We start from the raw sequence: 223,211 nt of genomic DNA on the forward strand, positions 1-223,211 counted from the left end.
TGCGGCGGGTGCCGCGCAGGCGCTCGGCCGGGGCGTTCTCGTCCCACAGTACCGGCTTGGACAGCTCCAGATACCAGTCGCAGTACTGGTTCCAGATGAACTCGTACAGCGCAGTCGCGGCCAGGTCGAAACGGAACTGATCCAGCTGGCGAGTTACTTCCGCCTCGGTACGCTGCAGCTGGGAAATGATCCAGCGGTCGGCCAGGGTCAATTCCACGGGCTCACCATTCACACCAGTGTCCTTGTCCTCGCACTGCATCATCACGTAACGCGTAGCGTTCCAGATCTTGTTGCAGAAGTTGCGATAACCCTCGACGCGGCCCATGTCGAACTTGATGTCGCGGCCGGTGGACGCCAGCGACAGGTTGGTGAAGCGCAGCGCGTCGGTACCGTAGGCAGCGATGCCCTCGGGGAACTCGGCGCGGGTCTGCTTCTCGATCTTTTCCGCCAGCTTAGGCTGCATCATACCGCTGGTGCGTTTCTGCACCAGGGATTCCAGGTCGATACCGTCGATGATATCCAGCGGGTCCAGCACATTGCCCTTGGACTTGGACATCTTCTGACCCTGGCCATCGCGCACCAGACCATGCACATATACCGTCTTGAACGGAATCTGCGCGCTGCCATCGCCATGCTTCATCAGGTGCATGGTCAGCATGATCATGCGCGCGACCCAGAAGAAGATGATGTCGAAACCGGTCACCAGCACATCGGTGGGGTGGAAGGTCTTCAGCGCTTCGGTCTGTTCCGGCCAGCCCAGGGTAGAGAAGGTCCACAGGCCCGAGCTGAACCAGGTATCCAGTACGTCTTCATCCTGACGCAGCGGCGCATCGCCCAGGTTGTGCTTGGCGCGTACTTCCGCCTCGTCACGACCGACATAGACGTTACCGGCATCGTCATACCAGGCCGGAATACGGTGGCCCCACCACAGCTGGCGGGAAATACACCAATCCTGAATGTCGCGCATCCAGGAGAAATACATGTTCTCGTACTGCTTGGGTACGAACTGGATGCGGCCATCTTCCACCGCGGCAATCGCCGGCTCGGCCAGCGGCTTGGTGGACACGTACCACTGATCGGTCAACCACGGCTCGATGGCCACACCAGAGCGGTCGCCCTTGGGCGTCTTCAGGCTGTGGGGTTCGATCTTCTCCAGCAGGCCAGCAGCATCGAAGTCTTCAACGATCTGCTTGCGGGCAACGAACCGATCCATGCCTGCGTAGGCGGCGGGCAGGGTAGCGTCCACGTCATCATTGACGCTGCCATCAATATTGAACACCTGACCACGGGCCAGAACCGCCGCGTTCTTGTCCAGCACGTTGATCAGCGCCAGGTTGTGGCGCTTGCCTACCTCATAGTCGTTGAAGTCATGGGCCGGGGTGATTTTCACGCAGCCGGTACCAAACTCGGGGTCGCAGTAATCATCACCCACAATCGGAATACGCCGGCCGACCAGCGGCAGCTCGACGAACTTGCCGATCAGCGCCTGGTAACGCTCATCTTCCGGGTTCACCGCCACAGCGGTATCACCGAGCACGGTTTCCGGGCGGGTAGTGGCAACGATCAGGTAATTCTTGCCATCAGCAGTGGTCGCACCGTCAGCCAGCGGATAACGCAGATGCCACAGCGAACCGGTTTCGTCGTGGTTCTCCACCTCCAGATCGGAAATGGCCGTATGCAGCTTCGGGTCCCAGTTCACCAAACGCTTGCCACGGTAGATCAGCCCGTCTTCATGCAAGCGCACAAAGGCTTCCTGCACCGCAGCAGACATACCCTCATCCATGGTGAAGCGCTCACGGCTCCAATCCACCGAACTACCCAGACGACGAATCTGGCGGGTAATGTTGCCGCCGGACTCTTCCTTCCACTCCCAGACCTTCTCCAGAAACTTGTCCCGGCCCAGATCATGACGGCTCACACCCTGCGCGCCCAGCTGACGCTCCACCACCATCTGCGTAGCAATACCCGCATGGTCCGTACCCGGCTGCCACAGAGTATTGCGGCCCTGCATACGGCGGAAGCGGATCAGCGCATCCATGATCGAGTTATTGAAGCCATGGCCCATATGCAGGCTACCGGTCACGTTCGGCGGCGGCAGGGCAATGGTGTACGACTCGCCAGAACCCTGCGGAGCAAAATAATTGTTCTGCTCCCAGGTCTGGTACCAGGAGGATTCAATAGCGTGGGGCTGGTAGGTTTTATCCATGGGTGTTTTGGCTGTCCGGTATATGGCTGGCGACGGTAAAGGGTGCCACGGCAGCTTACAGGAGTCCCGCCTGGCCCGCCGATCGGTGGGGCTATATAAAGCAGGAACTCCGCGCGCCATGAGACAGAGTCGCAAAAACGGCCATTATAGCGAGGAGGGAGGGTGGTCGCATCCTTGTTTGCATGGCGTGCAAGGTGCATTGAGCGCCGGTCGAACGCCGCGCCGACATCTGCATTCACCCTCTATGACTTTCCGACTATGGCCAAGCGCCATTCTCTGGGCTATGTTGACCTCAAAGCAAGGATTGCAGCCGTTCCCGCCCAAGGGCCAAGGACAGCCTACCTTCCATACCCGAATTGAGAGCGTACCGGCTTGCCTGCCTGTAGAGGGTGGGGCGGTAGCGTGGCTGGCGAGGTGGGTTTTTATCCAGTAGTAATGGATTCATGAAAAGACGCAGTCAAGCAAATACGGGTGGGCTGTGGCGTGATCTGTAAAGTATTGTTTTTTAAGCGTATTTCTGGCGGCGTAATTTCTATGAAGCGGAGTTAGGTCGCAGTCACTGTTATGTATTAGTGCCGCATGCGGTCTAATCACTGTTAGCACCACAAGGTGGGAGATCTAGTATTGGGGAAAGAGCTGAAAGAAAAAGGGTATATGTCATTGTCAAGTAACGCAGAAATCTCGATGCTTGAAGTGGCACAGAACATCGGAAAGGTGTTCAGGGTTCCCACGATGCCGTTGGTGCAAACACTGACGCCAAGGCAAAAGGAGAACGAACTAGAAAATACCTATAGTGGCAACTTTGGGCTTGACGAATTCCCTTTTCATACTGATTTGGCTCATTGGTACGTTCCACCAAGATACCTCTTTCTAAGGTGCGCTGTCCCTGCACCTGATGTTGTAACGAAGCTCATCGATAGCAGAGACATATGTGGTGATATTGAAGCTAGTATTTTGAGCAGGTCCCACTTTAAGCCTAGGAAGAGGTTAGATAGGGCGGCGAACCTATTAAAGATCAAGCAAGGTGAGATATTTCGGTGGGATTCAATATTCATAGAGCCTGCAAATAGTAATGCAGAAGAGCTAACATTGAAAATTCAATACGCTATAAGTAGCGCAAAATATATAAGCCTGAATCTTGATAGGAATGGCCAGTGCCTGATCATAGACAATTGGCGGATGCTTCACGGCAGAAGCGCTGTCAGCACGCAGTCAATGGGTAGAAAAATAGAAAGAGTTTACTTTGATGAGGTGATGATTTGAACGCTACAAGAACAGCGCACGAATGGTCTAAAGACGCATTGTTTTCAAAATCTCAGCGATACATTGAAACGATGATGGAAAAGGAGCATTCGGATTGGGAGTTTGGTTTCTGGTCTGCGCTAACACTTGAGATTCTGGTTCGGGCAGCTATATCCAATATATCGCCCGCCTTGATTGCTGATGGAAAAGATTGGAATAATATTCTATACGCAGTTGGCACTGACCCGAATCAGCAAAAATTCACTCCTAAATCCGCAGACATTTCTGATCTGCTAAAACGAGCTGAAACCCTTTTCCCGGATTTTACGAGAGAGATGTTGAATTTTAGCATCGCTCATATAAACAAAAGAAATAGCGAATTGCATTCCGGGGCGTTACCTTTCGATAATGTAGGCTCCTCTTCTTGGCTTCCAATGTTTTACTCCGTATGCAAAGTTCTAGTGACATCAATTGGCGAAACGTTGGAGGCCTTACTAGGCAAAGATGCGGCAGAGGAAGCCGAGCACCATATTTCTGCTTTGCAGGATGAAAGTGCCAAATCGGTTAAAGGAACCATTAATGCGCATAGAACGATCTGGGATGATAAATCAGACGAAGAAAGGGCTAAACTTTCAGAGCAAGCTGAATTGCTGTCAACGAGGCATCATGGGCATAGGGTTCAATGCCCAACATGTAATAGTGTGGCTTTGATACAGGGGCGTTCAGTTGGTGCACCGAAAACCACAGTTGATGAAGACGGAATTATTGAGAAACAAACAATGCTTCCTGCAAACTTTGCCTGCACTGCTTGTGGACTAAAAATATCTGGCTATTCGAAGCTCGTGGCATGCGGCCTAGGAAATACATATGTATCAACTAATCATTATGATGCCGTAGAGTATTTTGAGATTGATTTAGAAGAAGAAATGCGCAACATGATATATGAAGACAACAATGAGCCGTTCTAAAGTGCTAACAAACGCAAGCACACGGACAAACTTACGCTGCGCTCCAGTTTGCCGGTGTTGCGGGCGTTAGACACTGCAAAGAAATCGCACTGAGCGAACTTTAAGATCATCAAGAGATAAAAAATTGAGAAAATTACTCATAGCAATAGCCATATTGATCTCATACCCAGCCATCACACACGCTGAAAACTATAGATTCGACGGGCTTTATGAAATATCCGCCCCAGGAGATTGGCGCGTTGTATCTAGCCCTCATGCGACCGAGCTAATGAGGCAAGCGAGCAAAATCGCTAACACGGCCAAAGTAGAGCTCTATGTAGATCTAAAGGATATCGCCACCCCTTTCATGATCTACAAAGAAAATAGCAATGAAGCATTCCTAACAAGAGTTATGGTCGGGCCTCCAGAGCTAACAAAAGAAGAATTTGATGGCCTGACAGTTTCAGACATTAACACTCTAGGAGATGAGCTCTCCAAAAGACAAAATGAAATCATGAGAGCTTCTGGGATCAGGCTAATTTCATCGCAGTCCGGCACAGGCACATTCAAAGGCACTCCTGCAGTTCGGACTGAAAGCATATCTTACAACTCTAAGGGCTTTAAAGTTTCGCGGGCGCAGTACATTGTGTACCGCACATCCGCAACCCTGATAATTAGCTTAGAGCACACCGTACTCAGCGGCGAACCAAACTACAAACTAATAGAAAACCAAATATCCAGCTTCAATGTCCTAGCGCAGTGATGAACTCGAAACTATCGTGCAAGCAGCGTCTAACAACTGGTTCAAGTCGTTCGCTTCGCTCACTCGGGACCGGCTAAAGCCGGCCCCTTAACCAAACGTTATGCATTAAGGACTGACTGATGTTCCGTATTGAACTTACTGAAAAGCAAATAGCTCTTGAGCAAATTAGAGATCTACTACGAAGTCATGAGAGCTCGGGGCAGCCGCCTTCAAAGGCATTCTTGTTAGGGAAACGCTGCACAAATACCACAGCTGCCGCCTGATTGGGTAAAATGCAGCGATCCCGCACGCGTCTAACAGAGCCCTCGCATGAAGCAAATCTCCTTCGCCCAGGCCGAGCATCAGAACAAAAAAAAGAAATAAAGGGGTCAGGTACATATACTCCAGCAGCGCGCGGCTGGGCTCGGGCAGTGCAGTAAATTGGTCGATGAAGTCGCGCTCGGCGCTAGTCAGCAGGTCGCTGTATCGCTGTTGCAGCCATGCCAGGGCGCGCTGGAAGTTGTCCAGGTAATAAAGCGGTTGTGGCTGCTGGTCATGAGATGTTGGCTGGTTGGGCATACAGTATTGTGGCTGCGTAACCTGGCCAGGCGCAAGGGGTGAGTGACGGAGTGCGTGCTGTCGTCATCACCAGTTGGCTCCCCGGTTGAGGCACCGGGGAGGCGTTCTGCTGATCGAACCGGCGCGATGGCCGCTCAGTGAGCCGCAGGCTCGAAGTCCGGATCGTCAAAATGGTGATGGTAGGCATCCAGCGCCTGAATCACCTGAATGGCACCTGCCCGGGGAGCCTCGGCACTGCCTCCGGCCATCGCCTCGGCACCACGCATCAGCTCAGCGATGACCATGTGCAGCTGGGCGTCGGCATCGGCGGGCAGGTTACAGTTGGCAATCATATAGGCCACGCTGTCGTTGACCTGTCTGGCGAGCGGGGCATAGTCAGCCGGCGCCAACCGATCCGCATGGATGGCGTCCAGCGCCCCGCGCATGCTGGCACTGATGTCACCCATGGCCTTGCTCAGGGGCGCATCAACGGCCCATTTCTGGCCGTTATCGAGCTGCAGTGCGAAGGGGATGTCGCCATGATCATGGGCCGCAGGGTCATCGGCAGCCTGGGCGGCACCGGCCAGCACCAGGCTGGCAACAATCAGGGGGAGGAGAATGGCAGATGGTTTGTTCAACATTATGGACCTCCAGAGTCGGGTTTCATCTGTACTAACGCAACTGGCTGCCGTTTTGTTCCATCTGCCCCGTTCACTGGCTGTGCAACCTTTCCACCTCCAGTGTTCCGGTCTGTTGGGTCAGCAGCTCGACCAGCCGTTGACGCTGCCGTTCATCAAGGATTTCCCGCTCCTTCAGCAACTGTTCGATGACCCGTTGCTGTTGCTGTTGCTGCAGTGATGCCAGCGCCTGCTGCTCAGTGCGGATACGTTGTACATCCAGCGAGCGAGCGAAGATGCTGTGGATCAGGCGGTCATGCTGCTGCTGGATGGCGGCAGCGGATTGTTGCAGCTCGACTAGGAAGGGGGCTTCGATCTGCTGCCAGCGTTGGCGCTGCTGCTCGTCCAGCTCCAGTTCCCTTGCCAGTAGCGGCTCCCCGGTGTCGTTGAACAACCCGTGGCTGAGCTGCTGCCAACCCAGCGCCGCCAGCACGCCGAGGTTGAACAGTACGGATATCCCCAGTAGCAGGCGCAGGATAGAGGGCTTCATTGCAGGCTCCCGTGCAGATAGCAGAGTTCAGGCTGGCGGCACAGCGCACCCGGGGGGGCACTGCCGAGGATGGCCAGGGCAGGCAGCTCAGCTGCTGGAGGGACGGTCGCCGGGGAATGCAGGCTGTTACCGACCCATAGCCCCAGTATCACGGCCGCCGCTGCACCCAGGCCCGGCGCGATACGATGCCAGCGGCGGGTGGCCGGTTGTGGCGGCCGGCGTGGCGGTAACTGGTCGAGCAGCGCGCCGATGTCGAGCTGCGGCTGAAGGCTCGGGAGTTGTTGCAGGTCCTTTCTCAGTACCTGTAACTGCCGGTAACGCTTTTGGCACTGCGGGCAACCCAGCAGGTGGCGGCTGACCGCCGCGGTGCCGGGACCGTCCAGCTCGGCGTCCAGGTGAGCGGACAATTGCTGCATATCTGGATGTTCAGTCATCTGAATCTCCTGTCAGGGCCGCTCGGGCCTCCAGTAATGCATCACGAGCGCGGGCCAGGCGGGATTTCACCGTCCCCTCACTGATATCCAGGGTGTCGGCAATCTCCCGGTAAGCCAGGCCATCCACTTCGCGCAGCAGCAGGACTTCACGCTGTCCGGTCGGCAGCTGGCTGATCAGCCTTTCCAGCTGGGCCAGACGGCGGCGGCTTTCCAGTTGATGCAGGGGTGTCGGCCCGGGGGCAACCAGCATGTGTTCCTCGGGCAAGGGCTCGATTCCCGGTTGCCTGCGGCGCAGCGCATCTATGGTCGTATTGCGGGCAATGCGCAGCAACCAGGTCTGCAACCGCGCTTCGGGCCGCCAGTCGGGCAAGGCGTGCCAGGCCTTGATGAAGGTGTCCTGGGTGAGGTCCAGCGCGTGATCACTGTTGCCGCACAGGCGACGGATGAAGGAGAACACCCGACCCTGGTGCTGCTGCACCAGGGTGCCGAACGCCTGGCGCTCGCCCCCTTGAGCCCGGCGGATAAGGCTTTCCTCATCATCCTGCATGCCATCCTCTGAATTCCGTGCTGCTGTCTGCTGAGTCTAACGGAGCGGCGTGGAAAAAGTTCCCCCTCAGCCCCTGAGGGCACCCTTTGAACCGTGCAGCAACCGCAGGCCGTTGAGGATCACCAGCAGGCTGACGCCCATATCGGCAAATACCGCCATCCACATGGTGGCATGGCCGCTCAGGGTCAGGGCGAGGAAAACGGCCTTGATACCCAGCGCCAGGGTGATGTTCTGCACCAGTATCCGATGGGTGCGGCGGGACAGGCGGATAAATTCGGGAATGCGCCGCAGGTCGTCATCCATGATCGCCACGTCGGCGGTTTCTATCGCGGTGTCGGCGCCCATCGCGCCCATGGCGAAACCGATATCGGCCCGGGCCAGCGCGGGGGCGTCGTTGATGCCGTCACCAACCATGCCGACCCGCGCCGGTGGCTGGGCCAGCATTTCCAGATGGGCCAGTTTGTCGGCGGGCAGCAGGTTGCCCCGGGCCTCATCGATGCCGACCTGGGCGGCGATGGCAGCGGCAGTATGCGGATTGTCACCGCTGAGCATCAGCGTGCGAATACCCAGCCGGTGCAGTTGCTGAATGGCGTCGGCGCTACCGGACTTGATCTGGTCGGCCACGGCAAACAGGGCCAGGGCGCGGTCGCTGTCGCTGAGGACGATCACGCTGCGGCCCTGACTTTCCAGCTGCTCCAGTCGGGCCTCGATGTCCGGGCTGCACAGGCCGAGCTGTTCCAGCAGCCGGTGATTGCCCAGGTGATAGCAGCAGCCGTCGATCTCGCCGCGGCTGCCGAGGCCGGGCAGGGCGCTGAACGAAATAAAGGGGTCAGGTACATATACTAGGTTAAGGTCAGCAGCTGACCCGGTCGTGGAGTCAAGCCGCTTTGCGATTGTCATGCATCGCGCGCTTACGGACGGTGCGGCGCAGTATCCTGGCTACCCAATAGCGCACCTGTGCGTCTACCGTTGGCTTATCCAGATAAGCCAACAAAAAGCGTAGCCGCTGGCTTTTGCTGGGGGGCTGGCTGCGCCGATTCAAGACCTCCAGATCGCGCAGACATCCCCATGCCGGGAAGAGATGCATACGACTACTTTCCAGATCAATCAGTCGTGCACAGGCCCCATCATCCATCAGCCTGAGAAAGATATGTTTGGGATAAAGGCTGTTGTGCACCATGGAGCGTGAATGCAGTAGTGCAACCAGTTTACCGGCAGCCACCAACAACTCTTGTTTCTGGCAGCGCTCCAGCTTATGCCAATCGGCAAACCAGTGATCCAGCGGCAGATAGTCATCCAGATTGCGGGTTAGCAGAATTGCCTGCCACTCCCCTCCCATTCGCCGTTGACCACAGTACCACGCCTCCAGTGCGGGAATGCCCAGCTCTGCGTAACGTTCTATATTGCGGAATTCTCGTACAACAGTGGGCTCACCCAACGGATGGCGCATACTGCGAATCAGATAGTTGCTCTGACGCTTGAGATAGAAAACCTGGGGCGTGCCGCAAGCGTCCTGCAGAGTCAGGCGACTGACACTACTGTGTCCACCACGAGCCTGGTTGGGTTCATCTACCAGCTCCGCCCTCACTTGCCACAGTGCTTCGAAGCTATCAAGCTGATGACGCTTTAGCACATCCAACGCATTGTCTGCAATAAAAACCGAGTGCGCCACTCCCACCTGGCGACCAGTTTCTAAAATCACGCTCGACATCATAATCACCCGTAGAAAAGCCATGAAACACCAGAACAACTACTGTTTTGAGTGCAAACAGGGGGGCAATATAAGGGAACTGACAGTCTCGCTTCGGGGTTTATGTAATCCGTTCAGCGAGCGTTCAGCTTTCTAGAGAAGGAAAACCGGGGCAGATAAGAAAAGGGCAGATACATTTTCTTGAAATGGGCACTGTCGCTGCCTATGGTCAAAACCAGCTATGTGTAGTGCTTGCTAAAAATAGCAAAGACAATCTTGTAGGCCTCGTACTAGCTCGCGTTGCAGATGGTAAGTTGAGCCGATTAGATCTATGCATCGCGCCGCCGCCGGAATCAGCTGAGCGTAGCGGAGAGTACCCCGCTTGATATTTAACAGTTCATCCAGGCCGACGCGGCTTCTCCGCGCGGCTTACTCCCGGCGCCAGACTCCTTTGGAGATTTATGTCACTCGGATTGGCTTTTCTACACAATCTCACTACGGAACCTGATCACCCCCTCCTATTCTGGCGTCGGGTATAGCAGTGCTGCGGGGTGGGTCTGAAATTCGGCTGCCGCCATCTCCTGTAACATCCCCCCGCCTCGATTGTCCCACGTTACAGGTGTCGATCTCCGACAGTTGACTGGGGCGCCGTACCGCATGCGTGATCCGATCATCATTCCCACCGATGAAGGCCTGTTCTGTCCGGCGGGCAATTTCCATATCGATCCGTGGCGTCCGGTGGCTACCGCCGTGATTACCCATGCCCACGCAGACCACGCCCGCGCTGGGAGTGAACATTATCTGGCGCAGCACCTCAGCCTGCCGATCATGCGGCAGCGGTTGGGGGAGCACCGTTTTACCGGGTTGGACTATGGCGAGCAGCGGCGTTTCGGTGCCATCACCTTGAGCCTGCATCCCGCCGGGCATGTGCTTGGCAGCGCCCAGGTTCGGCTGGCCCATGATGATGGGCGTGTGTGGGTAGTGACGGGCGATTACAAGCGCGACCCGGACCCGACCTGCGCGCCCTTTGGGGGACATAGGGGCAGGTACAATTTTTCATATGGATTCTGAGACGATTGTACATTTCAGTTCTGTGGAGAGTGACGTGTAGGATGAACTTAGTCGAGCTGCGCTGACCCACTCCCCGATGACAACATGGGCATCGTCACCATCACGACGCCCGGATGCACTGCTATAACCCCAAATACTCTGCTATCAAAAACGCTTCACCCTTGCCTTCATATTTGCCGAAATAACTGACCGGCTCGCGGGCATCGTCTTCGATATACCCCACCTCGCAATCAATGTCGTATTGCTCGGCCAGACGGTTGAACAGGTCCACTGGGAAATTAAGGTGAATGTTCTTCGTCACTGGCTGACTGATTCCCAGCTGCCAGTCTTCGCAATCGTCGCTCTCGCACTCATTGATCAGCGTGACATTGTTGGCTGCATTGGCATCAACATACGTCTGCAAAGCTGCTTGCAGCTCCGGCAGGTTTTGCCTCAGTTTCTTCTCTCGCTTTTCTTCAAGGCGGTCGCAGGCGATCAGCAGGTATATAAGCATTTGAACTGTCCGGATTAAAATTTGTGTCTACTTTACCATAGGGGCTTTGATTTCCATGGCTGGTAAACCTTGGGCTCCTGTGGTGCCTCTTACCGGGAGGGGGACCGTCAATTGGCTGGAGACTGCTTCATGCAAGTCGTTGTGTTAACCCTGGCATTTTCACTCCCAGGCTGTCGCTCGCTGAAGGAGAAGCGCCAGCGAATGGGTGGGATTCACGAGCGCTACGGGCGTAACCCTGCGGTGGCCGTTTGTGAAAGTGGTGATCGCGAACGACTGGATGCAAGTGAATGGACTTTCGTTGTGGTGGGTACCTCGTCACAAGAGCTGGACTCGCTGTGTAGCGAGATCGAAGACCGGATACAACGTACAGTCGAGGCCAGGGTGACGGATGTGGTTCGTGAACGGTTGTAGTGGTCAGCAGGTGTTTGGCAGAGCAAGTATCTCAGCACTTGGCCAACACCTTGAGCCGCTGAACCGACGCCCGTGCCTCTTCAGCAGTTGCAAAATTGGCGAACCCCATCAGCAAACCTCCCTGCGATGACTTGCACATCTGCCAGTCGCTCAAGGCATGAACCGCGAGTCCGCTGGTTTGGGCAGCCTCTGCCAGAGCCCTGTCATTCTGCTCGGTGCGCAGATGGGCCAGGACATGGATGCCGCCCGCCTGGGGCTGGATATACAAGTGCTCTCCCATCTCCTGCTTCAACGCATCAACCAGATAGCCCCGCCGGGTGGCGTATAAGGTTCTCATCTTGCGCAGGTGCCTGCCAAAGTGACCCTGTTCCATGAAGTCAGCCACCATGGCTTGGGGCAGGATGGAGCCTGAGCCGGAGCGGTGGTTCACCGCATCTCTGAACTGGCCGATTTGAGAGACGGGGACCACCAGATAGGCCAGACGTAAACCGGGAAACAGCACTTTGCTGAAAGTCCCGGTGTAGAGCACCCGCCCATCGCGATCCAGGCTTTTCAGCGCGGGCAGGGGCCGGCCGTGGTAACGGAACTCGCTGTCGTAGTCGTCTTCGATAATCCAGGCTTGGCGATGGTTCGCCCACTCCAACAGCTCCAGCCGTCGCGGCAATGACAAGGCAACACCCAGCGGGCTTTGATGGGTTGGGGTGACGACGGCGAAACGCGCATGGGGTGCACGGCGCTGACCGATAGCCACATTCATACCTTCCTCATCGACCGGCACCGGCTCCAGGCGCATCCCCGTGCGCTCCAGGAACTGCCGGGCGAGGATATATCCCGGATCCTCGTACCATCCCAGGTCACCCGTCTTCAATAGCGCATGGCATACCAGTTCCAGCGCTCCCAGATAACCTGTCGTCACGAACACCTGCTCGGGCGAACAGGCGATCCCGCGTGAGATCCCCAGATAAGTCGCAATGGCGCGCCGCAGAGGCTCATAGCCTGCTGGATCGGGGTAGGTCATGGCCGTGGTCTCCAGCGAGCGCATAGTGCGGCCAGCCAGGCGCGACCAGGTCTTCCGTGGGAATGCATCCAACGCCGGCAAGCCGAGCTGAAACGGCAGCACTTCACTGGATATCGCGTGCAGTGCCGGTGATGCAGGAGCGGGAGGCTCTGACAGCTTGGCGTGATCTGCGGCCAGGCTTTCCAAGCGGGGCGAGATGATGGTTCCCGCGGCGCCACGCGTCACGAAATAGCCTTCGTTTGCCAGCATCTGATAGGCCATTTCCACTGTGCCACGCGCCAATGTCAATTCACTGGCGAGATTGCGTACGGACGGCACGCGGTCTCCAGGACGGAGTTTGCCCGCAGCAATCGTCTCCCGATAGCGCCGATACAACTGCAGATAGAGCGGCACGCCCTGTTCCTGGCTCGGTCTGAGGTGCTGCAAGTCCATATCGAATGCCCCATTAAATTAGTCAATTCTTGCACCTACCTGCTGGGTCATGATTTTCCTACAGTACTGTCCATGCAACAAGGATCTTCACCTGAGGAATATCTACATGAGTACCCCAAAACGTTTGCCCTATCACACGCTCTCTCCCGAGGCCTATCGCGGGCTCGGTGCTACGAAAGCAGCGCTGGAGAAAAGCAGTCTCGGTATGGAGCTGATCCAGCTTGTATGGCTGCGAATGTCGCAGATCAATGGCTGCGCTTTCTGCCTGGAAATGCATGCGCAAGCACTGCGTGCCGACAACGTTCCAGATGCCAAGCTCGACAGCTTGGCGGGATGGCGTGTGAGTGATCGTTTCAGCGAGCGTGAGCGTGCCGCACTGGCTTGGACAGAGGCACTGACGCACGTAGATCGCACGCACGCACCCGACGGGGATTTCGAGCCGCTCAAGGCGTATTTCAACGAGGTTGAAATTTCCGACCTGACCTTTGCCATTGCCTTGATGAGCGCATTCAATCGCCTGGCGATCGGGATGCGTCAGTAAGTATCAGTACACCCCCATAGCCGCCAGGTTCCTGGCGCGCGATTTGATTCAGGAGCATAACGCATGTCGCAACGTATTCTTGTCATAGGTGCCGGTTTTGCCGGTATGTGGAGCGCGCTGGGCGCCGCTCGTCTGCTCGATCAGGCGGGGCGCACCGACGTGGAGGTCGTACTGATTGCGCCAGAACCGGAGCTGCATGTCCGGCCCCGCTTGTATGAGCATAATCCCGAGGGAATGAAGGCATCATTGCAGGACATTTTCCAGGCGACCGGTGTTGCGTTCATTCAGGGGCTGGTCGAGCACATCGATGTGACGAACCAGCAGGTGAACATTGCCGGTACCGGCCTGGATACATCGCGTCGGTCCATCAGCTATGACCGCCTGGTACTCGCTGCGGGCAGCCGGTTGAATTGTCCGCCGATCCCGGGGCTGGCTGAGCATGCATTCAATGTTGACCAGATTGCTGACGCTGCGAAACTCGAGACACATATCCATGGTTTGGCCAGTCGGGCGGAAAGTGCAGGGCGCAATACCGTGGTCGTTGCCGGCGCCGGCTTCACTGGCATCGAGACCGCGGCCGAAATGCCAGCCCGCTTACGGGAAGTCCTCGGTCAGGATGCAGCAGTGCGCGTGATCATGATTGAGCGCAATACCGACGTGGGCCCGGATCTGGGTGCCGGTCCGCGGCCAGTGATTACCCAAGCGCTGGCTGAGCTGGGAGTCACTTGGAAGCTCGGCTCCGGCGCTGCTGGCATCGATGCGAAAGGAGTGACGCTCGAGAATGGGGAATATATCGAGGCTGATACTGTTATCTGGACCGCTGGCGCGCGCGCCAGCAAGCTGACCGCGCAAATCCCGGCGCAGCGCGACAACTTCGGTCGGCTTCATGTTGATCGTAATCTGAAGGTCAACGGCCTCGATACGGTCTACGCCACGGGCGACTGCGCCTACGCGGCCACCGATGACGATGGGAATTACGCAATGATGTCCTGTCAGCACGCCATGAATCTCGGGCGCTCCGCAGGCCATAATGTGGCTGCAGATCTGATCGGTGAGGAGCCGATCCCGTATAGCCAGCCGCAGTACGTGACGTGCCTGGACCTGGGCCCCTGGGGCGCCGTCTACACGGAAGGCTGGGATCGCCAGGTAAAGCTGGCTGGTGCAGAGGCCAAGGCGCTGAAGACGAAGATCAATACCGAGTGGATCTATCCCCCGAGTGGCGATCGCGCTGAAGTCTTTGCCCTGGCGGATCCCAGCCGCATCGTTGTTGCTTGAACGAACAGAGCGGTCTTACCCGATCGCTCTGCTCCTTTCACGAGGCCATGGCCGGAGGTGATATGAACATACTGCTGATTGACTGTAGTCCCAGGCCCAATTCGCATAGCCGGAAATTGTCGGCAGCCATCATTGCGCGGCTGCTCGCCGTGGATCCCGCTGCTCATGTCACTCGCCGTGATCTGGGGCGGGAGCCCATACCGCACGCGGAGACCAGCTACGCCACCGCGATCTCGTCACCTGGGGAGTTGACAGCGTGGCAGTCGGATAGCGCCGTGCGTCTGTCGGAGCAATTGATCCAGGAGGTGGAAGCCGCGGACGTGCTGGTCATTGGTACGCCGATGAACAACTTCACTGTGCCTTCGGTACTCAAGGCCTGGATCGATCAGGTTCTGCGGATGGGCCGCACGATTGGTGCCGCAGCCACAGGAGAGAAAATTGGCCTGCTGCAAGACAAGCCGGTCTATATTGGGATTGCCTCCGGCGGTATATTCACAGGTGACCACGCAAAACAGCCCGATTTTCTCATCCCTTACCTGACTGCTGCATTTGGATGCGTGGGCGTAACTTCGTTGCAGTTCTTTCCTCTGCAAGCGACGGCATTTCTCGATGAGGAGCAGCTGAACGCAGATCGGGAAGCTCTGATCTCAACCATGGATACGACGAATATTGGCAGAACCATGCTTGGAGCGGCTCCTGCCGAGTGGTGAGTGCGGTAGCCGGGCACTGCAGTCGATACTCCTCATCCTGCTATCAAAATAGGATTGATTGATGCGTAACTATCTGATCCATATAAATAAAATTGTTTTCATGATGTTGTTCATTGCCACTCACTCCGTTGCCGACGGTTTACCTGATGAGCTGTTGAACGCGCCCATACACCTTATCTCAGGAGAGACTGTCAGCTTGGCCGAATACAAAGGTGAAAAGCCTGTGTATTTGAAGTTTTGGGCAACCTGGTGCCAGCCCTGCCGCCAGCAGATGCCGCACTTCCAGCATGTCCAGGAAAAATATGGCGACGAGATTGAAGTCATCGGCATAAATCTGGGCCTCAATGATGACCTGCGTGCGGTACAAGACACGATTGCAGAATTTGGATTAACGATGCCGATGGCCATTGATGAAGGTGGTGACCTGGCCCAGAAATTCCGCCTTATCGGTACGCCTTACCATCTTTTATTTGATAAGCAGATGAACCTGATTCACCTGGGGCATGAAGCCGATTCCTCTCTGGATAATAAGATTGATCTGGTTTCCCGAAGCCTGTCGGAGAAAGACAAAATAATTGACTCGTCAGTGTTGAATGAGGACGAGCTTGATATATCGATCGACACCAATGATGGTGACGTACATGCTCTGTTTTTCACTGCCACCTGGTGTGACTGGTATTTGAAAGAAACGCGGCCAGTGTCCGCTGAGCGCTGCGCTTCAGCTCAAAACACAATAAATTCTGTTTTCAAGGAAACCGGGGATATCTCTTGGCTTGGTGTGATTAATCGCTTGTGGACTGGCGATGAAGACATGGCGGAATACAGAAGAAAATACTCAATAGCGCATGCTATGGATATAGACAAAAGCAATCGGTTGTTTCATAAATACGCTGTCCATGATCTCCCAACACTCTTGATTATTAAAGATGATGCGGTCGTGGCGCGGATAACGGACTTTTCTGACGAAAACAGGATAGTCAGTGAGCTGAAAAGCCATGAAAAATAAGGATGGGGAGCTCTCTCATCCATTGCGCTGCTAAGGACCTGAGTGCATACCGTGAAGAAAATTCTACTTGTTCTGGCCTTCGCTTTTGGCCTGTTCCAGCTTCAGCAGGGTGGCCATCTCGATGGCTTGCTTGATGGCGCCGGCCTTACTCAGTCGGGCTCTGCCAGCCACTCGCAGCTGTCGGCGCAGGACCAGCAGTTGCACAACACGCTGGAGCGGATTAGTCGGAATGGGCCGTTTCCCTACCAGCGTGATGGCATCACCTTTGAAAATCGAGAGCGGCTGTTGCCGATCAAGCCGAGGGGGTACTACCGGGAATACACGGTGGACACGCCGGGCTTATCGCACCGTGGCCCGCGGCGAGTGGTGACAGGTGGCAATCCGCCTGTGGAGTTTTATTACACGGAGGATCATTACCGTTCCTTCACCCGCATCAAGGGGCATTGAGATGAGCACAGCAGCCAGCCAGCCAGCGGCAATCACCTGGCGGCCCAGGGGCCAGCTTGATCAACCGGCCATCGCGCTGGACGCAGCTAACAGGCTGAACAAGTCGACCCTGCTGCGGGCGCTCAGCGAGTCTTTCAGTTTTCCGGATTATTTCGGTGGAAATTGGGATGCGGCCTATGACCTGTTGCTTGATGAGGTGGACCAGTTAACAGCACCTGCGCTCTGGCGTTTTTCAATTGATGGCGCGGCGGAGGTGAATAAAGCAGATCTGGCAGACTGGATTCAGTTGATGACGGACCTTTGTGCTTATGCTGACTCCCGGGAGCATGGATTGCGGGTGGAGATATACAGTGATGCACAGGTCGAGTGACTCGACTCGAGCGGCTTGAACTGAGCACGAGCGAGTGCCGGGAGAAAAGCCAGGTATGACGCTTTGCAGTAACAGGGGAACTCCCCTTCTCCCAGTGCCGGGAGAGGGGGAACTCATCAGACCTCTGTTACTGTGGCCTCGGGGGCGTTCTTCTTGACGGACTCGATACCGTTGTCGCGGGACGCTGTTGATTCATATAGCTGGCTGGAGCCGATGATCTGGTGGTTTGCTGCCTTGAGATTGAACATGAACTTGCCAGAGCTGGACTCCTTGCGCTCGTAGCGGCCGTCTTCCGGGGCGTTGGCCTTGACTGATTCGACACCGTTCATACAACTGGCTTTGGTTTTGTACCCTTCACTGGCAAGGATGTTCTGCCCATTGGATGCCTTGAGTCGGAAGCGGTATTCACCAGCCTTGTCCTGATAGACCTCAAATTTACCTGCCATATTGTTCTCCTGGAAAAATGAACCACGGCGAATGTCGGTTCATTGTGTCAATTAAAGCTCAGAGTTTGCCGCTTCGCTAATGCCGGACTGCACAAAAGATTGCCTTGAGGCGGCTCGCCGCACCGCGGGCGGTGCGGCTTTTCTCGGGTTTTGGTGCTGCGGGGAAGTTTCAGCTGCGGGCTTCCGATATCATGGCGGCTGATCCGCTGTGCGTAACTGCAGACACGCCGCCGGATGAGGTGGCGTATCTCATGCCGGAGAGAAGGGTTGGCAGTGTGACCATCGAGAATGTGGGCGGTCACATTGCTGGAGATCTTTACGGCTACTGATGCACTGAATGCACTGATTGAAATAGTCCGAGCAGGCAACGCTGCAGCCGCCTCGGAGTGAGGAACAGATGACTGAACAAAGATCGAACGACCCCTTGCATGGCGTCACGCTGGAGCAGGTTGTTACCCGGTTGCAAGGCCACTACGGTTGGGACGGCCTGGCTCTGCGGGTCGATATCAACTGCTTCAAGAATGATCAGTCAATCAAATCATCCCTGAAGTTTTTGCGTAAGACCCAATGGGCTCGGGACAAGGTAGAGAAACTGTATGTTTCAACCTTTCACGGTAAAGGCTACTAGAAGCCTCTCTTTAAGAATCTTGACCCCGCCGCAATTCATTAGCTGGGCGCCCCCGGCGCGCCGGCCAACGCCCGATACACATTCACCATCGCCAGCACCATGGCTGTCTGGCTCTGCACCAGGTTATCCCGCATGGCGGTCAGTTCCTGCTCCGCTGCCAACAGTTCGAAGTAGCCGATAAAGCCCTGATCATAGCGGTCGCGCGCCTGCTCCACGGCCTGGGTGGCGGCGTCGGTGGCGCTTTGCAGCAACGCCGTGCGTTCGTGGGATTGCTGGTAGCGCAGCAGCCAGGTTTCTGTTTCTTCCAGCGCCAGCAGCACTGTGTGCCGGTAGTCGGCGAGCAGTTCTGCGTAGCGGGCGTCGGCGGCGTCTATGCGTGCCTGAACCATGGCCCGATCAAGAAAGGACCAGTCGATACCCAAGGCGACGCGCCCGGTTTGGGCGCCGCCGGTAAAGAGGTCTGACCCGGTGCCAGCCAGGGAGCCGAGCAGGGCACCTAGGGTGAAGCGCGGGAACAGGTCGGCGGTCGCGATGCCGATGCGGGCGTTGGCTGCGGCCAGTCGCCGTTCAGTGGCCTGGATATCCGGGCGGCGGCGCAGTACATCACCGGGGCTGCCTGCCGCAATGGACGGCCGACTGTCCGGTAGGTCCGCAGGGACTTCAAGCAGGGAAACCAGTGCGGTGGGCGTCTGGCCGGTTAATACGCCGATACGGTGCATGGCGGCGCCGATGTCGGCTTTGAGTTGAGGGATCTCTGCCCGGGTGGCATCCAGCTGGGCGCGGGCCCGCACCTGATCGAACAGGGTGCCGCGGCCGGCTTCCAGTCGTGCGCTGACGATATCCAGCGAGGCCTGCTGCAGGCTGACGTTCTCCTCGGCTACCCGCAGTTGCTGTTGCAGGCCGCGCAGCTGGAAGTAGCTGCTGGCCATCTGGCCGGCCAGCGCTACCTGCAGGGTCTGCTGGTCTGCACCGGCGGCCTGCAACTGTGCTTCGCTGGCCTCGGTGGCGCGGCGCAGTCGCCCGAACAGGTCCAGTTCCCAACTGAGCGCGACACCGGCCTGGTATAACTCCACTCGCTCCTGACCCGGCTGAGTGCGCTCCACTTCTGCCAGGCGCTGGCCGGCAACATTGGCACCGGCGGTGACGCTGGGTAACTGATCCCGGCGCGAGCCGCGCAGCAGGGCTTCAGCTTCCTGATAGCGGGCCAGGGCAGCCTGCAGGCTCTGGTTGTCGGCCATGGTTTGCTTGATCAGGTCGGCCAACAGGGGGTCGGCAAAGCCTTGCCAGAACTGCTGTTCGTTGTGTTTCAGCGCCGCTCCGGCAGCATCTGTGGTTGCCTGGTCGTGGGCAAACTGTTCCAGCTGTACTGGCTCAGGAGTCTGATAATCCGGGCCTACGGCGCAGGCACTGAGCAGCGCTGCCATCGAAAAGATACCTGCCAGCTTACTCATGTGACGCTCCTTTAAGTTCTGCGTGTACATCGCTTTCAGGCTTTTCTGCCTTGTGCTCAAAATGCTTGGCCAGTGTCCGCAGCGCGACATAAAACACCGGTGTCAGCAGCAGGCCGAACAGCGTGACGCCGATCATGCCGGTGAACACGGTGATGCCCATGGCGTTACGCACTTCGGCACCCGCACCAGTGGCCAGTACCAGCGGCACGACGCCGGCGATAAAGGCGACCGAGGTCATGATGATCGGGCGCAGCCGCAGGCGGCTGGCTTCCAGCGCGGCGCTGATGGTGTCGCGCCCTTGCAGTTCGAGTTCACGGGCGAACTCGACGATGAGGATGGCGTTCTTGCACGCCAGGCCCATCAGCACTACCAGGCCGACCTGGACGAAGATGTTGTTATCGCCGTCTACCAGCCACACGCCAAACAGCGCAGCGAGCAGACACATGGGCACGATCAGGATCACCGCCAGCGGCATTACCCAGCTTTCATACAGCGCGGCGAGCACCAGGAACACCAGCAACAGGGCCACCGGGAAGACCACCATGGCGGCATTGCCCTGGGTAACCTGCTGGAAGCTCAGGTCGGTCCATTCCAATGACATGCCGGCCGGCAGTACCTCGTCGGCCACGCCCATGACTGCGGCCAGGGTCTGCGCCGAAGACAGCAGGGCGGGGTCGGATTGGCCGATCAGGTCTGCCGCCGGGTAGCCGTTGTAGCGGATCACCGGGTCGGGCCCGAAGCTCTCGCGTAGCGTGACCATGGTATTGAGCGGCACCATCTGGTTGTTGGCGTTGCGGGTATACAGGTGGTCGATGTCGCTGGGGTTGTCGCGGAACGACGCATCCGCCTGGGCCATGACCCGGTAGGTGCGGCCGAACAGGTTGAAGTCGTTGATGTACTGCGAGCCGAAGTACAGCTGCAGGCTGCCGAACAGATCATCCAGCCGCACACCCTGAGCCTTGGCCTGGATACGGTCTACATCGGCATCCAGCTGCGGCACGTTGGCCTGGTAGGAGCTGAATGGGTAGAACATGCCCGGTGTTTCACTCAGCGCCAGGGCCAGCTCATTGGTGGCTGTTTGCAGCTCGCCATAACCAACGCCGCGCCGGTCCTGTACGTAGAGTGAATAACCCGAGCCCGCGCCCAATCCGAACACCGGCGGCGGCATGAAGGTAATGGCGAAGCCTTCGTTGATGTCGGCCAGCTTGGCGTTGATCTCATCGGATATCTCCTGGGCGGTGCGGTCGCGGTCGGCAAAGTCGTCGAATACCATGAACACCGTGCCGACGTTCGGCGTGTTGGTGCCCTGCAGCGCATTGAAGCCGACAAAGGCCAGCGCGTCGGCGACGCCCTCGGTATCCATCGCCAGCTCACTGACCCGCCGCGCAACGGCTTCGGTACGATCCAGCGAGGCGCCTTCGGGCAACCGAATACTGCCGATCAGGTAGGTCTTATCCTGGGTGGGGATAAAGCCGCCGGGCACCTGGGTGAACATCATGGCGGTGCCAGCCAGCAATAACAGGTATATCCCGAACACCCAGCCGCGGCGGCTCAAGCTGCGACCGACCAGGGACTCGTAGCGCTGGGCGTTGCGCAGAAAGAAGCGGTTGAAGGGGCGGAAGATCCAACCGAACAGGCGATCAATGATGCGCGCCGGCAGATCCGGTGCTGCCCCATGGGGCTTCAGCAGCGCTGCTGCCAGAGCGGGCGACAGGGTCAGCGAGTTGATCGCGGAAATTACCGTGGCGATAGCAATGGTCATCGCAAACTGGCGGTAGAACTGACCGGTGATGCCGTCCAGAAACGCCATGGGCACGAATACCGCGCAGAGCACCAGACTGATGGCGACGATAGGCCCGCTGACTTCGCGCATCGCCTGATGCGCCGCCGCCAGCGGCGCCAGACCTTCTTCGATATTACGTTCGACGTTCTCCACCACGACGATGGCGTCGTCCACCACGATGCCAATCGCCAGCACCATGGCGAACAGGGTCAGGGTATTGATGGAAAAGCCCAGCAGCAGCAGGACCGCGAAGGTGCCGACGATGGACACCGGCACCGCGAGCAGGGGGATCAGCGAGGCGCGCCAGGTCTGCAGGAACAGAATCACCACCAGTACCACCAGCGCGACGGCTTCCAGCAGGGTCATGATCACGGCCTTGATGGAGGTGCTGACGAACACGGTCGGATCGTAGGCAATTTCCCAACTGAGGCCCTGTGGAAAGTTATCTTCCAGCTCGGCCATTTTTTCCCGTATCGCTGCCGAGACTTCCAGCGAGTTGGAGCCGGGAGCCTGGAAGATGGGTAGTGCAACCGCTTGGCGGTTATTCAGCAGTGCGCGCAACGCATCCTGCGAGGCAGCCAGCTCGACCCGGGCCACGTCCTTGAGCAGAGTTACCTCACCCTGCTCACCGGTTTTCAGCACGATATTCTCGAACTCTTCGACCGATTCCAGCCGGCCCTTGGCGTTGATGGAAATCAGCAGGTCGGAGCCATTCGGCATGGGCGGTGCGCCGATCTGGCCGGCGGAGACCTGGATGTTCTGCTCGCGTACTGCGGTGCTTATATCGCCTGCGGTGACGCCCAGGGCCGCGGCGCGCTGCGGGTCGATCCACAGGCGCATGGCGTAGTCACCCGAGCCAAACAGGCCGGCCTGGCCCACGCCGGGAATACGCGCCAGCTCGTCACGGATATGCAGTACCGCGTAGTTGCGGATATAGGTGGCGTCCAGGCTGTCATCCGGCGAGGTCAGGTGCACGGCCATCATCAGGTTCGGTGACTGCTTCTGGGTGGTTACACCAAGCTGGCGCACGTCCTCGGGCAGCCGCGGCAGTGCCTGGGATACCCGGTTCTGTACCTGCACCTGAGCCTGATCGGGGTCGGTGCCCAGAGCGAAGGTCACGGTCAGTGCCAGGCTGCCGTCACTGCCGGCCACCGATTTCATGTAGATCATGTTCTCGACGCCGTTGATGGCTTCTTCCAACGGCGTGGCCACGGTTTCGGAAATGGTCTTGGGGTTGGCTCCGGGATAGCTGGCGCTGACCAGCACGCTGGGCGGCACCACCTCGGGGTATTCGCTGACCGGCAGCAGTGGAATGCTGATCAGCCCGACCACGAAGATGATGATCGACAACACCGAGGCGAAGATCGGTCTGTCCACAAAGAAACGCGAGAAATTCACGGCAACAGTCTCCCGGAACGCATCCGGGAGACGCGCCCGTATCAGTTAATTGAAAAATGCAGGCGGGGTCGGGGCGTTACGGCGCCGTGGCCACTACCATGGGCGCCGGGTCGGGGCGCATCGCTACCCGCTGGGGCAGCACTTCCATTCCGGGGAAGGCAATCTTCTGCAGGCCGTTGACCACCACCCGCTCGCCTTCGCTCAGACCGGCGGTAATGACCAGCAGCTTGCCCACCCGGCGGCCGGTTTCCACGGTGCGCCGCTCGACCTTGTTGTCATCGCCCAGTACATACAGGTAGCGGCGATCCTGGTCGGTCAGCACCGCCTTCTGATCCACCAGCAGGGCAGCGGAGGCGTTGGCCACCGGCATTTCCACCCGGGCAAACTGACCAGGACGCAGCTTGCCGTCGGGGTTGGCTACCTGGGCGCGGTACTGCAGGGTGCCGGTGCGTGCGTTGTACTGGTTGTCGACGAAGTCCAGTTGGCCCCGGTAGGGGAAGTCCTGCTGACCCGACAGCCCGATACGTACCGGCACAGCCTGACCGTGGGGATTGTCCTGCGCGGTCTGCTGATCACTTTCGAAATACACATACAGCGGATCAACTGAAACGAGAGTTGCCAGCAGGGTGGCATCGATGGTCGCCAGGTTGCCACGGGTTACCTCGGCGCGGCCGATACGGCCACTGACCGGCGCCTTGATCTGGGTGTATTCCAGATCCAGCTGGGCGCTTTGCAGTGCCGCAGCTGCGGAATTCACTGCGGCCTGGGCCATGGTCTTCGCCGCATTGCGCTGTTCGAACTCTTCGCGGGAGATCGCCCGGCGCTCCCATAACTGTTCGGAGCGGGCCGCCTCGCTGCTGGCCAGCGTCAACTGGCTGCGCATGCGTGCCAGTTCGGCCTCGGCCAGTTGCACGTGGGCTTTATAAGGGCGTGGGTCGATGACGAACAGCACGTCGCCTTCGCTGACCAGTTCGCCTTCTTCGAAGTTGACCTGATCAATGTACCCGCTGACCCGCGGGCGCAGTTCCACGGTCTGGGGTGCTTCGACCCGGCCGCTGAATGCGCCCCAGATGGTCACCGGCTCGGCGTTGACCTCGGCCACCTCAACTTCGGGTGGTGGTGGCGTAGCATTATCCTGGGCCTGGCCCCGAGCATCGCAGCCGGCCAGGACGAGCAACAGCAGGCCGCCGAGCAGAGCCACTTTGGCTTGATTGAAGGGGATTGCATGCATGGTCTGTTCTCGCTTCCCGTCAGGGATCACTGGTTCAAGTCGTTGGCGCGGGGCACCGTGGTGGAACGAACATTAAGGCCAGTGTTGTTGTAACGGGTAGCGCGTTACTGCCGCATGATTGCCTGATCCTATTTATAGCGGTTTCACAATCTTGCGTTTTCCGGCTCTCGAAGCCTGCCAAAACGTGATTGTTTCATCTTTGCAGGGCTTTATACGTGATGGCTTGAGCGATCCTGCTGGATTGTTGCCTATTCCTGCAGATCGTCGGCTCGGGGCTTGGGCCTTGTCTGATCCTGTATATACTGCCTTCACTCCCTGGAGGTCTGCCATGCTCAATATTGTCCACTCGCCCCCTGAACTTGCCTCGATACAGCCCCCCGCCGAACCCATGTGCCGGCAACTGGCCGATCTGGTCTCATCCAGGATCACCACCGAGGGCATCCACAAAACCATCATCCCCGGCCTGGAGCTGTTTCGCATCGATGCGCCCTCCGGTTGTGTGTCTACCGTGTATGAACCTTCCTTGTGCGTCATTGCTCAGGGCCGCAAGACGGTTGAGCTGGGCGACCGGGAAATCGTTTATGGCGCGCTCAGTTATATGGTGTCCAGTGTCGATCTGCCGGTGCAGGGGCGAGTAATAGACGCCTCTCCTGAGCAACCCTATCTGGCGGTAAAAATCAGCATCGACCCGGCGGAAGTGGCCGATCTGGTACTGCAGTTAGGTGACTCCGCGGCGAGTGACGAGCAAACTGACTGCCCTTATTCAGGCTGCGGTCTGTGTATTGCCCAGATCGATCTGGGCATACTCGATGCCATGACCCGGCTGGTGCAGCTACTCGATTCGCCAACCGATGCGAAGGTGCTGGCACCCCTGATCCAGCGCGAAATCATCTACCGCGCGCTGGTTGGCGAGATGGGGCCGCGTATGCGTGAGTTTGTCTCGGCCGATAGCCAGTCACACCGTATTTCCAAGGTGATATCGGTGCTCAAGAGCCGTTTTGCCGAGCCGCTGCGGGTGCGCGAGCTGGCGGAAGACGTGAATATGAGCGAGTCGGCGTTGTACCACAGCTTCAAGCAGGTCACGCGTATGTCGCCGGTACAGTTTCAGAAGAAGCTGCGCTTGCACGAAGCGCGAAGGTTGATGCTCAGCGAAGGGCTGGAAGCTGCCACTGCAAGCTATCGGGTCGGCTACGAAAGTCCTTCGCACTTCAGCCGCGAGTACAGCCGCATGTTCGGTGCGCCGCCGCGCGCAGACGTTACCAAGCTGCGCCGTGAGACGCGCATGGGTATGCCGGCCTGAAGGTTTCTGAACTATGCTTGAGACGTGCTGGGAGCCCTCCGGAGGATTATCATCATGTCCCGTTTATTCATGCTTTTTGCTGCATTGATGCTCAGTTCTGCCGCCTTTGCCATGCATTGCCCCCAGGATATGGCAAAGATCGATGCCATCCTGGAAAACAATCCCCCCACCGATCAAGCGGTATTGGATCAGGTAGTGGCGTTGCGTGCGCAAGGAGAGGAGTTGCACGATGCTGGGCGGCACGAGGAGTCGGTAACGGTGTTGGCTGAGGCGCTTGAGCTGTTGGATGAGGAACCGCACAGCCATTGATTACACCGCAGGAGTAAGGACCTTTCTGGGCGCGGAATCAGGATCGGTTGCACATGACGTCTATGCTCCCGACCCTGACTCCCGCTTTACGCTACGGCGTTACAGTACGACCGCAGCCACGCTGTTACTGTCGTAAACCAGTTCCACGTCTACGTCGCCTGCATCCACGCTATCAAACGCCCCGGTCACCGCCTGACCGGAGAGCAGGGTAATCTGCGTGCCGGTCGCGGGGGTGTTGGCGAAGTCCAGTTGCAGCGAACCTCCATCGATATAGACGATGCCACTGGCTTTCACCGGGATGTCGTTACCATCGGTGTTCAGCGACAGGGTGCCGGCATCCATGGTCAGGTTCCCCACGATCGTCAGCGTACCTTCCACGTCTACCCGCACGGTACCGTCTTCCATATACAGATCCCCTTCGCCGAAGGCGCTGGTGGAACCGGCTTCCAGGGTGCCGCCTTGCACCAGTGTGCCGCCGGTATAGGTATTCTCACCGGTCAGAACCAGATGTCCGCTGCCGGCCTTGGTCAGGCGACCTTCGCCGGAAATGTCGTTACGCCACTGGTCGCGCTGGTTGAAGCCATCCTGGCTCGCATCCATGTTGACCGTGACGTCGCCAATGAAAGCGCCGTAGCCATCCGCTGCGGTGACCAGATCAAGACGTCCCCAGCCATTGGTGTCGTCCAGTATCGGGTAGCCCGAATCGATCGCGGTGGTGTACAGCACTGCGCGGCGCTGTTCAGCGGTCAGATAGGGCAGGCGGGTGGCCAGCAGCGCTTCGGCACCTTCGGGTACCACAGGGGCCTGGCCGGCTTTGGTCTCGTCATGGGGCAAGCCGTAGGTCATGCGGAAGCGGTACAGCTCCTTGTTCAGCTCGTTGTCGTCATACTTGCTGGTATTGAAGACCTCGGTGCGAACCAAGGCGCCATCGATCAAGCCAGGCTCGTTATCCACCGGACGATGGGCGTATTCGTACAGATCCATGTCTTCGGCTGCTGCCATATCACCGAAGTACTGCTGCGCAGCCTGGTAGGCGGCCGTGGCGTCATCGAGAAGATGCGGCTGGTTCAGCGCATGGGCGGTGACGATCATGGAATGGATACGACCGCCGATGACATCAACCGGGGAGTGCATGCCGGCAATGATCCGGCTCTCACCCAACAGGGAGGCGCGGGTAAGCATTTCCGAGTAGCGCTGGGGCAGGGCGTAGGCGTAGGCCATGGCGGCGAGGTAGCCGGCATTGGTGTGTCCGCTGGGATAGCCGCCATCCTTGCGGCGGTTCTCGGTATCGATCGTATACAGGCCTTTATCGTAATCGCCTGCGCTGTGCTGACGGCGGGCGCACATCAGGCCGGGGACGACGCTGACGCTGGTGATATAGGTGTCGATGACGCGGCTGGTTGTTGCTCCGCTGGAATCCATGCACTGGTAGTTCTTGTCGGTGCCGAGATACTCGATCTCGCCGAGGTCGTTCATGCGCCAGGGGCGCGGGGTCGAGAAGATGTATTTGGACGCGTTGGTCGAGGCTGGCGAGCGCTGGCGGAAGGCGTCGACCAGGCGCACCACGGCGCCCAGTTCCGGGGCGTTCTGATCTCCGGCCCAGGCGATCCCGTCGTTCACGCCGGATTGAAAGTGCTCGTCCTGCAGAACCTGACTGACGCTGGGTACCGGAATATCGGTATAGGCGCCGGAGGCTGCTACGTAAGCTTCGGTCAGCGGCCCGAGGCCATCGATGACGCTGTAGTTCTTTGACCGTACGTCATCGAGAAAGGCCAGGATCGCTTCATCATCGGACCGGTCCTTGGTGACGTCGATCACATATTGAATGTTGGCTTCCCAGGCTGCGGCATCGACGATGGGGTCAGCCAGATAATGGTCTGGACCGTCACCGGATGCGCCTTGCTGGTAATGATCCGAGGTGCCCTGCCATATGGAATTGATACCGTCCAGGAGGTGGGCCATGGGGTTGTCAGCCAATACCCAGCGGGCGGTGCCATCTGCGTTATTGTCCGCAAAGCGGATGGCGGGTAATGGATAGCTGACTTCGGGCAGGGCGACGGTCTGCTCATTGTCCAGACCGACAGGCTTGGCAGGTTTCTCAATTGCGATGGGTGAGCGGTCGTTGCTCGAACTGCTGCTTTTGCAGGCGGATAGAGACATGGCGATCGCAATCGCCAAAGCCAGGCGTGCCGGCAGGGCACCACGTAGGGAGTGATAGAGCATGAGTGTCTCGCTTTCAGAGCTGAATGAAACGCGCAAGTGAGGTGCGACCGCTGCTGCAGCGCAGCGACGTGTCTAGCGTGGCACTATAGGAAGGCTGTGTTACGTGGCTATTGCAGTTTCAAGGCAGGAGCCTGGGAAGGGTAGACGGGTCATGCTTCAGCGCATGACCCGTTTCAGCCAGGGTTGTTTTCCCTGCTGACAGTTCCCGGCTGGGGGATGGAACAGACTCACTCATCCAACAGCATGCGGAAGCCACCATAGATCAGGCGCTTGCCGTCGAAGGGCATGGGATTGGCGTCCGGTTGCAGGCGGGGGTCCTCCATGACCTTGGCCATGCCGGCATCCCGTACCTCGCGGGAGGGCCATTCGATCCAGGCAAAGACCACCGTTTCCTCGGGCTGGCGCTTCACGGCCATGGAAAAGGATGTGGTCTGGCCCTCGGGCACATCATCACCCCAGCACTCCGTTACCCGCAGTGCGCCATGTTCCTTGAAGACCTGGGCAGCCAGGCGGGCGTGGTGGATATAGGCTTCCTGATTGGCGGTGGGCACCGCGGCGACAAAGCCATCAATGTAGTTCATGTCGATCTCCTGTTCCGCTGTTCTGGATGTTCAGTCTTTCGGTGGTAGTTCACGGGTGGGCCGTACTTCGATACTGCCCAGGCGCGCCGGCGGAATGCGGCTGGCGAGTCGGATTGCGTCGTCCAGGTCATTGGCCTCGAGCAGGTAGAAGCCGGCGAGCTGCTCCTTGGTCTCGGCAAAGGGACCATCGGTAATCAGCGTCTCGCCGTTGCGCACCCGGATTGTGGTGGCGGTTGTCACGGGTTGCAGTGGCTGACCGGTGACGTATTTACCCTCGGCGGTCAGCCGTTCGACCCCGGCGATGCATTCCTGGTTGAGGTCGTGCCATTCCTGCTCGGTCATGGCTTCGATAAGGCTCTCCTGGTAGTACACCAGCGCGACATATTTCATGGTGCGTTAACCTCCTCTGTGTTTGCGTTTTGGGGACATTGACCGGTGCCGTAACCGATCATCCAATGGGTGCCGAAGCGGTCGGTGGTCATGCCGAAGCGCTTGGCCCAGAAGGTTTCTTCGAAGGGCATGATGATCTGACCGCCCTGCTGCAACTGATCGAATACTTCGGCGGCGCGTTCCAGGGTGTCGAATTCCAGATGAACGCAGCTGCCCTGCATCGCCTGATGACAATCGCCAGCCATGTCTGCACCCATCAGGCGCCGGCCACGAATGTTCAGGGAGGCGTGGATGATCCGGTCGGCCAGCTCGGCCGGCACTTCCGCGGCGGCGGGTGTTTCACCATAGGGGATCATGGCTTCCAGGACGCCGCCGGTGACCTGCTGGTAGAAGGTCATGGCTTCACGGCAGTTGCCGGGGAATGACAGGTGGATGTTCAGCTCGATCGGCAGCCTGGTGTGACGCTGATGTTCATCCTTGAGCGCACCGGGTTCGAAATCGCTTAGCTCGAAGTAGCGCCGTAGCTCCAGGGTGACGTTGCCATTGCTGTCTTCGCGTGGCCACTGCTTGGCCCAGTCGATGGCCTCTTCCAGGGAATCCACTTCCAGCACAGAATAACCGGCCAGTTGGTCCGAGACGGGGGTGAAAGGGCCGCGGGTGACGGTGGCTTCACCGTTGCGAAAGGCGATGCGACAACCTTCGCTGGTGGGCCGGACGCCATTGCCGAACAGAAATACACCTGCCTGGATCATGCGCTCGTTGTAATCGAGCATGGCTCGATAGACCTGATCGGATGGCAACGAGCCTTTTTCGGTGTCCTCGTCCGCTTTGCGCATCAGCATGAATTTCATTTTTATCGCTCTCCTCTGGTGGGTAGTTACCCTTGAGTCGTGCGGATGTGAACCAGATCGACAGCGGCGTCGACTTTCTGATGAAGTTTTTATGATCGGCTGGCGAGTTGCTCTTCCAGTAGGCGCAGTTGGCGCGCCAGAAAACGCCGTTCCGGCTCCTGTACCACCAGTGTGAGTGCTTGCTGGTAGGCCAGTCGGGCCGATTCGAGGTCGCCCGCACGGCGCAGCAGATCGGCGCGCGCTGCATGAAACAGGTGATAGCTGAGGACTTCTTTGCTGGAGTTGAGTTGCTCCAGCAGCCGCAACCCGTCCTGCGGTGAGTCGCGCATGGCCACCGCCACAGCCCGGTTAAGGGTTATTACCGCGGACGGTTGTTGCCGGTGCAGGGCGTCGTAGAGCAGGACGATCCGCTTCCAGTTGGTGTCATTGGCGCTCTTGGCGGTAGCGTGTTCCGCTGCGATGGAAGCCTGCAGGGTGTAAGGAGCGACGGGCGTGAGGCGTAGCGCCTGGGCCAGCCAATCAAGGCCCAGGCGAATATCCTTCTGGTGCCAGAGGCTGCGATCCTGCTGTTCCAGCGTGACCAGTTCGCCATCCTGGTCCTGGCGGGCATCCCGGCGCGAGTGCTGCAGATACATCAGCGCGGCGAGCCCGAACACCTCTCCGTGAGGCAGCAGCCGAGCGAGTGATTCGGCCAACTGGATGGCCTCATCCACGAGGCTGACATCGAGGATATGCTGCCCTTCGCTACGTGAGTAGCCTTCATTGAAAACGAGGTAGATCACCTTGAGCACATCGGGGAGCCGTTGCGGCAGCTCATGCTGGTCCGGCACCTTGTAGGGAATGCCGGCATCGCGGATCTTGCGTTTGGCGCGGACGATGCGCTGCGCCAGAGTGGTGGGTCGCTGCAGCAGGGCACGGGCAACCTGCTCGGTAGTGAGGCCGCACATTTCCCGCAGGGTCAGCGCCACCCGCGCTTCCATGGCCAGCGCTGGATGGCAGCAGGTGAACAGCAATCGCAGCAGATCATCATCGATGGGTGTTTCGTCAGCTTCCACCGTCGATGGGTCGTCGTCAGACTCCACCAGATGCGCATGGCGGCGCACCGTCTGATTGCGGCGGATCTGGTCGATGCCGCGCCGGTGGCCGGTGCTGATCAGCCACGCGGTGGGGTTATCCGGAATGCCATTCTGCGGCCATTGCCGTAGAGCCGCTATGAAGGCTTCCTGCAGACACTCCTCGGCCAGATTGAAGTCGTTGAGCAAGCGGATCAGCGTCGCCAGGACCCGGCGAGAATGGTCCCGATAAATCTGCTCGATGTGGGCGGGAGAAGCGGGCATGACACTCATAGTCGATAGCTCATCTGTCGTGAACTGCAGTATGGCAAGGCTTGCTGCGAATATTGAGCCTATATTGATCTGACACCCTTTTGCTACCGGAACCATGATGCCCAAGCAGCCATCCGCAGCCGAACAACGCGCCATACTCGAGCGGCTCGATAAATTCAGCCGTTTCACTGATAGCAGCATTGGTCTGCCTTTCACGCGGTTCAAGATCGGAGTCGAGGCCATTATTGGCCTGGTGCCGGGTATTGGTGATCTGATTGGCTTGATAATGTCTGGCTACGTGCTGTTGGAAGCACAGCGGGCGGGGGCGAGTAGCAAGGTGAAGCGGCAGATGCTGCGTAACATCGGCATCGACTTTGTTGGTGGCCTGATACCGGTGGTGGGGGATGCCTTTGATGCTATCTACAAGGCCAATACACGCAATACTCGCCTGCTGAGAAACTATCTGAACGAGCAACTCGCCATAGAGCCGCCCCCGGCAACTTTTCCCTGGAAGGTATTGGTTGGTTTGTCTGTGCTGTTTGCCGTGGTTATTGGCGGGGTGGTGATATTGCTGTGAAAGCGGGGAAGTTGATCAGGTTATATTGAGTCCCGCTTGCATGAATACACCTCTCACTTGTTCCGCGCAGCAACCGCCGGGCTCAGCTGTTCACCGACCTCTGGGCGAACTGTTCCTGAATCAGCTGCTCGAGCCTGGCGCTCAACCTCTTGCGCAATTCCGCCTCGATCACCGGCAATATCTCGTCGATCACATCCTGCATGACCAGTTGCGCTTCGGCCTGCAGGCGAGCCTCCATTCGTACCTCCCGCGCGCCAGTATGCAGCCCGCCGGATGAGGGCTGTTGCATGCTCTGCTGCAGCAACTGCTCAAGATGCACTCGCTCGCCGGCGAGGCGGGCCAGTGATTCGTAGGGGAGGAAAGGATTTACCTTGAGGGAAGCAGGCGCTGCCGCTGGCGTGACAACGGGCGGCGCGTCACTGCCGGAGGTGATGATGTCCTGCAATAGAGGAATGTCGAGCTGTAGGTCTGGTTGCTGATCCGTCCCGGAGGAAGGCTCATCCAGCAATGTGCGGATGGACTCCAGGTCTTTCAGCAAGCGAGACGGGTCCGTTGGTTCGCGCTGCGTCATACATCATCCTGCTATCCGTATCTGATGTGTGCTCAGAGGATAGCCCCGTTTGCGGTAAAAACGAAATCGTTCCCGCCCCGGAACCAGGATTGGGTCGTGTTCGACCAGTATTTCCGCCAGACGGTTGAAGCGGCTGAAGAAATCGGGGGTGTCATTGCTGAGATTGATCAGCAGATCATGGTGGGGTGTCGGATCATCTCCCCAACCACAGACCACCGCCTCGTTAGGTTGGTCGGCATGCAGGGCGTGCGGCAGAAAGCTGTCTGCCCGGAATGACCACAGCAAGTCGTCCAGCCGGCTGGCCTCGGCCTCGTCCGCGCAATGCAAATAGACATGCCGGCTCTGCTGCCAGGCCTTGTGCGCCAGGCGGCAGGCATATTGCAGGCGGGCGTCGGGGCTGGGGCTGTTGAGGATGTAGAAGTCGATTCGGGTCATGGGTGCCGTTGGTTGTGGGAAGTGCGGTTAGGTTCCGGAAATATCGACGGCTCGCGTTCGGGTGTCGCCAGCGCCGGTAGCGCCGGTCATACACACGCGGCAAGTACATCCCTGTAGCTCGCGATAGCCATCCCTGGCTATCGACGGTCTAGGTCTGGCGTTACCGGCCCGGCTTGCGCAGGTCGGTGTGGTCAATATTCCCGGATTGCGCCGTGTAGCCTCAGCCCTGCACCTGATTCAACAGATACTGGGTCAGCAAGGGCACTGGCCGCCCAGTGGCGCCCTTGTCCTTGCCGCCACTGATCCAGGCGGTACCGGCGATATCCAGGTGCGCCCAGGGGTAAGCCTTGGTGAAGCGTGACAGGAAGCAGGCGGCGGTGATAGTGCCGGCTTTCGGGCCGCCGATATTGGCGATGTCCGCGAACGGGCTGTCCAGCTGCTCCTGATATTCATCGAACAGCGGCAGTTGCCAGCCGCGGTCGTCAGCCTGTTTGCCGGCATCCAGCAGTTGCTCTACCAGTACGTCATTATTACCCATGACGCCGGTCGTGTGGCTACCCAAGGCAACGATGCAGGCGCCGGTGAGAGTGGCGATATCGACCACGCTGGCGGGCTTGAAGCGCTCGGCATAGGTCAGCGCATCGCACAGCACCAGACGGCCTTCGGCGTCGGTATTGAGGATTTCGATGGTCTGGCCGGACATGCTGGTAACGATGTCACCCGGCTTGGTGGCGGTGCCACTGGGCATATTTTCGGCGGCGGCGATGAGTATGGTCAGATTGATAGGCAATTGCAGGCTGACAACCGCCTTGAACACGCCCAGTACGGTTGCCGCGCCGCACATGTCGTATTTCATTTCATCCATACCAGCGCCGGGCTTGAGGCTGATGCCGCCGGTGTCGAAGGTGATGCCCTTGCCGACCAGCACATGGGGCTGGGTCTTGGTGTCCGCTCCCTGATAGCTGAGGCGGATCAGTTTGGCCGGTTCGGCGCTGCCGGCGCTGACCGACAGCAGTGAGCCCATGCCCAGTGCCTGCATGTCCTTCTCTTCCAGCACTTCGACTTCGGTGCCCTTGAACTGCTTGGCCAGCGCCTTCGCTTCCTTGGCCAGGTAGGTTGGGGTGCAGACATTGCCGGGCAGGTTGCCCAGGGTGCGGGTCAGGTCGGTACCGTCACTGATGGCCTGTCCGTGGGCGACGGCCTGTTTGAGTACGCCGGCGTCGGCCTTGTCGGCAGACCAGAGCACGCATTTCTTCAAGCGTGGCTTGTCGGCTTTCTTGCTCTTGTACTGATCGAACTGGTACAGGCTTTCGCGAATGGTTTCCACCGCCAGGCGCGCCCGGGAATACAGATCCCGGCCCTGAACGGGCAGCTCGCTGAGGGTGAGCAGCGCGTCGGTAGCGCCACCATCCTTGAGAATGGCCACGGCTTTCTGCAGCAACTTGCGATAGTCGCGATCGCTCAACGCCGGCTTCTTGCCACTGCCGATCAGCAGTACACGCTGGGCGCTGATCCCGGGGAGGGCGAACAGCATCAGGGTTTGCCCCGATTTGCCGGTGATGTCGCCACGCTTGACGGCAGCGCTGATCTGGCCGCCGCAGACACTGTCGAGGTGGGCCGCGGTGCCGGTGAGGGTGCGTGCTTCGTTGATGCTGACGACCAGGCAACCGGTTTTGATGGTTTCCGGTGCGCCGTGTTTGACGTTGAACTCCATGGTGCTCCCCAAGACAAATCGTGTGGATTGACCGATAATGCAGCCCATTATGACCGGCATCGTGCCGACGCTGGCCGAACAACTGCAGACAGTCACGCTGTAGCTGCATTCTGGCCTATTCCCGAGAGCCCTTAAAGCCCCCGGAATCAAGGAAACCAATGTGATCATATTCCGATACCTCAGTCGTGAGGTACTGACCACCCTTGCGGCCGTCAGCGGTGTGCTGCTGCTGATCATCATGAGTGGGCGTTTCATCAAGTACCTGGCCCAGGCGGCGGCGGGGCAATTGGACCCCGGTGTGCTGTTCATGATCATGGGTTATCGCCTGCCAGGTTTTGTCGTGCTGATCCTGCCGCTGGGCATGTTCCTCGGCATCCTGCTGGCCTACGGCCGCATGTATCTGGACAGCGAGATGGCCGTGCTGTCGGCGACCGGCGTCAGTGATCGCAAGATCCTCGCCTATACCCAGGGCCCAGCGTTGCTGGTGGCGTTGCTGGTGGCCTGGTTGAGTTTGTGGGTGGCGCCGGCCGGCGTACTCAAGACCCAGCAATTGTTCAATGAGCAGGATGCCATGACCGAGTTCGATACCTTGGCGGCGGGTCGTTTCCAGTCGCTGGGCAGCGGTCAGCGCGTCACCTACGCCGGTGGGTTGTCTGACGACCGCACCGAGCTGGAAACCATCTTCATCGCTGAAAGTACTGGCTCGGGCGAGGATGCCAGTGTCGGTGTGCTGGTGGCCGAAACCGGACGACAGCAGATGAATGCGGATGGTAGTCGCTATCTGGTATTGCAGAACGGCTACCGTTATGACGGTCGTCCCGGCGCGGCGGATTTCCGGACTATCCAATACGATACCTACGGCGTACTACTGCCCAAGCCGGAGGTGGTCACGGAGGTAACCGACCGCGAGGCGATGCCATCCGCTCGGCTGTTGGATAGCCCGGACCTGAAGGACCGCGCCGAGCTGCAATGGCGTCTGGCGATTCCGCTGCTGGTGCCCATTGTGGCGTTCTTCGCGGTACCGCTGTCCCGGGTCAATCCGCGGCAGGGTCGCTTTCTCAAGCTGCTGCCGGCGATCATTCTGTATATGGCCTACCTGGCATTGCTGGTCAGCGCCCGCGGCTGGATGGAAGCCGGCAAGACCCCGGCAGCGCTGGGGCTGTGGTGGGTCCATGGTCTGTTCCTGGGCATCGGTGTGTTGCTCAACTTCCGTGCCCTGACCGCACCCAATGCCCCAGCGGGAGGCCAGCATGCGACTGCTTGACCGCCATATCGGCAAATCGATCTTCCTCAGTGTGCTGACGGTGGCGCTGATCATTGTTGGCCTGGATCTGCTGTTCGCCTATATCAGCGAGCTGGAAGACCTGGAAGGCAACTATGGTGCTATCGAAGCGCTGACCTATATCTTCCTGACCAGCCCGCGCCGTCTCTACGAGCTGTTGCCGATGGCGGCATTGGTCGGCTGCCTGATTGGACTGGGGACGCTGGCAAGCAATTCGGAGCTGACCGTCATGCGTGCCTCGGGCGTCTCCATCGCCCGAATCATGGGCGCGGTGCTCAAGCCGCTGCTGGTCTTGATGGTGGCCGGCGTGCTGCTGGGCGAGTATGTCGCGCCCTACAGTGAAAACCTGGCGGAAAGTCGGCGGGCGCTGGCGGTTGGCAGCGGCGACGCGGTCAAATCCAAGGGGCTATGGCACCGTGAAGGTGACGACTTCATCCATATCAATGCCGTGCAGCCCAACGGCGTGCTGCACGGCATCACCCGCTATCGCTTCGATGACCAGCGCGAACTGCTGGAGACCAGCTTCGCCCAGCGGGCCAGCGTTCAGGATGAGCATTGGTTGCTGGAAGAAGTCGCCACCACCTTGTTCGACGTTGATGGCACCAGTAGGGTCGAGCAACATGAGCAGCAGCGCTGGGATGTGGGATTGTCTCCACGGCTGCTGCGGGTGGTTCTGCTCGATCCTGACGTGCTGCCGCTGACCGGTATCTGGCACTACCAGAATTACCTTGCCGAGCAGGGGCTGAACAACAGCCAGTACTGGTTGGCATTCTGGAAAAAGCTGCTGCAGCCACTGACCACGGCGGCGCTGGTCTTCGTTGCCATTTCCTTCATCTTCGGCCCGCTGCGCTCGGTCACACTGGGGCAGCGCGTCTTTACCGGAGTGCTGGTTGGTTTCAGCTTCCGTATTCTGCAGGATCTGCTGGGGCCATCCAGTCTGGTATTCGGTTTCTCGCCATTGATCGCGGTGGTACTACCTATCCTGATACTGGTCGTGATGGGTGGCTGGTTGATGCGTCGAGCGGGCTGAGCCTGATCATCCGCTGGGCAACTTATTGCACAGCGGATCATTGATAATCCTGTTGCGACGATCCTGCAGGCCGCATTCTGAAAGGCCTGCAGGGCTATGCGCAAAAACTTGCACAGCTTTGCGCAACTTCTTGCGCAGTTTCATGTGATGGTGTTCACAGTAGCTTGGCTGGGCTTACCAGATTATTAGTAACCTACTGATTTATATTAACTATTTTTAGCTGGCACGGCTCTTGTAATACGTCTGGTTCCCGGATCGTTGTGATCCACTCAATCCAGGCAAGGAGAGCATCATGCCAACACCCGCGTATATGACCATCGAAGGCACCAAGCAGGGCCTCATTACCGCCGGTACCTTCACCGAAGATTCGGTCGGCAACATCTTCCAGGAAGGTCATGAAGATCAGATCCTGGTTCAGGCCTTCGATCATCAGGTCATCATTCCCCGCGATCCGCAATCCGGCCAGCCGACCGGTCAGCGCGTCCACAAGCCGCTGATGATCACCAAGGTCTTCGACAAGTCCTCCCCGCTGATCTTCAACTCGCTGACTTCCGGCGAGCGCCTGAACAAGTGCCGCCTGGAATGGTACCGCACCTCATCCACCGGCACTCAGGAGCACTACTTCACCATCGAACTGCATGACGCCATCATCGTGGATGTGCAGTCGCGCATGCCGAACTGCCAGGATCCGAACCTGTCGCACTTCACCCATCTGGAAGACGTCTATTTCACCTACCGCAAGATCGTCTGGACCCACGAAGTATCCGGCACTTCCGGTTCTGATGACTGGCGTACCCCGATCTCTGCCTGAGCCGCGCAGTAATCGATGCCATCGGCCGGAATTCCGGTCGATGGCTTTTTCCATGACATGCAAGGAGCTTCTGGAAAACGCAACGCGTCACCCGGCATGGTCACGCGCGATGGTTTTCCAGAGTCTCCAAGAAGGAACACAGGATGTTCGCCCCGGCCAATACCGCGCACTTCAGCCTCGCCATTCCGCACCTGGAACACGACTTCAAGGTGCTGGCCTTCCAGGGCACCGAAGCCATCAGCCAGCCTTATTGCTTCGAACTGGACCTGGTCAGTGAGCGACCGGACCTGGATATCGAAGGGTTGCTGCATCAGCCGGCGTTTCTCAGTTACGCCGGGCCGGACCAGGGCGTGCACGGCCTGATCCACAGCGTCGCCCAGGGCGAATCCGGCAAACGCCTGACCCGCTATCGCATCACCCTGGTCCCCCGGCTGGCCTATCTGCAGCACGCCACCAACCAGCGCATCTTCCAGCACCGCACTGTGCCGCAGATCATCACCGAGGTGCTCAAGGGCCACGGCATTTTCACTGATTCGTTCCGCTTCCAATTGCGCGAAGACGGGCCCGAGCGGATCTACTGCACCCAGTACAACGAAACCGACCTGCACTTCATCCAGCGTTTATGTGAAGAAGAAGGCATCCACTACCACTTCCAGCACAGCCCCGAAGGCCACCAGCTGGTGTTCGGCGAAGACCAGACCGTCTTCCCCAAACTGACCCCGACCCGCTTCAACCAGGGCAGCGGCATGGTCGCCGACGAGCCGGTCATCAAACGCTTCAACCTGCGCCTGCAAACCCGCCCCAGCCAGGTCAGTCGCCGCGACTACAACTTTGAGAAGCCGCGCCTGCTGATGGAAAGCAAAGCGCAAAGCGAAGCCCTGCCCGCACTGGAAGACTACGACTACCCCGGCCGCTTCCAAGACCGCACCCGCGGCCAACATCTGGCCACCAGAACCCTCGAAGCCCACCGCAGCGACTACCGTGTGGCGCAAGGCGACAGCGACCAGCCAACCCTGATCAGTGGCCACTTTCTGGCTTTGACCGAACACCCAAGAGCAGACTGGAATGATCTTTGGCTATTAACCGCCGTCAAACATGAAGGCAAACAGCCCCAAGTGTTGGAAGAATCGGTGACCAGCGCCACCAACCCCGGGGATGACTTCACCCAGGGCTACCGCAACACCTTCACCGCCACCCCGTGGGACGTTATCCACCGCCCTCAGATAAGCCACCCCAAACACCCCATCAACGGCACCCAAACCGCCGTCGTCACCGGCCCCGAAACCGAAGAAATCCACTGCGACGAGTACGGCCGCGTCAAAGTCCAATTCCATTGGGACCGCCAAGGCCAGGCCAACGACAAAACCAGCTGCTGGCTTCGCGTCGCCAGCAACTGGGCCGGTGACCGCTACGGCGGCATCGCCATCCCAAGGGTAGGCATGGAAGTGCTGGTCACCTTCCTCGAAGGCGACCCCGATCAACCGCTGATCACCGGCTGCCTGTACCACAAGACCCACCAGGTCCCGTACAGCCTGCCGGAGCACAAGACCCGCAGCGTCTTCAAAACCCTCAGCAGCCCCGGCGGCGACGGCTTCAACGAGCTGCGTATCGAAGACAAGGCCGGTGAAGAACAGATCTTCATCCACGCCCAGCGCGACTGGGACCAGAACATCCAGCACGATCAGCACATCCGCGTTGGCAATGAGCGCCACGACCGTGTCGAAGCCAACAGCTACACCGAGCTGCTGGCCGAAGAACACTGCACCACCCATGCCGACCGCAAAACCGAGATCAAGGCCGACGACCACCTGACCGTCGCCAACAACCAGCACATCAAACTCGGCACTGCACATCTGCTGGCCGCCGGTCGCGAAATACACCTCAAGGCCGGCCAGAAAATGGTTATCGAAGCCGGCATGGAAATCACTCTTAAAGCCGGCGGCAGTTTCATCAAGATCGATCCCAGCGGAGTCACTTTGGTCGGGCCACAGGTGCGGATGAACTCGGGTGGCAGTCCGGCAAATGGCAGCGGCGTTTCGGCGTTGCTTCCGACAATCGCGGGCGCCGCGGATTCAGACGCCGCAGGTCAGATCACTCAATGGCCATTGGCAAATAGTCCGGAGCGGTTAGTAGCGGCTGCGAAAGACAACTTGCTGCTGAGCAGCCAATGTCACCGTCAGCCTGACGGCAACTGTTCGCTGGAGGCGTGCCCATGCCTGAGCAACTGAGCCACCTTCGTTGCGTGCGTTATGGCGAGCTACCTGCGGCTGATGATGGCCTTTATTTGCTACTGGACGGCGCTCTGCTCAATGCTCCCCGACTGGTTTATGAGCACGATAGCAATCCGCAGCTGGAGCAGCTTTATCGCGGTACACGACATGCCTCGGCGTTGGGAGTGAGCCCCTGTCTCGTCAAGCCTTCGATCGACTCACAACTGTGGACAGAAGAGCACCGATGGAATACGTCGGGCATCGTGATTCGATCAGAGCTGCCGATGGCTCAATTGATAGATCACCTCCGTAGCCTTATCAGCGCACGCCTGCCCTCAGGTCAATTGGCCTATTTGCGCTATTACTCGCCTGAGTGGTTGCTGCGCTTGTTGAGTTCATTCACTGCTACGGAAGTCAGCGCATTTGCCGGCCCGGTCAGTGCCTGGGTGGTCTTCAGAGAAAATGAATGGTTTGAACTTGCTCCTGACTGCACCGGCGACTGTCGAAGTGCATCAGAAGAGGGTTGGTTTACTATCCGTTCCGCGCAGCTCGAACAGTGGGAGCAGGAGCAGCGAGAGCAGTTTCTCGAACGCATGGCTGACCACTTTGGCGGCGCCAGTATTGATGAGCAGGAAGGGTTGCAACGGCGTGAGTGGCTTTCTCAATTGATCATGCGGGCAAATGAGTACGGGTTCGATCGGGAACATCTTTGTATCCATTACCTGGAGCTGGCATGGGCTTTTCCCGATCAGATAAGTTCCGTATCGATCATCAGTTCTTTGACGGATCGAACCCAGGCGGGCGCCGCGAGATTGCGACGGGTAGAAGAACAGCTTTTTGGACTCGCCAGGGAGGCATGATATGTCCTACACCGTGAAATCAGGTGATAACCTCAGCCTCATTGCCCGGGCAAACGGCACAACCGTCGCCACATTGATGCGCCTTAACCCAGATGTTCAGGATGCCAATACGATCTATCCGGGACAACAGATTCAATTACCTGCCGGCCAGCCAGGTCGAGAGACGCGTACTGTGGGTCAGGTAGCGGACTGCAGCGACTGTTCTGACGAATATATAGATCTGATTCACCAGGCAGAGGAAGGGGTTTTCATCCCTATTACTGAGCAGGAACAGCAGCAGATCGAACGGGAAGAGGCGTTTTTGGAGCAGATGATTCGTCAGTTCTATGCCGGCCTGGACGGCGCAGAGCAAGACATCGTGGCGCATAAAGCGGCGTTTATGGAGCGACTGATGCGCGAGCGTGTGATTGACGAAAGCAACCCGGCGCAGCCATTTCAGCTGACCGAAATTCGCCGCCTGGCAGGGAATAGGCATTATGCTTATGTGCGCAAGGGCAGCGGCTGGCGCCGTCACAGAAGCTACAGCATCGAATCTCAAGACCGGGCACGACGAGAAGGTTGGTTTGATCATGCTACCGGCAAGGTAGATCCGGGCAAGCTGGGCGAGACAATTAAGAAAGATCTGAAAATCCAGTTCAACGCTCCTATTTATCAGGCGTTCGTTGACTGGTGTCTCCTGGAATGGCAAAGCGATGATGCAAAGTGGACGCCGATCGAAGGTATGCCGCCCATCATCTCCAGAGCGGAAGCGCAAGCCATGCGCTTCGCCATGGGAGCGAGCTTGAGCGCAGGATACGATCCCAAACAACTGACCGCCCACATTGCCGCCAAGGCTACTGCCAGTGCCAGTCTTGTTGAAGGCAAAGCTTATAGCGAAATAGCTTGGCCCGCCGAAGAAGAAAGCGAGTGGACGATCCGTTATCGAGACGAGACCAACCAACTGCAAACAGCCTCTCTGGGCAGATTCCGCGCTCTCGCCCGTATTGAGCTTGCCGGCTTCGCCGGCGCCAGCGCCATCCTCGCCGCCAATGTACATGTCACCGCTGAGAATGGTATTCCTACACTGCGCGGCGTTGGCGGCACCCAAAGAACCGGCAACGAAGCCGCAAATGCCGAAGCAGGTGCCTTCGCTGGGGTTAGAGCGGATGGGAAAGTGGAGGGCACGATTGAATGGATGGACATGCTGGAGGACCGCCCTACATGGACGACGCTTTGCCGCTTGGGAGTGGGGGCTGGCGCTGCGTTGGGGCTAGGGGCGGAAGCTAGAGTGAAATTGAAGTGGAGTGCGGAGACCAAGAGTTTCTATTTTAATTTGCACGCTGGAGTTGTAGTAGGGCCGGGAGCTTCAGGTGAACTTGGGGCAGAGGTGGGGGGCGGTGCATTTCTCAGTATGCTGCATTGTGTCTATAACGGGCTATTGAGGGTGGATTTTCGTAAGCTGGAGGATGTTGATGAATCAGCGTTTGCATATCTTTGCGGGTTCGTTTTGCACGGCATCATGACTGGAACATCCGTTGCCGGAGAGGCAGTGAAGTTTGGAACTGCTGTAGCCACTGAAATTATTGACGATGTTCAAAATATAATGCGGCGACACCGAACAGCGATAGATCGGGAGCGGCTGGCATTTAGAACTGCCGAGAATGTTTTGAAGGATCTAGAAAAAGGTGTTGGTAGCTGGGTGGGTCATGCGCCTCCAGAAGTTAAAGGGATATTGTTAGATGTTTTATGCTATGACTATTGGCTGACGTTAGAGCGAATAGGTGTGGCTGGCTTTTACCGAAGAGAGCGGGCAATACTTAAAATATTGGAAACCTCTCGCTCTTGGCGCGATTATGAGGAAATGATAACCCGGATGAACCCGCTCGGGAGTAAACAAGAGTTTAATGAAAATAGGAAGCGCTTGATCGACCTGATGACCTGGCTCCATTCATTGAAAATCCACCAAATTGAGGCTGAGCTTAGGGGGAAAGAGCCATTGACAGATCGGCCTATGCAACTGGCACGTCACATTACACTAACAGCGGAGCAAACCTATGCCTAATCAGGGGAAAGCCCATTTCTCAGTTCTCATGGTCTGCCTGCTAAGTGCTTGCAGTGATGGAGTTAAGCAAGCCAGCGTTGATGCTACATTGGACGATTTACTTTCCAAAGCAATACGAGACCAAAGGTTTATTGAAGGCGGCACCTTCGAGATGGGTGACTTCGGCGCTACGCAAAACGGTCAATGGTTGCCGTATTTCCCGCCGACAGCTGAAATCAACAAAGCTCATATAGTGCATCTATCGAGTTTTTCTCTTTCCGCTTATGAAACTACTTGGCAAGATTTTGACACTTTCAACTTGATACATGATAGGCCGATTATGATCCGGGGAGGTGGGGAGGAATATGCCAGAGAGCCTTATGTACAAAATTTAGAAGATGAATACCACAGTTCGAAACCAGCTCGGGTAACGTGGCGAGAGGCTAAGGATTATTGTTTATGGCTGGCCGATAAAACAGGTATCGCTTTTGATCTACCCACTTCTGCTCAATGGGAATTTGCTGCGAGAAATCGCGGTAGCAAAGACTGGCTTTACCCAACCCACGATGGAAAAATAGCCCCTGACAGCGATGAAAGAAATGGTAAAGGATGTAACTTCTGGACTGGAAGATGCTCTGTCGGTACGGATCTTCCTCCTAATCCGTTGGGACTATATGATATGGCGGGTAATGCCACCGAATGGGTGAATGATTGGTACTCTGAAACCTATTATCAGGAAAGCGATGGGGCTAGAGACCCTCAAGGGCCGCTAGACGGTACCGAGAAAGTAATTCGCAGTTTGAGGTTGGGCTCTCTCAGTTTTAGCTTCTCACTAACGAGCTATCCCGAGACTCTTTCGGATGGCTCTCTTGGTCTCGCCGGCTTTCGTTGCGCAGTACAGAGTCCAGAACCGGTTGGTTCATTCACCAGTGCACCGTAACGACAATCATATTAGTTTTCTCTGGAGTAGGTGTCGCAGGCTTCTATAGGCGAGAGAGCATGAGGGGTAACAGAATATTTGATTTCGCCAATGAGGTGTCAGGCGATCAGGCAGCGACGCACTTTTTCTCCCGAGCTCAAGCAGGAGGTAGCCAGCCTAGTGCTTGATAAAAGTGTGGCATTCTTCAGGCGCGCTCTTCGCCAAAAAAATCGGTGCGGAGAATGGGATTAAGTATTATTGATAAAGAGACCGACCCCAGATCGGCCCACCCAATTAGCCAGGTGCATCAGGTGCATGGAGACGCACTATGCTTAAGATAATCAAATATAGCTTATTGCCGGTTACCTGCTCCGCCGTATTTGGATGTCAATCAAATCACTCTGCGTCTGATATAGATAGAATGGTTTCTGAACTTACCGAAAAAGCAGTCTTGGATCAGGTGTTCATCGAGGGGGGCACCTTCGTGATGGGAGATTTTGGTGCAGTGCAAAATGGACGTTGGCGACCCTATTTTCCGCCCTCAGCTGACGAAGACGTTGCGCATGCGGTCGAGCTTTCTAGCTTTTATCTTTCTAAGTATGAAGTTTCATGGCGCGAGTGGGACTTGTATAGATTGAGTGTTGGGAAACCAATTTTTTTTCAAGGGCTTGATGGCAAAGAGGAGAGGGCAGCATTTGATCAAGACGCTGATAGTTTGTATTACATAAATAAACCTGCCCGGGTAGAGTGGCAGGAAGCAAAAGACTTCTGTTTATGGGTCGGGCAACTGACGGGACACTCATTCGAGCTTCCTACCTCAGCACAATGGGAGTTCGCAGCGAGAAATCGAGGCAGCAAGGCTTGGCTTTACCCGACCCATGACGGTCAACCCACCCCCAATGACCAGCAAAAACATATGCAGGGCTGTGATGCTTGGACTGGTATTTGCCCAGTTGGGCAGCGTTATCCTCCCAATCCCCTAGGGTTATATGACATGGCAGGCAACGCCAAAGAGTGGGTCGAAGACTGGTTTTCTCCGACATACTATCGTGAAAGCGAAGGGGTTAAAAATCCAACCGGGCCTTCTGAGGGTAAAGAGAAGGTACTTCGGAGTACCGGGCTCGGCTCGCTTGACTTTAGTTTCACTATAACTAAAGCGCCACTGATTCCTCAGGATGGCATCCTAGTGAGAGCTGGGTTTCGCTGTGCGGTTCAAAGTTCAGAGCCCATTCGCTAATGTTCTTCCAGTGCATGCAGGTCCCTAGCATCGAGCTCACCTTCCAGCTGCGCGAGAAGGCCCTGAGCCAAATACAGCGAAACCGACTTGCACCTTATCCAGAGCCTGTGCAAAGAGGAAGAGATTCACTATCACTTCCAGCACAGCCCCAAAGCCATCAGCTGGTTGACCCCGACCCGCTTCAACCAAGGCAGCGGCATGGCCGCCGACGAGCCGGTCATCAAGCGCTTCAATCTGCGCCTGCATACCCGCCCCAGCCACGTCAGCCGCCGCGACTACAACTTTGAAAAGCCGCGCCTGCTACGCAGGGTGCTGCGTTAGGCGTGCTAAGCGCAGTAGCGGGGTACCAAATAAACGAGGTGGAAAATATTCTCGAGAATCTCTACGCGGCTTATGTCTGAGAGCAGACGGAGAATAAGGGATACCTTTCAGCGTCTTGTATGCCGAAAGACGCGGGGTATTTGCACGGTTGGATAGTACTGCCAGTCGAGTGGTTATGTCTCACCTACAAGTTCGGCAATACAATAAATAAAATTCACGTCGGCGTTACGGTAGGTGCACCGGTTCTCATGGTCGCTGGGCTTGTGGGAGCAGTATGCCTTTGCTGAAACAAGGAGCCGATAGTCTTGCCCTAAGTTGGAGTTGTCTCACGCCCCTAACCTCCGCGAAAACTCAGGTAATTGACTGGGTTTCATATTAGCTCTGACAACGGAAATGTTATGCTCAAAATATGGGTGGCTATATTGGCTCTGCTTAATGTGGTCTTGTTAAGTGCTTGCAATAGTGGGGTTAAACAGGTCGAGCTCGAATCTAATCTAGTAGAACTGCTCTCAAGAGCGGAGCGCGACCAGGTGTATATTGAGGAGGGTGACTTTGTTATGGGGGATTTCGGTGCCGTGCAAAGCGGTCAGTGGTTACCGTATTTTCCACCAACCGCCGAGATAGATGAGGCTCATGCAGTAGAGTTGTCTGGCTTCTCTCTATCTGCGTATGAAACTACTTGGAAAGATTATGACACTTATAGCTTGATACATGATAAGCCGATCGTAATTCGAAGCGGGGGAGAGGAATACCCGAGAGAGGCTTATCTGCAAAATCTGGAGCATGATCATGATTTACGGAAGCCGGCACGAGTGACATGGCAAGAGGCCAAGGACTATTGTCTATGGCTTGGGGATAAAACGGGTATTGCTTTCGACCTGCCTACCTCCGCTCAATGGGAGTTCGCAGCTAGAAACCGGGGTAGCAAAGATTGGATATACCCGACTCATGATGGGAAAGCGACCCCCAACGGGGCGCGAAGGGGTGGTGAAGGATGTATTTTCTGGACGGGCGTATGTTCGGTAGGAACGAACCTTCCGCCCAATCCTCTTGGCCTTTATGACATGGCGGGCAATGAGGAGGAGTGGGTTGAAGACTGGTATTCGGAGACGTATTACCGGGAAAGTAATGGAGTAAAGAACCCCACCGGACCGCTAGAAGGTACAAAAAAAGAAGTGCGCAGTCTGGAGGTGGGGTCGCTGAGTTTCAGTTTTTCAAGGCGCGCTATGCCGGCAGTGCTTTCCAATGGCTCCGTTGCACTCGCAGGTTTTCGCTGTGCTGTTCAAAGCCCAGAATCTATTCACTAATCATCACGGGGCATACGACCTGGCCCTGATTGTCGGTGGGTGATACTGTTGCTTCTGTAAGGATATAGTTTCATGTATTGTGTGGAGTTAAGGCATTCTTTAATTCCATGGGTAATGGCTTTATGGTTATATGTCGGCTTTTCAAGTTTGATGGTGTCTTGGATGGCTATGACAGGTCCGGGTGGTTCGGCACAATGGATTTGCTGAGAGGAACTATGCTTAAGGTAATCAAATATAGCTTATTGCCCGTTATCTACTCTGGCATGTTCGGGTGTCAATCAGACTCCGCATCTGATATAGATGGAATGGTTTCCGAACTTACTGAAAAAGCAGTCTTGGATCAGGTGTTCATCGAGGGCGGCACCTTCGAGATGGGTGACTTCGGCGCTACGCAAAACGGTCAATGGTTGCCGTATTTCCCGCCGACAGCTGAAATCAACAAAGCTCATATAGTGCATCTATCGAGTTTTTCTCTTTCCGCTTATGAAACTACTTGGCAAGATTTTGACACTTTCAACTTGATACATGATAGGCCGATTATGATCCGGGGAGGTGGGGAGGAATATGCCAGGGAGCCTTATGTGCAAAATGTAGAAGATGAATACCACAGTTCGAAACCAGCTCGCGTAACGTGGCGAGAGGCTAAGGATTATTGTTTATGGCTGGCCGATAAAACAGGTATCGCTTTTGATCTACCCACTTCTGCCCAATGGGAATTTGCTGCGAGAAATCGCGGTAGCAAAGACTGGCTTTACCCAACCCACGATGGAAAAATAGCCCCTGACAGCGATGAAAGAAATGGTAAAGGATGTAACTTCTGGACTGGAAGATGCTCTGTCGGTACGGATCTTCCTCCTAATCCGCTGGGACTATATGATATGGCGGGTAATGCCACCGAATGGGTGAATGATTGGTACTCTGACACCTATTATCAGGAAAGCGATGGAGCTAAAGATCCTCAAGGGCCTCTAGAAGGTACCGAGAAAGTAATTCGCAGTTTGAGGTTGGGCTCTCTCAGTTTTAGCTTCTCACTAACGAGCTATCCCGAGACTCTTTCGGATGGCTCTCTTGGTCTCGCCGGCTTTCGTTGCGCAGTACAGAGTCCAGAACCGGTTGGTTCATTCACCAGTGCACCGTAACGACAATCATATTAGTTTTCTCTGGAGTAGGTGTCGCAGGCTTCTATAGGCGAGAGAGCATGAGGGGTAACAGAATATTTGATTTCGCCAATGAGGTGTCAGGCGATCAGGCAGCGACGCACTTTTTCTCCCGAGCTCAAGCAGGAGGTAGCCAGCCTAGTGCTTGATAAAAGTGTGGCATTCTTCAGGCGCGCTCTTTGCCAAAAAAATCGGTGCGGAGAATGGGATGAAGTATTATTGATAAAGAGACCGACCCCAGATCGGCCCACCCAATTAGCCAGGTGCATCAGGTGCATGGAGACGCACTATGCTTAAGATAATCAAATATAGCTTATTGCCGGTTACCTGCTCCGCCGTATTTGGATGTCAATCAAATCACTCTGCGTCTGATATAGATAGAATGGTTTCTGAACTTACCGAAAAAGCAGTCTTGGATCAGGTGTTCATCGAGGGGGGCACCTTCGTGATGGGAGATTTTGGTGCAGTGCAAAATGGCCAATGGTTGCCTTATTTCCCTCCAGCTGCGGCTGAAGACATTGCTCATGAGGTTACTGTCTCCAGTTTTTTTCTCTCGAAGTATGAAACTACCTGGGGAGATTTTGACCTTTTCAGTATAGAAACCGGGAGACCCGTTGTCCTGAGGTCAAGAGGTGAAGAAATTAAAAGAGCACCGTTTGAGCAGAACGTCGAGCAATCGTATTATGAAAAAAAACCTGCAAGAGTTTCTTGGCAGGAAGCGAAGGATTACTGCCTGTGGCTAGCAGAGAAAACTAACCTTGCTTTTGATCTTCCGACCTCCGCGCAATGGGAGTTTGCTGCCAGAAACCGTGGCAGTAAGGAATGGCTCTACCCGACACATGACGGGCAGTTATCCGCGGGGTATGAAGCGGCAAATATGGATGGCTGTGTTACGTGGACGCGCGTGTGCCCGGTGGGTCAACAATTTCCAGCCAATCCCCTGGGTTTATACGATATGGCCGGAAATATTGAGGAATGGGTCAATGACTGGTACTCGGATACCTATTATCAGGAAAGTCACGGTGCAAAAGATCCCCTAGGCCCCCCCGAAGGTAAGCTGAAAGAAACGCGTGGACATGGCCTGGGTTCGCTTGATTTCAGCTTTACCAGAGCTCCGACCGCACTGGCTTCTCATGAAGGTTTCCTGACAGAGGCTGGCTTCCGCTGCGCGGTTCAAAGCCCAGAACCTATTCACTGATCATTACGGGTCGTACGATCTGGCCGTGATTATCGGTGGTTGCGCCGGCAGTTGGCCGGAGAGCCCGAGCGGCGCACCATGTTCATCGATCCGAGCTTTGACTGTTATGGCAGTGGTTACGAGACGCAGTACAAGGGCTTGTAACTCGTACTTGGGAAACGGGGTATCAATGGCGCCTGATACTCCGCGAATCCCGGGATAGCCCTTACTTCTTCGGCAACACCACCGTTTGGGTACCGGAGGCGATGTCGTGCCAGGTGCGCGATTGCTTGTCCCATAATGCCCACCAGATGCCCAGGCCGCCGCAGAGCCAGGAGAGTAGTCCGACGGTGACCCGGCTGATCGATTGCCGCCAGGTGATAGAGCGGCCGTCGGGCTGCTGCACACGAACCCGCCAGGCTTGCGCTCCCAGGGTCTGGCCGCGCAGGGTCCAGAACAGGCCGAAGAAACCGTAGATGGCGAGGATCATCAGGGCGGTCAGCAGCGGATCGCGGTCCAGGGCGCCAGCGTCGGACATCACCTGCAGTGCTTCGCTGCCATAAACCATGCGCAGAATGCCCTGCTGGTAGGCCAGGATCAGCACCATGAGTAACGCCAGGATCAGCATCAGGTCATAGAAAGCGCTGGCCAGGCGGCGAAACAGGCCGGGAGCGGGGAAGTCCCCGGTGGGTAACAGTTGCTTGACCGCCATGCGGGCTCCGTCTGTGTCAGTTTGCCGAAATCGTTCAGCGCCGGGTCAGCGGCGGGTGTTCAAAGGCGATGCCGGCCAGGCCATGTTGCATCAGGGCGCGGATATTGGCGTGCTCGGTACCGTCCGGGCTGGCCAGCACGGCCTGGTAATGCTCAGCGAAGCACTGCAGGGCCTGCTCATCATTCAGCCCTTGATCCAGCGCCATGGCGATGACCTTGCAGGAGCCCTGGTTCTGCTCCGCGCTATTGCGTACTGGCCCGTTGCTGAACGCGCTGGGTTGATACTGATAGTGCTGTTCAATGAACGCGAGCGTATCGGCAAAGCAATGTTCGGGGGACCCCAGGCGGGTCTTGAGTTGCTCGGCGGTCATGGGCGTTCGGCGCTCAGAGTGATGGACACGGACTCGGCAAACCGCAGGGCGTGGGGTTTATCCACTTCAACCTCGGCATAGCGCACCTGTGCATGCTGCATGATGATATCCAGCAGCTCCTGGGTCAGCCGTTCCAGCAGGGCAAAGCGGTTGTTTTCCACGTGGCTGATCAGCGCCTTGGTGATGGTGCGGTAGTTCAGGGCGTGATCGATCTCGTTCTCGGCCACTGCGCTGTCGGCCGGGTAGAGGATGCGGGCATTGATCAGTACATCCTGCCGGTTGTTGATTTCCTCTTCCTTGATACCGATGAAGGTCCGCAGGCGCAGGTTCTTGATCCGGATGCGCGCCATGCCGGGCTCCAGACGCTCCATATCAGTTGCTCCGACCGATCAGTTGCAGGAATTCCTGGCGGGTATTGACCGACTCGCGGAAGCTGCCGAGCATGACCGAGGTGAGCATGGAGGAATTCTGTTTTTCGACGCCGCGCATCATCATGCACATATGGCGCGCTTCGATGACCACCGCTACGCCTTTGGCATCGGTCACCGATTGCACGGCCTCGGCCACCTGGCGGGTGAGGCTTTCCTGGATCTGCAGGCGGCGGGCGAACATGTCGACGATGCGCGCGACCTTGGACAACCCCACCACCTTGCCGTTGGGCATGTAGGCGACGTGGGCCTTGCCGATGAAGGGCAGCATGTGGTGTTCGCACAGGGAATACAGTTCGATGTTCTTGACGATAACCATCTCGTCGCTGGAGGACTTGAACAGGGCGCCATTGACGATCTCTTCCAGTGACTGGTCGTAGCCGCGGCAGAGAAACTGCATGGCCTTGGCCGCCCGCAGCGGGGTGCCCTTGAGGCCTTCGCGCTCGGGATCTTCGCCCAGGTTGCTGAGGATGTCGTGATAGTTGCTGGTCAGTTTTTCAAGGCTCATCGGAATTCTCTTGTGGATTCACTTCAGGCTTCTGCCGCCATTCAGGTCGAGGCAGGTACCGGTTACGTAGGGATTGTCCAGCAGATAGCGGACGGCCTGATAGACCACCTCCGGGCCGGGCTCGATGCCCAGCGCAGACTTGGCCAGCGCCTTCTCGCGGTACTCTTCGGAGTCACCCTCATTGAACATGATCAACGCCGGAGCGATGGTATTGACCTTGATCCGTGGCGAGAAGCGGGCGGCAAAGGAACGGCTGAGGCTTTCCAGACCGGCCTTGGTGGCGCTGTAAGCGATGTGGTTGGCACTACCGCGTTGGGCTACATGATCACTGATATGGATGATGTCGCCGGTGACCTCGGGATCGAATAGCTCGGCGCAGGCCAGATTCAAGAGGTAAGGCGCCTGCATATGTACCATGAACATCTGCTGGAATGCCTCGGCGGCTTGATCGTCATTTCGCCATTCCGACGCATTGTGGATCAGGGCACGCAGGCGGATATTTCGCCGGGTCAGGGTATCGATCAACTGCTGGATGCCGACCTCGGTGGAAAAGTCGGCCAACAGTACCTCGATATTCTCCAACGGCTCATCCTGCCACTGCGGCCGTGGCCGGCGGCAGGTGATGATCACCCGGAAACCCTCAGCCGCAAGACGCTGGGCACAATGCAGGCCTACGCGCTGAGCTGCTCCGGTAATCAGAATGGTCTGCTGATCGTTCATGGTGCCGGGGGTCTGGTGGTCGATCGAATGCCGCATCTTAGCATGTTCGCCCCGCTGGGTCCGGCAGCCGGATACCGATTCGGGCATACTATGCGCCCGGTTATTCTTCCAAGGGGACGAAGATGCGTTTGGCAATACTCAGTGGTTCAGTGTTCGGCACGGCCGATTTTCTCGCGGATGAGGCAGCCGAGCGTTGCGCGGCGGCAGGGCTGCAGGTCAGCCGTATCAAGCCGGCCTCGGTCGATGCGCTGCTCGATGCTGGTGCGGATGCCATTCTGGTGTGCTGTTCGACCACTGGCATGGGTGAGTTGCCGGAAACCATCATGCCTTTCTACAGCGAAATGCAGACACGCTTTCCTTTGCTCACCGATATTCCCTTCGGCGTCATTGGCCTGGGTGATTCCTCCTATGGCGATACCTATTGCCAGGGCGGTGAACTGATGCGTGAGCTGCTGTTGGAGTTGCAGGCGCGGGAGGCGTTGCCCATGCTGCAGCTCGATGCCAGCGAGACGGTCACGCCGGAAGTAGACGCCGAGCCGTGGCTGGATGAGCTGATCGGTGTGTTGAAAAGCGCCTGACCTGTTTCAGAGCAGATTGTCGGTGCCGGTAGCCAGGCGGGTCAGTGCCTCTTCATCGAGAATGGTGATCTGGCTGTAATGGATGCGAATCCAGCCCGCTTGTTCGAGCCTCTTCAATAGCTTATTGATGCTCTGTCGCGAGCTGTTGAGCATCAGTCCAAGTACTTCCTGGGACAGCTGGATCGACAGCCGCTCGTTCTCTTGCGCCACGTCGCCATAATACTGCGCATGCATCAGCAGCCGCTTGGCCAGGCGGGCGGGCAGTGGCAGCAAGGCGCTGTCTTCCATCATGTTGAAGGATTGGCGCAGCCGTCGGCACAACAGCCGCATGAAATGCGGATACAGCTCGGGGCGGCGTTCGAGCAATTGTTGAAAACCCGTGCGGGGGATCAGCAGGAGTTCGGTGACACCCATGGCATGGGCATCGTGGGTGCGCGGCAATCCATCGAACAGGGAAATCTCACCGAACCAGTTACCGGGGCTCAGCACCGTCAGCAGCGCTTCGCGTCCATCGGCGCCGGTATTGCTGATGCGCATGGCGCCAGTGCTGATGCCATACAAGCCATCCGGCAGGTCACCGCGGGCGTGCAGCCGCTGGCCATCCTCCAGCCGGCGCAGCCGGGCCATCGATACCATCTCGCTGATGCATTCCGCCGGCAGGTCGCGGAACCAGCGGTTGCGCTGCAACAGCGCCGCATGCCGGTCGCCATCGCCCGGTGACACTGTAAGCTGGTTGACAGTGCTATCTGCTGTCACGTTCTAGACTCTCCTGAAGATGCCTGGCCGATGGATATGCGCAGTATGCCGCAATTGGCTGAAAAGTCCTGCCCCGGCAAATCCCAACATACAAGAGGATCATCCCTATGAATGCAATGCAGCCCCTGCCCGCAACCGATATCCAGGCTCTGGTAAGCGCCGAGGAATGGCAAACCCGTGTGGATCTGGCCGCCTGCTACCGCCTGATCGCCATGCATGGCTGGGATGATGTGGTCTTCACCCACGTATCCGCCAAGATTCCCGGTACCGAGCATTTCCTGATCAACCCCTACGGGCTGATGTTCGAGGAAATGACCGCCTCCAATCTGATCAAGATCGACCTGCAGGGCAACAAGCTCATGGACTCGCCCTATGAAATCAATCCGGCGGGTTTCACCATCCATAGCGCGGTGCATGAAGTACGCCATGACGCCGGCTGTGTGCTGCACACCCATACTCCGGCTGGGGTCGGTGTGTCCTGCCAGAAGGATGGCATTCTGCCGATCTCCCAGCAGGCGCTGTTCGTGTTGTGCAGCCTGGCCTACCACGATTATGAAGGCGTGGCGCTGAATGAAGAGGAAAAGGTGCGGCTGCAAGCACATCTGGGCAATGCCAACAACCTGGTGCTGCGCAACCACGGCTTGCTGACCTGCGGCAAGACGATATCCGATGCCTTCCTGACCATGTATACCCTGCAGCGCTGCTGCGAGATTCAGGTGGCTGCGCAGGCCGGTGGCAGCGAACTGCTGACCATCCCGCAGGCCATTCTGGATGGGGCCAAGGAAAGCATGCGCAAAGTGACCCGTGGCGCCGGCAGCGGCATTGCCTGGCCGGCCTTGCTGCGCAAGCTGCAGCGGGTCAACCCGGGCTTCGATGTCTGATATGGACCGGCTCGCGGGTATCGCGCTGGCGGATTGGCGGGCCCAGGCGCGGGAGTTCGAGTTCCGTGGTCATCAACTGCGGTATTGGGAGGCCGGGCAGGGCGAACCGCTGCTTCTGATCCACGGTTTCCCCTCGGGTTCCTGGGATTGGCATTACCTGTGGCAGCCACTCGCTGAGCGCTACCGGGTGATTGCCTGCGATATGCTGGGTTTCGGCTTTTCCGCCAAGCCGCGTGGGCATGCCTACAGTTTGTTGGAACAGGCTGATATCCAGCAGCACCTGCTACAGATCCTGGGCGGGTCGCACTATCACATCCTGGCCCATGACTACGGCGACAGCGTGGCCCAGGAGCTGCTGGCCCGGGATCTGGAGGGTGAGCGGCAAATGGGCAGCCTGTGCTTTCTCAATGGTGGGCTGTTTCCAGAAACCCACCGGCCGGTGCTGCTGCAGAAATTGCTGATGAGCCCCATTGGCTTTCTGATCGGTCGGCGGTTCAGTCGGGAGCGGCTGGCGGCGAATTTCGGCAAGGTGTTCGGTGCCGATACCCAGCCGGACGAGCAGGAGCTCGATGCTTTCTGGGCCATGATCGAGACCAATAATGGCCCGGCGGTGATGCACCGGCTGATTGGCTATATGGCTGAACGGCGGGTGCACCGCGAGCGCTGGGTCGGTGCCATGCAGCGCACCTCAGTGCCGCTGCGGGTGATCGACGGCGCGGCTGATCCAATCTCCGGTGCCCATATGGTGGCGCGGTACCGGGAGTTGATTCCGCAGCCCGACACCATGCTGCTGGAGGGTATCGGGCATTACCCACAGGTCGAAGCGCCGGAGCAGGTATTGGCCGGCTACCTGGCTTTCCGCGACAGGCTGAACTGAGTCGGGCAGCGCCGCTGCCCGCGCCTCATTGCTGTTCGTCGCGCAGGAACACCAGCTTGTCGGGGCTGGAGCTGGCCTTGTCGAAGTAGTAACCCTCGAGATTGAAATCCTTCAGACCTTCCGGATCGCTGAGGCGCTCCTTGATGACATAGCGCGCCATCAGGCCGCGGGCTTTCTTGGCGTAGAAGCTGATGATCTTGTATTGGCCGTTCTTCTGATCCTTGAACACGGTCTCGATCAGCCGACCCTTGAATGCCTTGGGTTTGACCGCGCCGAAGTATTCCTGGGAGGCGAGATTGAGCAGCACATCATCGCCTTGTTCCTGCAGGTCCTGATTCAACCAGTCGGTGATGTGATTGCCCCAGAAGGCATACAGATCCTTGCCGCGTGGGTTGACCAACTTGGTGCCCATTTCCAGCCGGTAGGGCTGCATCAGGTCCAGCGGCCGCAAAATGCCGTACAGGCCCGACAGCATGCGCAGATGCTGTTGGGCGAAGTCGAAGTCGGCTTCGCTGAAATCTTCAGCCTGCATGCCGGTGTAGACGTCGCCTTTGAATGCCAGCAGCGCCTGCTTGCTGTTCTCGGTCGTGAAATCATCACTGTAGCTGCCGAAGCGGGCGACATTCAGCGCGGCCAGCTTGTCGGACAAGGACATCAGCTTGGCGATGTCCTGGGGGGACTTGTCCCGGAGCACGTCGATCAGCTCCCGGCTGTGCTCCAGATAGCGTGGCAGGGAATGGCGCTCGGTGGCCGGGGCTGTCTCGTAATCCAGGGTCTTGGCAGGGGAAATCACCATCAACATGGCTAGGGCTCCTTGAAATGCAATGCCCGTCATTATGCCGCAAGCGAGACGCGAAGGCTGCTTATGGTGCCGATAAAGCCAGTCAATGGAACGGGCCGGGCAGGGATGCCCGACCCGATTGGGTCACAGGTGGGTTTCGGCGTATTCCGCCAGCACGGAGCGTGGTACGCCCTGCAGGTGGATATGCACGCCATGGGGGAAGTCTTTGAAGCACTCGGTCAGATAGGTCAGCCCCGAGCTGGTGGCGTTCAGATAGGGCGTATCGATCTGTGCCAGGTTGCCCAGACAGACCACTTTGGAGCCGGCACCGGCGCGGGTGATGATGGTCTTGATCTGGTGCGGGGTGAGGTTCTGGCTCTCGTCGATCAGGATAAAGCTCTGCTGGAAGCTGCGCCCGCGGATGTAGTTCAGCGACTTGAACTGCAAGGGTACCCGGTCGAGGATGTATTCCACGCTGCCATGGGTGCACTCATCATCCATATGCAGAGCTTCGAGGTTGTCGGTGATTGCCCCCAGCCAAGGCTCCATCTTCTCCTTCTCGGTGCCCGGCAGAAAACCGATATCCTCGTCCAGCCCCTGGGTGCTGCGGGTGGCAATGATGCGCCGGTAGGTCTTGCTGACCATGGTCTGCTCGATGGCCGCTGCCAGCGCCAGGATAGTCTTGCCCGAGCCGGCAGCGCCGGTGAGGTTGACCAGATGAATATCCGGGTCCAGCAGCGCGTGCATGGCCAGTGCCTGGAACAGATCACGTGGCCGCAGCCCCCAGGCTTCCTGATGCATCAGCGGCTCGCGATGCATGTCCAGCAACCGCAGATCCCGCCCATCGACTGCCTTGACCTGACCGACGAAGCCCTGCTCATCGATGATGAAATCATTGATATGCAGGGCCGGCAGGTTGTCGGTGAGTTGAACATCATGCAATGTCTGGCCGGTAAGCTGGCTAGTTTCCACCTTGCTGGCGCGATCCCAGAACGAGCCCTCGATCTGGTGGTAACCGCGGGCCAGCAGGCTGATGTCATCCAGCAGTTGGTCGGTATGATAGTCCTCAGCGTCGATGCCGCAGGCTCGGGCCTTGAGGCGCATGTTGATGTCTTTCGATACCAACGCAATGCGGTTGTCCGGATGGCGTATCTGCAATTGGCAAAGCTGGTTGATGATCTTGTTGTCGTTGAGATCGTTGGGCAGGCAGTGAGCGGGGAGAGGTGCCTTGTCCATCAGGATGGCGAGAGTGCCGTTGGGTTTCAGTTTGCCGCGTTGGATGGGAACGCCTGATTCGACCAGTTCGGGTGGTGCATCGGCCAGGGTCTGGTCGATCAGTCGGATTGCCTGGCGGCAGTCCGCTGCGGTGCTGGTCTTGCCGGATTTGAGCTTATCGAGTTCTTCAAGGACGGTCATCGGGATGATGACGTGGTGTTCTTCGAAATTGAGCAGTGCGTTGGGGTCGTGGATGAGAACGTTGGTATCAAGTACGTAGAAGGTGTGTCGGGTCGCTCCGCACGCTTCCATGGGCTATTACCTCGCAATGGTCGCAGTCACGAGACTGGATCAGGCGCCGGTCCGCACCTGGCAGTCCGCAAGGCCGACTCGCATTACCTGGCGGTATCAATGGATCACTGCCAAGCATCGGTCGGTTAATTGAGGTATAGCGCAAATCATGTGACAGCAACAAGCGTCATGGCGCAGAAAAATGACAGTTTTTGACTAGCGGGGCGGGGCGATGGCTCGCCCCGGCTCTTGCATTGCGCGTCAACGACGGTCCCGTCGGCCATCCCGGCGGTTGCTCGAACGCTTGCGGTTGGCTGCCGCCGCAGCGGCCTGTTCGGCTTCGTTGGCATCGCTGGCGGCTTTCTCCTCCGCGGTGCGCTGAAGCTTGGGCACGGGCTTGAGGTAGATCTCCTCCGGCGGGATGCAATCGAGCTTGCCGCCCAGCAACTCCTCGATCGGCGGCAGCTGGAAGGCGTCATCTTCACCGGCGAAGCTGATGGACGTGCCCTTGGCGCCGGCGCGACCGGTACGACCGATGCGGTGTACGTAGTCTTCCGGATCGTCCGGCAGGGTGTAGTTGATCACATGGCTGATGCCATCGATATGGATGCCACGGCCGGCCACATCGGTAGCGACCAGTACCCGCAGCTTGCCCTCGCGGAAGTTCTCCAGGGTGCGTACCCGCTTGTTCTGTGGCACATCGCCGGAGAGCTGGGCGGCATTCACGCCATCGCGGACCAGGCGCTCCTGGATGCGGCGCACTTCATCCTTGCGGTTGGCGAAGACCATGACCCGTTCCAGTTCGAGCTGGGTAACCAGGTTGAACAGCAGCTTGTACTTGTCACTGCCGCTCACGGCATAGACCTTCTGCGTGATGTTCTCCGAAGCGGGCCGTTCCGGCTCGATTTCGACGATGGCCGGGTCGACCGTCCATTGCTGCGCCAGGTTCATGACGTCATCGCTGAAGGTGGCGGAGAACAGCAGGGTCTGGCGGTCGCCCTTGCGCGGAGTCTGGCGGATAATCTGCCGCACCTGGGGAATGAAGCCCATATCCAGCATGCGGTCGGCTTCATCGAGTACCAGCACCTCGACCAGATCCAGATGCACTTCACCGCGGTTGCAGAAGTCCAGCAACCGGCCGGGGGTGGCCACCAGAATATCGCAGTACTTGCGTTCCAGCTGCTTGAGCTGTTTGTCGTAATCCATGCCGCCGACAAAGCCCATGACATTCAGGCCGCAGTGCTTGGTCAGCCCTTCGGCGTCGCTGGCAATCTGCATGACCAATTCGCGGGTCGGGGCGATGATCAGCGCCCGCGGCTCACCCATGAAACGCTCATCCGGTGGCGGGGTTTCCAGCAGCTGGGTGATGGTGGAAATCAGGAACGCCGCGGTCTTGCCGGTACCGGTCTGGGCACGGCCAATGGCATCGTGGCCGAGCAGGGTGTTGCCCAGCACTTCGGCCTGGATCGCGGTGCAATAACTGAAACCCTGGTCCTGAATGGCACGCATCAGGCTGTCAGGCAGCGGGAAGTCATGAAAGCGCGTCTTGCCCTCGGCCGGTTCGACCGCGAAATCCGCAAGCGTCCAGGGTTTGGCTGGCGGCGGGGTGGCGCGCGGTTTGCTCTGGCGGCTGCGCTTGGGGCGGGCTTCGCGCTGGTCCTGCTGGGCTGCGGCGGGCGGCGTCGGCGGTTCGGGAGCCGGGCGTATCGGTGCGGCCGCCGGCTCGATATGCGTCTCATGGTGCGGAGCCGGTGTCTTGCCCGGCTTGAACAGTTTTTTCAGTGCCTTTAGCACAATCGTCTCTCGATGTGATATGGGATCACCGAGCAGTGTAAAGGAAGCTCTGAAAAACTACTATGCGCAGCGGTATTGCCGCCCGGTCAGAGTCCCAGGCGGCTGACCAGCCAGGCGCGGATATCACTGATCTCTTGCGGGCACACTTCATGGGCCATGGGATAGCTGTGCCATTGAGTGGCATATCCCGCCTGCTGCAGCAGGTCGTGGGCGTTGCGGCCCATCTCCGGTTGCAGGATGTCGTCATACAGGCCATGGGCAAAGAATGCATTCAGCTTCGGACCCTGATGGTCGGCCAGCAACTGTTGGAGGGTGGGGCCATAGGTCGACAGCGCCATGATGCCACCCAGCGGCAGTCCACTTTCCAGCGCGGTATGCATGATCACCGCGCCGCCCTGGGAAAAGCCGGCCAGAATGATACGCTCGGCAGCGATGCCGGCAGTGATCTGTTCATCGATCAGCCCGCGCACCATGGCTACGGATTCGGCCAGTTGCGCCATGTTCATCACCCGCTGGGGTGTCACCGCGAGAATGTCGAACCAGCACGGCATGGGATAGCCACCGTTGATGGTCACCGGGCGGGTCGGTGCCTGGGGAAAGATGAAGCGCACCCGGTGATCGGTCGGCAATTCCAGCGCCTTGACCACCGGCACGAAATCGTACCGATCCGCGCCCAGGCCGTGCAGCCAGATAACGCAGGCATCGGCCGGCTGGGGAGATTCGATGATCAGGGCTTGGTTGGACATGATGTTCCTCAGGTTTATCAGGCGCGCGACATGAACTTGCCGCTTTCGGTATTGATGCGGACCACTTCGCCGGTTTCCAGGTATTCCGGAATCTGGATTTCCAGGCCGCTGGCGAAACGGGCGGTCTTGGTACGGGCGCTGGCGGAGGAGCCCTTGATCGCCGGGGGCGTTTCCTCGATGGCCATTTCCACTACTGCCGGCAGCTCCACGCCCACCAGATTGCCTTCCACTACCAGACCGTAGAGGCCCGGAATGCCATCATGCAGATAAGGAATCTGTTCCTCAAGGGCATCGGCGTTCAGGGTGAACTGGGTAAAGTCCTCGTTATCCATGAAGGTGTAGCCGTCCATATCCTGGTAGAGAAACTGCACCGCGCGCTTCTGGAAGTCGATGGGCGCGAGGAAGTCATCGCCGGTCAGGCTCTGTTCCAGCTTCTGTTTGGTCTGCGCATGGTTGAAACGCACCTTGTACAGGGTCGTGCCGCTGCGCGAAGAGGGGCTCTTCACGTCGATCTGGGACACGATATACGGCTGATTATTGATCTGGACGATCTGGCCTTTCTTCAGTTCGGCGGCTTTTGGCATCGGTCATGCTCGGTGGGCGGGGAAAACGCTATTGTGCGTTTTTCCCCGATTGGCGCGCAAGCGGCGACTCATCCCTTGTCGATGCTGATCAGCCGCTCCAGACCTTCATTGGTGCGCAGGTTGACATCCACCTGCCGGGTGGCGATCTCGATGTCGTTCTCGGCAAACAGGCGGTCGATTTCGCGGTTGGTTTCATCGATGGTCAGGTTGCGGTCGATCAACTGTCGCACGTGCATGCGCAGCTCGTGATCCAGGCGGTTGTCATTGAAGCCGAGGAACAGCACCATCGGCTCCGGCTCGTCCAGAACCCGGGGGTTGTCTTCGGCAATCTGCAACAGCAGACGGCGCACCAGGGTGACATCCGAGCCATAGGCGACGGCAATCTTCACCGTGACCATGGTGATGGTATCGGACAGTGACCAGTTGATCAGATGCTCGGTAACGAAGGTCTTGTTGGGGACAATGATTTCCTTGCGATCGAAATCGATGATGGTGGTGGCGCGGATGCGGATGCGGTTGACCGTGCCCGACAGGTTGCCGATGGTTACCACATCGCCGATGCGCACCGGCCGCTCGAACAGGATGATCAGCCCCGAGACGAAGTTGGCGAAGATCTCCTGCAGGCCGAAACCCAGCCCCACCCCGAGCGCTGCCACCAGCCACTGCAGCTTGTTCCAGCTGACGCCCAGGGTGGCCAGGCAACCGATGATGCCGACGCTGACGATGATATAGCTCAGCAGCGTGGTTATGGCGTAACTGCTGCCCTGGCGCAGTTCCATGCGCGATAGCACCAGTATCTCCAGCAGTCCGGGCAGGTTGCGGGCCAGCATGACGGTCAGAATGACGATAATGACCGCGCCCAGCAGGTCGCCGGCGCTGAGTGGCGCCATCAGCGGATTGTCCGCAGTGCCGCTGTTGTATTCCCAGAGGGTGATGGACTCCAGATAGGAAGCGGCGCTGAGCAAGTCAGACCAGACCAGATACACCAGTACGCCGAACAGCACCAGCAGGCCCAGGCGGGCCAGACGCAACGACTGCTGGTTGATCTGCTCCAGCTTGAGTTCAGGTATTTCCACCGGTGTTTCATGCTCGGCGCCATTGGCCTGTTCCTCGGCCTGGCGTTTGCTGATGGCCCGCTGGTAGGCGAGATGACGACCGGCCACGCCCAGATTGCGCACCACAATGCCCTGCAGCAATATCCAGGCGGCGATCAGATACAGGGTATCGATCATCCGGTCCGCCAGGCGGATGGCGGTGAAGTGATAACCCCAGATGGTCATCCCGGCCAGCACCAGCGGCAGCAGGATGAGGATCAGCGAGGCACCGAAATGGAAGATCCGCGAATTGTTCAGCGGCTCGCTCCGGCGCATCAGGCGTCCGACCAGCAAGCTGAACAGCGACAGGGTGATGATCATCACCACTCGGCCCACCACATCCTTGTCCAGGTGCTCCGGGTTGGTGGACCCCAGGCTGATGATCAGCACCATCGGCAACAGTACCCAGGCCAGGTGGCGGGTCAGCTTGCGCAGGCGCGCGACCTTGATGGCGGACCAGCGGAAATGGCGGATGGTAATGCCCTGTGGATCGAACAGGCGATACATCAGGTGCAGCGCGAACCAGCTAACCGAGAGCTGCAACAACGCTCGCCCCAGCCTGGGCATGGCGGGGGTATCACCGAACACCAGGCCGAAGCCGGCGCCGCCCAGCAGGATGGGCAGCGGCAATACCGAGACCGCCGTCAGCAGCAGAGCGAGGGGCGTGGTGCGTTGGCTGTCGAGCCGGTAGTGGCCGACTTCTCCATGAAGCTGGTTCAGGCGGTTGACCAGGCGCTTGCGCAATAGCAATGGAATGCTGGCCACGGCCAGTAGCAGGGCGAGCCAGCCGGGGTGATCCCAGAGCGTCAACAGCAGCAGCTTTATCTGCGCCAGTGGCTGCAGATTCTGCAACTGGGACAATATCTGTTGTGGCAGGTTGAGCAGCCACTCGCGGTTGATCGGCGGATTGCTGGCCACCCAGAACAACTGATCATCGATGGTTTGTCGCAGCTTGGTGCTGAGTTGCTGCAGCTGGTTTTCGCTGATCTGCAGGGCGATGGCTTCACCCAGCAGGGTATTGATATGGACGCTGAGTTGTTCGACCAGGGTTCCCCGGCTGCGGATCAGCTGCAGCAGGTCGTCGCGCAACTCGTCCCGCTGCGCCTCAGGCAATTGATTCAGTAGCCGGGTGAGATAGGCGTCCTGATTGCGCAGCTGTTCGCGCAGCTGGTTGATCTCGAACTGGCGCAGGCGCATGTCCGCTACCGAGTCGGCGAGGGTGCGGTCGATCTGCACCGCCGGCAGCGCCTGCTTTTCCTGGTGCAGGATACGCGACAGGAGCACGCTGCCCTCCAGTACGCTGATCTGCTGGTCCAGAGCGCTTTCCTGCTGGGTGAGCTGATCGATCTGCTGGGTCGTCTGGATATTGCGGCGCGACAGGGTACTGATTCGATTCGATGATGCGAGCAGTTCCTCGCTGATCCGCTGATTGATCAGGCTCTGCTCGTGCAGCAACTGGTGATTGCTGATCTGCTGTGATTCAGCGGTCGTATCGCTGATCACCTGTTCCGACAAGCTACGGCGCTTCTCGTCAATCACGTCCTGCAGAACATTGATTTCCTTATCGATGTTGCCGAGTTCGGCGAGCAGGTGGCGGCGCTTGCCGTTGGCCAGTTCCAACAGCGTATTGTTCGCCGACAACTGCTGGCGCAGCAGCGCGCTGGACTGTTCCAGGCTGACCAGTTCGGCCTCCGCCGCCTCGATTCGGGCCTGGTTGAGCTGGTTCTGCGGCTGGCGTTGCAGTTGGCGCAATTGCTCGTTGAGCTCATTGGTCCGCGCCTGGTTGGCGGAAATCCGGCTCTGGGTTTTCTCCGGGCGGGTTTCGGCGGCGATCAGTTCACTGTTGACGGCCGTCAGCTCGTTCTGCCAGTCATACATCCGGGCGACCTGATCGCCCAGGGTGGCATCCAGGGTCTGCAGCGTGCCGGCGGCAAACCGCTGGCGCAGGCGCTCTTCATCGACCGGACCCAGGGCTTCGGTCTGTTGATTCAGCCGGCGCAGCTCTTCCGGCGCGTCGTCCAGAGTCGCCTGCAGCTCGGTCTGTTGCTCGCGCAGTGACTCGGTTCGTTGCAGTGAGGTCAGTGTCTGCTGCCAGGCTTCCTGCAACTGCTGCTGCTCGGCGGCGGACTTGCCGCTGTCGGGTAGGGCAGCGATAGCCTGCTGCAGGCGTTCGACGGGATTGGCACCGTCCTCGCTGTCCTGCGCATGGGCCAGGGGCAGGGCGCAGAACAGGCACGCGAGCAGAATCAATGGCAACAGGTGGAGGCGTGGCATGATAATGATAATCCGCGATGAACAAAGGGAAGCTTAGTCCCGAGTGCGTGCCAATGAAAGCAGCACCAAGGAACGACGCCTCGGACAATGCGGGTCAGGGGTTGGTTCAGGAGTGGCTGAGGAAGTGCTTACGTCATCGACGGAACGAAGATGAACATGGGGAGCGGCCCGCGGACCGGTAAAAAGGGTTCCGGCTGATCGGTGTCAGCCGGAACTCGCGCAGAAGCGGATTTAGAACCACCCGTCCTGCATTGCCATGCACGTTTGATCACGCGCATCCAGCAGGTTCAGCTCATGGTGGCAGGCAGGCACTTCCCAGGTCAGGAAGTAGCGCGCCGCCTGCAGCTTGCCCCGGTAGAAGCTCTCGTCAGAGGTATTGCCGCGGGCCAGACCTTCCTCGGCGCGAATCGCCTGCTCCAGCCAGCGCCAGCCGATCACTGCATGACCGAAGACCTTCATGTACAGCGCCGAGTTGGCCAGGGTTTCGTTGAGCTTGCCGCTGCCCAGGTCGGTGAGCAACGCCTGGGTGGTGGTCTGCAGGTGTTGCAGCAATTGCTCAAGCGGCTTGCGCAGTTCCTCCAGCGAGGCGTATTCGCCGGCACGCTGGATGCTGCTTTCGATCAGCCCGATCAATTGGCGCAGGCCAGCGCCCTTGTTCTGGGTCAGCTTGCGGGCCAGCAGGTCCAGCGACTGGATGCCATGGGTGCCTTCGTGGATCGGGTTCAGGCGATTGTCGCGGTAGTACTGTTCCACCGGATATTCGCGGGTATAGCCGTGACCACCGAGGATCTGGATCGCCAGCTCGTTGGCCTTGAGGCAGAACTCCGAGGGCCAGGATTTGACGATCGGGGTCAGCAGGTCCAGTAGTTCATTGGCCAGTTGCCGCTGCTCTTCGGTATTGCCGGTCTTGCCGTCATCCACCAATCGGGCGCAGAACAGGCCCAGATCGAAGGAGCCTTCGACATAGGCTTTCTGCGTCAGCAACATGCGACGGATATCGGCATGCTCGATCAGCGCCACCTGCGGGCTGGTCGGATCCTTGCCATCGGGGTGGCGACCCTGAGGGCGCTCGCGGGCGTAATCCAGCGAGTACAGGTAGCCGGCGTAACCGAGCATGATGGCGCCCATGCCGACGCCGATACGCGCCTCGTTCATCATCTGGAACATGTAGGCCAGGCCCTTGTGCGGCTCGCCGACCAGATAACCCACGCAATTGCCGTTGTCACCGAAGTTCAGTGCGGTGGATGTGGTACCGCGCCAGCCCATCTTGTGGAACAGGCCCGCGAGCACCACATCGTTGCGCTCGCCCAGGCTGCCGTCATCATTGACCAGGAACTTGGGCACGATGAACAGGGAAATACCCTTCACTCCGGGCGGCGCGTCGGGCAGCTTGGCCAGCACCATGTGCACGATGTTTTCCGACAGCGGATGGTCGCCACCGGAAATGAAGATCTTGTTGCCCTTGATGCGGTAGGTGCCGTCGCCAGCCGGCTCGGCACGGGTACGCAGATCGGACAGGGAGGAGCCGGCGTGGGGCTCGGTCAACGCCATGGTGCCAAAGAAACGACCTTCGATCATCGGCTGGAAGAAGCGGCGCTTCTGGTCCTCGGTACCGAACTTGCCGATCAGGTTGCTGGCGCCCATGGTCAGCATCGGGTAGGACGAGGTGGCGATGTTGGCCGCCTGGAAGTGCGCGAAACAGGCGCGCGACAGCAGGTTCGGCAACTGCATGCCGCCTTCCTCGAAGCTGCGCCCGGCGTTCTGGAAACCGGCTTCAATAAAGGCGTCTACCGCCGGCTTGACCTCGGGGATCAGTACCGCTGCGCCGTCTACATACTCCGGCTCGTTTTCGTCGCTCTTGCGGTTGTGCGGGGCGAAGAACTTCTCCGCGATCTGGCGGGCTGTGGCCACGGCGGCATCGAAGGTTTCGCGGTTGTGATCGGCGAAGCGCTCGCGCTGGGTCAGTTCTTCAGCATCCAGCACTTCGTAGAGTTCGAATGCCAGGTTGCGTGGGTCGAGCAGGGTATCGGTCATGGCAGTTGCCCTTGTTGTGTTACCTCGAACTCGCCGTTCCCGGTTGGCTACCGACGTAATGCGCCGAGGTTGCAGATAATGATGTGCCGCAGTGTATGCGGCACATCATCGGTGGGGGAACAGCCATTGATGGGATTGATAAAGCGGAATCAGGAATTTTCAGAACAACCGCAGGGTCGGCTCATCCAGCGCAGCGCGCTGTTCGCGCAGGGTGAGGATCTGATCGGCCCAGTAGCGCTCGCTGGCAAACCAGGGGAAGTGCATGGGAAACGCCGGGTCATCCCAGCGCCGGGCCAGCCAGGCGCTGTAATGGATCAGCCGCAGACTGCGCAGGGATTCGATCAGCGGCAGCTGGCGCGGGTCGAAATCATGGAATTCGTTGTAGCCATCGACCAGTTCCGCCAACTGCGCCTGGCGCTGATCGCGCTCGCCGGACAACATCATCCACAGATCCTGGATCGCCGGGCCCTGGCGGCAGTCATCCATATCCACCATATACAGCAGCTCATCGCGCCACAGCAGGTTGCCGACATGCAGGTCGCCGTGCAGGCGTATGGTCTGGTAGGGGTGCTCGCGGACGATGTCATCAATCCGTGCGAGCAGGTCATCGGCTACCGAGAAATACGCCGGGCGCAGGTTGGCGGGCACGCTGTCATGTTCACGCAGCCAGGCGATACTGTCATGGCCGAAGTTCTGCACCGTCAATTCGGGGCGGTGGTCGAAGGGGCGCATGGCGCCGACTGCATGAAGGCGACCCAGCAGGCGGCCGAGCATCAGCAGGTGGTCGGGGTTATCCAGCTCCGGTGCGCGACCACCGAAGCGCTTGAACAGGCTGAAACGAAAGCCGGCGAACTCGAACAGGGTCTGGCCTTCGACCTGCATCGGCGGAATGACCGGAATGTCCCGTTCGGCCAGTTCCAGAGAGAACTGATGCTCCTCCAGTATCGCCCCGTCGCTCCAGCGGTCCGGGCGGTAGAACTTGGCGATCAGCGGCTGGCCATCCTCGATCCCGATCTGGAACACGCGGTTCTCGTAACTGTTCAGCGTCAGGGTGCGGGCATCGCTGATAAAACCCAGCGACTCCACCGCATCCAGCACGGTATCAGGGGTCAGCAGGGCGAACGGGTGACTCATCGACAATTCCTCTGAGCTCCGGGCGATAGCAGCGCAGGAGAGGCTGCCCGCGTGGAGCTATTCAATTGTCCGCAGCTTACAGGTAATCACTGGCGCGTTGTAGGCGCGCAGCCATCTACCAAGGAGCTTGGCGGCCAAGGCCGCGAACAGGTCGCAGAGAAATGACGCCTGCGCCAGCCACCTATGGCGTGCGCGCCACACACCAGATACTGACACTCGCCGCCCCGGCAGCCAGCAAGGTGCGGCTGGCCTCGTTGATGGTGGTGCCGGTGGTCACAACGTCATCGATCAGCGCGATATGCTTGCCGGCCAGACGTTCGGGTTGGCGGCAGGCAAAGGCATTCTGCAGATTCTGCCGGCGCGCCTGGGCGTCGAGACCTTGCTGGGGCGCTGTTGAGCGCTGGCGCACCAGGGTTTTGCGGTCCAGTGGCAACTTCAGCAGGCGGGCGATCGGGCGAGCCAGTTCCAGTGCCTGGTTGTAGCCCCGTTGCGCCTGGCGGGCGCGGTGCAGTGGCATGGGTATCAGCATATCGGGAAGGGCTAAGCTATGCTCCTGATAATGATGGACGACTGCCTGGTGCAGCAGGCGGGCGAGCAGCCGGCCATAGGTCAGTTGGTGGTTGTACTTGAAGGCCGGGATCAGGCTGTCGAGCGGAAAGCGGTAGCAGAACGGGGTGATCACCTGGGCGAAAGCGGGTGGCCGTTGCTGACACTGGCCGCATAGCTGACCCGCCAGGGGTAAGGGTAGTGCACACTGTCGGCAGGCCGGACCCAGCCAGGGAAGATCCGCAAGGCAGCCATTGCACAGACATTCTGATATGCCGGCCGCAGAGCCGAGGCATAACAGGCAGCGGTTGAATTGATCAAAATGCGTCCAGTTGTAAACCTTGCTGATCATAAGTGGTTGACAGTCTCCCTGCCGTCATTATCATGCCTTGCATAAGAATCCCCACCGACTTCAAGGATATGCCTCGATGACCGCGCCTGTAACCCGCCACGACTGGAAACCGGCAGAAGTGCTGGCTCTGCTGCGTCAACCTTTCAATGATCTGCTGTTCCAGGCGCAGACGGTGCATCGCCAGCATTTCGACGCCAACCGGGTGCAGGTTTCCACCTTGCTGTCGATCAAGACCGGGGCCTGCCCCGAGGATTGCAAGTATTGCCCGCAGTCCGGCCACTACAACACCGGCCTGGACAAGGAAAAGCTGCTGGAAGTGCAGAAGGTGCTGGACGAGGCCGCGGCGGCCAAGGCCATCGGCGCGACCCGTTTCTGCATGGGGGCAGCCTGGAAGCATCCTTCCGACAAGGATATGCCCTATGTGCTGCAGATGGTGCGCGGTGTGCGTGAACTGGGTCTCGAAACCTGCATGACCCTGGGCAAACTGACCAAGGAACAGACCGCTGCCTTGGCCGATGCCGGGCTGGATTACTACAATCACAACCTGGACACCTCGCCGGAGTTCTACGGCAACATCATCACTACCCGCACCTACAGCGACCGACTGCAGACGCTGTCCTACGTGCGCGATGCCGGCATGAAGATCTGTTCGGGCGGGATTCTCGGCATGGGCGAATCGCTGGAGGACCGCGCCGGTCTGTTGATCCAGCTGGCAAACCTGCCGGAGCACCCGGAGAGCGTGCCGATCAACATGCTGGTCAAGGTTGCCGGCACGCCGTTGGAGAACGTCGAGGATATCGACCCCTTCGATTTCATCCGCATGCTTGCCGTAGCGCGGATCATGATGCCCCGGTCCCATGTGCGTCTGTCCGCTGGCCGTGAGCAGATGAACGAGCAGACCCAGGCGCTGGCCTTCTTCGCCGGTGCCAACTCGATCTTCTACGGCGACCGTTTGCTGACCACCAGCAACCCGCAGGCCGAGAAGGACATGCGCCTGTTTGACCGTCTGGGCATCAAGCCCGAAGAGCGCCAGGAGCATGATGATGAAGTGCATCAGGCAGCCATCGAGCAGGCGCTGGTCGAGCAGCGCGACAGCCAGATGTTCACCAACGCGGCGGCGGTTTGAACGCCGCTGCGGGTTGCTAGCTATCCGCTTGAACGTGTTTGCCGATAACCGAACCTGACCCTGCGCGGCACGCTGTTACTGACAGCCTGCCGCCCGCATCTGCGTGAGCCTATGCCTTTCGATCTTTCTTCACGCCTGGCCGAGCGCCGCGCCGCCCACCTCTACCGCCAGCGCCCGTTGCTGACCTCGCCGCAGGACGTGCATATAAGCGTTGATGGTCAGCCGCTGCTGGCTTTCTGCAGCAATGATTACCTGGGCCTGGCCAACCATCCCGAGATTGCCGAGGCGATGGTCGAAGGAGTACGCCGTTGGGGTGTGGGTGGTGGTGCTTCGCATCTGGTGATCGGTCACAGCGAGGCGCATCACCAGCTGGAAGAGGCGCTGGCGGCATTGACCGGTCGGCCGCGGGTGCTGCTGATGTCCAGCGGTTACACCGCCAACCTGGGGGCCATCACCGCGCTGGTCGGGCAGGGCGATACCGTATTGCAGGACCGGCTTAACCATGCCTCGCTGCTGGATGCCGGATTGCTGAGCGGGGCGCGTTTTTCCCGCTATCTGCACAATGATGTGGCGAGTCTGGAGAAGCGCCTGGCCAAGGCCACCGGCAACACACTGGTGGTTACCGACGGCGTGTTCAGCATGGACGGCGACCTGGCCGATCTACCCGCCCTGTGCACCGCCGCCCGCCAGCGCGATGCCTGGGTCATGGTGGATGATGCCCACGGCTTCGGCTGTCTCGGCGCCACGGGCGCTGGCATAGTCGAGCAATACGGACTGGGCCTGGACGACGTTCAGGTACTGGTCGGCACCCTGGGTAAGGCCTTCGGTACCGCCGGCGCCTTTATCGCGGGCAGCGAAGAGCTGATCGAGACCCTGATCCAGTTTGCCCGACCCTATATCTATACGACCAGCCAGCCTCCGGCTGTGGCCTGGGCAACCTTGAAAAGCCTGCAATTGTTGCGTGATGAGAGCTGGCGCCGGGAGCATCTGGCGCGGCTGATTGCGCGTTTTCGTGCCGGCGCCAGTGCGCTGGGGCTGCAATTGATGGACAGCTCCACGCCGATCCAGCCGCTGCTGGTTGGTGACAGTGCGCGGGCCATGCAGTTGTCCGCCGGCCTGCGCGAGCGCGGCATCCTGGTCACTGCGATCCGCCCACCCACAGTGCCGCAGGGCACGGCCCGGTTGCGAGTGACGCTATCGGCGGCGCACAGTGAAGCTGACATCGACCGCCTGCTGGAAGCATTGCAGCAGACCTTGAGCTATTTGCCGGAGATCGAGGCATGAAGAACATCACCCTGCTGCCGGGCTGGGCGCTGGCACCGCAGAATATGCAGCCGCTGCGTGAAGCATTGCTCGAGCGCCTTTCTGATATCAATGTGGACATCCTGCCGCTGCCGGCGATTCAGCTGTCCAGCCTGGAAACCGACCTGAGCAGCCTGGCCCAGCGGATCAGACCTGGCGTGCTGATCGGCTGGTCACTGGGCGGCATGCTGGCGGTACAACTGCACCGGCGTTTCCCGGAGCACTTCGGACAGGTCGCCACCCTGGCAACCAACGCCTGCTTCGTCGAGCGCAAGAGCTGGGCGGCGGCCATGCCCACGGAGACCTTCAAGGCTTTCTATAACGACTATCGCGAGGCGCCGGAGAAAACCCTCAAGCGCTTCGGCCTGCTGGTAGCCCAAGGCAGTGCCGACGCCCGGCAGCTGGCAAAGCAACTGACCTGGGACAATCAGGACCCCGAGCAGCGCCTGCACGGTTTGGCGGTGCTGGGCATGCTCGACAACCGCGTGGCCTTGAGCAAGCCGACCCAGCCGATGCTGCATTGTCTGGGCGCGCAGGATGCGCTGCTGCCGGAGGCGGCGGCGCAAGATCTTGCTATGTTGCATGAAGGGTCGCGGGTAGCAATCCATTCCCACGCCAGCCATGCCTTGCCGCTGGAACAGCCGCTGTGGCTGGCTGAGGAAATCGCCGGCTGGCTGGAGCGCCAGCATGCCTGAACAGCGGCCAGACAAGCGCCTGGTCGCCGACTCCTTCAGTCGTGCAGCTGCAACGTACGATCAGGCCGCCGCCCTACAGCGCGCGGTGGGCAGTAACCTGCTCGCGCGACTGCCCGCTGAATTTGCGCCGACTGAGCTGGTAGATCTGGGCTGCGGTACCGGTTATTTCAGTCGCGCTCTGCAGGCGCGTTATGGCCAGCAAGTGATCGGTCTTGATCTGGCCGAAGGCATGCTGCGCCACGCCCGGCAAACCAGCCCGCTGATCAGCGGCTGGGTGGCGGCCGACGCCGAAGCCTTGCCGCTGCGGGCGAACTCCCAGGACCTGATCTTTTCCAGCCTGGCGCTGCAATGGTGCCCCGACCTGGCTCGCGTGCTGCACGAAGCCTATCGGGTACTGCGCCCTGGCGGTTGCCTGGCATTCAATACATTGCTTGAAGGCAGCCTGCATGAGCTGCGCACCGCCTGGCGGGCAGTGGATGACTTCGTCCACGTCAACCGCTTCATGCCGGCGGAAGAGCTGCACAGCATTCTTGCGACGGGTGAATTCGGCGATTGGCGCTGTGAGGTCGAAGAGCACCAGTTGTACTACCAGCGCCTCGGTGAACTCACCCAGGAACTCAAGGCGCTGGGCGCGCATAACGTCAACCCTGGCCGCCCCGGTGGGCTGACCGGGCGGGCGCGGCTGCGCCGCCTGACTGACGCCTATGAGCCATTTCGCACTGATCAGGGGCTGCCTGCCAGCTGGCAGGTGGCGCAGATTCTCATGTTCAAACCCGCATGAAACGGAGACCCGACATGCCCCAGCGTTATTTCATCACCGGCACCGATACCGAAATCGGCAAGACCACCATCGCCGCCGGGTTGCTGCACGCAGCGCGGCAGCGCGGCTTGACCACCGCCGCGGTGAAACCGGTCGCAGCAGGTTGTGAAGTCACGCCGGAAGGTTTGCGCAACGACGACGCCCTGGCCTTGCAGGCCGAATGCTCGCCGCCGCTGGATTACGCTGCGCTCAACCCGGTAGCACTGGCGCCGCCGATCGCGCCGCATATCGCTGCCCGGGAAGCAGGGCTCCAGCTTTCCGCTAGCCGGCTCGCTGATGCCTGTTTCCGGGTCTTCGAGCGTGGTGCCGACCTGACATTGGTGGAAGGGGCTGGCGGCTGGCGAGTGCCGCTGAACGATGACCAGACTCTGGCCGATCTGGCCCAGGAGCTGGGCGAGCCGGTAATCCTGGTGGTGGGCTTGCGCCTGGGGTGCATAAATCATGCGCTGCTGACCGCCGAGGCAATCGCCGCCGACGGTCTGCGGCTGGCCGGCTGGGTGGCCAACCAGGTCGATCCGCAGATGGATCGCCAGCAACATAATCTGGAAACGCTCAAGGCTATGCTGCCGGCGCCCTGTCTGGGAGTAGTGCCGCGGGTGGAAGGAGGGCGGCCGGCGGAAATTGCCAAATATCTTGCACTGGATACGCTGCTCGAGCCGACCGCCGGTCTGTCATCCTGAAACGACATGTGCTTGAATGGGCATATTGCCACTATGTGAGCTTATGCCATGGCCTCGCTCGATCTACTTTCCTCCGGCTTTGACGCCGTACGTCAGGGCCAGTACCGCGCCAATACCGCCGCCGCAGAGATCGCCCGCGCGGGCGCGCCGATCAGCGCATCGGCGGCCGCCGCCATCCCCCTGCAACCCGCCACCGGCCAGCCGGCGGCGACCACTCAGGTCGACAGCAACCGGCCGGTGAATCTGGCCAACAGCCTGGTCGAACTGCAGCAGGCGCAACGGGAAGTCGAGGCGGGTGCCTCGGTTATCGATACCGCCGATGAAGTGCTGGGTACGCTGATCGATATCCGGGCTTGACCGGTTTTCCCGGGCGTTATCCAGCAGGCTGTTCGCGAGTAGGCCCGCTCCCACAATAGGATTCCTGATATGGCTGAGCACCGGCTCGACCAGCGGAGTGCCTGAAATATCTTTCATCGAGCTGGTGCTCGACGCCCCCAGGAATGCTGTGCTGCATAACGCACACGCCCGATCCCAACTCTGCGACCTTTACTGCTAATCTCGAACTTCACCATGTTCCCCGGTTTTTCATCCGGCGGGGCTTGACATTGCTGTGGCTGAAACGTAAGTTTCAAACACGCGTTTGAATGGGCCCTGTGGCTCGTCGCCGTCCCGAATCCTGAAATAATCGTTGAGGTCAGTACCATGCCAGAATACAAGGCTCCCCTGCGTGACATCCGTTTTGTTCGCGACGAAGTACTGGGTTATGAAGAACATTACAGCAGTCTGCCGGGATGCGAAGATGCTACTCCCGACATGGTCAGTGCCATTCTCGAGGAAGGTGCCAAGTTCTGTGAACAGGTCATCGCCCCGCTGAACCGCGTCGGTGACACCGAAGGCTGCACCTGGTCCCCCGAGGGCGTGAAGACGCCGACCGGCTTCAAGGAAGCCTACGAGCAGTTCGTCGAAGGCGGCTGGCCGAGCCTGTCGCTGGACCCCGAGTACGGCGGCCAGGGCCTGCCCGACTCCCTGGGACTGGCCGTCAGTGAAATGGTTGGCCAGGCCAACTGGTCCTGGGGCATGTACCCCGGCCTGTCCCACGGCGCGATGAACACCATCGAAGCCCACGGCACCGACGAGCAGAAGCAGGTCTACCTGACCAAGCTGGTATCCGGCCAGTGGACCGGCACCATGTGCCTGACCGAACCCCATTGCGGCACCGACCTGGGCATGCTGCGCACCAAGGCCGAGCCGGCCAGCGATGGCAGCTACAAGATTTCCGGTACCAAGATCTTCATCTCCTCCGGTGAGCATGACATGGCCGAGAACATCGTCCACATCGTACTCGCTCGCCTGCCCGATGCACCGGCCGGCACCAAGGGTATTTCACTGTTCATCGTGCCCAAGGTTCTGCCGAACGCTGCTGGCGAGAACGGCGAGCGTAACGGTGTCAGCTGTGGTTCGCTGGAACACAAGATGGGTATCCACGGTAACGCCACCTGCGTGATGAACTTCGACGGCGCCACCGGCTTTTTGATCGGGCCGCCGAACAAAGGCCTGAACTGCATGTTCACCTTCATGAACACCGCACGCCTGGGCACCGCCCTGCAGGGCCTGGCCCATGCCGAAGTCGCCTTCCAGGGTGGCATCAAGTACGCCCGTGAGCGTCTGCAAATGCGTGCTCTGACCGGCCCGAAAGCCCCGGAAAAGCCCGCCGACCCGATCATCGTGCATCCGGACGTGCGCCGCATGCTGCTGACCATGAAAGCCTTCGCCGAAGGCAACCGCGCCATGGTGTACTTCGCTGCCCAGCAGGTCGACATCATCAAGCGCAGCACCGACGAAGAGCAGAAGAAGCACGCTGATTCCCTGCTGGCCTTCCTGACCCCGATCGCCAAGGCGTTCATGACCGAAGTCGGCTTCGAAGCGGCCAACCATGGCGTGCAAATCTACGGCGGCCATGGCTTCATTTCCGAGTGGGGCATGGAGCAGAACGTGCGTGATTCGCGCATCTCCATGCTGTACGAAGGCACCACCGGCATCCAGGCGCTGGACCTGCTGGGCCGCAAAGTACTGATGACCCAGGGCGCGACCCTGCAGAACTTCACCAAGATCGTGCACAAGTTCTGCAAAGGCCAGGAAGGCAACGAGACCATTCAGGAGTTCGTCGGCCCGCTGGCGACCCTGAACAAGGAATGGGCTGACCTGACCATGAAGGTCGGCATGGCTGCCATGAAGGACCGCGAGATGGTCGGTGCCGCCTCGGTGGATTACCTGATGTACTCCGGTTACGTCTGCCTGGCCTACTTCTGGGCCGACATGGCTCGCGTAGCGGCCGAGAAACTGGCTGCCGGCGAAGGCGATGCTGCCTTCTACAAGGCCAAGCTGCAGACCGCGCGTTTCTACTACCAGCGCATCCTGCCGCGTACCCGCACCCACGTTGAAGCCATGCTGTCCGGTTCTGCGAACCTGATGGATATGGACGAAGAGAGCTTCTCGCTGGGCTACTGATAGCCTCGCGTTGAGTGATCTGCGAAGCCGCTCCCGGTTGCCGGGGGCGGCTTTTTTGTTGTGTGGTGCGGCTGGTTCTGTGTCGGTGCATAGCCGGCTGGCCCTGACCGGACCCGCTCGAGCCGTCCATGGGCGCTCGTGTGGTGGCCTTCCCTGGCCACCACACGGTCCGGTCAAGGCCAGCCGGCTACGCACTTGCCAACTATATGCACGCTGATAGATTTTTTACGTCATTAGTGACAGGGCGACGGGTTATCCAGACTTGCTTTTGCTTTTACCAGCAGCAGCTTCGATGTAGGTAAGGGCTGAGCCGGTGGAGGTAGTGCGGACCGTCGATTGCCAGGGATGGCAATCGCGAGCCTACATGGATGTATTCACGGCGTGTCCGCATTGCCTCCACCGGCTCGGCCCCACCCCGCAAGCCGCCCCAAGCCATCAACGAACAATCGACTAAACGCTATCCCAAGCCAACCGCACCCCACTGAACTGCCACCGCGCCCATGCCGGAAAGAAGTTGCGATACGAAGCCCGGCCATGTCCTGTTGGCGTGGCCAGCGAGCCGCCGCGCAGGACCATCTGGTTGATCATGAACTTGCCGTTATATTCGCCAACCGCTCCGGCAGCAGGCTGGAAGCCGGGGTAGGGCAGGTAGGCGCTGTTGCACCATTGCCAGACCTCGTCGAACAGACCTTCCAGCCGCTGCTCCTCGGAAGCGGCATATTCCCATTCCGCTTCGGTAGGCAGGCGAGCGCCGGCCCAGCGGGCGTAGGCATCCGCTTCATAAAAGCTCACATGGCTGAGGGTCGCATCTTCGTTCAGCGGCTGCAGCCCATGCAGGGTAAAGACCTGCCAGCCGGCGTCGTGGTGCTGCCAATACAACGGCGCATGCCAACCTTCGCTGCAAACCTGATCCCAGCCGTCGGACAGCCACAACTCGGAGCGCTGATAGCCGCCGTCACGGATAAAGGCCAGGTACTCGCCGTTGGTCACATTGCGGCTGGCCAGGGAAAACGGCTCCAGCCAGACGCGGTGGCGCGGCAATTCGTTGTCATAACAGAACCCGCGGCCGGCATGACCAATATCCACCAGACCACCGTTGCAGTGCAGCCGCTCAGCAGTTGCACCAGAGCCTGCACGTTGATCATCACCGGTCTCCCGCCATGCCGGAAACAACGGATTACGGGAAAAGTGGTGTTTCAAATCGGTCAGCATCAATTCCTGATGCTGCTGCTCATGATTCAAACCAAGCTCGACCAGTGCGACCTGCTCGGCAGGCATCTCCGCTGCGGCGAGGGCTTGTTGCATGTGCTGATCGACGTGGCTGCGATAGGCCAACACCTGCTCCAGCGTGGGCCGTGACAGCATCCCTCGTTCCGGTCGTGCGTGGCGGTCACCAACGCCGACATAGTAGGAATTGAACAGCACCTTGAAAGCGGGATCGAAGGGCGCTGGTGGCTGGGCCAGTGCCGCCAGGATGAACGTCTCGAAAAACCAGCTGGTATGGGCCAGATGCCATTTGAGCGGACTGGCTTCGGCGATGGATTGCAGTTGGCAATCCTCCGGCGTCAGCCCTTCGATCAGGTTCAGGCTGCGGTCGCGCACCTGACGGTAGCGGGACAGCAGCACGGCGGCTTCGGTGTGGGGTGGTTGCTGGGTCATCTCAAGACTCCGCCAGAAACACACCGAACCATTGCTGCGGATCGGTCCACAGGTGCTGACAATGGAACCCGGCCTCGGCCAGCAGGGCGCTGAAGCCATCGGTAGTGTATTTGTGTGAATACTCGGTGAGGATATATTCGCCCCTGTGAAAGTGCCGCTCGGTGTGGCCCAGCCGAACACGATGCGGGTGTTTTGCTACCAGACGCATCTCGATCCGATTCTGCTCGCGGTCATAGACTGCCTGATGGACGAAGTTGGCCGGTTCGAAATCGGCATGCAGCAGCTGGTTGACCACGCTCAGCACGTTCAGATTGAACGCGGCGGTCACGCCCTCGGCGTCATCATAGGCCGCTTCCAGAATAGGGCTGGGTTTCACCAGGTCGATGCCGATCAGTAGTTGCCCGCGAGCACCGCACTGCTGACGAATGCAGCGCAACAGGCGCAAAGCATCGGGGCGGGTGAAGTTGCCGATTGATGAGCCGGGATAGAAGAACACCGGCGGACTGGCGCAGTCTTCGGCAAGCAATTCGGCCAGATCGAGACGACGGGTGAAATCGCTGACTACGCCGATGCATTCCAACTCCGGATGATCATGGGCAATATCGGCCAGACAGCTCTGCAGAAAGTCGCCGGCAATATCGACGCCGATCAGCCTGGCAGGGGCGATATGTTGCAGCCAGCGGCGTGACTTGCTGCAGTCGCCGCAGCCCAGGTCAATCCATTGGGCGTGATTGACCAGCGCCAAGCTGATGTCATCCGCGCAGCGCTCGAAGATCGCCGCCTCGGTGCGGGTCGGGTAGTACTCCTCAAGCTCGCAGATGCGGGTAAACAGCTCGCAGCCGGTGTCATCGTAGAAGTATTTTGGATTGATGCGTGCCTGGGGTTGCAGGAGCCCATCAAGCAACTGCTGATATTCATTGTCGTGATCAGGCGGTAGCAGGTTTTCCAGGCGGGGGAGTGGCGTGGCGATATTCACGGCAGGTCCTGTGGCTTGATGTTCTATTTGAACCTAGCACATCAGCCACAGATCGCCATTACATGCTGCCGCGGGTTATTCCGCGTTTTCGACGACCTCACGGATCAGCTTGAACAGTTTGCGCGAAGCGGCCGGCGGCTTGCCTTCGGCTGCTTCCTTGCCGGCCTGACGCACCAATTGGCGGATGGTTTGCCGATCGGCATCGGGGTAGGCTTCCATGAAGGCCTGCTGTTCGTCCGGCTTGCCAGTCAGCAGCCGGTCGCGCCAACGCTCCATTTGATGGAAGAACTGGGCATGGGCCTGGCTGCTGCTATCGAGTCGAGCGAGGTAAGCCTCGATTGCTTCCACATCTTGATCCCGCATCAGCTTGCCGACGAAGCTGAGGTGCCGCTTCAGCGCGCCTCGGGCGGTGTGGCGGTGGGCCTCGTCCAACGCCTTGCGCATCTCATCGGTGAGGTTGAGCTTTTCCAACTGGTGAGGCTTGAGTTCGGTCAGTCGGCGCCCGAGCTCCTGCATGGCGTGCATTTCGCGTTTGACCTGACTCTTGCTCTTCTCATCATCCAGCTCGTCATTGTCGTGTTCTTCAGGAAAATCTGTCATGGTTTGCTGCCCGTTCACCGGTTCTGTTCAAGGCGTCATGATACCCGTTCACAGGGCGGCTGTCCGGGGTACAATGGCCGCCTACAAGGAGATCACATGACCGAACAGCTTCCTGTCCAGCACGATGACGACCCCAGCGCCCTATGCCAGCAGCTCGAGCAGCGCGTGGCATTCATTCTCGATGAGGCCCGTCGGCAAGGTGCTTCGGCCTGCGAGGTGGCGGTCAGTCAGAACACTGGCTTGTCCGTTGGCGTGCGCCGCGGTGAAGTTGAAACGGTGGAACTGAACCGGGACCGGGGCTTCGGCATCAGCCTGTATCTGGGCCAGCGCAAGGGCTCGGCCAGTACCTCGGATACGTCCGACGAGGCGATTCGCTCGGCGGTCGAGGCGGCCCTGGCGATCGCTCGCAATACCTCACCTGACAGTTATTCCGGCCTGGCCGATGCCGCACTGATGGCGAGGGATATCCCGGACCTGGATCTGTATCATCCCTGGGCGCTGGATGCTGATGCGGCCATCGAGCGGGCATTGAGCTGCGAGGCGGCGGCGTTGGCAATGGATCCGCGGTTGAGCAGTGACAGCGCCAACCTCAGCAGCCAGCAGGGTTGTCGGGTCTACGGCAACAGCCACGGTTTCATCGGCAGCTCGCTGGGAACCCGGCACAGCGCCTCGGCGGTCCTGATCGTCAATACTGAAGACGGTATGCAGCGTGACTACTGGTATACGGTGGATCGCAAGGCCGAGCGGCTGCTGGGCCCGCAAGCCCTGGGGCAGAAGGCTGCTGAGCGGGCACTGGCACGGCTGGGCGCCAAGCCGGTGAAAACCGCCAAGGTGCCGGTACTGTTTGCCGCTGATCAGGCGGCCGGTCTGCTTGGCAGTCTGGTCGGATCGATTTCCGGCGGCGCGGTTTACCGTCAGTCCACCTTCCTGCTGGATGCCATGGGTACTCAGGTATTTCCCGAGTGGGTCACCATCGATGAGCGTCCACACCTGCTGCAGGCGCTGGGCAGTGCCGGTTTCGACGGCGACGGCCTGGCGACCCGGGCGCAGAGTTTCATTCAGCAGGGCGTGTTGCAGAGCTGGGTGCTGAGCACCTACTCGGCCCGCCGGCTGAAGCTGGCCAGCACCGCCAATGCCGGCGGTGTGCATAACCTGCATATCAATTCCAACGCCGGTGACTTGCCGGCGCTGCTGCGGGAAATGGGCACTGGCCTGCTGGTCACCGAGCTGATGGGGCAGGGCGTCAATGGCGTTACTGGCGACTATTCACGAGGAGCCGGTGGTTTCTGGGTGGAAAACGGCGTGATCAGCCACCCGGTGCGGGAAGTGACCATCGCCGGCAATCTGAAGGACATGTTCGCCAACCTGCGCTGCGTCGGCTCGGATATCGAGCGTCGCGGCAACTACCTGACCGGCAGCTGGCTGGTGGATGGCATGACGGTGGGCGGGGCGTAGAGTCGGTCTTTAACGCCTGTTAGCGGGCTTGCCTGCTGACAGGCCCTGGCTGCGCTACTCGCCTTCACCAAAGTAGTCATTGATCAGCCCGATCAGTTCCGCCATGGCCTGTTCGGCATGCTCGCCTTCACAGCTGATGCAGATCTCGCTGCCCTTGCTGGCGGCCAGCATCATCACTTGCATGATGCTCTTGCCGTCGACCATCTGTTGCTCATCGCCACCGACCCTGACGCTGCACTCGTGCTGCTTGGCCACATTGACAAACTTGGCGGCTGCCCGGGCATGCAGGCCGAGTTTGTTGATGATGCACACGCGTTTGGTCAGTTGGGTCATGGCAGGTCCCGGTGGCGGATGAGCAGGTTGGAGGAGTGCACACTGAGCTCCCTGACCAGACGTTCGGCGATATATACCGAGCGGTGATGACCGCCGGTGCAGCCGATGCCGATGCTCATGTAGCTGCGCTCACCAGCGGCATAGCGCGGCAGCCACTTCTGCAGAAAATAGAAGATGTCCTGGTACATGTCCTGAACATCGGGTTCGGCGTCCAGGTAATCGCGGATCTGCTGGTCCTTGCCGGAAAACGGCCGCAGGTCGGGCTTCCAGTAGGGATTGGGCAGGCAGCGCACGTCGAATACCAGATCGGCATCCACCGGCACGCCGCGTTTGAAACCGAACGACTGGATCAGGATCGACGGACTGTTGCTCTGGCTGCTGAGCAGACGCTGCTTGAGCAGGTCGCGTAGCTGATAGAGCGTCAGGTGACTGGTGTCGATCTTCAGGCTGGCCAGGTCGATGATGGGTTCGAGTAGCTTCAGTTCGGCCGCGATGGCTTCGCCGAGGGACAAGTTGCCGTCGGTCAACGGGTGCTTGCGGCGAGTTTCCGAGAAGCGCTTGATCAGTACCTCATCGGTTGCGGCAAGAAACAACACATCGCAGTGAATACCAGCGTCCCGGACCTGCTTGAGCAGGTCCGGGAAGCGCTCGAGATCACTGGGCAGGTTGCGGGCATCGATGCTGATGGCGACCTTGGGCAGGCTCAGGTCGGTATTGTTGGCCTGCCGGGCCAACTCCGGCAGCAGGCCTGCCGGAAGGTTGTCGATGCAATAGAAACCATTGTCTTCCAGGAGGTGCAGAGCGGTACTTTTGCCGGATCCGGATCGTCCGCTGACTACAACCAGGCGCATCAGTATCAGCCTCCGCTGGTGCCAACCATGACCCGATACAGGGTCTCTGCATCCGGCGCCTGTCGCAGGGCCTCGCGCAAATCTTCCTGGTCAAGTTTCTCGGCCAGCATCTTGAGTATCTGCAAATGCTGCTCGGTGGCCTCATGGGGCACCAGCAGGACGAAAATCAGATCGACCGGCTCACCATCCAGAGAGTCGAAATCGATCTTGCTGTCGAGCTGCAGCAAGGCACCGATGGCATGGGTGCACTGCTCCAGTCGGCAATGGGGAATGGCGATGCCATTGCCGAAGCCGGTCGACCCGAGTTTTTCCCGGGCGATCAGGCTTTCATAAATGGCATCGGAGTCCAGATCGGTGTGCTGGGCGACCATATCACCGATCATTTCCAGCACCCGTTTCTTAGAGCCCCCCGGCACACTGGTGAAAGTAAGCTGGGGGGTGAGTACGTTATCTATCTGCATGAGTTCGCTGCTTTAAAGCCTTACCGGTCATTGACGCCTTGCTGGCGACCAATGTGTTTTTCCTTGTGTTTGATCAACTGGCGATCCAGACGGTCGGCCAGCAGGTCGATGGCGGCATACATGTCGGTATGCTCCGCCTCGGCAACCAGGTCGTTGCCGGCAATATGTAGGGCACCTTCAGCTTTCTGCCGAAGCTTGTCCACCTCCAGGGTGATCTGAACGCTGATGATCTTGTCGAAATGCCGCTCGAGACGGGCCATTTTTTCGGTAACGTAATCACGTAGTGCGTCGGTGATATCGAGCTGAAGACCAGTGATGTTCATTTGCATAACACTTCTCCTGATTGGCTTGATAAACCGGAGTACCGTTTTTGGTGACTCCCATGGTGCCACTTCTCGTTGCCGATTTCATTGATTCAACAATTGATTCAGACCAGACGTTTCCTCTCGCTGGATGGCGCTATGTTGAGGGACTCGCGGTACTTGGCGATGGTCCGTCGCGCGACATGGATGCCCTGTTCCTCAAGTAGACCAGCGATCTTGCTGTCACTCAATGGTTTCTTCGGGTTTTCCGCCGCGACCAGCTTCTTGATCAGCGCCCGGATGGCGGTGGAGGAGAACTCGCCGCCCTCGCTGGTGCTGACATGGCTGGAGAAGAAATACTTGAGCTCGAAGATGCCCCGCGGCGTATGCATGAATTTCTGTGTGGTCACCCGGGAGATGGTCGACTCATGCATGCCCACGGCTTCGGCGATGTCGTGCAGTACCAGCGGTTTCATGGCTTCTTCGCCATGTTCGAGAAAGCCGCGCTGATGCTCGACGATCTGGGTTGCGACCTTCATCAACGTCTCGTTGCGGCTCTGCAGGCTCTTGATGAACCAGCGCGCTTCCTGCAGATGGTTGCGCAGGTAGGTGTTGTCGTTGCTGCTGTCAGCTCGCTTGACCATGGAGGCGTATTGGCTGTTGACCCGGACCTTGGGCGCAGCCTCCTGGTTCAGCTCGACGATCCAGCGGTTCTGGTCCCGCCGCACGATGACATCGGGAATCACATATTCTGCTTCACCGGAGGCGATCTCGCCGCCGGGGCGTGGGTTCAGCGTCTGGATCAGCTCCACCACCTCGCGCAGCTGATCCTCCTTCAGCCGGGAGCGGCGCATCAACTGGGCGAAATCGCGGCTGCCGAGCAGCTCCAGGTGGTCGCGGACCACACGTTTGGCCTGCTCCAGCATGGGCGTGGTGTCGGGTAACTGCTGTAACTGCAGGTGCAGGCATTCGCTCAGGTTGCGGGCGCCAACACCGGTCGGCTCGAACTGCTGAATCCGGTGCAGCACCATCTCGACCTCATCCAGCTCCACTTCGAGGGCTGGGTCGAGGGAGGTCAGAATGTCTTCCAGGGATTCTTCCAGATAGCCATCGGCGTTGATGCCATCGATCAGGGCGATAGCGATCTGATAGTCGGTGTCCGACAACGGCAGCAAATTGAGTTGCCACTCAAGGTGGCTCTGCAGGGTCTCGCCAGTGCCGGTGCGCGCGGTAAAGTCCCAGTCTTCATCATCTGAACTGGGCAGGGAGCTGGCAGAGGTCTGATAGATATCCTCCCACTGGGTGTCGACCGGCAATTCGTTGGGAATCTGCTCGTTCCAGTTGCCTTCTTCTTCGCCGTGGCTGTGCTGGTCAATGGCCTCCAGCTCAACGGGCTCGGGCAGGGCCGTGGCGGGGGCATCGTCGTTGCCAGCGGTATCGCTCGCACTGGGGCTGAAATCATCATCGCCGTCGTCGGCCAGCTCCAACATGGGATTGGCTTCCAGTGCTTCCTGCACTTCCTGCTGCAGATCCAGGCTGGACAGCTGAAGCAGCCGAATGGCTTGCTGCAGCTGTGGAGTCATGGTCAGCTGCTGCCCCATTTTGAGGACGAGCGTTGGTTTCATAGTGTTGCGGTTTACCTTGTGCGCTGTTTAAGCCATTGAGAGACAACCAAAAACATGGCCAGCATGCCTCATTCCGTTGGGCTTTTACAAACGGAAGGCATGGCCCAGATACACATCGCGTACCAGCTGGTTGGCGAGCACTTCCTCGGCGTCACCTTCGGCGATGATATGGCCGTCATTGACGATATACGCCTTGTCGCAGATATCCAGAGTCTCCCGCACGTTATGGTCGGTTATCAGTACGCCGATGCCCTTGTCCTTGAGGTGCTGGATGATCTGCTTGATATCATTGACCGAGATCGGATCGACCCCGGCGAAAGGTTCGTCGAGCAGAATGAACTGCGGATCGGTCGCCAGTGCGCGGGCAATTTCAGCGCGGCGTCGCTCTCCACCGGACAGGCTCATGCCGGCGCTATCACGCAGGTGATGGATATGGAATTCACGCAGCAGGGAATCCAGTTTGCCTTCGCGGCCCTGGCGGTTCAGGTCCGGGCGGGTTTCCAGAATCGCCATGATGTTGTCCGCGACGCTGAGCTTGCGAAAAATGGAGGCTTCCTGCGGCAGGTAGCCGATGCCCTGGCGCGCCCGGCCGTGCATCGGCAGGCGGGTGACATCCTGGTCATTGATCAGAATGCTGCCCTGGTCTGCCTTGACCAGGCCGACGATCATATAGAAGCAGGTGGTCTTGCCGGCGCCGTTGGGGCCGAGCAGGCCGACCACCTCGCCACTCCTGATCGACAGGGATACATCCTGTACTACCTTGCGCGATTTGTAGGCTTTGGCCAGGTGGCGTGCTTCAAGTTTCGTCATTGGTTGCCGGCTCGGTACGCTTGCGTGGCTGGATGATTATCTCGATGCGCTCGGCGGACTCCCCTTCGGCGGCATCGGCTCGACCGGCGTCTACCACCTGGCGCTCGATGTCATAGCTGACACGCTGGCCCTGGAAGGTATTGCCGGATTGTTCGAGGAAGGCCTGGTCGATCAGGACCACGCGATTGGCGGCGGCGTGGTATTCGATGGTCTGGGCCCGCGCGTCCACTGGACTGCCGTCCGCTTCGGGCTGCTGCCGGTAAGTGGCAGGCGAGCCCACCGAGACGACCTTGCTGACGTCGCCGGCGTCGTTGGTGGTCAGGGTCACGCGATTGCCGGTCAGGCGCATGCTGCCCTGGGTGATGATGACGTTGCCGGTATACACGGCGGTGCTGCGACGATCGTCCAGGGTGGCGGCATTGGCCTGGATGCGGATCGGCTGATTGGCATCGTCGGGCAGGGCCAGCACTGGCGTGGCCGCACCCGTCAGCAGGGCCAGGCAGAGGATTCTAAAGGGCTTCATGTTCGCCTCTTACGTTGGACAGCAGCTTGATGGTGCCGTCATTGAAATTCGCTTCCATACCGGTGGCTGTGGTCACGCCGTTGGCGGCCTCGATTCTGACGCTCCGGTCAGTTTCGGCAAAATGCCGGTGGGGGAAGATGCTCAGGGCCGGCGTCGACAGGCGCCGCAGTGGCTGGCCCGTCAACTGCTGTTCAATCACTACGTTCTGGCTCAGGTCCACCCGATCCCCCCCAGCGCTGACTTCGCCGTAGCGGGCCTGCACATCCCAGGGCTGCTGCTCGCCTTCGCGGTAATACAGCAGTTTTGGGTCATCCAGTTCGGTCACGTCGTCACCGACCTGGTGCGCGGCACGTACACTGTCCAGGTCATATACCGGCTGGCCATTGGCGTCGAGCTGGCGGATCCGGGCATTGTCCATGAAGAAATCGGGCTGCAGCGGGTCCTGAATCACCTGTGGCGTGAAACTGGCTGGGCGGATGTTCCAGTAACCCACCGCCAACGCCAGTGCCACGGCGAGCAGGACAATGCCGCCGGTAACCAGATAACGTGGGATCTTCACAGGTAAGCTGCCTGGGCGCTTTCCAGGGTGCCCTGGGCGCGCATGATCAGTTCGCAGAACTCCCGCGCCGCGCCGGCGCCGCCGGCATTGCTGGTCACGCCGTGGGCATGCTGGCGCACGAAGGTATCCGCGGTGCCCACGGCCATGCCGAGGCCGACGCGGCGCATGACCGGCAGATCCGGCAGGTCATCGCCGAGAAAGGCGATCTGCTCCATTTCCACTGGCACCAGGGCGCGCAACTCGGCCAGTGCGGTGAGCTTGTCCTCGCGCCCCTGGATCAGGTGCTGGATACCCAGGTTGGCGGCGCGGCGTTCCACCAGCGGCGAGTTGCGGCCGCTGATGATCGCAGTCTGCACTCCGGAGGCGATCAGCATTTTGATGCCGTGGCCATCCAGAGTATTGAAGGATTTGAATTCGGTGCCGTCAGGCATGAAGTACAGACGACCGTCGGTCAGCACGCCATCGACGTCGAAGATCGCCAGGCGGATATGACGGGCGCGTTCGAGCAGCTCGTTGTTCATACCACCCCCGCGCGTAGCAGATCATGCATGTTCAGGGCACCGACCGGCTTGCCGTCGGCATCGACCACGAACAGGCCGCTGATCTTGCCGTCTTCCATGATTTTCAGTGCCTCGGCGGCCAATACACCCTGGCGGGCGGTCTTGCAGCGCGGCGTCATCACCTGCTCGATGCGGGCGTTGCGGATATCGATGTCCTGGTCCAGGGTGCGGCGCAGGTCACCGTCGGTGAAGATTCCGGCAAGCCGGCCTTCGCCATCGGTGATGCCGGTCAACCCCAGACCCTTGCGGGTCATTTCCAGCAGCGCATCGCGCAGGGGCGTGTCGGGCGATACCAGCGGCATCTGTGGGCCGCTGTGCATGATGTCATCCACCAACAGCAGCAGGCGGCGACCGAGGCTGCCGCCGGGGTGCGAGAAAGCGAAATCCTCGGCGCTGAAGCCGCGGGCTTCCAGCAGGGCAATGGCCAGGGCGTCGCCCATCACCAATGCAGTGGTAGTGCTGGAGGTGGGGGCCAGGTTCAGCGGGCAGGCTTCCTGCTCGACGCCGGTGTTCAGGTTGGCAACGGCGGCGCGGGCCAGTGTCGAATCGGGGTTGCCGGTAATGCTGATCATGGGAATGCCCAGGCGCTTGATCAGCGGCAGCAGGGTAACCACTTCAGCGGTATTGCCCGAGTTGGACAGGGCGATGACCACATCATCACGGGTGATCATGCCCATGTCGCCGTGACTGGCTTCGCCTGGATGCACGAAAAACGCCGGGGAGCCGGTGCTGGCCAGGGTGGCGGCAATCTTGCGACCGACATGCCCGGATTTGCCCATGCCGGTAACGACAATGCGCCCCGAACACTGGATGAGAGTGGCGCAGGCAGTATCGAAGTGGCCTTCGAGCCGGGTAAGCAGGCTGTCGACGGCGTCACGTTCCATACGGATGGTGCGTTGCGCTGATGCGGTGTAATCGAATTCTGGCATGGGCTTTGATATCTGTTTTCGGTCAGCGCTGAGTATAACGTTTTGTGGCGGGCGGCTCATCTGTGTTGTTGCTGCGCTTTTCTGGTGGAAAACAAATGAAACCCATGCAGCTTGGGCTGCAACGGCGGAACTGGTATATTACCCCGTTCATTTTTCCGTCATTGCGCCGGTTAACAGGTAAGGCCGCCTATAACTATGCCCGAATCATCGGATTTTATCGTCGATCTGCAGCAGGTAACCTTCACCCGGGGTGAGCGGACTATCTTCAATAATGTAGACATCCGGATCCCCCGCGGCAAGATTACCGGCATCATGGGGCCTTCGGGCTGCGGTAAGACCACCTTGCTGCGCCTGATCGGTGCGCAACTGCGCCCTGACAGCGGCGCCATTCTCGTCAATGGACAGAACATTCCCCAGCTGGGCCGTGAGGAGCTGTTTGCCGCACGCCAGCATATGGGCATGCTGTTCCAGAGTGGGGCACTGTTTACCGACCTGAACGTGTTCGAGAACGTCGCATTCCCGCTGCGAGTGCACACTCAACTGCCGGAAGACATGATCCGCGATATCGTCCTGCTGAAACTCCAGGCCGTCGGCCTGCGTGGTGCCACGCAGTTGATGCCCGACGAACTGTCCGGTGGTATGAAGCGGCGCGTCGCATTGGCCCGCGCTATCGCCCTGGACCCCGAGCTGATGATGTACGACGAGCCCTTCGTCGGCCAGGACCCTATTTCCATGGGCGTACTGGTGCGGTTGATCCGCCTGCTCAACGACGCACTGGGGCTGACCAGCATTGTGGTATCCCACGATCTGGCGGAAACCGCCAGTATCGCCGACTACCTCTATGTGGTGGGTGATGGCCAGGTGCTGGGCCACGGCGAGCCCGATGAGTTGATGAACTCCGATAACCCGCGCATCCGTCAGTTCATGCAGGGCGAGCCGGACGGCCCGGTGCCGTTCCACTTTCCTGCCACGGATTATGTGGATGAACTACTGCAGAAGGAGCGCAAGGCGTGAGTATTCTTGCAAATCGGGTGACCCTGTTGGGGCGATCCGGCCTGAATCTGGTCGCGGCCATTGGCCGGTCCGGCATCTTCCTGTATCAGGCGCTGGCCGGACGTTCCAACTTCGGCAATCCCTTTGGCCTGCTGCTCAAGCAATTGTATGCCGTGGGCGTGCTGTCGCTGGCGATCATCACCGTTTCGGGGGTGTTCATCGGCATGGTGCTGGCACTGCAGGGTTACAACATCCTCAAGGACTACGGCTCCGAGCAGGCGGTCGGGCAGATGGTGGCGTTGACCCTGCTGCGTGAACTGGGGCCGGTGGTGACCGCGCTGTTGTTTGCCGGCCGGGCCGGTTCGGCGCTGACCGCCGAGATCGGCCTGATGAAGGCCACCGAACAGCTCTCCAGCCTGGAAATGATCGGTGTCGACCCGCTCAAATATGTAGTCGCCCCTAGACTGTGGGCGGGCTTCATTTCCATGCCGCTGCTGTCGCTGATCTTCTGTGTGGTCGGCATCTGGGGCGGCGCCATGGTGGCCGTGGATTGGCTGGGCATCTATTCCGGCTCCTACTGGTCCAATATGCAGAACTCGGTACTCTTCAGTGCGGACGTGCTTAACGGGATGATCAAATCCCTGGTATTTGCCGTCGTGGTGACCTGGATCGCGGTATTCCAGGGCTACGATTGCGAGCCGACGTCCGAGGGCATCAGCCGGGCCACCACCCGTACTGTTGTCTATGCCTCCCTGGCCGTGCTGGGCCTGGATTTCATTCTCACCGCTTTGATGTTTTGATCAGCCAAGGAAACTGCCATGCGCACCCGTAAACTGGAATTGACTGTCGGCCTGTTCATCCTGGCCGGATTGCTGGCCCTGCTGATACTTGCCCTGCGTGTCAGCGGTCTGACCCTGACCACCAGTGGCGACACCTATACGGTCTATGCCCACTTCGACAACGTGTCCGGCCTGACCGCTCGCTCCAAGGTAACCATGGCCGGTGTGACCATTGGCCAGGTCAAACGCATCACCTTTGACAAGAACCGTTACACCGGCTTGGTCGAGATGTCGATCAACTCTGATGTCGACACCCTGCCGGCGGACAGTACCGCATCGATCGTCACCGCCGGTTTGCTCGGTGAGAAATACATTGGCATCTCCGTTGGCGGAGATGAACTGGTGCTGGCTGATGGTGACGAGATCCTCGATACCCAGTCGGCGCTGGTGCTTGAGGAACTGATCGGACGTTTCTTGCTCAATACCGTCAGCAAAGACGACTAACAGGAGAAAACTATGCGCAACGTCATGACGTGGGGCCTGGCCCTGTTGCTGAGCATGCCGCTGCTGGCTCAGGCTGCGGCGGCTACACCCCATCAGGTAGTGGAAGATACCTCCGTGCGGGTCATGGAAGTACTGGACTCCAACCGCGAGCTGTACAAGCAGGATTCCAACGCCTTTCTCGAAGGGCTCAACGAGGTCCTCGATCCGGTGGTCGACTTCAAGGGCATCGCTCGCAGCGTGATGACCGTACGCTACAGCCGCAGTGCCTCGGATGAGCAGATGGAGCGCTTCATCGATACCTTCAAGCGCAGCATGGTCGAGTTCTATGGCAATGCTCTGCTCGAATTCAACAGCGGCAAGATCGCCGTACTGCCGCCGGCCCGGGGCTCGCAGCAGTCTGAGCAGCGTGCCAGTGTGGATATGGAAGTGCAGGCCAATGATGGCAACGTCTACAAGGTGACCTATACCATGGCCAATATCGATGGCCAGTGGAAAGTGCGCAACGTGATCGTCGAAGGCATCAACATCGGCCTGCTGTTCCGCGACCAGTTCGCCCAGGCCATGCAGGCCCAACGCAATGACCTGGATGCGGTCATCGACAACTGGGGCAGTGTGGTTGCCGAGTCCCGCGAGATCGTCGAAGACGAGGCCGGCGAGTGACGGCGCGCTGGGTACCTGACGGCGAGCGGCTGCGGCTGGAAGGCGAGCTGGACTTCGTCAGCGCCATCCCGGTACGTGAGGCGCTCGACAGCTTCCTGGCCAGCTCGGCCGGCAAACGCGTGGTGCTTGACCTGTCCGGCGTGACCCGGATCAACAGCGTTGGCCTGTCGCTATTGTTGTCTGCCGCTCGGTCGGCGCAGCAGAGCCAGGTTCAACTGCAGGCCACAGCGCTGCCGGCCGGCCTCCTGAGCATGGCGGCGGTCTGCGGCCTGGATGATTGGCTGGAAACACTTTCTGCTGCCGATGGCAGCACAACGGAGATACCCCATGCAGGCCAGTGAAGTAAAGAAGCTGCTGGAGCAGCATTTGCCCGAGACACAGGTGGAAGTGGAAGGCGAAGGCTGCAACTTTCAGCTGTTGCTGATCAGTGACGAACTGGCGGCGCTGTCGCCGGTCAAGCGTCAGCAGCAGGTCTATGCGCTGCTCAACGGCCCGATTGCCGATGGCAGCATCCATGCGGTCACCATGAAATTTTTTACCCGCGAAGCCTGGGACAACCGGTAACCGGACCCAGCACGAGAGAACCCGTATGGACAAATTGATGATCACCGGCGGTAACCGCCTGGATGGCGAGATCCGCATTTCCGGCGCGAAGAACTCTGCGCTGCCGATCCTGGCCGCCACCCTGTTGGCTGACGAAGCCGTCACCATCTGCAACCTGCCGCACCTGCATGACATCACCACCATGATCGAACTGTTCGGTCGCATGGGTGTGCAGCCGGTAGTGGGCGACAAGCTCAACGTGGAAGTGAACCCGACCAGCATTACCACCCTGGTGGCGCCTTACGAGCTGGTCAAGACCATGCGCGCTTCCATCCTGGTGCTGGGGCCGATGGTCGCGCATTTCGGCTATGCCGAAGTGGCCTTGCCCGGCGGTTGCGCGATCGGCTCGCGGCCGGTGGATCTGCATATCCGTGGCCTGGAAGCCATGGGTGCCGAGATCACTGTCGAAGGTGGTTACATCAAGGCCAAGGCGCCGGAAGGTGGCCTGCGCGGGGCACATTACTTCTTCGATACCGTGAGTGTCACCGGTACCGAGAACATCCTGATGGCGGCCACCCTGGCCCGTGGGCAGACGGTGATTCAGAACGCTGCGCGGGAGCCCGAGGTAGTGGATCTGGCCGAATGCCTGATCGCCATGGGCGCGCAGATCCGCGGCCATGGTACCGACACCATCACCGTGGATGGCGTAGAGCGCCTGCATGGTGCCACCTATTCGGTGATGCCTGACCGTATCGAAACCGGCACTTTCCTGGTCGCCGGCGCTGCCACCCGTGGCCGCGTCAAGCTCAAGGATACCGATCCGTCGATTCTCGAGGCCTTCCTGCTGAAGCTGGAAGAAGCGGGCGCGCAGATCGATACCGGCAAGAACTGGGTCAGTCTGGACATGAAGAGCAACCGTCCGCGCGCGGTCAACCTGCGCACCGCGCCTTACCCGGCCTTCCCGACGGACATGCAGGCGCAGTTCATGGCCATGAACGCCGTGGCCGAGGGCACCGGTACCGTGATCGAGACGGTGTTCGAGAACCGTTTCATGCACGTGCAGGAAATGAGCCGCATGGGCGCGCAGATTCAGGTCGAGGGCAACACCGCCATCATTACCGGTGTGGAGCGACTCAAGGGTGCGCCGGTCATGGCGACCGACCTGCGTGCCTCCGCCAGCCTGGTAATCGCCGGCCTGTGGGCTGATGGCGACACCCTGGTTGACCGGATCTACCACATCGATCGTGGTTACGAATGCATCGAAGAAAAGCTGCAAATGCTTGGCGCCGGTATCCGCCGCGTTTCCGCTTGAGAGGATTTTCATGAGCAATAGCCTGACCATCGCCCTGTCCAAGGGCCGCATCCTGGACGACACGCTGCCGCTGCTGAAGCTGGCTGGCATCGAGCCGGTGGAAGACCTGGACAAGAGCCGCAAGCTGATCTTCAGCACCAGCGACCCGGACGTGCGGCTGTTGATCGTACGCGCCACTGACGTGCCGACCTATGTCGAGCAGGGCGCTGCCGATCTGGGCGTGGCGGGCAAGGATGTGCTCATGGAGTACGGCAGCCAGGGGTTGTACGAACCGCTGGATCTGAAGATTGCCAACTGCCGGCTGATGACGGCCGGCCCGGTGAATACGCCCGAGCCCAAGGGCCGCCTGCGGGTAGCTACCAAGTTCGTCAACGTCGCCCGCCGTTACTATGCAGAGCAGGGCCGCCAGGTGGAGCTGATCAAATTGTACGGCTCCATGGAGCTGGCGCCACTGGTCGGCCTGGCGGACAAGATCATTGATGTGGTCGATACCGGCAACACGCTCAAGGCCAATGGCCTGGAGCCGCAGGAACTGATTGCGGACATCAGCTCCCGGCTGATCGTCAACAAGGCGTCGATGAAGATGAAGCATGCCCGGATCAAGAGCCTGATTGACCTGTTGGCCGAGGCCGTCGAGCGCCGCGCCAACTGATAGCACTACCCCGAACCCACTTGAGGAATACGCCATGAACACGCCGTTGAAAATCGCCCGTTTGGATATCAATCAGGTCGATTTCAACCATCATCTCGATGGGCTGCTGGCGTGGGAAGGTGTGTCTGACAAGGCGGTCAACGAGCGGGTCGAGGAAATCATCTCCGCCGTACGCGCCCGTGGCGATGCGGCGGTGGTGGAATATACCGCGCGCTTCGACGGACTCGAAGTGGCCAGCATGGCCGATCTGACCCTGGATCGTGCCCGCCTGGAGCAGGCACTCGATCGCATCACCGCCGAACAACGTCAGGCCCTGGAAGTGGCCGCCGAGCGGGTGCGGCTCTACCACGAGCATCAGCGTCAGGACTCCTGGCGCTACACCGAGGCTGACGGCACTGTACTTGGCCAGCAGGTAACGCCACTGGATCGGGTTGGCCTCTATGTGCCGGGCGGCAAGGCGTCCTATCCTTCGTCGGTGCTGATGAACGCGATTCCCGCCAAGGTCGCGGGTGTGCCCGAAGTGGTCATGGTGGTGCCGACGCCGCGCGGCGATATCAACGAGCTGGTGTTGGCTGCAGCCTGTCTGGCCGGGGTTGATCGGGTATTCACTGTGGGTGGCGCGCAAGCCGTGGCCGCGCTGGCCTATGGCACTGACAGCATTCCCGGGGTGGACAAGATCGTCGGCCCGGGCAATATCTACGTGGCGACCGCCAAGCGCGCGGTGTTCGGCAAGGTCGGTATCGACATGATCGCCGGCCCCTCGGAAATCCTGGTGATCTGCGATGGCCAGACCGATCCGGACTGGATCGCCATGGACCTGTTCTCCCAGGCCGAGCATGACGAAGACGCCCAATCGATTCTGCTGTCGCCGGACGCGGATTTTCTCGACGCGGTCGAAGCCAGTCTGAACAAGTTGCTGGGCAGTCTGGAGCGCAGCGACATGGTCCGTATCTCCCTGGAGAGTCGCGGCGCGCTGATCAAGGTCGACAGCCTGGAGCAGGCCTGCGAGCTGTCCAACCGCATCGCCCCCGAGCACCTCGAACTGTCGGTCGCCGACCCCGATGCCATGCTGTCGCAGATCCGTCACGCCGGCGCCATCTTCATGGGCCGCTTCACACCCGAAGCGCTGGGCGATTATTGCGCCGGCCCGAACCATGTGCTGCCGACCTCCGGTACCGCGCGGTTCTCGTCGCCACTGGGCGTCTACGACTTCCAGAAGCGCTCCTCGGTGATCTTCTGCTCCCCGGAAGGTGCCTCGGAACTGGCGAAAACGGCCTCGGTGCTGGCTCGCGGCGAAAGTCTGACCGCGCACGCCCGCAGCGCGGAATACCGAATCAAATAACAGCCCCAAGCCGGCAGCTTGCGGCTTGCTTCAAATCGAGGATTGACCTGTGAGTCGTTTCTGGAGCCCTTTTGTAAAGGATCTGGTGCCTTACGTGCCGGGCGAGCAGCCCAAGCTGGACAACCTGATCAAGCTCAATACCAACGAAAACCCCTACGGCCCGTCGCCCAGGGTGGTCGAGGCCATCCGGGCCCAGCTGGACGATAGCCTGCGGCTGTATCCGGCGCCCAATGCCGACCTGCTGAAAGACACCATTGCCAGTTATTACGGCGTGACCGCAGCCGAGGTGTTCGTCGGCAATGGCTCGGACGAAGTGCTGGCGCACATCTTCCATGCGCTGTTCCAGCATGGCAAACCGGTGTTGATGCCGGATATCAGCTACAGCTTCTACCCGGTGTACTGCGGTCTGTACGGTATCGAGGCCCAAACGCTGCCCTTGGCCGAGGATTTCAGTATTCGCCCGGCGGATTACCGGGGTGAGAACGGCGGCATCATCTTCCCCAATCCGAACGCGCCCACCGGCATGCTGCTGCCGCTGGCCGGCATCGAGCAGATTCTGCAGGCCAACCCGGATTCGGTGGTGGTGGTAGATGAAGCCTACATCGATTTCGGCGGCGAGACGGCCATCGCGCTGGTGAATCGCTACCCCAACCTGCTGGTGACCCAGACCCTGTCCAAGTCACGCTCGCTCGCCGGCTTGCGGGTGGGGTTGGCGGTGGGGCACGCGGATCTGATCGAGGCGCTGGAGCGGGTCAAGAACAGCTTCAACTCCTACCCGTTGGACCGCCTGGCGATTGTCGGGGCGGTGGCTGCCTTCGAGGATCAGGCGTATTTCCAGCAGACCTGCCAGGCGGTGATCAACAGTCGGGACGCCCTGAGCCAAGGACTGCAAGAACGCGGCTTCCAAGTGCTGCCGTCGGCCGCCAACTTCGTGCTGGCCCGACACGGCGAGCGCGACGCCGACGAACTCGCAGCTGGGCTGCGGGCGCAGAAGGTGATCGTGCGGCACTTCCGCGCGCCGCGCATCGAGCAGTTCCTGCGCATCACCGTAGGCACACCGGAGCATAACCAGGCGCTGCTGCGCGCCCTCGACGCGCTGCTTTGAGATATCAGGAGCCGAGGGTAGGCCGCACGCCAACCTCGGCGGTGAAGCTCATGGCTTCGCCGTTGCGCAGCACTTCCAGCTGCACCTGAGAGCCCGGCTTGGCACGGGCGACCTGATTCATCGCATGCCGGCCATTGGTAATGGCCGCGTCATCGATCCGCAGGATGACATCCCCCGGCCGCAGGCCTGCGGACCAGGCCGGGCCGTTGCGATACAGGCCGGAGACCACGATGCCTTCGGTCTTGACCAGACCGAAGGACTCGGCCAAATCGCTGGTCAGCGGCTGCACCTCCACGCCCAGCCAGCCACGGATCACCCGGCCACGTTCGATGATTTCCTCCATCACATTCACCGCCAGGGGGGCGGGAATAGCAAAGCCGATGCCTTGGGAGCCACCGGACTGGGAGAAGATGGCCGTATTGATACCGATCAACCGGCCATGGGCATCGATCAAGGCGCCACCGGAATTGCCCTGGTTGATCGCGGCGTCGGTCTGAATGAAGTCCTCATAGGTATTGAGGCCCAGCTGATTGCGGCCAGTGGCGCTGATGATGCCCATGGTCACGGTCTGCCCCAGTCCGAAGGGGTTGCCGATAGCCATGACTACGTCGCCCGTGGATTGCTGCTCTTCAGTGCTGATGGTCACCGTGGGCAGGTCCGGCAGATTGATCTTGAGTACGGCGAGGTCGGTCTCGGGATCGGTGCCGATCAACTCGGCAATGGCTTCGCGGCCATCGCGCAGCGCGATGAGAATCTCGTCGGCATCGGCAACAACATGGTTGTTGGTCAGCAGGTAGCCATCGCTGCGAAGGATTACCGCTGAGCCCAGACTGGACTGGCGGCGTGACGGAGCGGGCAGGGTATTGGAATAGTCGCGCAGGGTCGGGGTGTCGAACGGACTGTTGTTGCGACTGGGTATCTGTTTGGTAGTGAAGATGTTGGCCACGGCGGGAGCGGCCTTGCTGACGGCGTCGCTGTAGGACACCACGCCATTGCTGCTGGGCAGCGTCAGGGCGGGGGCCATTTGATAGGACGAATGCGCCGGCAGCCCTAGCCATTGCGGGAATTGCTGAATGATCAGCAGGGCGATCAACAGGCCACAGACGGCAGGCCAGCCCAGATTACGCAAAAAACCTTTCATTGGGGGTACCTGGAGTGCGGTCATGATGAATGGTCCGGAAGCGGCCATTATAGGGAGATTTTTTGGATTGTGCAGGTACGTATTGCAACCTTGTATCCTTGTGCAACAGACACACGAAAACCTTTTTTCATTGGGGGAGAGTCGTAATGACACAATGTTCCGAGTTGGTCGCTTATTGCAACAATCTGCTGGAGAGGGGAGCCTTTCAGGATTATTGCCCCAACGGCCTGCAAGTGGAAGGGCGCAGCGATATCCAGCGGATCGTCACCGGAGTAACAGCCAGTCAGGCACTGATTGAAGCTGCCGCAGCGCGGGGTGCTGATTTGCTGCTGGTGCACCATGGTTACTTCTGGAAGGGCGAAGCCGCTCCGATCACCGGATTGAAACAGCGGCGGATCAAGGCGTTGCTGGAGCACGGCATCAACCTGGTCGCCTATCACCTGCCCCTCGATGCCCATGCCAAGTTTGGCAATAACGTGCAACTGGCACAACTGCTCGGCTGGCATATCACTGGCGGGCTGGAGCCGGACAACCCAAGGTCCATCGGCCTGCAGGGTGAACTGAGCGAGGCGGTTTCCGGGGCCGAACTGGCCCAGCAGTTGAATATCGCCCTGGGGCGCGAGCCACTGTTCATCAGCGGCCATAGCCGCCCGGTGAAGCGTATCGCCTGGTGCACCGGTGCTGCCCAGGGGTATATCGAAAAGGCGGTAGCGTTGGGTGTGGATGCTTTCATTACCGGCGAAGTTTCAGAGCCCACCATTCATATCGCCCGTGAATGCGGGATCAATTTCTACGCCGCCGGCCACCATGCCACCGAGCGTTACGGTGTGAAAGCACTGGGCGAGCACCTGGGGGAGCACTTTGGTCTCGAGCATGAATTCATCGATATTGACAACCCGGTCTGAGCGGGATCGGGTCGAACTGGGTCGTATATGCTTATAACTTAAAGGTATCGAAGGGCTGCTTATTAGAAGGGGATGGCTTTGATACAATGCCGGCATTCTTATTCATGCCTCCTTCACCGTGAGTAGCCCATGCTGGAAAAACTGACCCATCTCAAACAGCTGGAAGCTGAAAGCATCCATATCATCCGTGAGGTTGCCGCCGAATTTCAGAACCCGGTAATGCTCTACTCCATCGGCAAGGATTCGGCCGTGATGCTGCACCTGGCGCGCAAGGCCTTTTACCCAGGCCGCCTGCCGTTCCCGGTGCTGCATGTGGATACCGGCTGGAAGTTCCGCGAGATGTACAGCTTCCGCGAACGCATGGTCGAGGAAATGGATCTGGACCTGCTGGTGCACATGAATCCCGAGGGTGTGGCGCAGGGCGTTGGTCCTTTTACTCACGGCAGCGCGGTGCATACCGATGTGATGAAAACCCAGGGCCTGAAACAGGCACTGGACAAGTACGGCTTCGATGCGGCCTTCGGCGGCGCGCGCCGGGATGAGGAGAAATCCCGGGCCAAGGAGCGTGTCTACTCCTTCCGTGACAAGCATCACCGCTGGGATCCGAAAAACCAGCGCCCGGAACTGTGGAACATCTACAACGGCAAGGTGCACAAGGGTGAAAGCATCCGCGTGTTCCCGCTGTCCAACTGGACCGAGCTGGATATCTGGCAATACATCTATCTGGAAAGCATTCCGATCGTGCCGCTGTACTTCGCTGCCGAGCGCCCGGTGGTCAACCGTGACGGTTCGCTGATCATGGTCGATGACGAGCGCATGCCGCTGAACCCCGGCGAAACCCCGGAAATGAAGATGGTGCGCTTCCGTACCCTGGGTTGCTATCCGTTGACCGGCGCCGTGGAGTCCACCGCGGCGACCCTGCCGGAAATCATCCAGGAAATGTTGTTGACCCGTACTTCCGAGCGCCAGGGCCGCGTGATCGATCATGATCAGGCCGGATCGATGGAAGAAAAGAAACGCCAAGGCTATTTCTAAGCGCCCGCCCGGAGAATTATGTAATGAGTCACCAATCTGATCTGATCAGCCAGGACATCCTGGCCTACCTGGGGCAGCACGAGCGCAAGGAACTGCTGCGTTTTCTTACCTGTGGCAACGTCGATGACGGCAAGAGCACGCTGATCGGTCGTCTGCTGCATGACTCCAAGATGATCTACGAAGATCACATGGAAGCCATCACCCGCGACTCGAAGAAGTCCGGCACCACTGGTGAAGAAGTGGATCTGGCGCTGCTGGTCGATGGCCTGCAGGCCGAGCGTGAGCAGGGCATCACCATCGATGTAGCCTACCGCTACTTCTCCACGGCCAAACGCAAGTTCATCATCGCCGACACCCCCGGCCATGAGCAGTACACCCGCAATATGGCCACCGGCGCTTCGACCTGCGACCTGGCGATCATCCTGATCGATGCACGTTACGGTGTGCAGACCCAGACCCGCCGCCACAGCTTTATTGCCTCGCTGCTGGGCATCAAGCATATCGTCGTTGCGGTCAACAAGATGGACCTGCTGGACTTCGATCAGACCGTCTACAACAAGATCTGCGCCGACTACAGCGAATTCGCCAAGGGCCTGGACACGCTGGCCGGGAGCTCGATTCACTTTGTCCCGATGTCTGCGCTCAAGGGCGACAACGTGGTCAATCGCAGCGAGCGCAGCCCGTGGTATACCGGCCCCTCGCTGATGGAAATTCTGGAAACCGTGGAAGTGGCAGCGGACCGCAATCTGACCGACCTGCGCTTCCCGGTGCAGCTGGTCACCCGGCCGAACCTCAACTTCCGCGGCTTTGCCGGCACCATCGCCTCCGGTGTGGTGAACAAGGGCGACGAGTTGGTAGCACTGCCCTCGGGCAAGACCAGTCGGGTCAAATCCATCGTCACTTTCGATGGTGAACTGGAAGCTGCCGGGCCCGGCCAGGCGGTGACCCTGACCCTGGAAGACGAGATCGATATCTCCCGCGGTGACATGCTCGCCCACGTGGATAACCAGCCGGTGATTGGCGACCTGTTCGAAGCCAGCCTGGTGTGGATGTCCGAGCAGCCAATGCAGCCGGGGCGCAAATACGACATCAAGCGGGCCACCAGCTATAGCCCGGGCTCCTTTACCCGGATTCACTTCCGGCAGGATGTGAACACCCTGGCCCATGAAGAAGTCGGCGAGTTGGCCCTGAACGAGATCGCCCGGGTCGAGTTGGCGCTGGAACGGCCCATTGCCTATGACGACTACCGCGCCAACCGCACCACGGGCGCCTTTATCGTCGTCGATCGCATGACCAACGGCACCGTCGGCGCCGGCATGATCGTGGCCAAGGCGCAGGCGGAGCAGCACACTGCGGGTGGTCAGCATGGCGAGTTTGCCCATGTGACGCCGAGCGAGCGCGCTGTGCGTTATGGTCAGGAGCCGGTGACGCTGCTGTTCACCGGCCTGTCGGGCGCCGGCAAGAGTACTCTGGCCTATGCCGTAGAGCGTCGCCTGTTCGATCGCGGCCGCGCCTGCTTTGTGCTGGATGGCAAAGCCATGCGCCAGGATCTGAGCAAGGGGTTGGGACGTGATGCGGCAGGCCGGGCAGAGAATCTGCATAAAGGCGCCCGTGTTGCCCGCCAGCTGAATCAGGCCGGTCTGATTGCGCTGGGCGCCTTCGTCGCGCCCACTGCGGAAAGTCGCGCCACCGCCAAGCATATCCTCGGGGATCGCTGCTTGATGGTGTACCTGGATACACCGCTGGAAGTATGTCAGGCGCGTGATCCGTCCGGGCTCTACGCCGCTGGGGAGGAGGGCACCATTCCGGGTATTTCCTATCCTTACGAAGCCCCTGATGATGCTGACCTGATCATCAACACCGCGGAATTGGATCTGGCGGCCAGTGTCGACAAGGTTATCGAACTACTGCGCGAGCGGTCACTGATCTAAGCTGTATCCCTCCGGCGGGCAGCAATGCCCGCCATTTTCCCTGCATCATTGTGTATCCTTGCCGTCCATGAAGGTGAGACGGGCGGCAAGAGATTCCAGATGAAACCAGCTGATATCGATTTCATGCGTGAGGCCATCGCCGAAGCGCGCAAAGGTGCCGAACTGGGCGAAGTGCCGGTGGGCGCCATTCTGGTGCGCGACGGCAAGATTATTGGTCGCGGCTTCAACCAGCCCATCAGCAGTCACGACCCCAGTGCCCACGCCGAAATGATTGCCCTGCGCCAGGCTGCCGCCAGCGACGCCAATTATCGCCTGCCCGGCACTACCCTCTACGTCACCCTCGAACCCTGCACCATGTGCTCCGGTCTGCTGGTCCACAGCCGCATCAGTCGCCTGGTCTTCGGCGCCAGCGAGCCCCGCTCCGGCGCGGTGATCAGTCGTAGCCAGGTGCTGGACCAGCCGTGGTTGAATCACCGGGTGCAGGTGGAGGGAGGAGTGTTGGCGGAGGAGTGTGGGGAGATATTGACGGAGTTTTTTCGGGCGCGGCGGCAGTAGCGGTAACAGCAGAGAACAATCAAGGTGGCTTCTCGGGGTGTAGCGCACCTGCCGAGCTCAAATCCCCTGTGGCAACTGATCCAGAATCCCCGGCGCATGGTACTGCTCGTCCGGCATCTGCGGTGTTTCCGCCTGCGGCTGGGTCACCCAGGTAAGGATTTCGTAGTAGCGGCGGATGTTCTGCACATAGTGCACTGGCTCGCCACCGCGGGCATAGCCGTAGCGGGTCTGGCTGTACCACTGCTTTTTCGATAGCAGCGGCAGGTGATCCTTTACGTCAATCCAGCGGTTGGGGTCGCGGCCATTGTTGCGGGTCAGAATGCGCGCATCATCCAGATGCCCGATACCGACGTTATAGGCCGCCAGCGCGAACCAGGTGCGGTCCGGTTCGGGAATGTCGGTCGATAGCTGATCCCGCACCCACACCAGATAACGCGCGCCCCCGGCAATGCTCTGCGCCGGATCGACCCGGTTGGTCACGCCGACGAACTTGGCGGTAGGCAGGGTCAGCATCATCAGGCCACGCACGCCGGTCGGCGAACGGGCATCCACATCCCACAGCGATTCCTGATAGGCCATGGCCGCCAGCAGACGCCAGTCCATGCCTTGCTGATCCCCCGCCTGCCGGAACAATTTCTCGAACCGCGGCAGGCGTTGCTGCATATGCCGGGCAAAGGCGCGGGCGCCGACGTAATCGAGTACATCGGCATGGCCGTAGAAACGTTCCAGCAGCTGATCAAGGGTGCCGTCGGCGCGGATGCTGTCGAAGAACTGGTTCACTTCCAGCAGCAGGCTGTCATCTTCACCGCCGGGCAACGCCCAGGCCATGGGCTGGGGCGGGGCGAGATCGAACCCCACATGCACGGCGGGATAGAACGCCTGATTGACGATCAGCTCGTTGGAATAGACCACCGCAAAATCGATCTCGTCGTCATTGACCATGCGCAGCAGGTCCACGACCTCCAGGTTGTCCGATTCCTCGAATATCAATTGCGGATGCTCGACCTGCAGCTGACGCAACTGATCGGCCAGGGTGCTGCCCTTGAGCACCAGGATGCGCCGATCGTACAGGTCCTCGATTCCCCGCGGCTGGCGATCACCGCGGCGATAGACTACCTGTGGCGTGACCTGCAGATAGGCTTCGGCAAACTGCACCTGATCCTCGCGGGCCGGGTTGGCGGTAACCCCGGCGGCGGCCAGGTGTGGCCCCTTGTCCTGCGCCAGTTGCCGATACAGATCCTCCAGTGTTGGGCTGGTGATCATTTCCAGCTCCAGGTCGAGGCTGTCGGCGAAGCGTTTGCTCAGCTCGTACTCCAGGCCGGTATCGCCATGCCGGCCCTGGTAATAGGTGGTCGGCGTGTTGCGGGTAACCACGCGCAGGGTGCCATCCTCGCGCAACTGCTCCAGTCGGCTGGGTTGTTCGCAGGCAACCAGCAGCACCGAGCACAGGATGGCCAGGATGGGAACAGCAGTGTGACGAAGGCGGTTTTTCGGCATGCGCTCAGTATATGTAAATCCGCCTCCCGGCAATAGAGCGGGATCGTCACAGGGCAACGATGATATGCGGCTGGTCGCCCGCGCCCCGCCGCACAATAGCCCGAACGCCCAGCATGGGTTATCCTATGCGCCTTCTTTTTCACTTTCCCAAAAATCTCCGAGGCCGAAACCAACATGCATATCCTGCGTGGCGCCCCAGTCCTTTCCGATTTCCGTCGCAACAAGCTGCTTGCTCGTCTGCAACAGCAGGTCCCCGGCGTGAGTGGTGTGTATGCCGAATTCATGCATTTTGCCGACCTGATTGGCGAATTGGCGAAGCAGGAGCAGACCGTGCTGGATCGCCTGCTCAAGTACGGCCCGCGGGTGGCGGTCGAAGAGCCGGCTGGCACGCTGGTATTGGTGGTGCCGCGTTTCGGTACCATCTCGCCCTGGTCGAGCAAGGCCACGGATATTGCCCATAACTGCGGGCTGCAGGCCATCGCGCGCCTTGAGCGCGGCATCGCCTATTACATCAGTGGTGAGCTGAGCGCCGCCGAGCTGCAGCAGGTTACGGCGTTGCTGCATGACCGCATGACCGAGCTGGCGCTGGACAACGTGGAAGCCGCTGCGCAGCTGTTCCACCACACCGAGCCCAAGCCGTTCAACCGCGTGGACATTCTGGAAGGTGGCAAGGCCGCGCTGGAACAGGCCAACATCGAGCTGGGCCTGGCGCTCGCCGATGACGAGATCGACTATCTGGTAGCAAGCTTCACCGACCTGGGGCGCAACCCCAGCGACGTCGAACTGATGATGTTCGCCCAGGCCAACTCCGAGCATTGCCGGCACAAGATTTTCAATGCCAGCTGGGACATTGACGGCCAAGCGCAGGAAAAAAGCCTGTTCGGCATGATCAAGAATACCTACCAGATGCGCAGCGAAGGCGTGTTGTCCGCGTACAAGGACAACGCTGCGGTGATCGAGGGTTTTGTCGGTGGTCGCTTCTTCCCCGAGCCCGGCACCGAAGAATACCGCTCGCATCAGGAACAGATTCACATCCTGATGAAGGTGGAGACCCACAACCATCCGACCGCCATTTCTCCGTTCTCCGGCGCCTCCACCGGCTCCGGTGGCGAGATCCGGGACGAAGGCGCGACTGGCCGTGGCGGCAAGCCCAAGGCAGGCCTGACGGGCTTTACCGTCTCCAACCTGCGCATTCCCGGTTTCGAACAGCCTTGGGAAGAGGACAACGGCAAGCCGGGTCGCATCGTCACGCCGCTGCAGATCATGATCGACGGCCCGCTCGGCGGCGCCGCGTTCAACAACGAATTCGGTCGTCCCGCGCTGACCGGTTACTTCCGTACCTTCGAGCAGACCGTACAATCGCCCCGTGGCCCGGAAATCCGTGGTTACCACAAGCCGATCATGATCGCCGGCGGTCTGGGCAACATCCGCGCTGATCACGTCGAGAAAGCCGAAATTCCGGTTGGCGCCAAGCTGGTTGTGCTCGGCGGCCCGGCCATGCTGATCGGTCTGGGCGGCGGCGCGGCTTCGTCCATGGCCACCGGTAGCAGTGCCGAAGACCTGGACTTTGCCTCCGTGCAGCGCGAAAACCCGGAAATGGAACGCCGTTGCCAGGAAGTCATCGACCGTTGCTGGCAGCTGGGCGCCAAGAACCCCATCGCCTTTATCCACGACGTGGGCGCGGGCGGGTTGTCCAACGCCTTCCCCGAACTGGTCAACGATGGTGGCCGCGGTGGCCGTTTCGAACTGCGCAACGTACCGAATGACGAGCCGGGCATGAGCCCGCTGGAAATCTGGTCCAACGAATCCCAGGAACGCTACGTCATGGCCGTGCCGAACGCCGACTTCGAGCGTTTCCAGGCCATCTGCGAACGCGAGCGCTGCCCCTTCGCCGTGGTCGGTGAAGCCACCGAAGAACAGCTGCTGGTGCTTAACGACAGCCACTTCGACAATCAGCCGGTCGACATGCCGCTGTCCGTCCTGCTCGGCAAGCCGCCGCGCATGCACCGCAGCGTCAACCGCGAAGCAGAGCAGGGCGACGACTTCGACGCCACCAGCGTAGCGCTGGAAGAAGCTGCCCTGCGCGTGCTGCGCCTGCCGGCCGTGGCCAGCAAGAACTTCCTGATCACCATTGGTGATCGCAGCATTACCGGCCTGGTCGCCCGCGACCAGATGGTCGGTCCCTGGCAGGTACCGGTCGCTGATTGCGCCGTTACTGCCACCAGCTTCGATGTGCACACCGGTGAAGCCATGGCCATGGGCGAGCGCACCCCGCTGGCCCTGCTCGACGCCCCGGCTTCCGGTCGCATGGCGGTTGCCGAAACCGTCACCAACCTGGCTGCTGCACGGATCGACAAGCTGTCCGACATCCGCCTGTCTGCCAACTGGATGGCCGCTGCCGGTCACCCTGGCGAAGACGCGCGTCTGTACGACACCGTCAAGGCCGTCGGCATGGAATTGTGCCCCGAGCTGGGCATTACCGTGCCGGTGGGCAAAGACTCCATGTCCATGCAGACCCGCTGGAGCGATGAAGGTCAGGACAAGAGCGTTACCTCGCCCATGTCGCTGATCGTGACCGGCTTTGCCCCGGTGCAGGACGTACGCCGTACCCTGACCCCGCAACTGCGCGTCGATCAGGGCGACACCGACCTGATCCTCATCGACCTCGGCCGTGGCCAGAACCGCCTCGGCGGCTCCGCGCTGGCACAGGTATATAACCGCATCGGCCAGCAGGCTCCGGATCTGGATGATGCCGAAGACCTGAAAGCCTTCTTCGCCGTGGTCCAGGGCCTGAACCAGGATGATCTGTTGCTGGCCTACCACGACCGCTCCGACGGCGGCCTGCTGGCCAGCGTCGCGGAAATGGCGTTTGCCGGCCATTGCGGCGTGGATATCAATCTGGATGTACTGGCCGATAACGCCAGCGACCTGCCCGCTGCCCTGTTCAACGAAGAGCTGGGCGCGGTGATTCAGGTGCGCCAGGACGATACCGAAGCCGTACTCAGCCAACTGGCTGCCGCCGGCCTGGGTGATTGCAGTGCCGTGATCGGCCAGCCGAAAGTCGAGCAGCAGCTGGACTTCTACTATGCCGATGAAGACGTGCTGTCTGGTACCCGCGCCGACTGGCAACAGGCCTGGAGCGAAACCAGCTGGCATATCCAGCGCATGCGTGACAACGCCGAGTGCGCCGACCAGGAGCACGAGCGTCTGGCCGACGACAAGAACCCCGGCCTGCAAGCCATGCTCAGCTTTGACATCAATGAAGACGTCGCCGCGCCCTTCCTCAATACCGGCATGCGCCCGGCGGTTGCCATCCTGCGCGAGCAGGGCGTCAACGGCCAGGTAGAGATGGCCGCCGCGTTTACCCGCGCGGGCTTCACTGCCATCGACGTACACATGAGCGACATCCTCAGCGGTCGGGTCGATCTGGCCGACTTCCGCGGTCTGGTCGCCTGTGGCGGCTTCTCCTACGGTGACGTGCTGGGTGCCGGCGAAGGTTGGGCCAAATCGATCCTGTTCAACGAGCAGGCACGTCAGGCCTTCACCGACTTCTTTGCCCGCCCGGACACCTTCAGCCTGGGTGTGTGCAACGGCTGTCAGATGCTGTCCAACCTGCGCGAACTGATTCCCGGCAGCGAGCACTGGCCACGTTTTGTACGCAACCGCTCCGAGCAGTTCGAAGCGCGGGTGGCCATGGTCGAAGTACAGCCATCGCCGTCGGTCTTCCTCAGTGGCATGGTCGGCTCACGCATGCCGATCGCCATCGCCCACGGCGAAGGCTTTGCCGAGTTTGCCGACAGCGCAGCCGTAGATGCCTGTGAAGCCAACAGCACGGTGGCCCTGCGTTTCGTCGACAACCACGGCCGCATGACTGACCGCTATCCTGCCAACCCCAACGGCTCCCCCCGCGGCATCACCGGCCTGACTTCCCGCGACGGCCGCGTCACCATCATGATGCCGCACCCGGAACGGGTCTTCCGCACCGTACAAAACTCCTGGCACCCCGATGACTGGAGCGAAGACGGCGCCTGGATGCGTATGTTCCGTAATGCAAGAGTCTGGGTAGGCTAACAACCAACCCGCACCAACAAAAAATCCCGGCCACGCGCCGGGATTTTTGTATGCACATTCTGTCAGTAGGGCATTTTTGCTCCCCCTGCCCTCGTGGGGGAGAGGGGGAAAGCAACCAGAAGTCCTCCCAGAACAACTACACTACTTCCAGACATCAACAGACAAGAAATCTACCCATGAAAACAACAACCCTCATAGCCTCGCTCCTCCTCCTAACCGCCTGCACAACCCAAACCACCCACGTCTACAAACCCGACGGCAACAAACAGTGCGAGCCCGCTATCACGTCCTTAGCCGACAGCATCGATCAACTCACCAACGCCGGCATTAAAGCCGTCACCTCAAACTGCGCGATTCAAACCGGCATGGCCGTAATAACCGTCTGCGGCGCCCCAACCCTGGGCATCCATCTTCACGAAATCGCCGCCAGCGATGTGCAGAAAGCCAAAGAGCTCGGCTACGAAGAAGCAAGCAACCTGCTCAACGAAGATCGCGGCATAGGCTATGAAATCACCAGATGCCCGTAACGTCATTGAAATGGCCACATGCCTGCATTATGGTTAAGCCAAACAGGGATAGCAGACTCTCCTCCAGAGGCATCGGACAGCCATCATTTCCCTCCCAAACATAACGCTAATGCTCGGAGGCGAGGGGTAGGGCGGTAGCGTTCCCGGAACTATCGAAATGCTACCCCAGTGGGCTCTGAACAGCGATCTCACCGAGAGGCTGCTCAAGAACACGCGCATACAGAAACACGATGGCATTCAAAGCCAGATTTTGCGTCGCAACTGCCACCTGAGAAACGCGTTTACATCGGATGTACCCAGTTCAAGGGGGTGATGCATCCCATGGAAGCGAATGAAATAGCGGATCCAGTACCAATAGCTTTTTTCTGTACGGATGCTGTAGTTGTCGGCGCATCACCGAGCGGAACTGGTCCCTCAGGCGAGGTTTAAGAGCTAGGCAGTCCATGTGTTCAAGCGATTACAGCAGGAGGGAGGCTGGTCATGCGTAACATATTGGTTTTTAAAGGTTTTCATAGGGTGTGTGATTCCGCTTGCCCGGAGTTATATCGCAGTCATTATTATGTATTAGTGCCGCATGCGGTCTAATCACTGTTCAGTTGTAAATTGAGGTCTAGATGAACATTGAAGATCTTAAACCAGAAGTTCGTCTGCGCGTTATGGACCTCGTTTCCGAAGCTGGTATTGATGTAAGTGATTGGGCCAATTTTAAGGGTGGTGAAGAGAAGGCCGCCTCCAATCCTAAATACTGTTATGAGTGGTCTTACGAGAACACAAGTAAAGAGCTGATCGTTCTTAATCTGTGGTATGACAATCTTGAGTATCTTGAGTATCTTGAGTATCTTGATGGCGATATTGTCCAGAGATTAAACATGCGAAAGGTCGCCAACAACGTGAGTAGTTCAGGGCAGTCTAGGCGAGCGATAAAAATGGACTTCTCCCTCCAAAAAGCAGATAGGGCTGGCTGGCCAATAAGAGTAGTCATCTGTGATGGGGTCCAACGCGAGCAAAAATTAGATCTTACAAAGTCTACTGCGGAAGCTCGTTTTCTCGACTCTGAAATATGGCACCTGCGGTCCTACGATGACAGTGGCGACTGCCTCCTTGTGCGTGGTCAGCCGTCACCAAAGTACGTTGATCAGTTCGAGCATTTTGAACTCCCAGAAGGCAAAGCAAAAAGAAAGGAGGCTACGGGGCACGTATTTGAAAGGAGCCCCCAAGTCCGAAACTATGTGTTGGAAAGGGCCAGAGGAAAATGTGAATGGTGTGGCGTCAAAGGCTTTGAAACGCGAGCTGGGGCCGTGTATTTGGAGACGCACCACATACAACCACTATCTGAAAGTGGGAGCGATACTGTTTCCAATGTTATTGCTCTCTGTCCAAATCATCATCGTGAGGCTCATTTCGGCAGGGAGGCCGAGAATTTCAAGAATGAGCTTTTAAGAGTGGTCGCGAAACTGAACAAGGCAATGCAGCCGACTGCTAAAGCAGCGGCTGATTGAAACGTTAAAGCGCAAATCAAATGGGCGAGCCAATGACGGACATTCACATTCACGTCCAACTCCCGGCGGCACGTGCACTGCTGAAGTTTTGTATCGATCACCAGTACGGAAGTCGACACCTCGAATGTGTTCGTCAATGCATAGCGGCGCGACATGGGGACGGCGATCAAGGCATTTCAGGCAGTGCCGCTGGGTGGAAATGGCTGCTTCAACGATTGGTATCCGACGGTAGTTTTCGCACATGAGGACCGCGAATATGTAGCTACGGTCTTTGAAGCGCTGGTATCAAATTGGAGCCTTATGATGGGTCTCAGTGTTCCGAAGCGCTCTAACCCTTCGCTGCAACAGACGCCCATCAGCGGGCGCCGCTGAGCTCCACGTTATCAATTCTTTAAGTGATCTTATGATTGTATAAAGGAGGTCTTTTTTGTTTTGCTCGCTAAATCCTATGCAACAGATCAGATATTATCAGAAACTTCGAGACGAGAAAGTGAGAAATCCAGCTTTGCCAACGAGCAGTGCTGCGGTATCTATAATGTTGTTTTTACTGCACGCTACTCGATCTCTAGGCAATGAAGTATGGGTTGATTTAGATCTCGTTACGGAGCAAACAGGTGTTTCTCTCGATCAAGTTAATATTGAATGCACGAGCTTGGAAGAAAACGGGCTCGTTGTATTCAATGTTATGGAAGGGGTTCGAATTACCGATGAGGGCTTGTATATCGCCCGAAAGCTAAAGGACTGGCTTGAGTGGAGTGAAAAGGATACTCATGAAGCTGGATCTCATAGAAGGGGGGAAGAAGATAAAGTGTCCCAGAAGCCAAAATTTGGTTTCTGGAATATTATGTTGAGTATTTTTATAATATCTGGGATTTTGAAGATAACAGCTCATTTTTTTTGAGGCTGAAAATGCGGAGAGTGAATTTCTAACAAGGCATTGCAGCGGACAAGCCGCTGAATGCGCCGTTATACGGAAAGGAATTACCATGGATCAACAGGTTTCTCTAGGCGTTCTTGTTATTTCAGTGTTTACCTCTTTCTTGGGCAGCCTCGTTTTCGCTTGGTATCTCCGTGGACGGGAGAAACGAATAAAGTCTGCTATTGCGGAGCTGGAATTCGAAGAAAAATTTATCGATAAAATTGGCAAGGGAAACATTGAGTTAATTCGCTCAGGGTTCCGGGTTTTCTCACTTTCATTATTTATAGTTTTATTGTCAGGTTCTTTGGTGCTTGCAACAAATCTGATTCCGTTTCCTGCACCGCTCGAAAAGTTTGTTTACATGTTTGCGGTTGGGGCTTGGGGGGCTGCTTCCGCAGGCTGTTTTTCATACTTTAAATCTCTCTCTCGGTTAAAAAATGTAAAAACAGCGAAAGAAGAGCTTGCGGGAAAACGCCAAAAGCTGGAAGCAAGGCTGTGAGCACCCGTATAACACGTGCTTAGAATGTTCACGCTGTTCGCTGGGACGGGCTAAAGCCCGCTCCTTAGCTTAATCGTTAGGTAGACGAGGAATCGCATGAGGTATTTCGAGGAAATTCGCGTGGGTGAGGTTCAGACCTTTGGCCCGCGGCAGATTACGCTGGAAGACTCGTTGCGCTTTTGCAATGAATTCGACCGTCTTCCCGTGCACCTCGACCAAGAACATGCCGCGGAATCAATGTATGGCCAGTTGATTGCCAGCGGTCTTCATACCCTTTCGCTAACCGCATCCATCGTCGTGGATGGCTTTCTAGTCCACACCGCCATGACCGGAGCATCAGGAATGGAGAATGTCCGTTGGCATCGTCCGGTTACACTGCCCAACGAGTTGAGCGTTCGTGTCACTGTCCTAGCGAAGAGCCCACCCAAGGCCGGAAAGGGCTACGGCATTCTAAGGTGCAATTTAGAGACGTTTGGCCAAGAAGGTAGGCTGGTTATGTCAGCGACGGTAGATTATCTCCTGGGATCCAAGTCGTGACTGTGGTAAATGTCAGCCTAACCAATGGCGGTTGGCGGACGTACCTACGCTGCGCTCCGGCACGCCGCAAAGCCACGCGTTAGGAACCAAAGCATGGATGCATGCGATCTTCATCTTGGACAGTTGATTCAAAGTGCGATGGATGAATGCCGTCGCATCCAAGAAAGCGCGGAATCAAATGGGCCTGTGTGGCTAGTTGACTCAACGAATGAAGCCATTTCAGCAATGACTGGGTATTTAGAGTCGGTACGCACAAGTCAACTACCCCGCCCATCTGATGGCGCTGGATTAGGTTTTAGTCGTGGCATCGGAGAATGGGCCGATGGCTATGAACACCTCATGGCTCTTGCATATGAGATTGATCGTTACTATTCAGAACTGTAATTGTACGCGTGTTGTTTCCTAACAATGCGCTCAAATCGCTCACTTCGCTCACTGGGACGGGCTGAAGCCCGCCCCTTAGCTTAATTGTTAGACCCCCGCGTTATCCAATCGAGGCCTCATGAACGTAGCGTTTCTCTTCAATTCAGATCATCCAGACTTGGGAGGCTACTACGGCGGCCCGGTGATGGACTTGGTTCTAGGTGCGAATGTCCTACAAGGGGAATCGCGCTCGATGCGAGTTTCCGTAGGTGACATCCTCACTTTCAGTGCGGTGTCTCAAAGTAAAGACCGGACTTACGGCGCTCTCGGCAAACTATGTCGCGCTGTGTATGTGCCCGTCTCATTCGCCCGGCTCAAAAAGACTCAACTGGAGGCGACATACGCTACTGCGACTGTCTACTGTTGGTTGTTTCAGAATATGACGCAGGCCGCAGCGGAAAAGCTAAACCATAAGCTGCAGTCTACTGATTTTTACTTAGGCTGCATGGATGTTTTTTTCTCTTGGCCGCTTCATCTTCAGTTTTTCCGAAACAGCTTGATCGAGATGTACAGGCTGACGGGAACAAGGTGCGCCATCTTCTATGACATGGGTCATAACGAAGATCCCGATGTTTGCTCGAAGGAGGCATTTGAACGAGAGGGCTTTGAAGTTGAGTACGAGGACCAAGGTGCTCGTCGGACAATCTTCGACAATTATGACTCTCTGGAACATTTCAAGAGGGTAGAGTCATTTAAGTCCTTCTGCTCCAGGCTACCTGCCTTAAGCGATGATGATGCGTCGGCAATTGCGCACAGCCTAGAAGAGCTCCATCCAAAACTGTTTGATGCATTAGCAGCGGCGGCGCGAGCACTAGAACGAGCAGAGACTGAAGAAGACTATGCTCAAGCGGCTCTTTCGGGTAGACGGCTGCTCGAACGAACCGCAGACGCTCTGTTTCCTCCTCAAGAGGTTGACTGGGACGGACGCAAAGTTGGTCCCGCTCAGTACAAAAATCGCCTTTGGGCGTACATTGAGAAAGCTCTTTCTAGCACCGACGCACCAGCTGACCACCTGAAGATTCTTGGAAAGGAGGTAGACCGCCTCATCGAACTTTTCAACTCAGGGCTTCACGCTACTCCAACTCGGGAGAAGGTCGAGCTAGCGTTTCGCGACCTCGTTATCTGGCTTTCTTCTGTTATCGATATAAACCCATCAATGGCTCGAGACCCATATCAGCCGTACGGATTGGAAATTGACTCGTTCATGCGGTCAATCCTCGCCGAGATTGACGGCGGGGCCTAACAATTCATTCAAGCCGATGCCACTTCGTGGCACGGCTTAATACAGGCGTTAGAGCTTCGTCATCAACCCGGGGTAAGAACCATGCAGATCCAGTATCTTGAGATTGTGACCAAGGACGTAGATGCGGTGTGTGCTGCGTACGCCGCAATGAACGGCGTGGAGTTCGGCAAGCCAGACGCCGGGCTCGGCAACGCACGCACCGCCCCGTTGGCGGGCGGCGGACTTGTTGGGGTACGTGCGCCCTTGCGTGAGACAGAGGATCCGGTAGTGCGTCCCTACTGGCTAGTAGAAGACATCGAAGCCGCTGTTTCCGCTGTAGTTGAGGCAGGCGGACAGATCGCCGTTCCGCCCATGGAGATACCCGGCCACGGGACCTTCGCCATCTACCTCCAAGGCGGCAATGACCATGGGCTATGGCAGCTCTAGTCGTATATAGGTCAGTGCAGCAGGGGAGCACGTTTTGTAGTCGGGTCACTTTCCCGATGAAGTGCAGAATATTTTCTCGTTCCTGTCGAAATCACGACTTCCTGTTCGACTACCAGAAGACCGCGTATTGAGCTGTCGCTATTTCAGTAGCCTGGAGGAAGTGAACAATGTCCCGAATGATTTTCGTGAACCTGCCCGTAATTGACCTTGATGCATCGATGGCATTCTACAAATCCATCGGCTTTGAGAATAACCCGCATTTCACTGACGATACGGCTGCTTGCATGGTATGGAGCGAGACGATCAATGTCATGCTGCTCACGCATGCCAAGTGGCGCACCTTTACCAGTCGTCCAATCCCACCAACAACGTCTAGCGAAGTGATGCTTGCCCTGTCGTGCGACAGTCGCGAGGCCGTCGATGCCATGAACGAGGCGGCTGCCGCAAATGGCGGAACCGCAGATATCAATCCCGTTCAGGATCTTGGTTTTATGTATAACCGTAACCTCGCTGATCCCGACAATCACGTCTGGGAGGCAATGTGGATGGACCCGGCGGCGATACCGCCGAAAGATCCAACAACCTGAAGTGAACGCACATAACATCGCGCTCCAGCCGACCGCTTTACGTTAGGCCGTACGAGCCAGTGCACTCAGACCCTCAATCAACTGGGAGTCATTCCAATGATCCCGACCATTACAGCCTTTGAAAGCTCACCGGATGAGGGGCAGGGACTGGCGCGTGACATGCGCGTTCGCTGGGCGCTCGAGGAAGTGGGCCAGCCTTACGACGTTCGTCTTGTTTCGTTCAAATCGATGAAGGAACCCACGCATCGTAAGCTTCATCCTTTCGGCCAGATTCCGACCTATGAAGAAGGCGATCTTGTTCTGTTTGAGTCGGGCGCGATCATACTTCATATCGCCGAACGCCATGCGGGCTTGCTGCCGGAGGACGCGAATGCGCGGGCGCGGGCGATCACATGGATGTTTGCCGCGCTCAATACCGTGGAACCGCCAATCGTCGAGCGCGAGCAGGTTCTTTACCAGGAGCACGGCAAGCCTTGGTACGAGGAGCGTCTGCCTATCATCGAGGAGCGTGTTCGCGCGCGGTTAAACGATCTCTCCATCCGGCTAGGGGCAACTGACTGGCTCGACGGTGCATTCAGCGGCGGCGACCTCTTGATGGTGCTGGTGCTGCGGAGGTTGGAAGGAACGGGTATTTTGAAGGACTATCCGAACCTCTCCACCTATGTCGCCCGCGGCGAAGCACGGCCCGCCTACAAGCGCGCGTTTGACGCTCAATTGGCGGTTTTTACTAGCAAGCAGCCCGGTCGATTGTACGGTGTGGCCTAACAACACGCAGCACTCGCGGCCTACGACCGCTGGGATACCAGTCTGCTACGCGGATAGTCGCCCGTGTGCTATGCGTTAGCGAGACAAACTAGGAGGCATCGTGGATTCTGAAGCGTTTTTCTGGCGGATTCAGGCAGGCGATTTACCAGAACCGCCCGCTGCAAAGACTTTGGGTATGACTATTATAAAATTGGATATTGCAACTGGCGAACTAGAAGCCGAATTTGATGGCAAGCAGGAATTCACGAATCCCGCGGGGAATATCCAGGGCGGTTTTCTGTCTGCGATGTTGGATGACACCATGGGGCCAGCTTTAGCGTCTCAACTGGCGGCTGGAGAATTTGCTCCTACTTTGCACCTTAACGTCCAGTTCATCTCTGCTGCAAAGATTGGCAAGCTCAGTGGAATTGGGCGTGTTGTGAAAAGAGGAAAAGATATTTGTTTTCTGTCTGGAGAGCTTTCTCAGGAAGGTCGAGTCGTGGCTACCGCAACAGCAACTGCGGCGATCCGGAGACTATAGTGGTCGCTAACCAAGCCAATCACAGCAACAGCTTCTCCGTTGCGGCTTCGGCTACACTTTAAAGCTGCGCGTGTTGACAGCATCATGTTTTATCGAGGAATGAGCATGGAATTTCAAACAATACCTATCTTGCGCATTTTCGATGAAGGAAAAGCAAAAGAGTTTTATCTCGAATTTTTAGGTATGAGTCTGGACTGGGAGCACCGCTTTGAGGCCAATTTCCCGATATATATGCAGGTGTCAAAGGGGAATCTTGTCTTCCATCTCAGCGAGCATTCGGGCGATTGCACGCCTGGAAGCAAGGTGTTTGTCAACGTAAGTGACCTCGAAGCTCTTTATCACGAGGTTACTTCCCGCCCGTATCAGTACAGTAAGCCGGTAATTGAGCAGGCCCCATGGGGTGATCGTTGTTTTACGGTAATAGACCCGTTTTCAAACAGGGTGCTATTTAATGAGCCAACAAATACATAACACCTGTCTCAAATCCTTCGCACACTGGGACGGGCTAAAGCCCGCCCCTTAGCATTGGGTAATGGTGACGAAGGAATCATTTGGGTTGTTGTTCTAAACAGTTCATCTGGAGAAACACAGGCACTCACTAATAAAGATCGCTCCCACATCAATGGAGTGATTGAGGCTCTTAATCATCCATCGCGGGTGAGTAGCTAACAATCCATTCAAGCCGGCGCCGCTTCGCGGCACGGCGTTATGTGTCCGAGTTACCCAAAAGCAGTAGACACCTTCTATAGTTGGGTAGCCCCTAGCAGGAGGAGCATCATGACCAAGAAGCGGCATGCATATACTGAGGATTTTCGCAGGGAAGCCGTACGTCGAGCGGATCAGCCAGGCAACACAGCAGCGTCTGTCGCCAAAGAACTGGGACTGCATCCTGGCCAGATCTAGAACTGGGTGTCTTGGCAGCTCAATCTGTTGAGCTAGGGTGATGGCGGCCAACACATAACCAAGCGCAGCACTACGCAGCCTCCCACTGCCGGACGCTCGCAAACTCGCGCCGGCGTACGTGACGTTAAGTTTTAGGATCAGCCACATGATCACGGGCATCAATCACATCACCTTTGCCGTCAGGAATTTGAGCTCTTCAATCGAGTTCTATCGTGACTTGCTGGGAATGAAGCTGCATGTAACCTGGGACGAAGGCGCTTATTTAACCGCGGGCGATACGTGGATATGCCTAAGCGTTGGAGAACCAGAACCCGCCAATGACTACACTCATGTGGCATTCAGTATCGGCGAAAGCGAGCTTGCCGAGCTGCACGCTAGGCTGCAACAAGCTGAGATCAAGGAATGGAAGCAAAATACCAGTGAAGGGGGCTCCCTTTATCTGCTTGATCCGAACGGCCATCGTATAGAGCTTCATTGTGGAACGTTGGCAACCCGCTTAGCTGGGCTGGAGCAGTCGCCCTATAAAGGGTTGGTCTGGTACTGAAACGTAACAATCGGCTGTTGCCGCCCCCTTCGGGGCTGGGACGCCTTTTCCGCCGCTCTGCGGCTACAAGCCCGCCTTGAAGCCGGGTATTGGCTCGCCAACCACATTGAACAAATAGGAGGCTCAGGTAATGACAACAAATAAGCAACCGCTACCGGAGGTCGTTTCTTCAGACGAATGGAAAGTAGCGCTGGGCCAGCTTCTCGTAAAAGAAAAAGAACTAACCCGAGCAAGGGATGCACTGAACGCTGAGCGTAGGAGGCTGCCAATGGTTAAGGTGGCTAAGCACTATACGTTCCAGGGAGAAAACGGCGAAGCGTCCTTAATCGATCTGTTTGAAGGGCGTCGTCAGCTCATTGTTTATCATTTCATGTTTGCCCCGGAGTGGAAGGCGGGCTGTGACGGTTGCTCCTGGGTTGTAGATGCCATGACTCATCCGGCCCATTTGCATGCGCGCGATACCTCATTGGTTTTGGTGTCACGCGCACCAAGGGAAAAGCTCAAACAGTATAGATTGCGGATGGGCTGGGCTACTCCTATCCCGTGGTATTCGTCTTACGAGAGCGACTTCAACTTCGATTTTGGTGCAACAACAGATAAAGGCGAGAGGCACGGTGTAAGTGTTTTTATTCGCGACGGAAATGACATCTACCGCACCTATTATACCGGCGCGCGTGGTGTCGAATATCTCGGCAGTCTTTGGACATACCTAGACCTGACCCCGTTTGGCCGTCAAGAAACCTGGGAAGACTCTCCCGAAGGCTGGCCGCAGACTGAGCCGTATGTCTGGAATCGCCGCCACGACGAGTACGACGTCTGAAGCCTACACGCGCAATGTGCGCGCTGCCGTTACCCGAATACGACGGCATGTGTGCCAACCGTTGGGCAACCAGGAAGTAATTGGCGATCGTCGAATCCGGACAAGATCGAACGACTAGATAGTGACCTTGGTCATTCTGAGCGGGGCCACCGCCTTGGAAAATAACTAGTCGGAGATCGTCAATGATTACAGTATATGGATTTGGGAAAGTAACCCCGCAGGTGATCGGGATCACGAGGGATTTGCGTGTATTCTGGGCGCTGGAAGAGTGCGATTTAGCGTATCAGGTCCATGGCCTCGACGACTTCGCTGGGGAGCTGCAGAGCTCGGACTATTTGGAGATCAATCCATTCGGCAAGGTGCCGGCCATCGACGACGATGGGTGCATTATTTTTGAATCAGGTGCCATTGTCACCTACCTGGCCGAACAATCAGGGCGACTCATGCCCTCGAGCGGAGCGGAACGCGCGAAAGCCTTTCAGTGGGCGTTTGCCGCACTGGACACCGTCGAAACGCCCCTGACAGAGATCGCGGTGATTGACCTCTTCGAAGCGGATGCTGAGTGGGCGAATCAGCGACGCTCCGCATTGGTGAAGATGGCTCGTGACCGCCTTGAGGTGCTAGACCGTACTCTTGTCGAGAAGGCTTACCTGCTCGGGGATCAATTCTCCTATCCAGATATTCTGATGGCGACCTCCCTGCATCAGGTCCAGCATACAGACCTTTTGGAGGCTTTCCCCAATGTGGTTTCTTATCTGGCGCGCTGCGAAGGCCGACCAGCTTGGCGCCAATGCCTCGGCACATACAAGCAACGCTTGGCGGAAGCAGCAAGGTTATGATTATCTTAGCCGCCTGTGCCCAATGGTCCGTCGGCGGATACAATGAGCCCATTCGCAAGGTCATCATCGCAGGCATCATAGCCCTCGTTGCTCTCATTGCTGCAGGGGCAATCCATTTGAGCCGATAGCCTGGGCGGCGCGACTTAATCAAGCGTAGTTCAAACCAAACAGTAGACGCTCAAGGACAACCACTATGCCGCCCACGAACCCCAGGAAAGGGTGGGAAGGTTACTATCGTGCTAATCAAGACCGTCCAGCCTCGCCGCTTCTGCGCCGTATCCTCGGGCCTGACTTATTACCTCAGGGCAACCGCCAGGCAATCGATTTAGGTTGTGGTGCTGGCCTGGAGACGGCTTCGCTATTGAATGCACGGTGGAATGTTCTGGCTATTGATAGGGAGCCACGGGCCATTGAGCGCGTTGAAGCGTTGGCGGCCGGTCAGTCTGGTCGTTTGGTTACAGTTACCTCGTGCTTTGAGGAATTGGAAGAGTTGCCGTCCTCTGCTCTCATTCATGCAGGGCTCAGCTTGCCTTTCTGCGCCCCGGCGGGCTTTCCGCGGCTCTGGGCACTGATTGCTGCAGCCCTTGAGCCCGGTGGGATCTTCGTTGGGCACCTGTTTGGTGATCGGCATGATTGGGCTAGTTACCCCGAAATGAGCTTTCATACCAGAGAAGAAGTCGAAGCCCTCTGCAGCGAGTTTGTAATCGAGCTTCTGCGCGAATCCGAGGGAGATGGTGGGCTCGTTCCGCATCACTGGCATCGCTTCGATATTATTCTTCGAAAGTCATAAGAATACCCGGCCTTGGATGTCTCCAGGCACCCCGGCCCGATGGTGAATGCAGTACATACCTCTGTTATCAATATCGGCCTGGGTGGAGGGACTTTTCTCGCCGGCTTGGCAATCTCTGCAGGCTATGACGTTCGTGCTGCATTATGGATAGGTGCTGTCCTGGCGGTATTGGGGCTATGCTCAGTGCTGCCTTACCTGCGTCGCGGAAGAGTAGGCTGGACCTGAAATCAGCTGATTCCTGAAAATGATCGGTTCAATCTGTTCCGTTCGCTTCGCTTAATGGGACGGGCCAGATCCCGTCCGTTAACCAAATGTTAGGTTTTTTACACGACATGATCGCGAGGTTCCAATGACGTCTTTCGCACTTATTGTTAGGCACCAAACCCAGCCCGGGAAACGGGATGAAGTCCGTAAGGTCTGGGAAAAGCACATGGCGCCGGCCGTAGCTGCCAATCCGGGGCATACCGCGTACTTTTACTGCTTTGATAATGCTGATCCGGATTCAATTAGCGCTTTCCAGCAATACGCCAATGCCGAGGCGTCGCAGGAGTTCTTGAAGACAGACAGTTATGCGGCATATCTCGAAGAGGTTGAGCCGCTTCTGGCTGGCCCGCCCCAGGTCACGGCTCTGACTCCGGTATGGACCAAAGAGGCCTGACAGTTCACGCAAGCCGCGGTTGGAGCTCCGTCATGGGCAAAGTCAACTATCATGGGCATTCGGCGTAAAGAGCTGACCGGCGCTTCAGCCGACGGTGGGCATTTTGGTTGTGCCAGGAGACGGGAGAATGCAATGCATCCAAGCGAAATAAAAGCTCTGTTTGATCAACAAGCTGCAAACTACGATACGCAGTGGGCGAAAACGGCATCAATCCGCGACTGCCTGCACTTACTGCTTGGGTCGCTGTTCGCAGAGCTACCTGCAGATGCAAGCATTCTCTGTGTTGGTGTGGGAACTGGAGATGAGCTGATCTATCTTGCGTCGAAGAACCCCGGCTGGCGTTTTATTGCGGTAGAGCCGTCCGGCCCCATGCTCGATGTCTGCCGCCAAAGGACAGAAAAAGAAGGCGTGGCATCCCGCTGTACTTTTCACGAGGGTTATCTCAGCTCACTGCCGGTTATGGAGCAACAGGACGCAGCAACCTGTTTCCTGGTATCTCAATTCATCCTGGAAGAAGGTGAGCGCTCGACCTTCTTCAGTGAGATCGCAGAACGGCTGAAACCCAACGGCCTGCTTGCCAGCTCCGACCTGGCATCAGATGTCGAGTCATCAGAATACGCTGTGCTTCTTCGTGGCTGGATGAAGATGATGTCTGCGGCGGATATATCACCGGAAGCGCTTGAGCGTATTCGCAAAGCCTACGCCAATGATGTTGGTGTCCTTCCTCCGGCCAAGGTTGCCTCCATCATTGAGTCGGGAGGTTTTGAGCTTCCTGTTCAGTTTTTTCAGGCGGGATTGATTCATGCTTGGCTTTCAAAGCGAAGCGCAGGAATATCGGCGCCATAATTCGCTGGCTGATGTCGGGCCGAAGCAGGCGACAGCGGTCCTTGCCGCCGCGATCAGCAGCAGGTACTGGAACAGATGCCGGTGAACGAGCTCACGGGTTTTTGGTACCTTTGACCAGGCTGTTAATCAGATCTATCGGCAACGGGAAAATGATCGTGGAGGTGTTGTCGGTACTCATGTCGGCCAAGGTCTGTAGATAGCGCAGCTGCATCGCTCCTGGCTCACTGGACATGACCCGCGCGGCTTCGACCAGCTTCTCCGATGCCTGCAATTCACCTTCGGCATGAATCACCTTGGCGCGGCGCTCGCGCTCAGCTTCGGCCTGACGGGCAATGGCGCGTACCATCGATTCGTTAAGATCCACATGCTTGATCTCGACGTTCGCCACCTTGATGCCCCATTCGTCAGTCTGGGCATCCAGAATCTCCTGGATGTCCGAGTTGAGCTTGTCCCGTTCGGAGAGCATTTCGTCCAGGTCGTGCTTGCCGAGCACCGAGCGCAGTGTGGTTTGCGCCAACTGGCTGGTCGCCTCGGCGAAATTCTCCACCTGAATGATCGCCCGCTCCGGATCAACCACGCGATAGTAGAGAACCGCGTTGACCCGCACGGTCACGTTGTCCTTGGATATGACGTCCTGGGCGGGGATATCCAGCGCAACCACCCGAAGATCTACCCGTACCATTTGCTGGATTCCGGGAAGAATGAAGATCAGGCCGGGGCCCTTGACGCCTTGGAAGCGACCGAGAAAGAACACGACCCCGCGCTGGTACTCAGGGAGGACGCGGATGGCCGATGCCAGAATGGCAAGCAGTACGATGAGTGGGGCTAGATAGGGTGCAAGGTCGAACATGATGGATTCTCCCGAGGTTATGGGACGCGTTGGTCATCGGTGGGCTTGAGATGCAATGTCAAACCCTCCACTTTCTCGATAAGGACCGGTTGTCCAGCCTGGACCGGCTGCTCAGACACGGCATTCCAGCGTTCACCGCTGACTTGCACATGGCCGCGGTAGTGCCCAGGCGGGGCTCCTGCCCACGGTTGGAAGTTGTCGGCAGCGATACCGCCTCGTCCTACCATTTTGTCGATGCCACTGGTTGCCGGTAGGCGTCGGAAACGGGCAAGCCGGGTCAGGATCCACAGCATGAAGCCAGCAGCGACGGCAGCGATGCCCCCGATCATCGGTAGCGACACCTGCTGGTGCGTACCGTCCATCAGGATCACCGAGCCGATAATGAACGCAACGATCCCGCCAACACCGAGAATACCGAAGCTGGGGGCGAATGCTTCAGCCATGATCAGTGCCAGCCCGAGTATGATCAGTGCCAACCCGGCGTAGTTGACCGACAGAACCTGGAACGCGAACAGCGCGAGAATGAGACATACCGCGCCGAGAATACCGGGGAACAATTGGCCGGGGTTCGACAGCTCGAAAATGATCCCGTAAAAACCGATGATCATCAGAAAGAAGGCGATGTTGGGGTTGGTGATGACCGATAGCAGCCGGGTCCGCCAGTTCGGGTCCACCTGCTTGATCACCAGATTGGCGGTCTCAAGGGTCTGGCTACCCGACACCATCACGACAGTACGGCCGTTTATCTGTTGCAGCAGGTCGTCGACATCTGTGGCGACGATATCCACGACGTTGCGCTCCAGCGCCTGCTGCGCGTTCAGGTTGACTGCTTCGCGTACCGCTTCCTCCGCCCAGTCGGCGTTGCGACCATGGCGTTCAGCCAGGCTGCGGATGTAGGCTACCGAGTCCTCCAGTACCTTGCGCTCCATCGCAGTGCTACCCCGCCGGGGTTCATCATCACTCTCCTTGGCATCTGATTCAGTTGCTGGCTCCGGTTTGTCGGCGTTTGACATCGGACTCATCTGCACGGGCGTAGCCGATCCCAGATGCGTAGCCGGCGTCATTGCCGCAATGTGGCTGCCATACAGGATATAGGTGCCAGCACTGGCCGCACGAGCACCGGCGGGCGTCACGTACGTGGCCACTGGCACGGGTGAGGCCAGGATGTCACGGATGATCATGCGCATGGATTCCATGAGGCCTCCCGGGGTATCCATGCGGATGACCACCAACCCTGCCTGCTCTTCTTCCGCCTGTTCGATACCCCGTGCCACATAGTCCATCGTTGCCGGGCCGATAGCGCCTTCAACCGTGAGCACGATGGCACTGCGTTGGCTCTGCTGGGCCTGCGTGCTGGTCATCAGGCTGGCCAGCAGAAAGAGCATGCCCACACCGATAAGACTGGCGGCAAAGGCAAGCATGGCGCGATTGTCAGGGAGGTGGGTAGGCATGGCAGTAGCTCCCCGCTGAGCAGTGGGAGGTATTCATGTCAGCCTAGCAGATCATCCGGGGTATGCTCGAAAACGACCGCAAGCCCGGCCTGGTTTTCGACGAGGGGCGTCATACCCCCCGTTCGTTATTCCAGATCAACACATGCAACTGTGGCAGTACCCGGGGCCGATACCAGTGGTCAGTGGTTACCCGCTCCACCAACCAGCGCAACTGGGTGTTCAGCGCATCCAAATCAGTTTCGCGTTCCGGTTGCTCGGGGGTAGCCGGAGCGGTATTGCATGGCTGCAGATACAGCGGCAGGTGCGGATAGTCGGCTGCCAGCGCTTTCGCCCATTGGTAATCCACCTCATCGGCTATCACCAGTTTGAGACTGACATTGGTATCGGCTCCGGCAGCCGCCAGACAGGACTCGAAGCGCTCTCGGCGAAAGGGCATATCGGAGGAGGGCGGTTTGGGGCTGAGGGTGAGGTGATCGAGCTGGTTGAACCAGGTCTGGGCCTTGCTGCCCTGGGTTTCCATGGCGAAGCGGTGGCCTTGCCGATGGCCGAGTTGTAGCAGTTCCTCGAGCGGCTGCAGCGCTGGATTGCCGCCGGAGAGGGTTACCAATATCGGCTCGCCGCCACTCAGCTGGTTCACCTCGGTGAGGATTGCTTCGGCATCCATGCTCTGCCAATCCTTCTTGAAGCGAGGCTCCACTGCGTAGAGCGTATCGCACCAACTGCAACGAAAATCGCAGCCGCCAGTGCGTACAAAAACGGTGGGCAAGCCGATCAGGGCTCCCTCGCCCTGAATCGTGGGCCCGAAGATTTCACTGACCGCGATCATGGTCGGTACTCCGCCCAGGTCTTGGGCGTTTCCGAGACGGCCACTGCAGTCACTTCAGGCCAGCGAGCCTGAGCCCATTCGCACAAGTGCCGAGCCAGACGCTCGGCCGTGGTGCATTCATCTCCCAGCACGTCGTTCAGGTGGCGGTGATCCAGCTCGGCGTCGATGTACTCCTTGAACGCCTTGGGTTCCAGGTAATCCCGGACGAAGCCGTATTGATCAAGGGTCTTGCTCTGCAGCTCAAGCACTACCACGTAGTTGTGGCCATGCAAGCGGGCGCAGGGGTGCCAGTCGGGCATCTGCTTGAGCTGATGGGAGGCGGAGAAGTGAAACTCTTTCTTTATGGTGTACATGACTTCACCCTCGCTACCGCTTCCTGCCAGTACTGCTTGTCTTGATAAGGCGTGGGGTCGGCCATGACGGCCAGAGCCATGGCTTCGATACGCTCGACGCAGGTGCCGCAGCGGCCGCAATGCAACTCACCCCCTTCGTAGCAGGACCAGGTATCGCCGACCGGTACCGCATAGCGCGCGGCGTCACGGGCGATCTCGGTCTTGTCGGTAGTGACATAGGGAGCAAGCAATGCCACTTCTGCCACGCCATCCAGCGCTTTGGTTTGCATCTCGCTGAACAGGCGGATGAAGTCGGGGCGGCAGTCAGGGTAGATGAAATGATCACCGCCGTGGACTGCCAGGGCCACGGTGTCATGCCCGCGGGCGGCGGCCACGCCGAAGGCGATGGTAAGCATGATGGCGTTGCGGTTGGGCACCACCGTCACCTTCATGTTCTCTTCGCTGTAATGCCCATGGGGCACGGCGATGTCATCGGTCAGGGCCGAGCCAGACAGTTGGCGGCCGATATGGCCGATGTCCATTATCAGGTGGGGTACCGCGAGTCGCTCGGCGGCGAGGCGGGCGGCATCGATTTCCTTGCGGTGGCGCTGACCGTAGTCGAAGGTCAGCAGGGTGCCGAGGGATTGCTCCGCCGCCAGCCGATAGGCGAGCGTCACGGAATCGAATCCGCCGGAGCAGATCAGTAATGCGTTCATCAGGTTTCCTTGTTTTGTCCGGGTAGGCTGCGACCGGGTAAAGCGGGGGCCATTGTAACGCCCGGATCGATCTTGTCCAACGTAATAGCAACCGCCAATCCGAGGTGCGGCTCGCTGAGCTGCGGGGTTGTTGTGCAGCACGCGCAGCATTAAGCTCGAGCAAAGGTTATGCGCGGCAACTGCATCGTTAATCTCCGGAGACCTCTGATATGAAAGCTCGAGTCACCGTTATCACGCTTGGCGTGACTGATCTGGACCGCGCGCTTGCGTTCTACCGCGATGGCCTGGGTTTCCATACGGATGGCATCATCGGCCAGGAATTCGAGCATGGCGCTGTTGCGTTCTTTGACCTTCAGCCGGGGCTGAAATTGGCGCTTTGGCCTCGCAAGAGTATTGCCCATGACGCTGGCCTGCCGCTGGATGGCCCCAGCGCTACCGATATGACGCTCGGTCATAACGTCGCCTCCCGAGCAGAAGTCGATACCGTGATGCAGCAAGCGGAAGCGGCGGGGGCTGCGATCATCAAGCCAGCCCAAGACACTTTCTGGGGTGGTTATGCGGGGTATTTCCAGGATCTCGATAGCCATCTTTGGGAGGTGGTATGGAATCCCGAATTACTGCCTGACGGCGACTGACAGCTATTCCCGCCGCTGCATCGGTGCACTCGACTATTCCGTCTGGGAGCTGAGTCATGAGAATCATCATAAACATCGATGTTCCGGAGCTTGAGCCCGCCATCGCATTCTACTGTGGCGCCTTGGGGCTAGCGCACGAGCGTACGCTGGAGAACAGTGTGGCGGAGCTAACGGGTGGATCTTCAATCATCTATCTTCTGCATAACCCCCCTGGCTCAGGCGCGACATCCAGCACATCGGAGGAGCGTCGGTATTCCAGGCATTGGACGCCAGTCCATTTGGATTTCGTTGTAGACGACCTCGCTCAGGCAACAGAACGGGCGCTGAAGGCGGGTGCGAAGCAGGAAAGTGAATGCATCGAGTGGAAGCATTCCAGGTGTATTACTTTCTCTGATCCCTTCGGTCATGGGTTTTGTCTTATCGAGTTTGACGGAGAAACTTACAGTTAGATTGCATGCGGTTGGATACGGCAAGAGGAGGATATGCCATGGAGATCTCACCCAAACCAAAGTCGACGCGCAAGCCACCCGTACCCGCGGACAGTCACGCCGATATCGAAGACTGGATTGAGCAGGTGATGCCGAGGCTGCATCCCATTGTCAGGTATCTGGATGAACTGATCCGCGAGGCAATCCCCGGTCTGCAGTACGCCGTGAAGTGGAGAGAGGCCTATTACGGGTTGCCGGAACGCGGGTGGATCATCCAGATGGTTGCCTACGATGTTTCCGTTAATGTGGTGTTCTTCGGCGGCGCCGAGTTTGATGCGCCGCCCCCGCTGGGCGAAGGCTCCCGCTACGTGAAGGTGAGGAGTCTGGAGGAAGCGCAGGTGCCAGAGATGCGCCAGTGGATCCAGCAGGCAGCAAATGTGGCTGGTTGGAAATGACAATATAGCCAGGGGCTATTGAGGAAAAAGCGTGCAAGGTCCTGATCCAGATAATAAACACCCGATGCCAGGCTTTCCGCAGGTCTGCTTCATCAAGAACACCATCAGCAACCCGAACATCCTCGTCGGGGACTACACCTATTACGATGATCCGGATGACTCGGAAGATTTTGAGCGGAATGTGCTTTATCACTATCCGTTCATCGGCGACAAACTGATCATCGGCAAATTCTGCGCTATCGCACGTGGCACCCAATTCATCATGAATGGCGCCAACCACAAGCTGTCCGGTATCTCCACTTATCCGTTTCAGATCTTCGGTAATGGGTGGGAAAAGGTCATGCCCAAACCGGAAGAGCTGCCGTACAAGGGCGACACGGTAATCGGCAATGATGTCTGGATAGGCTACGACGCGCTCATCATGCCCGGTGTGCATATTGGCAATGGCGCTATCGTTTCTTCTCGCTCGGTTGTCGTTGCGGATGTGCCTGCCTATACCGTCGTGGGCGGCAACCCGGCCAAACCGCTCAAGCAGCGGTTCGATCCGGAGGTGGTCGCACGCCTGGAATCATTGGCATGGTGGGATTGGCCAATAGAAACGGTCACGCAGCATCTCGAGTTGATCGTCTCTGGAAATATAGATGCACTGGCTGACGTTGCGCCCCGCCAATGAAGAACGTGCTCCCTGCCGAAGTTTCAACGCAACTGTCGCAGGTGCTTGATATGGTCGAGCATCACTTGGCGTCTGCGTTCGTGGCTGCGCATCTGTATGGCTCTGTGCTGGATGGCGGTTTGAAACCATACAGCGATATCGATGTGCTGGTTACCGCAGATAGGCGACTTGATGACGCCGTACGGCAGGCGCTGCTGCTTGATTTGCTGACTGTCTCGGCACCGCCCGGCCAAAGCGAAGCTCTCCGTGCGATGGAAGTGACAGTTGTTGTACGTAGCGATGTTGTGCCGTGGCGTTATCCGCCCAGGCGGGAACTGCAGTTCGGCGAATGGCTGCGCGCGGATCTTCTTTCTGGCATTTTTGAACCCGCTGGCGTTGATCCTGACCTGGCCATCCTCCTGACGCAAGCAAGGCGGCACAGCATTGCGCTGATCGGCCCAGCGGCAAAGGACCTGTTTGATCCGGTGCCGGAAGATGATCTGTATAGAGTATTGCTCGACACTCTGAAATTATGGAATTCCTTCCCGGACTGGGAAGGTGATGAGCGAAATGTCGTGCTTACCTTGGCTCGCATCTGGTTCAGCGCAGCGACCGGAAAGATCATGCCGAAAAATATCGCTGCTGATTGGGTGATGGAGCGTCTGCCCATTGAACACCAGCCGGTACTGCGTGAGGCGCGGCAGGCCTATCTAGGGCAAACTGAGGATCGTTTGGCCTGTCGTGCGGATGAGGTGGCAGAGTTTATTCTGTTCGTAAAGCATAAGGTTATCGAGCTGCTCGGCACCAATGCGAACGCCTCAACCACCGATGGTAATAGCCCATAACGGTACATAGGTGGCACTGGATCTGTATTTTTCCGGTGCCCGGAAGAGCAGGTGCGCGAGTTTGATTGCGGAGTCGCTGCATCGGTATTGTTTCCCCAACTGCTGTTACACAGCCGGGGAGGTTCTACTCTCCAAGGGATGTTACGGGGTGGAATAGTTCGCGGATTGGCCAAAGATCACCGGCAAGGTGCCGATCTCCAATGGGGTCAGGCCTGCCTCCGCAAGGGCTGCGGCCCAGGCGGCATTGACGCTGGCTAGCGTCAGCTCCTTGGCGGACATACTGACATCGGCCTCTTCTGCGGTGGCGTCAAATACGATGACTTTATTCTGGCCAGGTGCGGGCGTCCAACGACTCCATTCGGGCTGCGATTCGCTGTAGCTGCCGTTGGGATCGCCGTCGCGGGCAAAATCCGCCAGGTAATTCATCATCGACTCCTGCAGGGCGACCCGGCCTGGCTGGTTCTGCTCGGTAAAGGGCAATTCGAACAGACCTTCGCCCGTGCCAAAGAAGAACGAGATATCCGCTGCGTGTCCTGCGCCGTAGATAAAGTTGAAGGGCGAGGGGCCTGATTGGGTGCCCCAACGGAAATCATAAGCGTAGGTGGCAGGCTGATGCTCACTGATCACGCGAGCCAGTTGGTCCACATATTTAGCACGCCAGGCACGACCGCCATGGTAGCCGGTGAGTTCGTAGGTGTCCTTGTCCTTCTGGGTGGGCAGCACCTCGTCCAGGGTTTGGCTGCCTTCGAAGGCGACATCCAGCAAATCCAGCCAGGTCTTGTCCGGCGGGGAGGGCACGTCAGGCAACGCCCCTTTAACAGCAGCGCCGTACAGCGGCATGAATGACTTCTGCTCGTACTCGTTGGCGCCCAGGATCAGTGGCACATTGTTGAAATCACCACTGGTAAAGCTGGGAATCCAGCCGCCAGCGGGGATCACCGTACCGTCTTCAATGGCACCATAAGCGCTGAGGGAGCTGTAGTTGAAAACGGCCTGGTACAGATCTCTGCCTTCGGCCGCGCGAAGGTACTCGCCCAGTGTGCCGGTGGCTTCCATCTCTTCACGCATCTGCCTGGCCTGGTCACTGGTTATGGGGGAGTCCGGCGTTTTACGGTCCTCCAGCAGGCGGATCAGCCATTCGATATGACTGTTGGCCGAACTGCGAGCGGCAGCGGGGCTGCGGGTGTTCATCGATCCGCTCTGTGACATGGCACGGTGGAAGAGCCCGGTTGCCTCCGGTGAGGCCATCAGGTTGAGCACGTTGTGAGCGCCGGCGGATTCGCCAGTGATAGTGACGTTACTCGGATCGCCGCCAAAATCAGCGATATTGGTCTGCACCCATTCCAGTGCGCGAATGGTATCCAGAGTGCCGAAATTGCCGGAGTCGGACAGCGGGTCGGCGCCATCGGTCTGCACGTCAGGATGGAAGAACCAGCCCAACGGCCCCAGACGGTATTGGACGATCACGACGACCACGTCCGAATGATTGGCCAAAGTGCTGCCGTCATACTGCTTGGCGGTGCCGAAGTTATTTGAGCCGCCATGGATCCAGACGTAGACGGGCAGTGCTTCATCCTCAAAGCCGCTGCGGTTGGGACGATAAATGTCGACAGTCAGGCAGTCCTCATCACCGATCATGTTTGAGGTGCGCTGCCATTGGGTGGTGGTTTCAGCTTGCACGCATTCGGGGCCGCGCTCGCGCGCATCCAGCGTGCCGCTCCAGTTTTGCGGCGGCAGCGGCGCTCGCCAGCGTAGCTCGTCGATGGGTGGTTGGGCGTAGGGAATGCCGTGCCAAATCAGCGTATCGTCTGTGGCAAGGCCGATAACCTCACCATTGGCGAGCGTCAGTTTGGCGCGATCGCTTGGCTTGTCAGATGAGCTGCCACCACCGCCGAGGCAGCCGGCTAACAGTAACGATCCGGCAGCCAGGGCAACGGCGGTAGCCAGCAGTTGGCGTTGTGGCGAGGTGGAGCGGGCACTACTTGTGCGACTAAACATCATGCTTCTCCTGGATATTATTTTTATGGACAGAAGGCAAGACAGTCCTTGGGATATGGCTTTTTCAACTAAGCCAGAATCAAGGTAGACGCGAATGATTGTTCATGAAGCTGGATAAGCGAGGGATATAAGGCCACTGATTGATTGGCTATGCTGGACATGGAATGTCACATCGGGGGATATCGATGGACCACTATAAGAATCTGAGCGGAGATTCGGGTGTGATCGCCTATGAACTCTCACCAGACGCCATTGTTGTGCAATTCAACAATGGTTGGAAATACGAATACACCAGTCATAGTGCTGGCGCCTCCGCCATTGCTACGATGCACCGTCTCGCCCAGGCGGGTAGAGGGCTCAGCGGCTTTATATCCGCCAATGTACGGGATGCTTACGCCCGCAAGTTTCGGTAGCGAACGGGACTGAACACTAATTGACTCGCTGATGCTGTCCGCCCGGTTCTGAGATGAGGCCGGCTTACCCTGCCGGTAGAATTGATCAATATCAAAGTCATCCCCGTGTTTGTGCATATATAGTGCGATTCACTCTTATATGCACAATATGTGGTGGTTTATGAAGACCTTTCTTGACGTTTCAAGCACCATCGACGAATACCTGAATCGCCAGGATTGGCGGGTCAACGCCAATGCCAACCAGGGCTATTCACTGGGTGGATTGATCCTCAATAGTGCCGGCAAGATCATCGCCAACTACTGGCTGAGCCATGTATACCCGGCGGCGATCGGCCACGCCCACCGCGAAGGCGATATTCATATCCATGACCTGGATATGCTCAGCGGCTATTGCGCCGGCTGGTCGCTGCGCACCTTGCTTAACGAAGGACTCAATGGGATACCGGGGCAGATCGAATCGGCGCCGCCAAAACACATGTCCAGTGCAGTGGGGCAGATCGTCAACTTCCTCGGCACCTTGCAGAACGAATGGGCCGGAGCCCAGGCCTTCAGCTCCTTCGATACCTATATGGCGCCATTTGTGCGCAAGGATCGACTCAGTTATGAGCAGGTCCGCCAGTACATGCAGGAGCTTATCTACAACCTGAATGTGCCGTCACGCTGGGGCACCCAGACGCCCTTCACCAACCTGACGTTCGACTGGGTCTGCCCTGAGGATCTGCGCGAGCAAGTGCCGGTGATCGGTGGAGAGGAAATGCCGTTCTGCTACGGCGAGCTGCAGGCGGAAATGGACCTGATCAACCGTGCCTATATCGAGGTGATGAGCCAGGGCGATGCGAAAGGTCGGGTGTTCACCTTCCCGATCCCGACCTACAACATTACCCATGACTTTCCCTGGCACAGCGAGAACGCCGAGCGGCTGTTCGCCATGACCGCCAGGTATGGTCTGCCTTACTTCCAGAACTTCCTCAACTCGGAGCTGCAACCGAATATGGTGCGCTCCATGTGCTGTCGCCTGCAGCTGGATCTGCGCGAGTTGCTCAAGCGTGGCAACGGCCTGTTCGGCTCGGCTGAACAGACCGGATCGCTGGGCGTGGTGACAGTCAACTGTGCCCGTTTGGGCTATCTGCACCGGGGTGACGAGGCGGGGCTTCTGCTAGCACTGGACAGGCTGTTGGAGCTGGGGCGTGACAGCCTGGAGATTAAGCGCCAGGTGATCCAGCAGCATATGGATGCGGGGCTGTTTCCTTATACCAAGCGCTATCTGGGCACCCTGCGCAATCATTTCTCCACCTTGGGCGTCAACGGCATCAACGAGATGATCCGTAATTTCACCGACGATGCTCAGGATATTACCCATCCTGAGGGGCATGCCATGGCCATCCGCTTGCTGGACCATGTGCGTCGGCGGATGACCGAATTCCAGGAGCAGACGGGGCATATGTACAACCTGGAGGCCACGCCGGCCGAGGGCACCACCTACCGCTTTGCCAAGGAGGATCGCAAACGGTTCCGGAAATCCTGCAAGCCGGCTCGGCTGACCAACCCTATTACACCAACTCGTCACAATTACCGGTTGGTTTCACCAGTGATCCATTCGAGGCCCTGAAGCGCCAGGAGCCGTTGCAGCAGAAATATACCGGCGGCACGGTGCTGCACCTGTACATGGCCGAACCATTGGCCAGCGCCGACGCTTGCCGCCGGCTGGTGCAACGGGCGCTGGCCAACTATCGGCTGCCGTACCTGACCATAACCCCGACCTTTTCCATCTGTCCGCATCACGGTTACCTGAGCGGTGAGCATGAGTTCTGCCCACGCTGCGATGAGGACATCCTGCTGAAAAAGCAAGCAACCCAAGGAGCAACAGCATGAACCAGCAAGCCACTACCACATTGCAAAACCACGAACGCGTACGCTGTGAAATCTGGACTCGGGTTATGGGATACCACCGCCCGGTATCCTCCTGGAACCTCGGCAAGCAGTCCGAACACCAGGAGCGGCAGTTCTTCCATCCACAGGATGCCGCCGCCGGTGGCTGCTGAATCACTGGGGGTGGGGGGCCTGGTGCCCCTCACCAGCATCGACTATCCCGGTGAGTTGGCTGCAGTGGTATTCACCCAGGGCTGTCCGTGGCGCTGTGTCTATTGTCATAACCCCGAGCTGCTGCCGGCGCGGGGTGATGTTGAAATACCCTGGAGCCAGATAGTCGAGTTTCTCGACAGCCGCCGTGGGCTGCTGGATGCGGTGGTGTTTTCCGGTGGCGAGCCGACCTCGCAGCCAGCGCTGCCGCAGGCCATCAAGCAGGTGCGGGCAATGGGTTTCAAGGTCGGATTGCATAGCGCCGGCAGCTATCCGCGCAAGCTGGAGAAGCTGCTGCCGCTGCTCGACTGGATAGGCCTGGATGTGAAGGCGAAACAGGCGGGGTACGACCTGATTACACGGACCCGCGATAGCGGCGAAGCGGCCTGGCGTAGTGTCGAACTGGTGCTGGCCAGCGGGGTAAACCATCAATTTCGCATCACTGCCCACCCCAGGTGGTTGGAGAGCAGCGACGCCCTGTGGGTTCGTGATCGGTTGCGCGCCATGGGGGCTACATCGGTGGTGATTCAGCAGGGGCGGCCACAGACATCAGCTTGAGGCTCGCAGGGCTTTGCGTGCCATCGACCAGGCGAGTCCCAACCCAACCATCAGTCCGGCCAGCATGATCTGTCCCACCGCGATCACCAGTCCTATGGCGGCATTATTCCCATGCACATTGCCAGCGATGCACCCGATCAGTAACAGCCGGTTTGCCCACAGCAGCGGGACCGAGGCGATGGGCAAACCGAAGTATGTTGTTGTCGGTCACAAAGCGCGACGAGGAGGGCAGGAACGAAGCGCTGGTTGGCAGGTCTGATAATCCGAATGGTGCTTGCAGTGTTATAACCAGCTGGAATGAGGATTTGAAATGAAAAGCCGTATCGCGATAGCCGCATTCCTGGCGGCCTGTTTGCTGGGGGCTACGGCTTATGCTGGGCCGCCTGAAGGAAAAGGCCCTGGGCATAACCGGGGCGAGCACGCCGGACAGGCGGGTAAAGGCAACCAAGGGCAGGGGCGAGGCAATCAGGGCAATCGGGGTAATTCTGACCGCCACTCATCCCGCGAAAGCCGCAAGTCTCACGATGACCGTGGGCGCTATTCCGGTTACTTCGATGATCGCCGAGACCGCCAGGGGCATTATCGGGACAGGAACAGGGACAGGGATATCATTGGCGATCTGATCGACGCTGGCATTACCGCGGCGCTCGCCAGGCAATATGCACACAGCGCCGGCTTCGATGGCTACTCCTCGCTACCTCCGGGTATCCGCAAGAACCTCATGCGGGGTAAGCCGCTGCCACCGGGAATCGCCAAGAAGGTGCGATCCGGTGCATTTCTTGAGCGCCTGCCACGGTATTCGGGGTATGAGTGGCAGACGGCCGGAACGGATTTGATCCTGGTGTCCATCGCCACTGGGGTAATTGCCGATATTCTCTACGACGTCTTCGACTGATCATCAGCCGGGGCTGTTCAGGGAATGAACAGCCGGTTGATGGTCACCGTCGGTGGGCCGCACATCACCGAGTTCGAGGAACACTTTGCGAGGTGACTGCCGGTAGCGCTATTGACCTCTACCGCCGCCACCAGGGTGATCAGCGAGACCATGGCAAATACTGGCCAGAACGGCCATCTTTTCATTTTCATGGTTGGCCCCTTTATTGTCGGGTTTATTTGGCACCATGCCGGATTTCTCCATTGCTTCGGAGCTTAGGCGCCCGGTCCAGACCCGGCCTCGTCCATTTGAGGTAGGCGTCGGTCAAAGCCGACCAGCGGTATCGACGGGCTGCGCGGATGATGGCGGCAGTGGTCAGGGGCAGGAACAGAGAGGAAGGTCAGGGGGCAGGTGTTCTCGTGATCCGGAGCCAGTTAGTCCCACGCGGATCGGCTGACCGCGTTGCCACCGGCATCAGTGGCATAGGGCGAATCACCCCAGATTCGCCACGCCAAAGGGAATATGCACCATTGGGATATCCCCCGCTTCCGATTCCAGATGCGAGCGCTGGTCATCGAAGAACATGTGGGGCTTGAGTACGCTGAGTATCCGGTCCTTTCTCATGCCGCCCAGAAAGAACACCTCGTTCGCATTCACGCCCCAATGTTCCAGCGTGGTGATCACGCGTTCGTGGGAAGGCGCATTGCGAGCGGTGACGATGGCGGTGCGCAGGACGCGCTTGTAGTCAGGGGCCGCTTCCACGGCCTGATCTTCCAGGCGCTGCAGGTGCGACAGTTTGCGAAACAGGTCCGCCAAGGGCCCTGGAGTGTGGGGAATGTGCGAGTAGGAGGTCTCATGGGCCTGGAAATCCGCCAGTGATCCCGTCTTGAATACCCGCTCCGACGCATCATCGGCAATCACGCCATCGAAGTCGAAGGCGATACGCAACTCCACATCGTCTACATCATCCACCACATGGCTGGGCAGGACAGTGCCGGCCGGGTGGTCATAATCGATGGCTTCCTGGACATCCGCTTCGTTGGCGCTGAGAAACAACGAGGCATTGAAGGCCGGGATATAGGCATAGGGCGACTTGCCTTCCAGGAAGGCGGCGCGGGTGATGTTCAGCCCATGGCGCACGATGGAGTTGAATACCCGCTTGCCGGTAATGGCCGAGTTGCGGGACAGCAGTACCACCTCAACCGGGCATTGCTCCGGGAATTTCTGATTGATACTCAGAAAGCGCCGCACAAAGGGAAAGGCCACGCCTTTGTCCAGCGGAATATGCAAATGCTCTTGCTGGTACGCCCGGTAGGCTTTTTCCCCTTGCTCGCGAAATACCTGATCGGATTCGGATAGATCGAACAACGCGCTGGACGCGACGGCGATCACCAGTTTCTGTTCGATGGGGTAGGACATAGAGGCGGTATACCGTCGGCTTGCAAGGGAAGACCATGGTAGCCGATCTGTATCCATTATCAGTAGGTGCTGGAGAAATCTGGCCGTTTTGCTTGACCAGCTTGGGCAAAGCAGCCACAACAACAGGAAGACTCCGATTCAGGTGAAGGAAACCATGGATAACGTTGTGATCGTGACGGGTGCGGGGCGGGGCATCGGCGCTGCTACCGCGAGATTTTTGGCGTCCCGAGGGTATGCGGTATGCGTCAATTACCGTTCCGACAATGCAAGCGCGGAGGCCGTGGTGGCGGCCATCAGCGCAACGGGCGGTCGGGCCTTTGCCTGTCAGGCTGATGTATCGGTCGAGAGCGAGGTGCGTGCGCTATTCGATGCTGCGGAGCAGCGTTTCGGCCCCGTAACGCATCTGGTGAATAACGCCGGCGTGTTGTTCTGCCAATCACCGCTGGCCGAGATGAGCGTCGAGCGTTTTAACAAGGTGCTGACGACCAACGTGACCAGTTGCTTTCTGTGCTCGCGGGAATTCGTGCAAAGGGCGAAATATCCGGGCGCTATCGTCAATGTCTCATCGGTGGCAGCAAGAACCGGCTCACCCTTTGAGTATGTGGATTATGCCGCCTCCAAAGGTGCTGTCGACACGCTGACCAAGGGCTTGTCGCTGGAGCTGGCTGCACGAGGTATCCGGGTAAATGGGGTGAGGCCTGGATTCATTCATACCGACATGCATGCCGATGGCGGCGAGCCGGAGCGCGTTGAGCGGCTGGCGCCCCAGATTCCCCTGCAGCGAGGAGGGGAGCCGGAAGAGGTGGCCAATGCCATCGCCTGGCTGTTGTCTGACGAGGCGTCCTACGTGACGGGCTCGTTTATGGACCTGGCGGGCGGTAAGTAGTAAAAAGCAGGCCTTATCAGTGCGCAGGAGCAACTCAGCGTTATGAATATCAGAGAAGCCACGAAGGATGACTTCGATAGCATCTGGCCGATTTTCCACGAGGTCGCTGCGGCTGGCGATACCTATGCATATCCGCGTGATACCACTCGGGAGCAGGCGTTTGCGCTGTGGATGGATTACCCGCGAAAGACCTTCGTCTGCGAAGAAGACGGGCAGATTCTGGGCACCTATTACATCAAGACCAATCAGGCGGGCCCCGGCGATCATGTCTGCAATTGCGGGTACATGGTGTCCTCGGCAGCGCGGGGGCGCGGCTTGGCTTCGGCCATGTGCGAGCATTCCCAGGAAGTTGCCGTCCAGCTCGGCTATCAGGCCATGCAATTCAATTTCGTCGCCTCCAGCAATGAGGGCGCGGTGCGGCTGTGGAACAAGCTTGGATTCGCTACCGTGGGCCGTTTACCCAAGGCGTTCAACCATCCGTCCCTGGGCTATGTGGATGCGCTGGTCATGTACAAGTGGTTGGATGCACCCCAGTAAGGGCTGATCCGCGGGCGGCGGCAGATCACCACCCGCGGTAGCTGGTCGGCTCAGGCGCCTTTGGCCAGCTCCTGCTCGATCGCAGTGACCAGCCGCGGATCGTCCGCCGCCGTATCCGGTGCGAAGCGTGCAACGACTTCACCGTTACGGTTGATCAGGAATTTCTCGAAATTCCACAACACGTCCGCGGGGTTTTCCGGGTTGACGCCGAAGCCCTTCAGGCGCTCACGGAACGGACCATCACCGATCGCCTGCGGCTGCTGAGCGGTCAACTGGGTGTACAGGGGATGCTGGTCATCACCCAGCACCGAGATCTTCGAAAACAGCGGAAAGTGCACATCATAGGTGGTGGAGCAGAAGTCGCGAATTTCTTCTTCCGTGCCGGGCTCCTGCCCCTTGAAATTGTTGGCTGGAAAGCCGAGCACTTCCAGACCCTGCTTGCGCTTGGCCTGATACAGCGCTTCGAGTCCTTCGTACTGAGGCGTCAGCCCGCATTTGGAGGCGACGTTGACTACCAGCAACACCTTGCCGCGGTAATCGGCCAGGCTGCCGGGCGTGCCATCGATCTTGTTCAGTGGAATGTCATACAGAGCAGTCATTTGTTTTCTCGTTTCTGGTTAGCAATCAGATATCGAAGGTAGCAGAACTTGTCGACGAGCAGCAGCTCACCGTGAAAATAGGCGTGCCGCTTTTGCACTAAGCTCAATGCATCAACAACGGGAGGTGGATCATGGCCTTATCAGGAAGCTGTCTATGCCAGGGGGTGCGCTATGAGATTCAGGGTGAGCTGAAGAATGTATACAACTGCCACTGTTCGATGTGCCGCAAGCTGCATGCGGCGGCGTTCCGGACCAGCGCCAAGATCCGCTCAGCGGACTGGAAAACCTTGCAGGGTCAGGAGTTGATCAGGTTCTACGAGTCGTCACCGGGTGAGCACAAGGCGTTCTGCTCGGTCTGCAGCTCCAGCCTGTTCACCCGGTTCGATGCCCAGCCTGACGTATATGGCTTTCCGCTGGGCACCCTGGATACCGACCCCGGCGTACAGCCGCAACGCCACGTGTTTGTCGGCAGCAAGGCGCCCTGGTTCGAGATTACCGATGACTTGCCGCAGCATCTCGAACTGGGCTGACCAGGGCATCCGGCCCGGGCGGGTCCGTTTATCTGCTGCTATTATCCGGGGCCGATAACGAGAGAGCGCTGGATGATGAAACACTGGATATTCCTGTCCGTGGCGATTGTCGCCGAGGTGATTGCCACCACGGCATTGAAAGCTAGTGAGGGGTTCACCAAACCGCTGCCGACTATCGTGATGGCTGTCGGTTACGGCATTGCGTTCTACCTGCTGGCGTTGACGCTACGCACCATTCCGGTGGGCATTGCCTACGCCATCTGGTCCGGTGCGGGCATCGTGCTGATTACGGCAGCGGCATGGTTTCTATACGGCCAGAAGCTGGATGCGCCCGCGATTATCGGCATGGGCCTGATTGTCGCCGGGGTGGTGGTGTTGAACGTGTTTTCCAAGGCGGTAGCGCACTGACCGGCTGGCTCTGCTTCACTTCTTCTGCAGGCTGATGGCAAAGCGACTGATTCTGGGTGCGCCAATGATGATCAGGGTGAATGCGATCGGCCAGGCAATATAGGCGGCGCGCCACCAGCGCGACAGGAAGTTTTCGGTGAAGCCCGTGTTTGCCCAGGTGATAACGAAAGTCATGATCGAGACCATATAGATAGACATCAATATCGATGAAACCAAGGGTACGTAACGCGCATTGATCATTTTGCTTTCCACCACAAAAAAGCCCGAAAGTGTAAGCCATGCCGACCGACATTGACATACTCTGACTCGAGATATATCTTACGACTCATATTTATATCGTAAGATATATTCTGTGTCGAGAGAGAAGGCTATGCAGAAAGAGACCGGCCGGCAAGCACGCCAGCGTGGCAATCCACTCACGCGCGGGCGCAAATTCAGCGCCGATGAGCTGCAATTGACGCTGTTATGGTTTCTGCGCGATGCACCAGCTCATGGCTATCAGCTGATCAAGGGCTTGAGCGAACTGTCCCAGGGGTATTACAGCCCCAGTCCCGGCGTGGTGTACCCAGCGTTGACCCAGTTGCAGGAACGGGGCCTGGCTGAGGTGGAGCAGCAAGGCAAGCGCAAGAGCTACCGCATTTCTCCAGCCGGTCTCGACTATCTGCAGACGCACCACGAGCGGGTTGCGCTATTGATCGCTACCCTGCGCCATGCGGCGAAAAAGATGCAATGGCTGACCCTGTCCGGCGAAAGCGAGGCCCAGGCGAGCGCCGCTACCGGCTGGTTGCCGGAGTTCATTCAGGCTCGCAGGGCGCTGCGTACCGCGCTGTTGGCCGGCGACGATGCCGACCATACCCAACAGCGCCGCATGGCTGAGATCCTGCAGCGCGCCGCAACAGACATCCTGAGCGTTTCAGGCAATCCTGATTTCATCCGAGGCGAGGACCACCATGACCAATGACCTGCTGGCGGTACAGAAAGTACGGCACCCGATCAAGATACGTCTGTTGGAAGTCAAACGTGTCACCGAATTGAGCCCCGCCATGCGCCGTATCACCCTGACCGGCGAGGATCTCCTCGGATTTCATTCCGCTTCCTTCGATGACCATGTGAAGCTGTTGGTACCGGAGCAGGCAGGTGTCAGCCCCAATATGCCCACCCTGGGCGACAAGGGCCTGGTGTTTGCCGAGGGCGTATCCAAGCCGGAGCTGCGCGATTACACACCACGCCGCTACGATCCGGTCAGCAACGAGCTGGATATCGACTTCGTGCTGCATCACCAGGGGCCCGCAACGGACTGGGCAACCCATGCCGAACCCGGTCACCTGTTGGGCATTGCCGGGCCGCGGGGCTCCTTTGTCATTCCAACGGCCTTCGACTGGCACCTGCTGGTCGGTGACGAGACCGCCATTCCGGCGATCGGCCGTCGTCTGGAAGAGTTGCCCGCTACGGCCAAGGCCGTGGTGATCATCAAGACGACAACCGAGCAGGCCAGAATCGACTTCGCCTGCGAGTGCGCGCTGGATGTGCGCTGGGTAACCGAAACGGCGCCCACAGAGGCCGGAATGGGCGCGCTGGAAGCCGCCGTGCGTGAGTTGACCCTGCCGGAAGGCGAGGGGTATGCATGGGCGGCCGGGGAATACAGTGACATCCGCGCGGTACGCCAGTATCTATCCGAGGGGCTAGGGCTGGACAAGGGCCGCATTCGCGCCGCGAGCTATTGGCGCCAGTCTCAGGCCAACAGCCACGAGCACTTCGACTGACGTGGCCAGCCATTGAAGAACTTCACTGAAGGCTCCATCGCCAGACACCTGGGACGGTTTTCCCTGCCCATCGTTGTCTCCAGCCTGTTGCAGGTATCCATCCAGCTGATCAATGGCCTCTGGGTAGGTAACCTGCTGGGCAGTGCGGCCTTTGGTGCGGTGACGGTTGGCACCATCCTGATGATGGTGGTGTTTGCCTTTGTCATGGGCGTCAACCAGGCGACCCTGACGATCTTCGCCCAGCTGCGTGGTCGGGGGGATACGGAGGCGGTCCACGCTTACCTGAGCACCTTTGCCATTATTCTCGTGCTGTTGTCGGCGCTGATCGGCATTGCTGGCTATGTGTTTGCCGATGCGCTATTGGCGCTGCTCAATACGCCCCCGGCGATTATCGATGAAGCACGGCTATATCTGCAGATCACCTTCGCCGGCACCCTGCTGTTGGTGGGCTACAACTTCATCAGTACGGTCTTGCGCGCCTTCGGCGATAGCCGTACGCCGCTGTACTTCGTGCTGTTGGCCACGCTGTTGATTATCGTGCTGTCGCCCCTGTTTATCGGTGTGTTCCAGTGGGGCATTGCCGGGGCGGCCAGCGCGGTGATTGCGGCCCAGGGAGGCGCTTTCCTGTATAGCCTGGTGCATCTGGCGCGCAAGTTTCCCGGCCATGGTTTCCACCTGCGGCTACCGCAGTGGCTGGAGGTACGAACCATCCTGCGACTGGGTATCCCTTCCGGTGCCCAGATGGTGGTGATCCACGCTGGGACCACGGTGATTCTGTCGCTGGTGAACAGCCTCGGCGCCCATGCGGTCGCAGGCTTCGGTGCTGCCCAGCGGCTGGATCACCTCATCTTGCTGCCGGCGGTCGCATTGGGTACGGCGGTCACCGCAATGGCCGGGCAGAACATCGGCGCGCGGCACTGGCCGCGGGTAGCGCAGATCACCCGGGCCGGCATCGTCTACAACACGAGCATCATGTTGCTGTTGGCCAGCGTGCTGTATATCTGGGCGCAGCCGCTGGTCAGGCTATTCATCCAGGACGAGGCCAGCGTGGCCTTTGGCACCCACTATCTGAAGACCATCGCCTTCTTCTACCCCTTTATCGGGCTCAATTTTGTCTTCAATAGCGTGGTGCGCGGGGCGGGGGCGATGTTCCAGGTGCTGGCGCTGAATATCATCTCCCTGTGGATACTGCGGGTGCCGCTGGCTTACTGGGCTACCTCGGTCTACGGCGAAACCGGCGTAGCGCTGGGTATTGGTCTCAGTTTCATGCTCAGTGCGGGCTTTTCCTTCGCCTACTATCGGTGGGGACGCTGGCGGGACAAGCGACTGTTCAAGTGAGACTTGCACCGGTCAAACGGCCCTTGGTCCGCAGCTGCTAGCTGCCGGTGACCAGTGGTGTATAATCGCCCCCAGCACGGCGGCTATCGGCTTGCCGCGCTCTGCTATTAAAGCGTGAGGACGACCTCACCGCTATTGTTCAAACGGGGACGGCCCCAGTCAGGAGATCTATCTGATGAATTGGGCCATCCTTGTTGTTGCCGGTCTGTTTGAAATTGGTTGGGCAGTGGGCTTGAAGTACACCGAAGGCTTCACCCGTCTGTGGCCGACGCTGGGTACGGTTGCTTCCATGGCGATCAGTGTCTGGTTGTTGGGTATAGCCATGAAGGCGTTGCCGATAGGTACGGCCTATGCGGTGTGGGTCGGCATCGGCGCGGTGGGTACGGTAATGCTGGGTATTCTGCTGTTCGATGAGCCGGCGAATCCCATGCGCTGATCAGCCTGGTATTGATCGGCGCCGGTATCCTGGGGTTGAAGTTGGCTACCGCCTGAGTGCACCTATCTTGCTGTCGCCATGTCATGAGCGCCTTTGCCATTGAGTCTGTCTACCGATAACCCGCTCACTGAAATCTACCGCGACTCGTGGTTATTGGCAGTGCATAAGCCGGCTGGGCTGCTGGTGCACCGCAGCCCGATTGACCGCCACGAAACGGAGTTCGCGCTGCAATATGCTCGCCGCCTCAATGGTGGCGAGCATGTCTATCCGGTGCATCGGCTGGATCGGCCAACCTCCGGCCTGCTGGTGTTTGCCCGTGATGCGGCAACGGCCAGTGTGCTGGGCAAGGCGCTGATGGCTGGCCAGGTGAGCAAAACGTATCTGGCCATGGTGCGCGGCTGGGCGCCGGAGCTGGGGCTGATCGATCATCCGTTGCGTGAACACGCTACTGATCGGCGCTGCAAGGATGAGCCGCAGCCACTGCGTGAGGCGTCGACGCGCTATCGCCGTCTGGCCACCACCGAGATTCCAGTCGAGATCGAAGGGTATCCCAGCAGTCGTTACAGCCTGCTGGCGCTGTATCCCGAGACCGGGCGCAAGCATCAGCTGCGCCGGCATATGCAACACATCAGCCATCCCATTCTTGGCGATACCAATTACGGGCGCACCCGCCACAACCACTACTTCGCCGAACGTTTCGGTTACAGCCGGCTGATGCTGGCTGCCACCGCAATGGCCTTTGTGCACCCGGTTACCGGCGCGCCGCTGGAGCTGCGCTGCCCGCCGGAGCCGAGTTTCATGCAGGTGCTATCGCTCTTCGGTGAGGATGTTCCGCTGGCTTAGTCCAGGGTCACCACGTGCCCGTCAATCGGTGCGATGCGGCCATTCACCAGGGTATCGATCAGCGGTTGTGCTGCCTTCAGGCCCTGATGGGTTTCCAGCTGCAGCCAGGGTGACTGGCTGTCGCTGACTCGCTTGATGAAGCTCAACTGCGCTTCATTGAAACGCCGGGTCACTTCTGCCGGGCCCCAGTCAGCATTGCGCTTGCGAATCTGGTTCGGGGCGAAGTAACTCTGCGGTTGTGGACCCTTGAGAACCAGCTTCTGCTCGCTGATATGATCCTGGCTGTGTGCCGAGCCGGCGTAGCAGTCATGTACCAGCGATTGTTCAAAGTGTGCATGCACGCGCTGGCGCAGCTCGGCATTGCCGGAAAAATCCACATACAGCGTCGGGATCGACGCATCCAGTGACTCCAGCTGGTCGTAGGTGACACTTTGCTGATAACAGCCGAGGCCATCCACGTAGGCCTGGTTGCTGGCCGAGGTGATGCCCACCACTTCAATGTCCTTGCCCTCCAGGCAGAACACGGTGCCAAAGGCGGTCTTGCTGGAGGCGCTGGATACCAGTACGCGTTTGGCGCCGAAGAAACCGTTGTCTTCCAGGTAATCGGCCAGCATGAACGAGGTGATGAACAGTGGCCGCAGCAGCATCTGGTAGTCTTCGTTCTCCGGGCGGTAGGCCGCATCGGTGCGGTTACGCTGGTACTGGTTGTAGGCCGAGGTCAGCTCCAGGCGATGGGCGCTGCCATCATAGAAGCCGCGCTCGGTGACGCGCACCGGTTCGACCACCAGGTGCGTCGCGATTGGCCAGTAGCCGTAAAAACGCTCACCAATCTCCAGACCCTCCACGGTGGTGCTGACCACCTCGGCAAAGCCCCAGGCGGGCATGTGTCCCCAGGCTGCATCATCGGTAGGGAAGAAGTCCCAGTAACGCAGGTGCGGCGTATCACCGAAGGCGGCATAGGTGATGTTATTGGTGGTCAACGCCAGGCGGTCGATCTTCAGCAGCGCCTGCCCGGCTTGCAGTTCACCGAGGGTTTGGGTGACGATGCGGGTACGCGCGAGATCGCTCTTGTCTGTTTGCAGGCTATGGATCTGGGTCATGATGAACTCCGGTAGACATAATGTGGATAGATAAACTGTACGCCAGCCAACGACTGGCCTGGTTCGGATAAGCATGAGCAACAAGACACCCCCGGTAAGCCGCAGTAAACCGCTGAAACGGCCCACTCAGGCCCGCGCACGCTTCACCGTGCAGGCGATATTCGATACCTATGTTCGGATTTGGCAGCGCGACGGCTGGGACAACCTGACCACCCGGGCGGTGGCGCTGGAGGCCGGCGTGGCCATCGGCACGCTGTATGACTACTTCCCGAGCAAGGAAGCGTTGCACTCAGCCTATGTGCGCCACTGCATCGAGACGCTGATCCAGGCGGTGGAGCAACAGGTGGTGCAACCGGCTGAGCTGGGCTGGCAACAGCGGATACGCCTGTTGATTCAGTTGCTCAGCGGTATGCATGAACTGTCCTGGTTCCATCCGGATATGCTGGCGCTGGAGCCCCGGGTCGCCGAGCAGAAACACCAGCAGCGCGCCTGCGCCGAGTTTCTCGCCATGTGGCGCCGGGTGTTCGACGCCTGTACCGATCTGCCACAGCAGCCCGCCGACAGCCTGGTCGAAGCCCTGCATCTGGCGGTGTGGGGTGGCCGCCGCTATGCCATGCAGTTGCGGCTGGACGAGATGCAGATGCGAACCTGGGCCGGAGAAATGGAGGCCATCTGCATCGCGCGACTCGCCTGGGAGCAAGCAAGTCAGAATTCCAGCTGCTGCTGAATGCCCTGGCTCCGTTCCCTGGCATTGAGCGGCTCGCCTCGGGTGGCATCGTAGGTCAGTCGACCTTGATATAGGCGAGCTGGGCGAGTGTATGGGTGTTCATCGCAGTGCTGTTCGTCCTGGATATGCATGACCCGGGTGCCGTCCACCATCAGTACATCGGATACCAGCGAACGGTGGCAGCGCCACCAGAGCACTTCCGCGCACATCATGCTGGTCCGGCGGCGTACCGCCAACTGCTGCAGTCGCTCCAGGCCGATGGCAAATTCGCGGCTGGCGGTATGGTCCGCGTAACCGCGGAACGATGCATTGCGCCAGGCCACGTTGACCGAATCGGCCGCGGCCCGTCGCCGGCCACCCAGTTCGGTGATCAGTTGATAGTCGATACCCGCCTCGTTCAGGCTGGCGCGCAGGGCCTCCTGGCCGAACTGCGGCAGGCGGCGGGAGCCGGGGAAGCGCCGGACATCGGCGATGGCTTCGATCCGGTAGTGGTGGAGCAGGGCGATGAACTCTTCGATTGAGCGGGTCGAGTGGCCAATAGTCCAGATGGTCTCTGCCTGGGCCATGTCACTTGATCCTGGTCAGGGCATCTTCTCGGTGCAAGGCGATGTGATCGGTCTTGTCGCTCTTGATCTCGTACTGCGGTGAGTCTTCGCTCGCTCTGCGTGGATGGCCTTTGTAGGTGGTGTCCGAGGTATGCACCCTGATGATGGTGCCGCTGACCCGCCCAGCCTCGGAATTCCAGCTGACGTGATCATCGATCTTGAACTTCTGACTCATGATCTCTCCCTCAATAGCCTGTTACCTCTGTGACCAGCGGCAGAAGGGAAGGTTTGTGCGGAATTGTCGGCAGTTGGCAGGCTGCCGGTGGAAAAGCTACTCTTGGTCCGGTGTCATCCAATCCACACAGCACACCGGAGGTACCGATATGGAGACGCAAGAATTGCACCGTGGACGGCTGATCGACCATGTTCAACTGGTCGTCCGGGACCTGTCCGCTGCGCAGAAGTTCTACACCGCCATTGCCGATGTACTGAATATCCCCATCGGCGGCAGTGGCGATGGTTTTTTCTGGATCGATGAGCTGGTGGTGTCGGCAACCGACTCCGAGGCGGCGCTGGGCGAGTTGACCGGTCGTCAGCATCTGGCCTTCCAGGCGCAGGACCGTGCCATGGTCGACGCCGTTTACCGTGCGGCACTGGCCAACGGTGGGCGGGACAATGGGGCGCCGGGGTTACGCCCTTATCATCCCAACTATTACGCAGCGTTCATGCTGGACCCTGACGGTAACAATATCGAAGCGGTTTACCATGGGGAGGCCCGACGCAGTGCGCCCTCGGTGCACATCACCTTTGATGCCGAATAGAGCCGAGCCAAGGCCATGCTGGTAACCGTCTCCCGCTACAGCTTCCCTTACGAAGCCCATATCGCCCGCGCGCGGCTGGAGACGGAGGGTATTCCCGCCTTCGTCGCCGATGAGCACACCATCAATATGCAATGGTTGTATTCCAATGCGCTGGGCGGCGTGCGGCTGCAGGTGCCGGAGCCGTATGCGCAGGCCGCCCAGGCGATCCTGGCCGAAGATCGTGAACCGGACCTGATCGAGCAGCAGGGGGAAGAGACGAGGGTCTGCCCGCACTGTGGTAGCACCAACACGGAATACCACCAGATCGGACGGCGCTGGGCCTTTCTCGTCTTCATCGGTATCCACTTTCCGCTGTTCCCGGTGCAGGACGGGATCAAATGCCGGGATTGCGGCAAAATATCAGCGCAGTCCGATCTGTAATATATTGATTGCTCACATTTCTCTGCGGCAAGGATCTGCGTTGTGCCCACCCCGTCACGCTGGTTGCTGATCGTATTACCTGTTCTGCTGCTGGCCGTATGGCTCGGCTGGCGCCACTGGCAGGGGCCTGAAGTATCCGGCTATCGGCTGGAAATGCGGCCGCTGGTGCAACGGGTGGTGGCCAGTGGCGAGGTGGACAGTCAGTCGTTGGCCCAGGTGGGCAGCGAGATAACCGGTGTGGTGAAGGCGCGGCATGTGCGCGAAGGCGACCGCGTTCAGGCGGGGAATCTGCTGCTGGAGCTGCGCGACGACGAGCAGCAGGCGCGGCTGCGGGAAGCCGAAGCCGCCTTGCAGCAACTGGTGAGTTCCCAGCGGCCCCAGGCCCAGGCGGCGCTGCGCGAGGCGCAGAATAATCTGGCCCAGGCTACCCGCGAGCGGGAGCGGCGGGATGAGCTGTTCCAGCGCCAGTTGATCTCCGCCGAGCAGCGCGAACAGGCGCGCCAGGTGGAAATCAGCGTGCGGGTTGCCCGTGATCGGGCGCAACTGGCCGCCAGCGCCGCTGCTTCCGGTGGCAGCGATGAGCAGGTATTGCAGCAGCGCCTGGCCGCAGCCCGCGCGGCGCTGGAGCGCACGCAGATTCGCGCGCAGGTGGATGGCGTGGTGCAGGTGCGCGACGTCGAGCCGGGTGATCTGGTGCAGCCCGGCAGTACCTTGCTGCAGATTGCCCGAACCGATAGCCGCGAAATCATCGTCCCGCTGGATGAAAAGGATCTGGGCCCGGTCGCTGTCGGCCAGCCGGCGGTAATCATCGCCGATGCGTTTCCCCTTGAGGCGCTGGCAGGGGAGGTCAGCTTTATCGTACCGGCCATCGATACCAATCGCGGCACCATCGATATTCACCTGGATCTGCAGCGGCCAGCGGACTTTCTGCGTCAGGGCATGACGGTCTCGGTGGATATCCGTACCGGGAATCGCGACCAGGCGCTGGTGGTGCCCAACGATGCGCTGTTCAGTCGCCAGGGCCAAGAGGCCGAAGTGTTGCGCTGGACCGCTGATCGGCAGGTGGAGCGGGTGCCGGTGCAGCTTGGTCTGCGCGGCACCGGCCTGACCGAAATTACCGAGGGGCTGAGCGCGGGTGATGTCGTGCTGGCGGACCAGGCGGCGGAAGGGAAGCGGATACGGGTACGTATTGAGCCGATGCTGGTCGGCGACCGGGAGTAACGATGATGCGACCGTTGCTGGCCAGCGCCTGGACCGAGTGGCTGATCGCGCTGCGCTTTCTGCTGGATAATCGCATGCAGACCCTGCTGATCCTGTTCGGCATCACCGTGGGCTCGGCGGTGATTGTGTTCATCACCGCACTGATTACCGGGCTGCAGGAGAACGTGGTCGAGCGCACCCTGGGGACCCAGGCGCACATCCGCATTCTGCCGCTGGATGAGTTCAACCGCCTCGCACCGTTGCCGGATGATGCCGTATCGCTGGTGCTGGAAAGCCCGCGGGCCCAGCGCCTGCGTTCGATCAGCAACTGGCAGGATGTGGTGGCGGTGCTGGATCAACATCCGCGGTTGCCGGCGGTGTCGCCGGTGGTCAGCGGCCCGGCATTGGCGCTCAGTGGCGTGGCCCGCGCCTCGGTGGCGCTGATCGGTATGGACCCGGAGCGCTATGAGCGCATCATTCCGGTCAGCGATGACCTGATTGCCGGGGCATTTCGCGTGGGCGCAGGCCATGCGGTGATTGGCAGCGAGCTGGCCGGGGATCTCGGGCTGGATGTCGGCGACAAGTTGCGACTGGATGGCGGCGACGGCCGGGAAGCGGTGGTCGATATCGCCGGCATTTTCGAACTCGGCGTGCGTGAGCTGGATGCGCGCTACGTGTATCTCGACCTGAAACAGGCCCAGACCCTGCTCGCGCTGCCGGGGGGAGTGACGGTGATCGATGCCCGGGTGGATGAGATCTTTGCCGCCGATGAACTGGCCAGGCGCATCGAACGGCTGACCGGATTGCAGGCCGAAAGCTGGATGCAGACCAACGGCCAACTGCTCAATGCGCTGACGTCCCAGAGCATGACGACCGAGATGATCCGCGTGTTCGTCGGCATTTCCGTGGCCTTTGGTATTGCCAGTGTGCTGGCGGTCAGCGTGGTGCAGCGGACCCGGGAAATCGGCATTCTACGCGCAATGGGCAGCCCGCGAGGGCAGATTCTGCGGGTGTTTCTGCTGCAGGGCGGATTACTCGGGCTGATCGGTTCCGGCATCGGTGGCGCGGTGGGTTGGGGGCTGGTGCAGATATTCAACATCTTCGGGCCGGGGTTGTTCTGGGTGCCAGTGGAGCCGGCGCTGGTGCCGGTGGCAATGCTGATCGCCACCCTGGCCGGGGTGTTGGCGGCAGCGGTGCCGGCCCGCCGTGCCGCCCGTTATGATCCGGCGGTGGCGATCCGTTATGTCTGATGAAGTGTTGCGTCTGCAGGGTATCGGCAAGACTTTCAACCAGGGTACGCCGCTGGAAAGCACCGTGTTGCGGGATATCGACCTGCGGCTGGGCCGCGGCGAACTGACGGCGCTGATCGGCCCGTCCGGCTCCGGCAAGAGCACCCTGCTCAATCTCATCGGCTTGCTGGACGTGCCCAGCGCCGGGGAGCTCTACCTGCAGGGCCGGCCAACCCGCGATAGCGATGACACAACCCGCACTCACCTGCGCAACCAGGCGTTGGGTTTTGTGTTTCAGTTCCACCATCTGATTTCCGCCTTCAGCGTGCTGGAAAACGTGCTCATGCCGTTGATCATCCGCAGTGGCCGCCCTTCGGCAGACGCCGTTGAACTGGCGCGCAGCCTGTTGCGTGAGGTTGGGTTGGAGGACCTGGCCGACAAGAAACCGACCGAGATTTCCGGTGGTCAGCAACAGCGGGTGGCAATTGCCCGCGCGCTGATTACCCGTCCGCCACTGCTGCTGGCCGATGAGCCCACCGGCAACCTCGACAGCAAGACCGCCGCCAGCGTGTTCGAACTGTTCCGGCGGATCAATGAGCAATTCGGCTGCTCGATTCTGGTCGTCACCCATGACCCCCGTCTGGCCGCCAGCTGCCCGCGTACCGTGCAACTGGTCGATGGCCGCATCGTCAGCGATGAATTGAACAAACCACCCTCCGGCTAAAATAAAAACTTGATTGTTATAATATAACGAATAATACTTCCGCTCCTTCGCGGCCTGTAGTGGGTCGGTTCGTTCGATAGGGGAGGGATAATGGAAAAATCAGGTTACTGGTGGCTTGGCGCGGTTGCGCTGGCGGGACTGTCGGCGCCAGCGTCGGCGGCGGATGAAGCGACAGCATTGCCGGATACAGTTGTGCGGGCGTCCGCCCTGAACAGTCAGGTGGGGGAAATGAGTTCGGCCAGCGTCGTACTGCAGGGCGAAGAGCTGACCCGGCGCCGGTCGGCAACCCTGGGCGATACGCTGTCCAGTCAGCCGGGCATTCATTCCAGTGGTTTCGGCCCGGGCGTGGGGCGGCCAGTGATTCGCGGCCTGGAAGGCAGCCGGGTCAAGGTGCTGAGTGATGGAGTAGACGTGCTGGATGCGTCCACCAGCAGCCCGGACCACGCCATTACCAGTGAGATGCAGTTGCTGGAACAGATCGAAGTGATCAAGGGACCGGCCACGCTGATGTACGGTGGTGGTGCGATCGGTGGGGTGGTCAACCTGATCGATCGCCGCGTGCCGACCTATGTGCCGGAGCGCGGGGTGGAAGCGGATCTGGAAGTGCGCGGCAACACGGTGGCGGATGAGCGCGCCGGTGCCTTCGGCATCACCGCTGGTGCCGGCCAGTTTGCCGTGCGGCTGGAAGGCAGCAAATTGGAAGCCGATCCTTATGACATCCCCGGCACGCCTTCCAAACAGGAAGGCGCATTCAACGAGTCCGATTCCGCCGGGCTGGGCCTGAGCTGGATTGGTGAGCGCGGTTACCTCGGTCTGGCCTACAGCGAGCAGAACCGTGAATACGGTCTGCTTGCCCATGAACACGCCGATTGCCATACCCACGGCCCCGATTGGCACTGCGGCGGCCATGGGCACGACCACGATCATGACCACGATCACGGGCATGAGCATGGCGCTGCCTATATCGACATGCAGCAGCAACGCTGGGACCTGCGCGGCGAGTACCAGGAGCCCTTCGCCGGCTTCGACCGGGGGCGCCTGCGTATGGCCCATACCGATTACAGCCACCGGGAAATGGAAGGCAGCGAGGTGGGCACCCGCTTCGAGAATCAGGGTAGCGAAGCGCGCCTGGAGCTGACCCACAAGCCCGTCGCCGGCTGGCGCGGCGTGCTGGGTGGGCAGACCTCCCGACGTGATTTCTCCGCCCTGGGTGAAGAAGCCTACGTGCCTGCCACTCTTACCGCCAACCATGCGCTGTTCCTGGTGGAGGAGCTGGAATTGGGCAACTGGCGTTACGAATGGGGTCTGCGTCACGAGTGGCAGAATATCGACGTGAAACGCAGTGCCCGTGATGCATCCCACCGGGGCACCTCCGTCTCGGCCGGCGCCACCTGGCGCTTCGTGCCGGAATATGCCCTGTTCGCCAATCTGTCCCGCTCGCAGCGGCTGCCCACCGCCGAGGAGCTGTATGCCATGGGGCCGCATGCCGCGACCCGTACGGTGGAACTGGGTAACGCCAACCTGCAGGAAGAAACCGGCTACAACATGGAGATCGGCCTGCGTAAGCTCAGCGGCAGACTGACCTACAGCCTGAGTGCCTTCCGCAATCAGGTGGATGACTTCATCTACGCCGCCGATGCGGGCTACGATCCGGGTGGCGATTATCGGGTAGTCGAGTACCAGCAGAACGATGCGGTGCTGCAGGGGCTCGAAGGCAGCTTCGGTATCCAGGCCACCGAGAGTCTGCAGCTGACCTTGTTTGGCGATACCGTGCGCGGCAAGCTGCGTGACGGTGGCGGCAACCTGCCGCGTATACCCGCCGACCGCTATGGACTGCGGCTGGAGCAGCGGCTGACCAGCCACATGGATGCGCAGCTGGAAGGTTATCGGGTGCGTCGCCAGGGCGATACTGCGGCCTATGAAACCGACACCGCCGCCTACACCATGCTCATGGCCGGGCTGAGTTATCACGGCTACAGCCAGAACGGCATGAACTACCTGTTGTATGCGCGGGCCAATAACCTGCTGGATGAGAAGGCGCGTCAACACACCTCCTTCATCAAGGATGAAGTGCTGTTGCCGGGACGTAATCTGACCGTAGGTATGCGCCTCAGCTTCTGATATTGATTGAGCGACGTGCTCCGGGCTGCAACACTGACACCAGTGTTTTCAGCCCGGAGTCATGCCATGTATAAGCTCTGCTTCTTTGTCCCTGAATCCCATCTCGAGCCGGTCAAGGCGGCGGTTTTTGCCGCCGGGGGCGGGCGTATCGGCGATTATGAGCATTGCTGCTGGCAGGTGCTGGGGCAGGGGCAGTTCCGACCAGGGCCGGGCGCCGATCCCTTTATCGGCAAAGCCGGTGAGCTGGAGCAGGTGCCTGAGTATCGGGTGGAGCTGGTATGCGCGGACGAGCTGATCGTGGCCGCCGTAGCGGCGCTCAAGCAAGCTCACCCCTATGAAGAGCCGGCCTATGATGTGTGGCAGTTGGCGGATATCTGACTTGCCGGCATAAAAAAGCCGCGCCCCGGATGGGACGCGGCCTGGTTTCGGCCGAGATTATTGCTTGATGCCGAACGGCTGGGGCCGCGGTGTGTCGTTGGTCGACGGCGGTAGTATCGGCATGGTGAAGGTCGGCTGATCACCGGTCAGTGTCTTCAGGAAGGCGACCACGTTGTCGATTTCCTGTTCATCCAGCTTACGACCCAACTGCAGGCGAGCCATGACGTCCGTGGCCTCTTCCAGGGTCCAATAGGCCCCGTCATGGAAGTAGGGGTAGGTCAACTCGACGTTACGCAGTGTCGGCACCTTGAAGGTGAAACGGTCCGCATCCTTGCCGGTGACCGCCGCACGGCCTTCCGCCGGATTGGAGGTCTGGTAGGGTTCGACCACGCCCATGCGCTGGAAGGACGTGCCGCCCGCGGCCGGGCCGTTGTGACAGGCTACACAACCGATGGACTTGAAGGTGTTGTAGCCGGCCAATTCCTGTTCGGTGATGGCCTTGTCGTCACCCTTGAGCCATTGGTCGAAGCGCGAGTTGGGCGTGACCAGGGTTTCCTCGAATACCGCGATGGCGTCGGTGATGTTGTCGATGGTCACGTCGGCGCTGCCGTAGACTTTGGCGAATTCCTCCCGATACTGCGGAATGGAGTTGATCACATCCACTGCCAGCACATGGCTGGAGGCCATTTCCATTGGGTTGGCGATGGGTCCACCGGCCTGCTCCTGCAGGTTGGCGGCACGGCCATCCCAGAATTGCGCCACGCTCAGGCTGGAATTCAGCACGGTCGGCGAGTTGATCGGGCCTTGCTGCCAGTTGTGGCCAATGGAGGTCGGCAGGTTGTCACTGCCCCCGGTACTCAGGTTGTGACATGAATTGCAGGAAATGAAGCCGGACATGGACAGGCGCGGATCGAACCACAGCTTCTTGCCCAGCTCGACCTTCTCCGGTTCGGTAATGGTGGCGGGCTCGATGGGCTTGATCAGTTCAGTGCTCAGTCGGTCGGCATGCGCCTGCATGCTGAAACCGAACCCGGTGGCGATGGCGATAGTGAGTAGCTTCTTCACGGATAATGCTCCTTGATGCGTAGCACGACAGGCATGGTTCTGTGGCCATGCTCTTGATGTGGCTAGTGTCGCTGAGAGGAGCGTGAAGGGTGTTGATCTGTATCAAGGTCTTATTTCAACGAGGGTGCCGTCTGGGGCCAGCTCCCAGAGTTCCCGCATGCTGCGATTGTCCAGCGCGATGCAGCCATTGGTCCAGTCGAGCCCGGTGAAGAACCACTCGGGGTACTCCTCATCCACCGGTGTGCCGTGAATCATGATCATGCTGCCGGGGTCCACGCCGCGCTTCCAGGCTTCGGCGCGATCCTTGAGGTTGGGGTAGTCCAAATGCAGGCTGAGGTTATAGCTGGGGCTGTGGTGGCGCCAATCGATGCTGTAGATGCCTTCCGGAGTGCGGTTGTCGCCGCGTTCCTGTTTATGACCGACCGGCTGTTTGCCCAGTGCGACCCGATAATACCGTATCACCTGGCCATCACTGATCACTTCCAGTCGGCGTTCCTGTTTATGGATCAGCAGTTTCTCGATGATCACGGTATCCGCCAGACAGCTACCGGCGAGCAAACCGAGCAGTAGCGCCGCCCACCAGCGACTCATGGATTGACGCCGTCGGCTAGACGCTGGGGCCAGACGATATCGCGCATGCGCACCGGGAACTCCTGGGTCGGGTAATCGAGGAAATACTGTTTCAGCGTTTTACCGATGGTCGGAAACGCCAGCTGCTCCCAGGGAATTTCCGCCTCGCTGAACAGTCGGACTTCCAGGCTCTCTTCTCCGGCGGAGAAATCCATGTCGGCCAACTGGCCGCGGAAAAACATGTAGACCTGGTTGATGTGGGGCAGGTTGAACAGCATATACAGTTGCTGCTGCGCCACCCTGGCGCGTGCTTCTTCCCAGGTTTCCCGCAGCGCGGCCTGTTCGGTGGTCTCGCCGTTCTCCATGAAACCCGCCGGCAGCGTCCAGAAGCCATGGCGTGGTTCGATGGCGCGCCGACATAGCAATACATGTCGCTCATGGGTGACCAGGCAGCCAGCGACGATGCGTGGATTCTGATAATGAATGACCTGGCAATGCCCGCAGACGTAGCGTGGGCGGGTGTCTCCCTGCGGGATGGCTTCGCTGACGGCGTGGCCGCAATGGCAGCAGAATTTCATGTTCCGGCGACTCCCGGCTGTACAGTTTGATAGCTATCTTGCTGCGCAATTGCCGAAGGGTAAAGAGGCGCAGCCGCTTCAATGTAACGGCTATGGGATACTATTCAGGTATCGGCGGGGCGCTGGCCCGGTAATGATGATCATGACATGATGGGTAAAAACAACGAGGTAGGTTGCATGCTGGACAAAGTTCGCGAGCGGGTCCCGGAATATCGCCCGCGATTGGTTGAGGCTGCCGGTTTGCCGGAAGCCGGTGTACTGGTACCGGTGACGTGCGTGGATAACGAGCCGGAGATCATTCTCACCCTGCGCTCCAACAGCCTTTCAACCCATTCGGGCGAGGTCGCCCTGCCGGGCGGCCGCCGTGATCCGGGGGATGTGGACCTGGCCTATACCGCGCTGCGTGAAGCCCATGAGGAAATCGGCTTGCTGCCGGATCTGGTCGAGGTGGTCGGGCCGCTGGGCAGCCTGGTGTCGCGTTTCGGTATCAAGGTGACCCCCTACGTCGGCATCGTGCCGGACGTGTTCGATCTGCGGCCCAACGAGAGTGAAATTCAGGAAGTCTTCCGCGTGCCGGTCAGTTTCTTCCTCGGCGACAACCGCGAAATGACCCACCGCATCGATTACGAAGGGCGTAGCTGGTATGTACCCAGCTACCGTTATGAAGGTTTCAAGATCTGGGGGCTGACGGCGCTGATTCTGGTGGAGCTGATGAATGTGGCGTTCGACGCCCGCATCCCGCTGCGCACCCCTTCCAAAGACGCAATTCCGATCAAGGAGCAGTAATGAAATATCGACTGGGCGATGACCGGGTGGAAATGGCCGATGATGCCTGGATCGCCGATACGGCGGTGGTGATTGGCAAGGTGCGTCTGGAGGCAGGCGCCAGCGTCTGGTTCAACGCTGTGCTGCGGGGCGACAACGAGCTGATCCTGATCGGCGAGAACAGCAATGTGCAGGACGGGGCGGTGATGCATACCGATCCCGGTGCGCCGCTGACCCTGGGCAAGGGCGTTACCGTTGGCCACAAGGCGATGCTGCACGGCTGCACTGTAGGTGATTACAGCCTGATCGGTATCAATGCCGTGGTGCTCAATGGCGCCAAGATCGGCCGCAATTGCATCATCGGTGCCAACGCGCTGATTCCCGAGGGCAAGGAGATTCCCGATGGTTCGCTGGTCATGGGCTCACCGGGCAAGGTGGTGCGCCAGTTGAGCGAGCAACAGCAGCAGGCGATCGCCGCGGGCGGCGCCCACTATGTGCACAATGCCCAGCGCTACCGCCGTGATCTGCAGCCGCAGGATGACTGATGAGCGCTGAGCAACAACCGGTCAGGTCCCCCTGCGTGTACGTCTGCTGTCTGGATGACAATGACATCTGCACCGGCTGCCAGCGCAGCGGGGCGGAAATCACCGAGTGGGGACGTGCCACTGATGAGCGGCGCCGGGAAATCCTGCGTCTGTGTGAACACCGGGCCCGCGAGCAGGGCGTCTGGATGAATATTGGAACTGTGAAAGGATAATCGGCATGCCCCGCATAGGAACACCACTGACCGGGAGTGCTACCCGTGTACTGCTGCTTGGCTCCGGCGAGCTGGGCAAGGAAGTGACCATCGAGCTCCAGCGCCTGGGCTGCGAAGTCATTGCCGTTGATCGCTACGCCAATGCTCCGGCCATGCAGGTGGCGCACCGCAGCCACGTGATCAACATGCTGGATGCCGCCGCGCTGCGTCAGGTCATCGAGCTGGAGCGGCCGGCTTATATCGTGCCGGAGATCGAGGCCATTGCCACCGCGGCGTTGGTCGAACTGGAAACGGAAGGTTACACCGTCATCCCCACGGCCCGTGCCGCACGGCTGACCATGGACCGGGAGGGCATTCGCCGGCTGGCCAGTGAAGAACTGCAGTTACCGACGTCGCCCTATCGCTTTGCCGAGGGTCATGCGGATTATCTGGCGGCGGTCCGCGAGATCGGTCTGCCCTGCGTGGTCAAACCGGTGATGAGCTCCTCGGGCAAGGGCCAGAGTCTGCTGCGCAGTGAACAGGATATCGAGGCGGCTTGGGAATATGCCCAGTCTGGCGGCCGCGCCGGAGTGGGGCGGGTCATTGTCGAGGGTTTCGTCGATTTCGATTACGAGATCACTTTGCTGACGGTGCGGCATGCTGCCGGCACCAGTTTCTGCGCGCCCATTGGCCATCGCCAGGAAGGGGGTGACTATCGTGAATCCTGGCAGCCGCAGCAAATGAGTGAGCAGGCGCTGGCACAGGCCCAGCAGGTGGCGCGCAGCATCACCGATGCGCTGGGCGGTCGCGGTGTGTTCGGTGTTGAGCTGTTCATCAAGGGCGACCAGGTGTGGTTCAACGAGGTATCGCCGCGTCCACACGACACCGGCCTGGTAACGCTGATCTCCCAGGACCTGTCGGAATTTGCCCTGCATGCCCGCGCCATTCTCGGACTGCCGATTCCACAGATCCGTCAGTTCGGTCCTTCGGCCTCGGCGGTCATCATGGCTGAAGGCTGCTCCGAGTCAGTCGGCTATGCCAATCTGCAGCAAGCGCTCAGTGAACCGGACACCCAGTTGCGGCTGTTCGGCAAGCCCGGGGTGGACGGATTGCGGCGGATGGGTGTGGCGCTGGCGCGGGATACGGATATCGAACTGGCGCGGGCCGGCCGCCGCTCGGCGGAGGCGGTGCAGGTCGAGCTATAGATAGAAGCTGTATAGATAGAGGCTGCACTTTTCATCTGGGGGCAGCCTTGGCCGCGAACGAGCTCTCGCCGTCTTGAGCACGGCCGGAGTCTCTGATTATCAAGCCTCCGGCGTTTCCCGCGGACGCGGCTGCACCTGCCAGATGCGCACGCTCTTGACCATGTTGTCCTTGGTCTGCAGGATTTCCATGCGGTATTGACCAACGCTCAGGCCCACACTGTTTTCCGGGATGCTCTCCAGGCGCTCTGTGATCAGGCCGTTGAGCGTCTTGGGGCCATCCTCGGGCAGCTTCCACAGCAATTGGCGGTTGATCGCCCGCAGGGCCACGCTGCCATCAATGACATGACTGCCGTCCGCCTGGGGGTGGATATCATGATTGGCGGGCAGCAGATCGGTGGTGAATTCGCCGACGATCTCTTCGAGAATGTCTTCCAGGGTCACCAGTCCGATCACGTCACCATACTCATCCACCACAAAGCCGATGCGTCGCTTGTGCTTCTGAAAATTCAGCAACTGGGTGTGCAGTGGAGTATTTTCCGGAATGAAGTACGGGTCCTTGCAGCAGGCGATCAGGTTTTCCTTGGTCAACTCGTTGCGGCTGAGCAGGCGGGCAATGTGACGCATGTGCACCAGGCCGGTGACGTTGTTGATGTCGCCGCGAAATACCGGTAGTCGGGTATGGTGACTGGTGCGCAGCTGGTCAAGGATCAGCGGCATCTCATCGTCCAGATCGATGCCATAGGCCTCGTTGCGCGGCACCATGATGTCATTGACCGTCATCTTCTCCAGATCGAGGATGCTCAGCAGCATGTTCTGGCGCTTGCGGGTGATGCCCAAGCTGGCCTCGTTCACCACGGTGCGCAGTTCCTCGGCGCTGAGCTGGCCGCCATCGCTGCTGTTCGGGTTGACTCCCATCAACCGCAGCAAGGCATTGCTTATCGAGCTGCATAGCCAGACCACCGGGTAGAGCACCCGTTGCAGCATCTGGAGGATGATGCTGACGCGAAAGGCGATCATCTCTGGGTGCAACGCCGCCAGGGTTTTAGGCGTTATTTCGCCAAAAATGAGGATGACAATCGTCAGGGCAATGGTGGAAATGGCGATGCCGGCATCACCCCATAACCGTACCGCGACCACGCTGGCGATGGAGGCTGCAAGAATGTTGACGATGTTGTTGCCAACCAGAATGGTACCCAGCAGGCGGTCGGGGCGGCTGAGCAGTTTCTCGGCCCGCTGGGCTGAGCGATTGCCCTTCTTGCTGACGTGTTTGAGGCGGTAGCGGTTGAGGCTCATCATGCCCGTTTCCGAGCTGGAGAAGAACGCCGAGAGGACGATGAGCACGGCCAGTATCAGTAGGAGAGCACCGATATTTGTATCATTCACGGGCAGCCCCGGTACGGTTGGTGAGTGTTGCCATCACATCGGCAGAATGAATTCGCTGACCAGTTTGCTGCCGAAGAACGCCAGCATCAGCAACAGGAAACCGCCCAGCGTCCAGCGGATCGCGAAGCTGCCGCGCCAGCCGCGAAAATGTCTGCCCCATAGCAGAATGCCGAACACCACCCAGGCCAGGCAGGACAACAGGGTCTTGTGCGCCACGTTCTGGGCAAACATGTTGTCGAGGAACACGAAGCCGGACAGCAGCGACAGGGTGAGCAGCACCTCGCCACAGAGCACGAACTGGAATAATAGCGCTTCCATGGTCTGCAGCGGCGGGAAGGTGCGGTTGAAACGCACCGGATTACGATGCTTGAGCTGGTTGTCCTGAACGGCCAGCAAGCCGGCCTGGAAGACGGCGATGGTGAAAATGCCATAGGCCAGGATCGACAGCATGACGTGGATCATCAACGCCGAATGGCCAGGAATGACCGCTGCGCCATGGGACGGAAACAGCCAGGCCAGCAGGTCGGTGATCAGCGCCAGCGGGAAGAGTCCGATCAACAGGCTGGTGACCGGTGCGCGCAGGCTGAATATCAGGGTGACCGCCAGTACCAGCCAGGCGATTAACGAGGATACATGGAAGAAGCCGAACGACAAGCCATTGCCGGTGAAGATCTGGACATAGAGACCGCCCGCGTGGCACAGCAGGGCGACCAGGCCAATACCGCGCAGCAAACCGGGGCTGGCACTGCGCCGCCGCATCAGGCAACGAATCTGGTAAAGCGTACCGCCAAGATAGAAAGCAGCGGCAAGCAGGCTGAATATCGGTGCTGTCATACGTCCTTGAAAATGCCTATCAATTAGAAGTGGAGTGTCGCACAAGCCGCGTTGAGGATAAAGCGCTTGCTGCATCCATACCAACCCCAATGTATACTGGCCGGCCAGTACGCCTCAACCCGTCACGGGGTACGCGGGGCAAAGGAGAATTCATCGATGTTTGAAAATCTTACCGAACGCCTCTCGGCGAGTCTGGCGGGGGTCACCGGCCGCGCCAAGCTGACCGAGGACAATATCAAGGACACCTTGCGCGAAGTACGCATGGCGCTGCTTGAGGCTGACGTCGCCCTGCCGGTGGTCAAGACCTTCGTGGACCAGGTGCGTGACCGTGCCGTGGGCCAGGAGGTGTCCCGCAGCCTGTCGCCAGGACAGGTGTTCGTCAAGATCATCAAGACCGAGCTGGAAGCGGTCATGGGCCAGGCCGAAGGGCTGAACCTGGCGGTATCGCCGCCGGCCGTCATTTTGATGGCGGGCCTGCAAGGTGCCGGTAAGACTACCAGCGTCGCCAAGCTGGCCAAGACTCTGCGCGAACGCCAGAAGAAGAAGGTCATGGTGGTCAGTGCCGACGTTTACCGTCCGGCCGCCATCAAGCAGCTCGAGACACTGGCCACGGAAGTGGATGTCACCTTCTTCCCGTCGGATCTGAGCCAGAAGCCGGTCGCCATTGTCGAAGCGGCCATGCGTGAAGCGAAGAACCGCTTCATGGATGTGCTGATTATCGATACCGCCGGCCGTCTGCATGTCGACGCCGACATGATGGACGAGATCAAGGCGGTACACGCGGCAGCCAAGCCCGCCGAGACGCTGTTCGTGGTGGACGCCATGACCGGTCAGGACGCCGCCAACACGGCCCAGGCGTTCAACGAGGCGCTGCCACTGACCGGGGTGATCCTGACCAAGGTCGACGGTGATGCGCGCGGTGGTGCTGCGCTGTCGGTGCGGCACATTACCGGCAAGCCGATCAAGTTCCTTGGTGTCGGCGAGAAGACCGATGCCCTGGAGCCTTTCCATCCGGACCGGGTCGCCTCGCGCATCCTCGGCATGGGTGACGTGCTCAGCTTGATCGAACAGGCCGAGCAGAAGCTGGACAAGGACAAGGCCGAAAAATTGGCCAAGAAGCTCAAGAAAGGCAAGGGCTTCGATCTGGAAGATTTCCGTGATCAACTGCAGCAGATGCGTGGCATGGGCGGGCTGGGCTCGATGATGGATAAATTGCCGATGATGGGCAAGATCAATCCCGCGCAGATGGAAACCGCCCAGACCCAGGCGGAAAAGCAGTTCAAGCAGATGGAAGCGATCATCAACTCGATGACGCCCGCCGAACGGCGTAACCCCGACATCATCAGCGGCTCGCGCAAGCGCCGTATCGCGGCCGGCTCCGGTAGCCAGATCCAGGATATCGGCCGGGTGATCAAGCAGCACAAGCAAATGCAGAAGATGATGAAGAAGGTCAGCGGCAAGGGCGGCATGGCCAAGCTCATGCGCGGTATGGGTGGCATGGGTGGCGGCGGTGGTGGTGGCATGCTGCCGCCGGGCGGCGGCATGGGCGGAATGCCCCGTTTCTGACGGGTTGCGCCGGCCGGGTTCGGCCTTGAAGTCGTGCCCGTCGGCCCGCTAGCGGGTCGGGGCACAAAAGAGTTTCATTTGTTTGCGATATTCCGTAGAATACGCGACCTTTCGGGCTAGATGCTCGTAATGAATTTGTGAGTCTTACTCAAATACAGGAAATGATGTCCACATGGTAACCATTCGTCTTGCTCGTGGTGGCTCCAAGAAGCGCCCTTTCTATCACCTGACTGTTGCCAACAGCCGCAATGCCCGCGATGGCCGCTTTGTTGAGCGCGTTGGTTTCTTCAACCCGGTTGCTGCCGGTGGCGAGCCTCGCCTGTCCGTTAACCAGGAGCGCGTAAGCTACTGGCTGGGTCAGGGCGCACAGCCGTCCGAGCGCGTTGCCTCCCTGCTGAAGGAAGCTCAGGCCTCTGCCTGATATGACACGCCAGCCTGAGCCGGCTGGATCGCCTCTGGTGGTCCTCGGCAAGATCGTATCGGTTCATGGCATACGCGGAGCGGTGAAGGTGTATTCGCACACCGACCCGCTGGACAACGTGCTCGACTACCCCGAGTGGACTCTCCGCAAGGGTAGTGCGCAGCAATCGGTGTCCGTCGTTGCGGGACGTGTTCAAGGGCGCATTCTGGTGGTTCAGCTCAAGGGGCTGGATGACCGGGACAAGGCGCTTGAGCTGGTGGATTGGGAAATCTGCGTGCCGCGAGCTGAATTGCCGGCGTTGGAAGACGGCGAGTTTTACTGGCATCAGCTGGAAGGACTGCAGGTAGTGACCCTTGAGGGTCAGCTGCTCGGTCGTATCGACCACCTGCTGGAAACCGGCTCCAACGATGTCATGGTGGTAAAGCCCTGTGCGGGCAGTCTGGATCAGCGCGAACGGCTGTTGCCGTATCTGCCGGATCTGTACGTAAAGCACATCGACCTGGCGGAAGGTGTCATGCAGGTCGATTGGGATCCGGAGTTCTGACCGGTGTGGGCCGGTGTGGTAACCCTGTTTCCCGAGATGTTCACGGCGCTGACCGAGCACGGAGTGACCGGCAGGGCCGTCAAGCGAGGGCAACTGACCGTCGAGTTCAGTAATCCTCGTGAGCATGCCCATGATCGTCATCGCACGGTCGATGACCGGCCCTTTGGCGGTGGTCCGGGCATGTTGATGAAAGTCGAGCCGTTGTTGGAGGCCATTGAGGCCATCCGGCAAAAGGCGCCTTCAAGCCCAAGGGTGATCTATCTGTCGCCCCAGGGTCAGCCGCTGACGCAGCAACGGGCCGAAGAGCTGGCCCAACTGGACAGTCTGGTCCTGCTGTGCGGCCGCTACGAAGGCATCGACGAACGCATTGTCGAGACCTGTGTCGACGAGGAAATATCCATCGGCGACTACGTACTGTCCGGCGGTGAGCTGGGAGCCATGGTGCTCCTGGATGCGGTAACCCGACTGATTCCCGGCGTGCTTGGGCACGTGGATTCAGCGGCAGAGGATTCCTTTTCGGAAGGGTGGCTGGACTGTCCACACTACACCCGGCCGGAAGAGTTTGCGGGGCAGCGCGTACCGGAGGTGCTGCTCAGTGGTAATCATGCACTGATCCGGCGCTGGCGTCTCAAGCAGTCCTTGGGCAGAACCTGGCAACGACGCCCGGAGCTGCTCGCAGAACTGACGTTGAGCAAAGAACAGCAGCAACTGTTGGCGGAATACATCCGCGAACAGGAAACCGATAACCATTGAAGCAAGTCCGGCGGCTTGTAGGAGTTTTAGAAATGTCCAACATCATTGCCCAGCTCGAAGCAGAGCAGATGACCCGTGAAGTTACCCCGTTCGCACCGGGTGACACTGTCATCGTCCAGGTTAAAGTGAAGGAAGGCGATCGTCAGCGTCTGCAGGCCTTCGAAGGCGTGGTTATCGGCAAGCGTAACCGCGGCCTGAACTCCGCTTTCACCGTCCGCAAGATCTCCAGCGGTGTCGGCGTCGAGCGTACCTTCCAGACTTTCTCCCCGATGGTTGACAGCATCACCGTCAAGCGTCGCGGCGACGTGCGCAAGGCCAAGCTGTACTACCTGCGCGCCCTGTCCGGCAAGGCAGCCCGCATCAAGGAAAAACTGTCCTGATCGGACGTTTTACCTGCAAACAAAAAACCGCCTCCGGGCGGTTTTTTGTTGCCTGCGACAAAAGCCTTTATGATGTCCGGCGACCTTGTTCGAGACCTGCATGAATACGCCTGACCCCAGCCCACCCAGTGACGATGATCTGCGCGCTATTGGCCGCTATCTGGACAGCCTGTGGCTGGAGCGTGGCTTAGCCGCGCATACGCTGGAGGCCTATCGTACCGACCTCCATCTGCTGGCCGGCTGGCTCGCGGGGCGGGGTGGCCTGTATGGAGTCAGCCGGGGGGATCTGCTGGAGCATCTGGCCTGGCGGATCAATGCGGGCTATCAGGCACGCTCTACTGCGCGTTTGTTGTCCTGTCTGCGCGGCTTCTACCGTCATGCCTTGCGGGAAGGATTGATAGGCGAAGACCCGACGCTGGATATCGCCATGCCGCAGCTGGGCAGGCCGCTGCCCGAGTCGCTCAGCGAGGCGGATGTGGAGGCGCTGTTGGCGGCGCCGGATGTGACCGATAGCCTCGGCCTGCGGGATCGTTGCATGCTGGAGGTGCTCTATGCCTGTGGGTTGCGCGTCAGCGAGCTGGTGGGGTTGCGGCTGGATCAGCTGAATACGCGTCAGGGCGTGCTGCGCATCATCGGCAAGGGCAGCAAGGAGCGGTTGGTGCCGCTGGGCGAGGAGGCGCTGGTCTGGATCGAGCGCTACTGCGAAGAGGCGCGGCCGGCGCTGCTCAAGGGCAAGCCCAGTGATGTGCTGTTTCCCAGCCAGCAGGCGCGGCAAATGACCCGCCAGACCTTCTGGCACCGGATCAAGCTGCATGCGCAGCAGGCTGGCATTCGCACCGCGTTGTCGCCCCACACCCTGCGTCATGCCTTTGCCACGCACCTGCTCAACCATGGTGCCGATTTGCGGGTAGTGCAGATGCTGCTCGGTCACAGCGATCTGTCCACCACCCAGATCTACACCCACGTTGCCCGACACCGGCTGCGCGACCTGCATGCCAGTCATCATCCCCGTGGGTGAGAAAACCGTTTCATGATAAGCTTGCCTGTCATCAAGAGGATTGATCAATGCGACTGAAACATCTGACAGCCGGTCTGCTCGCCCTGTGCGCTACCCAGGTCTGGGCTGATGCGGAACAGAGCATCCGGCAGAGTCTGGATAAGCTGAGCTTTCCCGTGGCGGTGTCGGCGATTTCCGAGACGCCGGTCAGCGGTCTGTATCAGATCCAGTTGGATAACGGTCGCGTACTGTACGGCAGTGCCGATGGCAAATATCTGGTGCAGGGCGCGCTGATTGCCGTCAATGACGGGCAGCCGCGCAACCTGACCGCTGAAGTCGAGGCCAAGGCCATCGGCGAGGTGATCAATGGTATTTCGCGCGAGGATCTGGTGATCTTCACTCCCAAACAGCCGAAAACCCATATCACTGTGTTCACCGATGTGGATTGCGGCTACTGCCGCAAGTTGCACGAGGAAATCGGCGACCTGAACGAGCTGGGTATCGAAGTGCGCTACGCGGCCTTCCCGCGCGCCGGTCTTGACAGCAAGACGGCAGAAGTCATGGGCTCGATCTGGTGTGCAGACGACCGCCAGGCCGCGATGACCCGAGCCAAGCAGGGCAAGTCGATAACGCCGGTCACCTGCGAAAACCCGATCGCCGAACAGTATCAGCTGGGCGCGCAGGTCGGTGTGCAGGGTACGCCGGCAATCTTCATGGCCAATGGGACGCTGGTGCCCGGCTACAAGCCGGCACAGGCACTGGCGCAAGAGGCCATTGCCAATCAATAACAGCTCATCACTGATGGGCTGATCAACGCAGTTATTACAACATAGAGAAACGTGGGGGCTTGGTTTGAAACCGGTCAAAGTGGGTATATGTGGTCTGGGCACCGTCGGCGGTGGCACCTTCAATGTTCTGCAGCGCAACGCCGAGGAGATTGCCCGCAGGGCAGGCCGGGCGATCGAGGTGACCCATATTGCCACCCGGCACCCGAACCCTTCCTGCAATGTCGGTGACCATGTACAGGTGTGCGATGACGCCCTGGCGCTGGCCAGCAACCCGGATATCGATGTCATTGTCGAGCTGATCGGTGGTTACGATCTGGCGCTGAAGATCGTCATGCAGGCGATTGCCAATGGCAAGCATGTGGTCACCGCCAACAAGGCGTTGATCGCTGTGCATGGCAACGAGATCTTTGCTGCGGCCCGCGACAAGGGCGTAATGGTCGTGTTCGAGGCCGCGGTGGCTGGCGGCATCCCGATCATCAAGGCACTGCGCGAAGGCCTGGCGGCCAACCGTGTCCAGTGGCTCGCGGGGATCATCAACGGCACCGGCAACTTCATCCTTACCGAAATGCGCGACAAGGGACGTACCTTTGCCGATGTGCTGGCTGAAGCTCAGGCGCTGGGCTATGCCGAGGCGGATCCGACCTTTGACGTGGAAGGCATCGATGCTGCGCACAAGCTGACCATTCTGGCGTCGCTGGCGTTCGGTATCCCGCTGCAGTTCGACAAGGCCTACACTGAAGGCATTACCAAGCTGACCACCGCTGATGTGAACTACGCCGAAGCCTTCGGCTACCGCATCAAGCACCTGGGTATCGCCCGGCGCACCGCTGATGGTGTCGAGCTGCGTGTGCACCCGACGCTGATTCCGGCGGACCGTCTGCTGGCCAATGTACATGGCGTAATGAACGCGGTGATGGTCAACGGCGATGCGGTCGGCTCGACCTTGTATTACGGCGCCGGTGCCGGTGCGGAACCCACCGCGTCCGCGGTGGTGGCGGATATCATCGATGTGGCCCGCGCCATGGCCACTGAGCCGAGCAGCCGGGTGCCGCATCTGGCCTTCGGTGCCGACACGCTGTCTGATCTGCCCGTACTTCCGGTGGGCGACGTAGAAACTGCCTACTATCTGCGGCTGCAGGCGCAGGACCGCCCTGGCGTTCTGGCGCGAGTGGCAAGCATCCTGTCCGAGCGTGGCATCAATATCGAATCGATCATGCAGAAGGACGTCGAGGAGCAGGACGGCCTGGTGCCGATCATCATCCTCACTCACCGGGTCCGCGAGCAGAGCATGAACGACGCCATCGCCGCCATGGAAGCTCTGGATGAAGTCGCCGGACCGCTGATGCGAATCCGCGTAGAACAATTGGACTAAACCGAGCTGGGAGTGGAGAGCCGACGTGCTGCCAGCGTCAGGCTCCTGCTTCAAGCCAAAACCTGAAGGGTTTTGTAATGCGTTATATCAGCACTCGCGGCCAGGCGCCGGCTCTGAATTTCGAAGACGTGTTGCTGGCCGGCCTGGCCAGCGATGGTGGCCTGTATGTGCCGGAGAACCTGCCGCGCTTCACCCAGGAAGAGATCGCTTCCTGGGCCGGCCTGCCGTACCACGAACTGGCTTTCAACGTGATGCGTCCGTTCGTTGCCGGCAGCATTGCCGATGCCGACTTCAAGGCGATCCTCAAGGATACCTACGGCGTGTTTGCCCACAATGCGGTGGCGCCGTTGCGTCAGCTGGATGCCAACGAATGGGTGATGGAGCTGTTCCATGGCCCGACCCTGGCATTCAAGGATTTCGCCCTGCAGTTGCTGGGCCGCCTGCTTGATCACTTCCTGACCAAGCGTGGCGAGCGCGCAGTGATCCTCGGCGCTACGTCCGGTGACACCGGCTCGGCCGCCATCGAAGGCTGCCGCCGCTGCGAGAGCGTGGATATCTTCATCCTGCATCCGCACAACCGGGTATCCGAAGTGCAGCGCCGGCAGATGACCACTATCCTCGGCGACAACATCCACAATATCGCCATCGAAGGCAACTTCGACGATTGCCAGGAGATGGTCAAGGCCAGCTTCGCCGATCAGGGCTTTCTCAAGGGCAACCGGCTGGTCGCAGTCAACTCGATCAACTGGGCGCGGATCATGGCGCAGATCGTTTACTACTTCCATGCTGCCCTGCAGCTGGGCGGCCCGCAGCGCTCCATGGCGTTCTCGGTACCGACCGGCAATTTCGGCGATATCTTCGCTGGCTATCTGGCGCGCAACATGGGTCTGCCGATCAGCCAGTTGGTAGTGGCTACCAACCGCAACGATATCCTGCACCGCTTCATGAGCGGCAACCGCTACGACAAGGACACCCTGCATCCGTCGCTGTCGCCATCGATGGACATCATGGTGTCGTCCAATTTCGAACGCCTGCTGTTCGACCTGCATGGCCGCAACGGTGCGCTGGTCAAGGAGTTGATGGACAACTTCAAGCAGACCGGCAAGCTGACCGTGGAGGACGAGCGCTGGACCGAGGCCCGTCGTCTGTTTGATTCACTGGCAGTGGACGACGCAGCTACCTGCGCGACCATCGCTGACGTCTATCGCGATTGTGGCGAATTGCTCGACCCGCACACAGCCATCGGGGTTCGCGCTGCCCGTGAATGTCGGCGCAGCATGGCCACGCCGATGATCACCCTGGGTACCGCGCATCCGGTCAAGTTCCCGGAAGCCGTGCGCAAGGCCCAGGTGGAGGAACCGCATCTGCCGCCGCATCTGGCAGATTTGTTCGAGCGTGCCGAGCGTTGCAGTGTGTTGCCCAATAGCCTGACCGACATCCAGCAGTTCGTGGCGGCCCACGGCAATCGGGGCAAGCCGCTGTAACACGCAGCCGTACTTGCCCGGGCTAGTAGCGTGCCTGCTCTGCAGAGGGGCACGCTGCAGGCCCGCAGGCGTAGCGCAGGTGCGCTACACCCCGTTTAAAACGGTGCGCTTTAAATGGGCGCATTGGTTGGCGAAAGGCTGGTCCGCTTTTCGGGTTGTCGAGCACCTGCTCGACGACGGGGCAGCAGAACACTGGGTATGGCCGTGGTTCCTCACTACCGCTATGACCTCACGCCCCGATGGACTCTCCATCTTCTGAAACTTTCTGCAACGCCCCACGCCAATTTCACTGGCACCAACCGCTGCCCTTCGTTGTCCGACATCTCAGGGAGGCTTTGAACAAGTCCAAATCGTCTCCCCAGCCTCGCTCCCCGGCCAGGTTCACTGACTCGCGAGATGACAGGAGTTGACTCGGCATGCTCTGGTTTCTGGTGCTGCACATCATTGCGCTGGTGTTCTGGGTGGCTTCGTTGCTGTATCTCCCGGCCTTGATTGCCGGACACGAAGCCCGACGCTCGCCGGTAGAAGTGCGCGTCAATCCCCACAATTCCATCGAACGCTTCGTTTTCACCCGGATTGCCACCCCCGCTGCGCTATTGGCGATCATCGCTGGCACCTTGGTATTTGTGGTTGATGGCACCGTGGATGGCTGGCTGGTGGCCAAGCTGACGGTGGTGACCGCGTTGGTGGTCTGCCATGTCCTGGTCGGGCTGCTGGTGTTGCGCATGGAGCAGAAGGAAGATCGTCCCCTGCGAGGCTGGTGCGTCACCGTGGCGGTGGTCTGCTGTGGGCTTTTCTCGTTGATTCTCTGGCTGGTGTTGGCCAAGCCGGCCGTGGAGCTGCCGCTATGAGCGAAATATCGCGGCAGCTCAACCATTCATTCCGGCTGGGCCGGCTCCGGCGCTTCTTCAAAATCAACCCCGACGGCATGGTCATAGACCAACTGACCACCGAGCAGGCTGGTAGCGCCGATGGCCAGGCCGCTCAGCACCGACAGGAACAGTCCCCAGGGCAGGATGGCCGCCTCGGCTTCGCCAATGCGCATCAGCCAGTTCAGCGACGCCAGCGACAACAGCATCACTGCCAGCACAGCATGACACCAGGCGGTGATCAGCCGGCGGATCTGCGGCACGATCAACAGGTCCAGCAAGCCGACGGTGCCCGAGACCCAGCCGCCGAGCGTACCCACGCCGGCCAGCCAGAGCCCGGCCCTGGCCCAGAATTGATCGCCGGTAAGCACAAAGCCGATATCGGTGCCGATCAGCCCGATCAGGGCAGCGACGGGGAAGTGAATGAGCATGGGATGAATCGGGTGACCGCCAATCGACATTTTGCTGGCGATGGATTCGGACATCATGGAAAAGAACCTCCTGAACAACCAAACCGGCCACGTATTGGCCGGAGCCCTGCGTCAAGCCTAGCAGCCTGGGCCGGTCTCGGCCTGCTGAGTGGCTGCACTGGCCCATACTCGGCGCTGGATCCTGCCGGACCCTCTGCTGCCGGCGCGGCTGGATTGTGGTGGGCCATGGCCGGATTTTCCGTGGTCACCCTGGTGGTCGTGGTGTCGTTATGGCTGTATGCGCTGCGCCGCCGGCCGGGTGAGGTATCGGATGAACAGGCCCAGCGAATCCAGAATCGCTGGGTCATCGGTGGTGGGCTGATTCTGCCGATTGCCAGTATCACCGCGTTGCTGGCCTTCGGTATTCCCATTGGCCATCGCATGCTGCCATTGCCATTGGCCGAGGAAGAGCCTCTGCGTATCGATGTCACCGCACGGCAATGGTGGTGGGATGTCAGCTATCCCGCCAGTGGCATCCGCCTGCGTGATGAATTGCATATCCCGGCGGGTATGCCGGTGGATCTGCATCTGACCAGCGAGGATGTGATCCACTCCTTCTGGGTGCCGCGACTGGGGGGCAAACTGGACATGCTGCCGGGGCGGACCAATGTGTTGCGCCTGCGGGCCGACGAGCCGGGCCTGTATTACGGTCAATGTGCAGAGTACTGCGGTACCGGTCACGCGCACATGAAATTCACTGTGCGGGCCCACGCGCCGGGCGAGTTCGACGCCTGGCTGGAAGGAGCGACGGTCGATGAGTGAGCAGCAGAAACACAGTGCCCAACTGCACGAGCAATTTGACCGGGTATGGGGCAACCTGCCGGGCTTCGGTCAGCTGGCGGCGGTCAACCACACTTCCGTGGGGCTGCGGTTCGTTGTTACCGGGTTGTTCTTCTTCCTGGTCGGCGGCGTACTTGCCATGCTCATGCGGACGCAGTTGGCCTTGCCAGAGCAGGAGATCATCGGTCCCGAGTTGTACAGCCAGCTGTTTACCATGCACGGCACCCTGATGATGTTCCTGTTCGCCATCCCGATTCTGGAAGGGGTGGCGATGTATCTGATCCCCAAGATGGTGGGCGCCCGCGACCTGGCATTTCCCCGGCTTGGCGCCATGGGTTATTACTGCTACCTGTTCGGCGGGTTGATCATTCTGTCGAGCCTGGCCCTGAGCATTGCGCCGGATTCCGGCTGGTTCATGTATACACCGTTGAGCAGCAGCACTTTTTCACCGGGGCCGGGATCGGACTTCTGGTTGCTGGGCATCACCTTCGTCGAGATCTCTTCGATGACGGGGGCAATCGAGCTGGTCATCTCGATTCTACGCACCCGTAGCAATGGCATGAGCTTGCGGCGGATGCCGATCTTCTGCTGGTACATCCTGGCCATGGCGCTGATGATCGTGTTCGGTTTCCCGCCGCTGATTCTCGGCAGTATCCTGCTGGAGCTGGAGCGGGCGGCGGGTCTGGTGTTCTTCGAAGTAGCCGGCGGCGGTGATCCGCTGCTGTGGCAACACCTGTTCTGGCTGTTCGGCCATCCGGAGGTATACATCATCTTCCTCCCTGCGGCCGGTATCGTTTCGACCCTGATTCCGGTCTTCGCCCGGCGGCCCATTGTTGGCTATCGCTGGATAGTGTTGGCGGTCATCGTCATGGGCTTCATCAGTTTCGGGTTGTGGGTGCACCATATGTTCACGGTCGGCATACCGCAGCTGGCCCAGGCATTCTTTTCCATGGCCAGCATGCTGGTGGCGATCCCCACGGCGATTCAGGTATTTGCCTGGTTGGCCACCCTGTGGACCGGGCGGGTGGTGTGGAATCTGCCGATGCTGTGGATTCTCGGGTTTCTGATCATCTTTGTCGCCGGTGGCCTGACCGGGGTGATGCTGGCGCTGGTGCCCTTCAACTGGCAGGTGCATGACACTCACTTCGTGGTGGCGCACATGCATTACGTGCTGGTGGGCGGCATGCTGTTCCCGCTGATCGCCGGGCTCTATTACTGGCTGCCCCATGTGTCCGGCCGCATGCCCTCGGATATGCTGGGGCGCTGGGCTTTCTGGCTGGTATTCATCGGCTTCAACATGACCTTTCTGCTGATGCACCTCACGGGGCTGCTGGGCATGCCGCGCCGGGTCTACACCTACGAGGCCGGACTGGGCTGGGATTGGCTGAATCTGCTGTCGTCCATCGGTGGTTTCGTCATGGCCATCGGCATTGCCATGTTCCTGCTGGATATCCTCCTGCACTTTCGCTTCGGCCGCCGCGCACCACGTAATCCCTGGGGGGCGGATAGCCTGGAATGGGCGGTCGCCATGCCGGTGACCACCTATAACTTCATCAGCCTGCCGGATATCCGCAGCCGCCATCCACTCTGGCACAACCCGCAATTGCCCTTCGAGATAGAGGAGGGCAAGCATGCCATGGCAGTCATTCGCCACGGGCGGCGGGAGACCTGGGGTTCGGACGCGGTTACCGGGCGTGTGCGGGAGGTAGTGCACCTGCCGAGCCACTCCTGGATTCCGCTGCAGGCCGGGGTGGTGCTGGCCATTGTCTGCCTCAGCCTGCTGCTCAAGACCTACTGGCTGGCATTGGGCGCGACGCTGGTGGCCGCCTTCATCATGCTGCGCTGGAGCTGGGTCAATGGCGCTCATCCGGACATGGCGCCGGTGCGGGACGACGACCCAAGCGATCCGCCGCTGCACTCACGCACCCATGATGGTCCCGGCCGCTGGGGCATGCTGGTGACGTTGATGGCCAACGGCTCGTTCTACGCCTCCCTGTTGTTTGGCTGGTTCTACTTGTGGACGGCCTCTCCGCAATGGCAGGCGCCGGAGCAGGGGCCATTGGCGCTGATGCCGCTACTTGCCAGCGGGGTGCTGCTCAGTCTGGCGGTAGTCGTTTATCAGTGGCTGACGCAGCGGCTGCGCCGGGGTGTCACTCGTCATTTGCAGGGCGGCCTATGGATAAGCGCGGGGATCGGGTTGATTCATGTGGCGGTGCTGGTATGGCTGATGCTGGCTGCGGAGCTGACGCCTACCCAATCGGCCCACGATTCGGTCCTGGCGGTAATGCTTGGCTATCTGTTATTCCACGGGGCTCTGTCGGCAGTTGCGACGGCGATGCAGGCCGTACGGGTGCGCTTTGGCTACGTCAGTGCGCAGCTGCCCTACGAGCCGTTGGTGCTGCAGCCGTTCTGGAGTTACACGCTCGGCGTATTCTGGCTCAGCTTCGCTGCCTTCATTTTGCTGCCGATGGCCTGGTAAGGAGCGCCCATGACTTTTCCGCCCTGGCATCCCATCCACCTGATCACCGGCCTGACAGTATGGGCTATCTGGTTCGTGGTGCTCTATGGCGGGCTTTCAGTAGCCTGCGAAGTGGTGCCGCCGGACCCGACCCGGGGGCCGCTGAACTGGCTCAACGCGTTGCTCTGGCTATCCACTCTGGTGGTAGTCGGCGTGCTCGGCTGGGCTGCCTGGCATTGCGCTCGTGGCACTCCCGAGAACACCCAGCCGAACCGACGTTTCGTCGCCCGGACCTCGGCCGGGCTTTACTTTCTATCCGCCTTCGCCACGTTGGCAGTGGCGGTACCAGTCTGGTTTCTGCCGCCATGCATATGACCTATCGCATCCCATGCGCCATGGCCCTGGTCCTGCTGACGCTCAGTCCCAGGGCCATGGCGCACAGCCCCCTCGACAGTGACGGCGCCGATCTGATCAGTGCGCTGATCAGTGTTGGCATGCTATTGACGTTCTGGCTGCTGTTCCTGGTTGGCCAGTTGCGGCGCCCGACACGCTGGTGGCAGTCGCTATGCTTTCATCTGGGGTCAGCGATATGCCTGTTCGCCATCGCCGGCCCGCTGGATGAATGGGCTGAGACCAGCGCCTCGGCTCACATGACCCAGCACATGTTGTTCATGGTGGTGATCCCGCCGCTGTGGGTGCTGGCCCAGCCACTGGCACAGATGATCAGCAGCGGCGGCCAGCTGGTTCTGCTGTTCTATCGCGGGCTGTTGAAACTCGCGCACTGGCCGATGGCGATGGCCTGGTTGCACGGGCTGATCCTCTGGTTCTGGCACATGCCGTACTTCTATGTTCTTGCGCTGGAGAACCCCTGGTGGCATGCGGTGGAACATCTGATGTTCATTCTTTCCGCCGGGCTGTTCTGGTGGTCGGTGTTACAGAGCCGCCATTCGGGCGGACCGTGGGCGCTGCTTGCCCTGTTATTCACGCTGATGCATACCGGGGTGCTGGGCGCGATTCTCACCTTCGCCCAGGCGCCTTTCTACGGCGACGCCCGCGACCTGCAGGACCAGCAGCTCGCCGGACTCATCATGTGGGTTCTCGGTGGTCTGCCCTATATCGCGGCGTCCGCGTGGATCGGCCTGCGCTGGTATCGGCAGCTGGATCGCACGATGCGGTTGGGCGCCGGGGAGGACAATGCATGAAGCAGCAACCGAGCAGTCTGGAACAGTTGCTCGACCGCATGGACGAAGCCGGGGAAGGGGAGGAGGCGGTATCGCTGGACAAGCTGATGGAAACCATCGGCAAGCGTTCCTTCGGCCCGATATTGCTGCTGATCGGTCTGATTCTCATATCACCGCTGAGCGGTATCCCCACGCTGCCTTCGACCATGGGAGTGGCGGTTTTCCTGATCGCGGTGCAGATGCTGGTACTGCGTAAACACATCTGGCTTCCGGGGTGGATTCTGCGTCGCAAGATCGGGCAGCAGAAACTCGCCAAAGCGTCGCAATGGCTGCGGCGCCCCGCGCGTTTTGTCGACCGCCTGGTAAAGCACCGATTGAGCATCCTGGTGGACGGCCCCGGCAGCTGGCCCATCGCGCTGGTCTGTCTGGTATTGGCGGTGACCCTGCCTCTGCTCGAGCCCGTGCCCTTCGCCGCGAGCAGCGCCGGGCTGGCATTGACCTGTTTCGGCCTGGCGATGACCGCCCATGACGGTGTACTGGCGCTGCTGGCTTACAGCATCACTCTCGGCGTCGGTTGGCTGATTGCCAATAGCTTCATGTAATGGGAACTGATACAGGGCTTGGCTACCTAAACCTTAGTATCGAAAACCGCAACGGTTTGCCGCTATATCGATTAAGGGAGACTGCAGGATGACGATAGGTTTGAAGCGCCTGATGTGTTCTATCTGGCTGGTGATACCGTTGACTGCCGGAGCGGAGGAATTTCAGTTCCAAACGGTAATCGACAAGGCCGAGTCATTGGCAGACAGCGCCTGGAAGGCGCCCCCGCAAGTGCCGCGCTTTCTCCAGGAACTGAGTTATCACGATTACCAGAGTATCCGCTTCAAGCCCGAGAGCAGCCTGTGGCGAGAAGAAAAGCTCCCCTTCAATCTGATGCTGATTCCGCCGGGGTTGTTCTACCACCATGCGGTGCGCATCAACCTGATCGAGGGCGGCGAGGCGCAGCCGCTGGCCTTCGACAAGACGCAATTCAGCTATCCCAACAGCGAAGTGGAGAAGCTCATGCCAGCCGATCTCGGCTTTGCCGGCTTCAAGCTGACCTTTCCCTTCGATGCGCCGGATATCCAGAATCAGTTCCTGGTGTTTGCCGGTGCCAGTTATTACCGGGCGGTGGGTCGACACAACAACTTTGGCCTGTCGGGCCGGGGTATCGCCGTCAATACCGGCTTGCCCAGCGGCGAGGAGTTTCCTTCCTTTATCGAATTCTGGCTGGAGAAGCCCGCCGCAGACGCCGAGACGCTGACCTTTTACGGGCTGCTGGATGGCAAGAGTCTGACCGGGGCCTATCGCTTCACCGTGACTCCCGGTGATGAAACGGCGCTGCAGGTCGAGTCGGTACTGTTTCCACGCCAGGCCATCGAGCTGGCGGGTGTGGCGCCGCTGACCAGCATGTTCTACTACGGCCAGAACACGCTGCGCCCGGACGGTGAATGGCGGCCAGAGGTGCATGACAGCGATGGGCTGCTGATCCATGACGGCGCCAGTGATGAATGGTTGTGGCGTCCGCTGAACAACCCGGCCACCCTGACCATGGACTACTTCGGCACTCACAACGTGCGTGGCTTCGGACTGTTCCAGCGTGACGCCGATTTCGGCAGCTACATGGACCCGGAAGCGGGCTACGACACGCGGCCCAGTGCCTGGATCGAGCCGCAGGGCGACTGGGGCAAGGGGCATGTGGTGCTGACCCAGCTACCGACGCCGGATGAGACCAATGACAATATAGTGGCGTTCTGGACTCCCGACGGTGGACTCTCGGCAGAAGGTCCGCACCGGTTCGACTATATCGCCCGCTTCGGCATGGCCGACCTGGTGGACAGCCCCATGGCTCAGGCGGTGGACAGCTTTCTTGGCGACGGCACTCGCATCGGCGGGGGAGATGTCGAGGGCGCAGTGCGGGTGGTTGTCGACTTTGCCGGCGGCCCGTTGTCGGACTATCCCACCGAGGCTCCGGTAGCCGCCGACGCCACCGCCCTGGAGGATGGTGAGCTGATCGAACAGTTCGTCGAGTATGTTCCCGCCCTTGAGCGGTGGCGGTTGTCGATGTTGGTGAAGCCGGCACCGGATCGTCCGCTATCGGTACGCGCCTTCCTGCGCGAAGGTGACCAGACCCTGAGCGAAACATGGACCTATCAGCTCGCACCCGGCAGTGATGTATTGAATGTCATCAAATAACCTGTGGAGACGGCATGCACACAACGGTTGCTGAATTCACCCTGCGCCGGGTACTCGCCTGGCTGCATTGGGCGGGCCGGGAGCCGACGCCGGAGGTGCAGGCGGCAGTCCTGCGGACCATGGCGGATAATCTGACGGTCCCTGCGGACGAATTGTTCGACCTCTGCCTGCAGCCCATGCGGAGCGGGATCGAGCCGCAGCCGATAGCGCCAGCGACTCCACCTCTGCGGCGTGGCAGTATCGGTTACGGGGATTACTGATGATGCCGGCTGCGGTGGAAGCCGGCACGGCGGATGCCGTCGCGAGCCGTCGCCGCTGGCGTACAGCGGCCTGGTTGCGGCGCAGCTGTTTATTGGTACTGGTAATCGGGCAAACGCTGCTGGCCAGCTGGTTCATGCTGTCGATCCTGCCCTACAACGGCGGCAACGCCGTGGAAATCGGCATGCTGGGGTTGTTTGCTCTGCTGTTCGCCTGGATTTCCTTTGGCTTCTGGATCGCCGTTGCCGGCTTCGTCCTGCGGCGTCTGGGTGGTGATCGGCAGTCGCTGCTGCAACAACAGGACGCCGCTACCCTGGCCGCCACGCCGCTGGCGCGCACGGCAATTCTGATGCCGATCTATCATGAGCCGATCGAGCGCAGTCTGGGCGGGCTGAGCGCGGTCTACCGCAGTCTCGAACGCACCGGCCAGTTGGAACACTTCGATTTCTTCATCCTGTCTGATAGCCGGGAGCCGGACACCTGGCTGCGAGAGCAGGCGGCCTGGGCGCAGTTGGTGGACAAGCTGGGTGCGGCAGGGCGGCTGTTCTACCGCCGGCGTAAGCTCAACCTGAACTACAAGAGCGGCAACGTCGGCGACTTCCTGCGCCGCTGGGGGCGGGATTACGATTATATGGTGGTGCTGGACGCCGACAGCCTGATGGGCGGTGACACGCTGGTAACCATGGTGCAGTTGATGCAGCGCCACCGCATGGTCGGCATTTTGCAGACCAGTCCGCAACTGCTCAACGGCCGCTCGTTATTCGCCCGGATTCAGCAGTTCTCCAGTCAGTTATATGGTCCATTGTTCACTACCGGGCTGGCCGCGGTGCAGCTGGGCGAGGCGGCTTTCTGGGGGCATAACGCTATCTTGCGGATCAAGCCCTTCATGGCCCATTGCGGCCTGCGCAAGCTGCCGGGGTGGGGGCTGTTCCGTGGTCCGATCATGAGTCATGACTTTGTCGAGGCGGCTTATCTTGGGCGCGCCGGCCATGAAGTCTGGCTGGAACCGGGATTGCAGGACAGCTGGGAGGAGTCGCCGCCATCACTGGTGGATGAGCTGACCCGCGACCAGCGCTGGGTCAAGGGCAACATGCAGCATCTGTGGCTGATGCTCGGCAGTCGCCGGCTCCGGTTTGCCCATCGCATGGCCTTTCTCAACGGCATCATGTCCTATCTGGCGTCGCCACTGTGGCTGGCCTTTCTGGTCCTGACTACCATCGCTACCACCCGCATGGTGTTGTGGCCCATCAACTATTTCCCCGACCCGCACCAGTTGTTTCCGCTGTGGCCACAATGGCAGCCGTTGCGCGCAGCGACGCTGGTAGGCTGCACCCTTGGCCTGCTGTTTCTACCCAAGTTTCTCGGCCTGGCGGATGCGGCATTGACGCAGCGGGTTCGTGCGTTCGGCGGCTTCTTTCGGCTGTTGGGCAGCGTATTGCTGGAGATAGTGGTGTCGGCCATGCTGGCGCCGATCCGCATGCTGTCACATTCGCGGTACGTGACCGCGGCACTGTTCAATATCAAACTGCGCTGGGCCGGGCAGAACCGGACCAGCGAGACCGGTTGGGTCGAGGCCCTGGTCTATCAGGCGCCGGGCTCGATTCTCGGGCTGGCCTGGGCGCTGTTCGCGCTCTGGCTTAAGCCGATGTTCTTTTATTGGTCACTGCCGGTGGCGTTGCCGCTGATCTTCGCCGCGCCGATTTCAGTGATCCTCAGCCGGGTGCAGCTGGGCCAGCGCCTGCGCCGGCGTGGCTGGCTGATGACCGCCGAGGAAGCCTATGGCTCGAAGTTGCTCGAGGAGATGATGCGCAGCCCGCTGGAAGGCATCCAGCAACCCGGTTTCTGCGAATCGGTGATCCATCCCCGGCATAACCGGTTGCAGGTAGCGTTGGCTCGCGCTGCGCCAGCGGGGCCACGGCGTCAGCGGTTGGATGCTTTGGCGCAGCGCTGTCTGGAGCAGGGGCCCGGTGCCCTGGACCGTACCGAACAGAGTCTCCTGGCGCAGGACGCCGAAGCCATGGCCTGGCTGCATCACCAGGTCTGGCGCGTCGCACCCGGCACGGTATGGGGGCGCCTGCTGCGGCGGGAAATTACCCGGCAGCCAGTGCCGCGGCGGACGGTTTCCTGACTGCTATGCTGAGGGTTCCTACCGACGATGCGGACTCGGCAATGGACGTTTTCGATATCATCCTGGTTACCCTGGCCAGCGAGTTCTCCGACCTGACCGATGTGGAGCAAGCGACTCGGGTCGCGTTGCGGCTGCTGGTCGCTGCGCTGTTGGGTGGCTTGCTCGGTTACGAACGGGAAACCCATGGCAAGGCGGCCGGCATCCGCACGCATATGCTGGTGTGCATGGGGGCTGCATTGTTCGTGCTTGGCTCCGAACTGGTCGGTGCCGGTGATGATGCCATGAGCCGGGTGGTGCAGGGGATCGTCGCCGGCATCGGCTTTCTCGGTGTGGGCACCATCATCAAGGGCAGCAGCATGGGTGAGGTCAAGGGCCTGACCACTGCTGCCGGGGTCTGGATGACCGCTGCGGTAGGTGTCTGCGTGGGGCTCGGCCTGGAAGCCACCGCGGTGCTGGCCACTCTGCTGATGCTGTTCATCCTGCATGTCCTGCCGTATTTTCTCGAGGGAGTGGAACGCAAGCCGGATGAGTGACACTGCCTTCGGCGGTGCTGGTAGGGCGAGGCAGGACGTTTTGCGCTACACTGCCGGCCCCCAGAACCAGGATATCCAGCCCCATGGCGCTCCAGTCCGTTCCCTGTAAAGTCCATCTCAATATCACCGATACCGATCGCGGCGTTTATGAAGATCTGCGTATCACGGTGGCTCGGCACCCATCGGAAACCGGCCAGCGCCTGGCCGCGCGTATTCTTGCCTACGCGCTCTGGTATCAGGAGCGGCTGGCTTTCGGGCGCGGCCTGTCCGAGGTCGACGAGCCGGCATTGTGGCACAAGAGCCTGGATGACCGGATCGAGCACTGGATCGAGGTTGGCCAGCCGGATGCGGAGCGCCTGACCTGGTGTTCGCGGCGTGCCGAGCGGGTCTCACTGCTGGCCTATGGCAACACGCGGGTGTGGGCGGGCAAGGTGATCCCCGCCGTGGCCAACCTGAAGAATGTGAATATCACCGCGCTCCCCCAGGAGCCGCTGGACGCCCTGGCCAATGAACTGGGGCGGACCATCGAATGGGGTGTGATGATTGCCGATGGTGTGCTCTACGTCAGCGATGCCGATACCCAGCACGAGTTCGTGCTCGAATGGTTGTTGGGAGAGCGCTGAGCACCATGCGTATCGAGACTCGCGTTGCTCCCGCCGAACTGCCGGACCTGGGAGAACTGCCACCGCTGCTGACCCGCCTGTACGCCGCGCGCGGCGTGCAATCGGCGGCGGAGTTGGACCGCAGCCTGAAAGCGCTGCTGCCCTGGACGCTGTTCAAGGGTATGGAGCAGGCGGTGGCGGTGCTGCGCGAGGCGTTGGAGCAGCACCAGTCGATATTGATCGTCGGCGATTTCGATTGCGATGGCGCTACCGCCAGCAGCGTTGCGGTACTCGGGCTGCGGGCGCTGGGCGCGGCCCAGGTCGACTATCTGGTGCCCAACCGGTTCGAGTATGGCTACGGCCTGACTCCGGAAATTGTCGAGGTGGCGCTGACCAGGCAGCCTGACGTGCTGGTGACCGTGGATAACGGCATTTCCAGCATCGATGGCGTGGCGGCCGCCAAGGCGGCTGGTCTCAAGGTGGTCGTCACCGATCATCACCTGCCCGCCGAACAACTGCCCGCGGCCGACGCTATCGTCAACCCCAGCCAGCCCGGCTGTGATTTTCCCAGCAAGGCAATTGCCGGCGTCGGTGTGATCTTCTATGTACTGATGGCTCTGCGCACCGCGCTGCGCGACAGTGGCTGGTTCAATGCGCAGCGTCCCGAGCCGAACCTGGCCGAGCTGCTGGACCTGGTTGCCTTGGGCACGGTGGCGGACGTGGTGCCGCTGGATGCCAACAACCGCATCCTGGTGCATCAAGGGCTGGCACGTATTCGTGCCGGGCGTTGCCGGGCGGGCATTCGCGCGCTGCTGGAGGTGGCGCGGCGTCCCGCCGAGCGGCTGGTTTCGACCGATCTGGGCTTCATCATCGGGCCACGCCTGAATGCGGCGGGGCGGCTGGATGATATGAGCCTGGGTATCGAGTGCCTGCTCACCGACGATGAATCACTGGCGCGCGAGATGGCCAGCGAGCTGGACGGTTTCAACCGTGATCGCAAGAGCATCGAGCAAGACATGCAGAAGCAGGCACTGGCCATGCTGGATGCCACGGACCTGCAGGAAGCGGACCTGCCGTTCGGCCTGTGCCTGTTCGATGCCGAATGGCATCAAGGCGTCATCGGCATTCTCGCCTCGCGACTCAAGGATCGCTATCACCGCCCGGTCATTGCCTTTGCCGATGCGGGGGAGGGTGAGATCAAGGGCTCGGCGAGGTCGGTCGCCGGCCTGCATATCCGCGACGCGCTGGATGCCGTCGCCGCAGCCAATCCGGGATTGATCAGCAAGTTCGGCGGGCATGCCATGGCGGCGGGCTTGTCCCTGCCAGCCACCCATTTCGAGGATTTTCGCGCGGCTTTCGACCGCGAAGTGCGGCGCCAACTGAGCGCCGAGGATCTGACTGGCCGCCTGCTGAGCGATGGTGAGCTGGCGGTCGATGAGTTCAATCTGCAACTCGCGGCGCACCTGCGCGAGGCTGGGCCTTGGGGTCAGCATTTTCCGGAGCCGGGCTTCCATGGCGAGTTCAATCTGATCCAGCAGCGGCTGGTCGGCGAGCGGCACCTGAAGATGGTGCTGCAGCCCTGTGGCGGTACCGAGGTGCTGGACGCCATCGCTTTCAATATCGATTCCCAGGTATGGCCCGATCCCAACGTGCGCCGGGTGCGGTTGGCCTACAGCCTGGATATCAACGAGTACCGCGGACGACAGAGCCTGCAGTTGCTGGTACGGCACCTGCAGGCCTGCTGACTCGCGAGGCTCTGTGCCCCGGCGGTCGGCTCGGTTGCTGAACCGAAGCAACCTCCATGCTGATCACTGCACCGGGGCGGGGATTTCCGCTACAATGTCCCCTTTTTCCTGACGGGATTTGTCACCATGGAAATCAATCCGATTCTGAACACCATCAAAGACCTGCGTGGCCGCTCCGAGACCATCAGGGGGTATCTTTGACTACGATCACAAACATGATCGTCTGACCGAAGTAGAACGCGAGCTGGAAGACCCCAGCGTCTGGAACGAGCCCGAGCGGGCGCAGAACCTGGGCCGCGAGCGCGCCTCCCTGGCCGAGATCGTCGGTACGCTGGACGAACTGCAAAGCGGCCTGAGCGACGCATCCGAACTGCTGGAAATGGCCGTCGAAGAAGATGATGAAGGGGCCGTTGCCGACGTGACCAGCGAGCTGGAGCGTTTGCAGAAGCGCCTGGAAGCGCTGGAGTTTCGCCGCATGTTCAGCGGTGAGATGGATGAGAACAACGCCTATCTGGATATCCAGTCGGGCTCCGGCGGCACCGAGGCCCAGGATTGGGCGAACATGCTACTGCGCATGTATCTGCGCTGGGCCGACCAGAATGGTTTCGAAGCGACCATCATGGAGCTGACCGCGGGCGAGGTTGCCGGTATCAAGGGTGCCACCGTTCACATCAAGGGCTCTTACGCTTACGGCTGGCTGCGCACCGAAATCGGCGTACACCGGCTGGTGCGCAAGAGCCCGTATGATTCCGGCAATCGTCGTCACACCTCGTTCACTGCCGTGTTCGTGTCGCCGGAAATCGATGACAACATCGAAATCGAGATCAACCCGTCCGACCTGCGCATCGACACCTACCGCTCCTCGGGTGCTGGTGGTCAGCACGTTAACACCACTGATTCGGCGGTGCGGATCACCCACATCCCGACCAATACCGTGGTCAGTTGCCAGAACGAACGGTCCCAGCACGCCAACAAAGACACCGCGATGAAGATGTTGCGGGCCAAGTTGTATGAGCTGGAGATGCAGAAACGCACCGAGGCGTCCCAGGCACAGGAAGACAGCAAGTCGGATATCGGCTGGGGCCATCAGATCCGCTCCTATGTACTCGACCAGTCGCGGATCAAGGATCTGCGCACCGGCATCGAAGACAGCGATTGCGACGGCGTGCTGGATGGCGACATCAACGAGTTCCTTGAAGCCAGTCTGAAACAGGGCCTGTAACCGGGCCCTGACGACACTGCCGACACCCTGCACCATTACCGAATTGATTTACCCAGGACACCGAAATGAGTGAACAACCGCTGAACGAGCATGCACTGCAAGAGGAAGAAAACAGCCTGATCGCCCTGCGCAAGGATAAGCTTGCGGTAGAGCGCGCCAAGGGCAATGTTTTCCCGAATGATTTCCGTCGCGACAGTCTGGCCGGCGATCTGCAGCAGAAGTATGCCGACAGCAGCAAGGAAGAGCTGGCCGAGGCCGCCATTGCGGTCAAGGTGGCGGGGCGCATCATGCTCAACCGCGGTGCGTTCATGGTGCTGCAGGACATGAGCGGACGCATCCAGGTCTACGTTGACCGCAAGGGCTTGCCCGCCGAGACCCTGGAAGCGATCAAGACCTGGGACCTGGGCGACATCATCGCCGCCGAAGGCACGCTGGCGCGTTCCGGCAAGGGTGACCTGTATGTGCACATGACGGCGGTCCAGCTGCTGACCAAGTCCCTGCGCCCGCTGCCGGACAAGCACCACGGCCTGACCGATACCGAGCAGCGCTACCGCCAGCGCTACGTTGACCTGATCGTCAATGAAGAAGTGCGCGATACATTCCGCGTGCGCTCCCAGGTGATTTCCCAGATCCGCCGTTTCCTCAGCGAGCGCGGCTTCCTGGAAGTGGAAACCCCGATGCTGCAGACCATCCCCGGTGGTGCCGCAGCCAAGCCGTTCGAGACGCACCACAATGCGCTGGATCTGCCGATGTACCTGCGCATCGCACCGGAGCTGTATCTCAAACGGCTGGTAGTTGGCGGCTTCGAGAAGGTCTTCGAGATCAACCGCAACTTCCGTAACGAAGGTGTTTCGACCCGGCACAACCCCGAGTTCACCATGCTCGAGTTCTACCAGGCCTACGCTGATTACGAAGACAACATGGACCTGACCGAGGAGTTGTTCCGCGAGCTGGCCCAGGCGGTGTTGGGCACCACCGATGTGCCCTACGGCGACAAGGTGTTCCATTTTGGCGAGCCCTTTGCGCGGTTGTCGGTATTTGACTCTATCCTCAAATACAATCCGGAACTGAGCGCGGATGATCTGACCAATATTGACCGGGCCCGGGAGATCGCGAAGAAGGCCGGCGCCAAGGTGCTGGGCCATGAAGGGCTGGGCAAGCTGCAGGTGATGATCTTCGAGGAGCTGGTGGAGCATTTGCTGGAGCAGCCGACCTTCATCACCCGCTATCCCTTCGAGGTATCGCCGCTGGCGCGACGTAACGATGAAGACCCCAGCGTGACCGATCGCTTCGAGCTGTTCATCGGTGGCCGCGAGATCGCCAATGCCTATTCGGAGTTGAACGACGCCGAGGACCAGGCCGAGCGCTTTCACGCCCAGGTGGCTGAGAAAGATGCCGGCGACGACGAAGCCATGCACTTCGACGCCGACTTCGTCCGCGCCCTGGAATACGGCATGCCGCCGACCGCTGGCGAAGGCATTGGCATCGACCGCCTGGTGATGCTGCTGACCGACTCGCCGTCGATCCGCGATGTGATCCTGTTTCCGCATATGCGGCCTGAGGTTTAAGTATCGGGTAATTGCCCTTTACCCCGTCATTCTTCGCGAAGGCGGGGAATCCAGGGTTATGGGTTGGATGTTGGTTGTGGCTCTGTGCAAGGAAAGCGGATCAGGTTGGATTGTGGGTGGCGGGATTGGGGGCGAGCTATGTAGGACACGCTGCGAGTACGTCCCTGTAAGCTCGCGGTTGCCATCCCTGGCAACCGACGGTCCCACATAGCTCGCCCCCAATCCCGCTGTATGGTTTGTGTGATGATCCGCTTTCCGGGATGGTTTTATAAGGGCTGGTTTTTCAGGTTGTAGTGCATTGTGTATTGAAGACTTTTAAGTTTTCTGCCCGGTTGCAAGGTGTAGCGCGGGTGCGCTACATCCCGAAAAACGGACTCGCCGGAAACATTGATCCACACTGCGGCTTATGAGCCGGGTCAGGTACTGCCCAGCCCGGACCGTCGGTTGCCAGGGATGGCAACCGCGAGCTACATGGACGTACTTGCCGCGTGTCCGGGCTGGGCAGTACCTGATCTGGCCGCTCCACAAGCCAGCCAGATCAATGTTTCCCTGCACGACACCGAGCCGCCGAGCACTGAACACCGAGCATCGGCGACGAGCAAATGAGCGAGAACATAGGGAGCGCTGCATGGCGGTAAAACAGAGCGAGCAGTACCAACTGGTTATCCGCAGCCTGTCCGACCGTATTGTCGAGGCGCAGGCGCCGATTCGGGTGCTGGATGCTATCAAGTGGGATGACAGCATTCGCGATCAGTTCTTCCGTGATGGCTGCAAGAAGCTCCCGGATGTCGGTCCGGATTATTACAAGCGTCGCCCGATGGCCTTCGACCCGGCCGAGCGTTTGCAGGTGTTTCAGGATATCGAGCGCGATATCACCCGCCAGCTCGGCACCTTCAATCCGGTGGGCCAGATCATGCGGCGCATGTGTCGGGAATACCGCATGGTCATCCGCATGCTCGAAGCGCGCGGCACGCCCGAGATGGGGCGCATTTCCCAGGAGCTGTACGGCTCGGCCTCCGATGCCTTTCATGCCGGCGACCCGACCATCACCGATCTGGGCATCATGCTCAGCGAATCGCTGAGCAATATCGGCAATGATCTGGGCCATGAACCCAAGACCATCGCTGCGCCCGAGGCCGTCGCCATATTGCAGGCGCAGATGGATCAGGTGTTCCCCGATGATCGGGCGGTGCGCGTATTTGAATCCGACGGCATAGTCGCCGATGCTGCTGCTGGCGCCGACTACATCAAGATTCGCAGCGATGCGCTGTTCAACCAGCGCGACCTGAAGATTCTGGCCGTGCATGAGGGCATGGTGCATGTGGCGACCAGTCTGAATGGCCAGCACCAGCCGATCTGTACATTCCTGGCCAAGGGGCCACCGTCGTCCACGGTAACCCAGGAAGGGCTGGCGATCCTGATGGAGATCATTACCTTCGCCTCCTATCCTTCGCGCCTGCGCAAGCTCACCAACCGCACCCAGGCAATCCAGCTGGCCGAGTCCGGTGGCGATTTTCTCGATGTGTTCGGTTTTTATCGGGGTGAAGGCTACAGCGAGGACGACAGCTACAACAATGCCAGCCGGGTATTCCGTGGCTCGAGCAGCGATGGCCTGCCGTTCACCAAGGATCTGGCCTACCTCAAGGGTTTTATCCTGACCTACAACTACATCCAGCTGGCAGTGCGCCAGGGCAAGCTGCAACAGATTCCGCTGCTGTTTTGTGGCAAGACCACCCTGGAAGACATGCGCACCCTCGGGCAACTGGTGGAGGAGGGGCTGGTGGTGCCGCCGCGCTATCTGCCGGAACCCTTTGCCGATCTGAATGCATTGAGTGCCTGGATGTGCTTTTCCGGGTTTCTGACCAATCTCAGCCTCGATCGCATCGAGGCCGATTACGCCAATATTCTGTAGGAGTTTTGCATGAGTGAACAAACGGAAACCAACAAGCTGCCTTATATTCTCACCGCCCTGGGCACTTTGTTTCTAACCATGGCCGTATTGCATTTCTACGGGTACCTGAATTTTGCGCGGGAGGAAGAAGGTCTGCTGGTGGCCGAATTCAGTCTGGTGACCATCGGCTCGGAAGAGGCGGGGCAGTTGCAGGCAAAGGCCGCCAATCATGCGGCCGAATGTGTGGATGGAGTGATGATCCTGCATGACACCCGGCATAACGGCCTGTCCGGCCTGCTGGTCGATAACCGCCAGCGCGTGGTGCGTTGCAATGCTCAATCCGTGCCGCTGGCGCAATGATCATGGGCAGCCGTTCGGTACAGTTGGCCGAGGACTGGAAACAGGCGCTGGGCGACGAGTTCGAACAGCCCTACATGCAGCAATTGCGTGAGTTTCTGCTGGCCGAGAAGGCTGCCGGCAAGGTGGTCTATCCGCCGGGGCCGATGATCTTCAATGCGCTGAATACCACGCCGCTGGATAAGGTGAAGGTGGTCATCATCGGCCAGGACCCGTATCACGGGCCGGGGCAGGCTCACGGGTTGAGCTTTTCCGTGCAGCCAGGGGTGCGCCCGCCGCCGTCGCTGAAGAATATCTTCAAGGAGATCCAGCGCGATCTGGGGCATCCGATTCCAACCCTGGGCGACTTGCGGCCTTGGGCCGAGCAGGGTGTGCTGCTGCTCAATGCGGTGCTCACCGTCACTCAAGGGCAGGCTGGTGCCCATGCCAATCGCGGGTGGGAGCGCTTCACTTCGCGGATTATCGATATCCTCAATACCCAATGTGAGCATCTGGTGTTCATGCTCTGGGGTAGCTACGCGCAGAAAAAAGGTCAGCAGATCGACCGCTCCCGTCACCTGGTGCTCCAAAGTGTGCATCCATCGCCACTGTCGGCCCACCGCGGGTTCATTGGCAGCGGCCACTTTTCCGCAGCCAACACCTATCTGATCGAGCAGGGCCGCGAGCCTGTTGACTGGCGATTGCCTGAACCCCGCTAGTGAATCGGGGTCGGCTTGATGCCGGCGCCGGGATGTTCAATGATGAAGGCTCCGACATCTGAAAGGAGTCCGTCATGGAGCATGCTCTGCAGCCCTATACCGCGCTGGTTCCGCGTACCGACAAGCTGGTGGTGCAGAAGGCTGGGCATACAGCCCTGCTGACCATCGATAATCCGCCGGCCAATACCTGGGATACCGATACCCTGCATGGCCTGTACGAGCTTATTGGTCATCTCAGTGACGATTCGGATATCTATGCCCTGGTGATCATCGGGCGTGGCGAGCGGTTCTTTTCCGCTGGCGCCGATCTGCAGATGTTCGCCGAGGGTGACAAGGCCCATGCGCGTCTGGTGGCGCGACTGTTCGGTCAGGCATTCGAGGCGCTGAGGGATTTTTCCGGGGTAACCATCGCTGCCCTCAATGGCTATGCCCTGGGCGGTGGACTGGAGTGTGCGCTGGCCTGTGATATTCGCATCGCCGAGCGCCAGGCGCAGCTGGGGTTGCCGGAGGCCAGCGTTGGCTTGCTGCCTTGCGCCGGTGGCACCCAGGCACTGGCATGGCTGGTCGGTGAGGGCTGGGCCAAGCGGATGATCCTCTGTGGTGAGCGCATCGACGGGGTCAAGGCTGAGCGCATCGGCCTGGTCGAAGAGGTGGTGGAAGAGGGGCAGGCCCTGGCTACGGCGTTGCGCCTGGCGGCCCAGGTCAGCCGGCAGAGTCCGCAGGCGGTAAAGGCCTGCAAGCAATTGATCCAGGGCGCGCGCAGTCAGCCGCTCAATAGCCTGCTGTCGGCCGAGCGCGAACGCTTCGTCGATCTGTTCGATCTGGAGGATACCAGGGAGGGGGTGAGCGCTTTTCTGCAAAAGCGCCCGCCGCAATGGACCAACCGCTGAAGGTCGATTTCAGCCGAGTAGCAGCATCGCGGCTTCCATCTCTGCCGACAGGTCTTCCTGCTCCTGGTCGCCAGTCGGATCGAGGCCGAGGCGGTCGAAGGAGGAGATTTCACTCCAGTCGAGTTGCGCATGGGGGTGATCGCTATCGGCCAGGCTCTGCAGCATGGCGACCTGGACGATATCCGCGTAATCCGCCTGGCCCGGGTTGCGCTGAAAATCCAGGTGCTGGCTAGGCACGTGGCGCAGCGGCTCGGGAAAATCCCAGGCGGCCAGGATACGGTCACCCAGCACCGGATGAATCTGATCGATGATGATACCCAGGCTGATGGAGTCGTTCAGCAACTGGCTATGCTCTTCGGCATAGCTGAGAATCGGCAGCACGCCGATCTGATGTACCAGTCCGGCGAGAGTGGCCTGATCGGGCTTGAGGCGAGTGTAGTGCTGGCAGAGCACATGGCTGATGCCCGCTACCTCGGTGCTGCGCGCCCAGACCTCGCGCATCTTCCGGTCGATGACATCGGTGGTTGCCTGGAACAGCTGCGCCATCGCCAGACCGGTGGCCAGGTTGGCGGTATAGACGATACCCAGGCGGTTGACCGCCATGCTCAGGTCGGTTATTTCCTGGCGTGAGCGCAGCAGGGGGCTGTTGACCACCTTGATCAGGCGTGCGCTAAGGGCGGTATCGGTACTGATCTGCCGGACCAGCTCGCTGATGCCGATATCCGGGTCCTCGGCGGCTTCGCGGATGCGCAGGGCGACCTCGGGCAGCGTTGGCAACACCAATTGGTCGCGCTCGATCGCCTGAATCAATTCTTCCTGTACGCGCAGGGCCAGATCCGTCATGACATTCTTCCTTGATTATTCGCCGGCAGCCTCGGCGGCCATTTGCTCTTCGTAAGGTAGCGTTGCCAACTCCAATGCTGGCTTGCTGATATCGGAGACGCTCAATGTCGCCAATTGTGCCGCTTCGTTCTGCAGTACCGCAAGCAGTTCGATGCATTCATCGCTGCGGGCCGCCGTCACCACTTCGCCTACGGCCTGGCCGCTGTTGCTGTCGATAATGGGGGTGGCGGGTTCCGGCAGGCTGTCGCCGGCCCAGGTCAGGCGATACATGCGACGCTTGAGCTTGCCCAGATACTGCATCCGCGCGACGATTTCCTGCCCGGTATAACAGCCTTTCTTGAAGCTGACACCGCCCAGTTGCTGCAGGTTGAGCATTTGCGGAATGAAGCTCTCCCGGGTCTGACTGCGCACCTGACCGATGCCGAGGCGGATCAGCCGCAGTTGCCAGGCATTCAGTGCAACGGGTTGGGCTTTATCGGTCAGAGCATTGATGATTTCCCTGGCGCGATCGGCTGGCACCCAGAGTTCCATGACGTCGTGACTCAAGGCAACCGTCAATCCGGCACCAGCTTCGTCAGCGTTCTGGCCAAGATCGACGGCGGCCAAGGCATCGGCCGCTTGCGGGCCCCAGAGCCCCAGGCGTACCCATTGCTCGGTGCAATCATTGAGCTGCACCTTGAAGAAAACGGCATACTTCGCCAGATCCGCCTGTTGTGGCTCCAACAAGGGGGCATCCATCGCCAGCAGATAACGTTCATCCGACAGCTTGAGCAGCCGGAAGCTTGATTGCATCCGGCCCTTGGGGTTGCAGCGGGCCCCCAGGATGCTGCCGCCTGTGGCCAGGGCAGCTACATCGCAGGTGAGCTGGCCCTGAAGAAAGCGGGTCGCATCCACGCCGCTGACGTCAAGAACGCGTTCGTGATCCAGTAACGCCAGCGCGGTATCGGGGCTGGGCGCCGGTGACTGCTGGGGAAACAACGCGGACAGGTCTCTGGTCTCATGCATGATTCTGGCTGACTCCGGTGGACGGGAATGGCGGTGCATCTATTCTGTCACATGATAGGGGGCTGCTTCTGGCTTGTCAGTGCCTTGATCAAGCGCAGCGGGTATAATGCCGACCATGAAGGCGAATCAACCGATTGGAGATGGCAATGACGGCCGAGGTGGAAAAGAAGCGATTGTTCTGGCATAGCCGGCGCGGCATGCTGGAGCTGGACGTGCTGCTGCTACCCTTTCTGGAAGAGGTGTATTCGTCACTGGACGAAGAGGATCAGGCTCGCTACCGGCGACTGCTGGAATGCGAGGATCAGGATATGTTCGTCTGGTTCATGCAGCGTGGGGAGCCGGAAGATCCGGATCTCAAACGCATTGTGAGGATGATATTGGATCGTGTCCAACCCGACTGATTCACTGCTGCTCAAGCGCCAGCCGTCGCGCTGGCTGGGTGGCCTCATCATATTCCTGACCATGCTTGGTTGCATGGCCCTGTACCGCAGCGCGCTGCCGTTGCTGCCGGCCTCGCTGTGTGCCTTGCTGTTGTGGATGTATTGCCTGTGGATCTGGCCCCGGCAGGTCAGCCTGCGCCATGCCCACTCGGTGACAGGACTGCGGTTCGACAGCCAGGGCTGGCACGTGTTGCGCCGCGACGGCTCGGAAATGGGTGCTCGGCTGTTGGCCGATACCTATGTCAGCGCCTTGCTGACGGTGGTGCGTCTGCGCGAGCCGGGGCGGTTGCTGCCGGTATCGGTGATTCTGCCGGCGGACGCCGCCGCGGAGGATTCGCTGCGGCGGTTGCGTCTGCGCTTGAGGTTCAGTCGTCAGCGCTGGGCGGCTGCAGAATAGTATCCCGGGCTTCTGGCAGCAGATCCGGGTAGTCCAGCGTGTAGTGCAACCCGCGGCTTTCATGACGGAGCATGGCCGAGCGGATGATCAGGTCGGCCACGACCGCCAGGTTGCGCAGCTCCAGCAGGTCCCGCGAGACGGTGTAGTTGCTGTAGAACTCGTGGATCTCCGCGAGCAACATATCGACCCGGTGCTTGGCTCGCTGCAGGCGCTTGGTGGTTCGCACGATGCCGACATAGTCCCACATGAAGCGCCGCAGCTCTTCCCAGTTATGCGAGATGATCACGTCCTCGTCCGAGTCGATTACCTGGCTCTCGTCCCAGTGAGGCAGGTCGGTGGGTAGCTGTGAGGTCGGCAGTTTCTGCAGAATGTCGCGGCTGGCGGCGCGGCCATAGACAATGCACTCGAGCAGGGAATTGCTGGCCATGCGGTTGGCGCCATGCAGACCGGTGAAGCTGGTTTCGCCGATGGCGTAGAGATTGTCGACGTCGGTCAGTCCGGTTTGCTCCACCATCACGCCACCGCAGGTGTAGTGCGCCGCCGGTACTACCGGGATGGGCTCGCGGGTGATGTCGATGCCGAAGCTCAGGCAGCGCTCATGCACGGTGGGGAAATGCTGGCGAATGAAATCCGCCGGTTTATGGCTGATATCCAGGTACACGCAATCCAGACCCAGGCGCTTCATTTCATGGTCGATGGCCCGGGCGACGATATCGCGCGGCGCCAGTTCGGCCCGTGGATCGAAGCGTGGCATGAAGCGGCTGCCATCCGGCAACTTGAGCACCGCGCCCTCGCCACGCAGGGCCTCGGTGATGAGGAAGCTCTTGGCTTTTGGGTGATAGAGGCAAGTGGGGTGGAACTGGTTGAATTCCATGTTGGCCACCCGGCAACCGGCGCGCCAGGCCATGGCGATGCCATCGCCAGATGCGCTGTCAGGATTGCTGGTATAGAGGTAGACCTTGCTGGCGCCACCGGTGGCCAGTACGGTGAAGCGAGCGCCGAAGGTCTCCACATGGCCGCTGCCACGATTGAGGATATAGGCACCCAGGCAGCGATTGCCCTGCTGGCCGAGTTTGGTGCTGGTGATCAGATCGACCGCGACGTGATCTTCCAGCAGCTCGATATTGCTGTGCGATTGCGCCTGGCGCAGCAGGGTATTGAAGATCGCTGCCCCGGTGGCGTCCGCCGCGTGAATGATGCGCCGGTGGCTGTGACCGCCCTCCCGGGTGAGATGGAAGTCATCGGTTTCGCTGCCATCTTCCCGCCGACCGCGGGTAAAGGGAACGCCCTGGTCCACCAGCCAGCCGATGGCATCCCGACTGTCGCCGACGATCTGACGAACGGCGTCTTCATGGCAGAGCCCGCCGCCGGCAATCAATGTGTCCTGGACATGGGCATCTACAGTGTCGGCATCATCCAGCACCGCGGCTACACCGCCCTGGGCCCAGAAGGTCGAGCCCTCCGACAGCTGGCCCTTGCTGATCACGGCGATGCGCAGATTGTCCGCCAGATGCAGAGCCAGTGTGAGGCCTGCCGCGCCGCTGCCGATTACCAGTACGTCGTATTGCCGTTGTCGGGTCATTGGGATCTCTTGGTTCGGTTTCCGGTGAGCGAGCTGGCTGGCGGAAGCAGCCAGATACCGCGCTGTGCCGGGGTAGTATATATAAGGTAAGTAATTCACAATACTGCCACATGATGCCGGCGCGCGGTGTGAGTGAATGCCTGGATATCATCAATTGGCCATCGTGCTGCGGAACTTTTCTGTCGCCGCAGGCTCATACAGCTGAACCTGAGTGAGGGGAGAACTTTTGGTTACATCGCGGGTCTATCGCAATAGAATAAATCCGGCAGATAGTTGCGGTGGTGCCGGAAATGACTGAACAAACCGACCAACAACTGGTCGAACGGGTGCAACAGGGGGACAAGCGGGCCTTCGACCTGCTCGTACTTAAATACCAGCACAAGATTCTGGCTCTGGTCACGCGTTTTGTGCATGACTCCCATGAGGCGCAGGATGTGGCCCAGGAAGCGTTCATCAAGGCGTATCGCGCTTTGGCGAATTTCAGAGGGGACAGCGCGTTTTATACCTGGCTGTATCGGATTGCGATCAATACCGCCAAGAATTACCTGGTCGCCAGGGGACGACGTCCGCCCGATTCGGACATCGCCGCCGAGGATGCCGAATATTACGATGGTGACAGTGCACTCAAGGATATCCATTCTCCCGAGCGGGATCTGCTGCGGGACGAAATTGAGCAAGTGGTCAACAGAACACTGCAATTGTTGCCGGAAGACTTACGAATGGCGCTGACTTTACGCGAATTCGAAGGTCTCAGTTATGAAGATATTGCAAACGTGATGGAATGCCCGGTGGGGACTGTGCGATCAAGGATCTTCAGAGCACGGGAGGCCATCGATAAAGCCCTGAAACCTCTGCTTGAAGCTTGAGGAAAGGGAAACGGTGACGCCCCAGCGGGGCCTATACAGTAGAGGTAGAGCAATGAGAAGCGAATCCTTGCGGGAGACTCTCTCCGCGCTCATGGATGACGAGGCAGAGCAACTGGAACTGCGCCGCGTCCTTCATGCCGGTGAACAGGATCCGGACGTCCGTCGTAGCTGGGAGCGTTACCAACTGGCACGGTCCGTCATGCACAAGGAGCCTTGGCAGCCGGGTGTCGACCTGTCTGCCGGTATCGCTGCGGCCTTGGCTGATGAGCCAGTTCCGGCGGCAGCTCCGACAGTGGCGCCAACGCGCTGGAAGATGCAGTTGGGTCGGGTTGCAGTGGCCGCCTCCGTTACCCTCGCGGTACTGGTGGGTGTACGCATGGTGAACCAGGAAGGCATGCCTGACAGCAGTAATACCATGGCGGCCATCGAGCGTACGGCACCTGCTGCTGGCACCTCGCCGGTAACCGCTGTACCTGCGCAAGCCCGTTCAGGCGCGGTGCTGGCTGGCTTCACTTCGCTTGCCGATCAGGCTGAACCGCAACCGCAGGCGTCTGGGCCATCGGCTTGGCAGGAACAGCGCATTGGCAGTTATCTGCGCCGGCATGCAGAGAACAGCGCCCAAGCCGCGCCGAACCTCGTCCCTTACGCCCGCGCAGCGAGCCTGGAAAATAATTAGTGTCACGATTGAAGTATGTGTTGGGGTGGTCGGGATTGGCCGCCCTGTTGCTGGCTCCAGGCCTCTCGGCTGAAGACAGCATCAAGTGGCTGGAGCGTATGGATCAGGCTACCCGTGAGCAGAGTTACCACGGAGCCTATGTCTACGAGCGCTCCGGTATCTTTACCACTCAGAATATCTGGCGCCAGGTCGAAGACGGCAAGGTTCATGAGCGTCTGGTGCAAAGCGCGGGCCGCCATCAGGAGTGGGTGCGCCGCGATGGTCGCCTGGTCTGCGCTACCTCCCTTTCCCAGGGCAGAACGCCGCAAAATATTCCCCAACTGAACAAGAATCCTGCTGGTCTCACTGACTGGTACGGGTTGCGCGTGCTGGGAGATACGCGGATCGCCTCGCGCCCGGTGACTGTCATTTCCGTGCAGCCACGCGACGCCTTCCGCTACGCCTATGAACTCTATCTGGACCAGGAGACCGGGCTGCTGCTCAAGTCCCTGTTGGTGGATGACGGTCGCGAATTGCTCGAGCGTTTTCAGTTCACCACTATCAGCTTCGATAACCCCTCGAATCAGGATCTGCGGCCCGGCAGCTCGTGCCTGGAACTGGCTGCTGCCGAGGATGTGCCCACGGATGATGTGAATTTCTGGGAGCCGCTCTGGCTGCCGCCGGGATTCACCCTGGGGCATCGGCAGGTGCAGACGCTGAAGGACAGCGATACCCGCATCGCCACTCAGATCTATTCCGATGGCCTGGCCCGCTTTACCCTGTTCATCGAGCCTTTGGGCAAAGACAGCCTGGCCGAGGACCTGCGGGCGCAGCTCGGGCCCACGGTAGCGGTAAGTCGCCGCCTGGTGGCAGCGGATGACCTGTATCTTGCTACGGTGGTCGGCGAGATACCGCCAATAACCGCCGAGCGGATTGCTGAATCTCTCAGCCAGGCCGTGACCGGTGCGCAGCCGTGATCGAGGAGCAGGCTAGGGTGTTGAGCGTGGAGCAGGGTGCGGTCTGGGTCGAAACCATTCGACGCAGCGCCTGTTCCAGTTGCCAGGCCCGGGCCGGATGCGGCCAATCCCTGTTGCAACGCCTGGGTGGCGCGCGTCGGGGCTTGATTAGGGCACTGGATGATCGGGCCTGTCGAGTCGGTGAGGAGGTCGTCATTGGTATTCCCGAAAACGCCATGCTGCGCGGCTCATCTCTGATCTATATGGTGCCGCTGCTGGGGCTGTTCAGCTTCGCATTGCTGGCCCAGGTATTCGGGGCTGGCGAGCCGTCGATTATTCTTGCCGGGTTTTCCGGCCTTGGTCTGGGATTCGTTGCCATGCGCTGGTATGCCGGTCGCCTTGATGCGGATCCGGATTTCACACCGCAGGTAGTTAGCCGGGTGGGCAAGTTGGATGTTGTCAGCGGTACTCAAGAAAGGAGCAATTACTAATATGACTTCAGTACAGCGATGGTTATTCGGGATAGTCGGTGCCTGGCTAATGACCTGGCAGGCGCTCGCGGTGGCGGCGCAGTTGCCCGACTTTACCCAATTGGTCGAAGAGGCCTCCCCGGCGGTAGTGAATATCAGTACCCGGCAGAATGTTACCCGGCGCGCGTCTGGACCAATGATGCCGGACCTGGAAGGGTTGCCGCCGATCTTCCGGGAATTCTTCGAGCGCAGCTTTCCTGACGGTTCCCAGTCTGCGCCTCAGCGCCAGGCGCAGTCGCTGGGCTCGGGTTTCATTGTCTCCAAGGACGGCTATGTTCTGACCAATAATCATGTGGTTGCGGGTGCGGACGAAATCTTCGTGCGCTTGTCCGACCGCCGAGAAATGGAAGCCGAGCTGATTGGAGCCGATCCCCGTTCGGATCTGGCCTTGCTGAAAATCGAAGCGGGCGCAGACCTGCCGGTCGTGCGGATGGGCAAATCCGCCGATCTGAAGGCCGGCGAATGGGTGCTGGCGATCGGTTCGCCCTTCGGTTTCGAGTACTCGGTGACTGCCGGTATCGTCAGTGCCAAGGGCCGCAGTCTGCCCAACGAAAGCTATGTGCCGTTCATCCAGACCGATGTCGCGATCAACCCGGGGAACTCGGGTGGTCCGCTGTTCAACCTGGACGGCGAAGTGATAGGCATCAATTCGCAGATATTCACCCGTTCCGGCGGCTTCATGGGTCTGTCATTCGCCATCCCGGTGGATGTGGCCATGGATGTGGTCGAACAACTGAAGAGTGACGGCACAGTACGCCGTGGCTGGCTGGGCGTGGTGATTCAGGAGGTCAACAAGGACCTGGCCGAATCCTTCGGCCTGGAACGTCCCGCCGGTGCGCTGGTGGCTCAGGTCATGCCGGGTGGCCCGGGTGATGAGGGTGGGCTGAAGGCCGGTGACGTGATCCTCAAGCTCAACGGCAACGACATCATCATGTCCTCCGATCTGCCTCATGCCGTCGGCCGTCTGCGCCCTGGCAGCAAGGCGACCATGGATATCATCCGTGACCGCAAGCGGCAGAAGCTGGAGTTGGAAATCGGTGCTCTGCCGGATGACGATGCGCTGGCAGCGAGCCCGGGTACGCTGTCGCCCAATGCCCCGGCGGCTACCGACAACCGCCTCGGTATCGCGGTGGTCGAGCTGACCGACGAGCAGAAGAAAAACATGGATGTGTCGACTGGCGTAGCAGTCCGTGAAGTGCGTCCTGGCCCTGGTGCGATGATTGGTTTGCGCCCGGGCGATGTCATTACCAACCTGAACAATCGGGTGGTCGAGTCTGCAGCGGATTTTGCCGAGATCGCCAGTAAGCTGCCGGTCAATCGCTCCATTTCCATGCGGGTGATCCGTCAGGGGCGAGCGAGCTACATCACTTTCCGTCTGGCCGAGTAGGTCGCCTGACGCTGGCCGGGCGGATTGCGACAGGCTCCGCAATCCGCCCGGCACAGATAGCGCGGCGCAGTGTAATCGGGTAGACTTGCGGGCTGTTTTCGGGGTTAACCCCGGTCACCGCCATGTCTGGCAAACCACGTCTGGAAGAACCCTGCAGTGAGCGACCTGAGCCTGATCCGCAATTTTTCAATTATTGCCCATATCGACCACGGCAAGTCGACCCTTGCCGACCGCTTCATTCAGATCTGCGGGGGGCTGACCGAGCGCGAAATGGCCGCCCAGGTACTGGATTCGATGGATCTGGAGCGTGAGCGCGGCATCACCATCAAGGCTCACAGCGTCACGCTGTACTATCCCGCGAAAGACGGTAAGACCTACCAGCTCAACTTCATCGATACCCCCGGTCACGTGGACTTCCATTACGAAGTCAGCCGTTCGCTGGCTGCCTGTGAAGGTGCCCTGCTGGTGGTCGATGCGGCGCAGGGCGTCGAGGCGCAATCGGTGGCGAACTGTTATACCGCCATCGAGCAGGGCCTCGAAGTCATGCCGGTACTGAACAAGATCGACTTGCCCCAGGCCGAGCCCGAGCGAGTCCAGGCCGAGATCGAGAGCGTGATCGGTATCGATGCCACCGACGCGGTGACCTGCAGTGCCAAGAGCGGTCTCGGTGTCGAGGACGTGCTGGAGCGTCTGATCCAGGTGATTCCGCCGCCGCAAGGTGAGATCGAGGCGCCCTTGCAGGCGCTGATCATCGATTCCTGGTTCGACAACTACCTGGGTGTGGTGTCGCTGGTGCGGGTCAAGCAGGGCCGCATCAAGAAGGGTGACAAGGTGCTGGTCAAGTCCACTGGCCGTGTTCATCAAGTGGACAGCGTGGGTGTGTTCAACCCCAAGCACACCGAAACCGTGGACCTCAAGGCCGGTGAAGTGGGCTTCATCATCGCTGGTATCAAGGAGATCCAGGGCGCGCCGGTGGGCGACACCCTGACCCTGTCCAATACACCGGACGTGGACATGCTGCCGGGCTTCAAGAAGGTCCAGCCGCAGGTCTATGCCGGCCTGTTCCCGGTCAGCTCCGATGACTTCGAGGATTTTCGCGATGCTTTGGAGAAGCTGACGCTGAACGATGCCGCGCTGCAGTACGAGCCGGAAAGCTCGGACGCGCTGGGTTTCGGTTTCCGGATCGGCTTCCTCGGCATGCTGCACATGGAGATCATCCAGGAGCGGCTAGAGCGCGAGTACGATCTGGATCTGATCACCACCGCACCCACCGTGGTGTTCGAGGTGTTGAAGAAGGACGGCGAGGTGATCTATGTGGACAACCCGTCCCGCCTGCCCGATCCCTCGCTGATCGACGAAATGCGTGAACCCATCGTGCGGGCCAATATTCTCGTGCCTCAGGACCATCTGGGCAGCGTTATTACCCTGTGTATCGAAAAGCGCGGCGTACAGCAGGACATGATCTTCCTCGGCACTCAGGTCCAGGTCATCTACGACCTGCCGATGAACGAGGTGGTACTGGACTTCTTCGACCGCCTGAAATCGGTCAGCCGCGGCTATGCATCCCTCGATTACGCCTTCGACCGTTTCCAGGCCGCCAAGCTGGTGCGGCTCGATGTGCTGATCAACAACGAGAAGGTCGATGCCCTGGCGTTGATCGTGCACCGTGACAACGCAGCGTTCCGCGGACGGCAGCTGGTCGAGAAGATGAAGGAATTGATTCCGCGGCAGATGTTCGACGTGGCCATCCAGGCCGCCATGGGCGGGCAGATCGTGGCGCGGTCGACCGTCAAGGCGCTGCGCAAGAACGTTCTGGCCAAGTGTTATGGTGGCGATGCCAGCCGTAAGAAGAAGCTGCTGGAAAAGCAGAAGGCCGGTAAGAAGCGGATGAAGCAGGTAGGTAATGTGGAGATCCCGCAGGAAGCTTTCCTGGCTGTCCTGAAAGTGGATAACTAGGATTGCTGATGCTGGTTCGTTATTGCAGCGGCGCGCTCATCAACCGACCCCAGGGGTAACGCAAGACCGATTATGCATATCAACTTTCCGCTGTTGCTGGTGATTGCCGTGGCTGTCACCGGCCTGTTGGCTCTGCTGGACTACCTCTGGCTGGCACCCCGGCGCCGCCGCGCGATGGCGGCCTATGAAGCCCAGGTGACGACTGTCGATCCCGTTACTCTGGGACGGCTGAACAAGGAGCCGTTGCTGGTCGAGTACGGCAAGTCCTTCTTCCCGGTGTTGGCGGTGGTGTTGGTGCTGCGTTCCTTCCTGGTTGAGCCGTTCCAGATTCCCTCGGGATCGATGAAACCGACCCTGGAAATTGGCGATTTCATCCTGGTCAACAAGTTCTCCTACGGTATTCGCCTGCCGGTGCTGGAAACCAAGATCATTCCGGTAGATGATCCGCAGCGGGGTGATGTCATGGTGTTCCGCTACCCGAACGACCCGCGGATCAACTACATCAAGCGCGTGGTGGGCCTGCCCGGTGACCATATCCGTTACGCCGACAAGCGATTGTTCGTCAACGGCGAGCCGGTGGAACGTGAGTTGCTGCATACCGTGGAAGATGATGAAGTGCCGGTTGGCCATCCGTTACAGGCAATGGCCAAGGTCGATCTGTACCAGGAACAACTGGGCGAGACCGCCCACCAGGCACGTTACAAGCGTCTGTCACAGACGCCGCCGGAGCGGGAATGGACCGTGCCCGAGGGGCATTACTTCATGGTTGGTGACAACCGTGACAATTCCAATGACAGTCGCTACTGGTCCTCTCCCGATATGCCGCGGGAGTTGTGGGGCATGGTTCCGGACAATTATATTGTCGGCAAGGCCTTCGCTGTATGGATGCACTGGCCAGAACCCAAACTGAGCAATCTGCCAAGCTTTTCCAGAGTCGGGCTGATCAACTAGGTACCGCGGCGTCACGCGATACCTAGCGGTGATCCTTTTGCCACGGAGACGGCAGTACATCAATAACATCAACAACGGACGTACGAGGTTATCCATGCGCGACTCTCAGAAAGGCATGTCTTTTTTCGGCTGGCTGGCGGTATTGGCCCTGCTGGTATTCGGGGCGGTCACTGCGATGAAGCTGGTACCGATCTACCTGGATCATTTTGCACTGCGCAAGATCGTCACCGCGGCGAATGAAGACCCCTCGGTCAAGATCAATTCCCTGCGCGACCTGCACTCGCATATCAACAAAGGGATGCAGATCAATGGTATTCGTGATCTCAAGGCGGAAGACGCGATCACCGTGACCGGCAGCGGAACCAATACCTATACTGTCGTTATCAAGTATGAGGTGCGTGCACCCATGCTGCGAACCGTGGACCTGTTGGTCCATTTCGATGAAACCCATATTGTCAGACCTCTAAAGTGAGCAATAAGCTAGACCGACTGGAAAGAAAGATAGGGTACAGTTTCAAGGACCAGGACCTGCTGGTGCTGGCGCTGACCCACCGCAGCCTGGGTGGGCGCAATAACGAACGCCTGGAGTTCCTTGGCGATTCGATTCTCAACTTCGTCGCTGCCGAAGCGCTCTTCGAGCGCTTTCCGCAAGCGCGGGAAGGCCAGCTGTCGCGCCTGCGGGCGCGCCTGGTCAAGGGTGTGACCCTGGCCGAGCTGGCCAAGGGTTTCGAACTGGGTGAATATCTGCGACTGGGATCGGGCGAGTTGAAAAGCGGTGGCTTCCGTCGTGAATCCATCCTTGCCGACACCACCGAAGCCATCATTGGTGCCATCTACCTGGACAGTGGTATGGAGGCGGCCCGCGAGCGTATTCTGCTGTGGTTGACCGCGCATATCGAAACCCTGACCCTGGTGGATAACAACAAGGATCCCAAGACCCGCCTGCAGGAGTATCTGCAGGGGCAGCACAGCGAGCTGCCGCAATACGAAGTCATCGATGTCAGCGGCGAGGCCCATTGTCGGGTATTCCGTGTTGAATGCCGGGTGGCATTGATGACTGGACAGACATTTGGCGTCGGCAGCAGCCGGCGTCTGGCCGAGCAGGAAGCCGCAAGAAAAGCCCTGGTCGCCATGGGCGTGGAGAAAGTCAATGAGTGATACCGCACCGCGCTGTGGCTACGTTGCCATCGTCGGCCGACCGAATGTGGGCAAGTCGACTCTGCTCAACCATATCCTCGGGCAGAAGCTGGCGATCACCTCGCGCAAGCCGCAGACCACCCGGCACACACTGCTCGGCATCAAGACCGACGGCGATGTGCAGGCTATCTATGTGGATACCCCCGGCCTGCACAAGGAAAACGACAAGGCGCTGAACCGCTTCATGAACAAGAGCGCCTCGCAGACCCTGCGTGATGTGGATGTGGTGCTGTTCGTGGTCGACCGCATGCGCTGGACCGATGAAGATGAGCTGGTCTGGAACAAGGTGCGTCATCTGGAGTGCCCGGTCATCCTGGTGGTGAACAAGGTCGACCGGCTGGATGACAAGAAGGACATGCTGCCGCATCTTGAATGGTTGACCCAGCAGTTGCCCAACGCCGAGGTGGTACCGGTTTCCGCGCTGCACGGGCGCAACATCGATCACCTGCAGACGGTAATCGCCGGGCTGCTGCCCGAGGGCGAGCACTTCTATCCCGAAGATCAGTTGACTGACCGCAGTTCGCGCTTCCTTGCCGCCGAACTGGTGCGCGAGAAGGTCATGCGTCAGCTCGGTGCCGAGATTCCCTATCAGGTCGCGGTCGAGATCGAACAGTTCAAGCAGGAAGGCAAGGTGCTGCATATCCATGCCCTGATCCTGGTAGAGCGTGAAGGTCAGAAGAAGATCATCATCGGTGACGGCGGCGAGCGCATGAAGAAAATCGGCCAGGAAGCCCGTCTCGACATGCAGAAGCTGTTCGGTAGCAAGATCATGCTCAATCTGTGGGTCAAGGTACGCCGGGGCTGGTCCGATGACGAGCGCGCGCTGAATTCGCTGGGTTATCGATTCGACTGAGTCATGCAAGACTCCCTGAGTCCGGCCTACGTCCTGCATAGTCGCCCGTACCGGGACAGCAGCGCGCTGGTCGATCTGCTCACCCTGCACCATGGTCTGCAGCGCGTGGTCTGGCGTGGTGCGCGGGGCCAGCGGCGCAAACTGGCCCCGCAACCCTTCATGCCGCTGCTGGTGGGCATGGTTGGCCGCAGCGACCTGAAGACCCTGACCCAGGCCGAAGTCGCTGGTGGCTTCGCCCAGTTGCAGGGCCAGGTACTGTTCAGCGGCCTCTATCTCAATGAACTGCTGGTGCGCCTGCTGCGCACTGGCGATACCCAGCCACTGTTGTTCGCCGCCTACCAGGGTGCCCTGGAGCAATTGGCGCAGGGCGACCGCGTGGAACCCATATTGCGCCGCTTCGAATGGCAACTGCTGGCCATTCTGGGCTATGGTTTCAGCCTGACCGAGGATGCCAATGGCCAGCCAGTCAGTGCGCAGCAGCGGTATGTCTGGCACGCCAGCGATGGATTGCTGCCGATTCATGATCCGCTGCTGGCTGACGCCGGCCTGTCCGGTGCGGCGCTATTGGCGATGGCTGCCGATGACTGGAGCGCCATGGCTACCCTGCGGGTTGCCAAACAGCTGATGCGCCAGGCACTCGGCGTGCATCTCGGCGATCGACCTTTGGTCAGCCGTCAACTTTTTGCCCGGCAACCTTCACCCCGTAAAGGAGATGAACAGTGACTCAACCGCAACGCGTACTGCTTGGTGTCAACATCGATCACGTGGCGACCTTGCGCCAGGCCCGCGGTACCCGTTACCCGGACCCGATCCAGGCGGCCATCGAGGCGGAGCAGGCGGGGGCGGATGGCATCACCGTGCATCTGCGCGAGGACCGTCGGCATATCCAGGAACGTGATGTACGCTTGCTGGCCGAGGTGCTGCAGACGCGGATGAATCTGGAAATGGCGGTGACCGAGGAGATGCTCGCCTTCGCCGATGAGATTCGACCGGCCCACGTTTGCCTGGTACCCGAGCGGCGTGAGGAGCTGACTACCGAGGGCGGTCTGGATGTGGCCGGCAACGCTGCGCGCATTCACCAGGCAGTGGAACGGCTGGCCGGCTACGGCTGCGAAGTGTCCCTGTTCATCGATCCCGATCCGCGGCAGATCGAGGCGGCGCGGGATGCCGGGGCGCCGGTCGTCGAACTGCATACCGGGCATTATGCCGAGACCTCCGGCAGCGAGCAGGAACAGGCTCTGCGGCGCATCCGCGAAGGGGTGGCTTACGCCCGCAAGCTGGGGTTGGTGGTCAATGCCGGGCACGGTCTGCATTACCACAACGTCGAGCCCATCGCGGCAATCCCCGGCATCAACGAACTGAACATCGGCCATGCCATTATCGCCCGTGCGCTGTTTTCCGGTCTGGCGGGCGCGGTAGGCGAGATGCGGGCGCTGATCATGGCGGCAGAAGCGTCACAGTGATCATTGGTATTGGCACCGACCTGGTGCTGGTCAGCCGCATCGAGGCGGTGCTGGGGCGGCAAGGGGAGCGCTTCGCCGAGCGCATTCTGACGCCAGCGGAACTGCAGCGGTTTCGCGCCCATTCCCAGCCTGCTCGTTATCTGGCCAAGCGCTATGCGGCCAAGGAAGCCATACTCAAGGCGCTGGGTACCGGCCTCGCCAAGGGCATGTCATGGCAGCACATGCAGATCGACAACGATGATCTGGGTGCGCCCTGCGTAGTGCTAAGTGGTGTCGCTCTGCAGCGCCTGCAGCAGGGCGGTGGTGGGCGCATGCTGTTGTCGATCAGCGACGAGCGCGAGCAGGCCCTGGCGTTCGCCCTGTGGTCAGTTGGGAACGCCTAGTTGGGGACGCCTAGTCGGGGACGCCTAGTCCGCTGACGTCTCGAGCAGCCGATCGATGGCCGCCAGCAGGGCAATGATCGCACTGCGACTGTCCTGGCCTTTCTTCAACAGCGTTTCCGCTTCCTGGCAGCACTCCCGCAATTCCGGCACGCCGCAATAGCGGCTGGCGCCGTGTAGCTTATGCACGCGATCAAGCAGTGCATCCTGCTGCTCCTGATCCAGCGCCTGACGGATGGCCTGGTGATCCTCGGGCAGGCCTTGCAGCAGCATCTGCAGCAGGTCATCGGCCAGATCGGCTTTGCCGGCGGCCAGTCGCAGACCTTCTTCCGGATCGATCGCTGCCAATAGCTGCTGCTGCGGCTCGGCGGCGGTCGTCGTCTCGTCAATGCCGGCAACATCAGTGGGGGGGAATGCCGGTGCCGGCAGCTGCGCCGTCGGGGCCATGCCGGTCCACTTGTTCAGGCTATGGCGCAGTTGTTCGGTGGTGATCGGCTTGCTCAGATAGTCATTCATGCCGCATTGCAGCAACTGGCGGCGTTCACTGTTCAGCGCATGGGCGGTCAGTGCCACTATGGGTACTGGATCGAAGCCGGCAATATCCTCGCGCACACGCAGCTCGCTGGTGGTCTGGCGACCGTCCATGCCGGGCATCTGCACATCCATGAAGATCAGGTCGACCATCTGCTCAGTCAGCAGCTCCAGGGCTTCCTCGCCGCTGGTCGCCGACAGGGTTTCCACGCCCAGGTCCGCGAGGAAGGCCTCCAGGAGCTTGAGATTGGCCAGATTGTCATCCACGCACAGTACCCGCAGTGCATGGGGCCGCTGGCGTGGCAACGGGACCGTGGTCATGGGGTCGTCGCCCAGCAGATGCATCACGGCGCGGTACAATTTACGGGTGCAGACCGGTTTGGAGACTGTCTGGCACATGGAGCGCGGCAGTTGGTCGAGCAACGGGTAGTGCTCGGTGGTATCGGTCAGCACTATCGATTTGCAGATGCTGAATTCGGCCCACTGGCGCGCCATTTCCAGGGTGTCGCCCGGCGCGGTGGTGGTATGGCGCACGCTGACCAGCGCCAGCTGCAGGGAGTCGTCCCGGTTGGTGCGCGAAGTGAGTGCTTCGTGCAGCTCCTGGGGATTGTCGAACACCCGCACCGACAGGCCGAGGTCCTCCAGGCTGTGCAACAGCATCTGGCGGCTCAGCAACTGAGGTTCAACCAGCGCGGCGCGCATGCCCAGCAGGGGCTTTTCCGGTAATTCATCCTCGCCGTGGGCGGACCGGGTCAGCCGCAGGGTCAGCCAGAACTCGGAGCCTTCGCCCGGCTGGCTGCGCAGGCCGATCTCGCCGTGCATCTGCTCGACCAGACGTTTGGAAATGACCAGCCCCAGACCGGTGCCGCCGGTCTGCCGGGAAATGGAGTTGTCGGCCTGGCTGAAAGCCTTGAACAGGGATTTCTGCTGGGTCGGCGACAAGCCGATGCCGGTGTCGTTGACGCTGATGCGCAGCAGCACCTGGTCGGCGTCCTGGTGTTCGGCCATCACTCGCACGCTGACCGAGCCCTCATGGGTGAACTTGATGGCATTGCTGATGAGGTTGGCGAGAATCTGCTTGAGCCGCATGGGGTCGCCGCTCAGGCCCAGCGGTGTATCACGGTAGATGATGCTGACCAGTTCCAGGCCCTTGTCGTGAGCGCTGGGCGCGAGCATGGTCAGGGTGTCGTCGATCAGGTCGCGCAGATTGAACGACAGGTTCTCCAGGATCAGCTTGCCGGCCTCGATCTTGGAAAAGTCCAGGATCTCGTTGATGATCGCCAGCAGGTTGTCGGCGGATTTCTCGATGGTTGACAGGTACTCCTGCTGGCGGCCGCTCATCTCAGTGCGTTGTAGCAGGCTGCTGAAGCCGAGGATGCCATTCAGTGGCGTGCGCAGCTCATGGCTCATGTTGGCGAGGAATTCGGATTTGATGCGACTGGCCTCCTGGGCAGTCTTGCGCGCCAGATCCAGTTCGATGTTCTGGATTTCGATGGTCTCCAGGGTCTGGCGCAGGTCTTCGGTGGCCTGATCGATGTTCTGTTGGAGTTCGCCCTGGGCGCTCTGCATGGTCTGCGCCATGGTGCTCACGCCCAGCGCCAGGTCATCCAGCTCGCGGCTGCCTTGCTCGCCCAGGCGAATATCGAAATGCCCCTGGCTGATCTGTCGAATGGCGGCGTTGATCCGCGCCATCGGGTCGGTAATGCGCCGCCCCATGACGGTGACCACCAGGCCGGTGAGCGCGAGGCCGAGGATGATGGTCACCAGGGTCGCCAACAGGCTCTGGTAGCGGCGCAGCAGCATATTGCCGTGGCTCAGTTCCACCTCCAGCCAGCCCAGCAGGCTGTCGGCGGCAATCTCCGGGTGGGCCTGGCGGTTGGTCAGTTCCGGGCCGGCCAGCAGCGGCATGAGAAAGCGGCTGCTTTGCTTGCTACGCTGGATCTGCAGGCCGGTGCCGGCGGTAATGTCGATGCCGGTGAGTGGATCGCCGGCTGGATACATCAGCGGGCCGCGATGCTGCAGTGGTCGCATGTCGGCATCATGCAGGCTCAGCGAACGGACATCGGTATGGTTGAGGCCGGTATTGAGCAGCCTGCCGAAGCGGTCTATGTCGCCCTCCAGCAGAGCCTCGGCGGCGGGTCGCTGCAGGTACTCGATGGTCATCAGGCCACGATGCAGCAGTTGCTCTTCCACTTCACGCATCTGCTGCCAGGTAAAGTAGCCGCCCAGCGCCAGAGCTATCAGTCCGGTCGGGATGAGTGTCATCAGCAACAGCCTGGCCTTGAGGCCCAGGTTGCGGCGTGATCGTGCGGAAAGTTCGGCGGGCCCTGGCTTGTTCAATGTGTATATCCCTTTCCCTGTTGCCGGTATCATAGAGCAAAAAGCACCGCCGGACAGCGCATCCGGATTTCGCTCTAGTTTCGCTCTACCTGAAGGATGAATGATGAATAGCGAGTTTCCAACCATTGCCGACTGCATAGGCAATACGCCCCTGGTTCGGCTGCAGCGCATGGCGGGCGAGACCGGCAATACCATTCTGCTGAAACTGGAAGGCAACAATCCTGCCGGTTCGGTCAAGGACCGTCCCGCCCTGTCAATGATTCAGCTGGCTGAGCAGCGCGGCGACATCCAGCCCGGCGATACGCTGATCGAGGCGACCTCCGGTAATACCGGCATCGCCTTGGCGATGGCGGCGGCGGTCATGGGCTACCGGATGATCCTGATCATGCCGGAAAATTCCAGCGACGAACGCAAGTGGGCAATGTCGGCTTATGGCGCCGAGCTGATCCTGGTCAGCAAGGAACAGGGCATGGAAGGCGCCCGTGACCTGGCCGAGGCCATGCAGCGCGAAGGCAAGGGCAAGCTGCTGGATCAGTTTGGCAACCTGGACAACCCCGAAGCGCATTATCGCAGTACTGGCCCGGAAATCTGGCGGGACACCGGCGGTCGCATCACCCACTTCGTCAGCTCCATGGGTACCACCGGGACCATCATGGGCGTGTCCCGCTATCTCAAGGAGCAGAACCCGGCGATCCAGATCATTGGTCTGCAGCCCACCGAAGGCGCGGCGATACCCGGTATCCGTCGCTGGCCGCAAGCCTATCTGCCGAGCATCTTCGACGCCCAGCGGGTGGATCAGGTGGTGGACATGAGCCAGCAGGAGGCCGAAGACACCATGCGCCGGCTGGCGCGGGAAGAAGGTATCTTCTGCGGGGTGTCTTCCGGCGGTGCCGTCGCTGCGGCACTGCGGCTCAATGCCGAGGTGCGTGATGCGATCATTGTGGTGATCATCTGCGATCGCGGTGATCGCTATCTGTCCACCGGGGTATTCGACGACCGCTCATGAACAGATCCCGGGGCAAACCGCGGCGGGCGCCCGATGCGCCTGCCGCCGTAGGACAGCGAATCGAACTCACGCTGGAGCGTCTGACCCACGACGGTCGCGGTATCGGCCGGTGGCAGGGACGCACTGTCTTCGCCGAGGGCGGACTGCCCGGCGAGAAGGTCGATACGCGGGTAGTGCGGGCACGCAGCAAGTTGATCGAGACCCGAGTCATCAAGGTGCTTGAGGCCAGCCCGGAGCGGCAAGAGCCCGCTTGTCCGCACATTGCCCTGTGTGGCGGCTGCAGTCTGCAGCACATGCCCCGTCAAACTCAGCTGGACATAAAACAGCAGGCACTGGCCCAGCAATTGCAACACTTTGCCGGCCTGCAACCGGAGCGCTGGATGCCGGCCTTGACGGCCGCAGACTATGGCTATCGCCAGCGGACCCGACTATCCATGCGCTGGGACCGACAGGCGCAGCGGTTGGTGGTGGGGTATCGTCAGCGCGCCAGCAGCGAATTGGTGGAGCTGACGGAGTGCCCGGTATTGGTGCCCGTGCTGGACGGCGTGCTCCGCGAACTGCCGGCGTTGCTGCAGCAGCTCGACGCCCGTGCCGGGCTCGGTCACATCGAGCTGATCGCTGGCGAGCATCCGAGCATGGTGGTGCGCCATATGCAGCCACTGTCGGCGGCCGATATCGACCGGCTGCATGGGTTGGCAACAGCCCACGGCCTGGTCTGTCGCCTGCAACCGGAGGCCGCGGGCCCAGCGCAGGCACTGCAGCCAGATGCGCCGGAGCCGGCCTACCGGCTGGCCGATCAGCAATTGGTGTTTCGCTTCGCGGCGGGTGACTTCACCCAGGTCAATGCCGAGGTGAATCAACAGATGGTCAACCAGGCGCTGGACTGGCTGGCCTTGCAGCCTGGCGAGCGGGTGCTGGATCTGTTCTGCGGTGTGGGCAACTTCGCTTTGCCCATGGCGCGCGCGGGTGCGCTGGTGACCGGCGTGGAAGGCAGTGCGGAGATGGTCGAGCGCGCCGGCAGCAACGCGCAACTCAATGGCCTGACCGAGGTGCACTTTTTCCAGGCGGACTTGTCGAAGCCGGATGCACTCACGTGGAAAGATGATTATCAGGCAGCCCTGCTGGATCCGCCGAGGGATGGGGCTGCCGAACTCGTTGCCGTGCTGGCACAAAGGAAATTGCAGCGCATACTCTATGTTTCCTGCAACCCGGCCACGCTGGCGCGCGACGCGGGCATTCTGGCGGAAGCAGGTTACCGACTGGCGCAGGCGGGGGTGATGGATATGTTCCCCCAGACTGCCCATGTGGAAGCCATGGCACTGTTTGTGTCAGGCAAGGACTGAACGTAATGGTACAAGTCAGAGCAGATCATCCGATCAATCAGGATGGGACTGTCAATCTCGATGCCTGGATCGAGCGGATCCAGGAGCGTGTGCCGCTGCCCGAGCCCCAGATACTCAGGCAGGCCTGTGAATGGGCCGGTGAGCTGGAGGAGGCGGCCGCCCGTACCGAGCACCGTTGGGCCAACGGTGCCAGCAGTTATCGTACCGGCCTGGAAATGGCCGAGATCCTGGCCGACCTCAAGCTGGACCAGGATTCGCTGGTAGCGGCGGTCATCTATCGAGCGGTGCGCGAGCGCAAGACCGAGCTGGCGGAAGTCGAGCGTTGCCTCGGCCCCAACGTCGCGGCATTGGTCGACGGCGTGCAGCGCATGGCGGCGATCAGCGTGTCGCAGAACCCGCCCAAGGCCAATACCTTCAATACCCAATCCCAGGTGGAAAACCTGCGCAAGATGTTGGTCACCATGATCGACGACGTACGCGTCGCCCTGATCAAGCTGGCCGAACGTACCTGCGCCATCCGCGCGGTCAAGGATGCCGACGACGCGAAGCGCTACCGGGTGGCGCGGGAGGTGTTCGACATCTATGCGCCGCTGGCCCATCGCCTGGGCATCGGTCACATCAAATGGGAGCTGGAGGATCTGTCCTTCCGCTACCTGGAGCCGCACAAATACAAGCAGATAGCCCAACTGCTGGACGAGCGGCGGCTGGATCGCCAGGAATACATCGAATCGGTCATGGCCCAGCTGCGTAGCGAGCTGGAAGACGCGGGCATCGAGGGTGATATCTCCGGGCGGGTCAAGCATATCTATTCGATCTGGCGGAAGATGCAGAAGAAGGGCATTGATTTCAGCCAGGTCTATGACGTGCGGGCGGTGCGGGTGCTGGTCCCGCAGGTGCGTGACTGCTATACCGCGCTGGGCATAGTGCACAGTCTGTGGCGCCATATTCCCAATGAGTTCGACGACTATATCGCCAACCCCAAGGAGAACGGCTACCGTTCGCTGCATACCGCTGTAATCGGCCCCGGCGGCAAGGCGCTGGAAGTACAGATCCGTACCCATGCCATGCATGAGGAGGCGGAGCTGGGCGTCTGTGCGCACTGGCGTTACAAGGGCACCGATGTGGACAGCAACTCCACAGCCTACGAAGACAAGATCGCCTGGCTGCGGCAGGTGCTGGAATGGCACGAGGAAATGGGCGATATCGGTGGTCTGGCCGAACAGTTGCGCGTCGACTTCGAGCCGGATCGCATCTATCTGTTCACCCCCGATGGCCACGTACTGGATGTGCCCAAGGGCGCGACGCCGTTGGACTTTGCCTACCGCGTGCATACCGAAGTCGGTCACCATTGCCGGGGTGCCAAGGTCAATGGCCGCATCGTGCCTTTGACCTATGTGCTGCAGACCGGTGAGCAGGTCGAGATCATCACCGGCAAGGCCGGCGGGCCGAGTCGTGACTGGTTGAACGCCAACCTGGGTTATGTGCACACCTCACGGGCGCGGGCCAAGATCCAGCACTGGTTCAAGCAGCAGGATCGCGAGCAGAACGTGCAGGCCGGCAAGATCATGCTGGAGCGCGAGCTGACCCGCATGGCGCTCAACGGCGCCGACTATGCCAAGCTGATCGAGCGCCTGGGCATCCGCAGCCAGGAAGATCTGTTCGCCGCGGTCGGCTCGGGTGACATCCGCATGGCCCATGTGGTCAACGTTGCCCACCAACTGGTCGAGCCGGACCGCCACAGTGAGCAGTTGGATCTCATCCCGCGCCGCCCGAGCAAGCCTGGGCGGCGCGGCGACGTGCATATCCAGGGCGTGGGCAATCTCCTGACGCAGTTGGCCGGCTGCTGCCAGCCGGTGCCGGGTGACCCCATCATCGGCTATATCACCGTTGGCCGCGGTGTGACCGTGCACCGCGCCGACTGCGCCACCGCCATGCAATTGCAGGACCGTGAATCCGAGCGGCTGATCGAAGTCAGCTGGGGCGGCGAGCCGGTGCAGACCTACCCGGTGGAAATCTTCATCAAGGCCTATGATCGCTCCGGCCTGCTGCGTGATGTGTCCCAACTGCTGGCCAACGAGAAGCTCAACGTGTTGGAAGTCAGCACGCACACCAACAAGGATGACAATTACGCCAGCATGCTGTTGACCATCGAGATTCCCAACCTGCACCTGCTGGGTCGCCTGCTGGCGCGGATTGGCCAGTTGCCGAACGTCTTCGAAGTGCGGCGTAACCGCCAGGAGCGGCGTGCATGAGTTATCAACTGGATGATCTGCTGTATCTGATGGAACGCCTGCGTGACCCCCAGCACGGCTGCCCCTGGGACCTCAAGCAATCCTTCGCCAGTATCGCGCCGCATACCCTGGAAGAGGCCTATGAAGTGGCTGATGCCATTGCCGAGGAAGATTACGGCCAGTTGGCCGGGGAAGTCGGCGATCTGCTGTTTCAGGTCGTGTACTACGCGCAATTGGGTCGCGAAGCCGGGCATTTCGACTGGAATGACGTGGTGGACGGCATTACCCGCAAGCTGGTGCGACGCCACCCCCATGTGTTCCCGGATGGCAATCTGCGCACCCCGCCGGGCACGTTGCGTCTGGAAGAGCAACAGATCAAGGAACGCTGGGAGCAGATCAAGGCCGAGGAGCGGGCCGAGAAGAGCGGCGCGCCGGAGCAGCTATCGTTGCTGGAGGACGTGCCGCGCGCCTTGCCGGCGCTGACTCGGGCGCAGAAACTGCAGAAGCGCGCCGCAGCTGCGGGTTTCGACTGGCCTCAGGTGACTCCAGTGATCGACAAGATTGCCGAGGAACTGGATGAGGTGCGGGAGGCCATCGGCCGGCGCGAACACGACGCCGTCGAAGAGGAGCTGGGCGATCTGTTGTTCGCCATGGTCAATCTGGCTCGGCACTTGAAGGTCGATGCGGAAACCGCCCTGCGTGGCGGCAACGAGAAGTTCGAGCGGCGCCTGCGCTACATCGAACAGCAGCTCACCGCCGCTGGCGAGCGCTTTGCCGATACCCCACTGGAGCGGCTGGATGCACTCTGGGACGATGCCAAGGATGAGGGATTATAAGGTACAGATCTGCGCTTATCCCGCCGCGACATGATGTCGCGGCGGCCATCGAAACCTGAGCTTGGGTCAGGCCGGGCCAGCGCTACAGAGAATGGCGGTGCGCCATTGACAAAGCGCAACCGGCTTGTGCATAACCAGCTCTGCGTGTATGTTGAACCCCCTTTTCGTTTTGCGAAACGGTATCGCATTCTCTGTTTCCACCACTCGGTGGAGCATGCCAGCCTCCGATTGCAATCGTGGGCGGCCCCGGTTTCAGTCAGATTGAGGAGTTCAACATGCGCGTCATCCTTTTGGGTGCCCCAGGCGCGGGCAAGGGCACACAGGCCCAGTTCATTTGTCAGCGGTTCGGTATTCCGCAGATTTCCACCGGCGACATGCTGCGTGCAGCAGTCAAGGCGGGCACCGAGTTGGGCCTGCAGGTCAAGGAAGTCATGGACAGTGGTGGGCTGGTATCGGATGACCTGATCATCGGCCTGATCAACGAGCGCATCACCCATGGCGATTGTGCCAATGGTTTCCTGTTCGATGGTTTCCCACGCACCATTCCTCAGGCTGAAGCCCTGGTCGAGGCGGGTATCGACATCGACCACGTATTGGAAATCGCCGTGGACGACGAGGAAATCGTTGGCCGCATCTCCGGTCGCCGCGTGCATCCCGGATCCGGCCGCGTCTACCATCTCGAGCACAATCCGCCGCGCGAAACCGGCAAGGATGACGTCACCGGTGAAGCGCTGATCCAGCGTGAAGACGACCAGGAAGAAACCGTGCGCAAGCGTCTGCAGGTGTATCACACCCAGACCCAGCCGCTGGTCCAGTTCTACCGCGGTCTGTCCGAAGCCAAGGGCACGCCCAAGTGCTCCCGCGTGGAAGGCGTCGGCACAGTCGAGGAAATCACCAGCCGGGTTCTTGCTGCCCTGAGCTGATTGCCTCGCACTGCATACCAGGCCCGTGTTGGCTTTTGCCGCACGGGCCTTGTCGTTTGTTACAATCGCCTTTTTGCTCCCACCGTGATGATCCGATGACTGCCACTCTGCTTGCCCTGGATACCGCCACCGAAGCCTGTTCCGCCGCCTTGCTGCATGAAGGGCGCCTGTTCCATCGTGTCGAGGTGGCGCCGCGCATGCATGCTCAGTTATTGCTGCCGATGATCGACGAGCTGTTGGCCGAGGCGGGTATTACGCTGGCGCAGGTCGATGCGCTGGTATTCGGCCGCGGCCCCGGTGCCTTCACCGGCGTACGTATCGCCACCGGCATGGTGCAGGGGCTGGCCTTTGCCATTGGCAAACCGGTGATCGGCATTTCCAACCTGGCGGCGCTGGCCCAACGGGCCTGGCGCGAACAGGGTGCCGAGCAGGTCTGTGCCGCTATCGATGCGCGCATGGATGAGGTCTACTGGGGCTGCTATCACCTGGTCGATGGGGTCATGACGCTGGCCGGTGCTGAGCGGGTATGCGCGCCGGAACAGGTTGATCTGGCGCCCGAGTTGACCACCCCGGTGGGTGCCGGCACCGGCTGGCAGTATGCCGAGCGCCTGGCGGTGCCGGTGCAGCGCAGCTGGCCGCAGATGTTGCCCGATGCCACTGACCTGATCAGCCTGGCGTTGCCCGCCTGGCGCGCCGGACAGGTACTGGACGCCGCGGATGCCCAGCCGGTTTATCTGCGGGACAAGGTTGCCACACCGAAGGTCGGGTGATTTTGCCTTTTGGGATAACCAGGATTAACCTTGGTCTTCTGTATTACCTGTGGAGTTGATCATCCATCATGCGTCTGGACGGTTACAATCCAGCTTCTGCGCTGCCGGTAAAGCCGTCGCGTCCTGCTGCGCCTGCGGCGGACAACATGGTGCCCAGTGCTCAGCCGGCGACTGCGCCACCGCCGGTCAAGGTCCGTGCGCCAGTGGTGCAGCAGCCCGGCGCCACAGGTGAGTATATTCCCGCCCGCCAGGGCGCGACGCAGCCGGTGCATGGCCATGCCAATCAGGCACTGGCCAGTTATCAGGCCATGGCCAGCCTGCCGGATGCCGAAGCCGATGGCTTCTTTGGTGTCGATCTGTTTGTCTGAAGTCCGTATGCATGTCTGATGTCGCTCCCCGCTTGATTCTTGGTTGCCCGTTATGGGCCGAACCGGCCTGGCGAGGTGCGCTGTATTCCAGCGGCGCCGATGCCGACCAGCGGCTATACGAGTATTCCCGGGTGTTTTCCGCTGTCGAGGGCAATACCACCTTCTATGCCTTGCCCGCGCCCGAGGTCGTGGCGCGTTGGGCTGAGCTGCTGCCGGCGGATTTCCATTTCTGTGCCAAGTTGCCCCGGGAGGTCAGTCATGGTGATCAACTGGACCCGCGGAATATCGATCTGTTGCAGTTTTTCCAGCGTATGGCACCTCTGGAGCAGCGGCTGGGGCCGATCTGGCTGCAACTGCCGGCGCGTGTCGGGCCGCAGCAGCTGGAACAACTGATCCGCTTTCTCGATGCGCTGCCGACGCACTATCGCTACGCTGTCGAGGTTCGCCATCCGGATTTCTTTCGCAAGGATGACAACGAGCGGCAGCTCAACCGCCTGCTGCATGAACGGGGCATCGAGCGGGTCATGTTCGATAGTCGCGGCCTGTTCGTCAGCACCGCCACTGATCCGGCGACCCTGGATGCCCAGCGCCGCAAGCCACGGCTACCGGTTCACGCCGTTGCCCTGGCACAGACGCCGACGGTGCGTTTCATCGGCGGCATGGATAATCAACAGAGTCTGCGCTGGCTGGAGCCCTGGCTTGCCAAGTGCGCGCAATGGCTGAATGAAGGCCGCAGCCCGATCCTATTCATGCACACCCCGGATAATTGCCTGGCGCCCGAGCTGGCACGGCTATTTCATGCGCGCTTGCAGGAACAGCTGCCTGAGCTGCCGCCCATGCCCGCCTGGCCGGGCGAGCAGCAATTGCTGGAATCGCCGCAGCAGGGCGGACTGTTCTGATCCGCCGCCGGGGTTGCGGTAAACTACCCGGCCATTTTGCCGTTCAGGAATTCGGACTCTATCCATGACTGACTCACCTTGCCGCGTGGCGGTTTGCTGGCTGTCGCCGGAACTGGAGCAGCCAGCGCAGGCATTGGCGATGCACCTGCAATTGCCGGTGCTGCCAGCCGGCAGCAGCCAGGCAGAATTGCTCTTGCAGGTCGGCAGCGATGGCCTCAGCTTGCAGGCCACCGCTGCCGATGCCCCGGGCGCGGTGCGGGTGGACTTTGTCGAGGGCGCTCTGGCCCATCGTCGGCTATTTGGTGGCGGGGCAGGGCAGATGGTCGCCAAGGCGGTGGGGCTGCGTGGCGCGGTGCGGCCGACAGTGCTGGATGCCACCGCTGGCCTGGGGCGTGATGCCTTTGTGCTGGCCGCGTTGGGGTGTGAAGTGACGCTGATTGAACGCCAGCCGATCATTGCCGCGCTGCTCGAGGACGGCCTGCAGCGTGCCCGTCAGGCGGGAGGTGAGGTGGCTGAGATCGCCGCGCGCATGCAATTGCTGCAGGCTGACGCCATCGAGGCCATGGCTAACTGGTCAGCAGCAGTGCCCCAGGTCATTCACTTGGACCCGATGTTTCCGCACCGGGACAAGTCGGCATTGGTGAAAAAGGAGATGCGCCTGTTCCGCCCGCTGGCTGGCGACGACCTCGATGCCCCGGCACTACTGGCCGCTGCGCTGCAACTGGCCAGCCACCGCGTCGCCGTCAAACGCCCGCGCAAGGCACCGGCCATCGATGGCCCGCCCCCCAGTGCCCAATTGAGCGGCCAATCGAGCCGCTATGATATCTACGGCAAGAAGAAACTGGAGTAAGCGGTTTCTGTAGATGACGGTATGGGGCAGCGCACACGGGGGGCTACCCTGCGCTGCGGGCCACTTGGCGGATGGACAGGCGGATTTCGGCACTGAGGACGCGTTTGGCGGTGCTCTCGGCGATATCTTCCAGCTCCGGTTGGTAATGCAACCGACCTTCGTTGTCGGTGCTCAGTACCTCGAAGGTCTGCAACCGTTGGATGAATTGGCGGAACAGGGTCTTGTCGAAGAACTCCGGGGCGTTGAGTCCATGCAGGATCGACAGGCGCTGGGCCATGACGGTGCACAGCCCCTCCAGCTGCTCGGCGGTGAGGCTGCCGTTGGGGTTGTTCAGCAGCAGCGCCGCAGCCATGTAGAAGCGTTCCAGCATCTGGATGATGCTGCGAGCCAGCAGGGTGAGCAGCACGAACTCGCCGGAGGCGGTATCCGGACGGTGGATCTGCTCGTTCTCCTCGCGCAGCAGGCCACGCCCGACCAGGCCGTCCACGTAGCGGCTGATGATCTCCGGCAACTCCTCTTCACGCCAGTGCAGAAACAGCTCGCCTTGCAGATAGGGATAGAGCGCGCTGACCAGCCGCTCGATCTGCTCACGACTCATGCGTGCGTTGTTGAGGAACAGGCAGGCGATCAGCGCTGGTAACGCCACCAGGTGCAGAATGTTATTGCGATACCAGGTCATCAGCACCGCTTGGGGTTCGTCGAGAAACAGGATCTCACCCAGCGCATCGGACTGGCGACCTATCATGCCCATGGCTTCCACATGGCTGATCTGCTCGGCGCCAGCGAGCGTCGGCAAGGTGACATTGGCGCTGTAGGGCACATCACCCAGCAGGCCGGTGAAGGTGTCCAGAGTGCGGGACAGCGTCGCCTCATCCAATGCCAGACGCCGGGTCGAGAGCATGGCCAGCGCCACCAGGTTGACCGGGTTGGCATCCGCCGCCGCGTTGATCGCCCCGCCGAGGGTCCGTGCCAACTGGTTGGTCACATCCGGTAGCCAGTCTGGTTTGTATTCGGGGGCGTTGTGCTGATCACGCCAATCGGGCTGGCGCTGATCGAGAAAATCATTCAGCGCCACTGGGCTGCCGAAGTTGAGTGCCACTTCGCCGAAGCGCAGCTTGAGAGCGGACAGTACCCGGAACAGATCGAAGAAGGACTCCTTCTTCTTTTCCTTGCCGCGCAGCTCGCCCAGGTAGGTACGACCTTCCAGCACCCGCTCGTAACCGATGTACACCGGCATGAACACGATGGGCCGGCGGGATGAGCGCAGGTAGCTGCGCAGGGTAATCGCCAGCATGCCGGTCTTGGGGTCGAGCAGGCGGCCGGTGCGCGAGCGCCCGCCCTCGATGAAGTACTCGACCGGGAACCCACGGCTGAACAGGGTATGCAGGTACTCATTGAATACCGCGGTGTACAGCTGGTTGCCGCGAAAGCTGCGACGCATGAAGAAGGCACCGCCACGGCGCAGAATGCTGCCGATCACCGGCATGTTGAGATTGATGCCGGCAGCGATGTGCGGCGGGGTCAGACTGCTGCGGACCAGCAGGTAGGACAGCAGCAGATAGTCGATATGGCTGCGATGACAGGGCACATAGATGATTTCATTGCCGCGGGCGATGTCCTGCACGTTTTCCAGATTGTTGACCTTGATGCCGTCATACAGCTTGTTCCAGAACCAGGACAGGACGATTTCCAGAAAGCGGATGATGCTGTAGGTGAAGTCCGAGGCGATCTCGTCGGCATAGCGGGCGGCACGCTGGCGGGCGCGCTCTTCGCTGATGTTCTGCTCGACCGCCTCGCGGGCGATGGCCGCGCGTACCAGTGGCCCGTGCATCAGTCCTTTCAGTAGCGTGCGACGGTGGGACAGGTCGGGGCCGACCACAGCGCCGCGCTGGTGCTTGAAGTGCACGCGCAACAGGCGGCTGACCTTGCGCAGGTTGCGGTTGTGGCCAAGGTTTTCATCGGCCAGTTCCCGCAGCGACAGCGGCTCGCCGAAGCTGACGCGGATCTTGCGGCCATGTACCAGGATCGCCAGTAATTTGCGCAGTTTGCCGCCCACCCCCCAGTTATGTGCGAACAGCAGCTTCAACGGCGATGATTCAGCATCCGGCGACAGGCCCCAGAATACGCTGACCGGGACTATCTTCACCTCGGGAGTGACCCGCAATTCCACCGCGGTGAGGGCGCGCAGCAACCGCGGCGAACGCTTGCGCGGGTCGGGGCGCCCGCTCCAGGCCAGTTCGCTGGTGAGATGGAAGTAGGCGGACTCTTCCTCCAGCGCACCGCTCGGCGGCATGACCGGCCGCGGCAGGCCGGCCCGTCGGCATTCCTGATCCAATACCAGCAGATCGGAATAGGATCGCCCGGGCAGCACATAGAGAATCGGCTCGCCACTGGCCGGAGCGATCTTCGCCAGCGGATTGCCGATGCTCTCCGAGCGGGCCCACAGGTACAACAGGCGGCGCATCAGGCCGAAACGCAGGCGGCTGAACAGGGAGGGTTGGGCTGATGGCATGGGCAATCTCTGAAATGACAGGCAACGAGCGGCGATTCTACCGTTTTTCAATACTTTGTTACATTCGCCGCTGTATAGCCGGGTCTTGAAACGCCGCAGGGATATGCCCATATCAGTAAACGGCAGGATAATTTGCTCGCCACAGGAACACCTATTGGCTCTGGTGATGGACCGGTATCTGCGGAACCAGTGCAGGCCTGAAATGTCCTTTTCCCGTGCGCTGGTAATCAATGTATCCTTGCGCTTTGCGGCACGCGCCTGATTGCGACGCGCCAGTATTCCGGGGGGAAATGGAAGAGGCCATGATAAAGATAAACAGCCTGACCAAACGCTTTGGCGACCACGTCGCCGTGGACAATCTGTCCTTTGAGGTAAAACCGGGGGAAGTCCTGGGCTTTCTCGGCCCGAACGGTGCCGGCAAGTCCACCACCATGAAGATGCTCACCGGCTTTCTCACGCCGGACGGTGGCAGTGCCTCCATCTGCGGGTTCGATATCCGTACCCAGATTCTTCAGGCCCAGCAGCAGATGGGCTATCTGCCCGAAGGCGCACCCTGTTATGGCGACATGCGGGTGAAAGGCTTTCTCGAATTCATTGCCGAGGTTCGCGGATTGCGCGGCGCTGACAAGCAGCGCCATGTCGCGCGCGCGGTCGAGCAGGTGGAATTGCAGGGGGTACTCGGGCAGAGCATCGATACCCTGTCCAAGGGTTTCAAGCGCCGGGTCGGTCTGGCCCAGGCGATTCTGCATGACCCAAAGGTGCTGATTCTCGATGAGCCCACCGACGGGCTCGACCCCAACCAGAAACACCAGGTGCGGCAACTGATCCAGCAACTGGCCAGCGACAGCAACAAGATCGTGGTGATCTCCACGCACATCCTCGAAGAAGTCAGTGCCGTATGCAGCCGCGCGGTGGTGATTGCCCGTGGCCGGTTGCTGGCCGACGGGACGCCCGACGAGCTGGAAGCCCGCTCGAAGTACCATCAGGCGGTGACCGTGCTGTTGCAGCAGCCAGTGGACAGCCAGCCATTGCTGGCGCTGCCGGGGGTGAAAGAGGTCGAAGTCGATCATGATGGGCACCAACTGACAGTGATTGCCGAGCCGGATGCGGTGATTTTCCCGGCGGTGGGCGAATATGCGCGTCAGCAACAGTGGCAGGTCAAGGAACTGTCGGTGGAGCGGGGACGTCTGGACGATGTCTTCCGCCGCCTGACCGCGGAGGAGGCCGCATGAGTAGTCTTGGTGTGATTTTCAAGCGTGAGCTGGGTAGCTATTTCGCCACCCCGCTGGCCTATATCTTCATCGTCATCTTTCTGGTGCTGTCGGCGGTCTTCACCTTCTATCTGGGTGGCTTCTACGAAGGCGGCCAGGCGGATCTGATCCCCTTCTTCAATTTCCATCCATGGTTGTACCTGTTTCTGGTGCCGGCGGTGGCCATGCGGCTATGGGCCGAGGAGCGCAAGTCCGGCACCATCGAATTGCTGATGACCTTGCCGGTATCGCGTACCGACATGGTGCTGGGCAAGTTCCTGGCCGCCTGGGTGTTCGTCGGTATCGCCCTGGTACTGACATTTCCGATCATCATCACGGTCAACTACCTGGGCTCGCCGGATAACGGCGCCATCTTCACCGGCTACCTGGGCAGTTGGCTGCTGGCTGGCGGCTACCTGGCCATCGGCTCGTGCATGTCGGCATTGACCAAGAACCAGGTGATTGCCTTCATTCTCAGCGTGGTGGCCTGTTTCGTGTTCATCGTCAGCGGCTTTCCGCTGGTGCTGGATTTGTTCAGCGGCTGGGCTCCCCAGTGGCTGCTGGATGCCATTGCCTCACTCAGTTTCCTGATTCGCTTCGATGCCATCAGCAAGGGCGTGCTGGATCTGCGTGACCTGCTGTATTTCATATCGCTGATGGCGGCCTGGCTGCTGGCCACCGCGATCGTCATCGACCTGAAAAAGGCCGATTGAGGCAAGGGAGAACAACAATGAAACGACTGATGTATTCAGGTACCGGGCTGCTGGTACTTCTGCTGGCCTTCATCGCCTTCAACATGGCTACCGGGGTATTGCTGCCCGGCGCCCGACTCGATCTGACCGAACAGAAGCTGTTCACCATCTCCGATGGTACGCGGGAGATTCTGGAAGAGCTGGATGAGCCGATCACGCTGTACTTCTTCTTCTCCGACCGTGCCAGCAAGGACATGGTGGTGCTGCGCAACTACGCCCGCCGGGTCGAGGAAATGCTCCGCGAATACGAGCGCGTGGCTGGCGGTAAACTGAAACTGCAGATCATCGATCCGCAGCCCTTCTCCGAGGCCGAGGACCGTGCCGCCGAATTTGGCCTGCAGGCCGTGCCGCTGACCCAGAGTGGCGATCAGCTGTACTTTGGTCTGGCCGGCACCAACGAACTGGCCCAGCGGGAAATCATCCCGTTCTTCGCCCTGGAGCAGGAAGGACTGTTGGAATATGAACTGAGCCGGCTGATCAACAGCCTGGCGCAACCGGAAAAGCCGCAGATCGGGCTGATTTCCGGTTTGCCCATGGCCGGCGGCATGAATCCGATGAGCGGCCAGCCCGGCGCGCCCTGGGTCGCTTTCGAGCAGATGCAGCAGATGTTCAGCTTGCAGGAGCTGGAGGCCGACATCGATACCGTGCCGGAGGAGATCGAGGTCCTGTTGCTGGTGCATCCCAAGACCCTGAGCGAGGCGGCATTGTTGGCCGTCGATCAGTTCGTGCTGCGCGGCGGCAAACTGCTGGCCTTCATCGATCCGCTGGCCGAAGCGGACCAGAGCATGGAAGCCATGATGGATGGCATGGCCGACGGTAAATCATCTGATCTTGGCCCGCTGCTGAAGGCCTGGGGCGTGGGTTACAACCCGGAACAGGTGGTGCTCGATGCCCGCCTGGGCATGTCGGTCAGCCGCGGTCAGGGACAATTGCCGGCGCGGCATATTGGCTGGCTGGAGGTTGAGCCGCAGTTCATGAGCCGCGACGACACCGTCACCGCGCCGTTGCAACTGCTGACTATTGCTACCGCCGGCGCGCTGCAGCCGCTGGAAGGGGCGAGCACGCAGTTCCTGCCGCTGCTGTCGAGCAGTGCCAACAGTGCGCTGGTACCCAGCAGCCGCTTCAGCCGCATGCAGGACCCGGAAGTGCTGCTTAACGGCTTCCAGGCGGATGATCAGGTCTATCATTTCGCGGCTCGGTTGCAGGGCCCGGCCAGCACGGCCTTTCCGGATGGCCTGGAAGGTCGTGACGTGGAACTGACCGAAGCGGACAACATCAACGTGCTGCTGATTGCCGACACCGACCTGCTCACCGACCGCATGTGGGTGCAGGTGCAGGACTTCTTCGGCCAGCGTGTTCCTCAGCCCTGGGCTGACAATGGCGGCCTGCTGATCAACGCGCTGGATAACCTGTCCGGTTCCGAGGCGCTGATCAGCGTGCGCTCGCGGGGCGATTTCAGCCGGCCGTTCACCGTGGTGGAGGATCTGCAGCGCAAGGCCGAGCGCCGCTACCGCGCCAGCGAGCAGCGCCTGCAACAGCAGCTGGAACAGACCGAGCAGCGCCTGCGTGAGTTGCAGCAGGGTCAAGACCCATCGCAGCTGACCGAACTGAGCGCTGAGCAGGAGCAGGCGATCCAGGGTTTTCTCGATGAGAAGCTGGCGATCCGCAAGCAGCTGCGCGACGTGCGCTATGAGTTGAACGCAGATATCGAGCGCCTGGGCAATCAGCTCAAGATGATCAATGTCGCCTTGGTACCGGCTCTGCTGACTCTTGGTGTGCTGCTGTGGTGGCTGGTTGGCCGCGCCCGCCGTCGCGCGGTCTGAGGAGGATAGTCATGCGTAACAAACCTTTGATCTTCACGGTGGTACTCACAGCGATACTGGTGGCGCTGGCGCTGAATATGCGCGGTCAGGACCGGGTCGCCGACCTGTCCAGCCGCGATCTGCTGTCGCCGATGCAGGAGAAGCAGTTGCCCGCGCTGGAGCGTATCAGCCTGACGCGGGGCGAAGGGCGGGTCGAGCTGGCACGGCATGATGACACCTGGGGTGTCGTCAGCCACGCCGGCTTCCCGGTCCAGCAAGAACGCCTGGCGGCGTTGCTGCACGCTCTGCGCGGCGCCCGGGTAGTCGAGGAAAAGACCAGCAATCCCGAGCATCACGCGCGTCTGGGGCTGGAGGTGGCTGCGGACAGCGAAGCGCTGCAGGTCGACCTGCACACCCCGGAGCTGGATTTCGGAGTGATCTATGGCGACCGGGTGGGCAACGGGCAACTGGTGCGTTTCATTGACAATGATCAGGTGCTGCTGCTCAACCGGCCGCTGAGCATCTCGGTCAGCCCGCTCGATTGGCTGGCGCTGAAGGTCGTCGATATTCCCATGCAGCAGGTCGCGACGGCCCGCTGGACTCATGCCGACGGCGAAACCCTGGAGCTCGACAAGCGCGCTGAGGGGGATTACAACCTGCGCATGGTCGGCCTGGAAGCTGATCAGCAGAGCGGCAACGAGCGCTGGATCAACAGTATGGTATTGGCGCTGATCAACCTGACGGCGCAAAACGTGGCGCTGCGTGAAGATATCGCCTTGGCCGAGCCCATGCTGCGGATGCAGGTAACCACCTGGGCCGGCGCCGAGCTGATGGCTTCGCTGCATGACATCGAGGGGCGCTACTGGCTGGTGATCGACAACTACACTGCAGCCGAGGCTGAGGAAGACCCATTGCAGGTTAATGCCGATTCGCGCTGGGCCTATCAGATCGGTATCGGTCAGGTGGAGAACCTCAACAAGCGGCAGGCCGATATCGTACGTTCCCCGTAGCACAATCTCCCTTGCAGGTCGGTCATGTTTGGCTAGAATCGAGTCACGGCCTCTATAAACAGTATTCCAAACTGGGGCGCGTCCGGTTGTACGGCGAGTCCCTTCATAGGAGCGACGCCGCGTCAGGTTCGCACCAGCTACCGAATCAAGGTTGAACGGAGTGTCGTTATCGCCACTCCGGACTTCCCGGGTGGTGGGTCATTGGTGATGTGGAGATTGTGGGAATGTCTGATCGGCAAACCGGTACGGTTAAGTGGTTCAACGATGCCAAGGGTTTTGGCTTCATTCAGCGTGACTCGGGGCCGGATGTGTTTGTGCACTTCCGTGCCATTCGCGGCGAAGGGCACCGCACTCTGGTCGAAGGCCAGAAGGTGGAGTTCGATGTCACTCAGGGGCAGAAGGGCTTGCAGGCAGAGGATGTAGCCGCCCTTTGAACGTCGCCGAGGCGAGATCGTCCTGGTATTGTCTGGCGCTGGGCGACGGCCTGTTGGCTACTGTCCCGCTGAGCGATATCGAAGACGCCTTCCGGCAGCTGCATCCGGCCGAAGCTCCACCGGGTGCAGCTGTTTTCAGCCGTCACCGTCTCGATGGCCTGCAGTGTCAGGTCACAGTCTATTTTTCCCCGGCGCTGGCTGGGCTGGCGCGCAGCTTCAATGCCCATCCCTGTTGCGTGCCCGAAGGCCATGACCTGGAATTACTGGTGGGCTCAGCCCAGGCTCTCACTCGCTGATTCCGCGTAATCAGGCGCTTGGCAGATTGCCATCCAGCCAGCGCTGAAAATCCGACGGCGGCAGCGCGCCATTGAGGCGGGCCACTTCCTTGCCACGGTGCATGATCAGCAATGTCGGGATGCTGCGAATAGCGAAGCGTGCCGCCAGCTCCTGGGCAGCTTCGGTGTCGACCTTGGCCAGGCGGGCGCGGGGTTCGATATTGCCTGCGGCCTGGGCGAACACCGGTGCGAATTGCTGGCAGGGCCCACACCAACTGGCCCAGAAGTCCACTACCAGGGGCAGATCGGCATTGGCATGGGCATTGAAATTGGCGCCACCCAGATCTACCGGGGCGCCGCTGAACAGCGCTTCCTTGCAGGCTCCGCAGCGGGGCGCCTGATCAAGCCGTTCGGCAGGCAGACGGTTGCGGCGATGGCAATGTGGGCAGGCCAGGGTCATGGGTTCGCTCATGGGCGGGCTCCTCTGCAATTGATCTGGGCAGACGCTGCGCTCAGGGCTTGAGCGCCCAGGTGAATTCCTCTTCACCAGCGACGGTTACCTTGTACCAGCGGTCGGCATCCGCTTCGCCATGTTGCTCTTCCCAGCCGCCGATGGAGCAACGTACTTCCCGGTTGAGCCCGTGAGCTATGGCGCGGGCGCACTCGAGGTCGGTGGCCCAGGGAGTGCGATCGCTCTCGAACCAGATGCTCGCCCATTTGCCGGCCGCCTTGCGCACTATCATCAGTGGAATCGCAGCGTCGCCATGCAGGGTGCCACGGCGAGTGGTGCCGGACCAGGGGCCCAGGTCGAGGCGGCCGACCTGCTGCTCCAGCCAGGTGCCCAGCTCCTCCAGAAACTCTTCCTTCAGATAGATCTCGATATCCGGTTGGCGCACGCAAATTCCTCTCAGTGACGTTGCAACATGACCATGCGCATGGCGACTTCCAATCCGGCAACGCCACTGTCGCGCAATGCCTGCTGGCGATCAGGGCGGCTGCGAAAGCCGTGGGGCGTCATGCCGATCAGGTTATCCAGAGCGGTGGGGTCCAGATCCAGAGCATAGCGCAGGACCTGGTCATTGACGATCTCCAGCCCCTCGGGCAAGACCTTGATCAGCTCCGGGGTGGGGTGAATGCTGTCGTACAGCTTTTCACGCAGGGCCAGCAGATGATCGGCATGGGGGCCGACCAACAGGAGGTGGCCGCCGGGCCGTAGCACCCGCAGGCATTCATCCCAGGACCAGGGGCTGAATACACACAGCGCGGCATCCAGGCTGGCGTCGGCCACCGGCAGACGGGCGCTGGAGCCCACCAGCCACTGGATGTCGCGATTGCGTCGACAGGCCTTGATCACCGCGTCCTTGCTGATATCCAGCCCGGCGCAGTCGGCCTGCGGCAGGGCGCGGGCCAGACGATCGGTGTAATAACCTTCGCCGCAACCCATATCCAGCACGGCGGCAGGTGCCTGCTCACTGAACAGCCGGTTGATCTCGTCGCTGACCGGCTGGTAATGACCGCCGTCGAGGAAGGCTTGGCGGCAACCGAGCATGGCCGGGGTGTCACCGGGTTGACGGCTGTTCTTGTGCTGCACCAGCAACAGATTGAGATAACCCTGGCGGGCCTGGTCGTAACTGTGACCATTACCGCAGGCCCAGGTGCGATCCGTAACCTGCAGCGCCTCGTGGCAGTGGGGGCAGATGAGTTGCAGCATCAGCTGAGCAGCTCTTGCAGGGTGGCCTGGTAGATATCGGTAAGCGTTTCCAGATCAGCCGCGTTGATATGTTCGTTCAACTGGTGAATGGTCGCATTCACCGGCCCGAGTTCGACCACCTGGGTACCCATGGTGGCAATGAAGCGCCCATCGGACGTTCCGCCAGAGGTGGATGGCTGGGTTTCACGGCCGGTGATCTGGCGGATTGCCGCAGCCACACCATCCAGCAATTCGCCGGGTTCGGTAAGAAAGGGCTGGCCGGACAGGGTCCATTCCAGCTCGTGGTCCAGGCCGTGGCGGTCGAGAATGTCGACGACCCGTTGCTGCAGCCCGGCTACCGTGGACTCGGTGGAGAAGCGGAAGTTGATCAGCGCTTCCAGCTCGCCCGGTACCACATTGGTGGCACCCGTGCCGGAGTGGATATTAGAAATCTGGAAACTGGTAGGCGGAAAGAAGGCGTTGCCCTGATCCCAGGTCTCGGCTGCGAGCTCTGCCAAAGCCGGTGCGGCCAGGTGGATGGGGTTGCGTGCCAGATGTGGATAGGCGACATGGCCCTGTTTGCCCTTGATCAACAGGCGGGCGTTCAACGAGCCACGGCGGCCATTCTTGACCACGTCACCCACCTGCTCAGTGCTGGAAGGCTCGCCGACGATGCACCAGTCCACCTTTTCGTCCCGGTCGACCAGAGTCTGTACCACCTTGACGGTGCCCTCGGTCGCTGGGCCTTCTTCATCGCTGGTGATCAGGAAGGCAATCGAGCCGCGGTGGTCGGGGT

232 protein-coding genes and 7 pseudogenes (2 of these 239 only partly in view) are annotated in these 223,211 nt (G+C 59.8%); 158 read left to right on the plus strand and 81 right to left on the minus strand.

Annotation, left to right across the window (positions count from 1 at the left end; all coding sequences use genetic code 11):
- Window positions 1–2,206 (minus strand): annotated as a pseudogene (locus QAO71_RS02745) (valine--tRNA ligase) (it extends 643 nt beyond the left edge of the window).
- 624 nt (window positions 2,207–2,830) lie between these two features.
- On the opposite strand from QAO71_RS02745, the gene QAO71_RS02750 reads away from it, so the two are divergent.
- From QAO71_RS02750 to QAO71_RS02760, 3 genes are all read left to right on the plus strand, one after another.
- Complete coding sequence (locus QAO71_RS02750; RefSeq protein WP_280165163.1) at window positions 2,831–3,469, plus strand: TauD/TfdA family dioxygenase; 639 nt, start codon at window positions 2,831–2,833, stop codon at window positions 3,467–3,469.
- Entirely contained in the window at window positions 3,466–4,416 is a 951-nt protein-coding gene (locus QAO71_RS02755) for a hypothetical protein (protein ID WP_280165164.1), read from the plus strand. The genes QAO71_RS02750 and QAO71_RS02755 overlap by 4 nt, the downstream gene beginning before the upstream one ends.
- 124 nt (window positions 4,417–4,540) lie before the next feature.
- Window positions 4,541–5,158 carry a hypothetical protein gene (locus tag QAO71_RS02760; protein WP_280165165.1) on the plus strand — a complete coding sequence of 206 codons (618 nt, stop codon included), beginning with the start codon at window positions 4,541–4,543 and terminating at the stop codon, window positions 5,156–5,158.
- Between the two features lie 384 nt (window positions 5,159–5,542).
- Here QAO71_RS02760 and QAO71_RS17995 read toward each other — a convergent pair.
- The 7 genes and pseudogenes from QAO71_RS17995 to QAO71_RS02795 form a co-directional block, all read right to left on the minus strand.
- Window positions 5,543–5,716, minus strand: a pseudogene (locus QAO71_RS17995) (hypothetical protein); the annotation flags it as partial.
- Between the two features lie 134 nt (window positions 5,717–5,850).
- Window positions 5,851–6,336, minus strand: a complete 486-nt coding sequence (locus tag QAO71_RS02770; RefSeq protein WP_280165166.1) for a hypothetical protein — start codon at window positions 6,334–6,336, stop codon at window positions 5,851–5,853.
- 70 nt (window positions 6,337–6,406) lie between these two features.
- Window positions 6,407–6,862, minus strand: a complete 456-nt coding sequence (locus tag QAO71_RS02775) for a periplasmic heavy metal sensor (protein ID WP_280165167.1) — start codon at window positions 6,860–6,862, stop codon at window positions 6,407–6,409.
- Window positions 6,859–7,296 (minus strand): zf-HC2 domain-containing protein, encoded by a 438-nt coding sequence (locus QAO71_RS02780; protein ID WP_280165168.1) that lies wholly within the window; start codon window positions 7,294–7,296, stop codon window positions 6,859–6,861. Before QAO71_RS02780 ends, QAO71_RS02775 begins: the two co-directional genes overlap by 4 nt.
- Complete coding sequence (locus QAO71_RS02785) at window positions 7,289–7,843, minus strand: sigma-70 family RNA polymerase sigma factor (protein ID WP_280165169.1); 555 nt, start codon at window positions 7,841–7,843, stop codon at window positions 7,289–7,291. The genes QAO71_RS02780 and QAO71_RS02785 overlap by 8 nt, the downstream gene beginning before the upstream one ends.
- A 66-nt stretch (window positions 7,844–7,909) precedes the next feature.
- Window positions 7,910–8,656: pseudogene (locus QAO71_RS02790) on the minus strand (HAD-IC family P-type ATPase); the annotation flags it as partial.
- Window positions 8,657–8,720: 64 nt separating this feature from the next.
- Entirely contained in the window at window positions 8,721–9,578 is an 858-nt protein-coding gene (locus tag QAO71_RS02795; protein ID WP_280165170.1) for a lipopolysaccharide kinase InaA family protein, read from the minus strand.
- Between the two features lie 612 nt (window positions 9,579–10,190).
- On the opposite strand from QAO71_RS02795, the pseudogene QAO71_RS02800 reads away from it, so the two are divergent.
- Window positions 10,191–10,562, plus strand: a pseudogene (locus tag QAO71_RS02800) (DNA ligase-associated DEXH box helicase); the annotation flags it as partial.
- Between the two features lie 163 nt (window positions 10,563–10,725).
- Here QAO71_RS02800 and QAO71_RS02805 read toward each other — a convergent pair.
- Complete coding sequence (locus tag QAO71_RS02805) at window positions 10,726–11,097, minus strand: hypothetical protein (RefSeq protein WP_280165171.1); 372 nt, start codon at window positions 11,095–11,097, stop codon at window positions 10,726–10,728.
- 129 nt (window positions 11,098–11,226) lie between these two features.
- On the opposite strand from QAO71_RS02805, the gene QAO71_RS02810 reads away from it, so the two are divergent.
- A complete protein-coding gene (locus QAO71_RS02810; RefSeq protein WP_280165172.1) occupies window positions 11,227–11,508 on the plus strand; it encodes a DUF503 domain-containing protein in 282 nt (93 codons plus the stop codon).
- 31 nt (window positions 11,509–11,539) lie between these two features.
- Here QAO71_RS02810 and QAO71_RS02815 read toward each other — a convergent pair whose 3' ends face one another.
- A complete protein-coding gene (locus tag QAO71_RS02815; protein WP_280165173.1) occupies window positions 11,540–12,958 on the minus strand; it encodes a PLP-dependent aminotransferase family protein in 1,419 nt (472 codons plus the stop codon).
- Between the two features lie 106 nt (window positions 12,959–13,064).
- On the opposite strand from QAO71_RS02815, the gene QAO71_RS02820 reads away from it, so the two are divergent.
- The 6 genes from QAO71_RS02820 to QAO71_RS02845 all read left to right on the plus strand — a co-directional run bounded on the left by QAO71_RS02820 (window position 13,065) and on the right by QAO71_RS02845 (window position 17,307).
- Complete coding sequence (locus QAO71_RS02820; protein WP_280165174.1) at window positions 13,065–13,499, plus strand: carboxymuconolactone decarboxylase family protein; 435 nt, start codon at window positions 13,065–13,067, stop codon at window positions 13,497–13,499.
- Window positions 13,500–13,562: 63 nt separating this feature from the next.
- Window positions 13,563–14,774, plus strand: a complete 1,212-nt coding sequence (locus QAO71_RS02825) for an NAD(P)/FAD-dependent oxidoreductase (RefSeq protein WP_280165175.1) — start codon at window positions 13,563–13,565, stop codon at window positions 14,772–14,774.
- A 62-nt stretch (window positions 14,775–14,836) separates the two neighbouring features.
- Window positions 14,837–15,484, plus strand: a complete 648-nt coding sequence (locus tag QAO71_RS02830) for an NAD(P)H-dependent oxidoreductase (RefSeq protein ID WP_280165176.1) — start codon at window positions 14,837–14,839, stop codon at window positions 15,482–15,484.
- 61 nt (window positions 15,485–15,545) lie between these two features.
- Window positions 15,546–16,490 carry a redoxin domain-containing protein gene (locus QAO71_RS02835; protein ID WP_280165177.1) on the plus strand — a complete coding sequence of 315 codons (945 nt, stop codon included), beginning with the start codon at window positions 15,546–15,548 and terminating at the stop codon, window positions 16,488–16,490.
- Window positions 16,491–16,541: 51 nt separating this feature from the next.
- Window positions 16,542–16,937 (plus strand): ribonuclease domain-containing protein, encoded by a 396-nt coding sequence (locus tag QAO71_RS02840; RefSeq protein WP_280165178.1) that lies wholly within the window; start codon window positions 16,542–16,544, stop codon window positions 16,935–16,937.
- 1 nt (window position 16,938) lies between these two features.
- On the plus strand, window positions 16,939–17,307 hold the full coding sequence (locus tag QAO71_RS02845) for a barstar family protein (RefSeq protein WP_280165179.1): 369 nt from the start codon (window positions 16,939–16,941) through the stop codon (window positions 17,305–17,307).
- 116 nt (window positions 17,308–17,423) lie between these two features.
- Here the strand turns inward: QAO71_RS02845 and QAO71_RS02850 are convergent, their stop codons facing one another.
- A complete protein-coding gene (locus tag QAO71_RS02850; RefSeq protein ID WP_136869026.1) occupies window positions 17,424–17,753 on the minus strand; it encodes a YegP family protein in 330 nt (109 codons plus the stop codon).
- A gap of 397 nt (window positions 17,754–18,150) precedes the next feature.
- Here QAO71_RS02850 and QAO71_RS02855 point away from each other — a divergent pair, with 397 nt between their 5' ends.
- Window positions 18,151–18,381: a VF530 family protein gene (locus QAO71_RS02855; RefSeq protein WP_036992869.1), complete on the plus strand. Its 231-nt coding sequence runs from the start codon at window positions 18,151–18,153 to the stop codon at window positions 18,379–18,381.
- Between the two features lie 38 nt (window positions 18,382–18,419).
- Here the strand turns inward: QAO71_RS02855 and QAO71_RS02860 are convergent, their stop codons facing one another.
- The 3 genes from QAO71_RS02860 to QAO71_RS02870 form a co-directional block, all read right to left on the minus strand.
- The gene (locus QAO71_RS02860) at window positions 18,420–19,832 is read right to left on the minus strand and encodes an efflux transporter outer membrane subunit (protein WP_280165180.1); all 1,413 of its coding nucleotides are present in this window, start codon (window positions 19,830–19,832) and stop codon (window positions 18,420–18,422) included.
- Window positions 19,825–23,013, minus strand: a complete 3,189-nt coding sequence (locus QAO71_RS02865; RefSeq protein WP_280165181.1) for a multidrug efflux RND transporter permease subunit — start codon at window positions 23,011–23,013, stop codon at window positions 19,825–19,827. The genes QAO71_RS02860 and QAO71_RS02865 overlap by 8 nt, the downstream gene beginning before the upstream one ends.
- 76 nt (window positions 23,014–23,089) lie before the next feature.
- Complete coding sequence (locus QAO71_RS02870) at window positions 23,090–24,244, minus strand: efflux RND transporter periplasmic adaptor subunit (RefSeq protein WP_280165182.1); 1,155 nt, start codon at window positions 24,242–24,244, stop codon at window positions 23,090–23,092.
- A gap of 328 nt (window positions 24,245–24,572) precedes the next feature.
- Here QAO71_RS02870 and QAO71_RS02875 point away from each other — a divergent pair, with 328 nt between their 5' ends.
- Together QAO71_RS02875 and QAO71_RS02880 are read left to right on the plus strand one after the other, a co-directional pair.
- The gene (locus QAO71_RS02875; protein ID WP_280165183.1) at window positions 24,573–25,544 is read left to right on the plus strand and encodes an AraC family transcriptional regulator; all 972 of its coding nucleotides are present in this window, start codon (window positions 24,573–24,575) and stop codon (window positions 25,542–25,544) included.
- A gap of 54 nt (window positions 25,545–25,598) precedes the next feature.
- Window positions 25,599–25,853 carry a hypothetical protein gene (locus QAO71_RS02880; protein WP_136869031.1) on the plus strand — a complete coding sequence of 85 codons (255 nt, stop codon included), beginning with the start codon at window positions 25,599–25,601 and terminating at the stop codon, window positions 25,851–25,853.
- 99 nt (window positions 25,854–25,952) lie between these two features.
- Here the strand turns inward: QAO71_RS02880 and QAO71_RS02885 are convergent, their stop codons facing one another.
- The 5 genes from QAO71_RS02885 to QAO71_RS02905 all read right to left on the minus strand — a co-directional run bounded on the left by QAO71_RS02885 (window position 25,953) and on the right by QAO71_RS02905 (window position 31,244).
- On the minus strand, window positions 25,953–28,076 hold the full coding sequence (locus QAO71_RS02885; protein WP_280165184.1) for a phosphatase PAP2 family protein: 2,124 nt from the start codon (window positions 28,074–28,076) through the stop codon (window positions 25,953–25,955).
- 227 nt (window positions 28,077–28,303) lie between these two features.
- Window positions 28,304–28,657, minus strand: a complete 354-nt coding sequence (locus QAO71_RS02890) for a DUF1428 domain-containing protein (RefSeq protein ID WP_136869033.1) — start codon at window positions 28,655–28,657, stop codon at window positions 28,304–28,306.
- Between the two features lie 30 nt (window positions 28,658–28,687).
- Window positions 28,688–29,047: a YciI family protein gene (locus QAO71_RS02895; protein WP_036992859.1), complete on the minus strand. Its 360-nt coding sequence runs from the start codon at window positions 29,045–29,047 to the stop codon at window positions 28,688–28,690.
- On the minus strand, window positions 29,044–29,898 hold the full coding sequence (locus QAO71_RS02900) for a YciI family protein (protein WP_280165185.1): 855 nt from the start codon (window positions 29,896–29,898) through the stop codon (window positions 29,044–29,046). The genes QAO71_RS02895 and QAO71_RS02900 overlap by 4 nt, the downstream gene beginning before the upstream one ends.
- A gap of 89 nt (window positions 29,899–29,987) precedes the next feature.
- A complete protein-coding gene (locus tag QAO71_RS02905; RefSeq protein ID WP_280165186.1) occupies window positions 29,988–31,244 on the minus strand; it encodes an RNA polymerase sigma factor in 1,257 nt (418 codons plus the stop codon).
- A gap of 97 nt (window positions 31,245–31,341) precedes the next feature.
- Between QAO71_RS02905 and QAO71_RS02910 the strand changes: the two genes are divergently transcribed.
- Window positions 31,342–31,800 carry a DUF4112 domain-containing protein gene (locus QAO71_RS02910; protein ID WP_280165187.1) on the plus strand — a complete coding sequence of 153 codons (459 nt, stop codon included), beginning with the start codon at window positions 31,342–31,344 and terminating at the stop codon, window positions 31,798–31,800.
- An 82-nt stretch (window positions 31,801–31,882) separates the two neighbouring features.
- On the opposite strand, the gene QAO71_RS02915 is transcribed toward QAO71_RS02910, so the two are convergent.
- The 3 genes from QAO71_RS02915 to QAO71_RS02925 form a co-directional block, all read right to left on the minus strand.
- The gene (locus QAO71_RS02915) at window positions 31,883–32,371 is read right to left on the minus strand and encodes a hypothetical protein (protein WP_036992854.1); all 489 of its coding nucleotides are present in this window, start codon (window positions 32,369–32,371) and stop codon (window positions 31,883–31,885) included.
- Between the two features lie 3 nt (window positions 32,372–32,374).
- Window positions 32,375–32,806, minus strand: coding sequence for a DNA polymerase III subunit chi (locus QAO71_RS02920; protein ID WP_280165188.1), 432 nt, complete (start codon window positions 32,804–32,806; stop codon window positions 32,375–32,377).
- 220 nt (window positions 32,807–33,026) lie between these two features.
- Entirely contained in the window at window positions 33,027–34,520 is a 1,494-nt protein-coding gene (locus QAO71_RS02925; protein WP_280165189.1) for a leucyl aminopeptidase, read from the minus strand.
- A gap of 160 nt (window positions 34,521–34,680) precedes the next feature.
- On the opposite strand from QAO71_RS02925, the gene lptF reads away from it, so the two are divergent.
- The 12 genes and pseudogenes from lptF to QAO71_RS02985 all read left to right on the plus strand — a co-directional run bounded on the left by lptF (window position 34,681) and on the right by QAO71_RS02985 (window position 48,872).
- Complete coding sequence (lptF, locus tag QAO71_RS02930; RefSeq protein WP_280165190.1) at window positions 34,681–35,784, plus strand: LPS export ABC transporter permease LptF; 1,104 nt, start codon at window positions 34,681–34,683, stop codon at window positions 35,782–35,784.
- Window positions 35,771–36,832, plus strand: a complete 1,062-nt coding sequence (lptG, locus tag QAO71_RS02935) for an LPS export ABC transporter permease LptG (protein WP_036992851.1) — start codon at window positions 35,771–35,773, stop codon at window positions 36,830–36,832. Before lptF ends, lptG begins: the two co-directional genes overlap by 14 nt.
- A 292-nt stretch (window positions 36,833–37,124) precedes the next feature.
- Complete coding sequence (locus QAO71_RS02940) at window positions 37,125–37,643, plus strand: Hcp family type VI secretion system effector (protein ID WP_036992849.1); 519 nt, start codon at window positions 37,125–37,127, stop codon at window positions 37,641–37,643.
- A 143-nt stretch (window positions 37,644–37,786) separates the two neighbouring features.
- Entirely contained in the window at window positions 37,787–39,871 is a 2,085-nt protein-coding gene (gene tssI, locus QAO71_RS02945) for a type VI secretion system tip protein TssI/VgrG (RefSeq protein ID WP_280165191.1), read from the plus strand.
- On the plus strand, window positions 39,856–40,713 hold the full coding sequence (locus QAO71_RS02950) for a DUF4123 domain-containing protein (protein ID WP_280165192.1): 858 nt from the start codon (window positions 39,856–39,858) through the stop codon (window positions 40,711–40,713). The genes tssI and QAO71_RS02950 overlap by 16 nt, the downstream gene beginning before the upstream one ends.
- A gap of 1 nt (window position 40,714) precedes the next feature.
- Entirely contained in the window at window positions 40,715–42,754 is a 2,040-nt protein-coding gene (locus tag QAO71_RS02955) for a LysM domain-containing protein (RefSeq protein ID WP_280165194.1), read from the plus strand.
- Window positions 42,747–43,673: an SUMF1/EgtB/PvdO family nonheme iron enzyme gene (locus QAO71_RS02960; protein ID WP_280165196.1), complete on the plus strand. Its 927-nt coding sequence runs from the start codon at window positions 42,747–42,749 to the stop codon at window positions 43,671–43,673. Before QAO71_RS02955 ends, QAO71_RS02960 begins: the two co-directional genes overlap by 8 nt.
- Before the next feature lie 307 nt (window positions 43,674–43,980).
- A complete protein-coding gene (locus QAO71_RS02965) occupies window positions 43,981–44,889 on the plus strand; it encodes an SUMF1/EgtB/PvdO family nonheme iron enzyme (RefSeq protein WP_280165197.1) in 909 nt (302 codons plus the stop codon).
- 69 nt (window positions 44,890–44,958) lie between these two features.
- Window positions 44,959–45,192: pseudogene (locus QAO71_RS02970) on the plus strand (contractile injection system protein, VgrG/Pvc8 family); the annotation flags it as partial.
- Between the two features lie 416 nt (window positions 45,193–45,608).
- Entirely contained in the window at window positions 45,609–46,517 is a 909-nt protein-coding gene (locus QAO71_RS02975; RefSeq protein WP_280165198.1) for an SUMF1/EgtB/PvdO family nonheme iron enzyme, read from the plus strand.
- A 215-nt stretch (window positions 46,518–46,732) separates the two neighbouring features.
- The gene (locus QAO71_RS02980; protein ID WP_280165199.1) at window positions 46,733–47,656 is read left to right on the plus strand and encodes an SUMF1/EgtB/PvdO family nonheme iron enzyme; all 924 of its coding nucleotides are present in this window, start codon (window positions 46,733–46,735) and stop codon (window positions 47,654–47,656) included.
- Between the two features lie 307 nt (window positions 47,657–47,963).
- Window positions 47,964–48,872 (plus strand): SUMF1/EgtB/PvdO family nonheme iron enzyme, encoded by a 909-nt coding sequence (locus QAO71_RS02985; protein WP_280165200.1) that lies wholly within the window; start codon window positions 47,964–47,966, stop codon window positions 48,870–48,872.
- 205 nt (window positions 48,873–49,077) lie between these two features.
- On the opposite strand, the gene QAO71_RS02990 is transcribed toward QAO71_RS02985, so the two are convergent.
- From QAO71_RS02990 to folM, 5 genes are read right to left on the minus strand one after another with little or no spacing between them, the layout of a single operon-like run.
- Complete coding sequence (locus tag QAO71_RS02990; RefSeq protein ID WP_280165201.1) at window positions 49,078–49,563, minus strand: RDD family protein; 486 nt, start codon at window positions 49,561–49,563, stop codon at window positions 49,078–49,080.
- A gap of 34 nt (window positions 49,564–49,597) precedes the next feature.
- Window positions 49,598–49,933, minus strand: a complete 336-nt coding sequence (locus tag QAO71_RS02995) for a HopJ type III effector protein (protein ID WP_280165202.1) — start codon at window positions 49,931–49,933, stop codon at window positions 49,598–49,600.
- Window positions 49,930–50,304 carry a dihydroneopterin triphosphate 2'-epimerase gene (folX, locus tag QAO71_RS03000; protein ID WP_036992837.1) on the minus strand — a complete coding sequence of 125 codons (375 nt, stop codon included), beginning with the start codon at window positions 50,302–50,304 and terminating at the stop codon, window positions 49,930–49,932. The genes QAO71_RS02995 and folX overlap by 4 nt, the downstream gene beginning before the upstream one ends.
- Window position 50,305: 1 nt before the next feature.
- Window positions 50,306–50,869: a GTP cyclohydrolase I FolE gene (folE, locus tag QAO71_RS03005; protein ID WP_280165203.1), complete on the minus strand. Its 564-nt coding sequence runs from the start codon at window positions 50,867–50,869 to the stop codon at window positions 50,306–50,308.
- An 18-nt stretch (window positions 50,870–50,887) separates the two neighbouring features.
- Window positions 50,888–51,589 carry a dihydromonapterin reductase gene (folM, locus tag QAO71_RS03010; RefSeq protein WP_280165650.1) on the minus strand — a complete coding sequence of 234 codons (702 nt, stop codon included), beginning with the start codon at window positions 51,587–51,589 and terminating at the stop codon, window positions 50,888–50,890.
- 122 nt (window positions 51,590–51,711) lie between these two features.
- On the opposite strand from folM, the gene QAO71_RS03015 reads away from it, so the two are divergent.
- Complete coding sequence (locus tag QAO71_RS03015) at window positions 51,712–52,167, plus strand: flavodoxin domain-containing protein (protein WP_280165204.1); 456 nt, start codon at window positions 51,712–51,714, stop codon at window positions 52,165–52,167.
- Window positions 52,168–52,173: 6 nt separating this feature from the next.
- Here the strand turns inward: QAO71_RS03015 and QAO71_RS03020 are convergent, their stop codons facing one another.
- Entirely contained in the window at window positions 52,174–52,923 is a 750-nt protein-coding gene (locus QAO71_RS03020) for a Crp/Fnr family transcriptional regulator (protein ID WP_136869047.1), read from the minus strand.
- Between the two features lie 107 nt (window positions 52,924–53,030).
- Between QAO71_RS03020 and QAO71_RS03025 the strand changes: the two genes are divergently transcribed.
- Complete coding sequence (locus QAO71_RS03025; RefSeq protein ID WP_136869048.1) at window positions 53,031–53,804, plus strand: class II aldolase/adducin family protein; 774 nt, start codon at window positions 53,031–53,033, stop codon at window positions 53,802–53,804.
- A gap of 1 nt (window position 53,805) precedes the next feature.
- A complete protein-coding gene (locus QAO71_RS03030) occupies window positions 53,806–54,681 on the plus strand; it encodes an alpha/beta hydrolase (protein ID WP_280165651.1) in 876 nt (291 codons plus the stop codon).
- A 25-nt stretch (window positions 54,682–54,706) separates the two neighbouring features.
- Here QAO71_RS03030 and yaaA read toward each other — a convergent pair whose 3' ends face one another.
- From yaaA to QAO71_RS03075, 9 genes are all read right to left on the minus strand, one after another.
- Window positions 54,707–55,483, minus strand: a complete 777-nt coding sequence (yaaA, locus tag QAO71_RS03035; RefSeq protein ID WP_036992831.1) for a peroxide stress protein YaaA — start codon at window positions 55,481–55,483, stop codon at window positions 54,707–54,709.
- Window positions 55,484–55,606: 123 nt separating this feature from the next.
- Complete coding sequence (locus QAO71_RS03040) at window positions 55,607–56,989, minus strand: PhoH family protein (protein WP_036992829.1); 1,383 nt, start codon at window positions 56,987–56,989, stop codon at window positions 55,607–55,609.
- 240 nt (window positions 56,990–57,229) lie between these two features.
- The gene (rhlB, locus tag QAO71_RS03045; RefSeq protein ID WP_136869049.1) at window positions 57,230–58,762 is read right to left on the minus strand and encodes an ATP-dependent RNA helicase RhlB; all 1,533 of its coding nucleotides are present in this window, start codon (window positions 58,760–58,762) and stop codon (window positions 57,230–57,232) included.
- A gap of 86 nt (window positions 58,763–58,848) precedes the next feature.
- Window positions 58,849–59,508: an alpha/beta fold hydrolase gene (locus QAO71_RS03050; protein ID WP_280165205.1), complete on the minus strand. Its 660-nt coding sequence runs from the start codon at window positions 59,506–59,508 to the stop codon at window positions 58,849–58,851.
- 17 nt (window positions 59,509–59,525) lie between these two features.
- On the minus strand, window positions 59,526–60,092 hold the full coding sequence (gene yeiP / locus QAO71_RS03055; RefSeq protein ID WP_036992826.1) for an elongation factor P-like protein YeiP: 567 nt from the start codon (window positions 60,090–60,092) through the stop codon (window positions 59,526–59,528).
- A gap of 68 nt (window positions 60,093–60,160) precedes the next feature.
- A complete protein-coding gene (gene mscK, locus QAO71_RS03060) occupies window positions 60,161–63,460 on the minus strand; it encodes a mechanosensitive channel MscK (RefSeq protein ID WP_280165206.1) in 3,300 nt (1,099 codons plus the stop codon).
- 231 nt (window positions 63,461–63,691) lie between these two features.
- Complete coding sequence (locus QAO71_RS03065; protein ID WP_280165207.1) at window positions 63,692–65,494, minus strand: acyl-CoA dehydrogenase; 1,803 nt, start codon at window positions 65,492–65,494, stop codon at window positions 63,692–63,694.
- Window positions 65,495–65,653: 159 nt separating this feature from the next.
- On the minus strand, window positions 65,654–66,628 hold the full coding sequence (locus tag QAO71_RS03070) for a serine/threonine protein kinase (protein ID WP_036992823.1): 975 nt from the start codon (window positions 66,626–66,628) through the stop codon (window positions 65,654–65,656).
- A gap of 181 nt (window positions 66,629–66,809) precedes the next feature.
- Window positions 66,810–67,526, minus strand: a complete 717-nt coding sequence (locus QAO71_RS03075) for a ComF family protein (RefSeq protein WP_280165208.1) — start codon at window positions 67,524–67,526, stop codon at window positions 66,810–66,812.
- Window positions 67,527–67,602: 76 nt separating this feature from the next.
- Between QAO71_RS03075 and bioB the strand changes: the two genes are divergently transcribed.
- The 7 genes from bioB (at window position 67,603) to QAO71_RS03110 (ending at window position 74,657) form a co-directional block, all read left to right on the plus strand.
- Window positions 67,603–68,652 carry a biotin synthase BioB gene (gene bioB / locus QAO71_RS03080; protein WP_136869052.1) on the plus strand — a complete coding sequence of 350 codons (1,050 nt, stop codon included), beginning with the start codon at window positions 67,603–67,605 and terminating at the stop codon, window positions 68,650–68,652.
- Window positions 68,653–68,763: 111 nt separating this feature from the next.
- Window positions 68,764–69,936, plus strand: coding sequence for an 8-amino-7-oxononanoate synthase (gene bioF / locus QAO71_RS03085; protein ID WP_280165209.1), 1,173 nt, complete (start codon window positions 68,764–68,766; stop codon window positions 69,934–69,936).
- Window positions 69,933–70,649 (plus strand): alpha/beta fold hydrolase, encoded by a 717-nt coding sequence (locus QAO71_RS03090; RefSeq protein WP_280165210.1) that lies wholly within the window; start codon window positions 69,933–69,935, stop codon window positions 70,647–70,649. The genes bioF and QAO71_RS03090 overlap by 4 nt, the downstream gene beginning before the upstream one ends.
- Window positions 70,642–71,430: a malonyl-ACP O-methyltransferase BioC gene (bioC, locus tag QAO71_RS03095; protein WP_036992816.1), complete on the plus strand. Its 789-nt coding sequence runs from the start codon at window positions 70,642–70,644 to the stop codon at window positions 71,428–71,430. The genes QAO71_RS03090 and bioC overlap by 8 nt, the downstream gene beginning before the upstream one ends.
- Window positions 71,431–71,444: 14 nt before the next feature.
- Window positions 71,445–72,149: a dethiobiotin synthase gene (bioD, locus tag QAO71_RS03100; protein WP_280165211.1), complete on the plus strand. Its 705-nt coding sequence runs from the start codon at window positions 71,445–71,447 to the stop codon at window positions 72,147–72,149.
- A gap of 48 nt (window positions 72,150–72,197) precedes the next feature.
- Window positions 72,198–72,506, plus strand: a complete 309-nt coding sequence (locus tag QAO71_RS03105; RefSeq protein ID WP_136869056.1) for a flagellar basal body rod C-terminal domain-containing protein — start codon at window positions 72,198–72,200, stop codon at window positions 72,504–72,506.
- A gap of 345 nt (window positions 72,507–72,851) precedes the next feature.
- Window positions 72,852–74,657 carry a phenylacyl-CoA dehydrogenase gene (locus QAO71_RS03110; protein ID WP_280165212.1) on the plus strand — a complete coding sequence of 602 codons (1,806 nt, stop codon included), beginning with the start codon at window positions 72,852–72,854 and terminating at the stop codon, window positions 74,655–74,657.
- A 450-nt stretch (window positions 74,658–75,107) separates the two neighbouring features.
- On the opposite strand, the gene egtB is transcribed toward QAO71_RS03110, so the two are convergent.
- The 3 genes from egtB to yjgA all read right to left on the minus strand — a co-directional run bounded on the left by egtB (window position 75,108) and on the right by yjgA (window position 77,892).
- A complete protein-coding gene (gene egtB, locus QAO71_RS03115; protein ID WP_280165213.1) occupies window positions 75,108–76,316 on the minus strand; it encodes an ergothioneine biosynthesis protein EgtB in 1,209 nt (402 codons plus the stop codon).
- Between the two features lies 1 nt (window position 76,317).
- On the minus strand, window positions 76,318–77,292 hold the full coding sequence (egtD, locus tag QAO71_RS03120; protein ID WP_280165214.1) for an L-histidine N(alpha)-methyltransferase: 975 nt from the start codon (window positions 77,290–77,292) through the stop codon (window positions 76,318–76,320).
- Between the two features lie 75 nt (window positions 77,293–77,367).
- Window positions 77,368–77,892, minus strand: coding sequence for a ribosome biogenesis factor YjgA (gene yjgA / locus QAO71_RS03125; protein ID WP_136869060.1), 525 nt, complete (start codon window positions 77,890–77,892; stop codon window positions 77,368–77,370).
- Between the two features lie 96 nt (window positions 77,893–77,988).
- On the opposite strand from yjgA, the gene pmbA reads away from it, so the two are divergent.
- Complete coding sequence (pmbA, locus tag QAO71_RS03130) at window positions 77,989–79,347, plus strand: metalloprotease PmbA (protein WP_280165215.1); 1,359 nt, start codon at window positions 77,989–77,991, stop codon at window positions 79,345–79,347.
- 54 nt (window positions 79,348–79,401) lie between these two features.
- Here the strand turns inward: pmbA and QAO71_RS03135 are convergent, their stop codons facing one another.
- The 10 genes from QAO71_RS03135 to QAO71_RS03180 form a co-directional block, all read right to left on the minus strand.
- Window positions 79,402–79,680 (minus strand): HPr family phosphocarrier protein, encoded by a 279-nt coding sequence (locus QAO71_RS03135; protein WP_280165216.1) that lies wholly within the window; start codon window positions 79,678–79,680, stop codon window positions 79,402–79,404.
- Entirely contained in the window at window positions 79,677–80,531 is an 855-nt protein-coding gene (gene rapZ / locus QAO71_RS03140; RefSeq protein ID WP_036992804.1) for an RNase adapter RapZ, read from the minus strand. Before rapZ ends, QAO71_RS03135 begins: the two co-directional genes overlap by 4 nt.
- A gap of 5 nt (window positions 80,532–80,536) precedes the next feature.
- Window positions 80,537–80,992, minus strand: coding sequence for a PTS IIA-like nitrogen regulatory protein PtsN (gene ptsN, locus QAO71_RS03145; RefSeq protein ID WP_280165217.1), 456 nt, complete (start codon window positions 80,990–80,992; stop codon window positions 80,537–80,539).
- A 20-nt stretch (window positions 80,993–81,012) separates the two neighbouring features.
- Window positions 81,013–81,321 carry a ribosome-associated translation inhibitor RaiA gene (gene raiA, locus QAO71_RS03150; protein ID WP_280165218.1) on the minus strand — a complete coding sequence of 103 codons (309 nt, stop codon included), beginning with the start codon at window positions 81,319–81,321 and terminating at the stop codon, window positions 81,013–81,015.
- 98 nt (window positions 81,322–81,419) lie between these two features.
- A complete protein-coding gene (locus QAO71_RS03155) occupies window positions 81,420–82,919 on the minus strand; it encodes an RNA polymerase factor sigma-54 (RefSeq protein WP_036992797.1) in 1,500 nt (499 codons plus the stop codon).
- A gap of 84 nt (window positions 82,920–83,003) precedes the next feature.
- Window positions 83,004–83,729, minus strand: coding sequence for an LPS export ABC transporter ATP-binding protein (gene lptB / locus QAO71_RS03160; RefSeq protein WP_036992795.1), 726 nt, complete (start codon window positions 83,727–83,729; stop codon window positions 83,004–83,006).
- Window positions 83,716–84,252, minus strand: coding sequence for a lipopolysaccharide transport periplasmic protein LptA (gene lptA / locus QAO71_RS03165; RefSeq protein ID WP_036992793.1), 537 nt, complete (start codon window positions 84,250–84,252; stop codon window positions 83,716–83,718). Before lptA ends, lptB begins: the two co-directional genes overlap by 14 nt.
- On the minus strand, window positions 84,239–84,811 hold the full coding sequence (gene lptC / locus QAO71_RS03170; RefSeq protein WP_169304577.1) for an LPS export ABC transporter periplasmic protein LptC: 573 nt from the start codon (window positions 84,809–84,811) through the stop codon (window positions 84,239–84,241). The genes lptA and lptC overlap by 14 nt, the downstream gene beginning before the upstream one ends.
- The gene (locus tag QAO71_RS03175; protein ID WP_036992792.1) at window positions 84,808–85,332 is read right to left on the minus strand and encodes an HAD family hydrolase; all 525 of its coding nucleotides are present in this window, start codon (window positions 85,330–85,332) and stop codon (window positions 84,808–84,810) included. Before QAO71_RS03175 ends, lptC begins: the two co-directional genes overlap by 4 nt.
- A complete protein-coding gene (locus QAO71_RS03180) occupies window positions 85,329–86,300 on the minus strand; it encodes a KpsF/GutQ family sugar-phosphate isomerase (RefSeq protein WP_036992791.1) in 972 nt (323 codons plus the stop codon). Before QAO71_RS03180 ends, QAO71_RS03175 begins: the two co-directional genes overlap by 4 nt.
- A 195-nt stretch (window positions 86,301–86,495) precedes the next feature.
- Here QAO71_RS03180 and QAO71_RS03185 point away from each other — a divergent pair, with 195 nt between their 5' ends.
- The 10 genes from QAO71_RS03185 to hisC are packed head-to-tail and all read left to right on the plus strand — an operon-like array spanning window position 86,496 to window position 94,190.
- Window positions 86,496–87,314 carry an ATP-binding cassette domain-containing protein gene (locus tag QAO71_RS03185; RefSeq protein WP_036992789.1) on the plus strand — a complete coding sequence of 273 codons (819 nt, stop codon included), beginning with the start codon at window positions 86,496–86,498 and terminating at the stop codon, window positions 87,312–87,314.
- Complete coding sequence (gene mlaE, locus QAO71_RS03190; protein ID WP_036992788.1) at window positions 87,311–88,093, plus strand: lipid asymmetry maintenance ABC transporter permease subunit MlaE; 783 nt, start codon at window positions 87,311–87,313, stop codon at window positions 88,091–88,093. Before QAO71_RS03185 ends, mlaE begins: the two co-directional genes overlap by 4 nt.
- Before the next feature lie 18 nt (window positions 88,094–88,111).
- Window positions 88,112–88,576 (plus strand): outer membrane lipid asymmetry maintenance protein MlaD, encoded by a 465-nt coding sequence (gene mlaD, locus QAO71_RS03195; RefSeq protein WP_036992786.1) that lies wholly within the window; start codon window positions 88,112–88,114, stop codon window positions 88,574–88,576.
- Window positions 88,577–88,588: 12 nt separating this feature from the next.
- Entirely contained in the window at window positions 88,589–89,236 is a 648-nt protein-coding gene (locus QAO71_RS03200; RefSeq protein ID WP_036992784.1) for an ABC transporter substrate-binding protein, read from the plus strand.
- Complete coding sequence (locus tag QAO71_RS03205; protein WP_051611352.1) at window positions 89,233–89,577, plus strand: STAS domain-containing protein; 345 nt, start codon at window positions 89,233–89,235, stop codon at window positions 89,575–89,577. The genes QAO71_RS03200 and QAO71_RS03205 overlap by 4 nt, the downstream gene beginning before the upstream one ends.
- Window positions 89,564–89,800, plus strand: a complete 237-nt coding sequence (locus QAO71_RS03210; protein ID WP_036992782.1) for a BolA family protein — start codon at window positions 89,564–89,566, stop codon at window positions 89,798–89,800. Before QAO71_RS03205 ends, QAO71_RS03210 begins: the two co-directional genes overlap by 14 nt.
- Window positions 89,801–89,825: 25 nt before the next feature.
- Window positions 89,826–91,091, plus strand: coding sequence for a UDP-N-acetylglucosamine 1-carboxyvinyltransferase (gene murA, locus QAO71_RS03215; protein ID WP_280165219.1), 1,266 nt, complete (start codon window positions 89,826–89,828; stop codon window positions 91,089–91,091).
- Between the two features lie 10 nt (window positions 91,092–91,101).
- The gene (gene hisG / locus QAO71_RS03220) at window positions 91,102–91,743 is read left to right on the plus strand and encodes an ATP phosphoribosyltransferase (RefSeq protein WP_036992779.1); all 642 of its coding nucleotides are present in this window, start codon (window positions 91,102–91,104) and stop codon (window positions 91,741–91,743) included.
- A 34-nt stretch (window positions 91,744–91,777) separates the two neighbouring features.
- The gene (hisD, locus tag QAO71_RS03225; RefSeq protein WP_280165220.1) at window positions 91,778–93,085 is read left to right on the plus strand and encodes a histidinol dehydrogenase; all 1,308 of its coding nucleotides are present in this window, start codon (window positions 91,778–91,780) and stop codon (window positions 93,083–93,085) included.
- Window positions 93,086–93,134: 49 nt separating this feature from the next.
- The gene (gene hisC, locus QAO71_RS03230; protein WP_280165221.1) at window positions 93,135–94,190 is read left to right on the plus strand and encodes a histidinol-phosphate transaminase; all 1,056 of its coding nucleotides are present in this window, start codon (window positions 93,135–93,137) and stop codon (window positions 94,188–94,190) included.
- Window positions 94,191–94,194: 4 nt separating this feature from the next.
- Here hisC and QAO71_RS03235 read toward each other — a convergent pair whose 3' ends face one another.
- Window positions 94,195–95,331 carry a trypsin-like peptidase domain-containing protein gene (locus QAO71_RS03235; RefSeq protein WP_036992974.1) on the minus strand — a complete coding sequence of 379 codons (1,137 nt, stop codon included), beginning with the start codon at window positions 95,329–95,331 and terminating at the stop codon, window positions 94,195–94,197.
- A gap of 146 nt (window positions 95,332–95,477) precedes the next feature.
- Here QAO71_RS03235 and QAO71_RS03240 point away from each other — a divergent pair, with 146 nt between their 5' ends.
- From QAO71_RS03240 to tadA, 4 genes are all read left to right on the plus strand, one after another.
- Entirely contained in the window at window positions 95,478–96,236 is a 759-nt protein-coding gene (locus QAO71_RS03240; protein WP_280165222.1) for a Nif3-like dinuclear metal center hexameric protein, read from the plus strand.
- A gap of 129 nt (window positions 96,237–96,365) precedes the next feature.
- Window positions 96,366–97,271: a sulfate adenylyltransferase subunit CysD gene (cysD, locus tag QAO71_RS03245; RefSeq protein ID WP_036992774.1), complete on the plus strand. Its 906-nt coding sequence runs from the start codon at window positions 96,366–96,368 to the stop codon at window positions 97,269–97,271.
- Between the two features lie 23 nt (window positions 97,272–97,294).
- A complete protein-coding gene (gene cysN / locus QAO71_RS03250) occupies window positions 97,295–99,202 on the plus strand; it encodes a sulfate adenylyltransferase subunit CysN (RefSeq protein ID WP_136869070.1) in 1,908 nt (635 codons plus the stop codon).
- Window positions 99,203–99,301: 99 nt separating this feature from the next.
- The gene (tadA, locus tag QAO71_RS03255; RefSeq protein WP_280165223.1) at window positions 99,302–99,757 is read left to right on the plus strand and encodes a tRNA adenosine(34) deaminase TadA; all 456 of its coding nucleotides are present in this window, start codon (window positions 99,302–99,304) and stop codon (window positions 99,755–99,757) included.
- 57 nt (window positions 99,758–99,814) lie between these two features.
- Here the strand turns inward: tadA and mltF are convergent, their stop codons facing one another.
- Entirely contained in the window at window positions 99,815–101,254 is a 1,440-nt protein-coding gene (gene mltF, locus QAO71_RS03260) for a membrane-bound lytic murein transglycosylase MltF (RefSeq protein ID WP_280165224.1), read from the minus strand.
- A 174-nt stretch (window positions 101,255–101,428) separates the two neighbouring features.
- Here mltF and purL point away from each other — a divergent pair, with 174 nt between their 5' ends.
- Together purL and QAO71_RS03270 are read left to right on the plus strand one after the other, a co-directional pair.
- The gene (purL, locus tag QAO71_RS03265; RefSeq protein WP_280165225.1) at window positions 101,429–105,325 is read left to right on the plus strand and encodes a phosphoribosylformylglycinamidine synthase; all 3,897 of its coding nucleotides are present in this window, start codon (window positions 101,429–101,431) and stop codon (window positions 105,323–105,325) included.
- A 176-nt stretch (window positions 105,326–105,501) separates the two neighbouring features.
- Window positions 105,502–105,852: a hypothetical protein gene (locus QAO71_RS03270; protein ID WP_280165226.1), complete on the plus strand. Its 351-nt coding sequence runs from the start codon at window positions 105,502–105,504 to the stop codon at window positions 105,850–105,852.
- A 237-nt stretch (window positions 105,853–106,089) separates the two neighbouring features.
- Here QAO71_RS03270 and QAO71_RS03275 read toward each other — a convergent pair whose 3' ends face one another.
- The gene (locus QAO71_RS03275) at window positions 106,090–106,227 is read right to left on the minus strand and encodes a phage integrase N-terminal SAM-like domain-containing protein (RefSeq protein ID WP_348273406.1); all 138 of its coding nucleotides are present in this window, start codon (window positions 106,225–106,227) and stop codon (window positions 106,090–106,092) included.
- A 239-nt stretch (window positions 106,228–106,466) separates the two neighbouring features.
- Between QAO71_RS03275 and QAO71_RS03280 the strand changes: the two genes are divergently transcribed.
- The 17 genes from QAO71_RS03280 (at window position 106,467) to QAO71_RS03360 (ending at window position 118,670) form a co-directional block, all read left to right on the plus strand.
- Window positions 106,467–107,351 (plus strand): HNH endonuclease signature motif containing protein, encoded by an 885-nt coding sequence (locus tag QAO71_RS03280; protein ID WP_280165227.1) that lies wholly within the window; start codon window positions 106,467–106,469, stop codon window positions 107,349–107,351.
- Between the two features lie 535 nt (window positions 107,352–107,886).
- Window positions 107,887–108,252 carry a hypothetical protein gene (locus QAO71_RS03285; RefSeq protein ID WP_280165228.1) on the plus strand — a complete coding sequence of 122 codons (366 nt, stop codon included), beginning with the start codon at window positions 107,887–107,889 and terminating at the stop codon, window positions 108,250–108,252.
- An 85-nt stretch (window positions 108,253–108,337) separates the two neighbouring features.
- Complete coding sequence (locus QAO71_RS03290) at window positions 108,338–108,769, plus strand: hypothetical protein (protein WP_280165229.1); 432 nt, start codon at window positions 108,338–108,340, stop codon at window positions 108,767–108,769.
- Between the two features lie 96 nt (window positions 108,770–108,865).
- Window positions 108,866–109,306 carry a MaoC/PaaZ C-terminal domain-containing protein gene (locus QAO71_RS03295; RefSeq protein WP_280165230.1) on the plus strand — a complete coding sequence of 147 codons (441 nt, stop codon included), beginning with the start codon at window positions 108,866–108,868 and terminating at the stop codon, window positions 109,304–109,306.
- Between the two features lie 93 nt (window positions 109,307–109,399).
- The gene (locus tag QAO71_RS03300; protein ID WP_280165231.1) at window positions 109,400–109,690 is read left to right on the plus strand and encodes a hypothetical protein; all 291 of its coding nucleotides are present in this window, start codon (window positions 109,400–109,402) and stop codon (window positions 109,688–109,690) included.
- A gap of 118 nt (window positions 109,691–109,808) precedes the next feature.
- Window positions 109,809–110,972 carry a hypothetical protein gene (locus QAO71_RS03305; protein ID WP_280165232.1) on the plus strand — a complete coding sequence of 388 codons (1,164 nt, stop codon included), beginning with the start codon at window positions 109,809–109,811 and terminating at the stop codon, window positions 110,970–110,972.
- Window positions 110,973–111,077: 105 nt separating this feature from the next.
- Window positions 111,078–111,398 (plus strand): hypothetical protein, encoded by a 321-nt coding sequence (locus tag QAO71_RS03310; RefSeq protein WP_280165233.1) that lies wholly within the window; start codon window positions 111,078–111,080, stop codon window positions 111,396–111,398.
- 167 nt (window positions 111,399–111,565) lie between these two features.
- Window positions 111,566–111,985: a VOC family protein gene (locus tag QAO71_RS03315; RefSeq protein ID WP_280165234.1), complete on the plus strand. Its 420-nt coding sequence runs from the start codon at window positions 111,566–111,568 to the stop codon at window positions 111,983–111,985.
- A 96-nt stretch (window positions 111,986–112,081) separates the two neighbouring features.
- Window positions 112,082–112,750: a glutathione S-transferase family protein gene (locus tag QAO71_RS03320; RefSeq protein WP_280165235.1), complete on the plus strand. Its 669-nt coding sequence runs from the start codon at window positions 112,082–112,084 to the stop codon at window positions 112,748–112,750.
- A gap of 100 nt (window positions 112,751–112,850) precedes the next feature.
- Window positions 112,851–113,270, plus strand: coding sequence for a PaaI family thioesterase (locus QAO71_RS03325; RefSeq protein ID WP_280165236.1), 420 nt, complete (start codon window positions 112,851–112,853; stop codon window positions 113,268–113,270).
- 105 nt (window positions 113,271–113,375) lie between these two features.
- Window positions 113,376–113,741, plus strand: a complete 366-nt coding sequence (locus tag QAO71_RS03330) for a glyoxalase superfamily protein (protein WP_280165237.1) — start codon at window positions 113,376–113,378, stop codon at window positions 113,739–113,741.
- A gap of 577 nt (window positions 113,742–114,318) precedes the next feature.
- Window positions 114,319–114,717, plus strand: coding sequence for a fosfomycin resistance glutathione transferase (gene fos / locus QAO71_RS03335; protein WP_280165238.1), 399 nt, complete (start codon window positions 114,319–114,321; stop codon window positions 114,715–114,717).
- Between the two features lie 130 nt (window positions 114,718–114,847).
- Entirely contained in the window at window positions 114,848–115,537 is a 690-nt protein-coding gene (locus tag QAO71_RS03340) for a DUF899 domain-containing protein (RefSeq protein WP_280165239.1), read from the plus strand.
- Window positions 115,538–115,719: 182 nt separating this feature from the next.
- Window positions 115,720–116,376 (plus strand): glutathione S-transferase family protein, encoded by a 657-nt coding sequence (locus QAO71_RS03345; protein WP_280165240.1) that lies wholly within the window; start codon window positions 115,720–115,722, stop codon window positions 116,374–116,376.
- Window positions 116,377–116,569: 193 nt separating this feature from the next.
- Complete coding sequence (locus tag QAO71_RS03350) at window positions 116,570–117,166, plus strand: class I SAM-dependent methyltransferase (RefSeq protein ID WP_280165241.1); 597 nt, start codon at window positions 116,570–116,572, stop codon at window positions 117,164–117,166.
- 349 nt (window positions 117,167–117,515) lie between these two features.
- Window positions 117,516–117,824, plus strand: a complete 309-nt coding sequence (locus QAO71_RS03355; RefSeq protein WP_280165242.1) for an antibiotic biosynthesis monooxygenase — start codon at window positions 117,516–117,518, stop codon at window positions 117,822–117,824.
- Window positions 117,825–117,956: 132 nt separating this feature from the next.
- A complete protein-coding gene (locus QAO71_RS03360) occupies window positions 117,957–118,670 on the plus strand; it encodes a class I SAM-dependent methyltransferase (RefSeq protein WP_280165243.1) in 714 nt (237 codons plus the stop codon).
- A gap of 91 nt (window positions 118,671–118,761) precedes the next feature.
- Here QAO71_RS03360 and QAO71_RS03365 read toward each other — a convergent pair whose 3' ends face one another.
- The 5 genes from QAO71_RS03365 to queC form a co-directional block, all read right to left on the minus strand.
- Entirely contained in the window at window positions 118,762–119,520 is a 759-nt protein-coding gene (locus tag QAO71_RS03365; protein ID WP_136869078.1) for a slipin family protein, read from the minus strand.
- 17 nt (window positions 119,521–119,537) lie between these two features.
- Window positions 119,538–120,905: a nodulation protein NfeD gene (locus QAO71_RS03370; protein WP_280165653.1), complete on the minus strand. Its 1,368-nt coding sequence runs from the start codon at window positions 120,903–120,905 to the stop codon at window positions 119,538–119,540.
- A 175-nt stretch (window positions 120,906–121,080) separates the two neighbouring features.
- On the minus strand, window positions 121,081–121,797 hold the full coding sequence (gene queE, locus QAO71_RS03375) for a 7-carboxy-7-deazaguanine synthase QueE (protein ID WP_280165244.1): 717 nt from the start codon (window positions 121,795–121,797) through the stop codon (window positions 121,081–121,083).
- Window positions 121,794–122,150, minus strand: a complete 357-nt coding sequence (locus tag QAO71_RS03380; RefSeq protein WP_280165245.1) for a 6-carboxytetrahydropterin synthase — start codon at window positions 122,148–122,150, stop codon at window positions 121,794–121,796. Before QAO71_RS03380 ends, queE begins: the two co-directional genes overlap by 4 nt.
- Window positions 122,138–122,845, minus strand: coding sequence for a 7-cyano-7-deazaguanine synthase QueC (gene queC / locus QAO71_RS03385; protein ID WP_280165246.1), 708 nt, complete (start codon window positions 122,843–122,845; stop codon window positions 122,138–122,140). The genes QAO71_RS03380 and queC overlap by 13 nt, the downstream gene beginning before the upstream one ends.
- Window positions 122,846–123,054: 209 nt before the next feature.
- On the opposite strand from queC, the gene QAO71_RS03390 reads away from it, so the two are divergent.
- From QAO71_RS03390 to QAO71_RS03405, 4 genes are all read left to right on the plus strand, one after another.
- Window positions 123,055–123,480, plus strand: a complete 426-nt coding sequence (locus QAO71_RS03390) for a VOC family protein (RefSeq protein ID WP_280165247.1) — start codon at window positions 123,055–123,057, stop codon at window positions 123,478–123,480.
- Window positions 123,481–123,967: 487 nt separating this feature from the next.
- Entirely contained in the window at window positions 123,968–124,363 is a 396-nt protein-coding gene (locus tag QAO71_RS03395) for a DUF1801 domain-containing protein (RefSeq protein ID WP_280165248.1), read from the plus strand.
- A gap of 31 nt (window positions 124,364–124,394) precedes the next feature.
- Window positions 124,395–125,036, plus strand: coding sequence for a Vat family streptogramin A O-acetyltransferase (locus QAO71_RS03400; protein ID WP_280165249.1), 642 nt, complete (start codon window positions 124,395–124,397; stop codon window positions 125,034–125,036).
- Window positions 125,033–125,860, plus strand: coding sequence for an AadA family aminoglycoside 3''-O-nucleotidyltransferase (locus QAO71_RS03405; protein WP_280165250.1), 828 nt, complete (start codon window positions 125,033–125,035; stop codon window positions 125,858–125,860). The genes QAO71_RS03400 and QAO71_RS03405 overlap by 4 nt, the downstream gene beginning before the upstream one ends.
- A gap of 141 nt (window positions 125,861–126,001) precedes the next feature.
- Here the strand turns inward: QAO71_RS03405 and QAO71_RS03410 are convergent, their stop codons facing one another.
- Window positions 126,002–127,861 (minus strand): carboxylesterase family protein, encoded by a 1,860-nt coding sequence (locus QAO71_RS03410; RefSeq protein ID WP_280165251.1) that lies wholly within the window; start codon window positions 127,859–127,861, stop codon window positions 126,002–126,004.
- Between the two features lie 182 nt (window positions 127,862–128,043).
- On the opposite strand from QAO71_RS03410, the gene QAO71_RS03415 reads away from it, so the two are divergent.
- The 5 genes and pseudogenes from QAO71_RS03415 (at window position 128,044) to QAO71_RS03435 (ending at window position 131,803) form a co-directional block, all read left to right on the plus strand.
- The gene (locus QAO71_RS03415; protein WP_074781091.1) at window positions 128,044–128,271 is read left to right on the plus strand and encodes a hypothetical protein; all 228 of its coding nucleotides are present in this window, start codon (window positions 128,044–128,046) and stop codon (window positions 128,269–128,271) included.
- A 163-nt stretch (window positions 128,272–128,434) separates the two neighbouring features.
- Window positions 128,435–130,143, plus strand: a pseudogene (locus tag QAO71_RS03420) (ribonucleoside triphosphate reductase); the annotation flags it as partial.
- On the plus strand, window positions 130,140–130,313 hold the full coding sequence (nrdD, locus tag QAO71_RS03425; RefSeq protein WP_280165252.1) for an anaerobic ribonucleoside-triphosphate reductase: 174 nt from the start codon (window positions 130,140–130,142) through the stop codon (window positions 130,311–130,313). The pseudogene QAO71_RS03420 and the gene nrdD, both read left to right, overlap by 4 nt.
- The gene (locus QAO71_RS03430; RefSeq protein WP_280165253.1) at window positions 130,303–130,908 is read left to right on the plus strand and encodes an anaerobic ribonucleoside-triphosphate reductase activating protein; all 606 of its coding nucleotides are present in this window, start codon (window positions 130,303–130,305) and stop codon (window positions 130,906–130,908) included. Before nrdD ends, QAO71_RS03430 begins: the two co-directional genes overlap by 11 nt.
- 310 nt (window positions 130,909–131,218) lie before the next feature.
- Entirely contained in the window at window positions 131,219–131,803 is a 585-nt protein-coding gene (locus QAO71_RS03435; protein WP_280165254.1) for an anti-virulence regulator CigR family protein, read from the plus strand.
- Window positions 131,804–131,820: 17 nt separating this feature from the next.
- Here the strand turns inward: QAO71_RS03435 and QAO71_RS03440 are convergent, their stop codons facing one another.
- Window positions 131,821–131,994: a hypothetical protein gene (locus tag QAO71_RS03440; RefSeq protein WP_169304580.1), complete on the minus strand. Its 174-nt coding sequence runs from the start codon at window positions 131,992–131,994 to the stop codon at window positions 131,821–131,823.
- Window positions 131,995–132,274: 280 nt separating this feature from the next.
- On the minus strand, window positions 132,275–133,201 hold the full coding sequence (locus QAO71_RS03445) for a 5'-nucleotidase (protein WP_036991051.1): 927 nt from the start codon (window positions 133,199–133,201) through the stop codon (window positions 132,275–132,277).
- A 154-nt stretch (window positions 133,202–133,355) separates the two neighbouring features.
- On the opposite strand from QAO71_RS03445, the gene QAO71_RS03450 reads away from it, so the two are divergent.
- Window positions 133,356–134,087, plus strand: coding sequence for a glucose 1-dehydrogenase (locus tag QAO71_RS03450; protein ID WP_036991267.1), 732 nt, complete (start codon window positions 133,356–133,358; stop codon window positions 134,085–134,087).
- Between the two features lie 42 nt (window positions 134,088–134,129).
- Window positions 134,130–134,624 carry an N-acetyltransferase gene (locus QAO71_RS03455; protein WP_036991050.1) on the plus strand — a complete coding sequence of 165 codons (495 nt, stop codon included), beginning with the start codon at window positions 134,130–134,132 and terminating at the stop codon, window positions 134,622–134,624.
- 50 nt (window positions 134,625–134,674) lie between these two features.
- Here QAO71_RS03455 and QAO71_RS03460 read toward each other — a convergent pair whose 3' ends face one another.
- Window positions 134,675–135,223, minus strand: coding sequence for a glutathione peroxidase (locus QAO71_RS03460; RefSeq protein ID WP_036991048.1), 549 nt, complete (start codon window positions 135,221–135,223; stop codon window positions 134,675–134,677).
- 131 nt (window positions 135,224–135,354) lie between these two features.
- Here QAO71_RS03460 and QAO71_RS03465 point away from each other — a divergent pair, with 131 nt between their 5' ends.
- Together QAO71_RS03465 and QAO71_RS03470 are read left to right on the plus strand one after the other, a co-directional pair.
- Window positions 135,355–135,753, plus strand: a complete 399-nt coding sequence (locus tag QAO71_RS03465) for a GFA family protein (protein WP_074781076.1) — start codon at window positions 135,355–135,357, stop codon at window positions 135,751–135,753.
- A gap of 75 nt (window positions 135,754–135,828) precedes the next feature.
- Window positions 135,829–136,161, plus strand: coding sequence for an SMR family transporter (locus QAO71_RS03470; protein ID WP_280165654.1), 333 nt, complete (start codon window positions 135,829–135,831; stop codon window positions 136,159–136,161).
- Between the two features lie 15 nt (window positions 136,162–136,176).
- On the opposite strand, the gene QAO71_RS03475 is transcribed toward QAO71_RS03470, so the two are convergent.
- Window positions 136,177–136,401 carry a DUF2798 domain-containing protein gene (locus tag QAO71_RS03475; protein WP_036991045.1) on the minus strand — a complete coding sequence of 75 codons (225 nt, stop codon included), beginning with the start codon at window positions 136,399–136,401 and terminating at the stop codon, window positions 136,177–136,179.
- Window positions 136,402–136,531: 130 nt separating this feature from the next.
- On the opposite strand from QAO71_RS03475, the gene QAO71_RS03480 reads away from it, so the two are divergent.
- The 5 genes and pseudogenes from QAO71_RS03480 to QAO71_RS03500 all read left to right on the plus strand — a co-directional run bounded on the left by QAO71_RS03480 (window position 136,532) and on the right by QAO71_RS03500 (window position 140,541).
- The gene (locus QAO71_RS03480) at window positions 136,532–137,122 is read left to right on the plus strand and encodes a PadR family transcriptional regulator (RefSeq protein WP_051611100.1); all 591 of its coding nucleotides are present in this window, start codon (window positions 136,532–136,534) and stop codon (window positions 137,120–137,122) included.
- Entirely contained in the window at window positions 137,112–137,924 is an 813-nt protein-coding gene (locus tag QAO71_RS03485; protein WP_280165255.1) for a siderophore-interacting protein, read from the plus strand. Before QAO71_RS03480 ends, QAO71_RS03485 begins: the two co-directional genes overlap by 11 nt.
- A 12-nt stretch (window positions 137,925–137,936) precedes the next feature.
- Entirely contained in the window at window positions 137,937–139,262 is a 1,326-nt protein-coding gene (locus QAO71_RS03490) for an MATE family efflux transporter (RefSeq protein ID WP_280165256.1), read from the plus strand.
- A 175-nt stretch (window positions 139,263–139,437) separates the two neighbouring features.
- Window positions 139,438–139,754, plus strand: a pseudogene (locus QAO71_RS03495) (SMR family transporter).
- Between the two features lie 37 nt (window positions 139,755–139,791).
- The gene (locus QAO71_RS03500) at window positions 139,792–140,541 is read left to right on the plus strand and encodes a pseudouridine synthase (RefSeq protein ID WP_218144729.1); all 750 of its coding nucleotides are present in this window, start codon (window positions 139,792–139,794) and stop codon (window positions 140,539–140,541) included.
- Here QAO71_RS03500 and QAO71_RS03505 read toward each other — a convergent pair.
- Window positions 140,538–141,641: a DUF2855 family protein gene (locus QAO71_RS03505; protein WP_280165257.1), complete on the minus strand. Its 1,104-nt coding sequence runs from the start codon at window positions 141,639–141,641 to the stop codon at window positions 140,538–140,540. The two genes, QAO71_RS03500 and QAO71_RS03505, sit on opposite strands and share 4 nt — an antisense overlap.
- Window positions 141,642–141,714: 73 nt before the next feature.
- Between QAO71_RS03505 and QAO71_RS03510 the strand changes: the two genes are divergently transcribed.
- Entirely contained in the window at window positions 141,715–142,368 is a 654-nt protein-coding gene (locus QAO71_RS03510) for a TetR/AcrR family transcriptional regulator (protein ID WP_280165258.1), read from the plus strand.
- Here the strand turns inward: QAO71_RS03510 and QAO71_RS03515 are convergent.
- A complete protein-coding gene (locus QAO71_RS03515) occupies window positions 142,347–142,934 on the minus strand; it encodes a DUF488 domain-containing protein (RefSeq protein WP_280165259.1) in 588 nt (195 codons plus the stop codon). The two genes, QAO71_RS03510 and QAO71_RS03515, sit on opposite strands and share 22 nt — an antisense overlap.
- A 1-nt stretch (window position 142,935) precedes the next feature.
- Window positions 142,936–143,148 (minus strand): DUF2945 domain-containing protein, encoded by a 213-nt coding sequence (locus tag QAO71_RS03520; protein WP_280165260.1) that lies wholly within the window; start codon window positions 143,146–143,148, stop codon window positions 142,936–142,938.
- Window positions 143,149–143,296: 148 nt separating this feature from the next.
- On the opposite strand from QAO71_RS03520, the gene QAO71_RS03525 reads away from it, so the two are divergent.
- The 7 genes from QAO71_RS03525 (at window position 143,297) to QAO71_RS03555 (ending at window position 149,806) form a co-directional block, all read left to right on the plus strand.
- The gene (locus QAO71_RS03525) at window positions 143,297–143,734 is read left to right on the plus strand and encodes a VOC family protein (protein ID WP_280165261.1); all 438 of its coding nucleotides are present in this window, start codon (window positions 143,297–143,299) and stop codon (window positions 143,732–143,734) included.
- Window positions 143,735–143,749: 15 nt separating this feature from the next.
- Window positions 143,750–144,154, plus strand: a complete 405-nt coding sequence (locus QAO71_RS03530) for a DUF2007 domain-containing protein (protein WP_280165262.1) — start codon at window positions 143,750–143,752, stop codon at window positions 144,152–144,154.
- 42 nt (window positions 144,155–144,196) lie between these two features.
- A complete protein-coding gene (locus QAO71_RS03535; RefSeq protein ID WP_280165263.1) occupies window positions 144,197–145,375 on the plus strand; it encodes an efflux RND transporter periplasmic adaptor subunit in 1,179 nt (392 codons plus the stop codon).
- A gap of 5 nt (window positions 145,376–145,380) precedes the next feature.
- Entirely contained in the window at window positions 145,381–146,604 is a 1,224-nt protein-coding gene (locus QAO71_RS03540) for an FtsX-like permease family protein (RefSeq protein ID WP_348273407.1), read from the plus strand.
- Window positions 146,597–147,307: an ABC transporter ATP-binding protein gene (locus QAO71_RS03545; RefSeq protein WP_036991025.1), complete on the plus strand. Its 711-nt coding sequence runs from the start codon at window positions 146,597–146,599 to the stop codon at window positions 147,305–147,307. Before QAO71_RS03540 ends, QAO71_RS03545 begins: the two co-directional genes overlap by 8 nt.
- Window positions 147,308–147,397: 90 nt before the next feature.
- Window positions 147,398–149,428, plus strand: a complete 2,031-nt coding sequence (locus QAO71_RS03550) for a TonB-dependent receptor (RefSeq protein WP_280165265.1) — start codon at window positions 147,398–147,400, stop codon at window positions 149,426–149,428.
- 66 nt (window positions 149,429–149,494) lie between these two features.
- Window positions 149,495–149,806: a YqfO family protein gene (locus tag QAO71_RS03555; RefSeq protein ID WP_036991022.1), complete on the plus strand. Its 312-nt coding sequence runs from the start codon at window positions 149,495–149,497 to the stop codon at window positions 149,804–149,806.
- Between the two features lie 57 nt (window positions 149,807–149,863).
- Here QAO71_RS03555 and QAO71_RS03560 read toward each other — a convergent pair whose 3' ends face one another.
- The 3 genes from QAO71_RS03560 to QAO71_RS03570 all read right to left on the minus strand — a co-directional run bounded on the left by QAO71_RS03560 (window position 149,864) and on the right by QAO71_RS03570 (window position 152,019).
- Window positions 149,864–150,823 carry a cytochrome-c peroxidase gene (locus QAO71_RS03560; RefSeq protein ID WP_051611137.1) on the minus strand — a complete coding sequence of 320 codons (960 nt, stop codon included), beginning with the start codon at window positions 150,821–150,823 and terminating at the stop codon, window positions 149,864–149,866.
- A gap of 150 nt (window positions 150,824–150,973) precedes the next feature.
- Complete coding sequence (locus QAO71_RS03565) at window positions 150,974–151,462, minus strand: L,D-transpeptidase family protein (protein WP_348273401.1); 489 nt, start codon at window positions 151,460–151,462, stop codon at window positions 150,974–150,976.
- Window positions 151,459–152,019, minus strand: a complete 561-nt coding sequence (locus QAO71_RS03570; protein WP_051611098.1) for an NUDIX hydrolase — start codon at window positions 152,017–152,019, stop codon at window positions 151,459–151,461. The genes QAO71_RS03565 and QAO71_RS03570 overlap by 4 nt, the downstream gene beginning before the upstream one ends.
- A gap of 177 nt (window positions 152,020–152,196) precedes the next feature.
- Between QAO71_RS03570 and QAO71_RS03575 the strand changes: the two genes are divergently transcribed.
- The 4 genes from QAO71_RS03575 to purT are packed head-to-tail and all read left to right on the plus strand — an operon-like array spanning window position 152,197 to window position 154,725.
- A complete protein-coding gene (locus QAO71_RS03575) occupies window positions 152,197–152,805 on the plus strand; it encodes a CoA pyrophosphatase (protein WP_036991258.1) in 609 nt (202 codons plus the stop codon).
- Complete coding sequence (locus tag QAO71_RS03580) at window positions 152,805–153,329, plus strand: gamma carbonic anhydrase family protein (protein ID WP_036991019.1); 525 nt, start codon at window positions 152,805–152,807, stop codon at window positions 153,327–153,329. Before QAO71_RS03575 ends, QAO71_RS03580 begins: the two co-directional genes overlap by 1 nt.
- Window positions 153,329–153,541 (plus strand): DUF1289 domain-containing protein, encoded by a 213-nt coding sequence (locus tag QAO71_RS03585; RefSeq protein ID WP_036991017.1) that lies wholly within the window; start codon window positions 153,329–153,331, stop codon window positions 153,539–153,541. The genes QAO71_RS03580 and QAO71_RS03585 overlap by 1 nt, the downstream gene beginning before the upstream one ends.
- 5 nt (window positions 153,542–153,546) lie before the next feature.
- Window positions 153,547–154,725, plus strand: a complete 1,179-nt coding sequence (gene purT / locus QAO71_RS03590; protein ID WP_280165266.1) for a formate-dependent phosphoribosylglycinamide formyltransferase — start codon at window positions 153,547–153,549, stop codon at window positions 154,723–154,725.
- A 99-nt stretch (window positions 154,726–154,824) separates the two neighbouring features.
- Here the strand turns inward: purT and QAO71_RS03595 are convergent, their stop codons facing one another.
- Window positions 154,825–156,108 carry an HlyC/CorC family transporter gene (locus QAO71_RS03595; protein WP_036991015.1) on the minus strand — a complete coding sequence of 428 codons (1,284 nt, stop codon included), beginning with the start codon at window positions 156,106–156,108 and terminating at the stop codon, window positions 154,825–154,827.
- Between the two features lie 33 nt (window positions 156,109–156,141).
- Window positions 156,142–156,942, minus strand: a complete 801-nt coding sequence (ccsA, locus tag QAO71_RS03600; protein ID WP_036991014.1) for a cytochrome c biogenesis protein CcsA — start codon at window positions 156,940–156,942, stop codon at window positions 156,142–156,144.
- A 156-nt stretch (window positions 156,943–157,098) separates the two neighbouring features.
- On the opposite strand from ccsA, the gene ffh reads away from it, so the two are divergent.
- From ffh to QAO71_RS03650, 10 genes are all read left to right on the plus strand, one after another.
- Entirely contained in the window at window positions 157,099–158,508 is a 1,410-nt protein-coding gene (ffh, locus tag QAO71_RS03605) for a signal recognition particle protein (RefSeq protein WP_036991012.1), read from the plus strand.
- Window positions 158,509–158,680: 172 nt separating this feature from the next.
- Window positions 158,681–158,929, plus strand: coding sequence for a 30S ribosomal protein S16 (gene rpsP / locus QAO71_RS03610; protein WP_036991011.1), 249 nt, complete (start codon window positions 158,681–158,683; stop codon window positions 158,927–158,929).
- A gap of 1 nt (window position 158,930) precedes the next feature.
- Window positions 158,931–159,473 carry a ribosome maturation factor RimM gene (gene rimM, locus QAO71_RS03615; RefSeq protein WP_036991010.1) on the plus strand — a complete coding sequence of 181 codons (543 nt, stop codon included), beginning with the start codon at window positions 158,931–158,933 and terminating at the stop codon, window positions 159,471–159,473.
- Between the two features lie 3 nt (window positions 159,474–159,476).
- Window positions 159,477–160,226 (plus strand): tRNA (guanosine(37)-N1)-methyltransferase TrmD, encoded by a 750-nt coding sequence (gene trmD / locus QAO71_RS03620; protein WP_036991009.1) that lies wholly within the window; start codon window positions 159,477–159,479, stop codon window positions 160,224–160,226.
- A gap of 32 nt (window positions 160,227–160,258) precedes the next feature.
- Window positions 160,259–160,606 carry a 50S ribosomal protein L19 gene (rplS, locus tag QAO71_RS03625; RefSeq protein ID WP_036991008.1) on the plus strand — a complete coding sequence of 116 codons (348 nt, stop codon included), beginning with the start codon at window positions 160,259–160,261 and terminating at the stop codon, window positions 160,604–160,606.
- Between the two features lie 100 nt (window positions 160,607–160,706).
- On the plus strand, window positions 160,707–161,624 hold the full coding sequence (gene xerD, locus QAO71_RS03630) for a site-specific tyrosine recombinase XerD (RefSeq protein WP_051611096.1): 918 nt from the start codon (window positions 160,707–160,709) through the stop codon (window positions 161,622–161,624).
- Window positions 161,625–161,671: 47 nt separating this feature from the next.
- Window positions 161,672–162,391 (plus strand): bifunctional protein-disulfide isomerase/oxidoreductase DsbC, encoded by a 720-nt coding sequence (dsbC, locus tag QAO71_RS03635; protein ID WP_280165267.1) that lies wholly within the window; start codon window positions 161,672–161,674, stop codon window positions 162,389–162,391.
- 64 nt (window positions 162,392–162,455) lie between these two features.
- Window positions 162,456–163,763: a homoserine dehydrogenase gene (locus QAO71_RS03640; protein WP_136869101.1), complete on the plus strand. Its 1,308-nt coding sequence runs from the start codon at window positions 162,456–162,458 to the stop codon at window positions 163,761–163,763.
- A 77-nt stretch (window positions 163,764–163,840) separates the two neighbouring features.
- Window positions 163,841–165,247: a threonine synthase gene (gene thrC, locus QAO71_RS03645; protein WP_280165268.1), complete on the plus strand. Its 1,407-nt coding sequence runs from the start codon at window positions 163,841–163,843 to the stop codon at window positions 165,245–165,247.
- A gap of 416 nt (window positions 165,248–165,663) precedes the next feature.
- Window positions 165,664–166,098 carry a CopD family protein gene (locus QAO71_RS03650; protein ID WP_280165269.1) on the plus strand — a complete coding sequence of 145 codons (435 nt, stop codon included), beginning with the start codon at window positions 165,664–165,666 and terminating at the stop codon, window positions 166,096–166,098.
- A gap of 26 nt (window positions 166,099–166,124) precedes the next feature.
- Here the strand turns inward: QAO71_RS03650 and QAO71_RS03655 are convergent, their stop codons facing one another.
- Entirely contained in the window at window positions 166,125–166,604 is a 480-nt protein-coding gene (locus QAO71_RS03655; RefSeq protein ID WP_074780995.1) for a DUF2231 domain-containing protein, read from the minus strand.
- A gap of 168 nt (window positions 166,605–166,772) precedes the next feature.
- Between QAO71_RS03655 and coxB the strand changes: the two genes are divergently transcribed.
- The 17 genes from coxB to QAO71_RS03740 all read left to right on the plus strand — a co-directional run bounded on the left by coxB (window position 166,773) and on the right by QAO71_RS03740 (window position 185,132).
- Window positions 166,773–167,348, plus strand: a complete 576-nt coding sequence (coxB, locus tag QAO71_RS03660) for a cytochrome c oxidase subunit II (protein ID WP_235833896.1) — start codon at window positions 166,773–166,775, stop codon at window positions 167,346–167,348.
- On the plus strand, window positions 167,341–169,845 hold the full coding sequence (gene ctaD, locus QAO71_RS03665; RefSeq protein WP_280165270.1) for a cytochrome c oxidase subunit I: 2,505 nt from the start codon (window positions 167,341–167,343) through the stop codon (window positions 169,843–169,845). The genes coxB and ctaD overlap by 8 nt, the downstream gene beginning before the upstream one ends.
- A gap of 9 nt (window positions 169,846–169,854) precedes the next feature.
- The gene (locus QAO71_RS03670) at window positions 169,855–170,199 is read left to right on the plus strand and encodes a hypothetical protein (protein WP_136869104.1); all 345 of its coding nucleotides are present in this window, start codon (window positions 169,855–169,857) and stop codon (window positions 170,197–170,199) included.
- Window positions 170,190–171,026, plus strand: a complete 837-nt coding sequence (locus tag QAO71_RS03675; protein ID WP_280165271.1) for a cytochrome c oxidase assembly protein — start codon at window positions 170,190–170,192, stop codon at window positions 171,024–171,026. The genes QAO71_RS03670 and QAO71_RS03675 overlap by 10 nt, the downstream gene beginning before the upstream one ends.
- Entirely contained in the window at window positions 171,023–171,607 is a 585-nt protein-coding gene (locus QAO71_RS03680) for an exopolysaccharide biosynthesis protein (RefSeq protein WP_280165272.1), read from the plus strand. The genes QAO71_RS03675 and QAO71_RS03680 overlap by 4 nt, the downstream gene beginning before the upstream one ends.
- Before the next feature lie 88 nt (window positions 171,608–171,695).
- Window positions 171,696–173,240 carry a glucan biosynthesis protein G gene (locus tag QAO71_RS03685; RefSeq protein ID WP_136869107.1) on the plus strand — a complete coding sequence of 515 codons (1,545 nt, stop codon included), beginning with the start codon at window positions 171,696–171,698 and terminating at the stop codon, window positions 173,238–173,240.
- Between the two features lie 14 nt (window positions 173,241–173,254).
- On the plus strand, window positions 173,255–173,500 hold the full coding sequence (locus QAO71_RS03690; protein WP_036990987.1) for a hypothetical protein: 246 nt from the start codon (window positions 173,255–173,257) through the stop codon (window positions 173,498–173,500).
- The gene (gene mdoH, locus QAO71_RS03695) at window positions 173,500–175,626 is read left to right on the plus strand and encodes a glucans biosynthesis glucosyltransferase MdoH (protein ID WP_280165273.1); all 2,127 of its coding nucleotides are present in this window, start codon (window positions 173,500–173,502) and stop codon (window positions 175,624–175,626) included. The genes QAO71_RS03690 and mdoH overlap by 1 nt, the downstream gene beginning before the upstream one ends.
- 41 nt (window positions 175,627–175,667) lie before the next feature.
- Window positions 175,668–176,159, plus strand: coding sequence for an MgtC/SapB family protein (locus QAO71_RS03700; protein WP_036991254.1), 492 nt, complete (start codon window positions 175,668–175,670; stop codon window positions 176,157–176,159).
- Between the two features lie 83 nt (window positions 176,160–176,242).
- Window positions 176,243–176,782, plus strand: a complete 540-nt coding sequence (locus QAO71_RS03705; RefSeq protein ID WP_074780986.1) for a YaeQ family protein — start codon at window positions 176,243–176,245, stop codon at window positions 176,780–176,782.
- A 5-nt stretch (window positions 176,783–176,787) separates the two neighbouring features.
- Window positions 176,788–178,506: a single-stranded-DNA-specific exonuclease RecJ gene (recJ, locus tag QAO71_RS03710; RefSeq protein ID WP_074780983.1), complete on the plus strand. Its 1,719-nt coding sequence runs from the start codon at window positions 176,788–176,790 to the stop codon at window positions 178,504–178,506.
- A gap of 126 nt (window positions 178,507–178,632) precedes the next feature.
- A protein-coding gene (gene prfB, locus QAO71_RS03715; protein WP_136869109.1) for a peptide chain release factor 2 occupies window positions 178,633–179,728 on the plus strand; the annotation gives its coding sequence in 2 pieces (ribosomal slippage) (window positions 178,633–178,704 and window positions 178,706–179,728; 1,095 coding nt in all).
- A gap of 65 nt (window positions 179,729–179,793) precedes the next feature.
- On the plus strand, window positions 179,794–181,296 hold the full coding sequence (gene lysS, locus QAO71_RS03720) for a lysine--tRNA ligase (protein ID WP_036990982.1): 1,503 nt from the start codon (window positions 179,794–179,796) through the stop codon (window positions 181,294–181,296).
- A gap of 628 nt (window positions 181,297–181,924) precedes the next feature.
- On the plus strand, window positions 181,925–183,208 hold the full coding sequence (locus QAO71_RS03725) for a flavohemoglobin expression-modulating QEGLA motif protein (RefSeq protein WP_074780980.1): 1,284 nt from the start codon (window positions 181,925–181,927) through the stop codon (window positions 183,206–183,208).
- A 9-nt stretch (window positions 183,209–183,217) separates the two neighbouring features.
- Window positions 183,218–183,547: a hypothetical protein gene (locus tag QAO71_RS03730; RefSeq protein WP_136869111.1), complete on the plus strand. Its 330-nt coding sequence runs from the start codon at window positions 183,218–183,220 to the stop codon at window positions 183,545–183,547.
- 2 nt (window positions 183,548–183,549) lie between these two features.
- On the plus strand, window positions 183,550–184,242 hold the full coding sequence (gene ung, locus QAO71_RS03735) for a uracil-DNA glycosylase (RefSeq protein ID WP_280165274.1): 693 nt from the start codon (window positions 183,550–183,552) through the stop codon (window positions 184,240–184,242).
- A gap of 74 nt (window positions 184,243–184,316) precedes the next feature.
- Window positions 184,317–185,132 (plus strand): enoyl-CoA hydratase, encoded by an 816-nt coding sequence (locus QAO71_RS03740; protein WP_280165275.1) that lies wholly within the window; start codon window positions 184,317–184,319, stop codon window positions 185,130–185,132.
- Window positions 185,133–185,141: 9 nt separating this feature from the next.
- Here QAO71_RS03740 and QAO71_RS03745 read toward each other — a convergent pair whose 3' ends face one another.
- Both QAO71_RS03745 and QAO71_RS03750 read right to left on the minus strand, forming a co-directional pair.
- Window positions 185,142–185,975, minus strand: a complete 834-nt coding sequence (locus tag QAO71_RS03745) for an HDOD domain-containing protein (protein WP_036990974.1) — start codon at window positions 185,973–185,975, stop codon at window positions 185,142–185,144.
- 15 nt (window positions 185,976–185,990) lie between these two features.
- Window positions 185,991–186,980: a folate-binding protein gene (locus QAO71_RS03750; protein WP_280165276.1), complete on the minus strand. Its 990-nt coding sequence runs from the start codon at window positions 186,978–186,980 to the stop codon at window positions 185,991–185,993.
- A 146-nt stretch (window positions 186,981–187,126) separates the two neighbouring features.
- On the opposite strand from QAO71_RS03750, the gene QAO71_RS03755 reads away from it, so the two are divergent.
- Window positions 187,127–187,381, plus strand: a complete 255-nt coding sequence (locus QAO71_RS03755) for a succinate dehydrogenase assembly factor 2 (RefSeq protein ID WP_036990971.1) — start codon at window positions 187,127–187,129, stop codon at window positions 187,379–187,381.
- Window positions 187,365–187,817 (plus strand): hypothetical protein, encoded by a 453-nt coding sequence (locus QAO71_RS03760; RefSeq protein ID WP_051611091.1) that lies wholly within the window; start codon window positions 187,365–187,367, stop codon window positions 187,815–187,817. Before QAO71_RS03755 ends, QAO71_RS03760 begins: the two co-directional genes overlap by 17 nt.
- Here the strand turns inward: QAO71_RS03760 and nadB are convergent.
- On the minus strand, window positions 187,786–189,399 hold the full coding sequence (gene nadB / locus QAO71_RS03765; RefSeq protein ID WP_036990967.1) for an L-aspartate oxidase: 1,614 nt from the start codon (window positions 189,397–189,399) through the stop codon (window positions 187,786–187,788). The genes QAO71_RS03760 and nadB overlap by 32 nt on opposite strands.
- 290 nt (window positions 189,400–189,689) lie before the next feature.
- Here nadB and rpoE point away from each other — a divergent pair, with 290 nt between their 5' ends.
- The 13 genes from rpoE to acpS all read left to right on the plus strand — a co-directional run bounded on the left by rpoE (window position 189,690) and on the right by acpS (window position 200,596).
- Window positions 189,690–190,265: an RNA polymerase sigma factor RpoE gene (gene rpoE / locus QAO71_RS03770; RefSeq protein ID WP_036990964.1), complete on the plus strand. Its 576-nt coding sequence runs from the start codon at window positions 189,690–189,692 to the stop codon at window positions 190,263–190,265.
- 52 nt (window positions 190,266–190,317) lie between these two features.
- The gene (locus tag QAO71_RS03775) at window positions 190,318–190,941 is read left to right on the plus strand and encodes an RseA family anti-sigma factor (RefSeq protein ID WP_074780971.1); all 624 of its coding nucleotides are present in this window, start codon (window positions 190,318–190,320) and stop codon (window positions 190,939–190,941) included.
- Complete coding sequence (locus QAO71_RS03780) at window positions 190,941–191,897, plus strand: MucB/RseB C-terminal domain-containing protein (protein WP_280165277.1); 957 nt, start codon at window positions 190,941–190,943, stop codon at window positions 191,895–191,897. Before QAO71_RS03775 ends, QAO71_RS03780 begins: the two co-directional genes overlap by 1 nt.
- The gene (locus QAO71_RS03785; RefSeq protein ID WP_051611090.1) at window positions 191,894–192,367 is read left to right on the plus strand and encodes a SoxR reducing system RseC family protein; all 474 of its coding nucleotides are present in this window, start codon (window positions 191,894–191,896) and stop codon (window positions 192,365–192,367) included. The genes QAO71_RS03780 and QAO71_RS03785 overlap by 4 nt, the downstream gene beginning before the upstream one ends.
- Window position 192,368: 1 nt before the next feature.
- Window positions 192,369–193,793 (plus strand): DegQ family serine endoprotease, encoded by a 1,425-nt coding sequence (locus tag QAO71_RS03790; protein WP_051611088.1) that lies wholly within the window; start codon window positions 192,369–192,371, stop codon window positions 193,791–193,793.
- A 156-nt stretch (window positions 193,794–193,949) separates the two neighbouring features.
- Window positions 193,950–195,749 carry a translation elongation factor 4 gene (lepA, locus tag QAO71_RS03795; protein ID WP_036990958.1) on the plus strand — a complete coding sequence of 600 codons (1,800 nt, stop codon included), beginning with the start codon at window positions 193,950–193,952 and terminating at the stop codon, window positions 195,747–195,749.
- Window positions 195,750–195,821: 72 nt separating this feature from the next.
- Window positions 195,822–196,700, plus strand: a complete 879-nt coding sequence (gene lepB, locus QAO71_RS03800; protein ID WP_074780965.1) for a signal peptidase I — start codon at window positions 195,822–195,824, stop codon at window positions 196,698–196,700.
- A gap of 94 nt (window positions 196,701–196,794) precedes the next feature.
- Entirely contained in the window at window positions 196,795–197,172 is a 378-nt protein-coding gene (locus tag QAO71_RS03805; protein ID WP_036990953.1) for a DUF4845 domain-containing protein, read from the plus strand.
- Window positions 197,169–197,858, plus strand: a complete 690-nt coding sequence (gene rnc / locus QAO71_RS03810) for a ribonuclease III (RefSeq protein WP_036990952.1) — start codon at window positions 197,169–197,171, stop codon at window positions 197,856–197,858. Before QAO71_RS03805 ends, rnc begins: the two co-directional genes overlap by 4 nt.
- Window positions 197,851–198,750: a GTPase Era gene (gene era, locus QAO71_RS03815; protein ID WP_280165278.1), complete on the plus strand. Its 900-nt coding sequence runs from the start codon at window positions 197,851–197,853 to the stop codon at window positions 198,748–198,750. The genes rnc and era overlap by 8 nt, the downstream gene beginning before the upstream one ends.
- Before the next feature lie 3 nt (window positions 198,751–198,753).
- Window positions 198,754–199,473, plus strand: coding sequence for a DNA repair protein RecO (gene recO / locus QAO71_RS03820; protein ID WP_280165279.1), 720 nt, complete (start codon window positions 198,754–198,756; stop codon window positions 199,471–199,473).
- Entirely contained in the window at window positions 199,470–200,213 is a 744-nt protein-coding gene (gene pdxJ, locus QAO71_RS03825; RefSeq protein ID WP_136869116.1) for a pyridoxine 5'-phosphate synthase, read from the plus strand. The genes recO and pdxJ overlap by 4 nt, the downstream gene beginning before the upstream one ends.
- Complete coding sequence (gene acpS / locus QAO71_RS03830; protein WP_036990945.1) at window positions 200,210–200,596, plus strand: holo-ACP synthase; 387 nt, start codon at window positions 200,210–200,212, stop codon at window positions 200,594–200,596. Before pdxJ ends, acpS begins: the two co-directional genes overlap by 4 nt.
- A 24-nt stretch (window positions 200,597–200,620) precedes the next feature.
- On the opposite strand, the gene QAO71_RS03835 is transcribed toward acpS, so the two are convergent.
- Window positions 200,621–203,389 (minus strand): response regulator, encoded by a 2,769-nt coding sequence (locus QAO71_RS03835; RefSeq protein ID WP_051611128.1) that lies wholly within the window; start codon window positions 203,387–203,389, stop codon window positions 200,621–200,623.
- Between the two features lie 178 nt (window positions 203,390–203,567).
- Between QAO71_RS03835 and cysM the strand changes: the two genes are divergently transcribed.
- The 9 genes from cysM (at window position 203,568) to QAO71_RS03880 (ending at window position 212,690) form a co-directional block, all read left to right on the plus strand.
- Window positions 203,568–204,470 (plus strand): cysteine synthase CysM, encoded by a 903-nt coding sequence (gene cysM / locus QAO71_RS03840; protein WP_074780956.1) that lies wholly within the window; start codon window positions 203,568–203,570, stop codon window positions 204,468–204,470.
- Window positions 204,467–205,813, plus strand: a complete 1,347-nt coding sequence (gene rlmD, locus QAO71_RS03845) for a 23S rRNA (uracil(1939)-C(5))-methyltransferase RlmD (protein ID WP_280165280.1) — start codon at window positions 204,467–204,469, stop codon at window positions 205,811–205,813. The genes cysM and rlmD overlap by 4 nt, the downstream gene beginning before the upstream one ends.
- 5 nt (window positions 205,814–205,818) lie before the next feature.
- Window positions 205,819–208,065 carry a GTP diphosphokinase gene (gene relA / locus QAO71_RS03850; protein ID WP_036990941.1) on the plus strand — a complete coding sequence of 749 codons (2,247 nt, stop codon included), beginning with the start codon at window positions 205,819–205,821 and terminating at the stop codon, window positions 208,063–208,065.
- Window positions 208,062–208,880: a nucleoside triphosphate pyrophosphohydrolase gene (gene mazG / locus QAO71_RS03855; RefSeq protein WP_036990939.1), complete on the plus strand. Its 819-nt coding sequence runs from the start codon at window positions 208,062–208,064 to the stop codon at window positions 208,878–208,880. Before relA ends, mazG begins: the two co-directional genes overlap by 4 nt.
- 275 nt (window positions 208,881–209,155) lie before the next feature.
- A complete protein-coding gene (gene adk / locus QAO71_RS03860) occupies window positions 209,156–209,803 on the plus strand; it encodes an adenylate kinase (RefSeq protein WP_036991240.1) in 648 nt (215 codons plus the stop codon).
- Window positions 209,804–209,898: 95 nt separating this feature from the next.
- Window positions 209,899–210,573: a tRNA (adenosine(37)-N6)-threonylcarbamoyltransferase complex dimerization subunit type 1 TsaB gene (gene tsaB / locus QAO71_RS03865; protein ID WP_280165281.1), complete on the plus strand. Its 675-nt coding sequence runs from the start codon at window positions 209,899–209,901 to the stop codon at window positions 210,571–210,573.
- A 68-nt stretch (window positions 210,574–210,641) separates the two neighbouring features.
- Window positions 210,642–210,941 (plus strand): hypothetical protein, encoded by a 300-nt coding sequence (locus QAO71_RS03870; protein ID WP_036990935.1) that lies wholly within the window; start codon window positions 210,642–210,644, stop codon window positions 210,939–210,941.
- Window positions 210,942–210,952: 11 nt separating this feature from the next.
- On the plus strand, window positions 210,953–211,840 hold the full coding sequence (locus tag QAO71_RS03875) for a DUF72 domain-containing protein (RefSeq protein WP_280165282.1): 888 nt from the start codon (window positions 210,953–210,955) through the stop codon (window positions 211,838–211,840).
- Between the two features lie 64 nt (window positions 211,841–211,904).
- Window positions 211,905–212,690 carry a class I SAM-dependent methyltransferase gene (locus tag QAO71_RS03880; protein WP_036990933.1) on the plus strand — a complete coding sequence of 262 codons (786 nt, stop codon included), beginning with the start codon at window positions 211,905–211,907 and terminating at the stop codon, window positions 212,688–212,690.
- Between the two features lie 43 nt (window positions 212,691–212,733).
- Here the strand turns inward: QAO71_RS03880 and plsB are convergent, their stop codons facing one another.
- Window positions 212,734–215,202, minus strand: a complete 2,469-nt coding sequence (gene plsB, locus QAO71_RS03885; protein WP_036990931.1) for a glycerol-3-phosphate 1-O-acyltransferase PlsB — start codon at window positions 215,200–215,202, stop codon at window positions 212,734–212,736.
- Between the two features lie 302 nt (window positions 215,203–215,504).
- Here plsB and QAO71_RS03890 point away from each other — a divergent pair, with 302 nt between their 5' ends.
- The 6 genes from QAO71_RS03890 to QAO71_RS03915 all read left to right on the plus strand — a co-directional run bounded on the left by QAO71_RS03890 (window position 215,505) and on the right by QAO71_RS03915 (window position 220,746).
- Window positions 215,505–216,434, plus strand: a complete 930-nt coding sequence (locus tag QAO71_RS03890) for an ATP-binding cassette domain-containing protein (protein ID WP_136869127.1) — start codon at window positions 215,505–215,507, stop codon at window positions 216,432–216,434.
- Window positions 216,431–217,165 carry an ABC transporter permease subunit gene (locus tag QAO71_RS03895; protein WP_036990926.1) on the plus strand — a complete coding sequence of 245 codons (735 nt, stop codon included), beginning with the start codon at window positions 216,431–216,433 and terminating at the stop codon, window positions 217,163–217,165. The genes QAO71_RS03890 and QAO71_RS03895 overlap by 4 nt, the downstream gene beginning before the upstream one ends.
- Window positions 217,166–217,182: 17 nt before the next feature.
- Complete coding sequence (locus tag QAO71_RS03900; RefSeq protein ID WP_280165284.1) at window positions 217,183–219,027, plus strand: Gldg family protein; 1,845 nt, start codon at window positions 217,183–217,185, stop codon at window positions 219,025–219,027.
- Between the two features lie 11 nt (window positions 219,028–219,038).
- Entirely contained in the window at window positions 219,039–220,016 is a 978-nt protein-coding gene (locus QAO71_RS03905) for a DUF4340 domain-containing protein (RefSeq protein ID WP_036990919.1), read from the plus strand.
- 224 nt (window positions 220,017–220,240) lie between these two features.
- Complete coding sequence (locus tag QAO71_RS03910) at window positions 220,241–220,450, plus strand: cold-shock protein (protein ID WP_036990917.1); 210 nt, start codon at window positions 220,241–220,243, stop codon at window positions 220,448–220,450.
- Window positions 220,447–220,746: a hypothetical protein gene (locus QAO71_RS03915; RefSeq protein WP_074780933.1), complete on the plus strand. Its 300-nt coding sequence runs from the start codon at window positions 220,447–220,449 to the stop codon at window positions 220,744–220,746. The genes QAO71_RS03910 and QAO71_RS03915 overlap by 4 nt, the downstream gene beginning before the upstream one ends.
- A gap of 10 nt (window positions 220,747–220,756) precedes the next feature.
- Here the strand turns inward: QAO71_RS03915 and trxC are convergent, their stop codons facing one another.
- The 4 genes in view from trxC to dapE are tightly spaced (at most 40 nt apart) and all read right to left on the minus strand, a layout consistent with a single transcriptional unit that may run on beyond the window.
- Window positions 220,757–221,197, minus strand: coding sequence for a thioredoxin TrxC (gene trxC, locus QAO71_RS03920; protein ID WP_177173407.1), 441 nt, complete (start codon window positions 221,195–221,197; stop codon window positions 220,757–220,759).
- A 40-nt stretch (window positions 221,198–221,237) separates the two neighbouring features.
- Window positions 221,238–221,621 carry a hypothetical protein gene (locus QAO71_RS03925; protein WP_036990914.1) on the minus strand — a complete coding sequence of 128 codons (384 nt, stop codon included), beginning with the start codon at window positions 221,619–221,621 and terminating at the stop codon, window positions 221,238–221,240.
- 11 nt (window positions 221,622–221,632) lie between these two features.
- The gene (locus tag QAO71_RS03930; protein ID WP_051611084.1) at window positions 221,633–222,436 is read right to left on the minus strand and encodes a putative RNA methyltransferase; all 804 of its coding nucleotides are present in this window, start codon (window positions 222,434–222,436) and stop codon (window positions 221,633–221,635) included.
- Window positions 222,436–223,211, minus strand: partial view of a succinyl-diaminopimelate desuccinylase gene (gene dapE, locus QAO71_RS03935; protein ID WP_036990913.1) — the 3' portion only. The gene runs 364 nt beyond the window's last position; only the last 776 of its 1,140 coding nucleotides appear in the window; the start codon falls outside the window, past its right edge; the stop codon is at window positions 222,436–222,438. Before dapE ends, QAO71_RS03930 begins: the two co-directional genes overlap by 1 nt.

The organism is Halopseudomonas sp. SMJS2 (genome assembly GCF_029866945.1).
GTDB lineage: Bacteria > Pseudomonadota > Gammaproteobacteria > Pseudomonadales > Pseudomonadaceae > Halopseudomonas > Halopseudomonas bauzanensis.

Bases quoted from the DNA above. Each gene is read 5' to 3' on its own strand.
- QAO71_RS02770 (WP_280165166.1), bottom strand. From the start codon at position 6,336: ATGTTGAACAAACCATCTGCCATTCTCCTCCCCCTGATTGTTGCCAGC.
- QAO71_RS02775 (WP_280165167.1), bottom strand. From the start codon at position 6,862: ATGAAGCCCTCTATCCTGCGCCTGCTACTGGGGATATCCGTACTGTTC.
- QAO71_RS02780 (WP_280165168.1), bottom strand. From the start codon at position 7,296: ATGACTGAACATCCAGATATGCAGCAATTGTCCGCTCACCTGGACGCC.
- QAO71_RS02785 (WP_280165169.1), bottom strand. From the start codon at position 7,843: ATGCAGGATGATGAGGAAAGCCTTATCCGCCGGGCTCAAGGGGGCGAG.
- QAO71_RS02795 (WP_280165170.1), bottom strand. From the start codon at position 9,578: ATGGCTTTTCTACGGGTGATTATGATGTCGAGCGTGATTTTAGAAACT.
- QAO71_RS02805 (WP_280165171.1), bottom strand. From the start codon at position 11,097: ATGCTTATATACCTGCTGATCGCCTGCGACCGCCTTGAAGAAAAGCGA.
- QAO71_RS02810 (WP_280165172.1), top strand. From the start codon at position 11,227: ATGCAAGTCGTTGTGTTAACCCTGGCATTTTCACTCCCAGGCTGTCGC.
- QAO71_RS02815 (WP_280165173.1), bottom strand. From the start codon at position 12,958: ATGGACTTGCAGCACCTCAGACCGAGCCAGGAACAGGGCGTGCCGCTC.
- QAO71_RS02820 (WP_280165174.1), top strand. From the start codon at position 13,065: ATGAGTACCCCAAAACGTTTGCCCTATCACACGCTCTCTCCCGAGGCC.
- QAO71_RS02825 (WP_280165175.1), top strand. From the start codon at position 13,563: ATGTCGCAACGTATTCTTGTCATAGGTGCCGGTTTTGCCGGTATGTGG.
- QAO71_RS02830 (WP_280165176.1), top strand. From the start codon at position 14,837: ATGAACATACTGCTGATTGACTGTAGTCCCAGGCCCAATTCGCATAGC.
- QAO71_RS02835 (WP_280165177.1), top strand. From the start codon at position 15,546: ATGCGTAACTATCTGATCCATATAAATAAAATTGTTTTCATGATGTTG.
- QAO71_RS02845 (WP_280165179.1), top strand. From the start codon at position 16,939: ATGAGCACAGCAGCCAGCCAGCCAGCGGCAATCACCTGGCGGCCCAGG.
- QAO71_RS02850 (WP_136869026.1), bottom strand. From the start codon at position 17,753: ATGGCAGGTAAATTTGAGGTCTATCAGGACAAGGCTGGTGAATACCGC.
- QAO71_RS02855 (WP_036992869.1), top strand. From the start codon at position 18,151: ATGACTGAACAAAGATCGAACGACCCCTTGCATGGCGTCACGCTGGAG.
- QAO71_RS02860 (WP_280165180.1), bottom strand. From the start codon at position 19,832: ATGAGTAAGCTGGCAGGTATCTTTTCGATGGCAGCGCTGCTCAGTGCC.
- QAO71_RS02870 (WP_280165182.1), bottom strand. From the start codon at position 24,244: ATGCATGCAATCCCCTTCAATCAAGCCAAAGTGGCTCTGCTCGGCGGC.
- QAO71_RS02875 (WP_280165183.1), top strand. From the start codon at position 24,573: ATGCTCAATATTGTCCACTCGCCCCCTGAACTTGCCTCGATACAGCCC.
- QAO71_RS02880 (WP_136869031.1), top strand. From the start codon at position 25,599: ATGTCCCGTTTATTCATGCTTTTTGCTGCATTGATGCTCAGTTCTGCC.
- QAO71_RS02885 (WP_280165184.1), bottom strand. From the start codon at position 28,076: ATGCTCTATCACTCCCTACGTGGTGCCCTGCCGGCACGCCTGGCTTTG.
- QAO71_RS02890 (WP_136869033.1), bottom strand. From the start codon at position 28,657: ATGAACTACATTGATGGCTTTGTCGCCGCGGTGCCCACCGCCAATCAG.
- QAO71_RS02895 (WP_036992859.1), bottom strand. From the start codon at position 29,047: ATGAAATATGTCGCGCTGGTGTACTACCAGGAGAGCCTTATCGAAGCC.
- QAO71_RS02900 (WP_280165185.1), bottom strand. From the start codon at position 29,898: ATGAAATTCATGCTGATGCGCAAAGCGGACGAGGACACCGAAAAAGGC.
- QAO71_RS02905 (WP_280165186.1), bottom strand. From the start codon at position 31,244: ATGAGTGTCATGCCCGCTTCTCCCGCCCACATCGAGCAGATTTATCGG.
- QAO71_RS02910 (WP_280165187.1), top strand. From the start codon at position 31,342: ATGCCCAAGCAGCCATCCGCAGCCGAACAACGCGCCATACTCGAGCGG.
- QAO71_RS02915 (WP_036992854.1), bottom strand. From the start codon at position 32,371: ATGACGCAGCGCGAACCAACGGACCCGTCTCGCTTGCTGAAAGACCTG.
- QAO71_RS02920 (WP_280165188.1), bottom strand. From the start codon at position 32,806: ATGACCCGAATCGACTTCTACATCCTCAACAGCCCCAGCCCCGACGCC.
- QAO71_RS02925 (WP_280165189.1), bottom strand. From the start codon at position 34,520: ATGGAGTTCAACGTCAAACACGGCGCACCGGAAACCATCAAAACCGGT.
- lptG (WP_036992851.1), top strand. From the start codon at position 35,771: ATGCGACTGCTTGACCGCCATATCGGCAAATCGATCTTCCTCAGTGTG.
- QAO71_RS02940 (WP_036992849.1), top strand. From the start codon at position 37,125: ATGCCAACACCCGCGTATATGACCATCGAAGGCACCAAGCAGGGCCTC.
- tssI (WP_280165191.1), top strand. From the start codon at position 37,787: ATGTTCGCCCCGGCCAATACCGCGCACTTCAGCCTCGCCATTCCGCAC.
- QAO71_RS02950 (WP_280165192.1), top strand. From the start codon at position 39,856: ATGCCTGAGCAACTGAGCCACCTTCGTTGCGTGCGTTATGGCGAGCTA.
- QAO71_RS02955 (WP_280165194.1), top strand. From the start codon at position 40,715: ATGTCCTACACCGTGAAATCAGGTGATAACCTCAGCCTCATTGCCCGG.
- QAO71_RS02960 (WP_280165196.1), top strand. From the start codon at position 42,747: ATGCCTAATCAGGGGAAAGCCCATTTCTCAGTTCTCATGGTCTGCCTG.
- QAO71_RS02965 (WP_280165197.1), top strand. From the start codon at position 43,981: ATGCTTAAGATAATCAAATATAGCTTATTGCCGGTTACCTGCTCCGCC.
- QAO71_RS02975 (WP_280165198.1), top strand. From the start codon at position 45,609: ATGCTCAAAATATGGGTGGCTATATTGGCTCTGCTTAATGTGGTCTTG.
- QAO71_RS02980 (WP_280165199.1), top strand. From the start codon at position 46,733: ATGCTTAAGGTAATCAAATATAGCTTATTGCCCGTTATCTACTCTGGC.
- QAO71_RS02985 (WP_280165200.1), top strand. From the start codon at position 47,964: ATGCTTAAGATAATCAAATATAGCTTATTGCCGGTTACCTGCTCCGCC.
- QAO71_RS02990 (WP_280165201.1), bottom strand. From the start codon at position 49,563: ATGGCGGTCAAGCAACTGTTACCCACCGGGGACTTCCCCGCTCCCGGC.
- QAO71_RS02995 (WP_280165202.1), bottom strand. From the start codon at position 49,933: ATGACCGCCGAGCAACTCAAGACCCGCCTGGGGTCCCCCGAACATTGC.
- folX (WP_036992837.1), bottom strand. From the start codon at position 50,304: ATGGAGCGTCTGGAGCCCGGCATGGCGCGCATCCGGATCAAGAACCTG.
- folE (WP_280165203.1), bottom strand. From the start codon at position 50,869: ATGAGCCTTGAAAAACTGACCAGCAACTATCACGACATCCTCAGCAAC.
- folM (WP_280165650.1), bottom strand. From the start codon at position 51,589: ATGAACGATCAGCAGACCATTCTGATTACCGGAGCAGCTCAGCGCGTA.
- QAO71_RS03015 (WP_280165204.1), top strand. From the start codon at position 51,712: ATGCGTTTGGCAATACTCAGTGGTTCAGTGTTCGGCACGGCCGATTTT.
- QAO71_RS03025 (WP_136869048.1), top strand. From the start codon at position 53,031: ATGAATGCAATGCAGCCCCTGCCCGCAACCGATATCCAGGCTCTGGTA.
- QAO71_RS03030 (WP_280165651.1), top strand. From the start codon at position 53,806: ATGGACCGGCTCGCGGGTATCGCGCTGGCGGATTGGCGGGCCCAGGCG.
- yaaA (WP_036992831.1), bottom strand. From the start codon at position 55,483: ATGTTGATGGTGATTTCCCCTGCCAAGACCCTGGATTACGAGACAGCC.
- QAO71_RS03040 (WP_036992829.1), bottom strand. From the start codon at position 56,989: ATGGAAGCGTGCGGAGCGACCCGACACACCTTCTACGTACTTGATACC.
- QAO71_RS03050 (WP_280165205.1), bottom strand. From the start codon at position 59,508: ATGTCCAACCAAGCCCTGATCATCGAATCTCCCCAGCCGGCCGATGCC.
- yeiP (WP_036992826.1), bottom strand. From the start codon at position 60,092: ATGCCAAAAGCCGCCGAACTGAAGAAAGGCCAGATCGTCCAGATCAAT.
- mscK (WP_280165206.1), bottom strand. From the start codon at position 63,460: ATGCCACGCCTCCACCTGTTGCCATTGATTCTGCTCGCGTGCCTGTTC.
- QAO71_RS03065 (WP_280165207.1), bottom strand. From the start codon at position 65,494: ATGACCGATACCCTGCTCGACCCACGCAACCTGGCATTCGAACTCTAC.
- QAO71_RS03070 (WP_036992823.1), bottom strand. From the start codon at position 66,628: ATGAGTCACCCGTTCGCCCTGCTGACCCCTGATACCGTGCTGGATGCG.
- QAO71_RS03075 (WP_280165208.1), bottom strand. From the start codon at position 67,526: ATGATCAGCAAGGTTTACAACTGGACGCATTTTGATCAATTCAACCGC.
- bioB (WP_136869052.1), top strand. From the start codon at position 67,603: ATGACCGCGCCTGTAACCCGCCACGACTGGAAACCGGCAGAAGTGCTG.
- bioF (WP_280165209.1), top strand. From the start codon at position 68,764: ATGCCTTTCGATCTTTCTTCACGCCTGGCCGAGCGCCGCGCCGCCCAC.
- QAO71_RS03090 (WP_280165210.1), top strand. From the start codon at position 69,933: ATGAAGAACATCACCCTGCTGCCGGGCTGGGCGCTGGCACCGCAGAAT.
- bioC (WP_036992816.1), top strand. From the start codon at position 70,642: ATGCCTGAACAGCGGCCAGACAAGCGCCTGGTCGCCGACTCCTTCAGT.
- bioD (WP_280165211.1), top strand. From the start codon at position 71,445: ATGCCCCAGCGTTATTTCATCACCGGCACCGATACCGAAATCGGCAAG.
- QAO71_RS03105 (WP_136869056.1), top strand. From the start codon at position 72,198: ATGGCCTCGCTCGATCTACTTTCCTCCGGCTTTGACGCCGTACGTCAG.
- QAO71_RS03110 (WP_280165212.1), top strand. From the start codon at position 72,852: ATGCCAGAATACAAGGCTCCCCTGCGTGACATCCGTTTTGTTCGCGAC.
- egtB (WP_280165213.1), bottom strand. From the start codon at position 76,316: ATGACCCAGCAACCACCCCACACCGAAGCCGCCGTGCTGCTGTCCCGC.
- yjgA (WP_136869060.1), bottom strand. From the start codon at position 77,892: ATGACAGATTTTCCTGAAGAACACGACAATGACGAGCTGGATGATGAG.
- pmbA (WP_280165215.1), top strand. From the start codon at position 77,989: ATGACCGAACAGCTTCCTGTCCAGCACGATGACGACCCCAGCGCCCTA.
- QAO71_RS03135 (WP_280165216.1), bottom strand. From the start codon at position 79,680: ATGACCCAACTGACCAAACGCGTGTGCATCATCAACAAACTCGGCCTG.
- rapZ (WP_036992804.1), bottom strand. From the start codon at position 80,531: ATGCGCCTGGTTGTAGTCAGCGGACGATCCGGATCCGGCAAAAGTACC.
- ptsN (WP_280165217.1), bottom strand. From the start codon at position 80,992: ATGCAGATAGATAACGTACTCACCCCCCAGCTTACTTTCACCAGTGTG.
- raiA (WP_280165218.1), bottom strand. From the start codon at position 81,321: ATGCAAATGAACATCACTGGTCTTCAGCTCGATATCACCGACGCACTA.
- QAO71_RS03155 (WP_036992797.1), bottom strand. From the start codon at position 82,919: ATGAAACCAACGCTCGTCCTCAAAATGGGGCAGCAGCTGACCATGACT.
- lptB (WP_036992795.1), bottom strand. From the start codon at position 83,729: ATGACGAAACTTGAAGCACGCCACCTGGCCAAAGCCTACAAATCGCGC.
- lptA (WP_036992793.1), bottom strand. From the start codon at position 84,252: ATGAAGCCCTTTAGAATCCTCTGCCTGGCCCTGCTGACGGGTGCGGCC.
- QAO71_RS03175 (WP_036992792.1), bottom strand. From the start codon at position 85,332: ATGAACAACGAGCTGCTCGAACGCGCCCGTCATATCCGCCTGGCGATC.
- QAO71_RS03180 (WP_036992791.1), bottom strand. From the start codon at position 86,300: ATGCCAGAATTCGATTACACCGCATCAGCGCAACGCACCATCCGTATG.
- QAO71_RS03185 (WP_036992789.1), top strand. From the start codon at position 86,496: ATGCCCGAATCATCGGATTTTATCGTCGATCTGCAGCAGGTAACCTTC.
- mlaD (WP_036992786.1), top strand. From the start codon at position 88,112: ATGCGCACCCGTAAACTGGAATTGACTGTCGGCCTGTTCATCCTGGCC.
- QAO71_RS03200 (WP_036992784.1), top strand. From the start codon at position 88,589: ATGCGCAACGTCATGACGTGGGGCCTGGCCCTGTTGCTGAGCATGCCG.
- QAO71_RS03210 (WP_036992782.1), top strand. From the start codon at position 89,564: ATGCAGGCCAGTGAAGTAAAGAAGCTGCTGGAGCAGCATTTGCCCGAG.
- murA (WP_280165219.1), top strand. From the start codon at position 89,826: ATGGACAAATTGATGATCACCGGCGGTAACCGCCTGGATGGCGAGATC.
- hisG (WP_036992779.1), top strand. From the start codon at position 91,102: ATGAGCAATAGCCTGACCATCGCCCTGTCCAAGGGCCGCATCCTGGAC.
- hisD (WP_280165220.1), top strand. From the start codon at position 91,778: ATGAACACGCCGTTGAAAATCGCCCGTTTGGATATCAATCAGGTCGAT.
- QAO71_RS03235 (WP_036992974.1), bottom strand. From the start codon at position 95,331: ATGAAAGGTTTTTTGCGTAATCTGGGCTGGCCTGCCGTCTGTGGCCTG.
- QAO71_RS03240 (WP_280165222.1), top strand. From the start codon at position 95,478: ATGACACAATGTTCCGAGTTGGTCGCTTATTGCAACAATCTGCTGGAG.
- cysD (WP_036992774.1), top strand. From the start codon at position 96,366: ATGCTGGAAAAACTGACCCATCTCAAACAGCTGGAAGCTGAAAGCATC.
- cysN (WP_136869070.1), top strand. From the start codon at position 97,295: ATGAGTCACCAATCTGATCTGATCAGCCAGGACATCCTGGCCTACCTG.
- tadA (WP_280165223.1), top strand. From the start codon at position 99,302: ATGAAACCAGCTGATATCGATTTCATGCGTGAGGCCATCGCCGAAGCG.
- mltF (WP_280165224.1), bottom strand. From the start codon at position 101,254: ATGCCGAAAAACCGCCTTCGTCACACTGCTGTTCCCATCCTGGCCATC.
- purL (WP_280165225.1), top strand. From the start codon at position 101,429: ATGCATATCCTGCGTGGCGCCCCAGTCCTTTCCGATTTCCGTCGCAAC.
- QAO71_RS03270 (WP_280165226.1), top strand. From the start codon at position 105,502: ATGAAAACAACAACCCTCATAGCCTCGCTCCTCCTCCTAACCGCCTGC.
- QAO71_RS03280 (WP_280165227.1), top strand. From the start codon at position 106,467: ATGAACATTGAAGATCTTAAACCAGAAGTTCGTCTGCGCGTTATGGAC.
- QAO71_RS03285 (WP_280165228.1), top strand. From the start codon at position 107,887: ATGTTGTTTTTACTGCACGCTACTCGATCTCTAGGCAATGAAGTATGG.
- QAO71_RS03290 (WP_280165229.1), top strand. From the start codon at position 108,338: ATGGATCAACAGGTTTCTCTAGGCGTTCTTGTTATTTCAGTGTTTACC.
- QAO71_RS03295 (WP_280165230.1), top strand. From the start codon at position 108,866: ATGAGGTATTTCGAGGAAATTCGCGTGGGTGAGGTTCAGACCTTTGGC.
- QAO71_RS03300 (WP_280165231.1), top strand. From the start codon at position 109,400: ATGGATGCATGCGATCTTCATCTTGGACAGTTGATTCAAAGTGCGATG.
- QAO71_RS03305 (WP_280165232.1), top strand. From the start codon at position 109,809: ATGAACGTAGCGTTTCTCTTCAATTCAGATCATCCAGACTTGGGAGGC.
- QAO71_RS03315 (WP_280165234.1), top strand. From the start codon at position 111,566: ATGTCCCGAATGATTTTCGTGAACCTGCCCGTAATTGACCTTGATGCA.
- QAO71_RS03320 (WP_280165235.1), top strand. From the start codon at position 112,082: ATGATCCCGACCATTACAGCCTTTGAAAGCTCACCGGATGAGGGGCAG.
- QAO71_RS03330 (WP_280165237.1), top strand. From the start codon at position 113,376: ATGGAATTTCAAACAATACCTATCTTGCGCATTTTCGATGAAGGAAAA.
- fos (WP_280165238.1), top strand. From the start codon at position 114,319: ATGATCACGGGCATCAATCACATCACCTTTGCCGTCAGGAATTTGAGC.
- QAO71_RS03340 (WP_280165239.1), top strand. From the start codon at position 114,848: ATGACAACAAATAAGCAACCGCTACCGGAGGTCGTTTCTTCAGACGAA.
- QAO71_RS03345 (WP_280165240.1), top strand. From the start codon at position 115,720: ATGATTACAGTATATGGATTTGGGAAAGTAACCCCGCAGGTGATCGGG.
- QAO71_RS03350 (WP_280165241.1), top strand. From the start codon at position 116,570: ATGCCGCCCACGAACCCCAGGAAAGGGTGGGAAGGTTACTATCGTGCT.
- QAO71_RS03355 (WP_280165242.1), top strand. From the start codon at position 117,516: ATGACGTCTTTCGCACTTATTGTTAGGCACCAAACCCAGCCCGGGAAA.
- QAO71_RS03360 (WP_280165243.1), top strand. From the start codon at position 117,957: ATGCATCCAAGCGAAATAAAAGCTCTGTTTGATCAACAAGCTGCAAAC.
- QAO71_RS03365 (WP_136869078.1), bottom strand. From the start codon at position 119,520: ATGTTCGACCTTGCACCCTATCTAGCCCCACTCATCGTACTGCTTGCC.
- QAO71_RS03370 (WP_280165653.1), bottom strand. From the start codon at position 120,905: ATGCTCTTTCTGCTGGCCAGCCTGATGACCAGCACGCAGGCCCAGCAG.
- queE (WP_280165244.1), bottom strand. From the start codon at position 121,797: ATGATCGCGGTCAGTGAAATCTTCGGGCCCACGATTCAGGGCGAGGGA.
- QAO71_RS03380 (WP_280165245.1), bottom strand. From the start codon at position 122,150: ATGTACACCATAAAGAAAGAGTTTCACTTCTCCGCCTCCCATCAGCTC.
- queC (WP_280165246.1), bottom strand. From the start codon at position 122,845: ATGAACGCATTACTGATCTGCTCCGGCGGATTCGATTCCGTGACGCTC.
- QAO71_RS03390 (WP_280165247.1), top strand. From the start codon at position 123,055: ATGAAAGCTCGAGTCACCGTTATCACGCTTGGCGTGACTGATCTGGAC.
- QAO71_RS03395 (WP_280165248.1), top strand. From the start codon at position 123,968: ATGGAGATCTCACCCAAACCAAAGTCGACGCGCAAGCCACCCGTACCC.
- QAO71_RS03405 (WP_280165250.1), top strand. From the start codon at position 125,033: ATGAAGAACGTGCTCCCTGCCGAAGTTTCAACGCAACTGTCGCAGGTG.
- QAO71_RS03410 (WP_280165251.1), bottom strand. From the start codon at position 127,861: ATGATGTTTAGTCGCACAAGTAGTGCCCGCTCCACCTCGCCACAACGC.
- QAO71_RS03415 (WP_074781091.1), top strand. From the start codon at position 128,044: ATGGACCACTATAAGAATCTGAGCGGAGATTCGGGTGTGATCGCCTAT.
- nrdD (WP_280165252.1), top strand. From the start codon at position 130,140: ATGAACCAGCAAGCCACTACCACATTGCAAAACCACGAACGCGTACGC.
- QAO71_RS03435 (WP_280165254.1), top strand. From the start codon at position 131,219: ATGAAAAGCCGTATCGCGATAGCCGCATTCCTGGCGGCCTGTTTGCTG.
- QAO71_RS03440 (WP_169304580.1), bottom strand. From the start codon at position 131,994: ATGAAAATGAAAAGATGGCCGTTCTGGCCAGTATTTGCCATGGTCTCG.
- QAO71_RS03445 (WP_036991051.1), bottom strand. From the start codon at position 133,201: ATGTCCTACCCCATCGAACAGAAACTGGTGATCGCCGTCGCGTCCAGC.
- QAO71_RS03450 (WP_036991267.1), top strand. From the start codon at position 133,356: ATGGATAACGTTGTGATCGTGACGGGTGCGGGGCGGGGCATCGGCGCT.
- QAO71_RS03455 (WP_036991050.1), top strand. From the start codon at position 134,130: ATGAATATCAGAGAAGCCACGAAGGATGACTTCGATAGCATCTGGCCG.
- QAO71_RS03460 (WP_036991048.1), bottom strand. From the start codon at position 135,223: ATGACTGCTCTGTATGACATTCCACTGAACAAGATCGATGGCACGCCC.
- QAO71_RS03465 (WP_074781076.1), top strand. From the start codon at position 135,355: ATGGCCTTATCAGGAAGCTGTCTATGCCAGGGGGTGCGCTATGAGATT.
- QAO71_RS03470 (WP_280165654.1), top strand. From the start codon at position 135,829: ATGAAACACTGGATATTCCTGTCCGTGGCGATTGTCGCCGAGGTGATT.
- QAO71_RS03475 (WP_036991045.1), bottom strand. From the start codon at position 136,401: ATGATCAATGCGCGTTACGTACCCTTGGTTTCATCGATATTGATGTCT.
- QAO71_RS03480 (WP_051611100.1), top strand. From the start codon at position 136,532: ATGCAGAAAGAGACCGGCCGGCAAGCACGCCAGCGTGGCAATCCACTC.
- QAO71_RS03485 (WP_280165255.1), top strand. From the start codon at position 137,112: ATGACCAATGACCTGCTGGCGGTACAGAAAGTACGGCACCCGATCAAG.
- QAO71_RS03505 (WP_280165257.1), bottom strand. From the start codon at position 141,641: ATGACCCAGATCCATAGCCTGCAAACAGACAAGAGCGATCTCGCGCGT.
- QAO71_RS03510 (WP_280165258.1), top strand. From the start codon at position 141,715: ATGAGCAACAAGACACCCCCGGTAAGCCGCAGTAAACCGCTGAAACGG.
- QAO71_RS03515 (WP_280165259.1), bottom strand. From the start codon at position 142,934: ATGGCCCAGGCAGAGACCATCTGGACTATTGGCCACTCGACCCGCTCA.
- QAO71_RS03520 (WP_280165260.1), bottom strand. From the start codon at position 143,148: ATGAGTCAGAAGTTCAAGATCGATGATCACGTCAGCTGGAATTCCGAG.
- QAO71_RS03525 (WP_280165261.1), top strand. From the start codon at position 143,297: ATGGAGACGCAAGAATTGCACCGTGGACGGCTGATCGACCATGTTCAA.
- QAO71_RS03530 (WP_280165262.1), top strand. From the start codon at position 143,750: ATGCTGGTAACCGTCTCCCGCTACAGCTTCCCTTACGAAGCCCATATC.
- QAO71_RS03540 (WP_348273407.1), top strand. From the start codon at position 145,381: ATGCGACCGTTGCTGGCCAGCGCCTGGACCGAGTGGCTGATCGCGCTG.
- QAO71_RS03545 (WP_036991025.1), top strand. From the start codon at position 146,597: ATGTCTGATGAAGTGTTGCGTCTGCAGGGTATCGGCAAGACTTTCAAC.
- QAO71_RS03550 (WP_280165265.1), top strand. From the start codon at position 147,398: ATGGAAAAATCAGGTTACTGGTGGCTTGGCGCGGTTGCGCTGGCGGGA.
- QAO71_RS03555 (WP_036991022.1), top strand. From the start codon at position 149,495: ATGTATAAGCTCTGCTTCTTTGTCCCTGAATCCCATCTCGAGCCGGTC.
- QAO71_RS03560 (WP_051611137.1), bottom strand. From the start codon at position 150,823: ATGCAGGCGCATGCCGACCGACTGAGCACTGAACTGATCAAGCCCATC.
- QAO71_RS03565 (WP_348273401.1), bottom strand. From the start codon at position 151,462: ATGAGTCGCTGGTGGGCGGCGCTACTGCTCGGTTTGCTCGCCGGTAGC.
- QAO71_RS03570 (WP_051611098.1), bottom strand. From the start codon at position 152,019: ATGAAATTCTGCTGCCATTGCGGCCACGCCGTCAGCGAAGCCATCCCG.
- QAO71_RS03575 (WP_036991258.1), top strand. From the start codon at position 152,197: ATGCTGGACAAAGTTCGCGAGCGGGTCCCGGAATATCGCCCGCGATTG.
- QAO71_RS03580 (WP_036991019.1), top strand. From the start codon at position 152,805: ATGAAATATCGACTGGGCGATGACCGGGTGGAAATGGCCGATGATGCC.
- QAO71_RS03585 (WP_036991017.1), top strand. From the start codon at position 153,329: ATGAGCGCTGAGCAACAACCGGTCAGGTCCCCCTGCGTGTACGTCTGC.
- purT (WP_280165266.1), top strand. From the start codon at position 153,547: ATGCCCCGCATAGGAACACCACTGACCGGGAGTGCTACCCGTGTACTG.
- ccsA (WP_036991014.1), bottom strand. From the start codon at position 156,942: ATGACAGCACCGATATTCAGCCTGCTTGCCGCTGCTTTCTATCTTGGC.
- ffh (WP_036991012.1), top strand. From the start codon at position 157,099: ATGTTTGAAAATCTTACCGAACGCCTCTCGGCGAGTCTGGCGGGGGTC.
- rpsP (WP_036991011.1), top strand. From the start codon at position 158,681: ATGGTAACCATTCGTCTTGCTCGTGGTGGCTCCAAGAAGCGCCCTTTC.
- rimM (WP_036991010.1), top strand. From the start codon at position 158,931: ATGACACGCCAGCCTGAGCCGGCTGGATCGCCTCTGGTGGTCCTCGGC.
- rplS (WP_036991008.1), top strand. From the start codon at position 160,259: ATGTCCAACATCATTGCCCAGCTCGAAGCAGAGCAGATGACCCGTGAA.
- xerD (WP_051611096.1), top strand. From the start codon at position 160,707: ATGAATACGCCTGACCCCAGCCCACCCAGTGACGATGATCTGCGCGCT.
- dsbC (WP_280165267.1), top strand. From the start codon at position 161,672: ATGCGACTGAAACATCTGACAGCCGGTCTGCTCGCCCTGTGCGCTACC.
- thrC (WP_280165268.1), top strand. From the start codon at position 163,841: ATGCGTTATATCAGCACTCGCGGCCAGGCGCCGGCTCTGAATTTCGAA.
- QAO71_RS03650 (WP_280165269.1), top strand. From the start codon at position 165,664: ATGCTCTGGTTTCTGGTGCTGCACATCATTGCGCTGGTGTTCTGGGTG.
- QAO71_RS03655 (WP_074780995.1), bottom strand. From the start codon at position 166,604: ATGATGTCCGAATCCATCGCCAGCAAAATGTCGATTGGCGGTCACCCG.
- coxB (WP_235833896.1), top strand. From the start codon at position 166,773: ATGGCCGGATTTTCCGTGGTCACCCTGGTGGTCGTGGTGTCGTTATGG.
- ctaD (WP_280165270.1), top strand. From the start codon at position 167,341: ATGAGTGAGCAGCAGAAACACAGTGCCCAACTGCACGAGCAATTTGAC.
- QAO71_RS03670 (WP_136869104.1), top strand. From the start codon at position 169,855: ATGACTTTTCCGCCCTGGCATCCCATCCACCTGATCACCGGCCTGACA.
- QAO71_RS03675 (WP_280165271.1), top strand. From the start codon at position 170,190: ATGCATATGACCTATCGCATCCCATGCGCCATGGCCCTGGTCCTGCTG.
- QAO71_RS03680 (WP_280165272.1), top strand. From the start codon at position 171,023: ATGAAGCAGCAACCGAGCAGTCTGGAACAGTTGCTCGACCGCATGGAC.
- QAO71_RS03685 (WP_136869107.1), top strand. From the start codon at position 171,696: ATGACGATAGGTTTGAAGCGCCTGATGTGTTCTATCTGGCTGGTGATA.
- QAO71_RS03690 (WP_036990987.1), top strand. From the start codon at position 173,255: ATGCACACAACGGTTGCTGAATTCACCCTGCGCCGGGTACTCGCCTGG.
- mdoH (WP_280165273.1), top strand. From the start codon at position 173,500: ATGATGCCGGCTGCGGTGGAAGCCGGCACGGCGGATGCCGTCGCGAGC.
- QAO71_RS03700 (WP_036991254.1), top strand. From the start codon at position 175,668: ATGGACGTTTTCGATATCATCCTGGTTACCCTGGCCAGCGAGTTCTCC.
- QAO71_RS03705 (WP_074780986.1), top strand. From the start codon at position 176,243: ATGGCGCTCCAGTCCGTTCCCTGTAAAGTCCATCTCAATATCACCGAT.
- recJ (WP_074780983.1), top strand. From the start codon at position 176,788: ATGCGTATCGAGACTCGCGTTGCTCCCGCCGAACTGCCGGACCTGGGA.
- lysS (WP_036990982.1), top strand. From the start codon at position 179,794: ATGAGTGAACAACCGCTGAACGAGCATGCACTGCAAGAGGAAGAAAAC.
- QAO71_RS03725 (WP_074780980.1), top strand. From the start codon at position 181,925: ATGGCGGTAAAACAGAGCGAGCAGTACCAACTGGTTATCCGCAGCCTG.
- QAO71_RS03730 (WP_136869111.1), top strand. From the start codon at position 183,218: ATGAGTGAACAAACGGAAACCAACAAGCTGCCTTATATTCTCACCGCC.
- ung (WP_280165274.1), top strand. From the start codon at position 183,550: ATGGGCAGCCGTTCGGTACAGTTGGCCGAGGACTGGAAACAGGCGCTG.
- QAO71_RS03740 (WP_280165275.1), top strand. From the start codon at position 184,317: ATGGAGCATGCTCTGCAGCCCTATACCGCGCTGGTTCCGCGTACCGAC.
- QAO71_RS03745 (WP_036990974.1), bottom strand. From the start codon at position 185,975: ATGACGGATCTGGCCCTGCGCGTACAGGAAGAATTGATTCAGGCGATC.
- QAO71_RS03750 (WP_280165276.1), bottom strand. From the start codon at position 186,980: ATGCATGAGACCAGAGACCTGTCCGCGTTGTTTCCCCAGCAGTCACCG.
- QAO71_RS03755 (WP_036990971.1), top strand. From the start codon at position 187,127: ATGACGGCCGAGGTGGAAAAGAAGCGATTGTTCTGGCATAGCCGGCGC.
- nadB (WP_036990967.1), bottom strand. From the start codon at position 189,399: ATGACCCGACAACGGCAATACGACGTACTGGTAATCGGCAGCGGCGCG.
- rpoE (WP_036990964.1), top strand. From the start codon at position 189,690: ATGACTGAACAAACCGACCAACAACTGGTCGAACGGGTGCAACAGGGG.
- QAO71_RS03775 (WP_074780971.1), top strand. From the start codon at position 190,318: ATGAGAAGCGAATCCTTGCGGGAGACTCTCTCCGCGCTCATGGATGAC.
- QAO71_RS03790 (WP_051611088.1), top strand. From the start codon at position 192,369: ATGACTTCAGTACAGCGATGGTTATTCGGGATAGTCGGTGCCTGGCTA.
- lepB (WP_074780965.1), top strand. From the start codon at position 195,822: ATGCATATCAACTTTCCGCTGTTGCTGGTGATTGCCGTGGCTGTCACC.
- QAO71_RS03805 (WP_036990953.1), top strand. From the start codon at position 196,795: ATGCGCGACTCTCAGAAAGGCATGTCTTTTTTCGGCTGGCTGGCGGTA.
- era (WP_280165278.1), top strand. From the start codon at position 197,851: ATGAGTGATACCGCACCGCGCTGTGGCTACGTTGCCATCGTCGGCCGA.
- recO (WP_280165279.1), top strand. From the start codon at position 198,754: ATGCAAGACTCCCTGAGTCCGGCCTACGTCCTGCATAGTCGCCCGTAC.
- QAO71_RS03835 (WP_051611128.1), bottom strand. From the start codon at position 203,389: ATGACACTCATCCCGACCGGACTGATAGCTCTGGCGCTGGGCGGCTAC.
- cysM (WP_074780956.1), top strand. From the start codon at position 203,568: ATGAATAGCGAGTTTCCAACCATTGCCGACTGCATAGGCAATACGCCC.
- rlmD (WP_280165280.1), top strand. From the start codon at position 204,467: ATGAACAGATCCCGGGGCAAACCGCGGCGGGCGCCCGATGCGCCTGCC.
- relA (WP_036990941.1), top strand. From the start codon at position 205,819: ATGGTACAAGTCAGAGCAGATCATCCGATCAATCAGGATGGGACTGTC.
- mazG (WP_036990939.1), top strand. From the start codon at position 208,062: ATGAGTTATCAACTGGATGATCTGCTGTATCTGATGGAACGCCTGCGT.
- adk (WP_036991240.1), top strand. From the start codon at position 209,156: ATGCGCGTCATCCTTTTGGGTGCCCCAGGCGCGGGCAAGGGCACACAG.
- tsaB (WP_280165281.1), top strand. From the start codon at position 209,899: ATGACTGCCACTCTGCTTGCCCTGGATACCGCCACCGAAGCCTGTTCC.
- QAO71_RS03870 (WP_036990935.1), top strand. From the start codon at position 210,642: ATGCGTCTGGACGGTTACAATCCAGCTTCTGCGCTGCCGGTAAAGCCG.
- QAO71_RS03875 (WP_280165282.1), top strand. From the start codon at position 210,953: ATGTCTGATGTCGCTCCCCGCTTGATTCTTGGTTGCCCGTTATGGGCC.
- QAO71_RS03880 (WP_036990933.1), top strand. From the start codon at position 211,905: ATGACTGACTCACCTTGCCGCGTGGCGGTTTGCTGGCTGTCGCCGGAA.
- plsB (WP_036990931.1), bottom strand. From the start codon at position 215,202: ATGCCATCAGCCCAACCCTCCCTGTTCAGCCGCCTGCGTTTCGGCCTG.
- QAO71_RS03890 (WP_136869127.1), top strand. From the start codon at position 215,505: ATGATAAAGATAAACAGCCTGACCAAACGCTTTGGCGACCACGTCGCC.
- QAO71_RS03895 (WP_036990926.1), top strand. From the start codon at position 216,431: ATGAGTAGTCTTGGTGTGATTTTCAAGCGTGAGCTGGGTAGCTATTTC.
- QAO71_RS03900 (WP_280165284.1), top strand. From the start codon at position 217,183: ATGAAACGACTGATGTATTCAGGTACCGGGCTGCTGGTACTTCTGCTG.
- QAO71_RS03905 (WP_036990919.1), top strand. From the start codon at position 219,039: ATGCGTAACAAACCTTTGATCTTCACGGTGGTACTCACAGCGATACTG.
- QAO71_RS03910 (WP_036990917.1), top strand. From the start codon at position 220,241: ATGTCTGATCGGCAAACCGGTACGGTTAAGTGGTTCAACGATGCCAAG.
- trxC (WP_177173407.1), bottom strand. From the start codon at position 221,197: ATGAGCGAACCCATGACCCTGGCCTGCCCACATTGCCATCGCCGCAAC.
- QAO71_RS03930 (WP_051611084.1), bottom strand. From the start codon at position 222,436: ATGCTGCAACTCATCTGCCCCCACTGCCACGAGGCGCTGCAGGTTACG.